The sequence below is a fragment of the Pseudoduganella albidiflava genome, from assembly GCF_004322755.1.
Classification (GTDB): domain Bacteria; phylum Pseudomonadota; class Gammaproteobacteria; order Burkholderiales; family Burkholderiaceae_D; genus Rugamonas; species Rugamonas albidiflava.
The window spans coordinates 2,631,205-2,861,890 of record NZ_CP036401.1 but is presented as its reverse complement, the minus strand read 5'-3'; the positions used below and the strand labels follow the sequence as shown (position 1 = coordinate 2,861,890).

Genomic DNA, 230,686 nt, shown 5'->3' with positions numbered 1-230,686 from the left:
TCTCTGGGCGCAGGCGAAAGCCAATAACGCACGGATCGATGTCACCGGAAGCCTGTTCTACAACGGCGGCTGGTTCATGCAGGTACTGGAAGGCTCCGCCGCCACCCTGGCATCGCTGTATGACAAGATCGGCAAGGATCCCCGCCACCACGACCTGCGCCTCCTGTATAACGAGCCCGCAGCCTTCCGCACCTTCGTGCGCTGGACCATGAACATGACCAACCTGGAGGAGCGGCAGGCCGACAAGTACCAGGAACTCATCGACATCATCGAGGCGGCGAAGACGGGCCGCAAGATCTACGGCGTTTCGCCAGCGGTAACGTTGCTGAACACTTTCAAGGCGTGATGCCGTGACGAAGCCGGGCACCACGGCCGCATGGCGCGGCGGATGAACGGTTCGCGAGCCTGCGTGCCAGCGGTTCCGGGATAGGCACACTGCACAGCCGCAGGCTGGCAAGCCCGCCGATCGCCATCGCCACGCCCCATCGGTTCGCCGGGTCGCAGCTTGCGCCCGCATGCAAAAAGGGCCGCCGGCATGCCGGCGGCCCTTTCATTTACCCGGCAAAGCCGATCAACGCACGGCACCGGCGACAGCGACCGCCGTCATGTTGACGATGCGCCGCACCGTGGCGCCCGGGCCCAGCACGTGCACGGGTTGTGCGGCACCCAGCAGCACGGGACCGACGGTGACGCCCTTGCCGCCCGTGACCTTCAGCAGGTTGAAGGCGATGTTGGCGGCGTCCAGCGAAGGCATCACCAGCACGTTGGCTTCACCGGTGAAGCCGGGGATCACGCCGCCGGCCAGCGCGACGTCGCCCTGCACTTCGCCGATCACCGGCAGGTCCGGGGACGCGTGGGCCAGCAGCGCGCGGGCGTCGCGCATCTTGCGGGCCGACGGGCGCTCGGAAGAACCGGCGGTGGAGTGCGACAGCAGCGCGACCTTCGGCTCCAGGCCGAAATGGCGCACCTGCTCGGCGGCCAGGCGCGCGATCGCGGCCAGTTCCTGCGCGGTCGGGTCGTCGTTGACGTGCGTGTCGGTGACGAACAGCGTGTGCTTTTCCAGCACCAGCGCATTCATCGTCGCCATCACTTCGGCGCCCGGCGCCAGGCCGATGGTGTTGCGCACCTGCTCCAGGTGGGTGTCGATGCTGCCGCGCAGGCCGCAGATCACGGCATCGGCTTCGCCGGACTTCAGCAGCGCCAGCGCATGGTCGGTCGACTCCGCGCCGCCCGGTTCGGCCAGCGTGTAGTCGGTGCCGCGCTTCAGGCGCAGGCCGGCGGCGGCGATGGCCGCTTCCACCTTGGCGCCCTCGCCCACCAGCACCGGCTTGGCCAGGCCTTCGTCGACCACGGTCTGCACGGCGCGCAGCACGCGCTCCTCGTCACCCTCGGCGTACACCACGCGCTTCTGCGCGGCCTTGGCGGCCGTGAACAGCGGCTTCATCACCAGGCCGGTGTGGTAGACCTGCTGTTCCAGCTGCGCGCGGTAGGCGGCCAGGTCGGCGATCGGCGTGGTGGCCACGCCGGATTCCGCGGCCGCTTTGGCCACCGCCGGCGCGATCGCGGAGATCAGGCGCTGGTCGAACGGTTTCGGGATGATGTAGTCGGGGCCGAAGGCCAGCGTCTGGCCGGCATAGGCGGCGGCCACCGTTTCCGATACTTCGGCCTCGGCCAGCGCGGCGATCGCCACCACGCACGCCTGCTTCATTTCCTCGGTGATCCGGGTGGCGCCGCAATCGAGCGCGCCGCGGAAGATGTACGGGAAGCACAGCACGTTGTTGACCTGGTTCGGGTAATCCGAACGGCCGGTGGCGATGATGCAGTCCGGCCGCGCGGCCAGCGCCACCTCGGGGCGGATTTCCGGTTCCGGATTGGCCAGCGCCAGGATGACGGGGCGCTCGGCCATCGTCTTGACCATCTCGCCGGTCAGCACGCCGGCCGTCGAGCAGCCCAGGAACACGTCGGCGCCGCGCACGATGTCGGCCAGCGTGCGCGCATCGGTGGCCTGCGCATAGCGCGCCTTATTGGCTTCCATATTGGCTTCGCGGCCCTGCCAGATCACGCCGCGCGAGTCGGTCACGTAGACGTTCTCGCGGCGCACGCCCAGGCCCACCATCATGTCCAGGCAGGCGATCGCCGCGGCGCCGGCGCCGGAGGCGACCAGCTTGATGTCGCCGATGCGCTTGTTGGCGACCTTCAGCGCGTTCAGCAGCGCGGCGCTGGAAATGATCGCGGTGCCGTGCTGGTCGTCGTGGAAGACGGGGATGTTCATCCGCTCGCGCAGCTTCTTCTCGATGTAGAAGCATTCGGGCGCCTTGATGTCTTCCAGGTTGATGCCGCCCACCGTCGGTTCCAGCATGGCGATGGCATCCACCAGTTTGTCGGGGTCGTTCTCGGCCAGCTCGATGTCGAACACGTCGACACCGGCGAACTGCTTGAACAGGCAGCCCTTGCCTTCCATGACGGGCTTCGAGGCCAGCGGGCCGATATTGCCCAGGCCAAGCACCGCGGTACCGTTCGAGATCACGGCCACCAGGTTGGCGCGCGACGTGTATTCGGCGGCGGCAGCCGGGTTGGCGGCGATTTCCTCGCAGGCGTAGGCCACGCCCGGCGAATAGGCCAGCGACAGGTCGCGCTGGTTCGACAGCGGCTTGGTCGGCACCACTTCGATCTTGCCGCGGGTGGGGAAGCGATGGTACTCCAGCGCGTCCGCGCGCAGTTGCTGCTCGCGGCGGACGTCCTGGTTGTCGTCATTACGTTCGATGGTCATGCTTTCTCCTTCAGGCCGCCCATGGCGCCGCCCTGCGGCGGCGGGGCGCAATGGTGAATAATTCTGGTTACGCGTGTCATCGGCTGATCCGATATCAAAGTGACACGACGTGCGTAACCGTCAATATTACCCTGAAGTGGCGGCCCGCGTGCGGGACCCTTTTGGCACGATCGTTCGCTTGGACAGGGGGTCGGCCAAACGAAACACGGCGAAATCGGTGATGCGCTGCCGCGACAGCGTGGTGCGGAACCCGAACAGGCCGGCGCCAACCCGCTGGCGCGACGCGAAATACTGCACCCCGTCGACATACAGCCGGGTACCGCCGCCATCGACGACGATGCGGATCCGGTAAGGGTGATTCCCCTTCAGCAGGTAAGGACTGTCGGTATATTCCTGCAGCAATCGCCGCTCGCCGCTCCCGTCGTAACGCCGGAACCGCGTGGTGGCGTTGTGGTTGCCTCCGATGCCAGCGTAGAACATCGGCACCCTGTCGTAGTCGGCCAGCTTGCCGGACAGCGGCCGCGCCATGCGGGCCTGCCAGAACATGTTCATGTCCGACACCCGGTCGCCAGGCTGGCCTTCGTCCAGCACCGTGCAGGTATACGCAATCTCGTAGTGGCCGTCGAGCGGCTGGGTGAGCCACACGGTGAGCCCGCCGCGGGTGTCGAGCACCAGCGCGCCATTGCGGACGGTGACGACCTCGCGCGGATCGCCCTGCTCCGCTTCCACGCGCCAGCGCCGCGCGTCGAAGGTGCGGAAATCATCCCGCACCAGCAGCGTGCCCGCAGGCGCCGCCCGGGCATCGAGCGCCAGCAGGCCGAGCGCCCCCAGGCCCCACTGCGCCGCGCCATTGGTGGAGATCCGTGGCGCCTCGTCGATATCGTCCAGCACCGCGGGCCGGCTCACCCGCCGCACCGCGAAATCCGCCTCGCGCAGCCCCGCCTTGCCCGCGTCGAACAGGCGCCAGGCTTCCCGTATCAGCGCCTGCCGCTCCGTCATGCCGGACGCCTGCACCGCCGCGTAGCCCAGCAGCCGCGCATGGCCCTGCGACAGGTTCAGCGGACCGAGCGCCTGCCCCAGCTCGGCCTTCTGCGCCTCGGGCGTGGCGTTGTACAGCCGGCAGTACTGCAGCCAGGCGGCGCGGAACGCCGGCTCCGGCAGGGTGCGCAGCAGTTCGGCGCAGATTTCCGTCAACCCGAACACGGCGGACAGGTGCGAGACGGCGATCTTGTCCGAGGCGGCGATGCGGAAGGCGCCCGTGTCCAGGTCCATCACGGCACTGCCGGTGAAGAAGCCTTTCGGCTGCGCGGCGATGGTGCGCATGCTGGCCAGCAGCTTGTCGCGCCAGGCCTTGTCGCCGGTGCGCTCCCAGGCCGTGAACCAGGCGCCGGCGATGGCGCCCCAGTCCGTGCCGAAACCCACGCTGGCTTCGTTGGCGCCGCCGGCCGGCTGCTGGCCGATCTTGCGGCCCGGCGCGATGTCGCGCAGGCGGCGCACCGCGTCCTGCTGTTCGACCAGCAGGTCGCCGATGCGCTCATCCGCCGTCAGGTAATACATGAAGCGCCGGTTGATCGCGGTGGAAATGCGCAGCTGCTTGGCGCTGTCGCCCCAATGCTGCACGCCGTGCCGTGTGCCCAGGGGACTGAAAGGACCGATATGGTGGACGTCCACTTCTCCCGTGTGGCGCGTCATCGCCTCGGCCAGCCGGAACGCGTCGGCCCGTCCCGAATGGAGGAAGTAGTGCCACAGCCAGATGTCGGTGGACAGTTCCGAGTTGTCCCAGGCGAAGCCGCCCACGTCGTAGCGCCACTGGTGGCGGCGCGCATCGTAGGTATGCATCACGTCGCCATAATCCCAGAAGCCGTACCAGCGGCGCTGTTCGACCTGGCCCCGGTAGTAGTCGAACAGCTGCGCCAGCCGAGTCTGCAGCCGATTCGCCAGTGCCTTCGCACGTGCGCCTCCCCGGCCTGCTGGTGTTCCCGCGGGTGCCCCCGCTGGTGCCCAGTATTCGCTGAACACGCCGGCCGCATGCAGGCGCCCGGGCGTCGCCATCAGCCGGGGCGGCTGCGCGATGCGCTGGCCGATCGCCGCCAGCCCGGCGGCCGTCGGCGTGGCCGGCAGCAGCTGAAGTTCCAGTTCGCTGGTGCGCGCGATGCCGTAGGGGGAAGCGAAGCCCGGCTCGTAATCCTCGTACGTGATGTCCAGCGCGGCGCGCTGTTTCGCATGCGTGTCCTGGCCCATGCCATCGTGGAAGAAGCGCAGCTGCATGGCCGGTGCCTCGGGCGCCCACAGCCACAGCGTGACAGCGGCGGCGTCGCCGGCCGCGCCGGTGATGTCGATCTGGCCGGGATGGCTTTGCCAGAAATTGCGCACGCCGAACGCCACGCCGCCCTTAGCGCCGCCCAGATAAGCGGTGCCCCCGGCACGCGTCCCGCCGCCGGCCGGAATCCATCCATGGCCCTTCGCCGTGCGCTTGGCGATGGTGAAACCGTCCGCGTTCGGTTGCAGCAGCCGGTAGTCGCCGAAGGCGGGCACGTACTGCAGGCCATCGCGCACCGCCTTGGGCAGCTGTTCCACCGGCGGCAGCGGCAGGCCGGCCACCTGCAGGGCGGCGTTGTCGTCGCCGACGTCGCGCCGCAAGCCTGTCAGGCCGCGCACGCTTTCGGCGAACACGCCGCCGGCCGCGGACGTGAAGCGCACATGGCGGTCGTGCGGGGCGCCGTCCAGCGCGGTGCCGAAGCGCAGGCCGATGCCGCGCACATCCAGCCGCGCCGGATCGACATCGACGACGAAGGTGTGCAGCAAGCGGATCGCCTCGCTGCCGCGGTGGAATTCGAGCCGCAGCGTGAACGGCAGCAGGCCGGGGCCATCGCCGGCGCGGTGCGTGCCGGTCAGTTTCAGTACCGTGCGCACCGGGCCATCCTGCTCGATCTCCGCCTGCGCGACCTCGCCCTGCCAGCGCCGGCGCCGCCGGTCACCATCTTCGCCATCTTCGCCATCGTCCACGCCGTCGGTCAGCAGCACCAGTTCGCCGCCGCGCAGCAGCGTGTGGCCGGCCAGCGCCACTTCGGCCAGCACCTGGCCACCCTTGCCCGGCACCCGGGCACGCAGCTTGCCGGTATCGACGACGATGCCGTCGCCTTCGCGGCGCGCCATGCCGGCTTCGGCCGGCACCGCGGGCCCGGGCTGCAAGCCGTAACTGGCCGCCGGCTCACCCGCGCCAATCGCATGGGCACTCCACTTGATGGAACCATCCGGCCACCAGGCCAGCGGCCATGATTGCAGTGGTGGCGCAGCGCCGCCGGCGGCGCGCATTGTGAAGCCGCTGCCGCGCGGCACCTGGCCCTGCGGCCACGGCACGCCGAAGGTGGCGCCGGTGAAGCTGGCGGGCGGCGCGCCATCCAGCCAGCCCAGCGTGGTCGTTTCAGGCGGCGCGAGCGCCGTATCGGCGGCGGCGCGTGCCGGTGACATCGCCATGGTCGGCGCCCCGGCCAGCAGTGCGGTGAGTTTCAGCAGTTTACGGCGGTCCATCGGTCTCCTTTTCTCCAGCAATGTTCTTGAATGTCGAATCGGCGCATTGGAAAAGCCCACCCCAAGTGCAAATGCCGGGGTCAGGAAGGAATGCTGGCATGCATGCCAGCATCGTTCCGCAGGCGCGAAGCATGCTTCGTGAAACCCCTGCTCCACCCCGGCGGGTCTGACCCCAGCCCTTCGCCGTTGGGGTAAATGCATGCGCTCGCAACGTATCAATACCGGTACCCCAGCGACACGCCCAGTGTACGGCGTTCGCCCAGCCAGCCGGCCACCGAACCATACTCGCCGTTCACGAGACGCTTGTAGTACGTCTTGTCGAAGGCATTGTTCAGCCAGACCGACGCGCTCCATTCCCCCTCGCCCAGCTTGCCCTCGGTGCCGGCGGCGAACGAGGCCAGGCCATAGCCGGGCACCCGGGTGAATTGCGACGTATCGACGGTGCCGAACATCCAGCTCCGGTAAGCGTAGCGGGCCGAGACGAACGAGCGCAAGCCGCTGTCCGAGGTCCAGCCATAGCGAACGCTGGCGTTGGCGGTCAGCTTCGGCGCGTTGAACACGCGCGAGCCGGTCAGGTTGCACGACGGCGGCGGGTTCGGCGCCAGCGTGACTTCCGGCGGGCAGCGCGCGTTGTCGTAATGCGTATAGTAAGTATCGTTCCACACCGCCGCCGCGTCGACGCGCCAGTGGCGGTCCGGCGCCCAGCGCGCGCTGGCCTCGGCGCCGCGCGAGATGAAGGTGCCGGCATTGAGCAGGTACACCTGCCCGTCGTCCGGGTTGTAGCCCTGGGTCTGGAAGTCGCTCACCTCGGTGAGGAACAGGTTGCCCTTCAGGGCCAGCCGGTCGCCGGCCAGGCTGGCCTTCACGCCGATTTCGCCGCTTCTCGTCTTCTCCGGCTTGATGAACAGCGAATCCAGGCCGGCCTGGCGCGCCGCGCCGGCGGAGATGTTCAGGCCGCCGGACTTCTCGCCGTACGACGCGGCCGCGTAGGCGCTCCAGCCGGGCGCCGTGCGCCACGTGGCCGTCAGCGTGCCCGAAGGCAGCGTGTGGTTTTCTTCCAGGTAGCCGGAATTGAACGGCACACGGTTATAGCGGACGAAGCTGCCGCCCTTCTTTTGCACGTTGGCGCGCACGCCGGCCGTGATGTCGACCGAGTCGCCCACGCGCAGCGTGCCCTGCGCGAACGGCGACAGCATGCGGTCGCGCAGCAGGCCGAGGCGGATGATGTTGAGGTTGCGGAACGCCGCGCTGTCCAGCCAGAGCGCCGGTACGGAGGTATCGGCGTAGCGCGTGTGCGCCAGCGTCTCGGCGTGCTGGCCCAGGTAAGTCAGGCCCAGTGCATACGCCAGGCTGCGGCCGCCGGGCGAATCGAGCCGCAGTTCCTGCGACCACGTCTTGTCGCGCACCTCCGTGCCGGTGTTCGCATAGACCCGCACCGACAGGCCATCGGCCATCGTCGGCTGCGAATGGAAGTAGCGCAGCGACGTGACGGAACGCAGCTGCCAGCCGCCGCCGAACTGCCACTCGGCCAGCGCCGCGACGCCGCCCTGCACCACGTGGATGCGGTTCTCGTCGTCCAGGTCAACGTTCGGGCCGAACACCACGTTGTGGCCCGCCGCGGCCGAATGGGCCAGGTAGCCATCGCGCCCGTTGACCGCGTGCGTGGCCACCAGCACGGAAGTCGGCTCGCTGTTGCCGTTGCTGTAGTCGGTGGACAGGCGCAGCGTGAACCGCTCGCCGCCGCGATACAGCAGCTGGCCGCGCAGGCCGTTCGACGAGCCGCCATTGAGCCGGTTGCCGGTGCGCAGGTTGGTCACCGCGCCATCGCCAGCGCTGCGCACGACATTGAGCCGGCCAGCCCAGTTCTCGGACAAGGGGCCGGACGCGACGCCGCGCACGCGCTGGTAGCCATGCTGGCCGGCCGATACCGTGATCTCCGCCTCGGGCACGAAGGTCGGCGATTTCGTCGTGATGTTGACGATGCCGCCCGTGGCATTGGCGCCGAACATGGTGCCCTGGGCGCCGCTCAGCACTTCGGCCTGGGCGATATCGCCAAGGCTCGACAGCATGCCGGGCCGGGCCAGGTAGACACCGTCCACGTAGACGGCCACGCTGCTTGGCATGCCGATGTTCGCGTCGCCGCTGGCTTGCCCGCCGCCGTCGCCGACGCCGCGGATCGTGATCTGCATGTCGGACGGGTCGGTGCTCTGGATGTTCAGGCCCGGCACCAGCTGCTGCAACTCCTCCAGCGTGGTGACATTCTGCTCGTCGAGTTCGTCGCCGCCGATGCGGTAGGACGAGGTGGGCGTGCGCTGCGGATCTTCGCCGGTGGCGCCGCCGCGGCCCTGGCGCGCGCCGCTGACGGTGACGGTGGCCATGGCGGCCGGCTGTGCCGCCGCCGCAGCGACGATGGCCGGTGCGGCGGGCGCCGACACCTTCAGGAACTGCGGCGCGGCCGGGGCTTCCGGCTTCTGGACGGCGCGGCGGCGGATCGTCAGGGCCCCGCCGCCGCCGGAGGCCAGCTCGAAGCCGCTGCCGTCGAGCGCGCGGGCGATGGCTTCGGTGGCGTTGTAGCGGCCGACCACGGGGGCCGAACGGGCGCTGCCCAGCAGGCGGGGGTCATAGGCAAGCGCCACGCCGGTGTCGGCGGCGATGGCCAGCAAGGTCTGTTCGAGCGGCGCCGCCGGCAGGCGGTAATCCTGGCGGTCGGCGTATGCCTGGGCATGGGCGCAGGCGGGATTGAACAAGGCGGGCAGCGTGGCCAGCACGGCCAGGGTCAGGGAATGCTTGTGCAAGGGATACCTCATGAATGTCGTTGGTATACCCCTTGTGCAGCGAGATGCGGAAAGCGTCAGCGGAATCACGAAAAAAATTAGGGGGCGACGACGCTAATGCTGTTCAGATGACCCCACCCCAAGTGCAAATGCCGGGGTCAGACCCGGCGGGTCTGACCCCAGCCCTTCGCTGTTGGGGTGAATGCATGCGCTTTCGATGAGCCGGCGACCTTTAACTGAACGGCATTACGGTGGCGACGCCAGCGTTTTTCGCGTCGGCGATATAGCCGGCATCGCCTCCCGCCATCAACGCTCTTTTGCCACCTCCTCCGCCGGCGCCAGCCACGCCCCCGTCAGGATCGGCGTATTGTGCGTGGTGTCGAACAGCACGCCCTTCAGCTGCCGCGAGTAGGCGACCAGGTGATGGCTTTCATGCAGCGGCACGACCGGCACCAGTTCCGTCAGCAGCTTTTGCGCCTGGCGATACAGCGCATCGCGTTCGTTCGCATCGCGGGACCGGCGGGCGCGAAGCAGCAGGTCGTCCAGTACCGGATCGGCGATGCGGCCGGTATCCTGCCCGAAGGTGTTCTGCCGGGCGGTCTGGCTGCTGTGATACAGCAGGAACAGGACATCCGGTGTCGCCGCCGACCACCAGCCGCCGGTCAGCGCATCGTAGGCGCCCGCGCGCACGGCGGCGGGCAGGTCGGCCCCGGCGACAGGTTTCAGGCGCAGCTCGATGCCCACCGCCTTCAGGCCGGACTGGATGGCCAGCACCGATGCGGGCGGCGTTCTTTCGTCGCCGGTCGTCAGCAGCTCCGCGCTCAGGCGCCGGCCACCCTTGCTGCGGATGCCATCCCGGTCCCGTTCCGTCCAGCCGGCCTGGTCGAGCAACGCCGCGGCGCCCGCCGGGTCGTAGGCCAGCACATGCCGGTACGTGTCCACATACCCGGGCGTGTTGGTGCCGAGGTAATCGGCTTTCGCGATGAATTCTCCCGCGCTGAGCTCGCGCGTCACGCGCTCGCGGTCGATGGCGATCGCCGCGGCGCGGCGGATGCGGACATCGTCGAACGGGAAGCGTGCGGTGTTGAATGCCAGGCTGCGCATCGGGCTCCCCGGCCGCACCCTGTTGTAGAACACGAGACCGGGATCGGCCCGCAAGCGCTGCCCATCCGTCAGCGGCGCCTCGAAGGTCAGCTGGTGCCGGCCCTGCTGCAGGCTGGCGGTGCGGGCCGCGTCGTCGGGTACGGCTTCGATGACGATGCCGTCCAGGTAGGCGGGCCCCGCATGGCGGAGATAGTCGGGCGCCCACGCGTAGTCGGCTCGCCTTGCCAGCACGGCCCGCTTGCCCGGCGCGTACTCCGTTACCACGAACGGCCCGGTGCCCACCGGGCGTTCGCCGATGCTGGCCGGATCGCCGCTGATCTGGCGTGGCGAGATGAAGCCCAGCCACGTCTGGGCAAGAAACGACAGGAACGCCGGGTACGGCGCGTCGAGCCTTGCCTCGAAGGTGTACGTATCGACTGCGACCCCTTCCACGTACGGCGACAGATAGGCGGCCGCGATGCGCGATTGCGTGCCGAGTTTCTTGATCCGCTCGAAGTTGATCCGTACCGCTTCCGCATCGAAACGCGTGCCATCGCTGAACGTCACATCCTCGCGCAGCCGGAAAGTGACCACGCGGCCATCGGGCGATACCGTCCACGACTTCGCCAGCCATGGCATCGCGGCGCCTGCGCTGTCCAGATAGACCAGACTGTCGAAGACCAGCCGGCTTTGCCACAGCAGGTTGCCCGCGTGAAGCTTGTGGATGTCGAAGGAACCGGCTTCGTACGATGCGCTGGTCACCAGCACGCCGCCGGGGCGGCCGGGGGCTTGCTGGATATAGTCGCTGGCCGGGTAGGTCGGGACTGCCGGGCCGGCCTGCGCGACGGCCGCGCCGGCTGCCCCGAAAGCCAGGATTAAGGCGGCCAGGAGATGGGTGGTGCGAGGACGCATGCAGGTTCCTTTGGTTGGATGGTTGTGCAACGGGACGGCGAAGACGCGCGCGAGGCTGGTCGCATCATTCGATGATCGCCAGGAGTCCATAACGGTTCACGCGCACCGGCAGCGCGCCGGCGATCTGCCGCAGCGCACCGTCCAGGTCGGCCAGGCGGAAGACGCCGCTGATGACGTGGCCGGCCGCCGCGCCGGACACGCGCAGGATGCCGCGGTGGTAGCGGCCGAACGCTTCGGCCAGGTCGGGCAGCGGCAGGCGGTCGGCCACCAGCATGCCGCGCGTCCAGCCGGCGGCCGCGTTGAACGACAGCGGCGACGACAGTGCCCCTGCCCCATCGAACGTCAACGTGTCGCCGGACGCCAGCTCGACGGCGCGCACGCCGGGTACCCGCAGCACGGCGCTGCCGCCGCGCACGGCGACGATGCCGCGCCGCCCCAGGCGGCCCGCGCACAGCTCGGCGCCGTCGCAATCGATGTCGGCGCCGGCCACCGTCACGGTAAGTGCGCGCCGCGCCCGCACCAGCAGTTGCCCCTGGCGCAGGTGCAGGCGCATCGGGCCGCGCCCAGTGCCGAGGTCGATGCGCGACGCGGCATCGAAGCGCAGCGCCGAGCCGTCCGCCAGCGTGGCCGCGCCGTGTTCGCCGACGCCGCTGCGCCACGTGGCGTCGTAACCCAGTTCATGCGCCAGCTTCCAGCCGCCGGTCCCGGAAATGGCCAGCACCGCCGTACCGAACGCGGCGCGCAGCGCGCGGCGGCGCTCTTCCACGGGATGGCGCAGTGCGCGCGCCACCGCGATGCCGCCGCCGCTGCCACTGCGCCCGCCCATCAGGCCGAGCCGCCGCTGCAGCGATGCCCATGCCGCCGCATGCTCCGGCGCGCCGTCATGCCACTTGCGGAACGCCCGCAGCGCGCGCTCGTCCGTCGCCGGCTCGCGCAACCGCACTTCCCACTCGATGGCTGCCCGCTCGGCCCCGCTGCGTTGATCGACACTCATGCCGCGCTCACGCCGCGGGCCAGCAGGCGGCCAGCGCCTGGGCCACGTACTTGCGCACCATGCTGGTCGAAACGCCGAGGCGCACCGCGATCTCGGCATAGCCCAGTTCCTCGAACTGGCTGAGGATGAACGCTTCGCGCGCCTTCGCCGACAGCGTGGCCAGCGCCGCATCGATGCGCACGATTTCCTCGACCGTCATGCAGACTTCCTCGGCCGATGCGCCATGGCCTTCCGGGCGCTGCGCCAGCTCGGCCAGCCAGGCCCGCTCCAGGTCGCGGCGGCGCCAGAATTCATAGGTGAGGCGGCGCGCGATCGTCGTCAGCAGCGCGCGCGGCTGCCTGACATGGCCAACTTCGTCGAGCGCGGCCAGCTCGGTGAAGGTGGAGGCGGCCAGGTCTTCCGCATCGTTGCGGGAACCGACCAGCCGGTGTACGGTGGCCGTCAGCCAGCCGTAGCTGCGCCTGAATTCACTGCTGAGCCATTCGTTGCGCAGCGCCAGGGAATTGCTGTGTCGGGGTGCGGCGTTCATGTTTCGTCCATCGGGAATTGCGCGGCAAGATGCGGCGGGCAGCGGCACCGGGCGGCGGAGACCGGCCCCGGCGCGGTGCATGGCCGCGCCGCCAATATAGATGGACCGATAACGGAACAGAACGAACCATTCCAACTATGCTTGCTTGGAATTCGCCGCTACGGCAGAGCCGGGGAAATCGGACGGGAGGGAGAACAGATCAGGCGGAAAAGCCGGGAGTGGCGAACAAACAGGGGGCAATCAGGGGCAATCAGACGACAGGCAGACGACAGGCAGAGGACAGGCAGCGCACCAGCGGAGCACAGGCGGACCAAAAGCTGAGCAAAGGCGGCGGACAAACAAAAGCCGGGGTGGCGACAAGCCGCGGCCCCGGCGCTCTACTGGACGGTTCGATCGGGAACGTTCAGTGATTCGGCAGCTTCTTCGCCGCCAGGTAGATCCCGTACAGCGCGGACAGGCCCACCAGCGCATACACGATGCGCGAGGCGGTGGTCTGTTCACCGAAGATCGCGGCGACCAGGTCGAACTGGAACAGGCCGACCAGCCCCCAGTTCAAGCCGCCCACGATCAGCAGCACCATCGCGATCCAGTCCACGGCATTCATAGCCTTGTGCGCGACCACGTCGGCCGAGCCGGTATTCATCGTTGCCATCAGCTACTCCTCGATACAGGTTGCGAGGACCCGCACCACGCGAGCCGAGGCCATTGTAGGCCGGCGGTCCGGCTATCGCAGTCGGAGCGCGATCCAGTCCGGCGTAGGATCACGCCTAGATTCGAGGGGGAAACAAGGTCGGGAGGCAAACAAGACCGGCTGACCGGCTCAGCGGGGGTTGCGGCGGCGTTCGCCATGCCGGTGGAATTGCGGCGCGCACAGCACCCGCAAGGCGATCTCGCGGGGCACGCCGGCGCGCTGCATGAACTCCAGCGCCGGATGGATGCCGTCCGCCTCGACAATTTTCAATGCATCTTCCACGCACGCTGCCGTCGTTGCGTCAGCGCGCGACCTCGTCGTGCCCCGTTCCGCCATGATGCCGATCCTGTTGAAGAAACCATAAATGCTACACCAAGCGAGGGTGGCATGGCGCGCACGATCTTGTCTTTATTTCAAGCATCATGCGGCCAGCGCGCGCCGCAAGTCCTCCAGCGATGCCGGTTTCGTCAGATGCAGGTCGAAGCCCGCCGCCGCGGCACGCGCCACGTCGCCCTTGCGGCCATAGCCGGTCAGGGCCACCAGCCGCAGGGCGCGCCCGTCCGCCGCCGCGCGCAAGGCCATCGCCAGCGCATAGCCATCCATGTCCGGCAACCCGATGTCGAGCAGCGCGGCATCCACCGGCCCGTCGCCATACGCCGCCAGCGCCTCGTGCGCGGTATGGGCGACCTGCACATCGAGCCCGATATGGCGCAGCATCAGCGCACTGGAACGCGCGGCATCCTCGTTGTCGTCGACCAGCAGCACGCGCAGCCCCTGCGGTACCGGCACGTGCGGCGCCTCGACGGGCGCCAGGCCCGGTTGCGCCAGCGGCAGCAGCACCTCGAACGTGCTGCCCAGCCCGGGGCCGGGGCTGTGCGCCGCCACCTGGCCGCCATGCAGCTCGACGATCTTGCGCACGATGGCCAGGCCCAGCCCCAGGCCGCCGGTGCGGCGCGCCAGTTGCTGGGGCGCCTGGTAGAACGGCTCGAACACCCGCGCCAGCAGGTCCGGCGCCATGCCGGCGCCGCGGTCGCTGACGGCCAGCCGCGCCATCGGCCGGTCCCCCACAATTGCCTGAGCCAGCGTGATGGCCGCTTCCCCGCCGCCGAAACGGCCGGCGTTCGACAGCAGGTTGCCCAGAACCTGGGCCAGCCGGCTGTCGTCGCCGGCCACCCACAGCGACGGCGGCGCCTGCACTGTCACGCGCAGGCCGGCGGCGGCGGCGGCGGCCTGCCGCGCGATATCGGCCAGGTCGACCGGCCGCAAGTCCAGCTCCAGCTTGCCCGACGCGATGCGCGATACGTCCAGCAAGTCGTCCACCAGCCGCTTCAGGTGCGCCACCTGGCGCCGCAGCACGGCGCGCTCGCGCTGCGCGCCCATCTCGCCGCGCAAGTCCATCAAGTCCAGCGATGCCACGATCGGGCTGAGCGGATTGCGCAGTTCGTGCCCCAGCACCGCCAGGAATTCATCCTTGGCGCGGCCGGCTTCGCGCGCCTCGGCCAGCGCCGCCTCCTGCGACGCCACGGCCCGCTCGAGGGAGGCCAGCAGGTCCGAACGTTCCCGTTCGTGCCGGTCGCGCGCGGCGGCCGCGGCGGCCAATGCCTGGCCCATCTGTCCGATCTCGCGCACCCGTGACGGCTCCACCGCCACCGGCGCGCCGGCACCGAGCGCGGCGGCGCCCTGCACCAGGCTGTCGATGCGGCGCACGATGCGGCGCGACAGCAGCGACGCCAGCCCGATGCAGGCGGCCAGCGTCAGCGCCAGGCCCGCCGCGTACACGACGGCACCACGCAGCACGGGCGAGCGCAGCGACGCGGTCGGCGCGCTGACGACCACCGTCCAGCCCCAGCGCGACGAGGTGGTGAACGCGGTACGCACGGGCACATCCTCGATGGTGCGCGAATCGCCGGTGCCCTCCCGCGCGGAACGCATCAGGCGCTGCAGCCCGGGGCTGGCCAGGCCGCCCAGGTAGCGCTCGTGCTCGCGCGAACGGGCCACGCGGCGGCCGTCGCGGTCCATCACGGCGATCACCCAGTCGTCCGGCGCGCGCTGGCGCCGGATCACGTTGACGATACGGTCAGGCGCGATGACGGCGGACAGCACGAACCGGCCGCGGGGCAGGTCGATGGGCAGCCGCACGGGGAAAGCGGCACGGCCGCCGGCGCCGCGCATCACGCCACCGGCCACGGGTGCATCGCCGGCGGCCGCGCGGGCCAGGCTGGCAGGGTCGGCCACGGGTGCCGGCGCCGCGCCGAACGGCGCCATGGTGCGGAACACCGAGCGCCCCGCCGCATCGGCCAGGATCACGCCGAGCCACTGGGCTTGCGCCGCGGCGTGCTGCGTGGCCAGTTCATGGAAGGCACGCAGGTCCCCGGTGCGCACGGCCGGGGAGTTGGCAATGCCGCCCAGCACCGCGGCGGCGCCGTCATGCTCGGCGTCGACGGCCGACGACAGCGCCCGCGCCAGTTCGAGCATCGAACGGTCCTGCTCGCGCTGCTGCACGTCGGCGGCCGCCATCAGGCCCCAGGTGCCGAGCAGCGCCAGCGGCAGGAAGCCGATCGCCGTCAGCAGTAACAGCAGATGGCGCAGGCTGAGGGTAATGCCGCGGCGATCGTGCATGGGTCGGGCCCGGCCAAGGAAAAGGCCGATTATAACGGGCGAATACCGGCCGCACCGTCACGCGCCCGCCATCTGTCCCTTCCAATACGCCAGTGGCGAGCGGCCCACCAGCGCGGTAAACGCACGGGTCAGGTGGGCCTGGTCGAAGAAGCCCAGTCGCTGCGCCAGGCCGGCGAGATCCGGGCAGGCGGGTCCTGCCAGCAGCGCCGCGGCCTCCTGCAACCGGTAGCGCTGCACCACCCATTTCGGCGGCACGCCGACCTGGTCGCGGAACAGCCGCTGCAGCCCCCGCTCGGGCAGGCCGACGGCGGCCGCCAGCATGGCCACGGACCCCGGCCCGTGCTGCGCCGCGGCCGCGTCGAGGGCCTGCTGCGCCAGCGCCGCGCGCGGATCCGGCCGGGCCATTGCGGCGGCCGGCGCCAGCAAGGCATGGACCGCGCCGATCACGCCGGCATCGTCGGCCGCGCCCAGCACCTGCCGTTCGGCGGCGGCGCCATCGATGCCGGACAGCTCCGCCAGCGGCACGATCCGGCCGGTGAGCGACGCGGCGGCGCCGGTCCACCACGGGCGCTGGCCGCCGGCGCGGAAACGCACGCCCACGGCACGCCCGCTGCCCGCCAGGACCTTGTCGAACGGTCCGCGCACGATGCCGTGCAGCGCGCTGGCCCCGCTCTCGAACACGAGGTGCGCGTGCGGATACGGCAGCACGCGCTGCACCTGGGCCGGCGCGCCGCCCAGGTCCCATTCGACCACCCACAGGTACTCGACGAACGGCGCCAGGGCTGGCGGCGGCGGGTGGCGCCGCAGGGCGAAGCGGCGCGCCATCGCCCGCGGGTCGAGGATGCCCTTCGGGGTACCGTCCGGCATGCCAGGTCCGATGTCGTTTTTTTCCAATCCGCCTCCGTCCGCGCTTGCTAAAGTGGCGCCATTATCAACCAGGGAGAACCCCATGCATACCATTGCCGCCCTCGCGCTCGCCGCCGGCCAGGCCGCCAGCCCGGCCGAGGTGAAAGGAACCTTCGACGTGACGATCACGCCCGTGCCGGAAGCACGCACCGCGCCGGACGATACACGGGGGCGCATGCGGTTCACGAAGACCTTCCAGGGCGCGCTGTCCGGCACCAGCGAGGGCGAGATGCTGACGGCCGGCGCGCCGGCCAGCGGTTCGGCCGGCTATGTCGCGCTGGAGCGCTTCACGGGCACCCTGGGCGGGCGCCGCGGCAGCTTCGTGATGCAGCACTCGGGCACCATGCACGGCGGGCGCCAGGATCTGTCGATCGCGATCGCGCCCGGGTCGGGCACCGGCGAACTGGCCGGCATCGCCGGCAGCGCCACCATCGATATCGCCGGCAAGCAGCATTTCTATACGCTGCGCTACACCCTGCCGGCGCCGTGACCGGGAAGGTGCGGCGCAGCGCATGACAGTGGAAATCAGGCGCGTGCAACGGCAACGCGGCGTCGAGGCCCCTGTCCGGAATGATTCTCATTACTGGCGATTGCGCCTATAATGCCAGTCACCCGAACCTCCGCCGCCACCGCCGCGCCCCGCGCCTGCCGGTGCGGCGTGTCAAGCGCCCATCATGAAACGCGATTCCCTGCCCGCCGGCGTCACCCCTGCCAGCCCTGCCGCTTCCCAACCCATCGCTTCCCGCCGCTGGACCCTGCCGACCTGGAAGCAGGCCTGGTTCCAGCTGCACTGGTTCGTCGGCATCACGGCCGGCACGGTGCTGGTCGTGATCGGCCTGAGCGGCGCCCTGCTGGTGTTCAAGGAAGAAATGCTGGACCTGGCCAACCCGGGCGTGCGCCACGTGCCCGCGCAGAATGCGCCGGCCCTGGCGCCCCAGCAGGTGGCCGAGGCGGTCCGTGCCGCCCACCCGGAGCGGCGCGTCGCCTCCGTGATCGTGTACTCGGCACCGGGCACCGCGGCCCGCGTCGGCCTGGCGGCGCTGCCGGGCCAGCCGCGCGGCGAATCGGTGTACGTGCATCCCTATACAGGCGCGTTGCAGCCGCACCTGGCCGGCGAGGCGGCATTCGAATGGATCGAATTCCTGCACCGCTGGCTGCTGTTGGAGCGCGAGACGGGCAAGCCGGTCACGGGCACGCTGGCGCTGTGCCTGCTCGGCCTGGCGCTGTCCGGCCTGTACCTGCGCTGGCCCCGCAATGCGCGCAACTGGCGCACCTGGCTGACGTTCGACACGCGCCTGAAAGGCCGCTCGTTCCTGTGGGCGCTGCACGCGGTGGCCGGGACCTGGGCGCTGGTCGCCTACCTGGTCTTCACGCTGACCGGCGCCTACTGGGCGTTCGACGTGGTGCGCAGCACGGTCGATGGCTGGGCCGGCGTGAAGCGCCCGCCGCGCGAGGCGCCCGCCAAGGCGTCGTCCAGGATGCCGGGCGGGCAGCGCGCCAAAACCATGCCGGTCGACCTGGCGCCGGCCTGGAACACCTTCGTCGGCACCGCGCCGGGCTGGCAGATGGCCTTCCTGCGCTTCACCGACAAGCCCAACGACCCGATCCAGGTAGCCTGGCTGGCCGCCGACGCGCCCCATCCCCGCGCGCGCGGCGCCATGACGATCGCGCCGGACGGCACGCTGGTGAAGCATGAACCGTATGCGGCGAAGTCCGCCGGCGCGCGCGCCCTGACCACGCTCTATCCGCTCCACATCGGCACCTACTTCGGCCTGCCCGGGCAGATCGCCATGATGCTGGCCAGCCTGGCCCTGCCCGGTTTTGCCGTGACGGGCTGGATGCTGTACCTGAAGCGCCGCCGCCAGGCACGCGCGGCGCGCACCGAACGCGCCCGCCTGCAGGCGATCGACGGGGCGGCCGGCCCGCTGGCCATGGCGGCCGTCGCGCCGGTGCTGGTCGCCTACGCCAGCCAGACGGGCCAGGCCGAAAGTCTCGCGCTGCGCACCGCGGCGGCATTGCGCTCCTCCGGTACGCCGGCCGACGTGCGGGCCGTGGCCACGCTGGCGCCGCGCGACCTGGCCGGCTACGGCGAAGCGCTGTTCGTCGCCAGCAGCTATGGCGAAGGCGAACCGCCGGATGGCGCGCGCCGCTTCGCCCGCCTGCTGGCCGAACGGGACGACCGCCTGCCGGGTTTGCGCTACGCCGTGCTGGCCCTGGGCGACAGCGCCTACGCGCGCTTCTGCGGCTTCGGCCGCGCGCTGGACGACCGCCTGGCGGCGCTGGGCGCCACGCGCCTGTTCGCGCCGGTCGAAGTGGACAATGGCGACGAAGCCGCGGTGGCGCGCTGGTCGGCGGCGCTGGCCTGCCTGGGCGCCGCGCCGCTGGCCGAGGTGGCCGCCGGCGCCGGCGCGCCATGGCAAAGCTGGACCCTGGCGTCACGCACCCTGCTGAACCCCGGCAGCCTGGGCGCACCGCTGCATGAAGTGCGGCTGGAGCCGGACGGGGACGCCGCGACGGCCGGCTGGCTGCCCGGCGCTCTGCTCGAGCTCGAAGCGCGCCATGCCGACACGGTGGTGCAGGCGTGGCTGGCTCAGTCCGGGCTGGATGGCCGGGCCGTCGTCGGCGAGCACACGCTGGCCGGCTTGCTGGCCACCAGCGAACTGCCCGATGCGGACCACCGCTTCGCTTCGGCCGGGGCGTGCGCCGCGGTGCTGAAGCCGCTGGCACCGCGCCGCTATTCGATCGCCTCGCTGCCCGCCGATGGCGCGGTGGAATTGCTGGTACGGCAAGTGCGCCATGAACAGGGCCTGGGGCTTGCGTCGGGCTGGCTGACGGCACATGCGGCGCCGGGTACCGCGGTGCGCGCACGGCTGCTGGCCAATCCCGGCTTCGCCCCGGTCGACGCCGACGTGCCCTGCATTTACATCGGCAACGGCTCCGGGCTGGCCGGGCTGCGCGGCCACCTGCGCGCCCGCGTGGCCGCCGGCCGCCAGCGCAACTGGCTGGTGTTCGGCGAACGCCAGCGTGCTTTCGACAGCCTGTGCGCGCGCGAAGTGCAGGGCTGGGCCGCCACCGGCTTCCTGCCGGAACTCGACCTGGTGTTTTCGCGCGATGGCGAAGGCTACGTGCAGGACCGCCTCCGAGCCCGCGCCGGCCTGCTGCGCGCCTGGATCGGCGATGGCGCCGTGCTGTTCATCTGCGGCAGCCTGCAGGGCATGGCTGGCGGCGTCGATGCCGCGCTGGCCGACCTGCTGGGCCGCGACACGGTGGAACTGCTGGCGGCCGAAGGACGGATCCGGCGCGACGTGTACTGATCCCTGCCCCTCGCCTGCCCCATCTGGCCAAGCGATAACCGGGCAATTCGATGGGTCCTCACGGATTTGTCCCGGGTTGAAGCGGGCTTTATCCCTTCCCTACCCCTATCCCGCCATGCCGGCCTCTCTCTTTGGTGGGAGGCCGCCGGCAGGAATGGCCGGCCCGGCGACCACCCGTCATATACTGCCGGCAACCAACAACCAGTGATTGCCTTGCCATGCCCGGTACCCTGCGCTCCGCCCTGCTGAAGGCGGCCATCGTGCTGCTGACAGCCGCGATTTTCGCGCTCGATGCGTTGACCTCGATGGACAGCGCGATCGCCGTCATGTACGTGGTCGTGGTCCTGGCCACCGTCCACGTCTGGCCCACGCGCGTGCTGGCGGTGACGGCCCTGTGCCTGGTGCTGACGGCCACCGCGCATTTGGTCACCAGCTGGTTCGGCGTCGTCAATTCTTCGCTGGCGCGCTGCGCCGTCAGCCTCGCGGCGATCGGCATCAGCGGCTACCTGGCCCACGCCGGCGCGCAAGCCACCGCCCGCCTGCTGCAACGCGAGGAATCGCTGCGGCTGTCGCGCATGCAGCTGGCGCACGTGACGCGGGTCACGACGCTGGGCGAACTGGCGGCGTCCATCGCCCACGAGGTGAACCAGCCGCTGGCCGCCATCTCCGCCAATGGCGAAGCGGCACTGCGCTGGCTGCGCCGCCAGCAACCCGACCCGCAGGAAGTCGAACATGCGCTGCAACGTATGCTGGCCGACACCTGCCGCGCCAGCGAAGTCATTCGCCGCATCCGCGCGCTGGCACAGAAAGGCGAGGCCACGTTCGCGCCGGTCGACCTGCCCGGCATCATCCACGATTGCGCGGCGCTGCTGCAGCGCGAACTGGCCAGCCATGGCGCCACGCTGGTCGTCGAGGTGGCGGACGGCCTGCCGCCCGTCGCCGGCGACCGGGTGCAGCTGCAGCAGGTGCTGATCAACCTGCTGATGAACGGCATGCAGGCCATGGAGCCGCGCGGCGGCACGCTGCGTCTCGTCGCGGCGGCGCTTCCATCCACCCATGGCGACGGCGTGCGCATCGCCGTCACCGACCAGGGCCCGGGCATCCCCGACGACCAGTGCGGCCGGCTGTTCGAGCCGTTCTACAGCACCAAGCCGGACGGCATGGGCATGGGCCTGCCGATCTGCCGCTCCATCGTCGAGGCGCATGGCGGGCGCATCGCGGCCGTGCCCGGCGGCCCCGGCGCGACGCTGGAAGTCACGCTGCCGTGCTCCCGGCAGGCCGCCGCATGAAGCCGCTCGTCTACATCGTCGACGACGACGCGGCGCTGCGCGAGGCCCTGTCGAGCCTGTTGCGCTCGGCGGACATGGACGTGGCCACGTTCGGTTCCGTCGCGGACTTCATGGAACACTGCCGCGACGACCGCAACAGCTGCCTGCTGCTAGACGTACGCCTGGGCGGGCACAGCGGCATGGACCTGCACGCCGAGCTGAAGTCGCAGGGCTGCGCGCTGCCGGTCGTCTTCATGACCGGGTTCGGCGATATCCCGATGTCGGTGCGCGCGATGAAGGCCGGCGCCGTCGACTTCCTCGCCAAGCCGGTGCGCGTGGAGGAATTGCTCGACGCCGTCAACCAGGCCCTGGCCCGCGACGCCGCCGACCGCACCGAACACGCCACCCTTGCCGGGCTGCGCCAGCGCTACCAGACGCTGACACCGCGCGAACGGGAGATCATGGCGCTCGCCGCGCGCGGGCTGATGAACAAGCAGATCGCCGCCGAGGTGGGCACCAGCGAAATCACCGTCAAGATCCACCGCGGCCAGGCCATGAAGAAGATGCAGGCGAAGACGTTCGCCGACCTCGTGCGCATGGCCGAGGCCCTGGACCTACGCTGACGCCCCTGCACATCCGCGACATCCGGAAACCGGTCACAGGCTCCGATTATGAAACCGGTGAAAAAAACCGGTGACAGGCTCCGATTATGTTTGAAACCTTCTCTTCTTTCGGAAACCCGTACCTGTTTACGTTTTCACTTTCGCGAACGTCTTCCCTCCGCGGAACGTTTTACTCTTTCGAGCGCCTTGGACACGCCGCTATCGCGTTTCGGAACCACTTTCGAAATAATCGGAGCCTGTCACCGGTTTCGGAAACATAATCGGAGCCTGTCACCGCTTTTGCCTCATGGTTCGCCGAGGCGCTATACCCACGTATGATTCCCCTCCCCCGCCGCGCCCGCTAAGCTTCTGCCGATTGCACCACCAGGAGCCGAAGTGTCCCTTTCAGATCAGGAAGTCTGCATCGTCGACGACGATGCGTCGGTGCGTACGGCTGTCAGCAGCCTGGTACGCTCGCTGGGCCTGCGCGCCCGGCTGTTCGCGTCGGCCGAGGAATTCCTCGCGGCCGGCTGCGCGGCGGACCTGGTGATCTCCGACCTGCAGATGCCCGGCATCAGCGGCATCGAGTTGCTCGAGCTGCTGCGCGGCCGCGCCGACCAGGTGCCGTTCATCGTCATCACCGCGTTCCTGCAGGATGCCGTGAAGGGCCGCGCCACCCAGGCCGGTGCCGCCTGCGTGCTCGGCAAGCCGTTCCGCGCCGATGCGCTGATCGGCTGCATCGAGCGCGCGCTGGCGACCGGCCCCGATCATACCCACGTATGATTTCCGCCGCCGGCGCGCCGCCCTATGCTGTATCCACGATGAACGGCGGCACGGGCAACGAGGCCGCCGGCATCACCGATCAACTCCCAGCCAACGAGTTCGCCATGAGACAGCTGACGATCCCCCGCGCCGCGACGCCGGTGCCGCACCGCCACGAAACGCCGGCCGACCAGCACGAGGCATTGCACGACAGGCACGAGGCGCTGCATGAACGGCACGAGGCGCTGCATGAACGGCACGAGGCGCTGCGCGCGGAAGAGCGCCTGCGCTGCGCCCGCGACGTGCACGACATCGTGCTCCAGGACCTCACCGCCGTGCTGCTGCAACTGCGCGCCGCCAGCGGCAGCGGCGATCCGGCGCAAGTGGCGGCCTGCCTGGCCACGGCGATGCTGGCCGCCGAGCAGGGCCTGGCCAGCGCCCGCGATTTCGTGCGGCGGCTGCGCGCCACGGCGCCGCAGCGGCAGCGTTCCGCCAGCCTGGGCGCCACCATCCGCGCGGCGCTGGACACCCAGCCGCTGGCAAACGGTAACCGCGGCACCCGCCTGCGCCTGCAGCTCGACGACGATGCCGTGCTGCCGCCCGCGGCCTGCGAACAGGTGGCGATGATCGTTCGCGAAGCGGTCGGCAACGCCGTCAAGCACGCGCGCGCCCGCACGGTTTCCTGCCGCCTGCGTGTCCGGGCCGGCCGCGTGCAGGTGCAGGTGCGCGACGATGGCAAAGGCTTCGATCCCCATTTGCCCCGCGCCGGCTTCGGCATCGGCGGCATGCATGAACGGGCGGCGCTGGCCGGCGCCGCCCTGCAGGTCGACAGCGCGCCCGGGCGCGGCACGACCGTCCACCTTTCCCTTCCACTCGACGCAGGAGAATGACATGTCCATATCCGTGATGCTGGTCGACGACCACCCCCTGGTACGCCTCGGCATGGCCGGCGTGGTATCCCGCCAGCCCGGCTACGCCGTCACCGCCGAAGCGGCCGATGGCGCCGAAGCCATCGACCTGTACCGCCGCATGCGCCCCGACGTGGTGCTGATGGACCTGATGATGCCGCGCGTCGGCGGCCTGGAGGCGCTGCACGCGATCCGCGAATTCCACCCGGAGGCGCGGGTGGTGATGGTGTCCGGCTCCGACGGCGAGGAGCACGTCTACCGCGCCCTGCACGCCGGCGCCCGCGCCTACCTGCTGAAGGATGCGCCGGAAAGCCAGCTGGCCGAATGCCTGCAGGCGGTGGTGGCCGGGCGCCGCTACGTGCCGCCGGACGTGGCCACCCGCCTCGCCGCGCGCCTGGACAACGATGCTCTGACGGGCCGCGAGCTCGACGTGCTGCGTTTCCTGGCGCAGGGCCTGTCGAACAAGCTGATCGCCCGGGCGGCCGGCATCGCGCCCGGCACCGTCAAGTACCACGTGAAGAACATCATGGCCAAGATGGGCGCCTCCTGCCGCACCGAGGTACTGCGCGAGGCCGTGCGGCGCGGCATCGTCGATCTCGCGCACTGAGACGCGGGTCCCACCGCCGCGGCCCGGGTGCGGCCTGGTGGCCGCTTGGTGGCGGGAGCGCCATGGGGTACAATCCCGTGCTCCTGATAATTCATTCTCATTTCGATGACCGACCGCCCCCGCTTCCGATACCGCCGCGCCACGCGCGGCCGGCTCGCGGCGTGGGCGGTCCCGTTCATTGCCGCGCTGGCCGGCATCATCCTGCTGGTGCAGCTGTTCGCCGCGGCCGCGCACCACGACCACGAACTGGCCGCCAAGTCGCAGCATTGCGTGGCTTGCGCGCTGCATGCCCATCCGGATACGGCGCCGCCCGGCGCACCGCCCGAAGCGGCGTCGCCCGGATGGACGCTGCTGGGGATGCTGCCGCCGCTCGCACGCGTTGCATCGGCCGCGCCGGCAGCCGACCACCTGCTGCCGCCAGCCCAGGCACCGCCGCCGTTCCTGTCCTCCCGCTGATACCGGCCGCGCGCTCACTTGCGCCGCGCGGCTCCCACCGTCGACACGCCCGGCTGGCCGTGCGCGCCCGCGCGCGCCGTCATCCCGGGTGACAGGAACACCATGAACCACCACACAGATTCCACGAAACGGCGGCTGGCGCTGGCCGCCGCCCTGGCCGCGACCGCGCTGCCGCATTCTTCTTCCCTTGCCGCCGATGCCGGTACCGTCGTCATCGAGGGCCAGCGCGGCGGCTACCGCACGCTGGCCGTGGCCGGCGCCACCAAGACGGATGCCCTGCCGAAGGACTTGCCGCAAAGCGTGCGCACCCTGACGGGCGAGCTGCTGCAGGACGCCGGCGTGACCTCGCTGGCCGGCGCGCTGGACCTGGCCAGCGGCATCGCCCGCCAGAGCGACCTCGGTGGCCTGTGGGACAGCTACGCGATGCGCGGCTTCACCGGGGACCCCAATTTCGGTTCCGACTACATGGTCAACGGCTTTTCCGCCAGCCGCGGCTACAACGGGCTGCGCGACATCGCCGGCACCCAGGCGGTCGAGGTCCTGAAAGGTCCGGCGTCGGCGCTGTATGGCCGCGGCGAGCCGGGCGGCACCGTCAACATCCTCACGAAGAAGCCCCGCTTCTCGCCACGCTATTCGCTGGAAGCCGGGGTGGCCAGCCATGCGACACGTCGCGTGGCCGCCGACCTTACCGGGCCGTTGTCGCAGACGGTGGCCTACCGCCTGAATGCCGCGCACCAGGGCGGCGGCAATTTCCGCGGCCTGCACACGGACCGCGACTACCTTGCGCCATCGCTGCTGTGGCTGGCCGGGCCGGACACCACCGTATCCTACGAAGTGGAAGCATCGCGCCAGCGCTCGCCGTTCGACCGCGGCATCCCGGTGCCGGATGGCCGCCCCGAGGTACCGGTGGAGAGCTTCCTCGGCGAACCGGCCGATGGTCCGATCACCGTGAAGTCGCTGGGCCACCAGGTGTTCGTCCAGCATGGCCTGGGCAATGGCTGGTCGCTGCAGGGCGGCGCCGCCTACCGCGACAGCTCGCTGGCCGGCTATTCGACGGAAGCCAACGACGTGCTGCCGGACGGCCATACCCTGCGGCGCCAGCGGCGCTTCCGCGACTGGTCCGCCACCGACCGCTCGGTGCGCGCCGAGCTGCTGGGCAGCGCCAGCGTCTTCGGCATGCGGCATGCGCTGCTGGTCGGCGTGGACGCGTACAAGTTCGACGACACCCGCCTCCAGCTGCGCCGCAATCCTTCGACCGCGAACCCGTACGCGATCGACCTGTATGCGCCCGTCCATGGCGGCACGGCCGCTCCGCTGGCCGTGTCGGTCGATACGCTGGAACACCAGCGCGCCCATGCCGTCTACGCGCAGGACCAGCTGACCCTGGGCGAGCAATGGAAGATGCTGCTCGGCGTGCGGCACGACCGCTACCGGCAAACCGTGATCAACCACCGCACGGCGGCCGTCAACGCGCAGGCGCTGTCGGCCACCAGCCCGCGCGCCGGCATCGTCTGGCAGCCGACCGGCGCGTTGTCCCTGTACGCCAGCGCGGCGCGCGGCTTCCGCCCCAACAGCGGCATCAGCGTCGACAACCAGGCGTTCCCCGCCGAGCGCAGCATCGCGTATGAACTGGGCGCGAAGGCGGAAACCCGCGGCGGCCTCACCGGCACGCTGGCGCTGTACCGCATCGACAAGGAAAACGTGCTGACGACGAACCCCGCCAACACCGATTTCGCGATCGCCGCCGGCGAGGTGGCCAGCCAGGGTGTCGAGCTCGACGTGTCCGGCGAACTGGCGCGCGGCGTGCGCCTGTCCGGTGCCTATGCGTACACCGATGCGCAGGTCACCCGCGGCGACGCGGCCATCCCCACCGGCAGCCGCCTGCCCAACGTGGCGCGGCACAGCGGCAATGTGCTGCTGGTGGTGGGCAACGCGGTGGCCAGCATCGGCGGCGGACTGTCGTATGTGGGCGAGCGCCGTGGCGACGTGGCGACTTCCTCCGGCTTCGTGCTGCCCGGGTACACCACCGCGCGGTTGCTGGCGACCTGGCGCCCGGCGCCGCGGTTGAAGCTGGCCGTCAACGTCGATAACCTGTTCGACCGTCGCTATTACGCCAGCTCCTACAGCCGGCTGTGGGTCGCCCCTGGCAGCACCCGCACCGCCTCCCTGACCGCCACATACGTATTCTGAGGATAGACGCTTGAATCATTCGCACCGCATCGCCTCGATCGACATCGCGCGCGGCATCGTCATGCTGCTGATGACGGTCGACCACGTACGCGAGACCTTCCTCCTGCAGCACCAGGTGGGCGACCCGATGGACGTCGCGGCGACGGACCCGGCGCTGTTCTTCTCGCGCATCGCCGCGCATTTCTGCGCGCCGATGTTCGTCTTCCTCACCGGCCTGGCGGCCTGGCTGTATGCCAACCCGCCGTCCGGCCCGCGCGATGCCACCCGCTTCCTCGCCAAACGCGGATTGCTCCTGGTCGGTCTGGAACTCACCGTCGTCAACTTCGCCTGGACCGGCTCGCTCGCGCCGTCGACGCTGTACCTGCAGGTGATCTGGGCGATCGGGCTGGCGATGCTGGCGCTCGCGCTGCTGCACAAGCTGCCGCTGGCCCTGCTCGGCGTGCTGGGCGCGGCCATCGTGGCCGGCCACGATGCGCTGTCGTTCGCGCCTGAGCCGGCGACGCTGGCCGCGGCGGCATGGACCATCCTCGAACAGCGCGGCTTCCTGCTCGACGGCCCGCTGCGGGTAAAGATCAGCTATCCGCTGCTGGCCTGGGTCGGCGTGATCCTGCTCGGCTATGCGGCCGGCCCCCTGTACGCGCGCGCCATGTCGCCCGCGCTGCGGCGCCGCCGGCTGCTCGGCATCGGCGCCGCCTGCCTCGTGCTGCTGGCCGTGCTGCGCGGCCTGAACGGGTATGGCGAACCGGTGCCATGGACCGCGCACGCCGACCCGCTGCGGACCGCGATGTCATTCGTCAATTTCACGAAGTATCCGCCGTCGCTGGATTTCATCCTCCTCACGCTGGGCGTGGGAGTCATCGTGCTGGCGCTCGTCGAGCGGCCGATGCGGTGGAGCGGCATCGCCGCCGTGTTCGGCGGCGCCCCGATGTTCTACTACCTGCTGCACCTGTACGCGCTGCTGGTGCTGCAGCGGATCGCCGCCTTCGTGCTGGACGTGCCGCGCGCCGACCTCGATCACGTCTGGCAGGTGTGGCTGGCAAGCGCGTTGCTGGCGGTGGCGCTGTACTGGCCGACACGCTGGTTCGGCCAGTACAAGCGCAGCAGCGGCAAGGCGTGGGTCAAGTATTTTTGACGGGGCGTGCCGGCACTCCTGAGACTTCCGTTCGGGGCAGGAAGCAGGCGTTCGCGCCATCCCTGTCGAGCCGCAGCGCCACGTTCCGCGCTGCCAGCAGCGCATTGATGTTTGCAATCGCCGCAGGCCCGGCTTTCAGGTGATCCTTCTGCGCCGGGACGAGAATGCCGGCGTGCAGCAACATCGCGATGGCCTGGACGGTCTTGTCGATCGCGCCGGCTGGTCCAGCGGCGGCGGCCAGCTCGCCGAACGACAGCGTGCCGCCGCGGCGCGCCAGGTCTGCCATGGCCCGGAACGTGCCGTCGGTAATGGCCATCGGCCCCAGTGGCGTTCCGATCGTCGACAGGTCGCCGTCCGGCGCATCCCCCCTGGCGATGAAGTCCATCGACTCCAGCGCCGCCAGGCGTTCACCGGCAGTGGGTGCCGAGGCGTTCTTCTGGAATACGTCGGAACGGTGCGGCCGGCCGCTCGCCATGTCCTTCAGCGTCTCCACCAATGCCGGCGGCGCGTCCTGCCGCAACAGGGGCCGCATGTCGTCCGGAATGCAGATGGCGGAATCGGTGTTGTAGAACACTTCCGACGAGCCGATGAACGACACGCCCGCCTGCGCCGCCAGCCAGTGGATGTCGCCGGCGTTGTGGACGCTCCAGAAATCGCCGAGCAGGTCGTGCGCCAGGTGATCGGCATCGGCGTTTTTCAGCGTGGACAGCCGGTCCCGCAGGCGCGGCTGGTCGTCGAACAGGCCGGCCGACAGCAGCTGGTCGATCGCGCGCAGGCCCTCGGCGACCGCCGCCCTCGACCCGCCGGGCCCGGGGCGGGCCAGCCCGCGCAGCAGGTGGTGGACCGGGATCATCGGCGTCGAACCCGGGTGGCACATGTAGTGCAGGCAGAACAGCCCCTTTGGCCGCAGGTGCCTGGCCACGATCTCGAGGATGCTCCGTTGCACGCCGGGCGATACCCAGGACCACACGCCATGGCAGTCGATGATGTCGAATCCGGCCTTGTTTTCATGCGCGAACTGCTGGAAATCGCGGCACTGGAAGGCAACGTTCGCCACGCCCATGTCGCGCGCCATCGCCCGTGCGATGTCGATGTGATGCGGGTTGAAATCGATCCCGACGACTTCCGCGTGCGGATTGAGCGCGGCGGCGACGATGGCATTGAAGCCCGTGCCGCAGCCCAGTTCGCAGTAACGCCAGGGTCGTTCCAGGTCGGGGCCGCGAATCCCACGCAGGCGGGCAATGGTCGACAGCCACAGGGGCTGCGTGTCCGGATAGAAGTAGGAAGGATAGACGCTGTCGACGACGTAGCCGTTTTTCTTCTGCATGGTGTCGAAGAATAAAAAAGCTGGAAACGCCGGCCGGGCAAGCGCTTCCAGCGCATCCCGGCGGGCCGGAATGTGTCACTCAGAACGTGTAGTTCAGCGCCGTCGAATAGCGGCGCCCATCGACGTAGCCGTTCGAACTGTTGGCGACCTGCCTGTTGGCCAGGTTGTAGATGCCGAACTTCAGCGCCAGGTTCCGCTTCAGCCGGTGCACCACGCCCATGTCGACCAGCGTGTAGCTTTGCGAGGTGGAGGCCCCCGTCGCCAGGTCTGTGCTGATGAACTTGCCGGTATAGGCGGCCTGTGCCCACAAGCTGGTGCCGCGCGAATGATCGTAGTTCAGGCCCAGGTTGGCGGCGTGCTTCGGCTGGTCGTTCAGCGGGCTGCCCCGGCTGGCGCCCGTCAGCTGCTCGGAATCGGTCAGCGTGTAGTTGGCGCGCACCGACAGGCTGCCGGTGAAACGGTAGTCCAGCGCCAGCTCCGCGCCGTGGATGCGCGCCTTGTCCACGTTGATTGTCTGCTTGTAGCCGTACTGGTGGGCTGGATATTCGAGGCCGCCGTAGTGACACACCACGTTGGGCAGGCACAGGAAGTCGGCCGAGCGCGTGATCTTGTCGTCGAAATCGGTCCGGTAGACCACGGCGCTGGCTTTCAGTCCCAGGTCGCTGCGTTCGTAGTCGACGCCGAATTCGACGCTGACGATGGTTTCCGGTTTCAGGTCCGGGTTGCCGATGCTGACGCCGCCCATCGACGTGGCGGAGAAATCGGGGGCAGCGTTGCGCAGCGACGGCGCCTTGTAGCCGGTGATGGCGCCACCCTTGACGGTCAGCGCTTCGCTGGCCCGGTACACCAGGTAGGCTTTCGGGCTCCACTGGCCGCCATACTGCTCGTTGTAGTCGTAGCGGGCACTGGCGGTCAGTGCCAGGTTCTCGCGCAGCCGCCATTCGTCTTCCGCGAACGCGGAGAGCTGGTAACGCTCCATCGAGACAAACGCATCGTTCGCAATGTTGTACACGTTGACGGCGCTGGTGGCGCCATCCTCGAGTTGCTCGTTCTTGTAGGTGAAGCCGCCGGTCAGCGTGTGCGCGGCGCCCGGCTGCCAGGTACCCTGGCTGTTCAGCGTCAGCGTGTCGAAGTCGATGCCGCGCGCCACGCCGCTGGGGGCGCTGGTGCGCGTGGTCGGATTGCTGGCCGAATCGTAGTTCAGGTAGGTGCTCGTCGAGAACTTGCCGTAGCGGCCGTCGTGCGCCACGAACAGGTTGTCCTTGGCCGAGCCCTGGTAGCTGGCCGCCGCCGTGCTGGCCAGCGAGCGGCCCGGATTGCGCCAGCGGTCGGTGTCGGTGCGGCTGCCGCCGGCCGTCAGCGTATTGCGGCCGTCCGCCTTCCAGGTGACCTTGGCGCCGATGTTGCGCTGCTTGTAGTCGGCGTCGCCGGTGGACGTGTCGCCGAACTGCACGACGCTGCCCTCGTTGGTGCCGCGGAAGCCGCCCGACAGCTGGATGCCCAGCACGTCGTCGACCAGCGGGCCGTTGAGGATGAAGCTCGTGTTGTACGCTTCGCCGTTGACGTCGTTGCCGCCGTCGGGATGCAGGTATTCGGCCGTGACACCGCCCTTCCACGTGTTCGAGACTTTCTTCGTGATGATGTTGATCACGCCGCCCATCGCGTCGGAACCGTACAGCCCCGATGCCGGGCCGCGGATCACCTCGACGCGCTCGATCATGTCGAGCGGCGGCATGAAGGAAATCTGCTGGCCCCGGCCGCCGCCGTTGAACTCGAACGTGTCGCCGCCCTGCGCCGGGCGGCCATCGATCAGGAACAGCGTATAGGCATTGCCCATGCCGCGGATCGAAATGGATTGCTCGGTACCGCTGCCCTGCACCGCCACGCCCGGCACGAACTTCAGCACGTCGGCCAGGTCCGTGTACGACCGCTTCGCGATCTCGCTGCCGGTAATGACCGTGATCGATGCGGCGGCATCGCGGATATTCTGCTCGTAGCCGGAAGCGGTCACGACGACCGTTGCCAGCTGCTGCTCGGTGGCATGCTGCGCAAGCGCGTTCGCGCCGGCGAACAGCAGGGGGATGGCAAGGGCGATGGGTTTCCTGGCAAATCGTTGTTCGATCTTTTCTTGACAGCGCATGGTTCCGTACTTTTCCTGTTTGTTCTTGTTGACGATGTACTGCTCAACAGCAGCAAATGAGAATGATACTCATTTACGAGCGGAAAAGTTTGTCAAGATGTGGCAGCGGATGTGGCAAAGCAGGGGCCGGCGCTGGTGCCTACGGGCGTTCGGGGGCATTGCGGACATCGCGCAGCCTCGGGAAGGCTGCGGCGACATGCCGGCGGCGGGCGCCGCCGGCGGAGGGCTTCTCAGTGCTGCGTTTCGGGGAACGCGTTGGTGGGCTTGGCACCCCAGGCGGCATAGAACAGGATGTACAGCTCGCACATCACGGTCAGCAGGAACGACATCTGCAGGCCGTAGATGTCGGCCAGCCAGCCCTGCACGACGACGAGGGCGCCACCGGCGATCGCCATGATCAGCAGGCCGGCGCCTTCCTCGGTCAGCGGCCCCAGGCCGCGGATCCCCAGCGTGAAGATGGTGGGGAACATCACTGAGTGGAACAGGCCGACGGCGACCAGCGCCCACATCGCGGTCGGGCCGGAGGCGAAGGTGGCCACCAGCATCACGATGAAGGCGCCGATGGCGGCGCCGGCCAGCACGCGCTCGGCCGAGATCGAGCGCATCAGCACGCTGCCGGCGAAGCGGCCCACCATCATGCCGCCCCACAGCAGGAACAGGTAATGCGAGGCGCCCTCGTGTGTCAGGTTGCCGATGTCCGGCTGCGACACGAAGTTGATGAACAGGTTGGCCACGCCGATCTCGGCGATCAGGTAGATGAAGATGGCCGGGATGCCGAACACCAGGTTGCGGTGCTTCCACAGCGAATGCGCACCACGCTCTTCCTTCGACACGCGGCGCGACGTCATCGCCGGCAGCGGGTAGCGCGCGATGATCACGGCCAGCAGCACCAGCACGGCCGCCACGATCAGGTAGGGCAGCTGCACGGCCTGCGCATCGGCCAGGCGCTCGGCCTGGGTCAGCACCTGTCCCGCCTCGGCGGTGCCGCTGGTGGAGCGGCCCAGGATCAGGTAGCCGCCGAACAGCGGCGCGAACATGGTGCCCAGCGAATTGAAGGCCTGCACCAGGTTCAGGCGCGCCGATGCCGTCTGCGGCGGGCCCACCACGGCCACGTAGGGATTGGCCGCCACCTGCAGCAGCGTGATGCCGCAGGCGATCACGAACAGCGCGACCAGCGTCACGGCGTACGACGGCAGCCGCGCCGCCGGAATCATGCCCAGCGCGCCGGCGGCCATGATGCACAGGCCGACCACCATCGCCTTCTTGTAGCCGACCCGCTCGATCAGCCGCGCCGACGGGATCGACGCGACGAAATAGGCGATGAACCAGACTGATTCGATCAGCGTCGTCTGTGTATAGCTGAGCTCGAAAACGCTGCGCAGGTGCGGCAGCAGCGTGTTGTTGATGACGGTGATGAAGCCCCAGATGAAGAACAGGCTCGCGAGCAGCGAGAGCGCCGACTTGTAGCTGGCAGGCGACGGCGCCTGTCCATCCAGTGTCGCGCCTGCGGAAGTGATTGGGCCGGCCACGAAGGTTCCTTTGTCGGAGAAGCAAAGGAGGTATCGTAGGGCGCGACTTGTCGATTGACCAATTCCATAAATGATGGCCGCTATATCAATTCATGATATCTCGGCCATGGCGTTGTCATCCGCGCCTGCACTTCGGCCGCCGCGGCGCCGATATTGTTGCGTTCGGCACAATGCGCGGCCGTGCGGCCGGGCCAACAGGTGTATCCTCCGATGAATATCGGCTTTCATGGCGCCAGCGTATCCCGCGGCCGCCTTCTTTCCCGGACTTACCATGCCCTTCAGGTTCGCCAGCTTGCGCCCGCCCCCTTGGGCGGCCCTGCGCCCCTACCTGGTGTTCATCCTGCTGTGGCCGGTGGCCGGGCTGCTGATCGCCGGTGCCTCCTGGCTGTTCCTGCTCAACAACTTCAACCGCGAACTGGCCGCCGCCGAGCTCCAGGTGCTGGCCGCCACGCTGAAGGTCGCCCAGGATGGCGCTGCGCAGTCGCGGGCCAACCTGGGCATGATCGACCAGGTGCTGACGATGATCCGCGTACAGTGGCAGGCGCTGGATGGCGCCATGAAGCTCGACCAGTTCGGCAAGATGGCCGATCCGGCCGGCATGCCGCTGCGCATCAGCGTGTTCGACGCGGACGCGCGGCTGCGCATGACCAATGCGAACGGCCTGTGGGCCGCCGACGAGCTGGCCCGGGTGGCCGAGCTGCCCTTCTTCGCTTCCCAGCAGTTGCGCGCCGCGGACGACATGTTCATCGGCATGCCGCTGCCCGACCGGACCCGCATGCGCTACATGGTGCGTTTCTCCCGCAAGCTGCTCGACCGGGACGGCGAATTCGCCGGCGTGGCCGTGGTGTCGATCGATCCCGCCAACCTGATCGCGGACTACGATGACGGCCACCTGGGCAGCCACGGCTTCCTGGCCGCCGTGGGCAGCGACGGCACGGTGCGCGCCTTCAAGCTGGGCGAGGCGTTCCGCCGCATCCAGCTGCTGCCGCCGCCGCTGCAGCAGGCGCTGACCAGCAGCAGCGGCAGCGCCTTCGTCCGCGGCGCCGAATTCGGCGACGGGGTCGGCCGCTACGTGGGCTGGCAGGCGGTGGAGGGGTTCCCGCTGATGGTGCTGGCCGGGGCCGACCAGCCGCATGCGCTGGCCCTGGTGCGCGAGCGCGAGCGGGCCTCGCGCCAGACCGCCGTCGGCGCCTCGGTCGCGCTGCTGATCTTCGTGCTGGTGGGCATGGCGCTGTCCGGCCGCCTCGCGCTGCAGCGCTACCGGCTGACCGTGGCGCAGGATGCCTACCGCAAGGCCACCGAGGCCAGTACCGAGGGTTTCTTCATCACGGCGCCGGTGTTCGGCGCGGGCGGGCGGATCGTCGACTATGTCACGATCGACTGCAACGAACAGGGCGCGGCGCTGTCGCACAGCACGCGCGAGGCGCTGATCGGCAAGCGGGTTTCCGCGCTGAGCCGCGAAATTCCCGTCGAACCGGCCGTGGCGCTGCTGGCGCAGGCAATGGAGCAAGGCAGCGCCGAAGGCGACATCGAATCGACGTTCGGCGGCGAGACCACCTGCGTGCGCGTCAAGGTGCGGCGCTCCGGCGACGTGCTGGCCGTGACGCTGCGCGACGTGACGCTGGAACGGGCCCACCTGTCGAACCTGGAACGCAAGAACTTCGAGGATGTGCTCACCGGCCTGCCGAACCGCGCCTGGGTGGGCAAGTGCCTGCCCGAGGCGGTGGCCCGCGCGCAGGCCGGCGGCAGGCTGCTGGCGGTGCTGTTCATCGACCTGGACGGCTTCAAGGCTGTCAACGACACCTTCGGCCACGCCGCGGGGGACGAACTGCTGCGCATCGTGGCGCGCCGCCTGAAAGTCGCGGTGCGCCCGGGCGACCATGTGGCGCGGCTGGGCGGCGACGAATTCATCGTGATCCTGGAAAACCTGAACGGCACCGGCGAGGCGGCGCAGGTGGCGGCGCGCGTGCTGCAGGCCTTCCACGCCGGCATCGCGATCGGCGCGGGCACCGCCAGCGTCGGCGCCTCGGTCGGCATCAGCATGTGCCCCGGCGATGCGCACGATGTCGACACGCTGCTGCGCCACGCCGACATCGCCATGTACGAAGTGAAAACGCGCGGCAAGAACGGCTACCAGTTCTTCGACCCGGCATTCTACGGAGCGATGCGGCAGCGCAAGCAGCGCGAGCGGGAGCTGCAGGCCGCCATCGCCGGCAACGAATTCGTGATGCATTACCAGGTGCGCGTGGAAGCCGCCACGCAGCGCGTCGCCAGCCTGGAAGCACTGGTGCGCTGGAACCATCCCACCGCCGGCCTGCTGTATCCGGACGAATTCATCCCGCTGGCCGAGGAAACCGGCATGATCGTGCCGCTGGGCGAGCTGGTGGTGGACAGCGTGTGCGCCCAGATCGCCGCCTGGACGCGCGACGGCTGCGCGCCGGTACCGGTGTCGATCAATGTCTCGAGCCGGCAGTTCAACGAGCGCGACATGCATGCCCTGTTCCTGCAGTCGCTGGAGCGGCACGGCATTCCCGCCGACCGGGTGGAGATCGAGCTGACCGAATCGACCATGATCCGCGACCCGGTGCGCACGTCCGAGCGGCTGCAGGCCATGCACGCGCTGGGCATCCGCCTGCTGGTCGACGATTTCGGCACCGGCTACTCGTCGCTGTCGATGCTGCAGCAGCTCGATTTCGACTTGCTGAAGGTCGACAAGTCGTTTACCCACCGGCTGGGCGGCGACGGCCAGGGGGAAATCCTGTTCACCGCCATCATCACCATGGCCCACGCGCTGGGGATGAAGGTGGTGGCGGAAGGCGTCGAGCGGCCCGAACAGGCCGACTTGCTGGCGCGCCTGCAGTGCGACGAGCTGCAGGGGTATTACATCGCCTCGCCGCTCGACGCGGTGGGCGTGCAGCACGAGATCCGGCGGCGGCAGGCGGCGATGCACTGAGCGCATGGCGCCGGGCCGCCGGCGCGCCCCGGCCGCTATTCCTTCGTCCGGGCGCCGGACAGCGCCGCGAAACGCGCCATCTCCTCCTCCGTGAAGCCGGCCCGGCGCCGCGCCTCCAGGTTGAAGGGGCCTTTCAGCACCGGGGCCCGGTACTTCTCCACCAGCTCGTCGTAGGTGCCATAGGGTTCCAGCCCCTGCCCTTCGCACAGCCAGCGGTACCAGCGGTTGCCGATCTCCACGTGGCCCACCTCGTCGCGCAGGATGATGTCGAGGATTTCCGCCGCGGCCAGGTCGCCCGCCTGCGCCAGCTTGGCGCGCATCGGCGGCACCGCGTCCAGCCCGCGCGCTTCCAGGGTGCGCGGCACCAGCGCCATCCTGGCCGTGATGTCGCCGCGCGTCTTGTGCACCATTTCCCACAGGCTGTCGTGGCCCGGGAAGTCGCCGTACGCGTGCCCCAGCGTGGCCAGGTGGGCAGCCAGCAGCCGGTAGTGAGTGGCTTCCTCGTTCGCCACGCGCAGCCAGTCGGCGTAGTACTGCTCGGGCATGCCGGGGAAGCGCCACAGCGCGTCGAGCGCCAGGTTGACGGCATTGAATTCGATGTGGGCCAGCGCGTGGATCAGCATCGCGCGCCCTTCCGCGGTGGCCATCGAGCGGCGGCCCACGCTGGCCGGCGAGACCAGCTCGGGCCGTGCCGGCCGCCCCGGGATCGCCGGCGAATCGGCCAGCGCGGCGCCGGCGTCGAGGGCGCAGGCGCCGGCGGCCCACGCGGCCGCCATGCGGGCCACTTCGCCAGTTTTCGCGACCGGGTCGGTGTCGAGCAGGCAGCGCAGCGCCCAGGCGCGCAGTTCGGGAGATGACGACGGGTCAGATGACGAAGAACGGGATGACGGCGTGGGGGATGGCGGCATGCTGGATGACGGCATGGGGAACACCTCGTGCGAAGGCAAAAGGCGGGAGTGTAGCAAAGCCGCGGCAGGCGCGCCGCGGATCGGGGCACGGGGCCCGTGCCGGATGGCCGGCATGGGCCCCGCCGCGCCGTCAGCGCTGGGGAGCGATGCGCAGCACCACGCCGGTATTGCCCCGCGTGGTGCCGGTGGCGTTGCCCAGCACGTACAGCTCGCCGGCGGTATCCTGCGCCATGCCCAGCACCGGCATGCCGAGCGGGTCGCGTTTCGGCGCGATCAGCCGCTCGACCTGGTTGCGCACGCCGAGCGTCATCAGCTTGCCCGTGCCGTCGTCGCCGACATAATCGGCGAACACGTACTGGCCGCTCAGTTGCGGGATCGAGGAGCCCGTGTAGACATAGCCGCCGATGACCGCGCGGCGCAGCGTCGGTTGCCCGACCCCGTCGGAGTGATCGTATTCGGCCAGCGGATCGACCAGGTTGGCCGGGGCGCCGGGGCTGGCCGTGTGGATAAAGCCCGGGGCACTGCCGTTGGCGTCGAACAGGAAGCTGCCTTCCTTGATGCGCCAGCCGTAGTTGCCACCGGAAACGATGATGTTGACTTCCTCGATCGCGCCCTGCCCCACGTCGCCGGCCCACAGCCGGCCTTCGCCATCGAAGGCCATGCGGAACGGATTGCGCAAGCCATATGCGAAGATTTCGTCTGCGCCGTCGCGGGCCACGAACGGATTGTCGGCCGGGATGCCGTAGGCGCCGTTGGCGGCATTGCTGCCCAGCGGATCGATGCGCAGGATCTTGCCCAGCACATTGCCCGGCGCCAGGCTCTGGCCGTTGCCTTCCGGCGCGTGGCCGGGCCCCTGGTCGTCGCCGCCACCGCCATCGCCGAGCGAGATGTAGAGCATGCGGTCGGGCCCGAAGGCCAGCGCGCCGCCGTTATGGTTGCCCTGCAGCTTGGCGATGCGCATCAGCACGCGCGCGCTGCCCGGATCGACGACCGGGCTGGCGCTGCCCGGATTGGCCACGCGCCATTCGGACACCACGTTATGGTAGGCCGGCGCCGTGCCGGCCGGCAGCGTGGAAAAGTCCGCCGTGCCCAGCGCCGGCTCCGACGTATACAGGTAGAAGCGGCCATTGGCCGCGTAATCCGGGTGGAAGGCCAGCCCCAGCAAGCCACGTTCATCGCGCTCGTTCAGCGGCACGAGCCGGCTGGCGACGTCGAGGAACAGGGCCGACGAGCCCTTGGACACGGCGCCCTGCACCGGCGCCTTCACGATCTTGCCGACCTGGTCCACGATATACAGGAAGTTCGGTTCGCCCGGTGCCACCGCGCCGGCGACGGGCGCCGTCAGGCCCGCCAGCAGCGGACGGAACGCCACGCTGACGGCGCTGGCGGGCAGCGTGCCTGGTATCGGATCGGCGAGCGGGGTGTTCTGGGCCAGCGCGGCGGGTGCGGCGAGGGTGGCGGCGAGGGTGGCGGCAAAGGTCGTGGTAGCGCAAACAACGGCGATGGAAGGTGCAAGGGACAGCGGGCGAATCGGTCTGCTGGTCATGGCGGTCTCCGTCTTGGATGTGGCAATCGGGGGAAAACAAGGAAAACCAGGAACTGATGGGTGGCGCGAATGCTGGAAAATCATGCTCCACTACCGCTAGTCACACAAGCACGCTCTGCTGTCGTGTGCGCAAAGTGTCGAGTTTTCGCTGCGTTTGCCTGACGCAATATTGCCCCTCAAATTCCGCTCTTTCCAGCCATCAAAAACACGCGCAGTCCGGATGCAAAAAAGCCGCCTGGCGGGCGGCTTCCGGATGACCGGCTTACTGGCCAACTCATTGGCCACTTATCGACCAACTTGTGGCCAGCTTGCGGATCAGCGGTCGTTCTTGTGGCTCTGGCGGCCGGCGGCGGCGTGCTGTTCCGGCGAGCCGCCCTGCGTGCCGCGGCCACCCTGGTTACCGGACTGGCTGTTGCCACGGTTGCCCGACTGGCTGTTGCCGCTCGAGGAGCTCTGGCGGTTGCCGTCGTTCTTGTGGCTCATCTGGCCGGCGCGGCGTGCTTCTTCCGACGTGAACTCGTGGGCGTTGCCCGAAGCGTGGGCGGCACGGCCGCCTTCCGAGGCGATTTCACGCTGGCGCTGCGGATCCATCGATGCGAAGCCGCGGTTGCTGGTGCCGGACTGGCTGTTGCCGCCGTTGCCCGACTGGCTGTTGCCACGGTTTTGCGTGTGCTGGTTGTTGCCTTGAGGATTGTTGTTGTTCGAACGATCGGCTGCCATGATGATCTCCTTGTTGAGTTGAACATTCAGATCCTTCATGCGACCTGGTGATGCAGTTCGCTTGAAGGAGCCGCCATGGTAGGCCGGTCCCGGATGTTTTTTTATAAGCCCTGCCCTTACCGGCACGTAGGACTGCGCGCCACGGCCGGGTCGGAACGATCACTCAACGTTTGCAACAGGTGATGCCGCGCGCCCGCTGGCCGCCTGCCGCGGCGTGCAGCCATAGCGGCGCCGGTAGGCGGTGGCGAAGTTGGTGGCCGCCGAATATCCCGCCACCGCGGCCGCTTCGGCCACGCTGCCACCGCGCAGCAGCACGTCGTGCGCCCGCTCCAGCCGCAGCATGCGCAGGCGCTCGAACACCGAGCAGCCCCAGGCGCGCCGCGTCAGTGCCTGCAGGGATACGGGATTGGTGCCGATGGCGCGCGCAATCCCGGCCATGGACAACTCCGGCATGGACAGCGCCGGCATGCAAGGCACGGGCACCGACGCAACGGGCGCCGGCAGGCCGGCCGGCGGTGGCGCGTGGGCCGGAACTGCCGGCATGGTCGGCAAGGCGTCGCTGGCCGCCGCATGCAGCAGTTCATCGAGCCGGCGCAGGCGCCGCCGGTCGATCTCGCGCAGCGCGGGCGTGCCGGGCATGTGCTCGCCGACCGCCGCCAGCGCTTCGGCCGCCAGCTCGAGGCAGCGCGCTTCCAGCCGCAGCCGGTGCAGGCCCGGCTCGAACGATGCCGGTTCGAGGATGGCCCGCGCCAGGTCACGGGCCCGTGCGGACGGCGTCCAGGGCTGCCGCGCCAGGTGTTCGCGGCAGAAGGCGCGCAGCGCGGCGTGGTCGCCGTGCGCCGCCAGTCCGCCCTCTTCGATCCACTCCGGCGTCAGCGTCAGGCTGACCTTGCGTTCGGTGCGGCCGGCCTGCCAGCGCCGCGCGAACAGGTCTTCCTCGGCCAGGTTGACCAGCGCCCCGCTGGCCCGCTGGGCCGGATCGGCGGAGCGTGGCCCCAGCTGGAAGCGGTGATGGCCGAACGACAGGTCGGTGGCACCGTCGACCAGCAGCACGATCTTCACGGCCGGATCCAGCTGGTTGCTGGTGTCCATGGTGCGCAGGTCGCGCACGCAGGCCGCGTGCAGGATCAGGCCGGGCCGCAGTTGCAGCGTGTCGAACTGGCCGTGCAGCACCTGCTCGTCGGCGGGCGCGCTGTCGTTGAAGGTGTAGGCCGCTCCCAGCAGTCCGGCACTGCGGACCAGGTCGGCCCGCGTCACGTAGCGCGTGCTCCCGCATGGATGGCGCGTACCCGCCAATTTCTTTTCCGGCTCAAACATATTCTTATTTTTAACAAATATCCCTTTTGCAATAGTCTGCCACAATTCCCGTTTTTCGCAAATAAGAATCATTCTCAAATGGGGAAGTCCATGAAATCCGCAGTCCTTCGCCGCCGGCCGCTGGCTGGCGCCGTCTCCAGCACCCTCGCTCCCGCCCTCGCTCCCGCCCTCGCCCGCGCCCTGGTCACGACCTTGCCCGCCAGTCTCGCGCTCATCGCCGCGTGCGGCGCCCAGGCCCAGGAAGCCGAAGCCCTGCCCACCGTCGTGGTCACGGCATCGGCCCACGAGCAGGCCGTGCGCGACGCCCCGGCCAGCATTTCCGTGCTGACCCGTGCCGACATCGAGAAGCGCCCGGTCCTGGAAGTGGCCGAGCTGCTCGGCACTATCGAAGGCGTGTCGCTGTCGCGCGGCGGCAACCTGGTGCCCGGCGTGCAGCTGCGCGGGCTGGGCGCCGCCTATACGCTGTTCCTGGTCGACGGCAAGCGCGTCAACTCCACCAGCGCCAGCTTCCGCGGCAACGACTACGATACGGGCTGGGTGCCCACCACGGAGATCGAGCGCATCGAGGTGGTGCGCGGGCCGATGTCGTCGCTGTATGGCTCCGATGCGATCGGCGGCGTGGTCAACATCATCACGAAAAAGGTCGGCAAGACCTGGCGCGGCACCGTGAAACTCGATGCCGTGGCGCCGCGCGACGACGCCGCCGGCGATACCCGCTCGGCCAGCGTCAGCGCCAGCGGTCCGCTGATCCCGGACGTGCTGGGCCTACGGGTGTCGGCCGGCTACGACAAGCGCGATGGCGACGGCCAGGTGAATGCGCCGGTCAATGGCGTGGCGCAGGCCGGCATGCCGCTGATCGCCAACCGGCAGTACAGCGCCCTGCTGTCCTGGCTGCCCGCCGCGGGCCATGAAGTGAAGCTGGGCCACGACACCAGCCGGCGCGACCACGGCGGCTTCATCCTGGAACGCGATGCCAGCTCGCTGAGCCACTCGGGCCGCTACGGCTTCGGCCGCTCCGACCTGTCGATCAACCTGGACAAGACGCAGAACCTGGTCGGCACCGTCACCGGCCAGAAGAACCCGAACGAAGCCCGCAACGACACGGTCAACGGCAAGCTGGTGCTGCCCTGGGAATCGGCCGGCCACACGCTGACGGTGGGCGGCGAAGCGCGCCGCGAGAAGCTGCACGATCCCGCCAACGTGACCGGCCTGCCCGGCACGCCGGGCTACCGCGCCGATCCGAACATCGCGGTCCGGCAGGAAGCGCTGTTCATCGAGGACGAGATCGTGCTGCCGGGCGACGTGCGCGTGACGCTGGGCGACCGCTACGACCACCACGAGAACTTCGGCGGCCACCACAGCCCGCGTGCCTACGCGGTGTGGCACGCGGCGCCGCAGTGGACCGTCAAGGCTGGCTGGGCGCGGGCCTTCCGTGCGCCGACACTGCTGCAGGGGTCCAGCAACTGGGGTTCGGTATCGTGCGGCAGCGCCACCGTGGGCTGCTACATCATCGGCAGTCCCGACCTGAAGCCGGAAACCAGTACCAGCAAGGAACTGGGCATCCTGTACGAACAGGGCCGCCTGGCCGGCGGCGTGACCGCCTTCCACAACAAGCTGCGCGACATGATCGACATCACCAGCCGCACGTCGGACCGCGCGCTGGCCCCGTCCTATGCGAACTTCAAGGGCTTCCTGCCGGATGGCCGGCCGGTGTTCGCCTACCAGAACATCGCCAGCGTGCGCACCCGCGGCATCGAGGCCAGCCTGCGCGCCACGCTGACGGACACAGTGACGGGCCGCGTCAACTACACCTACACCGACACGAAGAACACCAGCGGTGCGAAGGACCTGCCGCTGGTCTACCGGCCGCGCATGAACGCCAACGTGTCGCTCGACTGGCGTCCGGCCGACGCGTGGAGCACGTCCGCCACGGCGCGCTACATCGGCGAGCAATACCTGAACGTGCCCGCCAGCGGCGTGAACATGCTGCGCAAGGGTGGCTATACGGTGGCCGACCTGTCGGCGGCGTTCCGGGCCGGCCAGTACACCGTCAGCGCCGGCGTGCTGAACGTGGCCGACCGGGGCACGCAGCGCGACGTCTCGGCCGACTTCAACGAGGAAGGCCGCCGGCTGTTCCTGTCGCTGCTGGCGAGGTTCTGATGCGGCGCTTCCTCGCTATCGCCATGCTGGCAACGCTGTACTCTTCGGCGCTGGCGGCCGCCGGCCTGCCCCGCTTCACCGGCACGCTGGCCGCGCAGACCCACCGCGAACATCCGGTGCAACTGGCGCCCGGCGACTTCGTGCAGGGCCTGCTGGCGGGCCAGGGCATGCGCCTGGTGCTGCTCGACCGCGACGGCCAGCGCGCCCGCATCCTGGCCAAGGGCCGGCGCGACGAGCAGGACTTCATGTTCATCGCCGGCGACCGCGGGCCATACACGCTGGACGTGCGCGCCCCGGTCGCGGGCTCCTACGAACTCCAGTTGACGCGGCAAGTGCCCCGCGCGGCGCAGGTGGCACCGCCCGTGCTGCCGGACAGCCCGCGGCTGCGCGCCCTGCGGGAAACGCTGGCCGGCGGCGGCGGCACCGAAGCCTTCTGGGCCGAGGCGGCGGCCGGCGGCGGGCCGCTGGTCGAAACGGCGGGCGTGGTTCCCGCACTGGAGAAAGATGAAGTCCTGCTGACGTTCCTGTGGCGCGGCGCCGTCGCCAACGTGCGCATCCTGGGCGCGCCGTCGTCCGACCACGATGCGATGGCGCGGCTGGGCGACAGCGATGTCTGGTACCGCAGCTACCGGGTGCCGGCCAGCACGCGGCTGTCGTACCGGCTGGCGCCCGACGTGCCGGACTTCGACGGCATGCCGTCCCAGCGCCGCCGCGCGATCCTGGCGACGGCGCAGCGCGATCCCCTCAATCCGCGCAGTTTTCCCGTGAAGCCGCTGGACCGCTTCGATGGCAATTCGGTGCTGGAACTGCCGGCCGCGCCGCCGCAGGCGTGGGTCGAACCGCGTCCCGGCATCGCCCCCGGTACGGTGGAAACGCTGCGGCTGGCCAGCCGGGAACTGGGCAACGAGCGCGACATCGTACTGTACCGCCCGGCCGGCTGGCAGCCCGGCGCGGCCGGCAATGCGCTGGTGGTGCTGTTCGATGCCGAGAATCTGGCCAATGAAGTACCGGCATCGGTCATCCTCGACAACCTGGCCGGCAGCGGCGCGCTGCCGCGGACCGCGGGCATCCTGGTCGCCAACCCCAGTGCCGAATCGCGCGGCGCGGAATTGCCGCCGAACCCGGCTTTCGCCCGCTTCCTGGCCACGGAACTGATGCCGTGGGCGCGGGCGCGGGGCGTGTACGCGGAGGCGGCGAAGACCGTCATCGGCGGCGCCAGCTACGGCGGCCTGGCCGCTGCCCACGCCGGCTTGCGGCATCCCGAGCTGTTCGGCAACGTGTACAGCCAGTCCGGCTCGTTCTGGTGGTCGCCCGGCCGAGAGGAACCCGAATGGCTGACACGCGAATTCGCCGGCGCGCCCGCCGTGCCGGTGCGCTTCCTGCTCGAAGCGGGCCTGTACGAAACCGGCCGCGCCGGCTCGCCCGGCATCCTCGACACCACGCGGCACCTGCGCGACGTCTTGCGCGCCAAGGGGTACCAGGTGGCCTACCGCGAATTCGCCGCCGGGCACGACTGGTACCACTGGCGCGGCAGCCTGGGGGACGGGCTGGTGGAGTTGCTGGGCAAGCGGTAACTGTCCGGCGTTGGGCGGGGACAGCCGGTGACAGGCTCGAATGCCGCTGCGTAAAGCGGACGTCGATATTGCCGACAGCTGCAGTGCCGCTGGTGTCGGACACCGGCTTTTCGGTGTCGGACACCGGTTTTCCAGACCGAAGTCAGCAACATGCGAACAAGAACCGGTGTCCGACACCGGTGGTGTCCGACACCAGCTATGCGACCGCTAACTGAAATGCGGAAGCCATTGAACGCATTCGCTATTGATCACAGGTTCGCTTCTCGCACATCGGGTGTTATTCACGATCAAGATAGCCAACATCCAAACTCGTAATTGGTCTTATATTTATCGAGACCGTACCATTCGTCCATCGCATAACGCCAACGACATCGAGAACCGCCATGAACGCCACGATCACCGCCTCCCCCGCCGCCAACGAACGCCAGTCCGGCTCCGCCATTGCCCGCGCGGTCCGCAGCGTGCTTGCCTTCCTCCGCAACGCCATCAAGCAATACGGCGCGCCTTACCTGAACGGCCCGCTGCCGCCGCTGTAAGACTGCCCGACAGGAAGTCCGTGGAAAGCCAGGGCCACTACCCTGGCTTTTTTCTTGGCAGAAATTTATCACCCCGACAGAAATAAGCAAAACGTATATTTACCTAACGCAACAGTGATGACGGATTTCCAGTAGATATACGCAAATCTTATCGCCGGCATGGGAAATCAAAATTGGATCTATATCTGGACGGCGCGTAAGATTCAACCATCGCCAACGCAAACGCATTCAGGAGCATGACCATGACGACCACCACCGCACCGCGCTTCGAAGCCGCCAACGAAACTTCGGGCTTTTCCCGCCTGGTTTCCGCTTTCCTCGCCGAACTCCGCCGCGCCATCGAACTGGCTGGCGCGCCGTACGTGAACGGCCCGCTGCCGCCGCTGTAATCAGCCGCCGCCGCAAATGAAAAAGCCTCCGCTCGCGGAGGCTTTTGTTTTACCGGTGTCCCGTCAGTGCGCATGCCGCGGCGCCCGCGTTCGCACCGCCGGCATCGGGAACCGCGCCGACTCCACGGCGAAACGGTCGCCATCGCGGCGGTTGTCCGGCGCCGACAGCACGCGCGTGATCACGCTGCGCGGCACGCCTTGCGCCGCCATGTACACCCAGGCGTTCGCCGAGCCGCGCTGGGCATCGACCACCAGGCCCTGCCGCACGACGGCTTCCATATCGCTGTTTCTTCTTGCTTGACGCTTCATCATGGCTGCTCCACTGGTTGGGGTCCCGGTTCGATCGCCGGCACCGTCTGCCTTGCGAGTACGGCGAGCTCGGGGCCGCCGTTCCGCAAAGCCTGGATCACCCGCGCGACCAGGGCCTGGTCGGCGAGTCCGTACTCCTGGGCCTTGATGCCCTCGATCTGCAACTGCATGGCGCGCAGCTTGCGCACCGCTTCGGAATCTTCACCATCGGCACGCGTTGCCTGCTCCAGCAGAACCTCGGTGATCAGCCCGAGCTGCTTGCCGTACGATGCCACTTCCTCGAACGCGCGCCGTTCGATGCGCGCGTTGCCGGCGCCGGGCCGGATCACGTTCTGGAACCAGGTAATGTCGGGATCGATGGCTTGCGACACGGCGCCGCTGAACGGGAAGTAGAACTGCGGTGCCAGGTGGAAGCACAGGAAAGGAATCATCTGCCAGCCTTTTAATTGTTGAATGACGGAAGCGGCCCCGGACAGGCGCCGATAGCGCCCGCCGCGATGTATTCAACATGGTAGCGTCTGGCAGATAAAAAACTGTCATCGATTGTAACCGCTGCCTCCCGGTAACGGCCCGGCCGTCAGTTCCGTGCCGGCTCGGCAGCCGGCATGCGCGGCGGTACCGTGCCGTTGAGCCAGTAGTCGCCGATCATCCGTTCGCGGAAAATCGCCGGGTTGTGCGACGCGGCCGTGCGCGCGTTGCGCCAGTGACGGTCGAGCCGCCGCGCCTCGCTGGTGGCCGATGCGCCGCCCACGTCGAACAGCAGCGTGCTGGCTTGCAGCACCAGGTCGATCACCACTTGCTGCGCCTGGAAGGCCTCGATCTCGACGGCGGCATACAGCGCATCGTCCGCGCTGCCGGCACGGGCGCGCTGCCAGGTGTCCTCCAGCGTGCGCGCGACCGTGGCGACGATGCTGTCGGCCGCATACGACAGGCTGGCGATCCGCCCGACCACGCGCTGCACCAGCGGATCCTCGCGCGGGCTCGATTCGCCCGGCACATCGAAGGCGCGGGTCTTGCGCTGCACGAAGGCGATCGCCTCGCGCAGCCCGGCGCGGGCCGCCCCGGCCATGCTGGTCAGCAGCACCAGTTGCAGGAAGGCCTTGTTGTACGAGGCCGGCACCGTGCCGTCGAAGCGCCGCACCACGTGGTCATCGCGCAGCCGCACGTTGTCGAACACCGTGGTGCCGCTGCCGGTCATGCGCTGCCCGAAACCGTCCCAGTCGTCCAGGCGGGTCACGCCCGGCAAGGTGGCGGGAAAGGCGATGCTGGCCAGTTGCTCGCCATCCTTCGCGGTCGCCACGATCCAGTCGGCATAGATCGTGCCGGTGCTGTAGAACTTCTTCCCGTTCAGCAGCCAGCCGTCGCCATCGCGGACGATGGTGGTGCCGATCGTTGTGCTGGCGGACTGCTCGGCCATCGCGTAGCCGATCAGCGCACCGTCGGCCACCTTGGGGAACCAGAACGCGCGGGTGGCTTCGTCCTCGTGGTTCAACCGGCTTTCCAGGAAGGAGAAGTGACCGCGCAGCAGGTGCGAGATATTCGAATCGGCGGTCGCCAGGTCCAGCAGCAGCGTGAAGAACTGCGGCAGTGTCGCGCCCAGGCCGCCGTAACTGCTGGGGATGCGCAGCGCGCCGAAGCCCGCTTCGCGCAGCAGCCGTACTTCGTCGAACGGCAGGCGGCGCTGCTGCTCGCGCTCGACGGCGCCCGCCGCGATGCGCTCGAACACCGGCCGGAAGCGCTCCCGCAAGGCCTCGGTGGTCCATTCGACGGCCGTTGGAGCCGGCTCCGGCCGGTATGCCGCCGGATGGAAAGATGCGTGGATGTCGCTCATGGTTTCTCCGTTCAGCGGAATGCGTACTGGATGCCGGCGTACACGCCGAAGCCTTCGCCGGGCGCCGAACGGCGCTGGTCGGTGCCCGCGTCGTTGTAGGCCGGCGCCACGCTCGATACGTAGTGCTTGTCGGCCAGGTTGCGCAGGTCGACGAACACCTTCCAGCCGTCGCGCGGATGGTCGTAGCCGACGCTGGCGTTGACGATGCCGTAGCCATGGGTGCGGAACGAGTTGGCGTAGTCGACGTCGATCCGCGACGCCGCCTGCACCGACAGTCCGCCGTAGAAGCCGCCCGGGTGCTCGTACTGCAGTTCGCCCTGGTAGAAGCGTTTCGGGATCCCCGGCAGCGTGTTGCGACCGAAGCGGGCATCGTTGCGGAAATAGAAGTCGTTCAGCGTGAACGACTGGCGCGCCGACAGCCGGCCCGCCGCGCCGCCCTCCCACAGCTGCGATTCGAGCCCCGCCTCGATGCCCTGGTGGACCGTGGGCGTGGCGTTCGACTCGGCCGTGATCGCCGCCGACGTCGCCGAGGCGGGGATCACCTCGACCGACAGCAGCTCGTTCTTCACCAGCGCGCGGTACACCGACAGGCTCCAGTTCGAGTCGAAGGCGCGCCCGCGCGTGCCCAGTTCGACGCTGTTGGCCTTCTGGTCCTTCAGGTCCAGGCCGCGCCGCGACAGGCCGGTGGCGGGGCCGGACGTGAAGGTGGGCGGGATGGTCAGGAAGGCCCACGAGTTCGGCGGCTCGACCGAGCGGCTGACATTGCCGAACACCTGGATCTCGTTGTCGAAGGTGTAGCGCAGGCCGGCGCGCGGCGCCAGCGCCGTGGTGCTGCGGCGGTACGGTTCGCTCGTGACCGGATACACCACTTCCGTATAGCGCTTGGTCTTGATGGCGGAAACGCCGGTCGTCAGCCACAGGCTGGGCGCCACTTCCAGGTCGTTGCCGGCATGGAGCACGTGGTCTTCGCCATCGTACTCGGCGCGGCGGATCAGCGTGCCGACCGGCAGCGCGGCGGTGGCCGCCGCCGGGATGCGTACCCGCGTATCGAGCCAGCCATGGTTCAGGTGACTGGTCGACAAGGCGCCCACCCTGGTTTCGCTGCGTTTGCCGAACAGCGTATCGCGGCGCGCGTACTGCAGCGAGAACGAGGTGTCGGCGAAGCCCCAGCTGCCGACATTGACGGCCAGTTGCTGGTCGATCGGGTAGTCGTGCACCACCAGGCCCACTTCCAGCGACGAAGCGTCGTCGATGGTCCAGGTGGTCTTGTTGGCCAGCCAGCGCGAACCGGGCTGGTTGCGGTGCGCGTTCTGCGCCACGGCGACCGGGTTGGCCTGGCGCGGGTCCTGTTCCACCTGCGCCACGGTCAGCGCGCCCGGTTGCCAGTTATCGGTCTTCCGGTAGCGGAAGTAGAAGCGCGTGTCCAGGTTCGGGGCGATCCTGTAGCCGAGGTTGCCGATGAAGCCGCGCGACTCGCCCTGCGACAGTGTCTGGTAGCCGTCCCGCTCCGAGGCGATGCCGGCCACGTAGTAATCCCAGTCGCCGATCACGCGGCCCGAACTGACGGCCACTTTCTTGTAGCCGAAGCTGCCGGCCTCCACGCGCACCTCGAAGGGCGCGGCATCGCGGCCGGTGCGCGTCACGTAGTTGATCGCGCCGCCCAGCATCAGCGCGCCCGCGTCGAACGCGTTGGCGCCGCGCAGGATCTCGGTGCGCGACAGGCCGAGCGGCTCGAACAGTTCATACGGCGTGCCGCCCGGCCCCGTGACGGGAAGGCCGTCGAACAGGAACAGCGTGCCGGAGCGGAAGAAATTGGTGCCGCGGTTGATGGCCGAGCCGCGGATCGAGATCTTGATGCCGTCAGTGCCGCCGGCCGCCTGGGCATACACGCCCGGCTGGAAGGCCAGCACGTCTTCGTTGGTGAACACGCGACCCCGCTCCACGCGCTCCTGGCTGACGACGCTGACGCCGCCCGGTACCTCGTCCAGCCGCAGCCTGGCGCGGTCGGCGCCGTTCAGGGCTTTGCCGGCGACGTGCACGGTACCGGCCATCGCGATGCCGGATTCAGCTTCCGCCGCCGCACTCGCGGCCGCCGCGGCCCCCGCCACCTCGGCCTGCTCCGCCATGGCGACGGCCAGCGCGGGTGCCGCCTCCACGGCGGCGACGGCCGCGGCGACCGATGCCGCGTGCGCCGGTGCCAGCATGGCGCACAGCGCCGCCGCCGCCGCGGCGCTGGCGGTCAGCGCACCGCGGCCTCTGTTGTTCCGGTTCTTTTTCTGGGTATTCGACTCTGCCTGGTACACGTGCGGTTCTCTCTTTCGATGGATGCGATGGGAATGGTGGATCGCAAGTTACCGAACCGTGCCGCGTTGCACAAACAATCAAAAGTGGAATCGATATGAGCATCGGCGATATATGGATCGGCGCCCCCGCACCGCTTTGCAAAGCAGCCGTGCACGTTTTCGATATCCATATTCGGAACGCTTCGTTGTCATTCGCGCATGGATAACTATCATGGTGGCGTGATAGTGACCGGAGGGACCGATGAATTTCCAGCAGCTGCGCTTCGTGCGCGAAGCCGTGCGCAACAACCTGAACCTGACGGAGGTGGCGGCCGTGCTGTACACGTCGCAGTCGGGCGTGAGCAAGCAGATCAAGGACCTGGAGGATGAACTGGGCATCGAACTGTTCGTCCGTTCCGGCAAGCGCCTGACGGCGCTGACGCGTGCCGGCGACGGCGCCGTGCAGATCGTCGGCCGCATCCTGCAGGAGACGGAAAACCTGCGCCGCTATGCCAGCCAGTATGCGGGCGTGGACAGCGGCCGCCTGGTGATCGCCGCCACGCACACGCAGGCGCGCTATACGCTGCCGAAAGTGGTCGAGGAATTCAACCGCGCCTATCCGAAGGTCACGCTGGAACTGCACCAGGGCACGCCGCGCCAGATCGCCGCGATGGTCAGCGAAGGCGACGCCGACATCGGCATCGCCTCCGAGGCCCTGGATGCGGCGTCCGCCGTGCGGGCATTCCCCTGCTTCACGTGGAGCCACCGCGTGGTGGTGCCGGCCGGCCATCCGCTGCTGGCGCGCACGCCGGTCACGCTGGCCGACATCGCCGCCCATCCGCTGATCACCTACAACGAACAGTTCACCGGCCGCAAGTGCGTCGACGCGGCGTTCCGGCAAGGCGGCCTGGTGCCCGACCTTCGGCTGACGGCGATGGATGCCGACGTGATCAAGACCTACGTGCGGCGCGGCCTGGGCATCGGCATCGTGGCCGAGATGGCGCTCGACGACCTGGCGCAGTCCGGCCTGCACGTGCTGGAGACGGACGGCGAACTGTTCGGCTCGTGCACGACGATGCTGGGCGTGCGCAACGGCGTGTTCCTGCCCAGCTTTGCCTACCGCTTCATCGACATGTTCGCGCCGGGGCTGCAGGTGGCGCCGCAGTAGCCAGGCGCTCACCGGGGGATTGAAACCCCTTGCTGTCGGATACTGGATTTCAACAGCCTGCACCCGCTTCCTGGAACAACCGGTGTCCGACACCGGGAAGCCGGTGTCCGACACCAGTACGCCAATGCCATCGTCCGCATCGGGCGCAGCTCACGGCACGGAACGGGCGCCCGGCACCAGGTCGTCGAAGGACGCACTGCTGCTGCGGTGCAGCGCCGCGTACATGCCGTCGCGCGCCAGCAGTTGCCGGTGGTTGCCCTGCTCGACGATGCGGCCGCCGTCCAGCACCACGATCAGGTCGGCGTCGCGGATGGTGGCCAGCCGGTGGGCGATGATGATCGTCGTGCGGCCCTGGCGCAGCACGTTCAGCGCGCGTCCGATTTCCTGCTCCGTGAAACTGTCGATGTTGGCGGTGGCTTCGTCCAGGATCAGGATCTTCGGCGACGCCAGCAGCGCGCGCGCAAAGCTGAGCAGTTGCCGCTGGCCGACCGACAGGTTGCGCCCGCGCTGGCCCAGCTGCGTGTCGTAGCCCTGCGGCAGCGCGGCGATGAAGCCGTGCGCATGCACCGCCTTGCAGGCATCGATCACCTGCTCGCGCGTGGCGCCCGCCAGGCCGTAGGCAACGTTGTCGGCCACGCTGCCGCTGAACAGGAACGGCTCCTGCAGCACCATGCCGACGTGCCGGCCCAGCGAATCGAGCGCCAGTTCGCGCACGTCGCGCCCGCCCACCGCGACCGTGCCCTGCCAGGCGTCGTAGAAGCGGTGCACCAGCGCGGCGATGCTGGTCTTGCCGGAGCCGGTCGGCCCGACCAGGGCCACGGTCTGGTACGGCGCGATCCGCAGGTTCAGGTCATGCAGCACCGGCTGGCCGGGCCGGTAGCCGAACGTCACGTGCTCGAACGCCACCGACGGCGGTGCATCCGTCCACGCCGCGGCATCCGGGCGGTCTTCCAGCGTAACGGGCACTTCCAGCACCTCGATGATGCGCTGGCCGGACGCCATGGCCCGCTGCATCACCGTGTATTGCATGGCCAGCGTGCGGATCGGGTCGAAACAGCGCTGCACGCAGAAGATGAAGGCCAGCATGACACCGACGTCCTGCTGGCCGGCCAGCACCGCCCGCCCGCCGACCACGACCACCACGGCCATCGCCAGTCCCGTCAGCACGTCGACGGCCGGCATCATCACTTGCGACACCAGCGAGGAACCGGTCTGCGCTTCCAGGTTTTCGCGTGCCCGCTGCTCGTAGCGCCGCAGGTTGACGGCTTCGCGCCGGTTTTCCTGCACGGTGCGGATGCCGTTGATGTTTTCCGCGAGCGCCGCGTTGACCGAGGAAGACGCCTCGCGCGACCGCGCGAACACCCGTTTCGCCCAGGGCAGCCAGGCATGCCGCAGCACCAGCAGCGCCGGCACCACGCCCAGCGTCAGCAGGCCAAGCTGGAAGTCCATCGCCAGCAGCAGGATCACCAGCCCCGCCAGCAGGAACAGCTCGCCCAGCGCCGTGACGGAGGTTTCCATGAATTCCTGCAGCGCGTTGACGTCGCCCTGCAGCCGCGCCATCAGCCGGCCGACATGTGTCTGGTCGAGGATGGCCAGCGACACGCGCTGCAGGTGGGCGAACATGGCCCGGCGCAGGTCGAAGATCACCCGCTGCGCCAGCCGCGCCGCCAGCCATTCCTGGAAGAAGGTCAATACCGCGTTCACCGCGACCAGCAGCGCGAACGCCGCCAGCACCGTGTCGAAGGCATGCACCGACCGCCCCAGCGCGCTGTCGACCGCGTGCCGGATGGCGACCGGGATCAGCACCTGCACCACGGTGTACAGCAGCACGAGCACCACCACCACTGCCAGCATGGCGCGGTGGCCGTGCATGAATTGCCACAGCCGCGCCGTCACGCTGCGGTCGAAGCGGGCGAAGACTTCCTCCTCCTGCCCGCGCGCGTCGTCATTCACGAAAGCGCTCATGTGCCCACTCCCGCCAATGGTTCGTCCATTTCCGCCGCGCCGTCGTGCTGCCTGTCGTATTTGCTGTCATACCGTCGGTCGTTCCGAGCCCCGTCCAGGCCGTCGCGCGCCGTGCGGTGCTGCAGCGCCCACAGCTCGGCATAACGGCCGCCGGCAGCCAGCAGCGACGCATGATCGCCCCGCTCGACGATCGCGCCGCCATCGAGCACGATGATGTGATCGGCATGGCGCAGTGCGCCGAGGCGGTGTGCGATGATCACGGTGGCCGCGTCCCGGCAGGCTTCGCGCAGCGCCTCGCGCACCCTGGCCTCGGTGACGGGGTCGATGGCGGCGGTGGAATCGTCCAGCACGACCACCGACGGGTTGCCGACCAGCGCGCGGGCAATCGTCATCCGCTGGCGCTGGCCGCCGGACAGTGCCGCGCCCCGTTCGCCGACGCGCGTGGCATAGCCATGCGGCAGCCGCGCGACATGGTCGTGGATCTGCGCGATGCCCGCGGCGGCCGTCACGGTCGCCGCGCTGGCGTCAGGCGATGCATAAGCCACGTTGTCGTGCACCGACGTATCGAACAGGAAGTTCTCTTGCTGGACCAGCGCCACTTCGCGGCGCAGCGAGGCCAGCGAGACGTCGCGCACGTCGCGCCCGCCCAGCGTGACCCGGCCGACGCCGGCATCGTAGAAGCGCGACACCAGGTGCGCGATGGTCGACTTGCCGCTGCCGGGGGCACCGACGATGCCGAGCACCTGCCCCGGCGCGACGGTAAAACTGACGTCGCGCAGCACCTCCCGGCCGCCCGCCACGTAGCGGAAGCCGACGTTCTCGAAGCGCAGCGTCTTCGGCCCCGCCGGCAGGTCCGCCGCGCCGGCGCGGTCGGCGATCTCCGGCACCGCGTCGAGCACCTCGAACAGCCGCGCGCCGGATCCGGTGGCGCGCGCGCTCGAATTGACCACCATGCCGACCTGGCGCAGCGGCTGCTGCAGGATCGTGATGAAGGTGAGGAACTCGGTCAGCGCGCCGACCGTGAGTTCGCCCGTGGCCACGCGCCGGCCGCCGACCCACAACACCAGCGCCAGCGACACGTAATAAAAGAACGTCATCAGGCTGATCGACCCCATCCGCTCGGTGATGCGGGCGTTCGACAGCCGCAGCGCGCGCCGGGAGATCTCGTCGAAACGCGCCAGTTCGGCCAGGCTCGAATGAAAGGCGCGCACCACCCGCACGCCCTGCAGGTTTTCTTCCATCCGCAGCGTGAGCTCGGCCATCATCTTCTGCAGGCGTTGCCAGCTGGCGCGCAGCCGCACGGCGGCACCCGCCGCGATGGCCAGCACGAACGGCACGAAGGACAGCGCCAGCACGCCGAGGCTGGCATCGACACTGAGCAGCCGCCACGAACCGACGCCCAGCAGCAGCGCCAGGGTGATGGCGCGCAGCACGCCGAATTCAAAAAAGGCGCGCACGCCTTCCAGGTCCAGCATGCCAGGGGCGATCAGGTCGCCCGTGTGGATGCGGTCGTGATAACCGAACGACAGTTGCTGCAGCTTGTCGAAGAACGCCAGCCGCAGGTCGTAGGCCACGCGCTGCGACAGGGTTTCCCCGCAATAGCCCTGCAGGCCGGTCAGCGTGCCGCGGATGGCGCATGCCGCCACGATGAGCAGTGCCGTCCAGGTCAGCGCCTGTCCGGCATCGGCCAGGGTTGCGCCACCAAGGTGACCCGCCTGGTCGACGGCCCGGCCCAGCAGCCGGGGCATGACCAGGTTGAAGACCGCCGCGCCGAGCGCGCATGCCACCGCGGCGGCGCAGCGCCACGGATGCCGCAGCGCCAGCCGGAGCAGGCGCCCCAGCACGCGGGGCATCGCGTGGATGTCGACGTATTCGGCAAACTGCGGCGGCGTGGAAGGTTCGGGTGCCGCCGCCGTCATGCCCGCGCCACCCGGCCCGTCACCGGATAGGCCGGGTCGGTGTAGCCGGGCGTGCTGGGATGCCCGGGCGGCACCAGCCGGTCGAACAGTGCTTCATCCTCGGCGGTGAAACGGTAGCGCAGCGCCGCGCGGTAGTTGCGCCACTGGTCGAGCGTGCGCGGGCCGCCGATCACGGACGACACAAGCCGGTTGTTCAATACCCAGGCAAACGCGAATTCGGCGGTCGTGATGCCGCGCGCCTGCGCCGCTTCGCCGATGGCCTGGGCCAGCGCCAGCGACTCCGGCCGCCACTCGGTCTGCAAGGCGCGCGTATCGTTGCGGGCGATACGGCTGCCCTCTTCCGGCGCCGCGCCGGGACGGTATTTCCCCGTCAGCACGCCGCGCGCCAGCGGGCTGTAAGGCACCACGCCCAGGCCGAAATGGGCGGCGGCAGGCAGGTGTTCCACTTCCGGCATCCGGTTTGCCGCGTTGTAGTAAGGCTGCGTGACGACGGGGCCGGCGATGCCCAGCTGCCGCGCCAGGTGCGCCACCTCGGCGATCTGCCAGCCCTGGAAATTGGACAGCCCGTAGTAGCGGATCTTGCCCCGGGCGAGCAGGTCGCCCAGGGCGCGCAAGGTTTCTTCCAGTGGTGTCAGCGCATCGGGGCGATGCAGGTAATAGATGTCGATATAGTCCGTGCCCAGGCGCGCCAGGCTTTGTTCGGCCGCGTGCAGCACGCGGCCGCGCGACAGGCCCGACTGGTTCGGCCCGTCGCCGGCCTTGTGCCCGACCTTGGTCGCCAGCACCCACTTGTCGCGCCGCGTGGCGATGGCGCGGCCGACCACGCGTTCCGATTCGCCGCCGTTGTACACGTCGGCCGTGTCGATGAAGTTGATGCCGTGTTCATGCGCATCGTCGATGATGGCGCGGGCCTCGGTTTCTCCCGTGGCGCCCCCGAACATCATCGTGCCGAGGCACAGCGGGGAAACGCGCAGTCCGCTGCGCCCCAGTTGGTTGTAGTCGCTCATTGCTGTCCTTGTACCCTGTGCTTGATTGTCATGGTCATGCCTTCGCCAGCCACACGTTGGCGAAGTTGTTGCGTGTCGGGTACGGGAGTTCGCCCGCGTTCCGCAAACGCCGGTTGTACACCGAGAAAAAATACACTTCGAGCAGCGGCAGCACCGGAAGTTCGGCCTGCACGATCTGCTGGACGCGCTTGTAGTTCACCTTGCGCAGGGCCGGATCGGCCCCGGAGCGGGTGGGTTCCAGCAGCGCATCGATTTCCTTGTTGCTGTAGCCGGACACCTTGCTCCACGGGACGCCGCGCCGGTCGCCGCGCTGGCCGAAGCGCACGTCCAGGCTGGCCTGGGGATCGCGCGACCAGCCGCCCCACGTGCTGATCACCTGGAACTTGCGGTCGGTGAACACGTCGCGCGTCCACGTCGACAGATCCTTGCCGCCGAGCGAAGCATCGATGCCGACCTTGCGCAGCGCCTGCCGCACGAATTCGCCGGTGCGCCGGTAGTCGTCGCCGAACGGGATGAAGTCGTGGGTCAGCTTGAAGCGCCAGCCGCCCGCCTGGCGCGGAAAGCCGGCCGCATCCAGCAGCTGTTCGGCGCGCTTCGGGTCGAACGGATACTTCGGCACGTCCTTCGTGAAATACTCCGCCACGCCGGATGGCACCGGCGCATCGAGCGGCGCGCCGAAGCCACCCCACACGGTCTTCACCAGTGCCGCGCGGTCGATCGCATGGGCGATGGCCTGGCGCACCGCCAGCTTGCCGACCAGCGGATCGCGCAGGTTGAACTCCAGCCAGTACGAATTCGGTTCGTACTGCTTCGTGTCGATCACCAGGTCGCGGTGGCCTTTCAGCCGCGCGACGTCGCTGAACGTGATGGGATTGCGCGCGGCGAAATGCGCCGCGCCGGTTTCCAGCGCGGCGGCGCGGCTGGCCGAATCGTTGATCACCTTCCAGACGATGCGGTCGAGGTAGGGCTGGCCGGCGATGTAGTAGTCCGGATTGCGTTCCAGGACGATGTGGCTGCCGCGCTGCCATTCCTTGAAGCGGAACGGGCCCGTTCCCACCGGCCTGTTGTTGTGCGGGTTGGTGACGATATCGGTGCCTTCGTACAGGTGCTGCGGCAGGATCTGCCCGGCGCTCTGGCCCAGGTAGCGCATCAGGATCGGCCACGTCTCCTTCAGCCGCAGCACGATCGTGTGCGCGTCGGGCGCCGTCACCCGGGCGACCGCGTTGGTGATGGTGGAGAACTGCAGCGGCCAGATCTTCTCGATCGAGAACTTCACGTCGCCGGCATCGAACGGATGCCCGTCGTGCCACTTGACACCCTTGCGCAGCCTGATCGTGATGTCCAGGCCGTCGGCCGACTGTTCGGCGGAAAGGCCCAGGCGCGGCAGCAGCTCATGCTGGTTGCCTTCGACGAACAGGCGGTCGTAGATCTTCGACGTAACCAGCGAGATCGGATTGGCGCCGTTCAGGTGCGTGGCCAGCGTGGCCGGTTCGGGGAAGGCGATCGCCACCAGCGTGCCGCCGCGCACGGGCGTCTCCGGCGCGGCCAGGGCAGCGCCGGGGAACATGCCGGCGGCCAGCGCGGCGCCGCCGAACCGGAACAGGCGGCGGCGCGACGGATCGGCCAGCGCGGCGAAAACAGGGTTGTCGGTTCGAGGCATCGGCGCCCTCCTCACAGTCCTGCCGCGAGCCGGGGCTGCGGCGGCTCGCCCGTCAGCGGTTCCGGCCCTTCCGGCATGGCCTTCGGCTGGTTCGGCTGCTCGGCCCACTTCGGCCGGCGCAGCGGCACCTTGTCGTTCACATAGTAATTACCGACATCGAACAGGCGCCAGCGCACGGGATCGTGCAGCGTGTGGGTGCGGGCGTCCCGCCACAGCCGGTCCAGGCCATGATCGGGTGCCGTGGAGCGCGTGCCCGCCAGCTCGAACAGTTTATTGGTGATCAGCAGCGCGCTGTGCGTGCTGGCCGCGCGTACTTCCGAGACGGCGATCGCGGCGCGGGTCCAGTCGGCCGCCAGGTCCGATGCGTAAGCTCTGTCGATCAGCAGGCCGGCCCGGTCCAGAAGCGCCTCGGTACCATGCAGGGAAACGGCCAGGTCGCCGATCTCGCGGATGCTCAGCTGGTCTTCTTCCCACACCGCCTCGGCCGGCGCATCGTCCGCCTTCGGATTGCGCTGGCGGATGAAGGCCACCGTGGCCTCGAAGGCGGCGCGGGCAATACCGGTGTCGATCCCGGCATGCATGATCTGGCCGACCGGCCCGACCGGCTTCACGTGGTCGGCATTGACCGAATGGGGCACCAGCCATTCCGGCTTCAGGTACGCGTTGTCGGCGATGACCGTGCCGCTCGCCGTGGTGCGCTGGCCGAACGACGCCCAGTCGTCGACGACGCGCAATCCCTCGGCCGTGCGGGGGTAGATTGCCAGGAAGTGGCGCTTTTCCTCGTCAGCCACCGCTACCGGTACCCAGTCCGCGAACAGCGCGCCGGTCGAATAGTACTTGCGGACGTCGACCCGGTAACCCTCGCCGTCGCGGCGCAGGCTGACCTTGCGGTCTTCCGGCCGGCGCACGTCCGGTTCCACCAGCGCATTGCCGAAATGGTCGCCGGCCAGCACGCGCTCGAAGAAGAACTGTTTCTGCGCCTCGCTGCCCTCATGCCGGATGATCTCGAGGATGAAGTAATGGTTCTGCGGGATCTGGCCGATCGAGCCGTCCGCCGCGGACAGGATGGCGAACACCCTGGCCAGCGTGGCGTACGAGACCCCGGCGCCGCCATACTCGCGCGGCACCGTGATGCCCCACAGCCCGCTCAGGCGCAGCTGGCGCAGTTCGGCCACCGGCAGGCGGCGCTCGCGGTCGCGCAGTGCGGCGCCGGGCGCGAAGGCGGCAGCCAGCGCCGTGGCCACGTCGATCGCTTCGGCGTCGTCGCGTATCACGTGCACGCGGCCCTGGCCGATCGCGGTGATCGAGGCGTGCCCGCCGGATTGTTCGGTGCTCTTCGCTACCGTGGTCGGCAGCTTGTTCAATGCTTCAGTGCTCATCGTGGGTCCAGTCCAGTCAAGTCAAGTTCAGTTCAGCTCAGTTCAGTTCAGTTCAGTTACGCAGTTTCGGGTTGAAATAATCGTTCAGCGCGTCGCCCAGCACGTTCAGGGCCCACACCGTCAGCATCGTGGCGGCGCCGGGGATCGCGATCATGTACCAGCCCGTGCGGATCGCCTCGCGGCCGGTGCCGATCATGGCGCCCCAGCTCAGCGCGTTCGGATCGCCCAGGCCGAGGAACGACAGGCTCGATTCCAGCAGGATGCAGCCGGCCACCACGATCGAGGTGCTGACGATGATCGGTGTCAGCGCATTCGGCAGGATGTGCCGCAGGATGATGCGGGCATGGCTCATCCCCGCCGCCAGCCCGGCCTGAACGTACTCGCGATTGCGCAGCCGCAGCACCTCGGCGCGCACCACGCGGGCGGTATGCACCCATGACGTGACGCCCAGCGCCAGCACGACCACCCAGATCGACGGTTCCAGCACGGCCACCAGGATGATCGCCAGCAGGAAGCGGGGGACGATCTGGAAGAAGTCCGTCACCCGCATCAGCGCATTGTCGGCCCAGCCGCCGCAGTAGCCGGCCAGGGTGCCCACCACCACGCCGATCAGCAGCGTCAGGCCGGCCGACGACGCGCCGACCAGCAGCGAGACGCGGGCGCCGTGCGCCAGCCCGGTGGCGATGTCGCGGCCCATCAGGTCCGAGCCCAGCGGGTGGGCCCAGTCCTGGCCCGGCCACAGGTACGGCGTGGCGACCATGTCGTGCGGATCGCCCGGGAAGAATACCGGCGCGCCCAGCGCGGCGAACAGCACCAGCAGCAGGATCGCCAGGCCGGCGGCGGCGGAAAGGGGAATCTTCATTGTTCGGCTCATTTGCGCAACTCGATGCGGGGGTCCAGCGCGGCGTACAGGATGTCCAGCAGCAGGCTGGTGGCCATCACCAGCAGGGAGCTGAGGAACAGCATCGACAGCAGCAGGTTGGTGTCGCGGTTGACCACCGCGTCGTAGGTCAGCTTGCCCAGGCCGGGCCACGAGAACACCGTCTCGATGACGATGCTGCCGGCCAGCAGTTCGCCGAAGTGGCCGGCGATCAGGGTCAGCACCGGCAGGATGGCGTTGCGCAGCGCGTGGCGGAACACCACCACCGGCTCCGACAGGCCTTTCGAGCGCGCCGTGCGGATATAGTCTTCCTGCAGCGCGTCGACCATCGATGCGCGGGTGAAGCGGGCGTACACGGCGATCGAGTAGACCGCCAGCGTGGTGGCCGGCAGCACCAGGTGCCACAGCACGTCGCGCGCCTCGCTCCAGCGCCCCTGCGCCTCGATGCCCACCTCGCGCATGCCGTCGATGGGGAACCATTGCAGCGTGACGCCGAACAGCACCACCATCATCAGGGCCAGCCAGAACACCGGCACCGAGTAGCACAGCGCCATCAGCGCGGACACGGCGCGGTCCAGCCGGCCATTGCGCCAGCGCGCGCACAGCACGCCGAGCACCACGCCGATCACCACGGCCAGTGCGAGGCTGGTCAGCCCGAGCAGCGCGGTGGCGCCGACCCGGTCGCCGATCAGTTCGGCCACCGGGGCGCCGAAGCGGTGCGAGTACCCCAGGTCGAACGTGAACAGGCGGCCCAGGTAGGCCAGCAGCTGCATGTGCAGCGGCGCGTCCAGGCCGAACGAGGTGCGCAGCTGCGCCACCTGGTCTTCGACGATGGCGCCCTCGACCTGGGCCGACTCGGCGGCCACCACTTCGGCCAGGTCGCCCGGCGCGGCCTGGATCAGGATGAAATTGAGGATGCAGATGCCCAGGATGACGGGCACGAATTGCAGCAGCCTGCGCTGGATATAGGCTCTCATGGGGATGTTCTCATATCGATATTCTCAGGCGATGCGGACGGCCAGCGCCTCGACCAGCGGAATCGCCGGCGGCTCGGGCCAGGCCGGCGTCGCGGCGATCAGCGTGCGGGTATAGGGATGCTGCGCACTGGTAAACAGTTCGTCGCGCGGCAGCGTTTCCACCGCTTCGCCCTTCCGCATCACCATCACGCGGTCGGCGATGTAGTTGATCACCGACAGGTCGTGCGAGATGAACAGGTACGACAGCCCGAACTCGTGCTTCAGGTCGACGAACAGGTTGAGGATCTGGGCGCGCACCGACACATCCAGCGCGGACACCGGTTCGTCGCAGATCAGCAGCTTCGGGCGCAGGATCAGCGCGCGGGCGATGCCGATGCGCTGCCGCTGGCCGCCGGAGAACTCGTGCGGATAGCGGCGCGCGGCGGAGGATGGCAAGCCGACGGCATCGAGCATCGCCGCGACCCGGCGCTGCCGCTCGTTCCGGTCGCGCACCTTCTGCACCACCAGCACTTCGTCCAGCGCGTCGCCGATGCGCAGGCGCGGATTCAACGACGCGTACGGATCCTGGAACACCATCTGCACGTTGGCGCGGTGCGGGCGTAGCGCACGGCCGGTGAGCGGCGCGATATCGGTGCCGTCGAGGATCACCTGCCCGGCCACGGCGCGGTTCAGGCCGACGATGGTCTTCGACAGCGTCGACTTGCCGCAGCCCGATTCGCCGACCAGGCCGAGGGTTTCGCCCCGGCCGATCTGGAACGAGACATCCTTGACGGCGGAAATGGTGCCGTAGCGGGAAGAGTATTGCGCCACCAGGTTGCGGACGTCGAGCACGGGCGGCTGGTGGATGACGGCCGGGCGCGACGCCGGCTGGCGGCGCTCCTGCTCCGTAAAGCTGAAGCTGCGTTCGCCGGCCGCGTCGACGGCGTGGCGGATCTCGGCCAGCTTCACGCGGCTGTAGTGGCAATCGGCATCGACGTGCAGCGAAGACTCCAGCAGGCCCTGGCTGTAGCGGTGGCGTGGCGCGAAGAATACCTCGTCGCGCGTGCCCTCTTCCACCTTGCGGCCGTGCTGCATGACGGCCACCCGGTCGGCCCACTGGCCGACAACGGCGAGATCGTGCGTGATCAGCAGCAGCGACATCGACAGCTGCCGGCGCAGGCTGGCCAGCAGCTCCAGCACCTGGGCCTGGATCGTCACGTCCAGCGCGGTGGTGGGTTCGTCGGCGATCAGCAGGCGCGGTTCGCAGGCGACGGCGATGGCGATCATCACGCGCTGCCGCTGGCCGCCAGAGAGGTGGTGCGGGTAGTCGTCGACCCGCCGGTGCGGTTCCGGGATCCGCACCAGGTCAAGCAGTTCGATGGCGCGGGCGCGGGCCGCCGCGGCGCCCAGCCTGCGATGGCGGCGCAGCACTTCCTCGATCTGCGTGCCGATCGTCAGCACCGGATTGAGCGACGTCATCGGCTCCTGGAAGATCATGCCGATCGCGTTGCCGCGCAGGTCGCGCAAGGCGCGCTCCGGGGCCGCCAGCAGGTCACGCCCTTCGAACAGGATCGCGCCATCGACGCGCGCCTGGTGCGGCAGCAGGCCCGCGATCGCCCCGGCCGCCGTCGACTTGCCGCAGCCGGATTCGCCGACCAGCGCCACCACTTCTTTGCGGTGTACGTCCAGGTCGAAGCCCTGGACCGCCGCGCCGTTCGGATACCACACGTCGAGCTTGCGCACCTGCAGCAGCGGTGCCGCGGCGTCGTTACCCGCCTGGTGCCAGGGTGCCGTCATTTCCATGTGCGGAACCTCGCTGCGTGGTGGTTGCCGGGCAGGCGCGCGCGGCCGGCGCCGAACAGTTTTTCGCGCAGCGTGCCTTCCTCGTACGAGGTCTTGTACAGGCCGCGGTTTTGCAGTTCGGGGATGACCAGTTCGATGAAGTCGCGGTAGCTTTCCGGCGCCACGGTGCGGGTCAGGTTGAAGCCGTCGAGGTCCGTTTCGGCGACGATCCGCTCGATCTCGTCGGCCACCTGCGACGGCGTGCCGACCACGGGAGGCTGCTGCGAGCCGAAACGGCGCGCTTCGAGCAGCTTGCGGCGCGTGGTGCCCGCCGCGAACCGGCCGGCACGGGCTTCGCCGACGCGGCGCAGGCGGTCCGGATACAGCGCTTCGAGCGTTTCCTCGGTGATTTCCTCGTCCAGGCCGAAGCGGTTCAAGTCCACGCCGGTGCCGCTGACCATGTGCGCCAGCGCGCCTTCCGGGCTGGAATAGGCGCGGTACTCCTCGAACTTGTCCCGCGCCGCCTTTTCATTGGTATCGACCACCACGGTGAGGCCGGAGAGGATCTTGACATCGTCGCGCTCGCGGCCCGCCTCCACCGCCTGGCCGCGGATCGTCGAGACGATCTTCGCCAGCGCGGCGCGGTCCGGGCCACCGGTAAATACGCACTCGGCGTGGCGGCCGGCAAACGCGTTGCCCCGCTTCGACGCCCCCGCCTGGTACAGCACCGGTGTGCGCTGCGGCGACGGTTCGGTGAGGTTGTAGACGTTGTCGATCTTGTAGAACGGGCCATCGTGGCTGACCCGGTGGATCTTCGCCGGATCGGCATAGACGCCGCGCTCGCGGTCGGCCAGCACGGCGCCGTCTTCCCAGCTGCCTTCGAGCAGCTTGTAGAACGCGTCCATGAAGTCGTCGCCCCGGTCGTAGCGGTCGTCGTGGTCATGCTGCTGCTTCAAGCCCACGCCGCGCGCCGCGCTGTCGAGGTATCCGGTGACGATGTTCCAGCCGATGCGGCCGCTGGTCAGGTGATCGAGGGTGGCGAAGCGGCGGGCGAACAGGTACGGGTGCTCGTACGTGAGGTTGGCGGTCACGCCGAAGCCGATGTGCTTCGTCGCCTGCGCCATCAGCGGCACCACGTAGCTGGGGTCGTTGACGGGCAGCTGCACCGCCTCGCGCGCCGTGACGTCGATGCCGTCGCCCAGCACATCATAGACGCCAACGATATCGGCCAGGAACACGGCGTCGAACAGGCCCTTCTCCAGCAACTGCGCCAGTTCGATCCAGTATTCCGGCTTGCGGTAGTCGACGGAATTGTCGCGCGGATGCTTCCACAGGCCGTGGTGGATATGGCCCACGCAGTTCATGTTGAAGGCGTTCAGGCGAATCCGCTTCGCAGTTTGCTTCGTCAATTGGTGCTCTCCGCTGTCATCACCGGGCCCAATGCCCAGCCGCAATGCAGCGTACCAGCGCCCCTTGCGAACCGAAACGAACCATTTCGCAGTTGGTAATGCGGCGTTTCGTCATAAGCAAAGCAGCCGCACTGCTAAGCACCGATGCCCTCGCAAAACATTTCCGCAAATCGGGGTCTGACCTTATTGCCGCTTGGTTAAGCGTTATCCAACCCATTGAAAGCGCGTGCATTCACCCCAACGGCGAAGGGCTGGGGTCAGACCCGCCGGGGTGTAGCAGGGGCTTCGCGAAGCCTGCTTCGCGCCTGCGGAACGATGCTGGCATGCATGCCAGCATTCCTCTCTGACCCCGGCATTTGCACTTGGGGTAGGCTTATCCAAACGGCATTTGGGTCAGACCCCGTTTTCTGGAAACATTTCCTGGAATCGGGGACAGTCCCCATTTTTTGGAAACTTTTCGCCAATTGACTCCTTGCCCATATATGCCGATGGAATCGGGAACGGTCCCCGCTCTCGGAAACATTTCCTCAAATCGGGGTCTGACCCCGGTTGGTGGAAACTTTTCGCCAATTGACTCCTTGCCCATATATCCCTACACTGGCCGTTGGTTGCGCTAACAAAGATAATGCCGGGGGAAGCGGATCATGGCACCGGCGCCTCACAAAGACTGAGAGCGATGGCGTTGATATACGCTACCAAGCCCCATCGGACAGCGCAGCGAGACAACTTGGAGGATTCGTGAAGCATGTACCCCATGGGCGGCCGCTGGCTGCCCGGTTCGCACGCCCGTTGCTGGCGGCGCTGTGCCTGGCCGCGCTGCCGGCCACCGTCATGACCGCCACGGCGGCACCGCTGGAAGCGGCTGACAAACAGTCGCCGCGCCAGCGCATTCCATTCAACGACGGCTGGAAGTTCCACCTGGGCGACCCGGACGGCAATTCGGCGCCCTACCTGTACGACATCCGCCCCGAAGTGAAGGAATCGGCGGACGGCAAGGTGGCCGATGCGATGCCGGAAGAAGCGGCGCGCATCGCGCGCGGCAACGCGCCGCTGCTGAAACCATGGATCCTCCCGACCGGCAACGCCTTCATCAAGGACCCGGCGAAGCGCCACGCGCGCCCGGCCAATGAGCCGGCCATCGATGCGCCCTATGCGAAAGCCGGTTTCGACGACAGCGCCTGGCGCGCCGTGACACTGCCACACGACTGGGCCATCGAAGGCCCGTTCCTCGCCACCGGTCCGTATGGCGGCATGGGGCGCCTGAAGACGTGGGGCCCGGCCTGGTACCGCAACAAGATCACCGTGACAGGCGCCGACGCCGGCAAGTCGGTCTTCCTCGACATCGACGGCGCGATGGCCTATTCGTCGGTCTGGATTAACGGCAGGCTGGCCGGCGGCTGGCCCTACGGCTACAACTCGTTCCGCATCGACTTGACGAAGTACCTCCAGCCGGGCGACAACCAGCTGGCGATCCGCCTCGACAACACGCCGGAATCGGCGCGCTGGTATCCCGGCGCGGGCCTGTACCGCAACGTATGGCTGACGAAGACCGCGCCGCTGCACGTGGGCCAGTGGGGCGTGCAGGTGCGCACGCCGAAAGTCTCGAAGGAGTCGGCGCAGGTGGCATGGAACGTCACGCTGGACAATGCCGGCGGCGCGCCCGCCCCGGCCGACGTGACCACCGAACTGTATGCGCTGGACGACAAGGGGCGCATCACCGGCAAGGCCGTCGCCACCGTCGTGTCGCCCACCACGACCGTCGCGCCGGGCGCCAGCGCCACGGTGGCCGGCGACACCACGCTGAAGAACCCGCGCCTGTGGGGTCCGGTGCCGACCCAGAAGCCGAACCGCTACATGGCCGTCACCACGGTGCGCCAGAACGGCCGCGTGATGGACCGTTATGAAACGCCGTTCGGCATCCGCGAACTGCGCTTCGACGGCGTCAAGGGCATGTATGTCAACGGCGAGCACGTGCCGATCCGGGGCGTGAACAACCACCACGACCTGGGCGCGCTGGGCGCCGCCTTCAATGTGCGCGCGGCCGAGCGCCAGCTGGAGATCATGCGGGAGATGGGCATCAACGCAGTGCGCATGAGCCACAATCCGCCCGACCCGCAGGTGCTGGACCTGACCGACCGCATGGGCATCCTGGTGCAGAACGAGGTGTTCGATTCATGGGAGCGCAAGAAGACGCCGCTCGACTTCCACCTGATCTTCCCCGACTGGCACGAGCAGGACCTGCGCTCGATGCTGCGGCGCGACCGCAACCATCCGTCGATCGTGATGTGGAGCGTGGGGAATGAGGTGGGCGAGCAGTACACCGGCGAGCATGGCGCGGCGATCGGCCGCAAGCTGGTCGGCATCGTGCACGAGGAAGATCCGGATGGCCGCCCCGCCACCACGGCGATGAACTGGGCCAAGCCGGACATGCCGCTGCCGGCCACGATGGACGTGATCAGCCTGAACTACCAGGGCACCGGCATCCGCACCCTGCCCGGCCAGTTCCCGGCGTTCCACGAGAAATTCCCCGGCAAGGCGATCCTGCACACGGAAAGCGCCTCGGCCCTGTCGTCGCGCGGCGAGTACCAGTTCCCGGTGCCGGGCGCGCTGAGCGCCGCGGTACGTCCCGGCGCCGGCGGCGATCCGAAGACGCAGCAGGTCTCGGCCTATGAACTGTTCGCCGCGGACTTCGGCAGCTCGGCCGACCGCGCCTTCGCCTCGCTCGACCAGAACCCGTACACGGCCGGCGAATTCGTCTGGACCGGTTTCGACTACCTGGGCGAGCCCACGCCATACTACGGCGCGCGCAGTTCATATTCCGGCATCGTCGACCTGGCCGGCTTCAAGAAGGACCGCTTCTACCTGTACCAGGCGCGCTGGCGCCCGGAGCTGCCGATGGTGCACATCCTGCCGCACTGGACGTGGCCGGACCGGGTTGGCGAAATCACGCCGGTGCACGTGTTCACGTCGGGCGACGAGGCCGAGCTGTTCGTCAACGGCAAGTCGCAGGGCCGGCTGAAGAAGGCCCCGTACGCCTATCGCCTGCGCTGGGATTTCGTCGCCTATGAACCGGGCACCATCGAGGTGGTGGCCTACCGGGAGGGCAAGGAATGGGCCCGCTCGTCCGTGAAGACGGCCGGCGCGCCCGCCGCGCTGCAGGCCAGCGCCGACCGCGCCACCATCGCCGGCGACGGCAAGGACCTGTCGTTCATCACCGTGCGCGTGGCCGACAAGGCCGGGCTGACGGCGCCGCGCGCCAGCAATGCGGTGCGCTTCACGGTCGAAGGCCCCGGCGAACTGGTCGCCACCGACAACGGCGACCCGACCAGCTTCGTGTCGTTCCAGTCGCCGCAGCGCGCGGCCTTCAACGGCCTGGTGCTGGGCATCGTGCGCGCCAAGCCCGGCGCCAGGGGGCCGATCACGGTGCGCGTGACGGCCGATGGCTTGCAAGCCGCCACCGTCGCGCTGCGCAGCACGGGCCGCTGAACCGGCTTGCAGGACCGCGCCACGCTGGGTGGCGCGGTTGTGTTTTCCGCCCCGTTTTGTCATGCTGTGCCCCGCGGTGCTCCACACCACCGCGGGAACTTCCATGACCGCCGATGCCACGACTTCGCCACGCCTGACCCGCACCGCCTTCCTGGCCGGTGCGCTGAACCTGTGCCTGTATCCGGTGCTGACCACGCTGGCGGGCAACGCCATCCTGCTCGGCCTGGAACAGGCGCGCGAGACGCTGGTGGCCTTCGGCGAGCCCGATGGCGCGGGCACCGCCGATCCGCTGGCCTCGCCCAGCTATGCGCTGTTCATCGCCGCCCTGGCCTACTGGGCCTTCGCCAGCTGGTACTGCGCCCGCATCATGCTCGGCAAGCGTTTCCCGCGCGACCGCCTGCGGCCATGTATCGAGGAGCGCTTCGCCGATGTCACGGCGCGCTGGCTGCCCCGCGTGCTGGGCCTGCTCGGGGTGGTGCCGATCACGGTCTTCTTCGTGCTCGCCACGCCTTCGCCGCGCTACTGGGTCGCGCCTGCGGCGCTGGCCTTCACCTTCCTGGGGCTCGTGGTGTTCCGGCGCCACCTGCCGGCCGCGCACGCCGGCTGGTCGCGCCGCGACGACGATCCCTACCCCCGCTTCGCCAGCCTCAGTCGCGGCGCCATTGCAACCGTGCTGGCCATGTTCGCGATTTCCTTCGGCGTGCTGCTGGCCACCGTGGTCGGCCGGGAAACCGCCGCCCGCGCGATCGGTTCGCCGGCGCTGGTGCTGATCGCCCTCGGCTCCTGGACACTGTTCGGCAGCGTCGTGCTGACCTACTGGCCACGCAGCGGCGGCTGGCCGTCGCTGGCGCTGCTGCCGTTCGCGCTGGCCTTCGTGCTGTCGTTCTTCAATGAAAACCACTTCGTGGCGGGCGACGGCGTGCCGGCCGGCAGTGGCGCCCGCCCCGCCTTCCCGGAAGACCTGGAGGCGTGGAATGCCGCCCGCGGTCCACGCGGCGACGATCCGATCTACCTGATCGCGGCCGCCGGTGGCGCCTCGCGCGCCGCGTTCTGGACCGGCGTGGTGCTGACCAACCTGGAGAACCAGGCGCGCCTGCGCGACCGCGAATTCGCCCGCAACGTGTATGCGGTCAGCGGCGTGTCCGGCGGCAGCCTGGGGCTGGCCGCCTACGTGGCCGCGCTGGCGGCCGAGCGCGAGACCGGGGCCGATGGCAGCGGCCCGCTGGCGCCGCGCCCGACCGACTTCCTGGCCCGCGACTTCCTCGCGCCGGCCGTGGCGCAGATGCTGTACAGCGACACCATCGCTCGCTTCCTGCCGTGGCCCTGCGTCGCCTGCGACCGCTCGCGCGGCCTGGAAGAAGCCTGGGCGCGCGACTGGCGGCGCCACAGCCCGGCGCAGGCATCCTGGTTCACGCAGCCGCTGCGCGCGGCGGAGAGCACGCCGAGCGTACTGCCGCGCACCATCTTCAATACCACCACGGTCGGCGATGGCCGGCTGGTGGTGCAGTCGGACCTGCACTTCGTGCCGACCGATGCCTACGACGTGTTCGACGGCACGCTGGCCACGGCGCGCCTGACGCGCGCCGGCGCCATCCACAACTCCGCCCGCTTCACCTATGTCAGCCCGGCGGCGGCGATCCGCCACGCGGACGGCGGCACGGTGTGGGACTATGTGGTCGACGGCGGGTACTTCGAGAATTCCGGCGTGGCCGCGCTGAATGCGATGATTGGCAAGCTGCAGGGCGGCACGCCGGCGCAGCAGGCGCTGGCGCGGCGCATCGTCGTCATCGTCATCGAAAACGATCCGGCCGGCAGCGCCCAATGGATCTGCGATCCGAAGCCGCAGCCCAGGTCGCGCAAGCTGCCGATCGCCATGGAGCTGAGCGCGCCGGCGTTCGCGCTGTACCAGACACGCACCGCCCGCGCCCACGCGCTGGAAGCGGAAACCATCCGCCTGCTGGGCGGCTGCGCGGCCGGCCGGGTGATCGAACTGCGCTACCCGGAAGCGGACCGCAAGCGCCCCGGCCACTTCGGCGCCGGCCTGCTGAACGACGACCCGCCGATGAGCTGGTTCCTGAACGCGGCCAGCCGCACGCGGATGGCGACGGTGCTGTGCAGCGACGGCCGCTGGGATCCGCGCGACCTGCTGGCCCGCGAATGGCGGCGCGCGCTGGGCTGGATCGACCGGTCGGCGGAACGGCCCGGCACGCCGCGCGGCGACGCGTTCGCGCCGGCCGACACGACGCTGGCCTGCGGGCGCAGTCCCGGTCGCTAGTGAGCGGTGCGCGGCACCGCTGGCGCTCAGAGGTCGATCGCGGCGCTCAGCTGCACGGTGCGCGGCGCCGCCTGCGACAGCGTGCCATAGGAGGCCACGCCGCCCCAGTAGCGCCTGTCGAACGCATTCATCAGGCCCGCGCGCAGGGTCACCGCCCGTCCTGCCACCACCGTCGTGCAGCGCGCGCCCAGATCCACCCGGGTCCACGACGGTACCGATTGCAGATTCGCCTGGTCGACGTATTCCTTGCCCGTGTAAGTGAGCGCGCCGGTGAGCGTGACGGGGCCGGCGTCCCATTCGCCGCCCAGGTTCGCCATGGCCCTGGCCACGCCCGGCGGGCGCCGGCCCAGCGTGGCCGGGTTGTTGGTACGGGTCAGTTCCCCGTCGATCAGCGTCACGCCGCCCAGTAGCCGGACGCCGGGCGCCACGCTGCCCGACAGGTGCAGTTCCAGCCCGCGGTTGCGCTGTTCGCTGTCGGGACTGTAGACGGTGCCGTACAGCTGGCCGCTTGGCTTGGTGATCTGGAAGACGGCCAGCGTGGCCAGCAGCCCGCCGGCCTCGGACTTGGCGCCAATCTCGACCTGGCGGCTCTTGTACGGCGCGAACACCTGCCCCGCGTTGCTGGCCGTGTTGGGCGCGATATCGCCCTTGCTCAGGCCCTGGATGTGGTTGGCGTACAGCGACAGCCGGGGCGTGGCCTTGAACACGATGCCGGCCAGAGGCGTGACGGCGGTTTCATCGTAGCGTGCCGTGCGCAAGCCGGTGGCGGCATGGAAGTTCTCCGATTCCACGCTTTGCCGGCGCAGGCCCAGCGTGGCTTGCAGCCGGCCATCGAACATGGCCAGCGTATCGGCCACGGCAAGGCTGGACAGCGTCGACTCGGACAGCTTGGGAACGCGCGCCGGTTCCGGCACCGCCTGGGCCGCCACCGCGACCGGTGCGTAGATGCTGGAACGGATAATGGTCCCGGCGTTGCTGGCATTGGCCAGGCGGTCGTGATACGCGTTCGCCATCAGCACCAGCGCGTGCTCGACCTGCCCGGTGCGCAGCGCGGCTCGCAAGCCCACGTCCGCCGCGGCGCGGTTGATCTGGAACTTGAAGTGCGTCGGCGTGGCGGACGTGTCGCCCTGCGCGTTCAGGATGGTGGGCGTCTGCTCGGAAAGCCGGCCGACGTCCGATTTCGCGGCGCCCAGATCGGCGAAGACCGTCACCCGGTCCGACAGGTCGTATTCCACGTGGCCGAGCGTGGACACGTCGCTCGAACGCCACCAGCCCCATTCCTGCGTGACGTTGCGGCGGCCATCCGGCGCGGCCGGCACCGGCAGCCCCGGGCTGACGAGGAACGGCCGGGTGGGCGCATCGATCTTGCGGTACTGGCCGATCAGGTCCAGCGTGGCGCGCAGGCGCCGGCCTCGGTAATCGAGTGCCAGCGCGGCCACTTCGGCGCGCGCCTCCTGCTTGTCCAGCGGGGTGTCGCCCTGGCGGTGCAGCGCGTTGAAGCGGATGCCGAAGTCGCCCTGCCGGCGGCTGACGTCGACCGCGGTGCCGAACTGGGTATCGGAGGCGTAGTCGAAGGTCAGCCGCGTGAGGTCGTGGCGCAGCGAACGCTTCGGCACGGCGTTGACGACGCCGCCCACGCCGCTGTTCGGCGACATCCCGTACAGCAGCGCGCCGGGGCCCTTCAGCACCTCCACGCGCTCCAGGTATTCGGTGAACAGATGGTAGTTCGGCGACACGCCGTACACGCCGTCGAGCGCTACTTCGCTCAGGTTGCCCTCGTTGACGGGGAAGCCGCGTAGGAAGAACGAATCGGTCACGCCGCCGATCTGGCCCGTGAAGCGGGCCGACGAATCGCCCCCCAGCACTTCGGCCAGCGTGACGGCCTGCTGGTCGCGCATGCGCTGCGCCGTGTAGGACACGATGCTGAACGGCTGGTCCAGCACGTCGCGCTCGCCCAGCAGCCCGGCGCGGCCGCGCTTCGCCACCTGTTCGTTGCCCTCCCCCTCGGCGGTGACGACGACCGTCGGCAACGTGGCAGCTGCGGTTTCCGCGAGGCTGGCGGCGGCGGGCAGCGTCCCGGCGATGAGAAGTGCGAGGGGGCGAAGAGCGGTGCGCATGGGGATCGAGGTTGTCAAAAGATCAGTATCTTATCGTAAATACGAATCATTCTCAACCATTCACCGCGGCTGGACCGCCGTGCATGCTCCAACCGCGTGCCGGAGATCACGCCGACGGGGGGCGCTTGCCATCGGTGCGCCGGGGCCGGTACACTGCGCGTGCCGGCGCACTGCCCGCAAGCCGGTCAATGCAATGTCACGGGGTCGTCGGCGGGCACGCTGGTCCCACGGCACGCGAACGACATCTGGAGGAGTTGCGGCATGCTTGAATTCGTACTGTACGTCTTCATGGAGCTATTCCTGTACAACCTCGGCAGGGTCGTCATCTGGATGCTTTCGCTCGGCCGTGTTCGCGCCGAAAACCTGAAGGAAGCGTTCGCCATCGGGAAACGCGACCACGTCATGCACGGCAGCCCGGCCGTCGTGCCGGCCGCGGCCAGCCAGCTGGTCGGCGGGCTCGTCTTCACGCTGATCCTGATGGGTTTGTTCGCGTTGTACCGCTAGCACGCCCGGCGTTTCAGGGGCGCCTGGGCACGCCGAGCGTACCGACTACCTCCAGGCTGCCGTCGGTCCGCGCCCGCGCCACCACCATCTCCCCCTGCGACAGGCTGGTACCGGTCAGCGCCCGCACGTTGACGTCATGTGTCACCAGCACCAGGTTGCCCGGAGCGCGGTAGGCAGCCACGTACTGGCGCACGGCGGCCGTCTTGCGGTCCGCCACCGCGGCGTCTTCCTGCCAGATCGAGTCCACCATCGGCGCCGGTTCGACGCGGCCGAACGCCAGTTCGGCCGTGTCCACGCAGCGGCACCAGCGGCTGGCCAGCACGTGGCCGACCGGCACCGCATGGCGGCGGAAGGCGGCGCCGATCGCGGCGGCATCGGCGCGCCCGGCCGGCGACAGATTGCGCTGGGTGGCGCAATCGCCCAGTCTGAAGCCGGCAGGGTCGCCGATGCCGGGCGTGGTGACGGCATGGCGCATCACCACGACATGGCCGCCGCCGGCCAGGCGCTTCCACAGGCCGGCTTCATCGGCACGGGCCGGCGAGGCGTGCAGCGACACGGCGCACAGCGATATAACGGTCAGCGTACGTAACATGACGACTCCTCATGGTGGTCCGGAACAGGGCTCTGTACCTAATGCCATTTAGTTAAGCGTTACTCGACATATCGAAAGCACGTGCATTCACCCCAACAGCGAAGGGCCGGGGTCAGACCCGCCGGGTCTGACCCCGGAACTTGCACTTGGGGTGGCTCAATTGAGCGGAAACAGGCACTATCCCGGTCTCGCGATGCGCTCACCATGATGAGCGATGGGCACGACGATTATGCAGCGCCGCAGCGTAATATATCAGCGTTCCACAGCTGATCCGATACGCTCCATGCCCCTTCGCCGAACCTGCCTTGCCCTCGCCATTGCCCTGCTCTCCGCCAGCCACGTCCATGCCGCCGATTTCGACCTGGCGCGCGATGGGGTCACCGCCGCCGTGCTGGCGGAAGACCACGCGACGATGCGGATCGCGGCCGATCTCGTGCGGCGCGACTTGCGCGCGGTCGGCGGCGGCGAGGCGGGCCGCGCCGGCAAGCTGGAAGACTGCAGGGAGGTCTGCGTCGTCATCGGCCGGCACGATTCGGCGCTGCTGCGCGGGATCGCCCGCGCCGAAGGGCTGGACTTCTCCGCGCTGGCCGGCCAGTGGGAAAGGTACCAGCGGGTCGGCATCGTCTCGCGCGCCAGGCCGGGCACGCGGCTGCTGGTGATCGCCGGCTCGGACGTGCGCGGCGCCGTGTTCGGCGCGGTCGACCTGACCCGCGAACTGGGCGTCTCCGCGTGGGAATGGTGGGCCGACGTGAAGCCGGCGGCGCGCGGGCATGTCGCCGTACGCGGCGAGAACATCCTGTCCGATACGCCATCGGTGCGCTACCGGGGCATTTTCCTCAACGACGAGGACTGGGGCCTGCAGCCATGGGCCGCGAAGACGTACGACCCCGCCGGCGATATCGGCCCGGCGACCTATGCGCGCATCTTCGAGCTGCTGTGGCGCCTGAAGGCCAACCTGGTGTGGCCCGCCATGCACGACTCGACGAAGCCGTTCTACCAGGTCCCCGGCAACGCACAGGTGGCGAAGGATTACGCCATCATCGTCGGCACATCGCATGCCGAGCCGATGATGCGCAACAACGTGCGCGAGTGGAACAAGCGCGATGGCGACTTCAACTTCTTCACCAACCGCGAAGCCATCACCCGCTACTGGAAGACCCGCGTCGATGAAACGAAGGGCGCGGAGGCGATGTACTCGATGGGCATCCGCGGCGTGCACGATTCGGCGATGGAAGGCGCGGACACGATCGACGAAGCGCGTGCCGGCGTCGGCGCGGCGATGGCGGTGCAGCGCAAGCTGCTGGCCGAGGCCTGGCGCAAGCCGCTGCCGCAGATCCCGCAGGCACTGACGGTGTACAAGGAAGTCCTCGACATCTACAACAGCGGCCTGCAAGTGCCGGACGATATCACCCTGGTCTGGCCGGACGACAACTACGGCTACCTGCACCAGCTGAGCACACCCCGGGAAGCGGCGCGCGGCGGCGGCACCGGGCTGTACTATCACCTGTCCTACTGGGGCCGCCCGCACGACTACCTGTGGCTCGCCACCACGGCGCCGGGCCTGGTGCGCGACCAGCTGCAGCGCGCCATCGCCACCGGCACCGACCGCGTCTGGGTGGCCAACGTCGGCGACATCAAGCCGGGTGAATACCTGGCCCAGTATTTCCTCGACGCCGCCTTCGACAAGCGCCAGCTGGACCGCCCCGCCCACGCCCACATGGAGGCGTGGTTCGTGCAGCAGTTCGGCGCCGCCCAGGCAACCGCCATCGCCGGCGTGATGCGCGAGTTCCATGCGCTGGCGTGGGAGCGCAAGCCCGAATACATGGGCTTTTCGCAGACCGAGCCCACCACGCCCACGCGCCAGTCGGACTACCTGCAGTCGGGCGGCGAGGAAGCGGAACGGCGCCTGGCGCGCTATGAAGCGCTGGTGTCGCGCGCGCAGGCGATCGGTGCCGCGCTGCCGGCCGACCGCCAGGATGCGTACTTCCAGCTGGTGCTGTACCCGGTGCGTGCCGGCGCGAACCTGAACGCGCGCATCCTGAAGCTGGACCTGGCGGCGCAGTACGCCCGCATGGGCCGCCCGTCCGCGCAGCACTACGCGCAGGCCGCGAAGGCGGCGCAGCAGGCGATCGCCGCCGATACCGCGCACTACAACGCGCTGGCCGGCGGCAAATGGCGCGGCATGATGGACGCCGCGCCACGCCGCCTGCCCGTGTTCATGGAGCCGGTTTTCCCCACCTATGCGGGGCCGGCGCGTGGCGATTGCGCCCTGGCCTTCCCCTCGCCGCTGTCGGCGCAGGGCGGCGCATTGTGGTTTACGCGCGGCGTGCCGGAGACCAAAACGCTGACGGTGATCCAGTACGGCGCCACGCCGCTGCGCTGGTCGGCCGGCCAGGTGCCCGCCGGCCTGCGCCTGTCGCCGGCCGGCGGCATGCTCGATGCCGCCAACGGGTACGAGCAGCGCATCGCCGTCACCTACGACGGCCGCGGCGAAACAGGCGGCCTGCAGGTCGGCTGCGGCGAGCGCCGCCTCGCCGCCCGCGTACAGCTCGCGCCCGGAGCCGATGTACCCACCGAACACGAGCGGATCATCACGCTGCCGGCGACGGCCGCCAGCGCCAGCGGCTGGACGCCGGTCGATGTCGGCAGCCTCGGCACCGCGCAGCGCGCCGGCTTCTCGCTGCCGTCGCGCGACGACCCGGCCGGCGCCCCCGCCCTGGCGTACACGTTCCACAGCCACACGAAGGCCGAGGCCCGTTTGCGCATCGTGGCCGTGCCGGTGCATGCGCTGACCTCGGCCAGCAGGCTGCGCATTGCCGTCTCGCTCGATGGCCAGGCACCGGTCACGCTGGATTTCGCCACCGTGGGCCGCAGCGACGAATGGAAACGCAACGTGCTGTCGAACAGCGCGGTGCGCACGCTGCCGCTGCCGGCGCTGCCGCCGGGCCGGCACACGCTGCGCGTGCATGCGCTCGATCCGGGCTTCGTGCTGGACCGGATCGAGGTGGTGTTCGATGGCGCGCCGGTGTACTACGGGGCGGCGCCGGCAGCGGCACCCTGAGCGCCGCCCGCCGCGCCGTTACCGGTGCAGTTCGCCGGCCCGCTCGGGCTGGTACACCACCTCCAGCAGCTTCACGGTGAAGGCGGCGCCATCGGGCCGCGTCCAGGCGATGCTCTTGCCGGTCTCCAGGCCGAGCAGCGCGCTGCCGACCGGGGTGAGGATCGACAGCCGGTCCGCGGCGCCTGCCATGTCCCTCGGGTAGGACAGCACCATGTCGTGCTCCACGGGGTCCTTGTCGAGCACGAAGCGTACCCGCGAATTCATGGTGGCCACGTGCGGCGGCATGCCTTCCGGCTCCACCACGTCGGCACGCGACAGTTCCTGCAACAGTGCCTGCTGGGCCTGCGCCTGCGCCGCGGGCAGCGCGTCGAGCAAGGCTTCCAGGCGGTCCATGTCCAGCGACGAGACGACGATGTTCGGTTTCATGAGTATCTCTGCAATAGTGGCCCGGCCGGCGGCCGGGCGAGCGAATCGGTCCGCCCGGTCAGGCGGGCGGCATGGGCAGGAAGGATGGGGCCCGGGAGGCCAGCTGGCCGGCGGCCGGCTGGGAGTTCCTCACCGAGCCCGGGAAAGCCGGGCGAGATCTCGCGAGCACAGCGCCAGCGCCGGCGCGGGGAAGAATGCCGGCCGTACGGCCGAGCAAATGCCTCCCTCGTTCAGGGGCGAACCATGGCTCCGGCAAGGAAGTGATGGGTTCGTGGTCGGCATGGGTTTCGGCGAACGCCAGGGGGCGTCGCTCCGGCCGATTATACACAGGCCAACTTCCGGACATGGCCCGCCTGCCTGCGGGATGCCCGAATGTCACGTATCATCCCGGTCTTGCCGATATTTCATATGTGAAGCACCATGGATCCCGCCGTTCGCCCCGCCGTTGCCCCCGCCGTTACCCCCGATCCCCGCCCGTTCTTCGCGCGCCCGCGTACCGTGTTCATGCTGGCCACGCTGTGCTGCCTGTTGTGGGGCAGCTCCTACCCGTCCATCAAGACCGGCTACGAACTGCTCGGCATCGCCCGGCACGACGTGCCGTCGAAGCTGATCTTCGCCGGCTACCGCTTCCTCATCGCCGGCCTGTGCCTGGTACTGCTGGCCATCGCGCTGCGCAAGCCGGCCTTCCAGCTGAGCGGACGCCAGCTGCGCCAGCTGGGCGTGCTGGGCCTGGCGCAGACCGGCCTGCAGTACGTGTTCTTCTACATCGGGCTGGCCTACACCACGGGCGTGCGCGCATCGATCCTGAACGCCACCACCACCTTCTTCAGCGTGCTGCTGGCGCACTTCATCTACCACAACGACAGGCTGTCGCCCCGCAAGGCGGCGGGATGCCTGCTGGGCTTTGCCGGCGTGGTCGCCGTCAACCTCGGCAGCGGTCCGCTCGATATCGCCTTCACCCTGCAGGGCGAAGGCTTCATCGTGATCGCCGCGTTCGTGCTGTCCGCCGCGTCGATCTACGGCAAGCAGGTGTCGGCCGGCATGGATGCGATGGTCATGACGGGCTGGCAGCTGGCCATCGGCGGCGCCGCGCTGCTGGCCGGCGGCTATGCCACCGGCGGCACGGTCGGCAACATGACGCTGGTCCCGGCACTGCTGCTGGCCTACCTCGCGCTGCTGTCGGCCGTGGCGTTCACGCTGTGGAGCCTGCTCCTGAAATACAACCCGGTGGGCACCGTGAGCGTGTTCGCCTTCCTGATCCCCGTGTTCGGCGCGGCACTGTCGGCGCTGTTCCTGAACGAAAGCATTCTCGAATGGAAGAACCTGGCCGCGCTGGCCATGGTGTGCGCCGGGATCTGGCTGGTGACGCGCAATCCGCGCTGAGGGATGACGGCAAGGCGTCGGCGGGCACCCCGCGGTGACCAACTAGTCGATTGCACTTGACTTTTGGTTAACATTAGCCGATGCTGCCTTGCACCATGACTGCCGGAGCATCGCATGCACCCACTCGACCGCCGAAACAATACGGACATGGCGCGCGAGATCGACCGCGCCATCTCCATCGAACACCAGGAAGGCACGCTGAAAGCGTGGTCCCACCTCATTCAGATCGGGATTTCGCCGAACGCGATCCGCCGCATCCTGGAACTCGATTCCGGTGCTCGCCGCCGTCGCCGCGCCGCGATTCCGCTGGAGGAAGCCGAAGCATAAGCACGTGTGCGGGTGCACAAAAAAAAAGCCGCGCGGACCGGGAGGCCCGCGCGGCTTTTCCTTGACTGCTACCCGGCTCAGGCGGAAATCACGCCCGCGCCCGGCGAAGCCTTGCACACATAGATGGTGGCGCCCTGCCCGTTCGGACCCGGGTACTGCTGCTCCACCGCGGCGCGCACCGGTGCGACTTGCGCTTCCGGCACCAGCGCCACCACGCAGCCGCCGAAGCCGCCACCGGTCATGCGCACGCCGCCCTGCCCGCCGATGACGTTCTTGACGATCTCGACCAGCTGGTCGATCAGCGGCACGGTGATCTCGAAATCATCGCGCATCGACGCATGCGACGCGGCCATCAGTTCGCCCATGCGCGCCAGGTCGCCCCGGCCCAGCGCATCGTTGGCTGCCAGCACGCGGGCATTCTCGGAAACGATGTGGCGCGCACGCTTGAGCGTGACGGCATCGAGTTCGCCGCCGCGCGCGTCGAGCATGGCCTGGTCCACGTCGCGCAGCGCCTTCACGCCGAAGTGGCTGGCCGCCGCCTCGCACTGCTTGCGGCGCGTGTTGTACTCGCTGTCCACCAGGCCGCGCTGCACGTTCGAGTTGAAGATCATGATGGCCGCGCCGGCCGGGATGGGCACCGGCGTGGTTTCCAGCGAACGGCAGTCGATCATCAGTGCATGGCCGGCCACGCCGGAAGCGGAAATGATCTGGTCCATGTTGCCGCACTTGGTGCCGACGAAATTGTTCTCGGCGCGCTGCGCGGTCAGCGCGATGTCGATCGGCGTGACCTTTTCAAAGCCCGGCAGCGTGGCGAACAGGCGGCCGATGGCCACCGTCAGCGACGCCGACGACGACAGGCCGGCACCTTGCGGCACGTCGCCCGACACCACCATGTCGAAGCCCTGCAGCGGCAGGCCCTGCTGGAGCATGTCGATGATCACGCCGCGCACGTAGTTGGCCCACATGGGTTCGTCGCGGCGCTCGATCGGCGCATCCAGCGAGAACTGGTCTTCGGCGCCCGCGTAGTCGGCCGCGACGATGTGCACGATGCGGTCGGCGCGGCGGCGCGCGGCGATCACGGTGCTGTAGTCGATCGCCGCCGGCAGCACGAAACCGTCGTTGTAATCGGTATGTTCGCCGATCAGGTTGACGCGGCCGGGGGCCTGCACCACCACTTCGGGTGCGGCACCGAACTTGTTCTCGAACGCGGTGCGGGTATGGTTAATCAGCGTATCGCTCATCAGGATCTCTTCTTGTTTGCGTGGCTATTTGGATGTTGTATTCGATGCTCGTCTTTGTCGCTTACGGGCGCTGGAGGTAGTGTACATCCGGCAGCGCGCGCAATTGCGCCGCCGCCTGCTCCGGTGTCAGGTCGCGCTGCGCCTCGGCCAGCATTTCATAGCCGACCATGAACTTGCGCACCGATGCGGAACGCAGCAGTGGCGGATAGAAGTGCGCGTGCAGCTGCCATGGCGCGGCGGTGTTCCCCTCATCGTCGCCCTGGCCGTCGACCGCGTACGGCGCGCCGTGCCAGCCCATCGAGTACGGGAACGAGGTCTGGAACAGGTTGTCGTACTTGATGGTCAGCTGCTTGATGGCCACGGCCAGGTCGGCGCGCTGTTCCTTCGTCAGGTCTTCCAGGCGCTTCACGGCGAAGCGCGGCAGCAGCAGCGTCTCGAACGGCCAGCTGGCCCAATACGGCACCACCGCCAGCCAATGTTCGGTACCGACCACGGTGCGTTCGCCCGCCGCCGCCTCGCGTTCGGCATAGTCGAGCAGCATCGGCCGGCCGTGTTCCCGGTGGTAGGCGCGCTGTTGCACGTCTTCCTTGGCCGGCGAGTTCGGGATGAAGCTGTTGGCCCAGACCTGGCCATGCGGGTGCGGATTGGAGCAGCCCATCGCCTGGCCCTTGTTCTCGAACACCTGCACCCACGGATACGTCTTGCCCAGCTCTTCAGCCTGCGCGCACCAGGTGTCCACCACCTGTTCCAGCCCCGGCAAGTCCATCTCCGGCAGCGACTTGCTGTGGTCCGGCGAGAAGCAGATCACGCGGCTGACGCCGCGCGCGCTGGTGTTCTGGAACAGCGGGTCGGTGCTGGCCGGCGCGTCCGGCGTATCGGCCATCAGCGCGGCGAAGTCGTTCTGGAAGACAAACGTTCCCTTGTAGTCGGGATTGACTTCGCCATTCACGCGCGTGTTGCCGGCGCACAGGTAGCAGTGCGGATCGTGGGCGGGCTTCGGGGTATTGTCGACCGCTTCCTGCTGCCCCTGCCAGGGGCGCTTGGCGCGGTGCGGCGAGACGAGCACCCACTCGCCGATGAGCGGGTTGAAACGACGGTGTGGATGGTCTGTGGGATTGAACATACGGCTCCTGTTTTTGTGGCTTGCTGTGAGACTGTATCGAGACTGTACCGATACCGGGCGGTTGCCGGCGCACCATGCGGCTCGCCGGCCTCGGCAGGCGAACGGGAGCGGGTGTGCAGGAAAACCGGGCGCGACCCAGCATGATAGCGCGTTGCGCGCAATCATGAAGCCGGGCCGCGTGAAGGGTGCGGGCTAACCCGCGGGGACGGTTACCACCATGCGCCGTAGACGGCGATGAGGATCGCGCAGATGATGGCCGAGCCGATCGCGAAGCTGCGTTCGACGCGGAACATGCCGGTGTCGACGATCATGCGCTTGGCTTCGCCCGAGACGGCCGAGGTCTTGCTGATCAGGACCATGCCGGCGACGACCACCCAGAACACGATGAACATGCGGTCCAGGAACGGGATCTCGTAGACGCCCGTGCCATTGTCGACGGCAAAGCCGATCGGTGCCAGGAACGACAGGTCCATCATGCCCGGCAGGAACTTCAGGATGATCGACAGCACCAGGCCGCCCACGGTGGCGAACATGGCCGCCGCATGGGTCGTCTTCTTCCAGAAGAAGCCCAGCAGGAACATGGCCAGGATGCCCGGCGACACGAAGCCCGTGTATTCCTGGATGAAGGCGAAGCCGCCCTTCTTGTCGATGCCGAGGAACGGCGCGATCAGCGCGGCGATGGCGATCGAGACCATGACCGTCAGGCGACCGACCCACACCTGCTTCTGCTCGCTGGCGGTCTTGTTGAAGTGCTGCTTGTAGATGTCCAGCGTGAAGATCGTCGCGATACTGTTGGCCTTGCCGGCCAGCGAGGCGACCACGGCGGCGGTCAGCGCGGCGAAGGCGATGCCCTTGATGCCGGTCGGCAGCATGGCCAGCAGGGTCGGGTAGGCACGGTCCGGGTTCAGTTCACCACCCACGCGCATCGAGTCGCCCAGCGCGCCGGACTTGTCCAGTGCGTAAGCGGCGATACCTGGCAGCACCACGATGACCGGCATCAGCAGCTTCAGGAAGGCGGCGAAGAGCAGGCCCTTGCGTGCCGTCTTCAGGTCCGCGCCCAGCGCGCGCTGCGTGATGTACTGGTTGCAGCCCCAGTAGTTCAGGTTGACGATCCACATGCCGCCGATCAGCGTCGTCAGGCCGGGCAAGTCCATGTAGTTCGGGTTGCCGCGGTCGAGCACCATGTCGAAGTGCTCGCCGGCCCGCACGAACAGTTCGCTGGCACCGGCGATCGAACCGCTCTTGCCGCCCAGCGTGGCCACCAGGTCCAGCGCGATCCAGGTGGTGACCAGGCCGCCCACGACCAGGCACAGCACCTGGATCACGTCGGTATAGCCGATCACCTTCATGCCGCCCAGCGTGATGATCGCGGCGAACACGGCCAGGAAGATCATGCAGGCGAACACATTGATGCCGGCCACGCTGGAGATCGCCAGCGCGCCCAGGTACAGGATCGACGTCAGGTTGACCACCACGTACAGGCCCAGCCAGAACAGCGCCATCGTCGTGGCCACGGCCTTGCCGTAGCGCTGCTCGAGGAACTGCGGCATCGTGTAGATGCGGTTCTTCAGGTACACCGGCATGAAGAACACCGCCACGATGATCAGCGTGGCCGCGGCCATCAGTTCATACACGGCGATCGCCATGCCGATCTTGAAGCCGGAACCGCTCATGCCGATGAACTGCTCGGCGGAGATGTTGGATGCGATCAGGGAGGCACCGATGGCCCACCAGGTCAGCGAGCCTTCGGCGAGAAAGTAGTCATGCGAAGCCTGGCCGGAAGTGCTCTTTTTTCGGCGGTAGATCCAGATGCCGTAGCCGGAGATGACGATGAAGTAAAACAGGAAGACAAGCGTGTCCAGGGTCGAAAATTGATTCATCGGAATATTTTTGAGTGTGTCTCTGGTAATGGGCGGTCTTGGATTTCCGCCCTGCTTCTACTTATTGGGACGCCGCTCCGGCCTACGCTCATGGCCGGCTCCAGCGCCTTTTTTCCCCAATGCGGCGACAGGATGCACCACGCAGCACCCCTGTCGGCGATCGCGACCGGAATCACTCAGCAGGTTGATTGCTGGACGGCTCAAATGGTCATTGTTGCGATAGCGCTAACTATACCATGGGCAATTACATAGCAGACACAAAAAATGTAGTCGAACACGCGCTTCCGGTGCGGACGAGCGTCCGGTAATGAAAAATTACTACGCCCGCTGTTGATTATGTGAACTGCAGGGTAAGGGAAAGGGAAAGGGAAACGCGGCGGCGCGCAGTGCGCGCGGCCGCGGAAAAGCTCAGGTACCGAAGCGCACCGGCTCCGGCGGGGGAAACAGGAAGGTGCCCAGCACGCCGTTGCGGCCACCGTGCTTGACGGCATACAGTTGCGCGTCCGCGGCCGAGATCAGCGCGTCGACCGATAGCGGCCACGCCGCCTGCATGCCGGGCACGCAGGCAACGCCGAAACTGGCCGTCGCGCTGACATCGACATCTTCGGCAATGCGGCATTCGGCGCTGGCGAAGGTGGCACGGATGCGTTCGGCCAGCGCCAGCGCCCCGGCCAGTTCCGTCTGGGGCAGCACGATCAGGAATTCCTCGCCGCCGTAGCGCACCACGCTGTCGACCGTCTCGCGCGTCATCGCTTGCAGCAGGCCGGCGAAACCGGCCAGCACCTGGTCGCCCGCCGCGTGGCCATGCGTATCGTTGATGCGCTTGAAATGATCGATGTCGCACAGGACCACCGACAGCGCGGAGCCATAGCGGCGCGCCCGCGCCAGTTCGGCGGCCAGCAGGCCCTGCTGGAGGACCCGGCGGTTATGGCAGCCGGTCAGTGGATCGCGGTCGGCCATCTGCCGCAGCAGCATCGTGGCGCAGAACTGCTCGCGCTGCGACAGGTGCAGGCGGCGCGCCGCCAGATAGCCGAGCACATTGGAGAGGATCAGCAGCAGGACCAGCGTCAGCACGTCGTCCGCCTTCAGGTAGCCCTGCACCACCTGCATCGCGCCGAACACGGCGCTGGAGCCGGCCCCGATCGCCACGGTGTAGCCCAGGCGGTTGGGGAAATTCACATAGACCGCCATCACGATCAGCGCCTGGGACATCACGTTCCATGGCAGCGTGCCGGGCTGGTACCAGCACACCACCATGAACACCGCCAGCGCCACCACCAGCAGCGCGCTGGAGGCGCCGGTCGAGGTGGCCACCGATTCCGGCCGCCGGCAAATGGCGAGGTAGCCGCCCAGGGCCACCAGCGCCACCGCCACGCGCAGCGCGATGAGGGCAAAGGCGATCCCGGTGGGGCCCAGCGTGGCGATATCGGTGGCGCCGAACACCACGTAGAATCCCGCCGCGCACAGCAGGCTGGTCTTCAGCTGGGCGTTGCGTTCCGGCAGACAATGCTGAAGGAAACGCGCTTCGCATGCCGGATCCGCGAATTCCGCGCGCCGGCGGTCGATGGTGAGTCGGGAGGTGGACAGGTCTTGGAGAGGCACAGGGTCGTTCCGGCAGCTGGCAGTTATAGGGGGCCGACCGCCCGCACCACGCGGCCGGCTACCTCCCGCGCTGGCGCGAGGGTGTCGCCAACCCGGCCATTCTACTCCAAACGGAAACTTTTATTGCCGCGTGGCATTTTTTATAGAAGGGTTCCTCACTTTGATGGCTCGCTGCCAACACTGCCATCCTCGCCCCGTCCCCGCCACGCACGGGAGCTTCGCCGGCGTGGCGCCCTGTCGGCACGGCCCGCATCGCCGTCATGCGCATCGCGCCCTCGCTGCATTACAGTCCACGGAATTACAGTCCACGGTACACCAGGCCCACCGTCACGCGGCGGCCCACATAGGCGTAGTTCTGCAGGTACGGCGTGCCGTCGCTGTAGCCGGTCGAGGCGATGCTGCGCGTTTCCGTCTGGTTCGACAGGTTGCGGCCTTCGACGAACAGTTCCAGTTCCGGGCGCAACTTGTAGGAGATGCGCGCGTCGATGAAGCGCGTCGCGTCGCGGATGTTGGCCGTGCCCGGATTCCATGGCAGCGCCGCCGGCGCGTTGACGTTGAACGCCGGGTACGAGTTCAGGTTCGTGCCCGTGGCGCCGCACGGCGCCGTGCAGCCGTAGTACGCGGCCACCGCCTGCACCGCCACGCGGGCGGCCAGCTTGCCGTCGTCGTACCACAGCGCCAGGTTGTACGAGTACTTCGGCTCGCCCGACTGCGGTTGTGCCTGGCCGGTCAGCGGGTCGATCATGGCCTGCTGCATGGTCGACTTCTGGCGCGTGTAGTTGGCGTCCAGGCCCGTATGGCGCAGGTACCAGGGCAGGAACGTGAACGCGCTGCGCGTCCCGAATTCGACGCCGGTGCGTGTCGCCGGCGGGCCGTTCGTGTACGTGGTGTAGTCGAACACGATGTCCGACAGCGGCTGGCCCGTCACCGGATTGACGCCGGAAGAGCCGGCGAACAGCGGCACGTCGAACACGCCGGTGGTCTTGTTCGGGCCGATGCGGCCTTCCTGGCGATAGCCAGCCACGCTGAACATGGTGTCGGCGTTCGGGTACCACTCCACCGACAGGTTCTGGTTGAAGTTGCTCTGCCCCTGCAGCGCCGGATTGCCCACCGTGTTGCAGCGCAGGTTGCCGTCGTCGCCCTCCACGTCGCCGGCATCGCGCTCGTCGTACGTGCAGGTGCCCGAGGCCAGCAGCCGCGAGACCGGCGGCAGCGCCGACGACTTCGCCGCGCTGTAGCGCGCCACCAGCTGGTTCGGGATCAGCCACAGGCCCACGTTGTAGCTGGGCAGGAAGACGTGGCTGGTGGCGTCGATCGCCGTGTTCTGCGTGACAGAGCTGGTGGCGATGCCGGCTTCCGCGTCCGGATTGGCCGGATCGAAGCGCGGTGTCTTCGTGATCACGCGGAAGGTCATGCTGCCGGTGCCCTGCACCTTCCGGTGCACGTAGCGGTAGCCGAAGTTGCCGTCCACTTCCCAGCCGAACGGCAGCGCGCGTCTGGTGAACGGGATCGTGTCGAAGCCGAAGTCGGTCATCAGGTAGAACGCCCTGGATTCCTCACGCACCTTCGCGATCGGCTGCTGGTACACCTGGCCATCGCTGCCGGCGCACTCCTTGGTGCAGTGGTAGTCATAGTTCGGCATCTTGAGGATGTCGATCACCTTCAGCACGTCGAGCTGGCTCCAGTTGTCCAGCGTGTTGCCGGGCCGGCCCGAGGCGCCGTTGAACAGCTTCGTGGCGGTCGCCGGGTCGGTCATCGCGGCGCCCAGCAGGTTCTGGAAATCCTGCATCGGCAATACCCAGGTGCCGGACAGCGACGGCGCGGTGCCCGGCGTGTAGCCGTACTTGCAGGCGTTGGCGGTGCCGACGGAACCCGGCGTATCGGTGCAGCCGCGGATCACGCCGCGCACTTCGGTGCTCGGCACCGTGATCGCCGGACTATAGTTCGGCTGGCCGGCCGTGCCCTGCGCCGTGCGCACCGTGTAGCCGCCGGCACCCCAGCTGTCGTTGCCGCTGCGGCGCAGGTTGAAGCCGGACTTCAAGTATTTGAAGACGGGGATCCTGTCCGACAGCGCGTACGACAGGTCCAGCTTGGCGGTCTGCTCGTCGGTCTCGCGGATCTGCGGGCTTTGCCACAGCAGCGTGCGGTCGCTGGTCACGTTCGGCATGGCCGGGTTGGTATTGACCACCGTGGCGCCGTAGTTGGCCGGATCGCCATTGTCCGGAATGCCGTTGGCGAAATCGTAGCCCCAGGTGCCGTTCGGGCCCACCGAGGCGGTGGCCGGGCCGGCATCGTTGAAGCTGACCGACCAGCGCGCGTTGGCGCGGCGGAAGTCCGAGCGCGATGCGCCGACCAGCAGTTCGGCCGTCAGCGCATCGCGCTTGAAGGTACCGCCGAACTGCAGGTACTTCGTGTTCACTTCCATCAGGTTGCGGATCTGGTCGGTACCTGCGCCACCGTTGTCGAGCGAGAAGCTGGTCAGGTGGTGGGTCGCGTCGACCACCGCGGTGGCCGGGTTGAAGTTCACGGCCGCGCCGCGCACCACGCCGGTGCCGCTCGCGCCCAGCCCGTAGGTGTAGGGCGACGTGTGGTAGCCGATGCCCGGCGCCGCCGTGCGCACGCCGTTCGCATCCACGTAGTTGCCGGTGCCGTTGACGCCCACCTGGCCCAGGTTGTAGGTCATGTAATGGTCGTCCACCGTGCGGCGGCTGTACGACCCCTTGGCGTACACGGTGAGATGCTCGTTGACCTTGAAGTCGGTACGCAGGTCGATGCCCTTGCGCACATCGACCTGGCGCTTGACGAAGTAGCGCAGCAGTTGCGGGCTGTAGTCGTTCCACTGGTTCAGGCACGTCAGCAGCTCGTTGCCGCGGTGATCGATCGCCTTGTTGATGTTGTCGGACGACAGGCCGGCCAGTGCGGCCGAGGTCTTCGTCAACTGCGGGAACGCATTGAAGCATTCGTCCTTGCTCTGCGCGGCGGCGGCGCGCCGCAGCAGGTCCTGCGGCGTCGCGCCGGAAAAGATCACGCGGCCGCCGGCGTCCTTCAGCGTGGTGGTCGGTTCCAGCGAAGCGGGGTTCGACATGTCCAGCGACCCGGGCTGGAACGTAAACGTCTTTTCCGGCGAATTGTCGATGTCCACGTAACGGCCATAGCCGTTCTGGCCGCTGCCCGAGGTCTGCGTCTGGTGCGCCTCGTTGTCCAGCTTCTGGTAGTTGGCGTTCACCACCACGCCCAGCCGGCCGCCGCCGAACTGGCGCGCGCCCGTGAAGGACACGTCCGGCGTCCACTTCTCGTTCAGGCTGTGCTGCGTGCCCGAGGCGCGCACCGACACAAAGGGCTTCCTGAAATCGAGGCCGGTGCGGGTCTGGATGCGGATGCCGCCGCCCAGCGACCCTTCCACCATGTCCGCCGTCTGGCCCTTGATCACGTCGACGCTCTTGATCAGGTCCGCCGACAGCGAACGGAATTCCACGCCGCGGCCATCGCCACCGCCGTTCAGGTCCGAGCCGCCGGCCGACTGCACCGACATGCCATCGAGTTCCACCCGCGTCAGGCTGGCACCGTTGCCGCGCACCGACAGGCTGACGCCCTCGCCGTACTCGCCGCGGTCGATCGCCACGCCGGCCATCCGAGAGATGGCTTCGCCGATGTTCCGGTCGGGCAGCGAACCGACGTCTTCGGCGACGATCGAATCCATCGCGGTGGCGGCGTTTTTCTTGCGGTCGATCGACGACTGCTGCGAACGGCGCGTGGAGACGACGACTTTCTGCACGTCGCCGGGATCAGCCAGCCGACCGGAAGTGTCATCGGATGCCGTGCTGGCCGGCGCGGGCGCTGCAACCTGCTGGGCCAGCGCGTGGCCGGCCATCAGCGAAGCCAGGGCCAGCGATACCGCGCGGGCGGCGATCGTGGGCTGGGGGAAGGCGCGTGTGCGTGTCATCTGTCGGTCTCCGGTAGGTGTGGTGATGGCAGCCGTGGCACTGCCTTGTCCGATAGACGAGTCCTGCAAAAACCTTCCGCCGCTTTTGCGCAAACAATCACGCAAGGTGATCGTTTCGCCCACCGGCGGCGAAATAGTCATGTTTTCGCTCGATGGCTGCTTGAGCCGTGCCCCTGAACCGTGTATACATGCACACACTATTGATATGCCGCAGCCACCGGCAGCACGGACCAGCGGCAACGAGACTGACCTCGCGGACGGAGGAGACCCATGGAACAGAGCATCGCTGCACACAGAAACGGCGGAATCGCGCGCGCCGTTCGTCATCACAGTGGGAGGCCCGCATGATCGCGCCGCTGGATCCCGCCATCGTCGCCTGGGTCAGCGCCAACGTAATTCCCTATGAAGCGGAGTTGCGGCAGCGGCTGCGGCGGCTGTGCGGCAGCGACGCGGAGGTGGACGACCTGGTGCAGGACGTGTACTTCCGCATCCTGAAGATGGAAAGCGTGCAGCACGTTCTGGAACCGAAGGCGTTCCTGATGCAGGTCGCCAAGAACATCCTGGTGGACAGGTTTCGCCGCGAAGCCATCGTCCACATCGAGGCGGTGGCCAGCCTGGAAGCGCTGGACGTGGCCGATCCCGGACCGTCGCCGGAGCGCGTGGCGATGGCCCGGGCCGAACTGAAATGGGTGCTGGGCCTGGTGGCCAACCTGCCGGAGCGCTGTCGCCGCGTGTTCAGCGCGCGCAAGATCGACGGTCTGTCGCAGCAGGAAACGGCGCAGCGCCTGGCGATCTCGGAGAACGTGGTGGAAAAGGAAATGATGCGTGGATTGAAGCTGGTGGCCGAGATGGTGGCGCGTGTCGGCGTCGAGGGTGGCGCCGCTGCCGGCCAGGCGGAACTGGCGCGCCGCGCCCCGCGAAAGCACAATGTCTAGCACCGACGACGACGCGCTGGCATGGGTGGCCCGTGAAGCGGCGGGCTCGCTGGACGCCGACGCGCAGGCCGCATTCGAAGCCTGGTACCTGGCCAGTCCCAGGCACCAGGGCGCCTACCTGCGCGCCCGGGCCATCGCTCACTCGGTGGACGGGATCACCGTGCAGGCCAGCCTGAAGCCGGCCGCGCGGCACGCCGGGAACGAACCGCCCCTGGATGACTTGCCGTGTACGGATGCACACGCTGCCACCGCGGCGAACCACGTCCTCGCAGCCATGGAAGCGGCGCCGCCGGCGCGTGGCCGCCGCGCCTTCGTGCTCGGTGGCGCGCTGGCCGCCGGCATCGCCGCGCTGGCGGTCACGTCGCTGGCACCGGATCTGCTGGGCCCCGTCACCTATGAAACGGCGCGCGGCGAGTTTCGCAAGGTGCAGCTGGCCGACCGGTCGACGGTCAGCATCAACAGCGCCAGCCTGGTGGAGGTGCGGCTGACCGATGCCCAGCGCCGTGTCGCGCTGACACAAGGCGAGGCGTGGTTCGAGGTGGCGAAGGACAGGGCCCGGCCGTTCGTCGTGGAAGCCGGCGACCTGCGGGTGCGCGCCGTCGGCACCGCGTTCTCGGTGCGGCGCCACGCGCAGGGCGCCGAGGTGCTGGTGACCGAAGGCGTGGTCGAGGTATGGGCGAACGGCGGCACGGCACCGCGCCGCCGGGTCGGGGCGGGCGGCCTGGTACTGGTATCCGGCGACGGCAGCGGCCCCCGCGTCGACACCGACCCCGCCGAGGTGGCGCGCCGGCTGGCGTGGCGCGAGGGCAAAGTGGTGTTCCAGAACCAGCCGCTGGACGATGCCGTGGCCGAATTCAACCGCTACAACACGCGGCAGATCGTGGTGGCCGATCCGGCCCTGCGGCGCAAGCCGCTGGTGGGCCATTACCGGATCGACCAGCCGGAGGAATTCGCCAACGACGTGCACGCGCTGCTGAACGTGCCTGTCGCCATCCGCGCCGACACCATCCAGATCGGCACGGCGCGCTGAGGCGCCGCCCTATGCGCCATCGCCGATGAGGTTCCGCAGCCTGATGTTCGCGGCGGTGGCGGCCATTGCGCTGCCCTGCCCCGCCCTGGCCGCCGCCGTGACGGTGGCGCTGCCGGCCGGCCCGGCCGCCCTGACGATGCCTGAATTCGCCCGCCAGGCCAACCTGCGCCTGCTGGCCAGCGGCGACGACCTGGCCGGCGTGCGCACCCGGGCCGTGCACGGCGCCTTCACGCCGCGGCAGGCGCTCGACCGGCTGCTGGCCGGCACCGGCTTGCTGGCCACGCTCGCCACGAACGGCACGGTCCTGGTCCGGCGCGCGCCGGTGCCGCCTGTGTCCTCCGTGCCGCCGGAACCGCCACCGCCTGCGCCGCCGGCAGCGCCGCCAGCCAGGGTCACGATCGTCGGCACCCGGGCCGCCGAGCGGGACTCGATCTCGCACAAGAAGCATGCCGCCACGGCGGTGGACGTGATCAGGGCCGACGAGCTGGGAGCCTTCCCCGACCGGAACGTGGCCGAGGCGATTTCACGGGTGGCGGGCGTCACGCTGGACCGGGGCGAATACGGCGAAGGCACCACGATCAACGTGCGCGCCAACACGGCCGAGCTGGTGCGGGTGGAGATCGATGGCCTCGGCGTCCAGGCGGCCGGCGGCACGGACTTGAACAACGGCGGCTCGGGGCGCGGTGTCGACCTGCGCGAGCTGTCGACCGACCTGATCAAGAGCATCGAGGTGGTCAAGGGCGCCACCGTCGACATGACCGAAGGCTCGCTGGGCGGCGGCGTGCTGATCCGCACACGCTCCGGCCTGGATTTCAAGCAGCGCCACGTGGCGCTGCGCGCCGCCGCGCAACGTAATTCGATCAACGGCCGCACCACGCCGAACCTGAACTTCCTCTTCGCCGACCGTCTACTGGACGGTCGCGTGGGCGTGGTGCTGAGCCTCACCCGCGCCGCCGCGCACAACGAAAACCACACGGCGCTGTACTCCGCCTACAACCTCGGCGCGGTCCGGCAACTGGATTTCGACGGCTCGCCGGACAAGACGTTTTCCTTCAATCCCGCCACCGTCAACCTCGCCGATCCAGCCGCCACGGCGCCGATGGCACGCTGGGACCGCACCGGCGGCGGCACGTTCGACGCGCTGAGCCCTCTCCAGATCGTCCAGCGCTCGGCGGACGCGCAAAGCAAGACCGACTGCCATGGCGCGTTCCCGCAGTACACGGCGGCCGAACTGGATGCGATCGCCGGCCGGGCCAACCGGGCCACCGCGCAAAGCCACCGCGCCAACGAACTCCTGAGCTGCCTGAACCAGTGGAACGACTACACGCCGCAACAGGTGCGCTACCTGGTGCGCCGCGAGTACGACGAGCGGCTGTACGGCGACCTGCGACTCGACTTCAAGGTGAGCGACAGGCTGTCGCTGTACGCCAAGTTCAACCGCAACACGCGCAAGATCGACGACGAGCAGTCCTTTTTCTCGCTGGGGAACATCAACGTCAATCCGGCCGGCCGCTACGTCGACACCGGTGCGGCGCCGGCCATCGCGCGCACCCCGGCGCCCGGCGCGAACACGTATTACTATCCCTCGCCCGTCAACCTGGGCGGCGGTACCGGCACATGGCGCGGCCTGACGGATGGCTCGGTGGCCAATGTGGTGCCCGGCTCGGTGGTGGTCGATGCCAGCCACCACCTGCTGCGGTATACGCTCGCCGACGCCTCCGCCAACGTGGACCAGATCTACGACCGGATCGAAAGCTCGTCGCAGTATGCGCAGGCCGGCGGCACCTGGCGCTCCGGCCCGTGGCGCGCCGAGTTCCTGTACGGGCACGCCCGCTCCGATGCCTGGCGCATGCAGTGGCGCACCAACTTCGGCTATACCTACGGGACGGCGACCCTGTCGGTGGCGCCGAACGGCATGTGGACGCACGCGCTGCCGCCCGGCGTGGCGTACGACCAGGCGAACGTCGCCAACTACGGCACGCTGAACGCCCCGGCCGATGCGGCGGCGCCGCGCACCTCGGCCGCCACCCAGCTGACGATGGCCAACCCGAGGATCATGGAACGGCGCGAGGACACGGCGCGGCTCGACGTGGCCCATGCGTCCGCCGGCCGGATTCCCTTCGTCGGCCGTCTCAGGTTCGGCCTGCAGGGGCGCGACTACCGCACCGTGAACTGGTCCGGCGCCGGCTACACGGTGCGGCCGGCCAGTGCGGGTACGCCCGCCGTCGTGGTGCCGTGGGCACAGGTACGCGGCAGCTTCCAGGCGTGCGAGAACACGCCGGGATCGCTGGCTCCGGGCGGCCGGCCGTGCCAGTACGGCACCGGCTACGGCAGCGACCCGGCCACGGCGTTCTCCGGTTCGATCGTCATGACGCAGGCGCAATACCGGGACATCGTGGCGCAGGCGCTGACAAAGAATGCGATCCGCTATCTCCACAGCGCGCGCGGCGTCCCGGACGGCATGGTGGCCGGATGGACGGAAGTCGACGTCCGCAAGGTGATCGCGCTGACCGGGGTGCGGCATTTCAACCTGGACTGCGTGAAGACGTGCCGGGGCACCGATGGCCAGCTGTACGAGCAGCCGAAGAGCGCCGTCGACGAACGCGTGCTGGCCGGCTACCTGAGCGGCGATTTCACCGTCGACCGGTGGCCGCTCACGGCGCGGGCCCTGCCGTTCGGCTCTTCCATCGAGGGCAATTTCGGCTGGCGCGTGGTGCGCACCGACGTCGCCGGCACCGGCCTGATGACGCTCCAGTCGGTGACGAAGACGGCGGCCTACGATCCGGACGACAGCGATGCCGCCGCCGGCATCGCGCGGCAGTCCGTGGCCCGCAACACGACGCTGCGCAGCGGCGGCACCGACGTGATGCCGGTCCTGAACCTGGCCTGGTGGACGGCCGGGAACCGCCTGGCCGTGCGCTACCACCGCGCCAAGGCGATCGCCCGGCCGCCGGTGCAGTACCTGTACAGCAACAACGTCACCTGTACCTACGACGAACGCCGGCTCGACGGTACGGCCGCAGGCGCACAGACCAGTGGACCGGAGCAGGACATGTCGTGCGACGGCACGCTGGGCAACCCGGGATTGCACGCCCTGAGCAGCCGCAACCAGAACCTGTCGCTCGAGTGGTACCCGAACCGGGACACGATGCTGTCGCTGGCCGGCTTTCGCCAGCGCGGCCTGAGCGGCGCCCCGATGCGGGTGGCCGTCTACGCGGCGCAACCGTTCGCCGGCGCGGGCATCGCCGACCCGGCCACCGGCGCCGACCTGTCGGCCCTGCGCTATGCGTACGCCACCTATGTCAACGGCCCGTCGACGGCGCGCAACGGCATCGAGGCAAGCGGCAAGAGCGCATTCACCTTCCTGCCGTCGATCCTGCGCCATACGGGACTGGATGCGAACTACACGCGCATGCGCTCGAAGGTGCTGGGCGCACCGATCCGCGACCTGCTGACCGGCGCGACGCTGGGGCCGCAGCGCGAGCTGCGCTACACGTGGAATGCCTCGCTGTGGTACGACGACGGCAGGCTGCAGGCGCGCGTGGCGGTGCAGAGCGCCGCCGGGTCATTCCGCGAATTGCCGGCCGGCGCGAACCACTACCCGGCCGTCGGCGTCGAAAGCGCACCGGCGCTGCCGTTCAACCCGGCGTCGCCGACTTTCAACAGCGCCACGCGCTTCGTCGATGCCCGCATCGCCTGGCGCCTGTCGCGCCATGTCGAACTGTTCGCGGAAGGCCGCAACATCGGCCGCGCCGCCGAATCGACCTCGCACGGGCCCTATGCGCCGTATGCGGATGGCCGCCCGAACCTGCTCGACTACGCCTACTCGGGCGCGCAATACCTGTTCGGGATCGTCATCCGGAATTGATGCTCGCGATCGGGGCAGATCCGGTTCGGCACCGTATCGGCCACCACGAGACCGGTGTCAGCCGGCTTCCAGCGCCCCGAGCAGTGCCGGCAGCGGCGCCGGCTTGGTGAGGTGCAGGTTGAAGCCGCAGGCGGCGGTGCGGGCGCGCGCCTCGGCATCGCCCCAGGCGGTCAGCGCGATGATGCGCAAGCCGTTCAAGTCCGGCATGGCGCGCAGCAGTTGCGCGACCTGGTAGCCATCCATCTCCGGCATGCCGATATCGAGCAGCACGACATGGGGCTGGAAGCCAAGCACCGTGCGCAGTGCGCTCGGGCCACTGAACTCCACCGCCACTTCGTATCCGCACAGCCGCACGAGTTCCGCCAGCAACTCCGCGGCATCGGAGTTGTCGTCCACTATCAGGATGCGCCGCGTGGCAGCGCCCTTGTCCCCGTCATTGCCCATCATGCTGCCCGATCCGTTCCCGCACTCATACCAGGACATTACTCCTTATCGCGCGGAAACTTGTAGGACGGAATCCCGGCTTCCTGTCGGAAATGGACCTGCTGCAACTTAATGCATCCCGAAAAACTTCGTGATATATCAGTCAACCGTCGTACCGCGCAGGCGCAGCAGCAGCCAGGCCGCGCATCCCGATGCGCCCAGCGTCGGCGCGCGTCCCCGCGCGAAGGGGTCCAGACTGGATGTTTGCGCAACCAATTTATGTTAGATCACCAATAGTTGCGCTTGGCAAGCGCTTGTTCAGTGAACTGACTGAACAACAACGCCTTGCAAGTCGGCATTGCTAGGGCTGGCGAGTTCGTCTAAATTCGCTCCTGGATGGGTGAAAACGGTTTCAACACGAAAGCCGCCCCCTCACCCACCGGTGTGCCAGGCTCCAGCAGAGGGCCGACACGCGGGTCAACTATAAAAACACAGGAGACAAAGTGAGAAACCTTCAAAAGACGGCGATCGCCGTGGCCGTCGCTCAACTCGCCATCTGGTCGCACGGGGCCGTCCTGGCCCAGGAAGTTAGCGCTAACGAAACCCAGTCCGCCGGTGCCAACAGTGCCGTCGTCGTTGTCAGCGGCCAGCGCGCCGCCCTGCAATCGGCGCAGAAACTGAAACAGGATGCCGACGAGGTGGTCGACTCGATCGTGGCCGAGGACATCGGCAAGTTGCCTGACCGTTCGGTGACCGAAATCCTCAGCCGCGTGGTCGGCGTGACGATGGACCGCAGCATGTCCAACGACCCGCAGCACTACGCCGTCGAAGGTTCCGGCATCGCCATCCGCGGCCTGACCTACGTGCGCTCCGAACTGAACGGCCGCGAGTCGTTCTCGGCCAACGGCGGCCGCTCGCTCAGCTTCACCGACGTGCCGCCGGAACTGATGGCCGGCGTCGACGTCTACAAGAACCCGTCCGCCGAGCAGACCGAGGGCGGCGTGTCCGGCCTGGTCAACCTGCGCACGGCGATGCCGTTCGACTTCAAGGGATTCAAGGGCGCGATTTCCGGTTCGTACACCTACTCCGACCTGCGCAAGGGCCAGGCGCAGCCGACCGGTTCTCTGCTGCTGTCGGACCGCTGGAATACCCGCTTCGGCGAATTCGGCGCGCTGATCGACCTGGCTTCGTCGATCAGCCATACCCGCACCGATGAAATGTTCATCGAAGCCTACTACCCGAACCTCAACGTGGAGCCGGGCAGCACGCGGTGGATTCCGCGCGGCGCGCAGTGGCGCTCGATGAACTGGGAACGCGACCGCAAGGGCCAGTACGCCGCCTTCCAGTGGCGGCCGAACCGCGACATCACCGCGGCGCTGACCTACTTCCAGTCGAAGTACAAGGAAGGCTGGTCCGAAGTGGCGCTGCTGTCGCAGGAAACCGGCGACCGGCCGTACGGCATGCAGGTGGAGAACGGCGTGTTCGACAAGAACGGCGCCTTCATCTCCGGCGTGATCTCGAACCCGGCCAACGGCGGCATCAACCTGAACACGGACCGCCGCGTGTCCGACCGCCGCTCCGCGACGCGCGACCTGGCGCTGAACCTGAAATGGCGCATTTCGCCGGCATGGAGCGCGACGACCGATTTCCAGGTGGTGCGCGCCAGCACGGAGGCGCTCGATTCCGACGTGGCCACCGGTATCCGGATGCAGAAGGAAACGCTGGACCTGTCCGGCGACCTGCCGAAGATCACGTTCGACGCGGACGACGTCGCATACCTGTCGGACCCGAAGAACTACTACTGGGCCTACACGATGGAGCACAAGGACCGCTCCAAGGCCGAGAGCAAGGCGTGGAAGACGGACTTCAAGTACGAATTCGACCATCCGGTGCTGCGCGACCTGCGCTTCGGCGCGCGGCTGCAGAACCGCAACTCGCGCAACCAGAACACCAATCCGAGCTACAACTGGCAGGCCATCAGCCAGCCGTGGATGCTGGGCTGGCAGGTCGATCGCCTGGCCACGCTGGATGACCCGAAGTTCGCCGGCGGCGCCACGCTGCGCACGCTGGACAACTTCTTCGGCGGCGACGTGAACGTGCCGGCGATCATGTTCCCGGACGACGCGGTAGCCCGCGGCTATCCGGACAGCTATGCCAAGCTGCACACTTACCACGACATCCTGTGCGCCGAGAAGGGCACCACCTGCACGCCGTGGCCGGCCGCGACCTTCGACAACGATCCTGCCGGTACCAACTTCCAGGAAGAAAAGACCCGCGCGTTCTATACGCAGCTGCGCTTCGGCTGGGACAACCTGAAGTATCCGGTCGACGGCAATATCGGCGTGCGCTACGTGAAGACCAAGTCGACCGCCTTCGGCTACACGACGTACAACCCGACGATCCCGACGTTCGAGGATGCCAGCCAGGTGATCGACCGCAGCAAGATCGTCATCATCGAACCGTTCGCCACGCGCCGCGACTACGAGAACGAGTACCACAACTGGCTGCCCAGCCTGAACCTGCGCCTGAAGTACAACGACCAGCTGCAATTCCGCGCGGCGATCGCCCGCTCGATGTCGCGGCCGGACTTCTCGCAGATGAAGGCCTACACGCCGCTGTCGCAAACGATCACCACCGTCACCGATACGGCCAACAATATCGTGACCGTCACCAATACGTCGCTGACCGGCACCGGCGAAGGCAACCCGAACCTGCGCCCCACCACCGGCACCTCGGTCGACGTGACGGCCGAATGGTACTTCGCCAAGGCGGGCTCGCTGACACTCGCGCTGTTCAACAAGGACCTGAAGAACATCATCGTCAACCAGATGTACAACTACGAAGTGCAGGACGTGGGCGGCAACGTCCAGCGCTTCGCCGTCACGGGCCCGGTCAACGGCGCGCACGGCTATGCGCGCGGCTTCGAACTGGCCTACCAGCAGTACTACGACTGGCTGCCGGGCTACCTGAAGGGCCTGGGCGTGCAGGCCAGCCTCACGTACGTGGACAGCAGCCGCAAGCTGGACAACCCGGTGTTCTCCGAGTACTGCTCGGGCAATGCCGATGCGAACAACCTGAACCTGTACATCAACGGCTGCGATACCGATGGCCGCACCTTCGGCAACATGCCGCTGCAGGGCCTGTCGAAGCACACGATCAACCTGGCGCTGATGTACGAGCGTGGCCCGATCTCGGCACGGGTGGCCTACAACTGGCGCTCGCGTTACCTGGCCGGGGTAAACCAGTGGGGCACGCGCGACACCAACGGCACGGACAGCAATCCGGCCAGCCCGACGTACGGCCAGCACAACGTGGCGTGGGGCCTGCCGCTGTGGCAGGAACACTATGGCCAGGTGGATGCCTCGGTGTTCTACAACGTGACCGAGAAATTCCGCATCGGCCTGGAAGCGCAGAACCTCAACGACGCCACCTCGAAGCAGACCATGCAGCAGCATGCCGGCACGTTCGGCCACGCGTGGTTCGTGACCGGCCCGCGGTACACGATCCAGGCGAACTACTCTTTCTGATGTAGCCGCGCAACCGGCGGCCGACAGCTTTTTGGCGAAGCTGCCAGCCGCCGCGCACCGGTCTCGGACATTATTTCCGGATGCATCTCCCGGAAATAGTGTCCGACACCGGTTTTTTTACGCGAACAGTTGAATCATGCGACAAGCAAGGCCAGTTTCACTATCATGTGCCGCGGCTTTTTATAACGACCAAGGAAGAGAAATGCAAACACGACAATTCGCCGGCTTCACCATCCCCGAAATCGGCCTGGGCTGCTGGCAGCTGGGCGGCGGCTGGCGCGACGACTGGGACGACACCATCGCCCAGCAGACCCTGTCGGCCGCCCATGATGCCGGCGTGCGCTTCATCGACACGGCCGACGTCTACGGCGACGGCGCCAGCGAACGTTCGATCGGCAAATTCCTCGCGGCCCGCAAGGATCCATCGCTGGTGGTTGCCACGAAACTGGGCCGCGCCGGCATCTACCCGGATGGCTACACCCGCGAATCGCTGCGCGACGCCACGCTGCGCTCGATCGAGCGGCTCGGCGTGGAAGCGCTGGACCTGACGCAGCTGCACTGCGTGCCCACCGACGTGCTGCGCCAGGGCCACGTCTTCGAATGGCTGCGCGAACTGCAGCAGGAAGGCCTGATCCGCCGCTGGGGCGCCAGCGTGGAATCGGTCGAAGAAGGCCTGATCTGCCTGGACCAGCCGGGCCTGGCGTCGCTGCAGGTGATCTTCAACATCTTCCGGCAAAAGCCGGCCGGGGAACTGCTGCCACGCGCGCATGCGCAAGGGGTCGGCATCATCGTGCGCCTGCCGCTGGCCAGTGGCCTGCTGGGCGGGAAGATCACCCGCGAGACCGTGTTCCGCCAGGACGACCACCGCCACTTCAACCGCGATGGCCAGCATTTCAACGTGGGCGAAACCTTCGCCGGCCTGGAACTGGAGCGCGGCATCACCGCCGCCGAGCAGGTGGCCGCGCTGGTCCCACCGGGGCTGACGATGGCGCAAGTGGCCTTGCGCTGGATTCTCGATCACGAAGCCGTGTCCGTGGTGATCCCCGGCGCCAGCTCGCCGTCGCAGGTGGTGGCGAACGTCACCGCCGCCGACGCCGCCCCGCTGCCGGCCTCGCTGCACGCCGCGCTGGCCCAGGTCTACGTGCAGCACGTGCGCGACCACATCCGCGGCCCGTACTGATCGCGGCACCGCTTCGCGGCCTTGCGTGCCGCGAAGCCGGCGATATGGGATAATGGCGCTTTACCCGATACGCATCGCCATGGAACGCTCAACCCGCCAGCGCACCGCGATTCGCGCGGCGATCGAAGCCGCCGCGCGCCCGCTCAGCCCCCACGAAATCCACGATGCCGTCCGCGTGACGGTGCCGGAGATCGGCATCGCGACCATCTATCGCAACCTGAAGCTGCTGCTGGGCGAAGGCGAGATCCAGGCCGTCACGCTGCCGGGCGAGAATCCGCGCTATGAAACCTCGCACCTGGCGCACCATCACCACCACCACTTCCACTGCGTGCCGTGCGACCGCGTGTTCGAAGTCGAAGGTTGCCCCGGCCGGATGGACGACCTGGCACCGGCCGGCTTCGTCATCGACCGCCACGAGCTGACCCTGTATGGCGAATGCGCCGAATGCGCCGCCAAGCGCAAGGGCAAGGCGGCCCCGGAACCGGCCACCGTTGCCACCAAGCGGCCGGCACGCGCCCACAAGCACTGACTCACCACCGTTTCGCTGCTGCGATCGTGTAGCCTGGCAACGTTCAGGCCGCGTGCGCATGCCTCCGCCACACACCGTTCAGTCCGCGTCAGGGGGGCATCGCAGGGGGTGGCGCAGGGGTTTCGCAGAGCCCTGCTCTGCGCCTGCAGAACGGTGCAGCCATGCAGGGCTGCACCTTCGGGCAGCACCGCTGCTCGCCTGCGATGCGGTGATGCCTTGCAAGGCGTCACTCCTCCCAGGCACACTGACACGAGCTCGGCTGCGGCGATGTGTTCAGTCCGTGTCAAGGTGTCAGGCACGCTGACACGGACTCTGCTACGGCGCTGAGTTCAGCCCGTACCAGGGGGCAGACACGCTGACGCGAACTCGGCTGCGGCGATTTGTCGAGCCCGTGTCAGGGGGGCATCGCAGGGGGTGGCGCAGGGGTTTCGCAGCGCCCTGCTCTGCGCCTGCAGAACGGTGCAGCCATGCAGGGCTGCACCTTCGGGCAGCACCGCTGCTCGCCTGCGATGCGGTGATGCCTTGCAAGGCATCATTCCTCCCAGGCACGCTGACACGGGCTCGGCGGTGGCGATCAGAACGTCACGCGCAGCCCGGCCGTCAGGTTACGTCCCGGCAGTGGCGCGGCCGCCTTGATGAACGAGGTATGGCTGTACGCCAGCTCGTCGGTCAGGTTGTTCAGCCGCGCGTACAGCTGTACCGGCAGGCCGGCGATGCGTGTGTTGTAGTGCGTGCCGAGGTTCAGCATGTTGTAGCCGGACGTGCGGCTTTCCTGTTCGGCCACGTCGTCCTGCGTGGCGACGCGGTAGGCTTCGACCATGCCGTGCCAGCCCTGCCATTCGCCATCGAGCCTGGCGCCGATGCGCCCGGCCGGGATGCGCGGGATGTTGCCGCCGCCATTGTCCAGCTTGGCGCGGACGTAGTCGCCGAACAGCGTGGCCTGCAGGCCGGCTCCCAGTTCCTGGCGCAATTCCCCTTCGATACCGGTGAACGTGGCATCGCGCTGCGCGTACTCAACCAGCTGGAAGCCTTCGTGGTTGTCCAGCGTGCGGGCGTAGATGTAGTTGTCCACGCGGTTGTGGAAGGCGCTGAGCGAGAAGGTGGTCGGGCCGGCGAACTTGCGCAGCGTGATGTCCAGGTTGTTCGAGGTTTCCTTCGCCAGGTTCTCGTTGCCGATTTCCCAGGTGCTGGTGGCCAGGTGGATGCCGTCGGCATACAGTTCCTCGGCGGCCGGCAGGCGGTGGCTGCGCGAGACGGCGGCACGCAGCGAGTACTGCGGCGCGAACTTCCATACCGCGCCGAGCGCCAGCGAGGTGCCGCGCGCATCGCGGTCGCGCTCGCGGGCACCTTCGACCTCGATATCCTGCCACTCGTGGCGCAGGCCGGCCTCGAAACGCCAGGCGTCCAGGCGGTATTCCTCGGTCACGAAGGCGGCATGCTTCTTCGTCAGCGTGGCCGGAACGTAGGCTTCCTCGCCCAGCGCCGCGAAATCGCGCCGCGTGGTCTGCAGGCCGATCACGCCGCGCCAGCCAGCCACCGGCTTGTGCTCCATTTCGACGCGCGCGTCATGCGCCTTGCTGGTGAACGTGGTGGCCACCTCGCTGCCCTCGATCTCGTCGTGCCGGTAATCCGTGAACGAGGCGCGCAGCCGCACCTTCGAGAATCCGGCCAGCGGATCGCGGTACTCGCCGCGCACGTCCCAGCGGTCGCTGTCCAGTTTGACGTAGGGCACCGGGCCTTCCTCGTGCTCGTGCTCGTGGCCCTCTTCCTCGTGGCCCTCTTCCTCGTGGCCCTCTTCCTCTTCCTCTTCGTGCCCGCCGCAATGCAGGTGCGCGCCATGCGGATGGCAGCCTTCGAATTCATGGCCATGGCCGGGAATGCCGTACTCGGTACGCTCCTTCGTGTAGGCGGCGCCCAGGTAACCCCGCTCGCCGATCCACGACACGCCGACCGTGCCCGTTTCGGTATCCTTGTAGCTGCCGCCGACCCGGCGCCCTTCGGCCCAGTCCTCGCCGACGCGGTAGTCCTTCGCATCGCGCTTCACGCCCTCCGCGTGGAAGACCACGTTGCCCGCCGCCGCACTCATCTCGAAGGCGCCGGCTTTTTCGCGCGCGGCCGAGTTCGCGCGCAACTCGGCGCTGCCTTCGACAGCCTTGGATGGCAGCGCCGTGGGGATCTTCCGGTCGATGATGTTGACCACGCCGCCCACCGCGCCGCCGCCGTAGGCCAGCGCCGACGGGCCGCGCAGCACTTCGATGCGCTCGGCCAGCAGCGGCTCGAACGCCACCGCGTGGTCCGGGCTGACGGTCGACGCATCCTGCACTTCCGCGCCGTCGGCCAGGATTTTTACGCGCGGGCCATCCATGCCGCGGATGACCGGCCGGCTGGCACCGGCGCCGAAGTGGCTCGACGTGATGCCCGGCAGGCGGCCCAGCGTTTCGCCCAGCGTCGACTCGCGCACGCGCACCAGTTCGGCGCCGGACAGCGTGGTGGCCGGCGTGATCATGTCGTCGGACAGCACGCCCAGCGCACTGGCCGAGACCAGCACGGTGGGAATGCTGTCCGGATCGCCGCCATGGCGGTCGCCGGCCGCCTGTGCGGTCTGCGCATGGGCGGCCGGCGAGGCGCAGAACGTGGAACCGAATGCCAGCGCGATGGCCAGCGCGAGCGGAGTGCGTTTGTCGTACATGGAATGCGTTCCTTGTGATGGGTGAACAATTCCACTAATTATAATGATAAGTCATTATCGTTAGAAGAGGGAATTGATCCCAGCTGATCGTCTCCGTGCGAACGTTCCCGTCGGGGACGGCCCGCCACCTCACGCAGGTGACGCCGTGCCCGTCGTCCTCATCGCATCCGATCCGACCGCTGCGCGGCGCCCCAGTCACGCCAGGTGCCGTCATGCCACGGCCAGCACCGCGCGCACTTCCGCCGGTACGGCCGGTTTCAGCAGGTGATGGTCGAAGCCGGCGGCACGGCCGCGCGCGCGGTCCTCGGCGGCACCCCAGCCGGTCAACGCGGCCAGCCGGATGGCTTGCATGCCGGGCATGGCGCGCAGGCGGCGCGCGGTCTCGTAGCCGTCCATGCCCGGCATGCCGATGTCGAGGAACACCACCTCGGGCTGGAAACCGGCCGCCAGTTCCAGAGCGCCGGCGCCATCGGCGGCGACGCGGATATCGTGGCCTTCCAGCGCCAGCAGGTCGGCCAGCGAATGCGCGGCATCCACGTTGTCGTCCGCGATCAGGATGCGCAGCCGCCTGCCCGCCGCCGCGTCGGGCGCCGGCGGCGCATCCCCGGCGGCCATCGGCGATGCTTCCGCGAGCGGCAGCCGGATCGTGAACGTGCTGCCCTGCCCCGGGCCCGCGCTGGCCGCCGTGGCCGTGCCGCCATGCAGCGCCACGAGCCGCCGCACCAGCGACAGGCCGATCCCGAGCCCGCCGTTGGAGCGCTCCACGTGGCGCGCGACCTGGGTAAACATGTCGAACACGGCGTCGAGCGATTCCGGCGCGATGCCGATGCCGTTGTCGGCCACCTGCACTACCGCCACGCCCTCTTCCGCATGGGCGGTTACGCAAATCCTGCCGTTGCGGGGCGTGTACTTGGCCGCGTTGGTCAGCAGGTTGCCGATCACCTGGCTGATGCGCACCGGGTCCGCATCGACCGGCTGCGGCGTATCCGGCAGACGGACCGACAGCTTGTGGCCGGCCGCGTCCAGCGCCGGCTGGGTGGCCTCGATCGCCACCGCCACGATGCGCTGCAGGTCCGTGAGCTCGCGGTGCAGCACGATCTTGCCGCTCGAGACACGGGCGATGTCGAGCAGGTCGTCGATCAGGTGCGTCATGTGGCTCAGCTGGCGGTCCATCATCCCGCCCACCCTGGCCACCGTTTCCCGGCTGCCGCCGGAAAGGCGCAGCAGTTCCAGGCCGTTGCGGATCGGCGCCAGCGGGTTGCGCAGCTCGTGCGCCAGCACGGCCAGGAACTCGGACTTGTGGCGGTCCGCCTCGCGTAGAGCCTCGGTCGAGCGCACCCGCTCGATGTGTGCCCAGCAGCGCTCGACCACCGCCTCCACCAGCGCCAGTTCCTCGGCGGTCCAGCGGCGCGGATGCACCTGGTGCACGGCCATCATCGCCACCAGGTGGCCGCCCTTGACGAGCGGGCAGCAGATTATGGCCTTGATGCCGATGCTGTTGAACATGCCGTCGCCATCGCCCGGCGCCAGCTCCACGTCGACGTCGTTGATGACGAGCGTGCGGCCGATGCGCAGGTTCGACGTGGCGCGCGAGCCGAACAGGTCGAGCGAATACACACCCGCGGTGCTGATCGCGCCCGGCACGCGCCAGTCGTGCCGGATCGTGAAGCGGTCGTTGTCCGGCTCCAGGTCGGCATAGGCCACCCGCGTCACGCCCAGATGCTCGCCCAGCAGCCGCGTGGCTTCTTCCATGATGGCGCGCGGCTCGCTGGCCACGCGGGTGGCCTCGCCGATTTCGTCGAGCAGCCGCAGGCGCTCCATCGCGTCGTCGCGCTCGCGGCGCGACGCCACCCTGGCCGTGGTTTCCACGCAGGTGACCACCAGGCCGGCGATCATCCCGGCGTCATCGTGGATGGGGCTCGTGAAGAACGTCACGTAGATCTGCTCGGGATAACCGTTGCGCTCGACGGTGAATGGATGGTCTTCCACGGCGCCGGTGGCATGGCCGCGCAGCACGTCGTCGAGCATCGGCCCGGCCAGGTCGGCCAGCTCCGGCCATACCTCGCGGAACGGCCGGCCCATCACGCCGCCGTGCGCACGCGCCCCCAGCAAGGTGCGATAGCCATCGTTGAACAGCAGGCGCAGCCCGGCGCCCCACATCACGCACATCGGCTGGCGCGATTGCAGCACCATGCCGGCCGCGGTGCGCAGCGCCGAAGGCCACCCCGCCACCGCGCCGAACGGCGTCGCGCTCCAGTCGAACGCGTCGGCGAGAACGAGGGCGGGCACGGAGCGGTGGTCGGACATGGCAAGGGACAACGTGGCGCGGCATGCCGCAAAGCCGCACCTTACCATGCCGGGAAACAACACGTCGCCGGGCAGCACCCCTGTCCGCCGTGACCACTGATCAACGGCTATTCCAGAAAAACCGGTGACAGGCTCCAATGTCGCTTAGATAAGCCCACCCCAAGTGCAAATTCCGGGGTCAGGGAGGAATGCTGGCATGCATGCCAACATCGTTCCGCAGGCGCGAAGCAGGCTTCGCGAAACCCCTGCTACACCCCGGCGGGTCTGACCCCAGCCCTTCGCTGTTGGGGTGAATGCATGCGCTTCCAACGTATCGGGTTATTTGTGTTGGCGTTGGGGTGCTTGGTGTCGGACATTCTTTCCGAGCGCTTCATCCGGAAAGTGTGTCGGACTGGTTTTTGCTCAGGAAATCGGCAAGCTCATGCGAAGACCGCCGCAGCGGTCCGGAGGAGTGATGGCTTGCAAGCCATCACCGCGTGCCAGGCGCGAAGCATGCTTCGCGAAACCCCTGCCAAGCCACCAATACGCCATCGCCGCGAACTACGTCGAATTCCGCTAACGTAACGGCATTAGTGACAGGCTCCAATTTCCGGGGAAAGTTTGCGCGATCACCAGCGCCGATCGACGGTGCTGTACGTCGTCCGCCTACCTGCCCGTGCCGACAGGCGCCGCCGCCTTCCCGTTCCTGATCGGCTCACCCACGTCACCCGGCCGGAACGGCACGGCCATCGGGTCCATCGGCTGGATCGAGCCATCGGCATTGAACGCCATCCTCGCCAGCACGGTCTGGCGCTGGTAGCCGTTCCCCTGCGGCAGCGCGTGGCGGTGATAGGCGACGTACCAGCGATCGGTGCCCGGTACGTTGACGACGCTGTGGTGCGCGGTGGCGACGGCCGGCCCACTGCGCCGCAGCACGATGAAATCCCGGTCCGGCGAACGCACCGGGCCGAGCGGCGAATCGGCCACGCCCCAGCCCACCCGGTAGTCCGGGCTGCGCGCATCGTCGATCGACCACATGAAGTAGTACTTGCCGTTGCGCTTGAAGACCACCGGCGCCTCGCGGTGGTCGCGCAGTTCGATCGTGTGCACGGGGCCATCCAGCGTGACCATGTCCGGCTTCAGCTTGTAGACGTTGCCCAGCTTGCCGTTGCCGTAGTAAAGATAGGCCTGGCCATCGTCGTCGATGAACGGATACGGGTCGATGGTATTGGTCTGCACGCCCGTGCCCTTGGCGACCAGCGGCTTGCCCAGCGCGTCGACGAACGGGCCGGTGGGCGACTTCGACGTGGCCACGCCGATATTGCCCTGCGCGCAGAAGTACATGTAGTACGTGCCGTTACGCTCGATCACGTCCGGCGCCCAGGCTTCGACCTTGGCCCATTTCAGGTCGTTGGCCACGTCCAGGATCATGCGCTCCTTCTTCCACTCCACCAGGTCCTTCGACGACCACACGGAAAAATCGGTGGTCTGCCAGTTCGGCTTGTCCGATGTGGGATAGATATAGTAGGTGTCGCCGAACAGCCGGATCGACGGATCGGCCGTGAAGCCATCCAGGATGGGCGGCGGGGCCGGCTTCGGCTCCACTGCTTCCGCCCTCGGGCGCGCGGTGCCAAGCTCCTTCGCCAGCCAGGCCGGCACCGCCAGCACGCTGCCATGCCGCTGGCCGTCCGCCACCGAGACTTGCGCCGACACATCGGTCCACGTCTTCCAGTCGGTGGTCTGGAAGGCGCCATAGCGCTTGTCCGCATAGAAGTCGACCAGCAAGGTCGTCCTGCCGTCCTGGGTGTACAAGGTCGGCCCCTCGGCGCGCAAGCCGCTGACGATCGGCTCGGGCATCACCCGCCAGGGACCGAGCGCGCGGTCGGCCACGGCCCAGCGCACCGCGCCCCACTTGCCTGCCTTCTGCCGGTCGCCTTCCTTGAAGACGCTGATATAGCGGGCTCCATCGCGCACCACCGTGGTATCGATATGGTCGAAGCCGGGGTCGAGGAACAGTGCCGGTTCGCTGAACGTGACGAAATCCTTCGTCGTCACATAGTACGTGCGGTGGTTCATCCGCTCGGCCGATTTCGTTTCCGGAAAGCGGCCGTCGATGTCGGACGATAGCGTGATCACATACTGCCCGCTCGCTTCATCGTAGAACGTCTCCGGTGCCCACGCATCCGTGGCTCCCGCGGTCTTCTCGAAGATCGGCAGGTAGCGCTGGGCCGACCAGTTGACCAGGTCCGTCGATGCCGCGTAGCCGATGCCCCTGTCCTTCCAGCCGGTGGTCCATACCATGCGGAACACGCCGTCGGGGCCGCGCAGGATATGCGGGTCGCGCATCAGCCCCGATCCCACCGAGGGTTTCAGGAAGATCTTGCCCAGGTCCGTCCACGCCTTGCCGTCCGCGCTGGCCGACAGGTGCAGCCCGTCGCCCTTGCCGTGAAAGGAGGTGAACAGCCACGTGATGTCGGGCCACTTCGATGGCTGGGCCTGCGCACCGGCGGCAAGCGCCAGCAGCGCCATGGCCAGCGCGGGGCGGCGCCAGGTCGGGTTGGTGGGCATGGTCTCCTCCTTCGTCGTGCGGGGTTCGTCGTGCAAGGTTCGCCGTGATGGGCGCCGTACCTTAGCATGCGGCGCGGCCGCTTGAGCGGGACCCGGGGCGATCGCTCATCGGGTTGATCGGACCGCCGTGCCATCTCCCTGCCATGCCGGCGCTATAACGCTTCCGGATAGCGGGCGGCAGAAATGGAATAGCAACGGTGTTGCAATCGGGTCTACACTTTTCGGTCCATCATCACACGTGCAACCCATGTTCAGACGCCTGTTTCCCCTTGTCGCCTTCGGCTTCCTCTCGCTCGCGGGCGCGACCGCCCATGCCGCCGAAGCCCCGGTCCGCGAACGGATCGCCTTCAACGCCGACTGGCGCTTCCACAAGGAGGCGTTCCGCGAGAATGAATTCCTCAAGGGCGACGCCGGCAGGAGCGGCCCCGCTGACCAGCCAAACGCGCAGCCGGGCTTCGACGACAGCGCCTGGCGCAAGCTCTCCGTGCCGCACGACTGGGGCATCGAAGGTCCGTTCCGGCAGGAGTATCCGAACGATACCGGCAAGCTGCCGTGGTGGGGCACGGCCTGGTACCGCAAGCACTTCACGCTGCCGGCCACGGATGCCGGCCGCCGCGTCTACCTGGATATCGATGGCGCGATGTCGAACGCGCAGGTCTGGATCAACGGCCGGCACGTGGGCGGCTGGCCGTACGGCTATGCGTCGTGGCGCGTCGACCTCACGCCGCACGTGAAACCCGGCGGCGCCAACGTGGTGGCGGTGCGGCTCGACAATCCGCCGGCCTCGTCGCGCTGGTACCCGGGCGGCGGCATCTACCGCAACGTGTGGCTGGTGAAGACTGCGCCGGTCCATGTGGCACAGTACGGCACCTTCGTCACCACGCCGCTGGTGACGAAGGCATCGGCGACCGTGAACGTCGAGGTCACGCTGGACAACCGGGGCGCGGACGCCGAAGTGCAGGTCGCCACCGAAATCTACGCACTCGATGGCGCCGGCAAGCGCACCGGCCCGGCCGTGGCAAGCAAGGCACCGGCCAGCCCGTGGAAGGCGCCGGCCGGCCACCAGGTGCAGCTCACGCAGGCGCTGACCGTGGCCAACCCGCGGCTGTGGAGCACCGCCGCGCCGCAGCGCTACGTGGCCGTCACCACCGTGACCGACAAGGGCCGCGTGGTCGATGTCGTGGAAACGCCGTTCGGCATCCGCACCATCGCCTTCGATGCGGAGCGGGGCTTCCTGCTGAACGGCACGCGGCTGACGATCAACGGCGTGTGCCAGCACCACGACCTGGGTGCGCTGGGCGCGGCGATCAATGTCCGCGCGCTGGAACGCCAGCTGGAGATCCTGCGCGAGATGGGCGTGAACGCGATCCGCACCAGCCACAATCCGCCGGCGCCGGAACTGCTGGACCTGGCCGACCGCTTGGGCTTCGTGGTGGTGGCCGAAGCGTTCGACATCTGGGGCCTGAAGAAAACCCCGAACGACTATCACCTGCATTTCGCCGAATGGCATGAGAAGGACCTGCGCGCGATGATCCGCCGCGACCGCAACCACCCCAGCGTGATTGCCTGGAGCATCGGCAACGAGATCGTCGAGCAGGGTGCGCGCGAAGGCTGGAAGGTGGCGGCCCGCCTGTCCGAGATCGCCCGCGGCGAAGACTCCACACGCCCGACCACGGCGGCCTACAACCATGTCGGCTCCGGCTACAACGGCTTCCAGAACGCCGTCGACGTGTTCGGCTACAACTACAAGCCGCACGAGTACGCGAAATTCCACGAGCACGCCCCGCATATCCCGCTGCTGGGCAGCGAAACCGCGTCGACCGTCAGTTCGCGCGGCGAGTACTTCTTCCCCGTCAGCGACGACCAGTCGAAGGGCCAGGCCAACTTCCACGTCAGCAGCTACGACCTGAGCGCGCCGCCGTGGGCATCGCCGCCAGACAAGGAGTTCCGCGGCCAGGACGACAATCCGTTCGTGGCGGGCGAATTCGTGTGGACCGGCTTCGACTACCTGGGCGAGCCGACGCCGTACAACAGCGACAGCACCAACCTGCTGAACTTCACCGACCCGGCGCAGCGGCAGCGCATGGCGCAGCAGCTGGACAGCCTGAAGAAGATCGCCGTGCCGTCGCGCAGCTCGTACTTCGGCATCGTCGACCTGGCCGGTTTCAAGAAGGACCGCTTCTACCTGTACCAGGCGCGCTGGCGCCCGGAGCTGCCGATGGCGCACCTGCTGCCGCACTGGAACTGGCCGGAACGCGTGGGCCAGATCACGCCGGTGCACCTGTACACGTCCGGCGACGAGGCCGAGCTGTTCCTGAACGGGCAATCGCTGGGCCGCAAGAAGCGCGGCCCGCGCGAGTACCGCCTGCGCTGGGACGATGTGGTCTACCAGCCCGGCACGCTCCAGGCGGTGGCATACAAGGACGGCAAGCGGTGGGCCGAGGACACCGTTCGCACCACCGGCAAACCGGCGAAACTGCTGCTGTCGGCCGACCGGCAGGCGATCCGTGCCGATGGCGACGACCTGTCGTTCGTGACGGTGACGATCGCCGACAAGGATGGCCGGCCGGTACCGCGCAGCGGCAACCGCGTGAAGTTCACGCTGAGCGGGCCGGGCGACATCATCGCCACCGACAACGGCGATCCGACCAGCTTCGAATCGTTCCAGTCGCGCGAGCGCAATGCGTTCAACGGCCTGGCACTGGCGATCGTGCGCACCCGCGCCGGCCAGGCCGGCAAGCTGGTGTTGACGGCGACGGCGGATGGACTGGGCAGCGCGAAGGTGATGCTGGAGAGCAAGGGGCCCTGACTTCCAGGGGCCGCGGCGTAATCAGCATCGGAGGCGGCACAAGGTTCGCCCGCCTTCGCATGCGCGGCTCTTGGTGGCTATCCAGTCATGATGGCGTGCCGCGACGGCGCCTCCACACCACAGCATCTGATATCCTCTGATCCGAGTACTTCGAGTACTCTCCAAGGTTTATTCATACCTGTTACGGCCACCGCAACGGCAAGTGCAAAATGGAAATTCTGATCGTCGATGACCATCCAGCGTTGCGCAGCGGGATGGCGCATTGCCTCAAACCGGTATTGCCGCATGCATGCTTCCATGAAGCCGCGTCGATGGCGGAAAGTCGCACTGCGTTGTCGAGAGTTCCTCAGATGACTCTGGTACTGCTCGACCTGAACATCAGCGACAGTCGCGGTGTCGACACCGTCAAACAGTTTCGTGCGATGTGCGAGGAGCTGGGTGTGTTTCCGCGGATCGTCGTCGTCTCGGGTAGCGAGGATGTCCGGCTCATGTGTGACATCCTGAAGGAACACGCTACGGGGTTCATTCCAAAGGGCGTATCCGAGCGAATACTGCAGAGTGCCGTACGTTTGACGCTCGATGGCGGCGTGTATATTCCAGAGGCCATGCTACAGAATATCGAAGTGTCCGCTGGCTTGCTGACAGCCCCCCGCCCGGACAGCACGCATATCGGGAAACTGACGGAAATGGAACGGCTGGTGGCGGCATACTGCGTCCAGGGTCTCACTTACAAGCACATAGCACATCAAATCAGTGCCATGCGCGGCAGGACAATATCAGACCTTACCGTAAAAACGCATGTCAAGAACTTGTCTTTCAAGCTCGGTATTCAAAACGAGGGGAAAGCCGCAGTGGTAGCGCAGATCAGCAGGTTGAATCTGCTCTTCCCTGCCCCTGCCGAACAACTTCACGATATCAACTCGCGCCGGTAAGCGTCGATGAGTGAACTCAGCGTGCGCCGCAGGGCGGCACCACCGACCGGCTTATACAGGACTGGCAGCTTGTAGTGCATCGCGTGTGCCAGCTCCTCGGGGGACGTGTTCCCGGTTATTAGTACGGCAGGCGTCATCGGTTCGATATCGAATGACTCATGCAACCGGTGCCGTACCAGATGGACTGCGTCGATACCGGTCTCGCCGTTCGGCAATCGATAATCGGAGATGATAATGTCGGGTACTCGCTCCCCAGCCGCAATCCGCTCGAGCGCTTGAGCCCCGTTCGTCGAACTGAGCACATGGCAACCGAACGACGCAAGGACGAGCTCCATGCTGTCGAGTACCAGCGGATCATCTTCGATGACCAGCACGGTGGCACCGGAAAGGCAATCGGGCAGGCACTCTTGTGCCGACTCATCGGGGCCGAGGCCCGAGGCAGGCGCCGCAACGCCAGGTACGCTCAGCCTCACAACAGTGCCTTTGCCCAACTGTGACTTCAGGCGTATGGTGATCCCCAGCACCTGGCAGAGCTGTTTTACGATAGCCAGTCCGAGCCCCATTCCTTTCGTCCGGTCTCTCTCCGGATTGTTGACCTGATAAAACTCTTCGAATACTCTCTCGCGCTCCTCGAGTTTGATTCCAACGCCTGTGTCGGCAATATGGATCATTGCAACGCCGTTGTGCGTGGTCGCATGTACCCGTACCAGACCCTCGTTGGTATATCGTATGGCATTCAGCAAGAGGTTACGCACGATCCGCTCCAGCAATACCGGATCGGTGCGAAGCATGATGTGTTCCGCACTGAATGCGAGCTCGAGTCCTTTCTCGGCCGCAGGTGGCGCCAGTTGCAAATCGAGTTCCTCGCACATGCGCCGGAAATCAAACACTTTCTCTGCAGGCTGAACGGCCCCGAGGCTTACTTTGGAAAGATCCAGGACTACACTCAGCAGTTCCTCCATCGCACCTGCGGCACCCTCTACTTTATCGACGGCGGCTCGGGCGACCTCGTCGCTGACAATCGAGCGGAGGTACGCGAGATAAAGCGATATGGCGTGCATGGGCTGACGCAGGTCGTGACTCACCGCAGCGAGGAACCGGCTCTTCGCCAGGTTTGCCTGATCGGCAGCCATTTTGGCTTCCTCGAGAGCCAGCATCGATTCCCGTGCAGTTTTTAGCAAGTGCTCATTTTCAATATTGAGATCGATGATTCGCCGCACGACGTGCTGGTGTTGTCGCGCAAATGCCAGCGACGTGAAGGCATATAGGAGGAAGCCAGCGGCAAGAATGGGATTGGCACTCGACTGGACCAACAGTGCGATAGAAAAGACGGATGTCGTGGAGATGACGAACAGGACGGCGATAGGTCGCCATGGACCTTTCGAGCCGGCCCCGGCCATGGTGACCAGGGCGAGGGCCGCGATGGCGAAAGTGACGTGGTGCTCCGATCGCAAACCCATGACTACGAATCCCAGACTCCCCCACAATATGCCCAGCACCAGCCCGTCATTGATAGCGAGCCTGCGGCCCCATGCGCGCGTGCTGTCCAGATCGGGCTTTATTTTCAAGTACCTGCGGACAATCAGGATTCCACGGATCGAGAATGCGGTAATGAGGCTGGCCCAGATGGCCAGGGAAATCCAGGCCCAACCTGGCATTGGAGTCCCCGTGGACGATATCAGCAGTATGCCACCGACGATCAGGATCATTGCAATCAGACTGGCGACGAGACTCTTGATCGATCCCTCGAAAACGATCTCGATCTGCTTGCACTCGACCTCGCGGGGCAGAGGCGCAAAACGGAACGCGGCATGCCAGTCCATATCGAGTTCTCCGGGTAAATCGACGCTACCGCGCTTCATCTTGGGCGGGACGCGCCAAGCTTGCGGAAGACCACCTCGGCATGACTGCAGCACGATTGGTCGAGACGTTCCGCCGCGGCCCACCCACCAGGCAGGTAGATACGACGCGCCGATCGACTCCAAAGCAAATCATTGCCGACCAACAGCGTTCGACGTGCATCGTGGGCATGCCAGCACCACGATGCATCCAGGTCAGTGTAGTCGTTTGGGCAGGCAGTTGCCATTATTCGAGGACTTCGCAGCGAGTCTTGACGATGAGCTCCAGAGCCAGAGACCTTGCTCCGAAGCCGAGACCGTCAAACAAGGCAGCGTGCCGCTGGACTGAAGCCGCACAAACGTGCCCAGAAAGATGTCGATGCGAAGTGGACCAAAAAGCATGGCAAGAACCACTTCGGCTACATGCTCCACGCCAGCATAGACAAACGCTGCAAGCTGATACGGAAAATCGCGGTCACGCATGCCGCAGTGGCCGACACCAAGGACTTCGAAACGCTACTCAATGCTTCCAACACTAGCCGCGACGTCTATGCCCATCGCAGCTATCCCAGCATTGAACGGGAACGAACCTGAAGCACGCTGGCTGGCGCGTCCACATTCGGCGCCGGATGCATGCTATGAAAGGTACTTTCGAGATCCAGAAGCAGCGCACTCGCCGTATTGCCACACCGCGAGCGCGCGTCGAGCATAATTTCGGGCGCCTTGGCCCAGATGGGTGACAGGCTCGCGCGCTGTATCGATATTGTACGAACCACCTTGCCCTGAATCTCAAAGCGGCCAGCTACAACTTGAAACGCCTCGTCTTTTTGAAGGATGGCTGCCTGGCGCCCTTCTGAACGACAAGACTACGTGTAAAACGCCGCTCTCGACAACCTGTCTTTAACCTGATCCACTGCCGGTCAAATCACCGCGTCATGCGTGGAACGCCTCGACACATCAGTCAGTACTCCTTGCGCCAGTGCACGGCGAAAAGCTTCGCTATTCGAGAACAGCTCGAAAACGACCGACTCAAACCCTTCGGCGGCCTTTAAACGGCGATTTCGCTCTGCCTCAGCCATAGATGCACCTCACATAAATCTGGCCCATTCGGTGAGTATTTCAGCGCCTCCTTAAATATACCCATAATTAGATGCGACTGGACATAATTAGCACTTAATCCGGTAGCTTATTCTGTAGAAGCATACTGATCGGTTCAGTCTCAACATCTACCACGCACTTGTTTATTAGCATAAAAATATATATGACCTCGGTCGAACGCCATATCCTATAATAAAAAGGGTAGGAATTTTCTTCTTTCATCCACCACGGCTTATAGTCAATTTTCTCTTCAAATGGAAGGCCTGAAATTTCGGTCGCATTGCTAAATGATATATTTTCTATTTCAATGCAGAATCTTGGCGGGATATACGATTTACCAGGGTGCGAAATATAATTAATTTCACTCAACACCAGAATTTTATTCTCCCTAACACGCTTGGTTTCAAGGTTATACTCCCGAGCCAAATTTTCAATTGCGTTGCATTTTTCTCCAGCACTCATATCTGGGTAAACTTTAACAACTCTAGTATTCGTATTGTCTGCCAGCGTAAAATATATATTATTATCATCATTGGTCTTTGATTCAGAGCATACCAATAACGACGTTAATGGAGGCTGGATAGTCTGCCCAGATGAATTTGTGGAAAGGACGAGAAGCACTCCAGCAAACGCTAATTTCGGCATGACATACTCCTATTCATAAAATTTAAACTGAAATATGATTTAAAAATTGCACAAATAAACTAGCGGCCGGACACTTCGGAAAATCAAAAATTCCGTGGCAACTGTGCAGCCGGGCCGAGCCGTGCCCGATCCGTTACAGGTTATTTATTAGCTGTCGCGCCGGACACGTATAGCGGAAAAGCGGCCAGCATGGCGAACAATCTCCTAAGTGGAATGAGCCAATGCCGTTCTAACGAGCGACAGGACATTATTTTCCGGTGCTTAGTTTTAGACTAACAATCTGGCCCGTCGCATCACATCATCACGACATTTTGCAAATCGCATCTTGAAAAGTTATTCATAACAAAGTAATCTCGAATCGGCAATGCTGAAGGAATCTCATATATAGTTGCCAACTTTATTTCTAGGTGACAATTTTCGTTTTGGGAGCCGCCGTAGGCAGACTATCTTTCCAATAACCAACGGCGGCTATGTGGCTTCGCTAACATTCCATGAATGTTCACAGCGTACGCTGACGAGAATGTACGGGTATTAATACTGGGTCTCAACCATTACGATCTGATATCCGGAGCAGGTCCCAACTACTTCAGGTGGGCGCGTCATCGCATCACGCGCGATAACGGAAACAAATCCCGTATTAACACAAGCGCTTGAGAAGCTATTATTCCAAGGCCCGTAGTACATTCCCGAATTTTCCGACAGCAACTCCAGTGCTGCAAACCAGGTGGAGTTGACAGGACGCGCGTCGGCAGGAGTCATATCTACCCGTTTTATATTCAGAAATCCTAGCGCTTCTGAAATCTTAGAATACCCCTCCTCTGAAATAGCATTAGAGCAGCTCGCTCCTGTGTCTCCCCAGTTGCCGCCCTGACACTTCATCAGTCGCCCACCCTGGCAGATTACAGACCCTTCGGAATATTCTTGACCTGCATATGTGCACATGCTCATGATTTGCTCCATTTCTATGAATTTGGAATGCGTGGACGTAATAATGCAGACGTGGCTGAAAACTGAACTTCCAGGTATATTAAGGCCAAGCTGCAGCGATTTTTTACCAATTACACGAACTCATGGCGGACAGCCGCCCTGAGGGAAATTATTTGCACATTCCCCCATAATTTCCAACAGGCTCACAGGTGTTCGAACAACAGTCAGAGTTCTTTTTGCACTGCATATCTGTAACTAAGCAAGTCGATCGAGCGAAGCTACGATTGGCTGCTGTCGATTGTGTTCTTAGGGGCGCGGGCCAACTGGCATGCGGCCAAAAAACTTAACAACATTGGAATGATGAGCTTACACACGCCTATCTCCGTTTGTACGTGGTGACTAGAAGGCGCCTCGAAAAACCCGCCGCGCGTTGCATTTCGCTCTGCGATGCTCGTCGTACGGCTGCACGGCTGCGCTTCGGTTTTTCGAGGAACCCTCCAGTATGGGCAAGGGTGAACCGGCACCTGGCTGAGACATTTCATCGAGATGCGCGGCTGGCCGAGTCGGTTGATTTTTAGTGATCGGATCGAACCTGCGTGAATAACGTCAACCGATGCTTCATTCTGTCCCTGCTCCTTTGTTGCGAGAATCCTCTGGTTGTCGTAGTCACTTCAGCGATGGAGTACTCGATAACGGAGGAGGCGATTGAATACAGGAGTTGGAGGGGCATACTCGCGTAAGGTTGGAAGGCGCCGTCCTGCGTGAGCCAGCTCGGGCCATTTCGCAGGATTGCACTGCGATACTCTTGGACGGCAGGATTCGCCCCATTTGCCGGCAGGTCATCGCAAGTTCGCTACAATCGCCGTTTATCGCCATGCAGACATCCATGATCCCCGGCCTGCCCTCCGCCCCCTTCCGCCTCGACCGCATGCGCAACGCCTCGGCGCAGGTGTTCGACCACCTGCGCGAACTGATCGTGACGCTGGTACTGGCGCCCGGCACGCAACTGCACCGCAACGAGCTGGCGGACTACTACGGCCTGTCGTCGACCCCGCTGCGCGATGCGCTGTCGCGGCTTGGCGAGGAAGGCCTGGTCGACATCGTGCCGCAGCAGACCACGACGGTCAGCCGCATCGACGTGGACGGGGCACGGCAGGCGCACCTGCTGCGGCTGTCTCTGGAACTGGAAGTGGTCAATACCCTGCCGCGGGCGCCGGATGCGGCGCTGGGTCTCGCGCTGGAACAGCACATCGCGCAGCAGCGTCTGGCCGCGCAATTGCAGGACGAAGCGGCGTTCGACCGCGCCGGCACGGCGTTCCACCGCCAGCTGTTCGAGCACGGGCAGCTTGCCGACCTGTGGGAACTGCTGCTGCGCCAGGGCGGCAATCTGCAACGGCTGCAGCGGCTGCTGCCGCGCGCCGACGCGCAGGGTCTGCTGGCCGATCATGCCGGCATCGCCGATGCGATCGCCAGTGGTGACGGCAGGCTCGCGATGGAGTGCGTGCGGCACTGCTTGGGCGACGCGCTGGAGGGAGTGGCGGCGATCCGGGCCAGATATCCGGAGTACCTCGTGCCTGCGGCTGACGAATAAGGCTGTGCCGGTTCCCACCGTTCACACTCGCGCCGCTGGTGTCGGACACCCTTGGGTGTCGGACACCGGTTTTCGGTGACGATTCCTGCGCCTCACGCAAGAACCGGTGTCCGACACCACGACGCTGGCACTGTCGTTAGCATCAAACGCCGCTCGCTTGCCGGCATCCAGTGTTGGCCAGGCCACTCAGTCCCGCGCGAGACTCGGCTTGTTCGGATGGTAGGTCCAGCCGGGCACCAGGTAGCGCATCGCCATCGCATCGTCGCGGGCGCCGCCGGCCACCTGTTTATAGAGTTCGTGCGCGGCTTCGATGCGCTCCATGTCCGGCTCGATGCCGAGGCCCGGCTTGTCCGGCACTGCCACGGCGCCTTGCTCGATGCGCAGGGGGTCGCGCGTCAGCCGTTCCGTGCCCTCCTGCCAGATCCAGTGCGTATCGATCGCGGTGATCTCGCCCGGCGCAGCGGCCGCCGCGTGCGTGAACATCGCCAGCGACACGTCGAAGTGGTTGTTCGAATGCGAGCCCCATGTCATGCCCCAGTCGTGGCACAGCTGCGCCAGGCGCACGGAACCCTGCATGGTCCAGAAGTGCGGGTCGGCCAGGGGGATGTCGACGGCGCCCAGCAGGTGCGAGTGGCCCATCTGGCGCCAGTCGGTGGCCACCATGTTGGTGGCGGTGCGGATGCCGGTCGCGCGGCGGAACTCGGCCATCGTCTCGCGGCCCGAATAGCCGTTCTCCGGGCCGCACGGGTCTTCCGCGTAGGCCAGCAGGTGGCCCTTGCCCTTGCACGCGGCGATGGCCTGCTCCAGCGACCAGGCGCCGTTCGGGTCCACCGTCACGTTGCCTTGCGGGTGGCGTGCCTTGATCGCCGCCACGGCCAGCAATTCATCGTGCGGCGACATCACGCCGCCTTTCAGCTTGAAGTCGCGGAAGCCGTATTTCGCCACCGCCGCATCGGCCAGGTCGGCCACCGCTTCCGGCGTCAGCGCCTCGCGGTGGCGCAACTGGTACCAGTCATTAGCAGGATGGGAAACGTCGCCCGCGCGCACGTACGGCAGATCCGTCTTGCCGGCATCGCCGATGTAGAACAGGTAGGCCAGCATCGTCACGCTGTCGCGCTGCTGCCCGTTGCCGAGCAGTTCGCAGACCGGCACCTCCAGGTGCTGGCCCAGCAAGTCGAGCAGCGCCGCTTCGACCGCGGTGATGACGTTATCCAGCCGCAGGTTGATTTCGTGCGGCTGGCGCAGCACGGCCGCTTCCGCTTCATTGGTGACCTGGTGCTGCATCCCGCCACCCGCGCCGAACGCGGCACGCAAGCCATTCAACGTGCGCTGGTAGCGGCCCACCGGCGTGCCCACCACCAGCGGGATGATCCGCTCCAGCGCCTTCAGGATGCCCTCGCCGCCCGGCACCTCGCCCATGCCGGTATGGCCGGCGCTGTCGGTCAGCAGCACGATATTACGCGTGAAGTACGGCGCATGCGCACCGCACAGGTTCAGCAGCATGCTGTCGCGGCCCGCGACGGGAATCGCGCGCATGGAGGTGATGACGGGAGTGGTGGAAGTCATGGTCGGAGGGGCAGGAAGTAAGTCGGTAGCGGTCAGCAATGTTTCCAAAAACCGGGGTCTGACCCCGCTTTCAGGAAATGTTTCCAAAAACCGGGGTCTGACCCCGGTTTCTGGAAATATGTTGGCAGAGCGGCATCTGGATCGTCGTGATGCACTAATATATCACGACGGGCAAAGTGACAGGCGGCAAATCAGCTGGCCAGGAATTCCGGGTACTGCTCGCGCAGGGCGATGAGCCGGGATAGCGTGCCGCTCAGGTGGTGCCGGACGCATGCCTCGGCACGGTCGGCATCCCCGGCGGCGATGGCGTCGGCGAGGTCGGCATGTTCGCCCAGCACCGATTCGGCCTTGCCGTTCAATTGCATGTGCAGGCGCCGCAAGCGGTCCATGTTGCCGCTGCTGCCGCGCATCAGCCGCCACAGGTCCGGCGTCCGGGCGGCGGCGAACATGCGTTCGTGGAAGGCCTGGTCGGCATGGATGAACGCCTCGACATCGCCCCGCTCCAGGCATTGCCGTTGCCGCGCGACCAGTGACAGCAGGGTCTGCGCGAGATCCTGGTCGCGCCGCCGGGCCAGCGTGCGGGCGATTTCCAGTTCCAGCGCCAGCCGCAGGAAGTGCGCGTGGCGCGCCGAGTCGATGTCGACCGCGCTGACCCGGGTGCCATGCTGGGGGAAGATGTCGACCAGGCCTTCTTCCTCCAGCTTCAACAGCGCATCGCGCACCGGCGTGACGGAAACGCCGTAGCGGCGCGCCAGCTCGTTGCGGTCGAGGTCCGTACCCGGCCTGAGCGCCAGCGTGACGATGGCGGCGCGCAGATGCTCATAGACTTGCCGCGCCGCGCCCTGCGACCTGTCGATCACGAAGGCAGCGGCCAGTTCAAGCATTGCCGGGGCGCGCCGATGCGGCAGGCCGCGCGCCGTAGGCGTCGCGCAGCGCGCGCAAGGCCAGGCCGATCAGGTCGCCCGCCGTCAGCCCGGCATGCAGCTGCGTCGCGTTGCCGTAGGCGATGTCCATCACCAGCGCGCCCAGTTGCAGCACGGGCACGGGCGGCACTCCGCCCGGGAAGATCTTCGTCAGCCGGGAGCCCACCTGGTGCCACTCGTCATCGAACATCCTGGTATGGCGTGCCGCCACCGCGGCATCGGCGCGGGCGAGGCGGGCCATGTCCACCACCAGCAGGCGCAGGTCCGGTTCGTGGCGCATGCCGTCGGCCCAGTCGCAGACGGCGGCGATCAGCGCATCGGGATCGTCCAGCGCATCGAGGCGGCGGCATAGCTCGTTGGCCTGGCCGAGGGCATAGAAATCGAACATCGCAAAGAACAGCTCGTCCTTCGATGCGAAGTTCGAGTACATCGCCCCTTTCGAGTAACCCGCTTCCTCGGCGATGCGGTCGATCGAGGCGCCGGCATAGCCCTCGCGGGTAAACACGACGGCGGCGGAAGCCAGCAGGCGTTCACGCGTGCGGGCGCGGCTTTGTTCCCGGGTCAGGCGCGGCGGCCTGGCAGCGGGGATACCGGCGGGGGTTGCAATAGCGGCGGCGGATGCGTCCTGGTCAGTCATGATCCTGTTCGTAGAAGGGTCAGCCCGCGTCGCAGATGACGGTCGGCGTGACGGACATGCCCACCTTCAGCAGCTGCGCGGCGCGCTGCCCCGGATCGATGACGATCTTGACGGGCAGGCGCTGCACCACTTTCGTGAAGTTGCCGGTGGCATTGTCCGGCGCGATCGGCGAGAACGATACGCTGCTGGCGGGCGCGAGGCTGTCGACATGGCCGGTCAGCGTGGTCCCGGGCAGCATGTCGACCGCAATTGTAACGCGCTGGCCGGCACGCATCCTGGCCAGCTGCGTTTCGCGGAAGTTCGCCTCGATATAGGCATGCTGCAGCGGCACGATGGCCAGCATCGCCGCCCCCGCCTGCGCATAGGCGCCGACCCGCACGGCGCGCTGGCCGACGATACCGTCCACCGGCGCCTCGATCCGCGTGTACGACAGGTTCAGCTGCGCGGCCGCCAGCGCCGCCGTGGCGCGCGCCACCTGGGCCTCGGCCTGCGCCACCTGGGCACCCAGCACATCCAGCTGCTGCCTGGCCGCCGCCAGCGCGGCCACGTCGGCCGCATGGTTCGCGGCGGCGGCGTCGGTCTGCGATTCGGCCTGCTGGCGGTCCTGCACGGAAGCCGAGCCGTCCGACGCCAGGTCGCGATAGCGTTCCGCGTTGGCCTTCGCGTATTTCAGCGTGGCGGCGCCGGCATCGATCGCGGCGGCGGCGCGCCGGATGGTGCTGCCCTGCTGCGCCGTGGCGGCGCGGGCGCTGGCCAGGTCGGCCTGCGCCCTGGTCAGCTCGGCGCGGGCGATGTCGACGGCCACCACGAAATCGCGGTCGTCGATCCGCGCCAGCAACTGGCCCTTGCGCACGGCCTGGTGGTCCTCGACCAGCACCTCGGCCACCTTGCCGGGCACCTGCGGCGCGACCAGCGTGAAGTCGGCCGTCACATAGGCGTCGTCGGTGCTCTGGCGGCTGCCGCCGCCTTCATCGTGGGTCAGCGACCAGGCGCTGCCGGCCGCCAGCGCGGCAAGCAGCACGCCGATCGCGATTTTTGCGGAAGTGGGAAGAGACATGCGATCCTCGTTTGGAAGTTGATTATTTTTTCGGGCCTAACTCGGGCGGCGCGATGTACTGCAGCGACAGCACGAGCGGAACCAGGGCCAGCGCCAGTGCGCCGAGGGCCAGGTAGCCATCGGCGATCGACAGCACGAAGGCCTGGTGAGACACGCGCCCGGCCACGCCGGCCAGCGCATCCGTCGGCATGGCGCCGGCGCTGCGGCGCATGTTGGCGGCGCCATCGAGCAGCACGTTGGCATGCGTGGCTTCGCGTACCGCCAGCAGGCGCGCCACGATGGCGCTGCCGAACATGGTGCCGAAGGCGCGCAGCGTATTAACGATGCCGGACACCTGCGGCCCTTCCATCGGCTGCACCACGCTGGTGGCCAGGAACAGCAGCGCGATCACGGCCATCGGCTGGCCGAACGCATGCAGCGCCTGCGCCAGCGCGAATTCGGCCGCCATCCATTCCGGCGTGATGCGCGAACCCACCCAGCAGGCCGCGGCGATCAGCACCAGGCCCGCGCAGAACACATGGCGCGCATCGATCCATTTCTTGTACAGCAGCCAGGACACGGCGGGCCCCAGGATGAACTGCGGCAGCCCGACCTGCAGGCCGATGACGGCCAGCTGCGGCGTGCGGAAATGCCACGCATGGCCCAGGTAATCGGCCGGCAGCAGGGAGCCGGACAGCAGCACCACGAGCATGCCGACAAACACGGTGAAGCCCAGGCCCAGGTTGCGGCGGTGCAGCAGCTGCAGCTTGATGAAGGGCATCGGGTGGAACCATTCGCAGACCAGGAAGATCGCCAGCAGCGCCACTCCGCCGCCCAGCAGCCAGCACACCAGCACGCTGTTGAACCAGTCCAGCCGCTCGCCCTGCGACAGGCCGATGCCGATCATGACCAGGCCGGCCAGGCCCGTCACCAGGCCCGGCAAGTCGATCTGGCGGAAGCGCTCCAGGCGCACCGGGTCTTGCGGAATGCCCCACCCCACCGCGGCCAGCGAGAACAGCGCCATCGGCACCGTCTGCCAGAACAGCAGGCGCCAGTCGGCCACGCCGTCGGTCCACGTGGCGGACAGCCAGGTGGCCACGTTCGGCGAGAACGTGGCCGTCATCGCATACAGCGCCAGGCCATACAGCCGGATCGGGGCCGGGAAGAAGCGCAGCGCAGCGGCCATCAGCACGGGGATCAGCAAGCCGCCGGAGAAACCCTGCAGGCAGCGCAGTACCAGCAGCGTGGCCGGATCCGGCGCCAGCGGCGTGGCGAGGCCGAGCAGCGTGAAGATCGCCACCACGGCCATGTGGTAGCGGCGGAACGAGAACGTGATCGCGAACCACGCCGAGAACGGCATCGCGGCCAGCTCGAAGGCGCCATACAGGCTGGCGACCCAGCTGCCGTCGTCGATGCCCATGCCGTACACGGCGCGGATGTCGCCCAGCGCCAGCGTGCCGATGCGGCTGTTCAGGCCCGACATCATGGCCGCCACGAAAACGCCCATCACACCGGTGAAAAGCCGTGGGCCGAAGGGGTGGATGGCGGGTGCGGGTGGCGCAACGGGAGTCGGCGCTGGTCCGGTCAGACTCGGTTGCGCGGTCATGCTCCCTGCTCCCGCGCCGGCTTCGCGGCCAGCCGGAGGGCCGCCCCGACCGCTGCCTGCTGCGCCTCCGCCAGCGTGGCGCAGGTGCCGCCATCGGCCAGCCCGGCATCCTCCCACGTCTGGATTTCCCAATGCCAGCGACCATCGAACTCGTCCGGCCAGACGCACAGGCGGCGGTGGTCAACGCTGTAGAGCTCGTCGTCGAGATCGAGCACCCACAGCGGCAGGTCGGATTCGTCGGAGGGGTGCCAGGCGTGCATGGGCAGTCGGAAATTGATGAAAGGCATCAATTATACCGACCGGTATTTGAATTACAAGCGGTATTTCACTTGTGAACATTTGGCCCGGGAAGCCACCGGTATGGTGTCGGACACCGGCTTTACGGTGTCCGACACCGGTTTTCGCGTGAGAAAAGAAGACCGGTGTCCGACACTTTTCCTGATGAAGCCCAGGAAAAATGTCCGACACCAGGCGCATCGCCGCTACCGGTTTTCGAGCCAGTCGGCCAGCACCTCGTCCGTATGCTCGCCCAGCATCGGCGGAGCGCGGTGGTACGTGACAGGCGTGGCGGACATGCGGATCGGGTTGGCGACCAGCGGTACCGTACCCGCGAGGGGATGCGGCATCTCGATGCGCATGCCCCGCGCCTGTACCTGCGGGTCGTCGAACACCTTGTCGAGCGTGTTGATCGGGCCGCAGGGAACGCCCGCGCCCTCCATCCGCGCGACCCAGTCGGCCGTGGCGCGGGTGACCGTCACCGCATGGATGCCGGCGACCAGTTCCGCGCGGTGCCGCACCCGCTGCGGGTTGGTGGCATAGCGTTCGTCGCTGCCCCACTCCGGCCGGCCCAGCACCTCGCACAGCTTGCGGAACTGCCCGTCGTTGCCGACGGCGACGATCATGTAGCCATCCGCCGTGGCGAACTCCTGGTAGGGAACGATATTCGGGTGGGCATTGCCCATCCGCCGTGGCGCCTGGCCACCGACCAGGTAGTTGGACGCCTGGTTGGCCAGCACGGCGACCTGCACGTCCAGCAGCGCCAGGTCGATGTGCTGCCCTTCGCCGGTGCGCTCGCGGTGCGCCAGCGCGGCCAGCACCGCATTCGATGCGTACAGTCCCGTCATCACGTCGGTCAGCGCCACGCCCACCTTCATCGGGCCGCCGCCCGGTTCGCCGTCGGGCCGGCCGGTCAGGCTCATCAGCCCGCCCATGCCCTGGATCAGGAAATCGTAGCCGGCGCGCTGCGCGTACGGACCGTCCTGGCCGAAGCCGGTGATGGAGCAGTAGATCAGGCGGGGGTTGGCGGCCGCCAGGCTGGCGTAATCGAGTCCGTACTGCGCCAGGCCGCCGACCTTGAAATTCTCCAGCACCACGTCGGCCCGTTCCGCGAGCCGGCGCACCAGCGCCTGCCCTTCCGGCGTGGCGATGTCGATCGCCACCGAGCGCTTGTTGCGGTTGGCGCTCAAGTAATATGCCGCCTCGCCGGTCGGATTGCCGTCGCCGTCGGGCAGCCATGGCGGCCCCCAGGCGCGGGTATCGTCGCCGTTGCCGGGCCGCTCCACCTTGACGACATCGGCGCCCAGGTCGGCCAGCAGCTGGCCGGCCCACGGCCCGGCCAGCACGCGCGACAGGTCGAGCACCTTCAGGCCGGCCAGCGCGCCGGCGTTGATCGCGTGCGCCATGGCGGTCAGAACGCCGCGATGCCCGTCATCGCGCGGCCGAGGATCAGCGCGTGGATGTCGTGCGTGCCTTCGTAGGTGTTGACCACTTCCAGGTTGACGAGGTGGCGGGCCACGCCGAATTCGTCGCTGATGCCGTTCCCGCCCATCATGTCGCGCGCCACGCGGGCGATGTCCAGCGCTTTGCCGCAGGAATTGCGCTTCATGATCGACGTGATCTCGACGGCGGCCGTGCCCTCGTCCTTCATGCGGCCCAGCCGCAGGCAGCCCTGCAGGCCCAGCGTGATCTCGGTCTGCATGTCGGCCAGCTTCTTCTGCACCAGCTGGTTGGCGGCTAGCGGCTTGCCGAACTGCTTGCGGTCCAGTACATACTGGCGCGCGCGGTGCCAGCAATCCTCGGCCGCGCCCAGCGCGCCCCAGGCGATGCCGTAGCGGGCGCTGTTCAGGCACGTGAACGGGCCCTTCAGGCCGCGCACGTCGGGGAAGGCGTTTTCTTCCGGGCAGAACACCTCGTCCATCACGATCTCGCCCGTGATCGAGGCGCGCAGGCCCACCTTGCCGTGGATCGCCGGCGCGGTGAGGCCCTGCCAGCCCTTCTCCAGTACGAAGCCGCGGATCGCCCCTTCGTCATCCTTGGCCCACACCACGAACACGTCGGCGATCGGGCTGTTGGTGATCCACATCTTGCTGCCGCTGAGTTTATAGCCGCCGTCGACCTTCTTCGCGCGGGTGATCATGCTGCCCGGATCGGAGCCGTGGTTCGGTTCCGTCAGGCCGAAGCAGCCGATCCATTCGCCGGTGGCCAGCTTCGGCAGGTATTTCTGTTTCGTGGCCTCGTTGCCGAACTCGAAGATCGGCACCATCACCAGCGACGACTGCACGCTCATCATCGAGCGGTAGCCGGAATCGACGCGCTCGACCTCGCGGGCCACCACGCCATAGCTCACGTAATTCAGGCCGGCGCCGCCGTATTGTTCGGGAATCGTCACGCCCAGCAGGCCCAGCTCGCCCATCTCGCGGAAGATCTCGATGTCCGTCTTCTCGTTGCGGAAGGCTTCCAGCACGCGCGGCGCAAGGCGGTCCTGGCAATAGGCGCTGGCGGAATCGCGCACCATGCGTTCCTCGTCGGTCAATTGCTGGTTCAGCAGCAGCGGATCGTCCCAGTGGAAGGCGGCTTTGTGCTTGGATGTCATTTCAGGATCTCGGGCAGGTTGAACATTAACGCAATGTACAATCACGCGAATCGTGCGGCAAACGTTTTATACGCACTGATCTGTGCGATTTACGCACTTGGAGAAGCCGATGCGCAGGAAAATACCTTCTACTCTCGCCCTGTCCGCGTTCGAAGCGGCGGCCCGCCACCAGAGCTTCACCAAGGCTGCCGACGAGCTGGCCGTCACGCAGAGCGCCATCTGCCGCCAGATCGGCGCACTGGAGGAATTCCTCGGCGTGGCCCTGTTCCGGCGTGGCCGGCGCGGCGTTGCGCTGACCGAGGCGGGCCAGGCCTACAGCCGCAAGGTGACGGCCCGGCTGGACGACGTGGAACGCGATACGCTTGAACTGATGGCCGGCGGCGGCGCCGGCGGCACGCTGGAACTGGGCGTGGTGCCGACATTCGCGACGAAATGGCTGTTGCCGCGCCTGCCCGACTTCCTGGCGCGCTATCCGGGCATCACCGTGAACCTCAGCGCCCGGGCGCGGCCGTTCCTGTTCGACGATACGCCGTTCGACGCGGCGATCCATGCCGGCGAGGCATTGTGGCCGGGCACCGAAGGCATCTTCCTGATGCACGAGGATTTGCTCGCCGTGTGCAGCCCGGCGCTGCGCCAGACCGGCGACTGGCGCGAACGGCCGCTGCTGCAGATCAGCACCCGCCCTTACCTGTGGCGCGACTGGTTCCGCTCACAGGACCTGGCCGTGGACAAGGACATGGCCGGCCCGCGTTTCGAATTGTTCTCGATGGTGGCGGAAGCGGCGGTCCATGGCATGGGTACCGGACTGGTGCCGCGCATGCTGATCGAGGAAGAACTGGCACGTGGCACCCTCGTTCCCGTCACCCCGCACGCCTATCGCAGCGATCGGTCGTACCGGCTGCTGTACCCCGAACGCAAGACCGGGCACGCGCCGTTGGCGGCCTTCCGCGACTGGCTGGCGGCCCAGGCATTCGCCTACGGCGGCCAGCTGTAACACGCCTCACGTTCGCGTCCCGTCACGGCTGGTCCATCGCCGCGAATCGCTCCACCAGGAAATCCACGAAGGTACGGATCCGCGCCGACAGCTGGTGCCGGTGCGGATACACCGCATGGATGTCCGCATCCGGCGTGCGGTAGCCCGGCAGCACCTGCACCAGCCGGCCGCTTTCCAGGTAGCGCTCGATATCCCAGCCCGCGCGCATGAGGATACCGTGTCCGTCCAGTGCCCAGTTCACCGCGATCTCACCATCGTTGGTCGTCAGGTTGCCGCGCACCTTGACGGCAACCGCATCCCGTTCGCCCTCCTTTCCAGCGTGCAGCCGCCACACGCCATACGCCTCGTCACCCTGCCGGATCGCGATGCAGTTGTGCCGCGCCAGCTCGGCCGGTGTCTTCGGCTCGCCGTGGCGGGCCAGGTACTTCGGCGCGGCGCACAGCAGCCGCCGGTTGGCCGCCAGGCGGCGCGCGATGACGCGGGTATCGGCCGGGGCGCCGAAGCGGATGCACACGTCGAACTGGTCGTCGGCCAGCGGCGGCGGGTCGACCGACAGTTGCAGCTGCACGTCCACTTCCGGGTAGCGCAGCACGTACTGCGAAATCGCTGGCGCGATGTGCAACCGTCCGAAGCCCAGCGTGGCGTTGACGCGCAACTGGCCTTTCGGCGTGCCTTTCGACTTCGTCAGCATCTGTTCCAGGTCGGCCAGCTCCTGCAGGATGCGCTGCGCATGCTCGTACAGCACTTCTCCTTCCGCCGTCAGGCTCATGCGCCGCGTGGTGCGGTTCACCAGCGGCACGCCGATACGTCCTTCCAGCAGTGCGAGACGCTTGCTGACGGCGGACGTGGTGATGCCCAGTTCCCGCGCAGCGCCACTCAGGCTGCCGATGGTGGCCAGCGTGACGACGAAGCTCAGTTCCGCAGGTTGCAAGTTGACGTTCATTCTTGAGCTCCAGGTTAAGAACGGATTGAGTTTAACGGCCATTCGTGCGCGGGTCCACCCGCTACAGTGAGCCCACTTTCAATCGTTCCAATGAGGAGACAGCATGAAAACCTACCAGATCGCCACCATCCCGGGCGACGGCATCGGCAAGGAAGTGGTACCGGCAGGCCGCGAAGTCCTGGCGGCGCTGGCCGCCGGCAGCGCCACCTTCAAGTTCCAGTTCGAGGATTTCGACTGGGGCGGCGACTATTACCGGCAGCACGGCGTGATGATGCCGGCCGATGGCCTGGACGCGCTGCGGGGCAAGGATGCGATCCTGTTCGGCTCCGCCGGCGATCCGGACATCCCCGACCACATCACGCTGTGGGGCCTGCGCCTGAAGATCTGCCAGGGCTTCGACCAGTACGCCAACGTGCGCCCGACGCGCATCCTGCCCGGCATCGATGCGCCGCTCAAGCGCTGCGCGCCGGAAGACCTCAACTGGGTCATCGTGCGCGAAAACTCCGAAGGCGAATACTCCGGCGTGGGCGGCCGCGTGCACCAGGGCCACCCGATCGAGGCGGCGACGGACGTGTCGATGATGACCCGCGTCGGCGTCGAACGCATCCTGCGCTTTGCCTTCCGGCTGGCGCAGTCCCGGCCGCGCAAGCTGCTTACCGTGATCACCAAGAGCAATGCGCAGCGCCACGCGATGGTGATGTGGGACGAGATCGCGCTGGAAGTGTCGCGCGAATTCCCCGACGTGAAATGGGACAAGGAACTGGTCGATGCCGCCACCGCGCGGATGGTCAACCGCCCCGCCACGCTGGACACGATCGTGGCCACCAACCTGCACGCGGACATCCTCTCCGACCTGGCGGCCGCGCTGGCCGGCAGCCTGGGCATCGCCCCCACCGGCAACATCGACCCGGAACGCCGCTATCCGTCGATGTTCGAACCGATCCACGGTTCCGCGTTCGACATCATGGGGAAGGGCCTGGCCAATCCGGTCGGCACGTTCTGGTCGGTGGTCATGCTGCTGGAACACCTGGGCGAGCACGAAGCCGCCGCGCGCGTGATGGCGGCCATCGAGCACGTCACCGCGAACAGGGCCCTGCACACGGGCGACCTGGGTGGCAAGGCCACCACCGCCGACGTGACGCGCGCCGTCTGCGACTTCCTGTCCAGGGACGCCGATCGCAAGGCTGCCTGACGATGTCGTAAGACGTCGCTTCCGACCGGCCGCTAGAGCTTGGCGGATTTTTCACCCGAAGGCAGATACCGGGGTCAGGAAGGAATGCTGGCCTGCATGCCAGCACCGTTCCGCAGGCGCGAAGCATGCGTCGCGAAACCCCTGCTTCACCCCGCTGGGTCTGACCCCAGCCGTTCGCCGTTGGGATGAATGCATGCGTCACCCCGTGCGCTGTACATCATATTGGAGACAAGCATGACAAAACGATTCTTTGGAAAGCTGTACGTGCAAGTGCTGATCGGCGTGCTCGCCGGCGGCATCCTCGGCGTCCTGTATCCGCACTTCGCGGCGGACCTGAAGCCGCTGGGCGACGCCTTCATCCGCCTGATCAAGATGGTGTTCGCGCCGGTCATCTTCGCGATGGTGGTGCTGGGCATCGCCAAGATGGACAGCATGAAGGAGCTGGGCCGCGTCGGTTCGCGCGCGCTGATCTACTTCGAAGTGATGTCGACGTTCGCGCTGGGGCTGGGCCTGGTGGTCGTCAACCTGGCCAGGCCCGGCGTGGGCATGAACGTGGACATCGCCACGCTCGACACCGCCGGCATCAAGAACTACACCGCCGCCGCCGGCCACTCCGGCGGTTTCGTCGATTTCCTGCTGCACATGATCCCCACCAGCGTGGTCGAGGCGCTGGCGAAGAACGACATCCTGCAGATCCTCGTCTTCGCCACCATGTTCGGCGTGGCACTGTCGCACATGGGCCGCCGTGCCAAGCCCGTGGTCGATTTCCTCGAAGCGTTCAGCAACAGCATGTTCATCGTCGTCGGCATGATCATGCGCGTGGCGCCGCTGGCCGCGTTCGGCGCGATCGGCTTCACGGTCGGCAAGTACGGCCTGGGCTCGCTGGTGTCGCTGGGCTACCTGATGGCCTGCATGTACCTCACCTGCTTCGTGTTCGTGGCGGTGATCCTCGGGCTGGTGGCGCGCATGTCAGGCTTCAGCCTGTGGAAGTTCCTGCGCTATATAAAAGACGAGATCTTCACCGTGCTGGGCACCAGTTCGTCCGAATCGGTGGTGCCGCAGCTGATGCGCAAGCTGGAACACGTGGGCGTGTCCAAGCCGGTGGTCGGCCTGGTGATCCCGTCCGGCGTCACCTTCAATCCGGATGGCCAGTGCATCTACTACACGATGGCGGCCATCTTCATCGCCCAGGCCACCAACACGCCGCTGAGCCTGACCGACCAGCTGGTGGTGCTGGCCGTGCTGATGGTGACCTCGAAAGGGTCGGCTGGCGTCACCGGTTCCGGCTTCATCACGCTGGCGGCCACGCTGGCCTCGATGGGCAAGATCCCCGTCGAGGGCATGGTGCTGCTGCTGGGCGTGGACCGCTTCATGTCCGAGGCGCGCGCCATCACGAACACGATCGGCAATGCCGTGGGCACGATGGCGATCGCCCAGTGGGTGGGTGCGCTGGACCGCGGGCAGATGGACCGGGTACTCGGCGGCCAGTCGTCGCCCGAAGAGCTGCGGGCGCTGTACCAGCCGGAAGGCGACGGCGACCAGGGCGCACCGGATCTGGTGCAGGTGCACAAGGTCTCCGCATGAGCTGTACTATCCGTTTATCGAGCAAGCGAGGAGACAACGATGGATGACACCGAAGCACGCGCGCTGCTGCGCAGCATGCTCGACGCGGCCATCGCCGCATCGCAGCCGGCGCTGTGCATACCCGGCCGGCTGCCAGCGCCTGGGGAAGTGGCAAGGGGCCGGCTGATCGTGATCGGCGCCGGCAAGGCGTCGGCCGAGATGGCCCGCGCCGTCGAACGCAACTGGAGTGGCCCCCTGGCGGGCCTGGTCGTCACCCGCTACGGCTACGCGGTACCGTGCGAGCGCATCGAGATCGTCGAGGCGGCGCACCCGGTGCCCGATGCGGCGGGCCTCGGCGCCGCGCGCCGGATGCTGGCGCTGGTGCGCGGCCTGTCCGAGGACGACACGGTCCTGTGCCTGATCTCCGGCGGCGGCTCCGCGCTGCTGCCGCTGCCGCTGGAAGGCATCACGCTGGAAGACAAGCAGTTCGTCAATGCCGCGCTGCTGAAATCTGGCGCGACGATCGGCGAGATGAACTGCGTGCGGCGGCACCTGTCGGCCATCAAGGGTGGCCGGCTGGGCGCGGCCTGCCACCCGGCGCGCGTGGTCACCCTGCTGATCTCCGACGTGCCCGGCGACGACCCGCGCGACATCGCTTCCGGCCCCACGGTGGCCGATGCCAGCACCTGCGAGGATGCGCTGGCGATCCTGCGCCGCTATGGCATCGCCTTGCCGGAGCACGTGCTCGACGTGCTCCGCAGCGGCCGGGGCGAATCCGTGAAGCCGGGCGACCCGCGCCTGGCCCGTGCGGAAGTACGGCTGATCGCCACCCCGCAGATGGCGCTGGAAGCGGCGGCGCGCGTCGCGCTCGACGCCGGCATCACACCGCATATCCTCGGCGACAGCCTGGAAGGCGAAGCGCGCGACGTGGGCAAGGTGCTGGCCGGGATCGCGCTGCAGGCGGCGCGCCGCGGCCAGCCGTTCGCGGCGCCGTGCGTGCTGCTGTCGGGCGGCGAGACCACCGTCACGGTGCGCGGCAACGGGCGCGGCGGGCGCAATGTGGAGTTCCTGCTGGCCTGCGCCCTCGCCCTGCGCGGCGAACCGGGCGTGCATGGCCTGGCGGCCGATACGGATGGTGTCGACGGGCAGGAGGAAATCGCCGGCGCGGCCATCGCGCCGGACACGCTGGAGCGCGCCTGGGCCGCGGGCTTGCGCCCGCACGACAGCCTGGACGACAATGACGGTCACGGCTTCTTCTCAGCGCTGGGCGACAGCGTCGTCACCGGCCCCACGCTGACCAACGTCAACGATTTTCGCGCGCTGCTGGTCGTGCCGCCGCGCGCCACCTGAAACGGGAACCCCATGCACCGCCAACGCAATGCAAAGATCGTCGCCACCCTCGGCCCCGCCAGCTCCGATCCGGACACCATCCGTGCCCTGTTCGATGCCGGCGCCGACGTATTCCGCCTGAACTTCAGCCACGGCAGCCATGCCGATCACCGCCAGCGCCTGGAGACGATCCGCGCCATCGAAGCCGAAACGGGCCGTCCGGTCGGCGTGCTGCTCGACCTGCAGGGTCCCAAGCTGCGGCTGGGCACCTTCACGGAGGGCGCCGTCACGCTGGCCGCCGGCGATGCGTTCCGGCTCGACCTCGACCGCGAAGTGCCTGGCGACGCGCACCGCGCGCCCCTGCCCCATCCCGAGATCTTCGCCGCGCTGGTACCAGGCACCGACCTGCTGGTCGACGACGGGCGCGTGCGCCTGCGCGTCGATGCCTGCGGGCCGGATTTCGCGGATACGCGGGTCGTCACCGGCGGACGCATCTCCGACCGCAAGGGCGTCAACGTGCCGGGCGTGGTCCTGCCGCTGTCGGCGCTGACGGAAAAGGACCGGCATGACCTGGAGTTCGGCCTGAAGCTGGGCATCGACTGGGTCGCGCTGTCGTTCGTGCAGCGGCCCGAGGATATCGCCGAGATCAAGGCGCTGGTCGGCAACCGCGCCGCCATCGTCGCCAAGCTGGAAAAGCCGGCGGCGATCCACAGCCTGGAAGCGATCGTGGCCGAAGCCGATGCGGTGATGGTCGCGCGCGGCGACCTGGGCGTGGAAATGCCGCCGGAACAGGTGCCGGCGATCCAGAAGCGCATCGTGCGCGCGTGCAGGAAGGTGGGCAAGCCGGTGATCGTCGCCACGCAGATGCTGGAATCGATGGTGACGGCACCGGTGCCCACCCGCGCCGAGGCGTCCGACGTGGCCACCGCGATCTACGACGGCGCGGACGCGGTAATGCTGTCGGCCGAATCGGCTTCGGGCCAGTATCCGCGCGACGCCGTGCGCATCATGAACTCGATCATCGCGCAGACCGAGGCCGATCCATACTACCGCGAGGAACTGGCGATCGCCGGCGGCGCCGCGGCCACGCTGGCCTCCGACGGCATCGGCATCGCCGTGCGCAGCGTGACCGAGGCGCTGCGCGTGGCGGCCGTGGTCGCGTACACGTGCTCGGGCTACTCGGCGCTGCGCATGGCCCGCGAGCGGCCACGCGCGCCGATCATCGGCATGACGCCCTCCGTCGAGACGGCGCGGCGCCTGGCGCTGGCCTGGGGCGTGCATCCCGTGCTGTGCCCCGCGGTGGCGGACGTGGCCGAGATGAGCGACCAGGCCTGCGCCATGGCACTGGGCGAAGACATCGCCCGGCCGGGCGATACCATCGTCATCACGGCGGGGATGCCGTTCAGCGTGCCCGGCACGACCAACCTGCTGCGTATCGCGCAGGTGGGGTAGCGCCTGCGCGGCCGCCGGACTTCGCCAGCAATCCGCTCCGGCTCTCGAAGGCTGGATCAGCCGCCAGCGGCCAGCGGGCCCGGATACGCCTCGCCGACATACTCCGTTCCGGCCGCCCGTGCGGCGGCCAGCTCCGCCCGCACCTGCGCCCGTGTGAGCTGGTTCGCCGCAGGCGTTCCGGCCGGGCCGGGGTAGGCTTCGCCTTCGTACAGCGCCCCCGCGGCGCGGGCCACCTCCAGCTGGGCGCGTACCTCGGCCCGCGTCAACGTCGACGGGATGTCGAATTGCAGCGCCTGGTAACCTTCGCCGCCGCTGCTCAGCGTGCCAGCGGCGCGCGCCGCCAGCACTTCGGCATGCACCTGTTCGCGCGTCAGCGATTGCGATTGGGCGTTGGCGGCATTGGCGATGCCGGCGGCGGCCAGGAGGATGGCGAAGATCGTCGTGGTTTTCGTCGTGGTTTTCGTCTTGGCTTTCATGCTGTGCTCCGTTCAAGTGGGTGTAGGAGCATTACAACCGGCGCGTGTATATGGCATATGTCACGAATACCTTCCGGTGTCAGCCCGGGTATCGCGCATGCGCGCTGATACATCCGGATACAAAAGAGCCGTAGCGTTCTTCGGCACCGATGCGGCGGGCAAAAAAAATGCCGGCTCTGGGCCGGCGAAGTCCAATTCTCTGGGAGAGTTGGAGGAGACAGGCGCATCATCTCATCCACCCCGATATTGCGCCACTTTATTTCCCGCATACCTCCCATCAGTTTCATGAATGATGGGAGGCAGGTTGCGGTTGCTGATTCCCCGGAGGCGACTTACTTGACCAGCGATTCGGTCAGCACCACGCGCTTGATGTCGCCCACGATGAACAGGTAGCAGAAGATCGCCACCGCCGCATTGGCGCCGACGAACACCAGCGCGCCGGCGAAGGAACCCGTGTTCTGCACGATGTAGCCGATGACGATCGGGGTGGTGATGCCGGCCGTGTTGCCGAAGGTGTTGAACAGCGCGCCGGACAGGCCGCCCGCTTCCTTCGGCGACGTGTCGGCCACCACCGCCCAGCCCAGCGCGCCGATGCCCTTGCCGAAGAAGGCCAGCGACATCACGGCCACCACCAGCATGTCGGTCTCGATGTAATTGCAGCCGATCATGCTCATCGACAGCAGCATGCCCAGCACGATCGGCACCTTGCGCGACACCGACAGCGAATGGCCCGCCTTGCTCAGGCGGTCGGACAGCCAGCCGCCGGCGATACCGCCCAGGAAGCCGGCGATGGCCGGCATCGACGCCACGAAGCCCGCCTTCAGGATCGTCATGCCGCGCTCCTGCACCAGGTAGACGGGGAACCAGGTCAGGAAGAAGTACGTCAGCGTGGTGATGCAGTACTGCGCCACGTACACACCCAGCAGCATGCGGTTCGACAGCAGCTCCTTGATGGCGGCGAACACGTCGACCTTGCTGGGCTCCGCGCCGTGCCGGGTTTCTTCCAGGTCGACCAGCGCGCCGCCCTCCTTGATGTACTGCAGTTCGGCGGCATTGATGGACGGGTGCCGGCGCGGGCCATGGATCACTTTCAGCCAGATGAAAGACAGGCCGATGCCCAGCGCGCCCATCACGTAGAACACGCTGTGCCAGTCGTAGGTGTGCACCAGCCAGCCCATGATCGGGGCGAACAGCACAGTGGCGAAGTACTGGGCCGAGTTGAAGATTGCCGCGGCCAGCCCCCGTTCCTGGGTGGGGAACCAGGACGAGGCGATCCGGCTGTTGCCCGGGAAGGAAGGCGCCTCGGCCGCGCCCACCAGCAGGCGCAGCGCAAACAGCATCGCCACCGCGGCGCCGCCCGTGAAGAAGCCGATGGCGCCTGTCAGCATCGTGAACAGCGACCACAGGAAGATGCTGAAGAAATACGTGATGCGCGTGCCGAAGCGGTCCAGCAGCCAGCCGCCCGGCAGCTGGGCCAGCACGTAGGACCAGGCGAATGCCGAGAACACGTAGCCCATCTCCACGGCCGACAACCCGAGATCGGCCTTCAGGTTCGGGCCCGCGATCGAGATCGTGGCGCGGTCCGCATAGTTGATGGTGGTGACGGCGAACAGCATCGCCAGAATGGTCCAGCGCGCGCGGGTGCGCGTCTGGGTCGCGGCGGCGGCGGTGGCGGATGGTGCGTGATCCATGGGGTCTCCTGTCATCTTGGTCTGCGCCAGCCGCTGCGGGCGGCTGTCTTGTGCCGCACGATCATATGCGCGGCACCGCTGCCCGACAAACCAAAGTGTGATGACACCTATTCACAAATTGAATTACTGGTTTGGACACTCCAGAAATCGGCGCGACCGCCGATGCAAATTTGCCTACGTAGAAACCCGTACCGGACATCGATCAGGAACTTGATCGAGTCATCAACGGCATCGGTGGCTCAGCGTACGTCGAACGTCGGGAGGACTTCGTTGAGGAACAGCTGCAGGACCGGATTGTCGTTGCTGCGCCGGTAGGTGCACACCATCTGCACCGGTTCGGTGGCCATTTCGCGCAGCACGATGCCTTCGAAGTGCAGGCGCGAGGCACCGGCGGCGATCAGCGCCGCGCCCATCCCTGCCCGCACCAGCGCCAGCATGGTGTGCACCTGGCCGATATGCTCGACGATGTCCGGTACCACGCCGTCTCGGGCGAAGCGTTCGGTGAGCATCTGGTGGAAGGGCCGCGCCTCGTAGGGCGAGTACATGATGAAGGGCTTGCCGTGCAGGCTGGCGAGCGTGGGCGCTTCCGGCCACTGCGCCGCTTCGCTTTCCGGGATCGCCAGCATCAGCGACTCGGTGGCCAGGCGCAGGCTGGCCAGTTCCGCGTTGATCGGGTGCGGCCGCATCAGGCCCAGGTCCAGCTGGCCGGCGTTGAGCATCTCGACCTGCGTCGTGCTGACCAGCTCTTTCAGGGTCAGCGAAATGCCCGGGGCGCGGTCGCGCAGGCGCCGCACCACTTCCGGCAGCAGGTTGTAGCCGGAGGCGGAAGTGAAGCCGATCGCCAGCGTGCCCTGGTCGCCCTTGGCCGCGCGGCGCGCCGTGAAGGCCGCCTCCTCGGCCATGCGCAGGATGCGCGCCGCCTCGGGGAAGAAGGCCCTGCCGGCCGCCGTCAGCCGCACGGTGCGGCTGTTCCGTTCCAGCAGCTGCGCGCCGACGTGGTGCTCCAGCAGGCGGATCTGGCGGCTCAGCGGCGGCTGGGTCATGTTGAGGCGCTCGGCCGCGCGGCTGAAGTGCAATTCTTCCGCGACTGCGACGAAGCAGCGGAGCTGGCTGATCTCGAACATCGGTAAGCGATTCCCGGCACAATGGAGCCGCCATTTTACGGTAGACAGCGCGGTAGACAGCGCGGTAGACATGGCAACAGCCAACGCCATGGCCATCCGGGAAGCCACCGCGTTCGCCATGAACGGTGTCATTGGGCAGCCAGCGCGGTAGCGCGCGTACCACATCGCCCGGCTTCGCGGCAGGATCGGCGGGGGCCGGGCCTTGCACCTTTGTCTATAATGGCCAGCCCATCCCCTCACCCGCCGATCATGACTTCGTTGCCACCATCGTTCTGGCCGCTGGCCGCCACCTGGATGCTTGCCGTACTGTCGCTATGGGTGCCGCCGCTGGGCCGCCTGCCGGCCTGGATGGCCGGGCTGGCCATCGCCATCGGCACCGCCCTGGCGCTCGGCGCCATGCAGCCGGCCGGCGCGCTCGCCTTGCTGCTGCTGGCCGCGCTGTGCGCCGGCTGGCGCACAGCCACGCACCGGCTGGCGAAGGGCCTGCTGCTGGCGGCGATCATCGTGCTGTCGCTGGCGCTCGCGCTGCACGTGGTGCCCGGCTTCGCCAATCCGCTCCTGCTCGACAAGGTGCAGGTCAGCGCGGCTTCGAAGCCCGTGTCGCTGTACCTGAACCTGGACAAGACGGCGGTCGGCATCATCCTGTGCGCCACCTTCGCCGTGCCGGCGCGCGGCCGCGCCGCGTGGCGCGCCGTCGTCGCGGCCTGGCCCGTGATCGTGGCGACGCCGCTCATCGTGCTGCTGGCCGGCTATGGTGCGGGTGTCATCGCCATCGACCCGAAATGGTTCGCCAGCTGGTTTGCCGCCTATGCGCCGCTGTTCCTGCTGACGAACCTGTTCACCACATGCCTCGCCGAGGAAGCGTTCTTCCGCGCACTGGTCCAGGGGCGCCTGGCCGATGCGCTGTCGAAGCGGCCGGACGGCGCGCGCATCGCGGTCGGCGTGGCGGCCGTGCTGTTCGGCGTGGCCCATGCGCACGGCGGTCCCGCGCTGATCGTGCTGGCCACGTTCGCCGGTGTCGGCTACGGCCTGGCCTACCAGCGCAGCGGCCGGATCGAGGCGGCGATCCTCACGCACTTCGCGCTCAATGCCACGCACTTCCTGATGTTCACCTATCCGGCACTGCGCTGAGAGTCGCGTTGAAAATTTGCCTGGAAAATGGGGTATGTCCCAGTTTTTTCGCGACACGTTGAAAGCGCATGCATTCACCCCAAGAGCGAACGGCTGGGGTCAGACCCGGCGGGTCTGACCCCGGAATTTGCATTTGGGGTGGGCTGATCCAAGCGGCACCCAGGGCTCCAGCTTTTTCGCGCAATATCTCCAGGCAAAAAAAATGCCGGCGCTGGGCCGGCTGAAGTCCAATTCTCTGGGAGAGTTGGAGGAGACGGATGCATCTTCGCACCCGCGACGGCATTGCGCTACTTTATTTCCCGCATGACACAGATCAGTTTCATGAATAACTGTCTGCAAGGCAACGCACGCGGCGGCCCACGAACCCGGTAGCGCAACCAGAAAGTTTCCAACGCGGTGCCGACTTGGGCTACCATACGGCGATGGTTGCGCTATTCATTTGCTGCGTGCGATTGTTATAGCCACCGGGAAGCGGCGCGACCGATCCTCATAACGATAAAGCGAGACATCATGACCAACACGCAACGGACCTCTTCCGACAGCGCGACCGGCCGGCTGGGCGTCACGGAGAAAGTCGGCTATTGCCTGGGCGACCTGGCGGCCAACCTGATCTTCCAGACCCTGCTGACCTTCATCGCCTTTTTCTACACCGACGTGTTCAAGGTGTCGCCCAACGCGGCGGCCAGCATCATTTTCATCGGCGGCATTGTCGGCGCCTGCTTCAACCCGCTGATGGGCCTCATCGCCGACCGCACCGTCACCCGCTGGGGCAAGTTCCGCCCGTGGATCCTGTGGACCTCGGTACCGTTCGGCCTGATCGCGATCCTCGCCTTCAGCACGCCGGACCTGGGCCCGGACGGCAAGATCATCTACGCCTCGCTCACCTACGTGCTGCTGATGCTGGTGTACTCGGCCAACAACCTGCCCTACTCGGCGCTGTCCGGCGTGCTGACCGGCAGCATGAGCGAGCGTAACAGCCTGTCGGCCTACCGCTTCGTGGCCGTGATGGTGGCGCAGTTCATCATCCAGGTCCTGCTGCTGCCGCTGGTGCTGATCCTGGGCGACGGCGACAAGGTGGCCGGCTTCCGCAACACGATGATCATCTTCGCCGTGGCCGGTACGATCTGCTTCCTCATCACGTTCTTCACCACGCGCGAGCGCATCGTGCCCACCGCGGCGCAGCGTTCCACCATCGGCCAGGACATCACCGACCTGCTGCGCAACCGTCCCTGGATGGTGATGCTGGCGGTGACGATCCTGGTATTCGTCACGCTGGCGCTGAAGGGCGGCATGTACATCTATTACTTCCGCAGCTACCTGTCGGCCACGCACCTGGCCACGTTCCTGCAGGACGTGGGCTTCAACGGCTTCATCGCCGGGCTGAACGCCGTGCTGGCAAGCGTGGGCCTGACCGCTTTCCAATGGCCGGAAGACGCGCCGACTTCGGCCTTCAGCGTGTTCAATGCGATCGGCATCGTGATGATGATCATCGGTATCGGCTTCTCGCGCCCGCTGGCCGACCGCTTCGGCAAGCGCGAAGTGTTCGGCATCGCGCTGTTCATCTCCACCATGTTCATGCTGGCGTTCTACTTCTACGCGCCCACCTCGATCGGCCTGGTGTTCGTCTCGCAGCTGCTGCACGGCTTCTTCTACGGCATCACGATCCCGCTGCTGTGGGCAATGATCGCCGACGTGGCCGACTACTCGGAATGGAAGAACAACCGCCGCGCCACCGCCCTGCTGTTCTCGGCGATGATCTTCGGCCTGAAGGCGGGCCTGTCGGTCGGCGGCGCGCTGGTCGCGGCCCTGCTGTCGACCGTCGGCTACGACGCCACGCTGGCCACCCAGGCACCGGCGGTGGCGGACGGCATTCGCCTGTCCGTGAGCCTGTACGCGGCGATCCCGTTCCTGCTGGCCGTCGGCTGCCTGGCCTTCTACGAGATCCGCAAGTCGACCGAACGCACCATCGAACTGGAACTGGGCCTGCGCCGCGCCGCGCAGCAGTGAGCTGAAGTGAGCAGCGCTGAGCTGCCCGCATAACAACACCATCACTAATCGAAGCAAGCATATGGCACACAACGAAGACGACAAGCGCAAGGCCACGCTGGCACGCGTGGAACAGCTGAACAAGAGCGCGATCTCGCAACCGCTCGTCAAGCACCTGTACACGGCCGATCCGTCGGCCCACGTGTTCGGCGGCCGCATCTACCTCTATCCGTCGCACGACATCGAAGCGGGCATTCCCTTCAACGACAACGGCGACCACTTCGCGATGGAGGACTACCACGTCTTCTCGATGGACCGGCCGGACGGCGAAGTGACCGACCATGGCGTGGCGCTGCACGTCGCCGACGTGCCATGGGCGGCTCGCCAGATGTGGGCGCCGGATGCGGCGCGCAAGGATGGCAAGTACTACCTGTACTTCCCGGCCAAGCGTGCCGACGGCATCTTCCAGATCGGCGTGGCCGTGTCGGACAGCCCAACCGGCCCGTTCGCGGCGGAGCCGGCACCGATCGAAGGCAGCTACTCGATCGACCCAGCCGTGTTCGAGGATGGCGGCGAACACTACCTCTACTTCGGCGGCATCTGGGGTGGCCAGCTGCAGAAATACCGGAACAACGTGTACGGCGCGGCCAACGAGGAACCGGCCGACCACGAACCGGCGCTGCAGGCCCGCGTGGCGCGCCTGTCGGCCGACATGAAGCAGTTCGCCGAAGCGCCCCGCGCGGTGGTGATCGTCGATGAAGACGGCAAGGAACTGCTGGCCGGCGACCATGACCGCCGCTACTTCGAAGGCCCGTGGATGCACAAGTACCAGGGCAAGTACTATTTCTCGTACTCGACCGGCGACACGCATTTCCTGTGCTACGCCACGGCGGACAACCCGTACGGCCCGTTCACCTACCAGGGAAAAATCCTGACGCCGGTGATCGGCTGGACCACCCACCATTCGATCGTCGAAGTGGACGGCCGCTGGTTCCTGTACTACCACGACAGCAGCCTGTCCGGCGGCGTCACGCACCTGCGTTCGGTGAAGGTCACCGAACTGTTCTACGACGAGGAAGGGCGCATCGTCACGCTGTATCCGTATGGCGAGGACAACCAGCACGTGGATATCGCCTGACCGGGGTGCCACTGGATGCGAATGGCCCGGCAGCGCTTGCTGTCGGGCCTTTTTTGCGTTCCGGTGGCTTCACGGGGCGCAGGGCATGAGCTGGTGGGGGCGGTCGCCAGGCAGCCAATCGATGCGCACCGACCGAAATGCAAAACCGCCGGGCATGTTCTGGTCGATCTGCAAATGAGGTACCATCTGTCGCGCGCCGCGCGCCCGTATGGCGGCGTGTCGAACCTGTTCGACACGGCTTGCGCACTGCCGGCCGGCGGTGTATATCTCGCCGGCTTCGTCAACCACCGTACCGGCCTGCTGCGTCCCTGCCTGGCTACGGCAGCCCGATCGATACCGCGCCATCTTTGATCTTTAGGATGCTGTAGCCATGAATGATTATTTGCCGATGCGCCGCCGTCTGCTGGAGTCGGGCCTGGGCGCCGCCCTGGCGACGGCACTGCCGCGCGCCGCCCTGGGCACAGCACCGGGCACCCCGCTGGCCGTCGGCGGCTTGCCCGTCACCTGCAATCTGACCTTGCCGATCGCCTGCACCGCCAAGACCCTGGCGAACCAGCGGGCCGGCCTGGGACCGGCGCCGTTCGTCTATCACAAGTACAGTGGCTGGCCCGAGATCAAGGAGTCGCTGATGACCGGCCGCATCCAGGCCGCCTATATGCTCGCGCCGCTGGTGATGGACCTTGTGAACACCCGCATTCCGCTCAAGATCGTCTCGCTCGGGCACCGCTCCGGCGCGGTGATCATGGTGCGTACCGATGCGAGCTACCGCAGGTTTCGGGACTTGCGCGGACGCGCCATCGCGGTGCCGAGCCGCTTCGCGGTCGACTATCTTTTCCTGCGCAAGATGCTGGCACGGGAAAACATGACCTTGAAGGACATCGAGATCATCGAGATGAATCCACCGGACATGCCCGCCGCCCTGTATGCCAGGGCAGTCGATGCCTATTGCACCGGCGAGCCGTTCGGCGCGGCGGCCCAGCGCGCGGGCTACGCGCGCCCCCTGGCGATGACGCGAGATGAATGGCGCAACTATATCTGCTGCGTGCTGACGGTGCGCGACGACGTGATCCAGACCCGGCGCCCGCTGGTGCAGGACCTGGTGAATCACATCCAGGCCGCTGGCACCTGGCTGGACCAGGGGCCGGCAAACCGCGACCGCGCTGCCCATATCGCCGGCGACAAGAAGTTTTTCAACCAGGATCCGAAAATCATCAAGTTTGTCATGGAGACGCCGCACGATCGCGTTACCTACGGCGACCTGCGGATGATCCGTACCGAATTCGACGAATTAATGCAGCTCTCCCTCGAAGCACGCACTCTCAAGAAGCCGATCGCCTACGAACGCTATGTCGACGACAGCTTCTTCCATGCCGTCAAACCGCTCAAGCTTGCCCTATGAAGATCCTTGTCCTTGCCCTGCTGCTGTGCACGGGCACAGCCTGTGCCCAGCAGCTCAAGTCCGGCGTATTCGAGCCGCCCCGTGCCGCGCCGGAGATCGCCCTGCCGGCTTCCACCGGCAAGCCCTTCAAGCTGACCGACCTGCGCGGCAAAGTCGTCGTGCTCGAATTCGGCTTCAGCCACTGCGAGACGGTGTGCCCGGTGTCGCTGGCGGCGCTGGCCGAAGCCAGGAAGCTTGTCGGCCCGGCGGCCAGGGACGTCCAGGTGCTGTTCATCAGCGTCGACCCGGAGCGCGACACGCCCGAGCGCCTGCGAACGTACCTGGCGCAGTTCGACCCCGGCTTCATCGGTATCACCGGCACCCCGGCCCAGATCGCCCAGCTGCTCAAGGACTATGGTATCGCCGCCAGGAAGCATCCCGTCGGCGGCGGCAGCGACTATTCGATGAGCCACTCGTCTTATTTGTACTTCATCGACCGTCAAGGGCGCCAGCGCGCCATGATGCCATTCGGCCGCCCCGCCAGCGAGATCGCCCACGACCTGGCGATCCTGCTGAAGCGCTGAGGCATGCGACTCTTGCGGCCTCTCTGGCTGGCGTTCGCCGTCGCTGCCGCGATCTCGGCATGGAGCGCGTTCGCGCCCCTGCCGGACGAGAGCAGGGACGAGCTGTTCGAGATTCCAAAGGGGACCTGGGCTCGCCGCATGGCTGGTGACAAGGTGGACATCCTGCCCGACACGATCACCCTCACTGTCGGCGTGAAGGATGTACTCCTTCTGCGCAACGCCGACACGGTGCCGCAGATCTTCGGGCCCGTGCTGATCATGCCCGGGCAGGATTTCCGCCTGCCGTTCGACACGGTGTCGGTCAATGAATTCAATTGCTCCGCCCACAGCAGCGGATCGATGAAGGTCATCGTCGAGCCCCATCCGGCGGCGGGCATCGCACGCCTGAAGTGGCGCGTGCGCCGGGCGAGCCGGGTCTTGCCGGCGTCATTTCATTAATTCGCGTTAGGGAAGTACTTGCACGTGGAAAAACTCAATCGAATCTGGCCCCCTGTCCTGTTATTGGTCGTCCTGGTCGCGCTCTGGCACTACACCGTCACCTTGACCCAGTCGGTTATTTTCCCGACCCCCGGTCAAGTGCTGGACGGGACCATCGAGCTGGCGGCCGATGGCACCTTGTGGAAGCATATCGGCGCATCGCTGCAGCGGGTCGCCACCGGCTTCCTGCTGGCCGCCGCGGTAGCGATCCCGATCGGCCTGTGGATGGGCCGGGTGCACGCGGTGTACAACACCCTGAACCCGGTATTCCAGATCCTGCGGCCGATATCGCCGATCGCCTGGATCCCCCTGGCCATCCTGTGGTTCGGCGTGGGCGACATGGGTCCGGTATTCCTGATTTTCCTGGCGTCGGTGTTCCCGATGATCGTGCAGACGGCAAACGGCGTTCACACCATCGAGAAGCGCTACATCCACGCCGGCATGAATTTCGGCGTTTCACGCTCCAAGCTGTTTCGCCAGGTGGTGGTTCCGGCCGTGCTGCCCGATATCGTCGTCGGCATGCGCGTCAGCCTGGGTGTGGCATGGCTGGTGGTGGTCGCGGCCGAAATGATCGTCCGCAGCTCCGGCCTCGGCTTCATGATCATCGACGCGCGCAATGCGGGCAATCGCTATGACCTGGTGATTGCAGCCATGGCCATCATCGGCATCATCGGCCTGTTGCTGGACATGATGATGCGGCGCCTGGAAGGACTGGACTCGGTAAGGTGGCGCTATGGACACTAAAATCAGCATCGACAATATCAGGAAGAGCTTCTCGCGCAATGGCCAGCGGCTCGATGTGGTGGACGGCCTGACGCTGGAAGTCAGGGACGGTGAATTCGTCGCCATCGTCGGGCCATCGGGCTGCGGCAAGTCGACCATCATGAAGATGATCTCCGGCTTCGAGCAGCCGGACACCGGCGCCGTGCGCGTCGACGGCCAGGTGGCGAAGGGGCCGAGCCCGAAAGGCATCGTGATCTCGCAGAGCGGCTCGGTGTTCCCCTGGCTGACCGTACGGGAAAACCTGATGTTCGGGCTGAATCAGGGCACCGCGGCGGAAAAGCACCGTCTGGCCGATCACTACGCCGAGATGGTGGGACTGAAAGGATTCGAACATGCCTATCCGCGCGAGCTGTCCGGCGGCATGCTCAAGCGGGTGGAGATCGCCAGGGCTCTGGTGGTGAAGCCCGAAATCCTGTACATGGACGAACCGTTCTCGGCCCTGGACGCGTTGATGAACTTGCGCATACGCGATGAGCTGCTGCGCATCTTGCAGGAGGAACGCCACACCGTCATCCTGATCACCCACGATGTCGAAGAAGCCCTGTACCTGGCCGACCGCATCATGGTGCTTTCACCCCGCCCGGCAAAGATCCAGCGCTCCTTCGCCATCGACGCCGCGCATCCCCGCAAGCTGTCCGAGCCGCGCTTCCAGGAAATGAAGGACGCCATCCTGGCAGAACTGGGCCTGACCCTTCGGTAGAGCTGCGACATGGCGCAGTATATGGAGCAGTACATGGAGCAGTATGCACCGGTGCTGTCCGACACCCGCATGCCAGCGCGCCCGGCAGTATTGGACGCCGCCTCCTGGCCGCTGTATCGGCACGGAAGCGGCTATTCGAACCCGCGCCTGCCTCAGGCGGCAGCCTTCTTTCGCCGCCCCGCCGCCGCCAGGATGCCAAGGCCGGCAAACAGCATCGCCACGCTGGCCGGTTCCGGCACGGCGCTCACGTTCGTATAGGTGCCGTCGAAGCTGTAGGTAACGGCCAGGCTGTCGATCGTGGTGACGCCCATCAACTGCGCGAAGGCGGCATTGCCCGCGTAGTCGCCCAGGAAGCGCAGCGTGTAGCCGGCGCCGTCGTGGGTCAGCGCCAGGGTTTCGCCGGCGGCGACCGCGCCCAGGCCCTGGAACGTCAGCACGGTATCGCCCAGCACGATGGCCGAGCTGTCGGCCAGCGCCAGGCTGGCGAATGCCTGCGACGCGGCGCTGGCCAGGTCCAGCGTACCGCCGCCCAGCACCAGTGCGCTGCCGGCCGCCACCACGTCGGCGCCCTCCAGCGCCAGCGTGCCACTGCGCAGTTCCACGGTCGTGAAACCGGTGATCGCACCGGCGTATCCGAAGGTGTTGCCGGCACCGGCGTCGACTACCAGCGTATCGGTGCCGCCGCCGCCATCCACGCTGCCCAACACGATGGCATTGCCGCCGCTGATCACCAGCGTGTCGTTGCCGGCGCCGAAGGCGATCGCCCGGCCGCTGCTGCCGCCATCGATCGTGCCGGCATTGGTGATGGTCGCGTTGTCGCTGTTGGTGCGGATCGCCGCGCTGGCCGCGCCGCCGCCGCGGATGGTGGCGCCGGCACGGTTGTCGATGGCCACGGTGTAGCCGCTGGCCGCACCCGTGACGGCGATGGCCGAGTCGCCCTGGCCGCGGATCATGCCGCCGGCAGCGTTGACGATCGTCGCGTTGCCGTACAGGCCTTCGCGCGTGCCGGCCAGCGGGCCGTTCGTGATGTCGTTGCCGGCCAGCGTGATGCCGCGGCCCACGGCACCGGTATTGCCGGCGGCGACCAGTCCTTCGATCGTGCCGCTATTGAAGATCGTGCCGCCGCCGGCCGAGATGCCTTCGCTGAAGGCCAGGCCGCCCGCTTCCACCGCGTTCAGCGAGCGGATCACGCCGCTGTTGGTGATGTGGACCAGGCCATCGACATCGACGCCGTCGCCGTCGCCCGTCACGCCGTTCCCGGAAATCAGGCCGCCGTTGACGATCGTGACCAGCTGCCTGCCGTTGAAGCCATCGACATTGATGCCGGAGCCGTCGTTGCCGCGCACGATGCCGCCGGCCAAATTGGTCAGATCCAGCGTCGAAGCGGTGTTGGCGTTCTTTTGCTCGAAGGTGATGCCATGGCGGCCGGCGTCGACCAGGCCGGTGGCGGCATTGGTGACGCGGATGCCGCTGCGGTCCTGGCCGTCGATGCCGTCGCTGCTGGCACCCACCGCCGTCACGGAACGGATCGTGCCGGCGTTGAACAGCACGCCGCCTTCGCCCGGGCGCACCGCATCGGCTTCGCTGGCCAGCAGCAGGCCGCCGGCGAAGTTGTTGATCGTGTTCGCGCCGGTGACGGCATTGAAGTCGACCGCCTGGGCGCCGCCCGCGGAGGCGTTCAGCGACACCATCGATCCATGGTTGTTCAGGATGACGCTCGACGCTGCGCCGTTCATCTGGATCACGTCCGCGTCGGCGGTGCGGATCAGCGCCGCCGCATTCGTGACGCTGCCGTTGTTGATGACGAATTCGGTGACGGCGCCGCTGGCGCGGATCGCGCGGCCACTGCCCGTCTGGGCGATCGTGCCCAGGTTGTTCACCGTGGCCTTGTCGCCGGTCACCGCCACCGCCACCGCCGATCCGCCCACTGTCAGCGCGCCGCCGGCGGCCACCGTCCCGGTATCGCCCTTGCCGAGGTTTTGCGCGGTCGTGCTGGTGCCGGTGATGGTGAACGATGCGGCATGGGCCAGCGCCGGGTTGGCCAGTGCGACCGCCAGCACCAGTGCGTTGAAAGGCAGGCCGGTGCGGCGGCACAGGAACGGGGAACGTGGCAGGGACATCGATGGACTCCGGGAGAAAAGATAGTTGTCAAAGTTAAACTACTTTGATGACAACCGTGTGACCCCGCAGTCCTCGCTGCTACGGCATCCTGCCCGGCAATGCGGCCGCCTGGCGGATCCAGTCCGCCAGCGCCTCCTCGTCGAGGAAATCGTCCTCATGGATGTGGAAGTAGCGCGTGTCGTCGCCCTTGCTGGCCACCGGCGGCGGCGGCTGGAGCGAGGCGCCCTGGAAGAATGCGACCTTGATGTAGCGGTTGAAGCAATGCAGCCCGAGGAACCAGCCCGTGTCGCCGGCGCCATACAGCGGCGAGTTCCATTTCACCGCCTTGCGCACACCCGGCACGGTGCGTTCGATCAGCGCGTCGAGCCGCTTGCCGGCCGCGCTTTTCCAGCCCGGCATGGCGGCGATATAGGCTTGTACTGGTTCGTCGCCGTCGCCCTTGGCGATCTGCGGATTGCCGCCCGAAAGCAGCACGGGTGGCGTGGCGCCCGCGCCGGATTGCGGCGGAAGGCTGGCGCGGGAATGTCTGGTGGCCATGGCATGCTCCCCGAATGCGATCACGCGAGCATAACGCAGGGTGCCGCCCCTGGTCCAGCCGGTCATGGCGCCTCGAAGCGCTGCCGGTAGCCGCTCTCGCCGAAGCGCGCGACGATGAAATCGATGAACAGCCGAGTCTTCGCCGGCAGCAGCTTGCGGCTCGAATAATAGATCGACAGCGGCCGGCTGCCGGCATGCCATCCCGGCAGTACGCGCACCAGCTCCCCGCTGTCGAGCAGTGGCAGCGCGTGCGGCAACGGCAGCAGCGCGATGCCCATGCCGCTGGCGGCGGCGCGCGCCATCGCTTCCGGATCGTTCATCACGGCCACCGGGCGCACGGCCGCGAACACTTCCTCGCCCGCCGCATTGCTCAGCACCCACGGCAGCACCCGGCCCGACTCCAGCGAACGGCGCACGACGCCGCCGTGCCGCGTCAGGTCGCCAGGTTCGGCGGGCGCGGGATGGTCGCGCAGGTACGACGGCGCGGCCGCCAGCACGATGCGCACGCGGGCCAGTTCGCGCGCGACCACGCCCTCGGACAGTTCGATGCCGCCGCCGATCGCCACGTCGAAACCGTCGGCCACCAGGTCGGCCTGGCGATTGTCGAAGTGAATGTCCGGCACCACGGCGGGATAACGCCGCACGAATTGCTCGACGAGGGGCAGGATGTAGAGGCGCCCCATCGTATGGGCCAGCGCGACCTTCAGCGAGCCGGCAGGTTGTCCGGCGCCCTGGCGCAATTCGGTAAGGGCATCGCCGATATCGCGCCATGGCCGGCTCACCTGGCCGTACAGCCGCTCGCCGTCGGTGGTCAGCGCCAGGCTGCGCGTGCTGCGCTGGAACAGCCGCACGCCGAGCCGCGCCTCAAGCCGCGCCACGCTCTTGCTGACCGCCGCCGGGGTGATCCCCATGCGCCGCGCGGCGGCCGAAAAGCTGTGCTCATCGGCAGCGGCGAGGAAGGCATCGAGATAGCTGCTCAGTTCAGTGTCCATGCGGTCATTTTATACCGCAGGTTGAAACTGAACCCGCCATTCATGCGCTACCGCGATGGTCTCGCCGTGGCCATACTGTGTTCATCCCATTCACTTCCAAAGGAACACATCATGACCACGATCCTCGACGGCAAAGTCGCCTTCATCAACGGCGGTTCGCGCGGCATCGGTGCCGCCACGGCACGCCGGCTGGCCCGCGACGGCGCCACGGTCGCCATCGGCTACGCCGCATCGGCGGCGGCGGCCGAAGCACTGGTGACGGAAATCGCGGCGGCCGGCGGCACCGCGCTGGCGATCCGCGCCGACGCGGCCGATGCCGCCTCGCTGAAAGGCGCGATCGATGCGGTGGCCGACCGCTTCGGCCGCATCGACATCCTCGTCAACAATGCCGGCGTGCTCCGTCTCGGCGACGTGGCACAGTTCTCCCTGGAAGATTTCGACCAGACCGTGGCCGTCAATGTGCGCAGCGTTTTCGTCGCGTCGCAGGCGGCGCTGGCGCACATGGGCGAAGGTGGCCGCATCATCAACGTCAGCAGCACCAATGCGCTGCGCATGCCGTTCGCCGGCGGCGCGGTATATGCGATGAGCAAGTCGGCGCTGACCGGCCTGGCGAAAGGCATGGCGCGCGACCTGGGGCCGCGCGGCATCACCGTCAACAATGTCCAACCGGGCCCGGTCGATACCGACATGAATCCCGCCAATGCCGAATTCGGTGCGGTGATGCATGGGCTGATGGCGCTGCCGCGGCATGGTCATCCCGATGAAGTGGCAGGGATGATCGCCTACCTGGCCAGTCCGGAAGCGGCATTCGTTACCGGCGCCGACCTGCTGATCGACGGCGGCTTCGCGGCCTGAGCGCCGATGAGCTGGCGGCGGGCGATGCGGCCCGCCCTGCCTTACTGTGCCAGCACGCGCTCCAGCGTGGCGAAGAAGGCGTCCCGCTCGAACAGCGTCTTGACGGAACCGTCCGGCAATTCGAGCACTTCGCTGACGTCGGCGCGCATGTCGGCCATGCCTCCGGCGCGCAGCATCTTCGGCGACGGCCGCCGCGCGCTGGCCGGCAGGTGCACGATGCTGTCGACCCGGTCGACGATCACGCCATAGCGCTCGGTGCCCCGTTCCAGCACGAGGATGCGGCACTCCGCGGTATCGTCCAGCGGCGGCATGCCGTACAGCCGGCGCAGGTCGATCACGGAAATCACCTGGTGGCGCAGGTGCAGCATCCCGTGCACGCAATCCGGCGCGCCGGGCGGCCGCGTCATGCCGGGCGCATACGGGATCAGCTCGCGCACCTGGCCGATGTCGGCCGCCCACGGGCTGCCCAGTGCGAACGCGAGGTAGACCTGCTTGCGCGCCGCGGCGGCACCGGCGTTCTTCGCTGCCTGCGCCTCGCCTGCTGCCTCATCGCCATAAATGCGCCGGTGGCCGGCGCAGACTTCGGCCAGTTCCGTATCGCCCAGCACATGCGCGTGGTCGAGGAACAGCGTGTCCGGGCCATCGGCGCGCGGCAGGCAGCCGCGGAACATCGCGCCGCGCCGCGTGCCCAGCAGCGGGATCGGCAGCACGTCGCTGTCGAAGTAGTGGATGATGGTGTCGACCGAATCGACCACGAAGCCCAGCAGTTCCTCGCCGATGCGGGCGATCAGGATACGGCGCGCCGTGTCGTGCGCCTGCGTGGGCACGCCGCCGACCAGCGCGGCGAAGTCCACGATGCCGACGGCGCGGCCGCGGAAGTTGATCCAGCCCTTGCACAGCGGCCCGGCCATCACGGACGTGCGCAGCTCGGGCACGGCGATGATTTCCTGCACGGCCGTCATCGCGAACGCGAACGACGTGCCGCCTGCGGAAAAGCACAGGCACTTGCGCGCCTCGGCATGGCGCAGGAAGCGCGCACGCTCGGCGGCCCGCGCGGCGGCCGACATCGACCGCACCTGCGGCACGTTATCGATGCGCACTAGCGCCTCGGGCACCAGCACCTGCAGCAGGCGCTCGCCGTCGGCCAGCAGGATCGTGCCGCCGATCACGGATGAGCGCCCGCCGCCATAGCTCACGGTACTGCGCTGCTCGGGGCGCACGCGCAGCACCTCGCCGGTGGCGTCGAACACCAGGCCGACCAGCACTTCCTCGTGGTCGAGGATGGCGATCTTCTGTGCCGCACTGGCCGGCGGCGCCGACGGATCGAAGATGCGCGCCAGGTTGACGATCGGGATCGCCGTGCCGCGCAGCGTGAAGATGCCTTCCAGGCAATCCGGCGACAGCGGCATGCGCGTCACCCGCTCCGGGTAGCCGACCACTTCGCGGATCGCCAGTGCCGGGAGCGCGAACTCGGCGCCGCCCAGGTGGAAGGAGCCGAACAGTTCCAGCCCCGCCGCGTCGACCAGCGCCCGTGCGGCGGCCGCGCGCGCGGCGGCCATCGCCTCGGCGGCGGCGTGCACCTCCGGCGCCGGGGGCACGCCGGCCGCGGTCATCTGAAGCGTATGCATGGTTGCGCCGCGCCGCTCAGACGGTGAAGCCGGAAACCGTCTGGTTCAGTTCCGAGGCCGTGCGGTTCAGCTCTTCGGTCTGCACGGCGATGCTGTCGCACGATCCGGCCGACTTTTCCGATTCCTCGGAGATGTGGGCGATCGCCACCGCCACCTCGCGGGCCGACAGCGACTGTTCGTTGACCGACGCCGAGATGTCGCCGATCGCCACCGACGTGCGCTCCACGCCGGTGGCGATACGGTCGAACGCATCGCTGGCCTGGCGCGAGATCTCGCTGCCCTGCGCCACGCGCTTGACCGATTCCGTGATCAGCTTGGAGATTTCCTTGGTCGCCTGCGACGAGCGTTCGGCCAGCTTGCGCACTTCGTCGGCCACCACCGAGAAGCCCAGGCCATGCTCGCCGGCGCGCGCCGCCTCGATCGCCGCGTTGAAGGCCAGCATATTGGTCTGGCTGGCGATCTCGCCAATCACCTTGACGATCTCGCTGATGTCTTCCGACGACTGGTTGATCAGCGCCATCGCCTCGATCGAGCGGGCCACGGCCTTGGCGCCCGTCTCGGCGGCTTCCTTCGTGCTTTGCGCCAGCGTGTTGGCTTCGTCGGCGCCGCGCGCGATGGTGGCGATCGACGCGGTCAGGCCGTCAACCGACGCATTCATTTCCTCGACGGTGGCGCCCAGCGCCTGGGCGCCGCCCGCCACCACGTTCGAGCGCTCGGCGATGGTGCCTGCCGATACCGACAGGCGCGCCACTTCGGACACCACGTGCGCGATCACGCCGCGCAGGTCGGCAATCATCTTGCCGACGCCGGCGCCCAGCTGGTCGACCGGCTCGCTGCCGTTCATCTCGAGCGTGCCGGTCAGGTCGCCGTGCGCGGCGCGTTCCACCTGGGCCAGCAGCAGCGCCACCTTGCGGCGGTCGGCCTCGTTGCGGCGCACGACTTCCTCTTCCAGCGCCACCTGGGCAGTGATGTCGGTGGCGAACTTGACCACCTTGACGGGCTTGCCGTCCAGGCCGAAGATCGGGTTGTAGGTGGCCTGGATCCAGATCACCCGGCCATCCGCGCCGACCCGCTTGTAGCGGCCGGCATCGAACTCGCCGCGGTTGAGCTTTTGCCAGAACTTGCGGTATTCCAGGCTGGCCGCGTAGTCGTCCTCGCAGAACACCCGGTGGTGTTCGCCCTTGACGTCGGAGAGTTCGTAGCCGGTGACGGCCAGGAAGTTCGCGTTGGCGTCCAGCAGGATGCCGTTCATGTCGAACTCGACGACCGCCTGGGCCTTGTCGATGGCGCTCACCAGGCCCGCGTGCTCGTTGGCGCGCACCTTGTGGGCCGTGATATCGCAGGCGAACTTGATCACCTTGCACGGCTTGCCATCCTCGTCGAGGATCGGGTTGTACGATGCTTCGATCCACACATCGCGGCCGCCCTTGCCGATGCGGCGATACTGCGCACGCTCGAATTCGCCGCGGCGCAGCCTCGCCCAGAATGCCTCGTACTCGGGCGAGCGCACGTAGTCGGGGTCGCAGAACATCGAATGGTGCCGGCCCACCACGTCGTCCAGCGTGTAGCCTAGCGTGGCCAGGAAGTTCTCGTTGGCGTGGATGATGGTGCCGTCGAGCTGGAATTCGATGATGGCCTGTACCCGGTCCACGGCGCTGCTGATGTCCCGCGCGTCGGCGCGGAGATCGGATTTGACGGCAGTGCGGGCGGGGGCGGCGGCGATGTTCATGGCGGGTCCTGGTATCGATGAGGTGGATCCGCCTGGCGGCGAACCGGCGCGACACGCTTGCAGGTCGCACCCCATTATTACGCCGCTATTGCCGCAGGTAAAGTTTTTCCCAGGTGAAGTTTTAACAATGTGTCGCGTTGATGTTACATTCCAGTCATTGCTGACCGGCGGTATGGCACGATACTCACCAATACTCACGGTTTCCCGCCGAACCGCGCGGATACTTGGCAATACGTACCGTTACTCGACAATGCGGACCGATACTCGGCAATATCAGCAGTGCAGGACTCCCCTCATGCCGCTAAGTTAACGGTATCCCGACACATTGGAAGTGCATGCATTCACCCCAACAGCGAAGTGCTGGGGTCAGACCCGTCGGGTCTGACCCCGGAATTTGCACGTGGGGTAGGCTTATCTGAGCACCATCGAAGCGTACCCTGAATTTGCACTTGGGTATGCTTCCACCCAAAACCTTACTTCGGCGCGAGCGAGCCCTGCAGCTTGCCAGCAGCGGCACCCAGCGTGCCGTTCGGCTGGCGCACCTTCACCAGCACGCTGGCGATGCCCGCCTCGGTGCTTGCCTGCGGACTGTGGATCACTTCATAGCCCGGGTCGGCCGTGAATGTCACCGCCTCGCCGGAACGCGGCACGGTGGTACCGTTGGCGTCGACCAGGCGGGCGCGCGCGAACACCAGGTCGCCCACGGCGGGCGGCACGCCCATGTCGTCCAGCGCCAAGTCCAGCTTCACCGCGTCACCCGGCGTGCGCACCTTGTGCTCGGCCACTACCTTTCCGCCCGTGTAGGCCACGGCCACCAGCTCGCCCGGCTGGAAGCCGCCGGTATCGAATTCCACCGGCGGATGCTTCAGCCTTGGGTGCGTGGACGACGGCGCCGCCTTCTTGCGGGCCACGACCTTGCCGTTCAGGCGCAGTTCCACTTCCTCGGCGTTCGTGAACACGCGCACGCGCGGCGACGATTCCGGCGTCCAGTAACTGGCGATGAACACCATCGGGCCGCCGCCCCACTGCGCATTCGCCTGTTCCGGGCTGCGCTGCGAGCGGAAGAATTCGGCCGCGAACTTCGGCAGGCGGTCGATGCTCATCACGCCGGAAGCTTCCAGGTCGGGCGCATAGCCGCGCGCGTAGTCGAACATCACCCAGTAGCCATCGGCGAAGGCCGGCGTGGTGAAGTTGTCGTCATGCGCCTCGGCCACGTTGGCGGCCTGCTGCAGCAGGTGCTTCTCGCCTTGCGACAGCAGCTGGCGGCTGGACCGGTCGGCCGGTTTCAGGTCGCTCCAGGCACCCTGGTTGAAGCCCGCGTTCATCGCATAGTATTCCCAGTCGCCGTACTCGGAAACGATCAGGGGTTTCTTCGGCAGCGGGTGCTTGTCGCCGATCCTGTGCTGGCGCGCCTGCATGTAGATGTCGTAGGAGCGCGGCAGCCAGCCCACCGAGAAGGCCTGGTCGCCCGGATACTCGGTGTGCACCGTCTTGTGCAGCGTGTCGACGAACGCGTCCGGCATGTCCGTCTCGTTCAGCGAGCATTCCCAGGCCAGCACGCTGGCGTGGTTGCGGTTACGGCGGATCATGTCTTCGCAGGTCTTGATGACCTGCCGGCTGAAGGCCGGATCCTTGTTGAAGTACTGCCAGCCCGGCACGCCCGGGATCACCAGCAGGCCCAGTTCATCGGCCGCGGCCATGAAGGCCGGGGACTGCGGATAGTGCGACAGGCGGATGTAGTCGAAGCCGTATTTCTTCACCAGCAGCGCGTCGCGGTATTCGGCCTGCGGCGACAGCGCGTAGCCAACGTGCGGATATTCCTGGTGGCGGTTCACGCCGCGCAGCTGCAGCGGTTCGCCGTTCAGCACCAGCTTGTGCTGGTTGTCGAACGACAGGCGGCGGATGCCGATGCGGGTCTGCACGCTGTCGCCGGCGCCTTCGCCCACGACCGCGGTGTCCAGCACATGCAGGTTCGGCGCCTGCGGCGACCACAACTGCGGCTGCGCGACGTCGAGCGGCATCGTCACGTGGCGGCGTTCGCCCGCCTTCAGCGTGACCTGCTGCTCGGCGCGGGCGACTTCCCTGCCCTGCCATGCCAGCGTATTGCGCACGGTGACGGTACGCGCCACCTTCGCGGTATTGGCTACTTCGGTTTTCACCTGCACCGTGGCCTTCTCCTTGCCGGCCTGCGGGAATGTGACGAACACGCCGCCGCCGGCCGGCGTGGCGGCCAGCATCTCATCGGTGATGTGCACCGCCGGCTTGGTGATCAGGCTCACGCCGCGGTACATGCCGCCGTGCTGGATGTAGTCCAGGTCCTTCAGCGGCTTCGGGCCGGTGATAGCGTTATCTTTGTTGTTCGCGCGAACCACGACTTCGTTCTTGCCGCCCGCCTTCAGCAGCCCGGTCACGTCGAACGCGAACGGCAAGTAGCCGCCCAGGTGCTGGCCCAGGTGCTTGCCGTTCAGCCAGACATCGGCCACGTTCATCACCGCCTCGAAGCGCAGGATGGCCCGCTCGCCCGGCTTCAGCGCGGCGTCGAAGGTCTTCCTGTAGAACACGGTGCCCTGCCATGGCGCGGTCGGCACGCGCGGCTCGATGTGCGCCGCGTGCGGCAGGTCGACCGTGCTCCAGGCGCCGGCCGGCACCTTGTCGGCGGTGATGGCCTGCTTGCCGTCGACACGGTGGAACTGCCAGGCTTCATTCAGGCTGGCCGTCGCGGCCTGCGCGGCGCCGGCCAGCGCCAGCGTGGAGAACAGGGTGGAGAACAATGCGGGGGCCAGCGCGGTGCGCGCCAGGCCGCGCGGGGCGGAATGCAAAGTGCGAAATGGCTTCATTCGTCTCGGAGTATGGTTGATGGGGCCGATCCAAGTCGGCGCGTGATTGTACGCGATGCAACCTTCCTCCACTGCCGGAGCCAATCTACTTGTCGCGCTTTTCCCATTCCTTCGACTCGGTGGCGGCTTTCTCCTTGCAGGCCTTGCGGTCGTTCCAGTCGACCAGCTTGTCGCAGGAGCGGCCGTCGTCGTGCGGCAGGTATTTGCAGCCGGCCAGGCCGAGCGCGAGGACGGCGAGGAAGATGGCTTGATAGCGGGCTCTGATCACTACGGTGGTCTCCTTATTTCTTGCGGATGCGGTGGTGGATATCGTTCACGGCCATCAGCGCGGCCGTGGAAAAGAACTTGTGGTACTCGGCCACCATCTCGCCCTGGACGATGACGGGATCGGTGGCTACCAGCGCCTTGGCTTCATCGATGTCGGCGGTGGCGAACACGAACATGCCGCGCAGGCCGTTCACACCGTCCAGCGGACCCGCCACAACGAGCTTCTTCTCCTTCGCCAGCCGCTCCATGTTGGCGAAGTGGCCGGCGAACATGCGGTCCCGTTCCGCGCCTTTCGGCACCGGCGTCGTACCGGTTTTCAGCAGCACCAGCACATAGGGGCGCATGCCCTGCTCGCTGCCGCCGAGCGATTGCGCCAGCGCCGCGTCATAGGCCGGCGGCGCCGCTGGCGTGACTTGCGCCTGCGCGGACAGGTGCAGCAGGGCCGCGGCAATCAGCGGCGGTGCCAGCAGCGTGGACAGTCTGGGCAGCCTTGGCAGTCTGGACATCGCGCACCTCCGCAAACAATAATCAACATGTTGACACAACCACAAAATCAGCGCAATCCGGGCCGCGCGCCGCGCTACCATCACGCATCCGAACCGCGCCACCCACTGGAGACCCGATGCCCCGCCCGATGTCCTGCCTGCCCGCCTTGCTGCTCGCGCTCGCCGCTTCCGCTACCGCCGCCACCGCCAATGCCGGCCAGCCGATCGCGCAACGCTTCAATGCCGATCCGTCGCCGCACTATTTCACGACGCAAGACGGCACGACGCAAGGCGGTGGCAAGTTCTATTTGTACGCCACCGACGACGCGAGCAACTCCGGTAACTACTGGGATTCGACGACGTGGCGCCTGTACACGTCGCCGGACATGCAGACGTGGACGGATGCCGGCATCCCGCTCGACGTAAAGGTCTTCAAGTGGGCGCGGCCGGATGCCAAGGCCTGGGCGCCGGAAGCGGTGCAGCGCAATGGCAGGTTCTACTTCTACGCGCCGGTGGGCGGCGACACGATCGGCGTGGCAGTCTCGAACCGCCCCGACGGCGGCTTCGCGGATGCCCGCGGCACGCCGCTGGTCGACAAGGCACGCGACACCAATGCCGGCGACGAGCCGATCGACCCGGCCGTGTTCATCGACAAGGACGGACAGGCCTACCTGTACTTCGGCACCCGCGTGCCGAAAGTCGTGAAACTGAAGGCCGACATGGTCACGCTGGACGGCCCGATCCTCGATGTGGCGATCGTCGGCTTGCCTCCCCTGGACAAGACCGAGAAGCCGGACAAGGCCAACAAGACGGGCAGGAAAGCCTATGGCGAAGCGCCGTTCCTGCATGAGCGCAACGGCACGTACTACTTCACGTTCTCCACCGGCTGGCCGGGCCAGATCGTGTACGCCACCGGCACCTCGCCGCTGGGACCCTTCACCTACCGCGGCGTGGTGCTCGACTTCCTGAAGATCTCGACGAATCACCAGGCCATCCTCGAGCATGCCGGTAAAAGCTGGCTGTTCTACCACGACAGCCTGCTGCCGGGCGGCGGCAGCCACCGGCGCTCGATCGCCATCGCGCCGCTGGAGTACGGGGTGGATGGGAGCATCCGGCAGGTGCCGCTGGCGGCAGGGGCAGCCGTGAAATAGATTCGCCCTCCCCTGAGTTTTCCTCGTTTGTCGTGATCACCGCCGTCGGCGACGATGGCGGCACGACATCAACAAACCGGAGACTCAACATGTTACTGAAAGATCGCGTGGCAATCGTGACCGGCGGCGCCGGCATCAATGGCCTGGGCTTTGCGACGGCGCGCATGCTGGCGGCGCATGGCGCCAGCGTGGTCATCACCGACCTGGCGGGCGCCAATCCGGCCGGTGCGGCGGCCGAGCTGGGCCCGCAGCACCTCGGCCTGGTGGCGGACGTGACGAACAAGGAACAATGCGAGGCGGCGGCGCAGGCCGTGCTGGAGCGCTATGGCCGCATCGACGTGCTGTTCGCCAACGCCGGCATCACGCAGCCCCGCAAGACGCTGGACATCAGCGCCGACGATTACAACGCGGTGCTCGACGTGAGCCTGCGCGGCACGCTGCTGATGGCGCAGGCCGTGCTCCCGGCCATGCAGAAGCAGGAAAGCGGCAGCATCATTTGCACCTCCTCCGTCTCCGCGCAGCGCGGCGGCGGCATCCTGGGTGGACCGCACTACTCGGCCGCCAAGGCCGGCGTGCTGGGCCTGATGCGGGCAATGGCGCGCGAATTCGGCCCGAGCGGCATCCGCGTCAATGCCATCACGCCGGGCCTGATCGCCACGGACATCATCAAGGGCAAGCTGACGGAGGAACGCAAGGGCGAGATCGCAAACGACATCCCGCTGGCGCGGCTGGGCAGGGCCGACGACATCGCCGGCGCGGTGGTGTTCCTGGCCAGCGACCTGTCGGCCTACTGCACGGGCGTCACGCTCGATGTCAATGGCGGGATGCTGATCCACTGAGCGGCGGCGGGCGCCGTGAAGCGCCCTGGCCGCTCGCGCAGGACCGGTGGCGGCTCATGCGGTGGTGCTGGCGATAACTAACGATAACTAACGATAATCCGCCGCGTCGAATGGATACGCATACACGTTCTCAATGAACCGGCCATTCTCGCGCCGTTGCCGGGCCAGGTACAAGGTGTGGCCGTGCACGAACGGCGTGAATTCGGCGTCGGCGGGATCGGCGGAATTAATCGGGGCCTTGAGCCGGCGCGGCGCGCCCCACTGGCCATTCTCGCGGAAGCTGATGAACAGGTCGGGCTGATCATCCGCTGTCGCCGCCGAAAAGTAGATCAGGTAGCTTTCGTCGGGCGCCACGTACGGGTTCGACTCGCGCGCCTGCGTGTTGATCGGCAGGCCGAGGTTGCGCGGTACGCCGTAGCGGCCGTCACGCAGTTCGGACACCCACAGGTCGGAGTCCATGCCCGGCGCGCTTTTCATGAAATAGATGCTGCCATTCGCGGCGATCGCGGCGGACGATTCCGATTCGTCCGTGTTGATGTCGTGGCCCAGGTGGCGCACCGGCCCCCATCCCGCCGCGCTGCGTTCGACAGCATAAATATCGAAGCCTTTGCGTGCCGGCTTGTCCGGCACCGGGCGGTTCGACTGGAAGATCAGGGTCTTGCCGTCGGGGCTGAACATGGGATCGATGTCCTTCCAGCCAGGCGTGCCCGAAAACGGCGCCACCGACGGTGCCTGCCAGGCGCCGTTCACCTTGCGCGTCTCCATGATCACCAAGCGCTCGCGGCCGCCCCCGGACGCCACCCAGAGGGCATGCGCGCCGTCCGGCGCCAGCGTCAACCCGAATGCGCCATCGTCGGAGACGACACCGGGAAGGAATTTCGCCGGATCGGCAACGGCAACGGGCGCGGCGAATACGGCCGAGCAGGACAACAGGATCACGCCGACGATCATCTTCATAAATTTCCCTCCAGTCGCAATGCCGTTAAGTCAAGCCCACCCCAACCCCAAATTCGGGGGTCAGACCCAGCGGGTCTGACCCCAGTTCCCTGCTGTTGGGGTGAATTCATGCGCTTTCAATGCGTGCCAGGCCCGAGGAAGCAACGCCACAGGCCTGCGCCCGAAGCACAAAGCTCGTCCTGCCCTACGGCTTGGCGCCATCCGTGACGAATCCCCGGATCCAGTCCGCCACCGTCCGCACCGCCTGCAAGCCCTCGCGGCTCTTCGGCACGGCCAGGTAATGCCCGGTGGCCTCGATGGCCAGCTCGCCGAACGGGCACACCAGCCGCCCCTCCTTCAGGTAATCCTGCACCAGCACCGTGCTCTCGATACACATGCCCAGGCCATTCTCGGCCGCGCTCAGCGTCATGAACGCGCGGTCCAGCCGCAGGCCCCGCACCGGGTGCCGGCACTCGGGCGCGAAACGGGCGATCCATTCATCCCACGACGCCAGCGACACATCGTTCTGGATCAGGTAAAAATTCTCGATATCGGCCGCCGGCAGCGGCAGGGTCCAGCCGTCGACCAGCTTCGGGCTGCACACGGGCAGGTAGCGCTCACGCTGCGAGATCGGCTCCACGTGCACGCCGGCCGAGGCGGTGGGCCTGCCATACAGCACGGCCACGTCCACCCCGCTGCTGGAAAAGTCGGGCGGCTGGTGCACGGCCCACAGCCGCACGTCGATGTCCGGATGGGCGCGCAGGAAGGCCGGCAGTTGCGGCATCACCCAGATCGCCGCGAAGCTGGGCGCGCACTGGATGGTCACGACCTGCTGCTTGCTGCCGCGGTCGAGGATCGTGCGCAGCTCGTCGTCGATGTCGCCGAACGAGCGGCGGATCACGTCATACAGCCGGGCGCCCTCCTCGGTCGGCACCACGCCGCGCCGCGCGCGCTCGAACAGCAGCGTGCCGAGCGCCTCTTCCAGTGTCTGGATCGAGTGGCTGACGGCCGATGCCGTGATCGACAGTTCCTGCGCCGCGGCGGCGAAGGAACGGTGCATGTAGGCGGCCTCGAAAGCCTGCAAGCCCTTCAGGGATGCCTTGCGCAGCGCGCGGTATCGTTGAACTGGTTTCATCTATCGCCAAGAATTACTCGCTATACGGTCCGTCTTTCCATTCTTACACTGGTTTCGTGACAAGACCAATGATTCGATACCGGAGACACCCATGAAACTTGCATCACCAGACGTGAACGTGCCCGACCAGCTGCCCGCCCTGCGGGGCGCCGCCCACCGCATCCGCCGCTTCGCGCTGCGCATGGGCGAGGTGCAGGGCCAGGGCTATGTCGGCCAGGCGCTCGGCATGGCCGACATCCTGGCCGTGGCCTACCGGCACGCGCTGCATTATCGTGCCGGCGAGCCGGAATGGGAAGGCCGCGACCGGTTCCTGCTGTCGCACGGCCATTATGCGATCGCCCTCTATGCCGCGCTGCTGGAGGCCGGCATCCTGCCCGAAGCCGAGCTGGAAACCTATGGCAGCGACGACAGCCGCCTGCCGATGTCCGGCATGGCCACCTATACGCCCGGCATGGAGATCTCTGGCGGCTCGCTGGGCCAGGGCCTGACGATCGCGGTCGGCATGGCGCTGGGCCTGCGCCAGAAGAACAACCCGGCGTTCGTCTACAACTCGATGTCGGACGGTGAGCTGGACGAAGGTTCGACCTGGGAAGCGGCACTGTCCGCCGCGCATTTCGGACTGGGCAACCTGATCACCCTGGTCGACATCAACAACCAGCAGGCCGACGGGCCGTCCAGCAAGATCCTCGGCTTCGAACCGCTGGCGCAGAAGTGGGAAGCGTTCGGCTGGCATGTGCAGCGCGCCGACGGCAACGACATGGCCGCCGTGCTGGCCGCCTTCGATGCCGCGCGCAACCATCCGGACCCGCAACCGCGCGTGATCCTGTTCGATACGCTGATGGGTTCCGGCGTGCCCTTCCTCGAACAGCGCGACAAGAACCACTTCATCCGGGTCGAGGCCGACGAATGGCAGCAAGCCATCGCGATCCTCGACGAGAAACAAGCCAAGGCAGGAGACCAGCAATGAACGCCCCCATGAGCAAACCGCGCCTGACCACGTCGGCGATGATCGCCTCCATCGCCAGCGAAGGCCAGCGCACCGTGTCCGCGCCGTTCGGCAACGCCCTGGTCGAGCTGGCCGGCCGCCGGCCCGACATCGTGGGCATGAGCGCCGACCTGGCCAAGTACACCGACCTGCACCTCTTTGCCAAGGAATTCCCCGAACGCTTCTTCCAGATGGGCATGGCCGAGCAGTTGCTGATGGGTGCCGCCGGCGGCATGGCGAAGGAAGGGTTTACGCCGTTCGTCACCACCTACGCGGTATTCGCGTCGCGCCGGGCCTACGACTTCATCCACCAGGTGATCGCCGAGGAGAACCTCAACGTGAAGATCGCCTGCGCGCTGCCCGGGCTCACCACCGGCTACGGCCCCAGCCACCAGGCTACCGAGGATATCGCCATCTTCCGCGGCGTGCCGGGCCTGACGATCGTCGATCCCTGCGATGCGCTCGATACCGAACAGGCCACGGTCGCCATTGCCGAGCACAAGGGACCGGTCTACATGCGGCTGCTGCGCGGGAAGGTACCGCTGGTGCTGGACGAGTACGATTACAAATTCGAACTGGGCAAGGCCAAGCTGCTGCGCGACGGGCGCGACGTGCTGATAATCTCCAGCGGCATCATGACCATGCGCGCACTGGAGACCGCGCAGGCGCTGAAGGACGATAATGTCGGCGTCGCCGTGCTGCACGTGCCGACCATCAAGCCGCTCGACACCGAAACCATCGTGCGCGAAGCGTCGCGCAGCGGGAGGCTGGTGGTGGTCGCCGAAAACCATTCGGTGATCGGCGGCCTGGGCGAGGCGGTGGCGGGCACGCTGCTGCGCGCGGGCGTGGCGCCGGCCTTCCGCCAGATCGCGCTGCCCGACGCCTTCCTCGACGCCGGCGCGCTGCCCACGCTGCACGACCGCTACGGCATCTCGACGCAAGCGATGGTGGCCAGCATCCGGTCCTGGCTGCGCTGAGCACCCGCTGTACCCATTGCACCGGGCAGCGATGCCCGGCATGCGCAAGGAGGCGGCAAGACTTCCGGCGCGATGACAGAACAATTTGGAGACACGCATGAAAACACCGATCGTCACACCCGCGGCAGGTGCCGCCTATCATTCCGGCGTCGACGACGTCGAAACCCGGGCCTATGCGAAAGTCACGCGCCGGCTCGTGCCCTTCCTGATGCTGTGCTACCTGGGCGCCTACCTGGACCGCGTCAACGTGGGCTTCGCCAAGCTGCAGATGCTGTCTGACCTGCAGTGGAGCGATACCGTCTACGGCCTGGGCGCCGGCGTCTTCTTCATCGGCTACTTCCTGTTCGAAGTGCCGAGCAACATGATCCTGCACCGCTTCGGCGCGCGCCGCTGGCTGGCGCGCATCATGATCACCTGGGCCATGATTTCCGCCAGCTTCGCCTTTGTCAGCTCGCCGACGATGTTCTACGTGCTGCGCTTCCTGCTCGGCGTGGCCGAAGCGGGCTTTGCGCCCGGCGTCATCCTGTATATCACCTACTGGTTCCCGTCCGCGCGGCGCGCCAAGGTGATGGGGCTGTTTTTCATGGCGATCCCGCTGGCGTCGATCGTCGGCGCGCCGCTGTCCGGCTGGATCATGGAAGCGTTCGCCGGCGTGCAGGGCCTGCGCGGCTGGCAGTGGCTGTTCGCGCTGGAAGCCATCCCGTCGCTGATCCTCGGTGTCACGATCCTGTTCTACCTGGACGACAGCATCGCCGGCGCGAAGTGGCTGTCGCCGGAGGAAAAGGCCGTCCTGCAGCGTAATATCGCCACGGAAAACGACGGCAAGGTGGCGCACCAGACGATCCGCGACTTCCTGGCCGACCGGCGCCTGTGGCTGCTGACCGGCATCTACTTCTGCATCGTGATGGGCCAGTACGGCCTGACCTTCTGGCTGCCGACGATCGTGCGGAACGCCGGCGCCACCGGCCTGTGGGAAGTCGGCATGCTGGCCGCGATCCCGTATGGCGTGGCGCTGGTCTGCCTGCCACTGGTGGGCCGCAACTCGGACCGTACCCGCGCTCGCCGCCTGCACTGCGGCGTGCCGATGCTGGCGGCCGCCGCGGCGCTCTTCGCACTGCCGTTCACCGACGGGATCGGCACCGCGCTGGCCCTGCTCAGCGTGGCGGCAGCCGGCGCCCTGTGCGGCACCTCGCAGTTCTGGGCGCTGCCGACGGCCTTCCTGGGCGGCATGACGGCGGCCGCCGGCATCGCCACCATCAACTGCATCGCCAACCTGGCCGGCTTCTTCTCGCCCTCGCTGGTGGGCTGGCTGAACGACTTCACCGGCAAGCAGGGTGCCGGCCTGATGCTCACCTCCGGCATGCTGCTGCTCGGCGCCTGCCTGGTCGTCCTGCTGCCGAAACAGGCCGTCGACCGCTGACCGCTTGCCGGGAGATCTCCCGGCAGTTCCCCTCGCTTTCCTTCACGACGCCCGCCCGGCAAGGGTCCGGCGCGTCCATAAAAAACCGGAGACACCATGAAACGCAAGCTCGCCTGGGGCGCGTGCGCCCTCGCCTGCGGCACCGCCGCGGCCCAATCGAATGTCAATGTGTATGGCCTGGTCGACATGAACGTCGGCGTGATTTCCGATGCCGGCGCCGATGGCGGCAACACGATTCGCGTCAATTCCGGCGGCATGAACACCTCGCGCCTCGGCTTCACCGGCAGCGAGGACCTGGGCGGCGGCCTGAAGGCGCTGTTCCAGCTGGAGATGGGTATCGCCGCCGATACCGGCGTGGCCGACACGCCGCTGTTCAAGCGCCAGGCCACCGTGGGCCTGGAAGGCCGCTGGGGCACCGTATTGCTGGGCCGCGCCTTCACCACCGTGTATGACTTCGTGCTGCCCTACGATCCGATGGGCTACGCGCCGCAATATTCCTGGGCACCAGCCGGCAATGCCAGCGGCGCCAGCAAGTACGGCATGGCCTTCGCGTTCGACAACCTGGTCAAGTATGCCGGCAAGACCGGCAACTGGGCCTACGGCGCCAGCTACGGCGCGGGCGAAGGCCGCTCGTCCGGCGATGGCAGCAAAGGCGCGGTGGCGGTCAACTACGCGAGCGGCCCATGGTCGGCAATGGCGGCCTATGAACGGATCAACGGCGTGCCCGACGCCGCCGGCGCCCGGGGCGACACCACGGCATGGCACCTGGGCGCGATGGTCTCGGCCGGCAACGTGAAACTGCACGCGGCGATGCGCGACTACCGGCAGGAAGGGGAAGGAAGGCCCGGCCTGAGGGCACGACTGTATTGGGCGGGAACGAACGTGATGGTAACGCCGGCCGTTACGCTGGCCGGCGTCGTGTACTACCAGGATGTGCGGCACGGGCCCATCGAAGCCGACCCGGTGATGGTCGTCGGGCGGGTGCGCTACGCGCTGTCGCGCCGCACCGACCTGTACGTCACCGCTGCGTACGCGAAGGCGGAACACGGCCAGCTGGTCGGACTCGCGCGGGACGAGGCCGGGTTCGGCAGCCGGCAGAAAAGCGTGCTGGCGGGAATCCAGCACCGGTTTTAGCCGGCATGCCCCTTGTGTGCTTACCCCACAGGCAAAGGCCGGGGTCAGGGTGGAGTACTGGCTGGCAGGCCAGTACCGCTGCGCCGGCAAGGAGCGATGCTCCTTGCCCCCCCGGCTACGCCCCAGCGGGGTGAAGCAGGGGTTTCGCGAAGCATGCTTCGCGCCTGCGGAACGGTGCTGGCATGCATGCCAGCACTCATTCCTGACCCCAGGCTCTGCACTTGGGGTTACTTCATGTGCTGCCGAATGACATGCTCTTATCAGGCGTGGGACAGGTGCCCCTCTTCCTGTCCCTCAGCTTCCTTTGTGCCGGACCCATTGAAGAACAGGTTCAGCACCACGGCCGCCACGGCGGTCAGCAGGATGCCCGATTCCAGCAGCGGGTGCAGGCTGTGCGCCATCTGCTGCGCCCAGTGCGGCGCCACCAAGGGAATCAGGCCGAAGCCGATCGACAGCGCGACGATGTAGAGGTTGAAGCGGTTGGTGCGGAAGTCGACACGGTTCAGGATGCGGATGCCCGCCGCAGCCACCATGCCGAACATCACGAGGCCGGCGCCGCCCAGCACGAACTGGGGAATCGCCTCGACCAGCGCGGCCAGCTTCGGCAGCATGCCCAGCACGATCATGATCACGCCGCCGGCCACGCACACCCAGCGGCTCTTCACGCCCGTCACCGCCACCAGCCCCACGTTCTGCGAGAAGCTGGTGTGCGGGAAGGTATTGAAGATGCCGCCGATCAGCGTGCCCAGGCCGTCCGTGCGCAGGCCGGCGGCCAGCTTCTGCTGGTCGACCTTGGTGCCGGTCATTTCGGACAGCGCCAGGAACATGCCGGCCGACTCGATCATCACCACGATCATCACGACCGTGAGCGTGAGGATCATCACGATATCGAAGGTGGGCGTGCCGAAGGCGAACGGCGTGACGAGCTCGAACCATTTGGCGCCTGCCACCTTGGCGAAGTTCATCTTGCCCATCGAATACGCCACTGCGCAGCCGGCAACGATGCCGAGCAATACGGAGATATTGCAGAGGAAGCCCTTGGCATAGCGCACCGTGAAGACGATGAACAGCAGCACGAAGGTGGCGATGGCCAGGTTGTCCAGCGCACCATAGTTCGGATTGGCCAGCGTAGGGATCGGGCCGGGCAGCTTGGTTGCCAGCGGCGCGGCGGAAGCGGCGGCGTCGGCCTTCAGCTGGTCGACCATCGTGACCAGGGTGGGCACATCGACCGCGCGCGCGGCGGAATCGGGGCCGCCCATCGCCCAGCCCACCCCCACGCGCATCAGCGTGATGCCGATGACGAGGATGATGGTGCCGGTGACGACGGGCGGGAAGAAGCGCAGCATCCGGCTCATCGCCGGCGCCAGCAGCAGGGCCAGCACGCCGGCACCGATGCCGGCGCCGAAGATGGCGCGGGCCCCATCCACGCCCGGGAGGCCGTTGGCGATCGCCACCATCGGGCCGACGGCGGCAAACGTCACCCCCATCATGACGGGCAGGCGGATGCCGAAGTACTTGGTCATGCCGAGCGACTGGATCAGCGTGACCAGGCCGCAGCAGAACAGGTCCGCCGAGATCAGCATAGTCACCTGTTCGGGCGACAGCTGCAGTGCGCGGCCGACGATCAGCGGCACGGCGATGGCGCCGGCATACATCACGAGGACGTGCTGCAGGCCCAGGGCGCCCAGGCGGCCGAGCGGCAGGCGCTCGTCGACCGGGTCCACCGGCGCGGATGTCCGGGCCGGGTCCAACTCTTGTTGCTTCATGCTTGTCTCCTGGTTGTTATATAGAACTTCAGAATGCATGCTGCTCATCGGCCGGACCCGGCACGTACTACACGTATTGCGCTTGCCGCCTGACTAGTTGACGGCTTACTTCATGACGGCTTGTTTCATGACGGCCTGTTTCATGACCGCTTATTCCGTCTTGGCACCATCCTCGTACCACTTCTTCAGCAGGTCGCGCTCGCCCGGAGTCATGCTCGTCGCGTTATTCAGCGGCATCAGCTTGACGACGACCGCCTGCTGGTAGAGGGCTTGCGCATGGCGCTTGATCTCGCCGGTGGAATCGAGGCGGATGCCCTTGCTCTGCATCGCCGCCGAGTGGCACATCACGCAGCGCTGGTCGACCACGGCCTTCACCTTGGCGAACGGGTTTTGCGCGACAGCGGCCGTGGCATCGCCCGCGGCTGCCGGAGCCGCCGCTTCGACCGGTGCTTCGGCCTGTGGCGCCGGGACCAGCCAGATGATCAGTGCGACCATCGCAGCGGTACCGCCGAAGGCGTGTTCCCAGGGAACGCGCTTGCCATGTACCAGCGCCTTGTGGCGGGCCACGAAGCTGTGGCGGATCAGGGCGCCCGTCATCATCATCAGCACCAGCACGATCCAGTTGTGTTCACCGGAGTACAGGAAGCCGTAGTGGTTCGACAGCATCGCGAACAGCACCGGCAGCGTGAAGTAGGTGTTGTGCACCGAACGCTGCTTGGCGCGCCAGCCGTAGATCGGGTCGACCGGCTCGCCGGCCTTCAGCTGCTTCACGACCTTGCGCTGGCCTGGAATGATCCAGAAGAACACGTTGGCGCTCATCGCGGTGGCCATCATCGCGCCCACCAGCAGGAAGGCGGCACGGCCGGCGAACAGCTGGCAGGCCAGCCACGAGGCGAACACCACGAAGCCGAACACGATCAGGCCCACCTTCATGTCGCCGTTCTTGGTGCGGCCCAGCGAACGGCAGATGGTGTCGTAGATCAGCCAGAACACGACCAGGAAGGCCAGCGCGCCGATCACGGCCGACTGGGCCGGCCAGTCGTACACGGTCTTGTCGACCATGAAGGTGCCGGCGTTGAACAGGTACAGCACCGTGAACAGCCCGAAGCCGGACAGCCAGGTGGCGTAGCTCTCCCAGTAGAACCAGTGCAGGTGATCCGGCATGGACTTGGGTGCGACGAGGTATTTCTGCGGGTGGTAGAAACCACCGCCGTGGACGGCCCACAATTCGCCGTCGACGCCCTTGGCGACCAGGTCGGGCGCGGTGGGCTTCTCGAGACTGTTATCGAGGAAAACAAAGTAGAACGACGCGCCGATCCAGGCGATCGCGGTAATGACGTGGGTCCAGCGCAGCAGCAGGTTGACCCAGTCCATCAAGTACATATCCATAGAGCCTCAAACAAGCAGAGAAGCACGGTGTGAAAACCGTACTGTCCCCTCACCACAGCGGGCTCTGTGTGGGGCAAATCATCGCAACCATCGGCGGCGCCCTGGGGGCGGTACCGGTGTGCTCCGCGGCGACACTAGTAACTGTATACGATCCAGTCTTCGCTGGATATACGTTAGCTAACTTATTGGCTGATGTGGTTCAGGAACCACGGTAAGTCGAATACGACCACGGGCTGACCAGCAGCGGCACGTGGTAGTGGCCGGCCGCGTCGGCGATGCCGAAGTCGAGCGGTACCTCGTCGAGGAAGGCCGGTTCCGGCAGGCGCACGTCGCGGCCGCGGAAGTATTCCGCGACCGAGAACACCAGGCGGTAGCGGCCGACCGCCATCGTTTCCGCATTCAGCAGAGGACCGCCATCGTTGCGGCCGTCGGCATTCAGCGTCAGGCTCTTGATCGTGGTGACGGTGTCGCCATCGATGCGCTGCAGCTGCACACGCATGCCGGCGGCCGGGCAGCCGTGCATCGTGTCCAGTACGTGGGTGCTCAAATGTCCCATGGGGCTCCTTTTTCTCAGTATGGGCCGGCGGGATTGCCGGCGTGGCTTATGACAATCAGTGCAAAAACTTCACACAAGCATCAATGTACAGGATTGCATACACTTTTTGCTTTTCTTTTTTTGAAAAGTGTATACACTCTGGTTCACATGTCAACCAGTTTATGTTCTGCTCACCTGTTCCGATCACTCGATTCATGACCCGAACCCGCACCCAACTGAAGATCGTCGCCAGCGACCTGGCACCGGATGCGCATGCGCCGGCGGCCGGCGCCACCCAGCGCATCGTCGATTCGATCACCGCCGCGATCGCCGAACGCCGGCTGATGCCGGGCACCAAGCTGTCCGAACAGAAGATCGGCGACCTGTTCGAAGTTTCCAGGACCGTGGTCCGGCAAGCGTTGAACCAGCTGAGCCGCGACCGCCTGGTGGTGCTGGAACCGGCGCGCGGCGCTTTTGTCGCCACCCCCACCGCCGAGGAAGCGCGCGACGTGTTCGAGATGCGCAGCATCCTGGAGACGGCCGTGACCAAGCGGCTGTGCGCCACCATCACGGACGAGCAGATCCGCCAGCTGCGCGAACACCTCGCGCTGGAGGGCGCCGCCGTCAGCGATGCGGCGGTGCCGGGGCGTACACGGCTGCTGGCGGACTTCCACCTCGTGCTGGCCCGCATGCTGGGCAACGAGGTGCTGACGCAGATGCTGAGCGAACTGCTGACCCGTTCCTCGCTGATCGCGCTGATGCACCAGTCGTCGCACTCGGCCGGCGAGTCGCACAGCGAGCACGTGGCGATCGTCGACGCCTTCGAGCGGCGCGACGTGAAGGCGGCGGTGCGCCTGGTGGGCAAGCACCTCGTCAACGTGCAGCACAACCTGAACCTGGATCCGCAGCAGGTGGATCTGGCCGAAATCCTTAACCGATAGAAGAAGAGCAAACATGAATCCTCGCTATCCACGCGACCTGAAAGGATATGGCCGCGAGCGGCCGCAGGCGAACTGGCCGGGCGGCGCGCGCGTTGCCGTGCAGTTCGTGCTGAACTATGAAGAAGGCGGCGAGAACTCCGTGCTGCACGGCGATGCCGGCAGCGAGCAGTTCCTGTCCGAGATGTTCAACCCGGCCGCGTTCCCCGACCGCCACCTGTCGATGGAAGGCATCTACGAATACGGCTCGCGCGCCGGCGTATGGCGCATCCTCCGGGAATTCGAGAAGCGTGGCCTGCCGCTGACGATCTTCGGCGTGGGCATGGCGCTGGAGCGCTGCCCGGAAGTGACGGCCGCCTTCGTGGAACTGGGTCACGAGATCGCCTGCCACGGCTGGCGCTGGATCAGTTACCAGAATGTCGACGAAGCCACCGAGCGCGAACACATGGCGCTGGGCATGCAGGCCATCGAAAAGCTGACGGGCGCACGCCCGCTGGGCTGGTACACGGGCCGCGACAGCCCCAACACGCGCCGCCTGGTGGCCGACTACGGCGGCTTCGAGTACGACAGCGATTACTATGGCGACGACCTGCCGTTCTGGCTGGACGTGCGCAAGACCGACGGCACCCGCGCGCCGCAGCTGGTGGTGCCGTACACGCTGGACTGCAACGACATGCGCTTCGCCCTGCCCCAGGGTTACTCGCACGGCGATCCATTCTTCCAGTACCTGAAGGATGCCTTCGACGTGCACTACGAGGAAGGCGCCGAGACACCGACCATGATGAGCATCGGCATGCATTGCCGCCTGCTGGGCCGCCCCGGCCGCATGAAGTCGCTGCAGCGCTTCCTCGACTATATCGGCCAGCATGACCACGTGTGGGTCGCCCGCCGCATCGATATCGCGCGCCACTGGAAAGAGGCGCATCCATTCAACCCCGACACCGCTTTCGCCTGGGACTAATATGCCTCATCCAATGCTGACCCTGGAACAACTGAACAGCGCCACGCAGGCCGACTTCACGGCCTTTCTCGATGGCGTCTATGAACACTCGCCGTGGATCGCCGAGCAGACCTGGCACGCCCGCCCGTTCGCCAGCCTGGCGCACCTGAAGCGCGCACTGATCGAAACGCTGCGCAGCTCCCCGCACGAAGCCCGGCTGGGCCTCATCAAGGCCCACCCGGAGCTGGCCGGCAAGGCGATGGTCACGAAATCGCTGACCGCTGAATCCACCAACGAGCAAAGCAAGGCCGGCCTCACCGATTGCACGCCGGAGGAATTCCAGCGCATCCAGCAATTGAACGCCGACTACAACGCGAAGTTCGGCTTTCCGTTCATCCTGGCCGTGCGCGGCCCGCGCGGCCTGGGCCTGAACCGGCACGAGATCATCGCCACGTTCGCCCGCCGCCTGAACAATCCGGTGGAGTTCGAGTTCGACGAAGCGCTGCGCAACATCCACCGCATCGCCGAGATCCGCCTGAACGACAAATTCGCCACCGAGCCGGTGCTCGGCAACCTGGTGTGGGACTGGCACGAGGAACTGGCGCGGCACACGGAAACCGGCTACGCCGAGCGCGGCGAACTGTGCGTCACCTACCTGACCGATGCGCACCGCGCCGCCGCCCGCGAGCTGGCCAGCCGCATGCGGGAAGAATGCGGCTTCGATGAAGTCACCATCGATGCCGTCGGCAACGTCGTCGGCGTCTACTTCGGCAGCGACCCGCAGGCGAAACGCCTGCTGACCGGCTCCCATTACGACACCGTGCGCAACGGCGGCAAGTACGACGGCCGCCTGGGCATCCTGGTACCGATGGCCTGCGTGCGCGAACTGCACCGCGCCGGCCGCCGCCTGCCCTACGGCATCGAGGTGGTCGGCTTCGCCGAAGAGGAAGGCCAGCGCTACAAGGCCACCTTCCTCGGTTCGGGCGCGCTGACCGGGCACTTCGACAAGGCCTGGCTCGACCAGCTCGACGCCGACGGCGTGCCGATGCGCGCGGCGATGGCCGCCGCGGACCTCGACATTTCCGCCATCGATGCGCTGCAGCGCGATCCGTCGCGCTACCTCGGCTTCGTCGAGACGCATATCGAGCAGGGCCCGGTACTGAACGACCTGGACCTGCCGCTGGGGATCGTCACCTCCATCAACGGCAGCGTGCGCTACGTGGGCCAGGTCACCGGCATGGCCAGCCACGCCGGCACCACGCCGATGACGATGCGCCGCGACGCCGCCGCGGCCGCCGCCGAACTGGTGCTGTACGCGGAAAAGCGCGGCGGTGCCGTGCAGGACCTGGTGGCCACCGTCGGCATGCTGGAAGTGCCGAACGGTTCCATCAACGTGGTGCCGGGCCGCTGCCGCTTCAGCCTGGACGTGCGCGCCACGACCAACGAGGTGCGCGACGCCGCCGCCGCCGACATCCGCAAGGAACTGGCCGCGATCTGCGAACGCCGCGGCCTGCAGTACACGCTGGAAGAAACCATGCAGGCCGATGCCGCGCCGTGCGCGCCGGAATGGCGCGTGCGCTGGGAAAGCGCCGTCGAGGCGCTCGGCCTGCCCGTGTTCCGCCTGCCGAGCGGCGCGGGACATGACGCGATGATGCTGCACCGCGTGATGCCGCAGGCCATGCTGTTCCTGCGCGGCCTGAACGCCGGCATCAGCCACAACCCGCTGGAATCCATCACCAACGACGATACGGAACTGTGCGTGCGCGCATTCCAGAACCTTCTCAATCAACTCGCTTCGGACCTGACATGACCACCAACATGACCACCTCTGCCCCTTACGCTTCGCTCGACGCCTGGATCGACGCGCACTTCGACGAACAGGTGCGCTTCCTGCAGGCACTGGTGCAGGTGCCGACCGACACGCCACCCGGCAACAACGCGCCGCACGCCGAGCGCACCGCCGACCTGCTGAAGGAATTCGGCTTCGACGCCGAGCAGCACGCCGTGCCGGAAGAGCGCACCCGCGCGGCCGGCCTGGAAACCATCACCAACCTGGTGGTGCGCCGCAAGTACGGTGAAGGCCGTACGGTGGGCCTGAACGCCCACGGCGACGTGGTGCCGCCGGGCGAAGGCTGGACGCAGGACCCGTACGGCGGCAACGTCGTCGACGGCAAGCTGTATGGCCGCGCCGCCGCCGTGTCCAAGTGCGACTTCGCCACCTTCACCTTCGCCACCCGCGCGCTGGAAGCGCTGGGCGCCCCGCTGAAGGGCGGCGTGGAACTGTACTTCACGTACGACGAGGAATTCGGCGGCGAACTGGGCCCGGGCTTCCTGCTGGAGAACAAGCTGGCCAAGCCGGACGTGCTGATCGCCGCGGGCTTCAGCTACCAGGTGGTGACGGCCCACAACGGCTGCCTGCAGATGGAAGTGACGGTGCACGGCAAGTCTGGCCACGCGGCCGTGCCGGAAACCGGCGTCGACGCGCTGCAGGCGGCCACGAAAATCCTCACCGCGCTGTATGACCAGAACCGCCAGTACAAGGAAATCCGCAGCAACGTCAAGGGCATCAACCACCCGTACGTGAACATCGGCCTGATCGAGGGCGGCACGAACACCAACGTGGTGCCGGGCAAGGTGGTCATGAAAGTCGACCGGCGCATGATCCCGGAAGAAAATCCGGCCGAAGTGGAAGCCAAGCTGCACCGCGTGATGAAGGAAGCCGTGGCCGATTGCCAGGGCGTGACGATCGAGATCCGCCGCATGCTGCTGGCCAACGCGCTGCAACCGCTGCCGGGCAATGCCCCGCTGGTCGATGCGCTGGCGCGCCACGCCACCGCCGTGTTCGACGAAGAGATCGGCGCCGCCGGTACCCCGCTGTACACGGACGCCCGCCTGTTCGGCGAAGCCGGCGTGCCCGCCGTGCTGTACGGCGCCGGCCCGCGCACCGTGTCGGAATCGAACGCCAAGCGCGGCGACGAGCACATCGTGCTGGAAGACCTGCGCCGCGCGACCAAGGTCGTCGCCCGCACGCTGTTCGATCTGCTGGATTAAGTTTTAGATCAGTGGATGAAGAAAGCCCGGCCTCGCGAGAGGTCGGGCTTTTTTGTTGGCTGAGGCAGCCGGTGCAAGCGGTGCCCCGCCGGCCTGTCGTGGACTAACGATAGTCCGTCACCGCGTCATTGGCGTGATTCTCGATCACGGCAAGCATCGCGGGATCGCGCTGGTACCTTGTGCGAAGTGCCCGCAACTGGCGGCTGGCGGCACCACAGTACTTCCGTACGTTTCGCTCGATCTCGCGCTTTTGATCTTCCGGCAATTCCCCATCGTATTCACCGCCCAGATGCTCGCAAGCTTGCGCATTCGCGACGAAGACTTTGATATCGCGCGGGAGCGATTTCGAACCGCAGAGTGCTGGAAGGTGGATGGCAAAGAGGATCGTGAAGATCAGGTGAAATCGCATGCCATCCTCCAGAAGTCCATTGCCGCGATCCGCCGCTTGCGCAGGCTGGCTACGCGCTGCCATCCCGCACGATGAAGGGGCGCCGTTTGAAACATGGCGCCCTGTGACCGGCTAGGCGGCAGCGGGCGCCGGCTCGCGCAGCATCGCTCGTATGCCCCGCAATCCCTGCCGGATGCGGGCTTCGTTCTCGATCAGGGCGAAGCGGACATATTCATCGCCGTACTCGCCGAAACCGATGCCCGGCGAGACGCAGACCTTGGCCTGCGCCAGCAGGCGCGTGGAAAATTCCAGCGATCCCAGGTGGCGGTACGGCTCTGGAATGCGCGCCCAGATATACATCGACGCCTTGGGTTTTTCCACCGGCCAGCCGGCTTCGTTCAAGCCCTTCACCAGCACGTCGCGCCGGCGCTGGTATTGCGCGCAGATGTCGCTCACGCACTGCTGGTCGCCTTCCAGCGCCGCGATGGCTGCAACCTGGACCGGGGTGAAACTGCCGTAGTCGTGATAGCTCTTGATCCGGGCCAGCGCGGCCACGAGTTCCTTGTTGCCGACCATGAAACCGATGCGCCAGCCAGCCATGTTGTAGCTTTTCGAGAGCGTGAAGAATTCAACGGCGACGTCGCGCGCGCCGGGCACCTGCATGATCGACGGCGCCTTCCAGCCATCGTAGACGATATCCGCGTAGGCCAGGTCGTGCACGACGAGGATGTCGTGCTGCCTGGCCAGGGCCACCACGCGCTCGAAGAAATCGAGTTCCACGCACTGCGCCGTGGGGTTCGATGGAAACCCGAGGACCATCATTTTCGGCTTCGGGTAGCTTTCCCGGATTGCCCGTTCCAGTTCCAGGAAAAAATCGACACCGGGGGTCATGCGCACCGAGCGGATATCGGCGCCGGCAATCACCGCGCCCCAGATATGAATGGGATAACTGGGATTGGGCACCAGCACGGTATCGCCACGGTCCAGCGTCGCCAGCATCAGGTGGGCCAGGCCCTCCTTCGAGCCGATGGTGACGATGGCTTCGGAATCGGGATCGATGTCCACGTCGTAGCGCTTCTTGTACCAGTGCGAGATGGCCCGGCGCAGGCGCGGGATGCCTTTCGAACTGGAGTAGCCGTGCGTGTCCGGCCGCTGGACCGTGTCGGTGAGTTTCTGGACGATATGGGCCGGCGTGGCGCCGTCCGGGTTACCCATCGACATGTCGATGATGTCTTCGCCGCGGCGGCGCGCCGCCATTTTCAGTTCGGCGGTGATATTGAAGACGTAAGGAGGCAGGCGATCGATGCGCGAAAAGCTGCGCGGAGTGCGGGATGTAGTCATGGATGATGTTCACGTAAGCGCCCGGAACCGTCCGAGCGACGCTGATGCATTATTTGCATCGAAAGCCATCATACGAGAAAGCCGGTTCCGATGACAAGTGCCTTTTGAACCCAGCCTCGCGAACGGACCAGGCATCTCCTGCGCCGGGATCCGGCGGGACTCGCTGGCCCATATTCTTCGACACCAAATAATGTTAATGTGGCCGTTTTCACCACAAGAGGGATGTCATGTTCAAGAAATTCGCAGCGGACGCACTGGGCATCAGCGATGTCGGCGTCATCGTCGGCCCGGCCGACTACAACAAGGTCGACGCGGACGACTACCTGTTCAGCGAGGACGGCGAACAGATCTTCTTCCTCATCAAGAGCAAGATGGACGAATACTGCTTCACCAACCTGGCGCTGATCCACGTGGACGGCGACTCGGCCGTGTCGTCGAAGCGCACGATCAAGCGCTTCGAGTACGCCTCGCACCAGATTTCCGGCGTCAGCATCGAGACCGCCGGCACGCTGGACATGGACATCGAGCTGAAATTCAACCTCGACGAGACGCGCTTCTCGATCGACGTGAAGAAGTCCTTCATCGAACAGCTCAAGGATGTCTACAAGGCCCTGATCACCATCGGCAAGCAGCAGCGGCGCGATGCCGTCTGCCGCAAGCATGCGCTGCAGGCACTGGAAGCCACCACCTCGGTCCACAAGCTCAATATTGCTCCCGAAGGCGGTACGCTGACCACCCAGTTCAATGCCTTGCTGGACGCGCTGAACACCGCCGTGCTCGATACCCACACCAAGCGCGATTTCAGCGACGTGTTCACGAAGTACATCCACAACTGAGCGTAGTTGAGGAACGTGCCGGGCGCCTGTGTCGCCCGGTGCGTCAGGCGCGGTACGTGGCGCTGATGAAGGCCAGCGTCAGCGGGATGGCCGCGATCGCGATGAACAGCGGCATGAGCGCGAGCAGGCGGCGCCCGCGACCGGCACGTGGATTGCGGACCATCAACTGCTTGTACGACCTGACGCCGAGATAGATGGCCAGCGGGCAGAGCACGAAGAACGGCAGCACGGCCCAGCCGGTCACGAACAGCAGCAGGGAACAAAGCAGCGACAGGAACGCCATGTACGTGATGTGGAAACGGATGGGTGATTCGCAAGCATAGCACCAGCCATGGCGCTTCCCGGCGCACCGTTCGCGTGCGCCAGCCGAAGCCATGCTTTCACTTCCCTGTTTCGAACCGCTGCGCCAATCTCCTCTTTCGATCCCCTCTTTCAAGCCCGTGTATCATTCAGGAACTTTGCAACCAGCAGCAGATTTCCACGACCAGAGACAGGCGTCGGTCCGCCGGATCGACGGGCAATCCATGAAGAACAATTCAACAGGTGGCCTGGTGTATTCCACCGAGACGGGGCGCATGTGTCCCGGCTGCCGCCAGCCGGTGGCGGCATGCCAGTGCAAGGCCGCGGCCGCGCCGAAAGGCGATGGCGTGGTGCGCGTATCGCACGTGAGCAAGGGCCGGGGCGGCAAGACCGTCACGGTCGTCAAGGGCGTGGCGCTCGACGCGGTGGCGCTGGCCGCCCTGGGCAAGCAGTTGCGCACCGCATGCGGCTCCGGCGGCACGGTGAAGGATGGCGTGATCGAGATACAGGGCGATCACTGCGATCTCGTCATGGAGGCGCTGCGCAAGCATGGCCACGATCCGAAACGTGCCGGCGGCTGATCGCTTGAACCCCGCATCTTTTCACCGGCGCGCGCCCCGCGGCGGCCATCCTCCAGACCATTACAGAATGCCTATGAAAACAATCTGCTTTGCGGCCACCATGGTCTTCGCGACGGTGACCTGGGCCGCGCCGGCAGCGCCGGCAGCACCTGTGCAGACGCGCGACGTGCCCGTCAACGTCTTCATGCAGGGCCGCCTGCCGCAGCCGATCGCGCTGAACGTGCCGGTACCCGTCCAGTACGCGCAGTCGAAGGTCAAGCGGATCGGCTATTCCTACTGGATGCGCCCGGAAGACGCGGCCACCGCCACCGCCGACAAGCTGCCCGCCGCCCACGGGTACATGTACGGCTCGATGGCCACCAGCGTCACCTACGATGCGCGCTACAAGGTGTTCTACGGCATCGACGATCCCGGGTCGCTGAACAAGCTGAAGGAGTCGGCCACCAATGTGCAGGTCCGGCAATTCAAGGATGGCAAGCATCCGGCCGTGATGATCTCGATGATCAGCCGGAGCACCGGGCAGCCGGCCTACTTCATGTACATGTCCACCGGCGTGAACAAGGACGTGTTCTTCCTGGTCCTGCGTGCGCCGGACGGCCGCCCGGATATCGGCGCGGCCGTGTGGGAAAAGCTGGCGCAGAACATCAAGTAAGCGTTGCCGTGTCCAGCGGCCGCGCCATGTACACCGCGCCTTCGCCATAGGTGGCCAGCCGGGCACGTTGCCCGGCATCCCGCAACGGCTGAACGACATAGCCACGCCGTGCCCAGAAGTCCCGCGAGTCCTGCACCGACACCAGCGCGGTAGAGCGAAGGCCGGCAGCGCGGCCCTGTTCCCACAGCCGGTCGAGCAGCGCCTGCGCCAGGCCCTGCCCCGCGCAGGCCGGGTGGACCGCCATGTCGTGCAGGTACAGCGTGTCCGCCACGCCGTCCGGCACCTGGAAATCGCCGTGCAGCGGCGTGATTTTCCCGTACGACGAGCGATATGCGGCCAGATACGCGCACACCTTCCCATCACGCTCGTACACCAGTGAGCAATTCGCTGGACTGGCCAGGCGCCGCAGGTACACGTCGCCGCTTTCGATGAATGCGTCGCCGTAGCAGGCCCGCTGGATATCCAGCAGGGTTGGCAGGTCGTCAGGATGGAGTGCGCGCAGGATGGGCGCGGATGGAGCGGGGATCAGGTTCGGCATGGTCGACGGCAATGGAGGCGGGATGTTACCGCATCCCGCGCCGGCGAGCCCACCAAAGAAAAAGGGACAGGCCCCACGCCTGTCCCCTCCCCCATTCCACAGCAAAAACAGATTACTCCACGCGCACCACGTGCAGCAGGTTGGTCTTCCCGGCTGAGCCGGAAGGATAGCCGGCGATCACCACTACGTCGTCGCCGAGCGTGGCAAGGCCGCATTGCACGGCGGCGGCCGGCGCGTCGGCGATCATGCCGCCCAGCGTCGTCGCCTCGTCGAACGGCATCGGGTGCACGCCCCACGCGATCGCCAGCCGGCGGGCGATCGCAGGTTGCGGCGTCAGCGCCAGGATCGGAGTGTTCGGCCGCTCACGGCTGGCGCGCAGGCAGCTGGCGCCAGAAAGCGTGTAGGTCACCGTGGCGGCGGGCTTCAGCAGCCGGTCGACGCGGCGCAGCGCGCAGCAGATCGCGTCCGCCGTCGTCGCCGTCGCCGGCGAATGGCTGGCATCGAGTCCCTCGCGCCACAGCGGGTCCTGTTCCACTTCGGTGATCACATTGTCCATCACCGTCACGGATTCGACCGGGAACTGGCCGGAAGCCGATTCGGCGGACAGCATCACCGCGTCGGCGCCCTGGTAGATCGCGGTCGCCACGTCGGAGACTTCGGCGCGCGTCGGTACCGGCGCGGCGATCATCGACTCCAGCATCTGCGTGGCGACGACGACCGGCTTGCCGGCCGCACGGGCCGCATGCACGATGCGCCGCTGCAGCACCGGCACCTGGTGCGCCGGCAATTCCACGCCCAGGTCGCCACGCGCCACCATGATGCCGTCGGCCAGCGCGACGATGCCATCCAGTGCATCGATCGCGGCGGGCTTTTCCAGCTTGGCCATGATCCACGCCTTGTCGCCGACCAGTGCGCGCGCCTCGGTGATGTCTTCCGGGCGCTGCACGAACGACAGCGCCACCCAGTCCACGCCCAGTTCCAGCCCGAAGGCCAGGTCGGCACGGTCCTTTTCCGTCAGCGGAGAGATCGGCAGCACCACGCCCGGCACGTTGACGCCCTTGCGGTCGGACAGCACGCCACCGGTCAGCACCGTGGTTTCGGCATAATCGGCGCTGCAGGCATCGACGCGCAGGCGCAGCTTGCCGTCGTCGAGCAGCAGGTCGGTGCCCGGGTGCAGCGCGGCGAAGATTTCCGGGTGCGGCAGGCAGGCGCGCGAGCCATCGCCTTCGGCCGGATCGAGATCCAGGCGGAACGGCGCGCCATCGCGCAGCTGCACCTTGCCGCCGGCCAGGCGGCCGATGCGCAGCTTGGGACCCTGCAAGTCCATCAGGATGCCGATCGGCCGGCGGATTTCCTTCTCCACCTCGCGGATGGTGCGATAACGCTCGGCATGGTCGGCATGGCTGCCGTGGCTGAAATTGAGCCGGAAGACATCGGCGCCGGCCTTGGCCAGCGCATAAATCGATTGGTACGTGGAACTGGCCGGCCCGAGGGTGGCCAGTATCCGTGAGCGGCGCTTGCGCAGCATGCATTCTCCAGGGTGTTAAATAGTCAAGGCAACGGGGATCAAGGCAGCGGATTCAAAGCGGCAGAATCACCGCAGCGGAATCACAGCATCAGTATCACAGCATCAGTATCACAGCAGCAGAATCGCCCGGAAGTCGTTGACGTTGGTAAGTGTCGGACCGGTGATCAGCGCGTCGCCCAGCGCGCCGAAGAAGCCGTGTCCGTCGTTGTTGTCCAGGCTGTCGCGGGGCCGGATGCCATGTGCCCAGGCGCGCGCCAGCGTGTCCGGGCCGATGAAGGCGCCCGCCACTTCCTCGGCGCCATCGACGCCATCGGTATCGGCGGCCACGCCATGCACGTCGGCCGCGCCATCGAGCGCGATCGCCAGCGCCAGCAGGAATTCCACGTTGCGCCCGCCGCGGCCGTTGCCGCGCAGGGTCACCGTGGTCTCGCCACCGGACAGCAGCACGCACGGTGGCTTCACCGGCTGGCCGTGGCGGTGCACCTGCAGCGCGATGCCGCCCATCACGCGCGCCACTTCGCGCGCTTCGCCTTCGATACTGTCGCCCAGGATCACCGGCGTCACGCCGGCATCCAGTGCCACCGCGGCAGCCGCTTCCAGTGCCATCTGCGGCGAAGCGATGATATGGGTCGTGACGTTTTCCAGCCGCCGGTCGCCCGGTTTGACGGTTTCGCCGTCGCCGCTCTCGAGCAGGCGGCGCGCGCCGGCCGGCAGGTCGATGCCGTAGCGCTTGACGATCGCCAGCGCGTCGGCGCAGGTGGTGGCATCGCCCACGGTCGGGCCGGAGGCGATGTCGGCCGGGTGGTCGCCCGGCACGTCGGAAATCAGCAGGTTCACCACGCGCGCCGGGTAGCAGGCCGCGGCCAGCCTGCCGCCCTTGATGGCGGACAGGTGCCGGCGCACGCAGTTCATTTCAGTGATGGTGGCACCGGAGGCGAGCAGCGCGCGGTTGATCGCCTGCTTGTCTTCCAGCGTCACGCCGGCACCGGGCAGCGGCAGCAGCGAGGAGCCGCCGCCGGAGATCAGGCAGATCACCAGGTCGTCGCTGGTGAGCCCATGCACGGCGCCGAGGATGCGCTCGGCCGCGGCACGGCCGGCCGCGTCCGGCACCGGGTGCGCCGCCTCGATGATTTCGATGCGTTCGCACGGCACGGCATAGCCGTAGCGGGTGACCACGATGCCTTCCAGCGGCCCCGCCCAGTGCTTCTCGAACGCCTGGGCCATCGCCGCCGATGCCTTGCCGGCACCGATGACGATCGTGCGGCCCTTCGGCGCCGGTGGCAGGTAGCGGCCGATGGTCAGCGAAGGCTGCGCCGCGTTCACGGCGGCGCTGAACATTGCCCCAAGCAGTTCACGCGGCGCGGCACTCATTTCGTGTTCCCTGCCTGCTGGCCGATCTCGAAGTTGGCCATCACTTCCAGCGCCCGCACCATGGCCGAGTGGTCCCAGCCGCCGCCGTCGCGCGCGGCGCAGGCGTTGAACAGTTCCTGCGCGGTCGCCGTGTTCGGCAGCGACATGTTCAGCTGGCGCGCGGTGGTCAGGGCCAGGTTCAGGTCCTTGCGGTGCAGGTCGATGCGGAAGCCCGGATCGAAGGTGCGCTTGATCATGCGCTCGCCGTGCACTTCCAGGATGCGCGAGGAAGCAAAGCCGCCCATCAGGGCTTCGCGCACGCGGGCCGGATCGGCGCCGGCCTTGGCGGCCAGCAGCAGCGCCTCGCCCACGGCTTCGATGGTCAGCGCCACGATGATCTGGTTGGCCACCTTGGTGATCTGGCCGTCGCCGTTGCCGCCCACCAGCGTGATGTTCTTGCCCATCAGCTGGAACAGCGGCTTGACGGTCTCGAACGCCTTGTCGCTGCCGCCGACCATGATGGTCAGCGACGCGGCCTTGGCGCCCACTTCGCCGCCCGACACCGGCGCATCCAGGTATTCGCAGCCCAGCGCGTTGATGCGCTTGGCGAATTCCTTGGTGGCCACCGGCGAGATTGAGCTCATGTCGACGACGATCTTGCCGGCCGTCAGGCCCTTCGACAGGCCGTGCTCGCCGAACAGCACGTCTTCCACGTGCGGGGTGTCCGGCACCATCACGATGATGATGTCCGCGGCCTTGGCCACGTCGGTGCCGCAGGCGCACACGCTGGCGCCGGCTTCGATCAGGTTCGACGGGGTCGGCGTCTGCGAGTACGTGAACAGTTTGTGTCCGGCGTCCGCCAGGTGTTTCGCCATCGGGGCGCCCATGATGCCCAGGCCGATGAATCCGATATTTGCCATGATGTTCTCCTCTGTGTTCTCTTCAGTTGTCCGGGGTACTGCCGTGGTTTGACGGCTTACTTCACTTCCTGCAGCCAGCGCAGGCCTTCGCGGGTGTCGCCGGCCGGCTTGTATTCGCAGCCGATCCAGCCGTCGTAGCCAAGCTTGTCGATGTGGCGGAACAGCCAGCCGTAGTTGATTTCGCCGGTGCCCGGTTCGTTGCGGCCCGGGTTGTCGGCCACCTGGATATGGCCGATGCGGCCCAGGTGGCGCGTCAGCGTGGCGCCCAGCTCCCCTTCGGTGCGCTGCGCGTGGTACACGTCGTATTGCACGAACAGGTTGTCGGAGCCCACCTCGTCGAGGATGCGCAGCGCCTGTTCCGTGCGGCTCAGGTAGAAGCCCGGGATGTCGTAGGTGTTGATCGGTTCGATCAACAGGCGGATACCCGCTTCCTTCAGCTTCGCGGCGGCGTAGGCCAGGTTGTCGACCACCGTCTGGCGCAGCACTTCCTCGGTCACGCCGGCCGGCGCGATGCCGACCAGGCAGTTCACCGTACGGCAGCGCAGCGCGGTGGCGTATTCGATGGCCCGGTCCACGCCCTGGCGGAACTCCTCCACGCGGTCCGGGTGGCAGGCGATGCCACGCTCGCCCTGCTCCCAGTTCCCGGCCGGCAGGTTGTGCAACACCTGGGTCAGGCCGTGCTGTTCCAGCTGCGCCGCCAGTTCTTCCTTGGCGAACGGGTACGGGAACAGGTACTCGACACCCTTGAAGCCGGCGTCGGCCGCGGCCTTGAAGCGTTCCAGGAACGGCAGCTCGTTGAAGAGCATGGTCAGGTTGGCTGCGAATCGTGGCATCTCAATCTCCTCTTATTTCAGGTTGCGCTTGGCGACGGCGGTCGGTGCATCGCCTTCTTCGGTGGCCAGCGCCTCGAACTCGTTGATGGCGTTGATCTCGGTGCCCATCGCGATGTTCGTCACGCGTTCCAGCATGATCTCGACCACGACCGGCACGCGGAATTCCTTCATCAATTCGCGGGCCTTCGCGAAGGCTGGCTGGATGTCGGCGATTTCACGAACGCGGATCGCCTTGCAGCCCAGGCCTTCGACGACGGCCACATGGTCCACGCCATACACGCCCAGTTCCGGTGCGTTGATGTTTTCAAAGGCCAGCTGCACGCAGTAGTCGATGTCGAAGTTGCGCTGCGCCTGGCGGATCAGGCCGAGGTAGGCGTTGTTCACGACCACGTGCAGGTACGGCAGGTTGAACTGCGCGCCGACGGCCAGCTCCTCGATCATGAACTGGAAGTCGTAGTCGCCCGAGATGGCGACGACCTGGCGTTCCGGATCGGCGGCGCACACGCCCAGCGCGGCGGAAATGGTCCAGCCCAGCGGACCGGCCTGGCCGCAGTTGATCCAGTTGCGCGGCTTGTAGACGTGCAGGAACTGGGCGGCGGCGATCTGCGACAGGCCGATCGTGCTGACGTAGCAGGTGTCCTGGCCGAAGGCCTTGTTCATCTCTTCGTAGACGCGCTGCGGCTTGATCGGCTCGTTGTCGAAGTGCGTCTTGCGCAGCATGGTGCGCTTCCGCTCCTGGCACTCGGCCACCCACGCCGAACGGTCCTTCAGGGCGCCCAGCGCATCCAGGCCGCAGGCCACGTTGATCAGCTGGTCCAGCGCGGCGCCGGCGTCGGACACGATGCCGTAGTCCGGGCCGAAAACGCGGCCGATCTGGGTCGGTTCGATATCGATGTGGACGAACTTGCGGCCTTCCGTATACACCTCGACCGAGCCGGTGTGGCGGTTGGCCCAGCGGTTGCCGATGCCGATCACGAAGTCGGAAGCCAGGATCGTGGCGTTGCCGTAGCGGTGCGACGTCTGCAGGCCGGCCATGCCCGCCATCAGCGGGTGGTCGTCCGGCAGCGCGCCCCAGCCCATCAGGGTCGGGATCACCGGCACGTTCAGGATCTCGGCGAATTCGCGCAGCTTGGCCGCCGCGTCGGCGTTGATCACGCCGCCGCCGCACACGATCACCGGGCGTTCGGCCGCATTCAGCATTTCCAGCGCCTTCTCGGCCTGGGCACGGGTGGCCGCCGGCTTGTACAGCGACAGGCTTTCATAGGTGTCGATGTCGAATTCGATCTCGGCCATCTGCACGTCGAACGGCAGGTCGATCAGCACGGGGCCGGGGCGGCCCGAACGCATGATGTGGAAGGCCTGCTGGAACACGCGCGGCACCAGTGCCGGTTCGCGTACCGTCACCGCCCACTTCGTGACCGGCTTGGCGATCGATTCGATGTCGACGGCCTGGAAGTCTTCCTTGTACAGCCGGGCACGGGGAGCCTGGCCGGTAATGCAGAGGATAGGTATCGAATCCGCGATTGCCGAATAGAGGCCGGTGATCATGTCGGTGCCCGCCGGGCCCGACGTGCCGATGCACACGCCGATGTTGCCGGCCTTGGCGCGGGTGAAGCCCTCGGCCATGTGCGAGGCGCCTTCAACGTGGCGTGCCAGCACGTGGCGGAAGCCGCCATCCTTCTTCATCGCCGAATACAGCGGGTTGATCGCCGCACCCGGCACGCCGAATACGGTCGAAATTCCTTCCTTGCGCAGTACTGCTGCCGCTGCGTCGATTGCTCTCATACGGGCCATGCTCGTCTCCTGGTTTCCAAACAATGACCCCAGCATACGGAGATGGCGGAAACAGTTGAATTGCTGCTAGTATTCGATCAGTCGATACTTGGAGTATGGAATTGGACCGTTACACAGAAATCCGCAGTTTTTTGCTCGTTACCGAGAAAGGCAGCTTCGCCGCTGCCGCTGTCGCCGAGGGCGTCACCCCCGTGGTGATGGGGCGCCGCCTGGACGCCCTGGAACGCCGCCTGGGCGTGCGCCTGATGCACCGCTCCACGCGGGGCCTTACCCTCACCGCGCTGGGCGAGCAGTTCATCGAACCCTGCCGCCAGCTGTTGCGCGATTTCGACATCGCCGAAAACAGCATCAGCGCCGGCCGCGCCACCGTGCGTGGCCACCTTGTCGTCTCGGCGCCGGCGGCGTTCGGCCGCTCGCACGTGGCGCCCCATGCGCCGGCCTTCCGCTCGCACCACCCGGAACTGAAGATGTCGTTCAACCTGACCGACAGCGTGGTGGACCTGGTACGCGAAGGCTACGACATGGGTATCCGCATCGGTGAAGTCACCGATCCGAACTACGTGGCCGTGCCGCTGTTCCCGAACCGCCGCGTGGTGTGCGGCACCACCGCCTACTTCGAGCGGCACGGCATTCCCCGCACGCCGGACGACCTGGTGCGGCACAACTGCCTGGCGTTCAACCTGCAGGGCGGCCAGCAGCGCGGCTGGATCTTCCAGGACGGCGGCAAGCCGTTCGCCGTGCGCGTGGATGGCGACCTGTCATGCAACGATGGCGAACTGCTGTTCGACTGGGTCAAGCAGGGCTTGGGGATCGGCTGGCGCTCGACGTGGGAAATCCAGGCCGAGCTGAAACGGGGGGAACTGGTGACGGTGCTGGACGAATACGCGGTGCCGAGCTATCCGATCCAGGCAGTGTATCCCCAGCAGCGCTACCTGCCGGCGAAGATCCGGCATTTCATCGATCACCTGAAGCTGGTGTACAACGCGCCGGGGTATTGGGAAAAGGCGCGGGGGAGCTGACCGCGCGCGGACATGCGCTCCGGCGCGCCGGGGGGCGCATCGGAGCGCGGCAGCGCCGTGCTGCTTACGGCTTCACGATCAGGATCGGCACCAGGTTCGCGTCCGCAGCGAACTGCGTACCCCAGTCGACGCCGTCATACGACCAGCCATTGTTGATGTCGAAGGACACCGCACGGGAATTGCCGGGCGCTCCTGTCAGGTCGACCAGCATGCTTGCCGAGTATGCCTGCTCGACAACAGCGCCGTTGTTCAGCGGCTGGGTGCTGAACATCAACAGCACCTTCTGGATCGGCACGATCACGTCGAGCCCGTTGCCGAACAGCGGGAAGGCGCACAGTGGATTGTTTTCCCCTTCCACCAGCTGGGAAATCCCGGTCGTGAACGGCGTGTTGACGGTATTGCTGATCGAGATCGCACCGGCCGTGCCGCCGGCCTGCACGTTGCCGATACCGGTCTTGTCGGTCACGACGAGTGTCTGGTCGAGACTGATGGGCGAGGTGAAGGTGGCCGTGATCGAGCCGCTGCTGATCTGGTCGGAGCCGCTCGTGTAAGCGCTGTACGACTCGGTCCACTCCACCTCCGTCTGCGTCGAGAAGGTACTGGTGGAGAACCAGACGACCGGTACGCCGCTGCCCATCGACGATTTTACCGCCTTGAAACCGTACAGCTGGTAATTGTTGTCTGACAGTGCCTGTACGGTATCGATGCTCATCGTGATGGAAACACCATACCAGTTGCCGATACGCGCCGCCGCAGCTGGCGAAGTGATCTCGACCTTGATCGACAGCTTTTTCGCGGCGTTCTCCAGCCGGTTCACGTTCATCGGCACGGCACCGCGTGCGACAAAACCGTCGTCGACGCGCGGCTCGTACCGGTAGGCGAGCGGATCGAAACCGGCCTCGGCGATGATCTGCTGGACCTGGCCTTCGGTGATCTTGCTGCTGACGAAGTCGTATACATGCGTGACTACTGCGCGTTCTAGGACATCCATGGTGATTCTCCTGGTTCCGGGGTTTTGGGGAAGTCTTCGTGGCGGCGTGCCGCGTCGACAGGTCCAGAATAGGCGTGCGCCAGCGTCGAACCGGGATCAGTCCGGCATCACTTCGGTGTCAACCGCGCAAGCACGTGCGTCAACGATTCGCCATATTCGCCGCAACGCCGCCACACGGCGCTTGAGCCTTCGCAAATGGTGAGCGACAATCGGTCTGTTTCGCCGGCGCCGGCCACTTCCCCAGCGGGCGGCGCCTGGCTTGCTTTGCGCTAGTGACTGCGCTACTGACCGCGCTTCCACCGCCCGGAAGACCGGTGACCCGGCGGGCGGAAACTTGCTTGCCAAAGGAGCAGCATGGACACCGCACAACAGCACGACTTTCGCGCGGTGCAGGACGGCCGCGTGACCCTCGACGCGCGCCGCCTCAAGGCGCTGCGCCAGCAGCGCGGGCTGAGCCAGGAAGCCCTGGCAAGACTGTGCTTCGAACAGCGCCTGTGCGTCTCGATCGCATCGATCAAGCGTGCCGAAACCAGCAAGTCCGTGCTCTACCGCACCGCCAGCCACCTCGCCCGGGTATTCGGCAGCGATATCGAGGCGCTGGTCGCGGGTCCGCAGGAGCAGCAACAGGCGAGCGCGCCGGATGCCGGCGCTGACCAGGAGGTGCGCAGCGTCGTGATCCTGGAATTGCCGTCGGCCCCGCTGCCGGAAGAAACGCTGGCCGCGATTCGCCAGCTGGTGCTGCAATTCGGTGGCAGCCTCGCGGCCCATGGCCTGGCGGTGTTCGGACTGCCGAAAGCCTACCGCAGCGATGCGCTGCGTTGCGTGCAGTGCGCCGTCGAGCTGGCGCAACTGCTGCGTGGGCGGCACGCCACGCTGCTGATCGGCAGTGGCGACTGGCCGCCCCCGGAACGCCGTCCCACGGCGGCGCTGCCGGACACGCCAGGCGACGGCGCGCTATTCGGCCCCGGTACGGTACTGGTCGAGCGCAGCCTGAGCCTGCAGTTGCGCGAACGTTTTGTTTTCGCGCCGTCGCTGGCGATGCCGGGCCACGTGCGGCTGCTGCATTCCTGCCATTCCGAACGCGTCGCGCAGTATCCGCTGATCGGACGCTACGTGGAGATCGGCCAGTTCAAGGCGGCGCTGGATAGCACGCAAACGTACCAGACGGGGCATATCTGCTACCTGCGCGGCGTGGCAGGCATCGGCAAGTCCCGGCTGATGAGCGAGTTCATCGAGATTGCCGAGCAGGGGCAGTTCGACTGCCACGTCGCTTCGGTCCTCGACTTCGGCCAGGAGGGCGATGCGGCGCCGCTGCGCATGCTGGCGCGGAACCTGTTCGCCCTGCCCCGCAGCACGGCCAATGCCGGGTTCCAGCTCGGCGAGCAGATGCGCCGGCTGCAGCTCGACGAAGCGTTGACGGTGCATTATCACGCCCTGCTCGGCCTGGCCCCGCCGCCCGATCTGGCGACGGTCTATGCGGCGATGACGCATGCGACGCGCCGCCAGTTCCAGGTCGCCGCGCTGCGGCAGCTGATCATGCGCCGGGCGATCGAGCGGCCCGTGCTGCTCGCCGTCGAGGATATACACTGGGGCAATGCCGAGCTGCTGGAAACGCTGGGAGAACTGCTGCAGGACGTGCAGGAAGCGCCGGTCATCTGGCTGCTGTCGTCGCGCTTCGAGCAGGATCCGCTGGAAAGCACGCTGCGCCCGTACCTGAATGGATCACCGCTGACGGTGTGCGACCTGCCCGCCTTGCGCAATACCGAAGCGCAGACGCTGGCGATGCAATTCGGCAGCCAGGACGCCGACTTTCACGCACAGTGCATCGCCAGCGCGCAAGGCAATCCGCTGTTCCTGACCCAGCTGCTGCAGGCGGGCCGCTCAGGCGGCGTGCCGAGCAGCCTGAAGAATCTCGTGCAGACAAAGCTCGACCAGTTGCCGGCGCCATGCCGCACGGCGTTGCGCGCCGCGTCGGCGCTCGGCCAGCGCTTTTCGCTCGACCTGCTGCGCCAGCTGACAGGTGATCCGGCATGCGACATGGACCTGCCGCTGCGCCACCATCTCGTGCGGCGCCTGGCGCGCGACGAGTACCTGTTCGTGCATGACCTGGTCATGCAGAGGATCTACGAGTCGCTGCCGGAACGCCAGCGCACCGGACTGCATGCGGCGATTGGCGCCCTGTACGCCGGTCGCGACGCCGTGCTGAGCGCCCAGCACTACCACCGGGCCCGGCATCCGGCCGCGCCCGCTGCTTTCCTGGCCGCGATCCGCGAGCAGATGGCCGCCTACCAGTATTTCCGGGCACTGGAACTGATCAGGCAGTGCCAGGAAGTGGACTATGCGGGCCGGGACGATTTCGAGCTTTGCCTGCTGTCGGGCCGCTGCCATGCAAAGATGGGTGAAACGCAGCGTGCCAAGGCATGCTTTGCCGATGCGCGCATGCTGGCCCCGGACGACCGTCGCCGCATCGCCGCCGTGATCGGCCTCGCGCAGACGCTGAACGTACTGGAGGACATGACCGCGGAAGAGGCGCTGCTCGATGAAACCATTCCGCTGGCGGTGGCGTGCGGCGACGACGCCGGCCTGGCCGAGTTGTACTACCTGAAGGGGAATATCTATTTCCCGCAGGGCCGTTTCGCCCGGAGCCGCGGCTTGCACGAGCAGGCGCAGTATCACGCACGGCGCGGCAATGCGGTCAGCGTCGAGGCGCGGGCACTGAGCGGCATTGGCGATTCGTACTACGGCGAGGGCCGCATGCGCACCGCGTACGATGTGTTCGATCGCTGCCTGGGGCTGTGCGAGCAGCATGCGCTGACCGAGATCGAGGCGTCGAACCGCTTCATGCGGGGCACCGCGCGCATCTACCTGAACCAGTCCCGCGATGCGCTGGAGGATGCATTGCAATCCGCGGAGCTCGGCGCCCGGGTCGGCAACCGGCGCGCCGAAATCGTGTCGCGCCTGACGGCCGGCTGGGTGCTGCTGGCCGACGGCCAGGTGCCGGCCGCGAGGGTGCAGGTGGAAACCGGGCTGGAACTGGCCCGCAAGATCGGCGCGGCGCGCTTCGAACCGTTCCTGAACGAGAGCCTGGCCCGCGTGCTGCTGCTGGAGGGCCAGCCGGCTGCCGCGCACGAAGCGATCCTGTCGGCTTGGCGCCAGGTCGAACAGCTGCGGCTCGAGCGCTTCATCGGCCCGTGGGTCGTCAGCACCCTGGCGACGTTGGAGCCGGATCGTACGCTGCGCGACGAGGCCTTGCAGCGCGGTGCGACGCTGATCGAGCAAGGCTGCGTGGCGCACAACGTCTATCGCTATTACGTGAACGCGATCGAAGCACGACTGCTGCACGACGAACTGGACGCCGCCCGCGCGCTGGCCAGCGCGTTCGCCGATTTCGTCAGCGCCGAGCCGTGTCCCTGGGCCGCATATCACCTCGAACTGGCCCGGCATTGGGCCGCCTGCCGGCTGCGGCCCGATCCTTCGGCCATGGCGGCGCTGGAGGCGACACTGGCTGCTGGCCGCGCCGCCGGCCTGGGCTGGGTCATGCCACGGCTGAACCTGTATCCGCGGCAGGCTCCGTTGCTTCGCTAGCCATGCCGAGCCACATCACCAGCTGCCGGGACTGCTGCAGGCATTGCTCTTGCAACCCGGCGCCGTTGGTCCATCCTCCAGCAAACAGCAGCGGGCACTGGACCTTGCCCGCGCTGCTGAACGCCACGGCGGTCGCCTGATTGTACGCGGCGATTGCGTGCTGTGCCCGGTAGCAGGCGGCGTCCAGCACGTTATGCTTGAACATGGTCCAGGCCTTGCCAGCCAGCCGTGAGCCCATCGGGTGCGCCCGCCCGTACTCGGCTGGATGGTAGCCACCGCGCACCGCCTCATGTTGCAGGCTGCGCTGGGTCGCGCGCGGCAAGGCAGCGAACAGCCGCGGGTGGACGCGCCCGGTGCCCTGCACGCGGTCCAGCATGGTATCGACCGGGATGCGGTTCAGGTCATCGACCAGCGACACGAAAAACTGCGGCAGGCCCGCTTGGTTGTAGGGCGGATTGACCGGATCGTTCTGGTGCAGCGGGCACACATAGCTCATCCGGTATGGAAAGACGCTGTCCGCCCGGCTGCGTTTGAGTACATTGTAGGTGCGCCAGATATTCCGGCTGGGCGGCATCACGCCGTCATAGGTATGGCAGACGGCATAGCCGAATGTGTAGTCGATGCTTTCGAGCACCTGCCGCAGCTGCGCGCCAGCCGCGGCGACGCCGTCGCCGAACGCGACGATGCGGGCAGCGTCGTCGGCGTGCGTGGCCATGACGCACAGGTCGAACGTCGCGTCGGGCAGGCCCTCGCGCGCCAGCGTGACCTGGCCGGGATTGACGGTCACGTGCACCGCCGCATCCGTATGTAGCCGCACGGCCGCGTCACGACGATGTCCGGCGGTCAACCATGAGGCAAGTGCCTCGAGCCAGGTCTGGGCGCCCATGTCGAAGTAGCGCCGGTCGGGCGCCACGCCGCCTTCCTGCAGCTGGTAGTACTCGAACGGCGCGAGCAACGGCATCACCTGCGGGCCGCGCTCGTCGGCGAAATACATCGCCGAGATGCGTGGATAGTATATGTCGTCGCGCACGCGCTGCAGGCACGGCGGCAGCGCCGGGTCGCTCCAGTCGACATGCACCTTCAACTGCAGCGCCGCCGCGGCCAGCATCTGCTGCGGCGTTTCAATGCAACGCTGGAAGAATTCGCCCACCGTGTAGTCGGGCGTAATGTCTGGTAGGAGATCGATGGCGGCACGGTGCACCACGGCGATGAGCAGCCCGAGCAGGCCGTCGTCGGCACCGGCCACGCTGAAACGGGGATCGGTGACGCCTGTCGTGAGTGCCGAGTCGTCCGTCAATGCCAGGCTCCCGTCGCCGCTGAAGTAGCTGGTCGTATCCTGCAGCGGCTTCATGTTCTGCAGATAGCCGATGTCGTCCATCACCTGCTTCAGCAGATGGTACGTGGCGAGGTTGACATCGTTGACACCCAGGTCCGCCCAGCGCAGGTAGGCCCGGTTCGGACCATCGGCATCGACCCGGTCGCCCAGGTCGACAAGCACGGTCTCGGCATTCCCGCCGAGCGCCGCCTTCTTCTCGAAGATGTCGATCGAGAGCGGCCCGGGGCAATGCTTTTGCAGGTAATACGCGGTGGACAATCCGGCCACGCCGCCACCGACAATGGCGATGCGGACCGTTTCACTGGACAGGGACATGATGGGCTCCGTGGATAGGCGACGAGCCATTATCGGGCGCCATCCCGGAGGGGCACAATAAGGTGCCGGGCCTTGATACCGAACTGATCCTGCTTATGGGAAAGTACCGCCGGTGGACTGCCGGTGGCGCGTCAGAACTTCGCCACCGCCGCCGGCCCGTCCAGCTGCTTCACCATGATGTTCCGGTAGAACGTCTCGGCGCCTTCCGACTGGATCGAGAACTTGCCGCGCGCCAGCGGCACCGTCTTGCCATCCACCTTCTGCAGCGAATTCTCGCCGCGGAACACTTCATGGCCATTGACGATATGGATCAGCGTCTTCCCGTCGGCGATCACTTCCATCGTGTTCCACTCGCCGGACGGCTTCTCGTAGTTGCCTTTCTTGAGGATGCGCGCGGCCAGGCCGGTGCGCAGCGGCAGCGACGGTTCGTAGCGGAAGAACTTCCAGTCGCCCTGGTTGGCGTCGCCCACGCGGGCGTCGACCGTCACGCCATCGAGGCTGTGATAGTCGCCGCAGTCGCCTTCCTGGATCTGGAATTCATGGCTGCGCATCCAGTGGCCGCTCTGCGCGCCTTCCGGGCCGACACCGTAGTACAGCAGGCCGCTATCGCGCGGCGCGTCCAGCCGCGGGAACCATTTCTTTTCGCCCCACTTCACGTCGAACTTCAGGTGGAAATTGGCGTATTCGCCCGTGGTGTGCACCCCGCCCCACTCTTCGCCGGAAACGCGCAGCATGCCGTCGACCACCGAGAACACCTTCTTCGGATCGCTGTTGGCGCCGCGGATCGTGGTCGGCGTCTTCATGTTGTCCGAGGTGGGCTGCATGCTGACCCAGGTCGTCCAGCCGGTCAGGTCCTTCCCGTTGAAGAGCGATTTCCACCCGCCGTCGAAGGCAAGCGCGGGCGCGCAGAGGGCGATGGCGGCGGTGAACAGGCCAATACGGGCGGAACGGAGGATCGGGGTCATGGTGTCTCGCTGTGGAATTAGAATAGGAATGACAATGGTAGCGCAATAATGGTAGCGCAATCTTAACGCGATTCCATGCCGATCGGCTATCACGGAATCGGCAATCGCCGACGACGGCGGCGAATCCGCCGTGCCGAATTCGTTATAAATTTTTCCGATTTCCTGACACTTCCGGAATTACCCGAATGCTATATTTATCGCATAACAAAACGGAGACAGCCATGCGGAGACAGCCATGAGCACCATCGTCCTTGGCCGGGGAGTCGTCGTATCCCAGGGCACTCGCGAGGAGCGCCTGCAAGACGGACCGCACGCCGGCGCGCAGCGGACATCGCACCCCGGCCACGCCGGCCGGGACGCGCCGCGTGCCGCCGCACAGGCGGAATGTGCCAATTTTTTTACCGCGCATGGCATCTCCAAGCCCAGCGCATTGTTCGACACGCTGTCCGACACGTACTACTTCGCCAAGAACCGCGCCGGCCAGTTCGTGTGGGGCAACCGGCTGCTGCAGGAACAACATGACCTGGGCGACGTGAACGACATCCTCGGCAAGACCGACCATGACTTCTTCCGCCGCGACATCGCCGACCGTATCCGCGCCGACGACCTGTCGGTGATCGAGCGTGGCGTCACCGTCAAAAACAAGCTCGAAGTGCTGGGCAGCGAAAGCGGCGAGCTGACCTGGCTGTTCACGACGAAGGCGCCGATCCGCGACCGGCACGGCGAGATCGTCGGCATCGAGGGGTTCTCGCGCGACGTCAAGCGCTCGCAGGATGTCATCGCGCCCTTCCACGAATTCCGCGCCTGCATCGAATACCTGCAGGCGCACATGATGGAAACCATCAGCATCGAGCACCTGGCGCGCCTGTCCTGCATGTCGCTGTCGACTTTCGAACGCAAATTCAAGCAGCATTTTTCGCTGACGCCGAAACAGTACATCCTGCACCTGAAGGTACAGGAAGCCTGCCGCCTGCTGCCGCAAGTGAACAACATCGCCCGCGTGGCGGCGGAGACAGGGTTCGGCGGCCAGAGCTACTTCACCAAACAGTTCCGCACGGTGGTCGGCATCACGCCGAAGCAGTACCAGCTGGCGCTGGCCGGCCGGGGCACCAGCGTGCGCCGCCCGCGCCTGGCCCCGGCCTGACGCGGCGTTGCGCCGGCACCCCTTGCCGGGTTGCCTGATTTCGTAGTCTTTTTGGAGGAGACCCCCATGAACCGTGGAGAACAAGGGCCGCAAGAGCCCTCCGACGCACCACACGCCAATGCACTGTCCTCTGGTGCACGCCCGGCAGGCTCGCATGCCGGGCGCTTGTATCCCGAGAATGCACGCCGTTCCGCCCTGCTCCGCATCGGTGCGCTGTGCGGGCTGGCCCTGTCCGGCGATGTCCTCGCCGCCGTCACGGCACCCGCCGGCAACGGCGCGCCGGAGCTGCTGACGCGCGACGAGCTGGCGCTGACCGGCGTGCTGGCCGAGCTGATCATCCCTCAGACCGACACGCCGGGTGCGCTGGCGGTCGGTGCCCACCGCACCATCGACCACCTGCTCAAGGCCTGCGTGCCGAAACGCGACCAGGCCGACTTCCGCGCCGGCCTGGCGCGCATCGAGGAAGCCGCGCTGGCCCAGGGCGGCAAGCGCTTCGGCGCCCTGCCGCAAGCCCGGCAAGTGGCGCTGCTGCACGCCATTGACAATGGCGCGGCCCCCTTCAAGGGAACGGACCAGCATTTCTTCCGCCAGCTGAAGAGCTACGTGGCGTTCGCCTACTACACGTCCGAGGCGGGCGCGTCGAAGGAACTGGCCTACCTGCCCTTCCCCGGCGGCTACACCGGCAGCATCAAAGTCACCCGATCCACGCGCACCTGGGCAATCTGACCATGGAACCTGTCTCGTCGTTTTACATCAAGACCAGCCCGGAGCGTTTCGACGCGATCGTCGTCGGCTCGGGCATTACCGGCGGCTGGGCCGCCAAGGAACTCACGGAACGCGGCCTGAAGACGCTGATGGTCGAACGCGGCCGGCCGGTCGAACACGGCGTCGACTACATCGGCGAAAACAAGGACCCGTGGGTCATGCCGAACCGCGGCAAGGTCGACGCCACCGTGGCCGATGAACAGTATTTCAACCAGAAGATGTGCTACGCCTTCGACGAGCACACGCAGCAATTCTTCAACAACGACCGCGACATGCCTTACTCCACGCCCCAGGGCCGGCCATTCAGCTGGATCCGCGGCAACCAGCTGGGCGGCAAGTCGCTGATGTGGGCGCGCCAGTCGTACCGCTGGAGCGACCTGGATTTCGAGGCCAACCTGAAGGATGGCCATGGCGTGGACTGGCCGATCCGCTATGCCGACCTGGCGCCGTGGTACAGCCATGTGGAACGCCACGTGGGCATCAGCGGCAGCAAGGAAAACCTGGCGGTGCTGCCGGACAGCGAATTCCTGCCGGCCTTCGACTTCAACACGGTGGAACTGGCGCTGAAGAAGAAGTTCGACGCGAAGTACGCGCCGGCGCGCATGATCATGGGCCGCACCGCCAACCTGCGCACGCCGGGCGAAACCCAGCTGGCGCAAGGCCGCGGCCAGTGCCAGGCGCGCAGCCAATGCCACCGCGGCTGTTCGTTCGGCGCGTATTTTTCAACGCAGAGTTCCACCCTGCCGCCGGCCGTCGCCACCGGCCGCCTGCGCATCGCCACCGACAGCATCGTGCACAGCGTGATCTACGATCCGAAGACCAACCGCGCCACCGGCGTGCGGGTGATCGATGCGAACACGCTGGAGATGCGTGAATTCCATGCGAAAGTCGTGGTGCTGTGCGCGTCGACGCTGGCCTCGACGGCGATCCTGCTGAACTCGAAATCGGAGGCTTTCCCCAACGGCCTGGCCAATTCGTCCGGCGTGCTGGGGCACTACCTGATGGACCACCTGTTCGGCGCCGGCGCCAGCGGCCGGGTGGAAGGCTTCGAGAACGATTACTACCAGGGCCGCCGCCCCACGGGGCCGTACATCCCGCGCTTCCGCAACGTGATGGAGAAACACGAGAAATTCCTGCGCGGCTATGCGCTGTCGGGCGGCGCGGGCCGCGAAGGCTGGACCTCGGCCGCCTGGAAGCCCGGCTTCGGCAAGGACTTCAAGGCCATGATCCGCAAGCCCGGCGCCTGGCGCTTCGGCCTGGGCGGCCAGGGCGAAATGCTGCCCCGCTTCGAGAACATGGTGAGCCTGCACCCGACGAAGAAGGACAAGTGGGGCATGCCGCAGCTGCACATCGATTGCAGCTATTCCGACAACGACCGCAAGATGCAGCAGGATATCGCCGATACGGCCGCCAATATCCTCGAGGACCTGGGCCTCAAGGATATCGAGAAGCACATCAAGTCGCTGGAGGACTGGCCGCCCGGCCTGTCGATCCACGAGATGGGCACGGCGCGCATGGGCCGCGACCCGAAGACATCGGTGCTCAACGGTTACAACCAGGCGCACGACGTGCCGAACCTGTTCGTCACGGACGGCGCGGCGATGGCGTCCTGCGCCTGGCAAAACCCGTCGCTGACCTTCATGGCGATGACGGCCCGTGCCTGCGCCCATGCGGTGGACGAGCTCAAGGCCGGCCGCATCTGACCACGCATCAGACTACGCATCAGACTACTCACAATGGAGACGAGATGAAAACAATCCGGATGATCCCCCTGGCCGCGCTGGTGGCGCTGGCCGGCGCAGCGTCAATGGCGCAGGCCGCGCAGCCGCGCCTCGGCGTGCAGCTATGGTCCGTCAAGGACGAGATCAAGCAGGACTTCGAGGGCACGCTGGCCAGGATCGGCCAGCTGGGCTTCCAGGGCGTGGAATTCGCCGGCGAGTTCGGCCCCTACAAGAACAACCCGACCGGCCTGAAAGCCTTCCTGGACAAGAACAAGCTGCAATGCGCCGGCGCGCACATGCATTTCGATGCGCTGGCCGACGCGAAGTTCGAGGCCACCACCGCCTTCTACAAGACGCTGGGCTGCTCGAACCTGGTGATCTCGATGGATGCGCGCGGCAAGACGACCGAAGGCAGCGCACAAATGAGCAAAGAGCTTACGGCATTGTCGGGCAGGCTGGCCGGCAAGGGCATGCGCATTGGCTACCACAACCACGCCGAGGAATTCGCCGGCGCGGTGGGCAGCACGCCGTGGGACGTGATCGCGAAGAACACGCCGCAAGCCTCGATCATGCAGCAGGACGTGGGCTGGACCACCTATGCCGGCAAGGACCCGGTGGCGTACGTGCAGAAATACCCGGGCCGCACCGTGACCACGCACTTCAAGGCCAAGCTGGCCGAGGGCGCGTCCGGCACGCCGATCATCGGCCAGGACAAGACCGACTGGGCCGGCCTGGCGCGCGCCGTGCGCCAGGTGGGCGGCACCGACTGGATCATCATCGAGCAGGAGGAATATCCGAACGGCATGGGCCAGCTGGAAACGGTGGCCGCGTCGCTGAAGGGCCTGCAGGCCGTGCTGGCCAAACTGCCGAAGCAATAAGATGAGCCTTTCCGTACGTTTCAGCCATGTCGTCAAGGAGTTCGGCCCGGTGCGCGTGCTGCACGGGGTCGACTTCGCGCTGGAGGCGGGCCGCGTGGTCGGCCTGCTGGGCGAGAATGGCGCCGGCAAGTCGACCCTGATGAAGATCCTGGCCGGCTACGAGCGCCCCACCGGCGGCCAGCTGGTGGTGGACGGCGTGGAACGGCGCTTCGCCAGCGCACGCGACGCCGAGGCGCTGGGTATCGCACTGATCCACCAGGAATTCAACCTGGCCGAGCACCTGAGCATCGCGCAGAACATCTTCCTCGGCCACGAAAAGACGCGCGGCTGGCTGCTGGACCACCGCGCCATGGCGCGCGAAGCCGCCCAGTACCTGGAACAGGTGGGCCTGGCGGTCGATCCGGATACCCGCGTGTCGGAACTGATCGTCGCCGAAAAGCAGCTGGTGGAGATCGCCAAGGCGCTGTCGCGCAAAGCGCGCCTGCTGATCATGGATGAGCCGACGGCCACGCTGTCGCCCGGCGAGACGGCCAAGCTGTTCAAGCTGATGGCGCGGCTCAAGGGCGAAGGCGTGACGATCGTCTACATCTCGCACAAGCTCGACGAGATGGAAGCGCATACCGACGAAGTGGTGGTCATGCGCGACGGTAAATTCGTCACGCGCGCCAACACGGCGGACGTGAACCGGCAGCAGATGGCCAACCTGATGGTGGGCCGCGACGTGTCCGACATGTTCCTGCCGAAGGCGCCGCCGCCCGCCAGTGCGCCGGTCCTGCTGGGTGTCGCAGGGCTGACGGTGCCTGGCTGGGTTGAAAACCTGGGCTTCGACGTGCGCGCCGGCGAGATCCTCGGCTTCGCCGGGCTGGTCGGCGCCGGCCGCACCGAGGCGTTCGAGAGCATCGTCGGCCTGCGGCCCCGCAGCGGCGGCACGATCGCCATCGCCGGCAGGACCGTCAGGATCCGCAGTCCGCGCGACGCGATGGCCGAGGGCCTCACGTACCTGAGCGAAGACCGCAAGGGCAAGGGCCTGCACATGGACCTGGGCCTGCGCGAAAACCTGACGATGATGACCCTGGAGCGCGATGCCCGGCCCTGGGTCGACCCGAAGGCGGGCCGCGCCGCGCTGGACCAGGCGATCGCCGACTTCGGCATCCGGCTGCGCGACCCGGAATGCGTGGCCCGCTCGCTGTCCGGCGGCAACCAGCAAAAGCTGGCGCTGGCCAAGTACCTGCGCCCCGGCCCGAAAGTGGTCGTGCTGGACGAGCCGACCCGCGGCGTGGACGTGGGCGCCAAGCGCGACATCTATGCGCTGATCCACCGCCTGGCCGCCGAGGGGCGCGCCGTGGTCGTCATCTCGTCCGAACTGATCGAACTGATCGGCCTGTGCCACCGCGTGGCCGTGCTGCACGGCGGCCGCCTGAACGCCGTGCTCGGGCCGGACCAACTCACCGAAGAAAACCTGATCTCCCATGCAACCAACACCCACCACTGACGGCGGCGGCGCCCTGCCCGGCACGCCCGTGAAAGCCGCGGGCCCCGCGCTGGCCCGTCCCTTGTCTCGATTCAAGGGCGCCGGCCCGATCGTGGCCCTGGTCCTGCTGTGCATCGCCGGCGCCCTGCTCAATCCCGGCTTCGCCACCTTCGACAACCTGATGAACGTGCTCACGCGCACCGCCTTCATCGGCATCATCGCCGTGGGCATGACGTTCGTGATCGCTTCCGGCGGCATCGACCTGTCGGTCGGCTCGATGGCCGCGCTGATCGCCGGCGTGATGATCGTGGCGATGAATGCCCTCGCCCTGGGCGCGTCGCCACCCTCCGCGCTGGCGATCGTGGTGATCGGCATCGGGCTGGCCCTGGCCTTCGGCGCCGTGGCCGGCCTGGCGCACGGCTTCCTCGTCACGCACGGCCGCATCGAAGCGTTCATCGTCACGCTCGGCACGCTGGGCATCTTCCGCGCCGTGCTCACCTGGCTGTCCGACGGCGGCGCCATCACGCTCGATTTCAATCTGTCCGAGACGTACGGCCCGGTGTACTACCAGAGCGTGCTGGGCGTGCCGATCCCGGTCTGGATCTTCGCACTGGTCGCGATTGCCGGCGTCGTCATCCTGAACCGCACGCCGTTCGGCCAGCACGTGCAGGCGATCGGCTCGAACGAACAGGTGGCGCGCTATGCATCGATCCGCGTCGACCGCGTGAAGACGCTGACCTACCTGCTGCTGGGCGTGTGCGTGGCGATCGCCACCATTCTCTATGTGCCGCGCCTGGGCTCCGCCACGCCGACCACCGGCATCCTGTGGGAGCTGGAAGCGATCGCCGCCGTGGTCGTGGGCGGCACGTCGCTGAAAGGCGGCTCGGGGCGCATCATGGGCACCGTGGTCGGCGCGATCCTGCTGTCCGTGATCGGCAATATCCTGAACCTCACCAGCATCATCAGCGTGTACCTGAACGCCGCCGTGCAGGGTGTCGTCATCATCACCGTGGCCTACCTGCAGCGCGGCCGCCGTTAAGTATTTACCTGGATATTTACCTGGATATTTACCTGGAACCGATATGTACTCTTTTACTCTCTCTTTGAACAAGATCGCCGCCGCCTGCCTGCTGGCCAGCGCCGGCCAGGCCATCGCAGCGCAACCCGCGGCCGCCCAACCCGTCACGCTGGGCGTGGCCATTCCCACCGCCACGCACGGCTTCACGGGCGGCATCGTCTGGTGGGCCAACCAGGCGAAGAAGGAACTGGAAGCGGCCAATCCGAACCTGAAGGTCATCGTCAAGACGGCCGGCAGCACGCCGGAACAGGCCAACCAGGTGCAGGACCTGCTGGTGGTGAACAAGATGAACGCGCTGGTGATCCTGCCGCTGGAATCGGCTTCGCTGACGCAACCGGTCGCGCAGGTCAAGAACAAGGGCGTGTACGTGACGGTCGTCGACCGCGGGCTCACCAGCCCGAACGCGCAGAACGCCTACGTGGCCGGCGACAACACCGCCTTTGGCCGCCTGCCGGCCGAATACCTGGCGAAGAAACTGAACGGCAAGGGCAATATCGTCGTGCTGCGGGGCATGCCGAGCACCATCGACAACGAGCGGGTGAACGCCTTCAACGCGGAAATCGCCAAGCATCCCGGCATCAAGGTGCTCGACGCGAAATACGGCAACTGGAACCGCGACGATGCCTTCAAGGTTACCCAGGATTACCTGACCCGCTTCAAGCAGATCGACGCCGTGTGGGCGGCCGACGACGACATGGCGATCGGCGCGCTGAAGGCGATCGAGCAGGCCAAGCGCACCGATATCAAGGAAGTGTTCGGCGGCGCCGGCGCCAAGTTCGCCGTCAAGAAGGTGATCGATGGCGACCGGCTGATCCAGGCGAACGTGTCGTACTCGCCGAAGTTCATCTACGACGCCATCAAGATGACGGCCAACGCGCGCCTGAAGGGCGAGACGCTGCCGGCCAAGACGATCATCCCGTCGGTGCTGATCACGCGCGCCAACGCCAGCCAGTTCTATTACCCGAATTCGCCGTATTGAAGACAAAAGGAAAAGCATGAAGACCATCAAGGGACCGGCGATCTTCCTCGCCCAGTTCATGGGCGGCGAGGCGCCGTTCGACACGCTGGCCGGCCTGGCCGGATGGGCGAAGGGCCTCGGCTACGAAGCCGTGCAATTGCCGACCGACCCGCGCCTGATCGACCTGGACAAGGCCGCCGACAGCCAGACCTATTGCGACGAGATCACTGGCGTGCTCGCCGAGCACGGCCTGCAGATCACCGAGCTGTCGACGCACCTGCAGGGCCAGCTGGTCGCCGTGCATCCGGCCTACGACCAGCTGTTCGACGGCTTCGCGGCGCCGCACGTGCGCGGCAATGCGCAGGCCCGGCAGGAATGGGCCGTCGGCCAGGTGAAGGCCGCGGCGAAGGCGTCCCGGCGCCTGGGGCTGTCCACGCACGCGAGCTTTTCCGGCGCGCTGGCCTGGCCCTACCTGTATCCGTGGCCGCAGCGGCCCGCCGGCCTCGTCGAGGAAGCGTTCGGCGAACTGGCGAAACGGTGGAAGCCGATCCTCGACGTGTTCGACGATGCCGGCGTGGACGTCTGCTACGAGCTGCACCCCGGCGAGGACCTGCACGATGGCGTGACGTTCGAGCGCTTCCTGGCCGCCACGGGCAACCACCCGCGCGCCAACATTTTGTACGACCCCAGCCACTTCATGCTGCAGCAGCTCGACTACCTGGCCTTCATCGACATCTACCATGAGCGCATCAAGGCTTTCCACGTCAAGGACGCCGAGTTCCGGCCCGATGGCCGGCAAGGCGTGTATGGCGGCTACAGCGGCTGGGTGGACCGGGCCGGCCGCTTCCGCTCGCTGGGCGATGGCCAGATCGATTTCACGGGCATTTTCTCGAAGCTGGCGCAATACGACTACAGCGGCTGGGCCGTGCTGGAATGGGAGTGCTGCCTGAAGCACCCGGAAGACGGCGCCCGCGAAGGCGCGGAATTCATCCGCCGCCATATCATCCGCGTGGCCGAACGGGCTTTCGACGATTTCGCCGGCAGCGGCACCGACCGCGCCGCCGTGCGCGCCCTGATGGGGATCCAGGCATGAGCATCATCAACACGAAGGGCTCCGGCACGCCGCTGCCCCGCAAGCTCCGCCTCGGCATGGTCGGCGGCGGCGACGGCGCCTTCATCGGCGCCGTGCACCGCATCGCGGCGCGGCTGGACGACCGCTATGAAGTGGTGGCCGGCGCCCTGTCCAGCAATCCGGAACGGGCCCTGGCCAGCGGCACCGCGCTGCGTTTCGATCCGTCGCGCTGCTATGCCGACTACCGGGAGATGGCACGCGCGGAAAGCCAGCGGCCGGACGGCATCGATGTCGTCGCCATCGTCACGCCGAACCACCTGCACGCGCCGGTGGCCACCGCCTTCCTCGAAGCGGGCATCCACGTCATCTGCGACAAGCCGCTGGGCATCGCCACCGCCGAAGGCGAAGCGCTGGCGGCGCTCGCGCGGGAGAAGAACCGCGTGTTCGCGCTGACCCATACGTACACGGGCTATCCGATGGTGCGGCATGCGCGCGAACTGGTGGCGGCGGGCGAGATCGGCGACGTACGGCTGATCCACGTCGAGTACGCGCAGGACTGGATGGCCGAAGCGGGCCCGCAAAGCGAGCAATTCCAGCGCACCAACTGGCACAACGATCCGGAGCGGGCCGGCCCCACCGGCTGCACCAGCGACATCGGCACGCATGCGTTCCACCTGGCCGGCTTCGTCAGCGGGATCCAGCCGAACGAACTGCTGGCCGAGCTGCACTCGTTCACGCCGGACCGCGTGCTGGACGACCACGTGCAGGTGATGCTGCGCTACCCGAACGGCGCGCGCGGCATGCTGTGGTCGAGCCAGATGGCGACCGGCTGCGAAAACGCGCTCAAGCTGCGCGTGTTCGGCTCGAAGGCCAGCCTCGCCTTCGACCAGGAAAACCCGAACGAGCTGTGGCTGACGCCCCTGGGCGGCAGCGCCCAGCGGCTCACCCGCGGCCGGGTGCGCGGCGCCGCGGCGGAACACGCGACGCGCGTGCCGTCCGGCCACCCGGAAGGCTACCTGGAAGCGTTCGCGCAGCTGTACCGCGATGCCGCCGCGCGCATCCATGCCGTGGATGCCGGGCTGCCCGTGCCGGCGGAGAGCGCCGACCTGCCGACCGTCGACGATGGCGTGGCCGGCATGCGCTTCATCGATGCCGTGCTGGAGAGCGACCGGGGCGGGTCGCGGTGGACGGCGCTGGGGTAGCGCACTGCCATTTTACCGAGGGTGTTGTCGCGCGCACGTGCCGACAACACCCGTCCCGAAGGGCCCCCGTCGGCCCGCGCGTTCCCCCTTCCCCTCTTCAAAATATTGTCGTCCAGTTACATTGTTTACATTGACTTAAGAATGCGAATCGTTATCATTCACGTTCCTAAGTAAAATGACTACCGGTGCACGTCTCGTCCGCACCGATCACTGGACAACAACATGAACAAGAAACACCGCCCGGCCCACGGGCACAAGCTGGGCCGCCTCTCGATGGTGGCCGGCCTCACCGTCACGATGCCGCTGGGCGCCCTCGCCCAGGTCGCCGAACAAGCGCAACCGGTCATGCCGACCGTCGAAGTGCAGGCGCAGAAGGACGGCGACAACGGCTACACCACGCGCGTGGTGGGCACCGCAACGCCACTGGGCCTGTCGATCCGCGAAACGCCGCAGGCGGTTTCCGTGATCACCCGCGAACGGATGGAAGACCAGGGCCTGGCCACCATTACGGACGTGGTCAACAACACCACCGGTGTCTCGGTGAACCAGTATGAAACGCACCGTGCCGGCTTCACTGCGCGCGGCTTCGACATCACCAACCTGCAGATCGACGGCATCCCGACGACGTGGGAACAATCGTGGAGCGCCGGTGAAACGCTGGGCAGCCTGGCCATCTACGAGCGCGTGGAAGTGGTGCGCGGCGCGACCGGCCTGATGACCGGCGCCGGCAATCCGTCCGCCGCGATCAACCTGATCCGCAAGCGCGCCACCAGCAAGGAACTGAGCGGCACGGCCGAACTGGGCATCGGCCGCTGGAACGAGCGCCGCGCCATGGTGGACGTGGGCACGGGCCTGAACCAGAGCGGCAGCGTGCGCGCCCGCGTGGTCGGCGAGTACCGCCAGGCGGACAGCTGGGTCGACTACCTGGAAGACAAGGACAAGACCGTGTTCGCCACCATCGAGGCGGACCTGGCGCCGGGCACGCTGCTGTCGGCCGGCTTCAGCCGCCAGGAAACCGATCCGAAGGGCTCGATGTGGGGCGGCCTGCCGTACTACTACACGGATGGCACGCCGACCAACTGGGACCGCTCGAAGACCACCGCCGCCGACTGGACCACGTGGAGCAGCAGCTACAACAACGCCTTCGTCAACCTGGAACACAACTTCGCCAACGGCTGGCAGGTGCGTGGTTCCTTCAGCCGGGGCGATCGCCGGGGCGATTCCTACCTGCTGTACCTGTCGGGCATTCCCGACCGCGTGACGGGCCTGGGCATGTCCGACTTCTCGGGTTCGTACAACACGCGCTCGAAACAGGACGACGTCAGCCTGCACGCGAGCGGCCCGTTCGCACTGGGCGGCCGCCAGCATGAAGCCGCATTCGGCTACCTGCATTCGAAGCAGGAATTCGTTTCCGACAGCCGCGCCGCAAACTACGGCAACGTCAGTTCGGCCGTGGGCGACTTCAACAACTTCAACCCGGGCGCCTATCCGGAGCCGTCCTGGGGACCGCGCACGTTCTACGAAACCAGCGAAACCAAACAGGAAGGCCTGTACGGCGTGGTGCGCTTCTCGCTGGCCGATCCGCTGAAAGTGATCATCGGCGCGCGCGTCAGCAACTATGAAAAGACCGGCCACGGCCTGTGGACCGCCGCGTACACGATCAAGAAGAACCGCGAAGTGACGCCGTACGCCGGCCTGGTCTACGACATCGACCGCAACTGGTCGGCCTACGCCAGCTACACCGACATCTTCCAGCCGCAGAACCTGAAGGACATCAACGGCGGCCAGCTCGATCCGGTGGTCGGCAAGAGCTATGAAACGGGCATCAAGGGCGCGTTCCTGGACAATCGCCTGAACGCGCAGTTCTCGGTGTTCCGCATCAAGCAGGACAAGCTGGGCGTGGAAGCGGGCATGATCGACCGCGACGGCACCGGCCCGCTGCTGCCGGAAGCGTACTACCGCGCCGCCGAAGGCGCGGAGAGCAAGGGCTTCGAGGCCGAAGTGTCGGGCGAACTGGCACGCGGCTGGAACGCCACGGCAGGCTATGCGTACTTCAAGGCCGAGGATGCCGCCGGCCTGGAGTTCAACAGCATCTACCCGCGCAAGACGTTCCGCGTATTCACCACCTACCGCTTCCCCGGCGAGTTGAGCAAGCTGACGGTGGGTGGCGGCGCGAACTGGGAAAGCCGCACCTGGACCAACGACCCGACCGCGCCGGCCAATACCAGCGGCCAGATCGTGCAGGGCTCGTTCGCGCTGGTCAACCTGATGGCGCGCTACGACATCAACGACCGCCTGTCGGCCCAGCTGAACATCGACAACGCGTTCGACAAGACGCACTACGCCATGTTCTCCGCCTTCAACGCGATCACGTACCAGGCGCCGCGCAGCGTCTCCGCCACGCTGCGGTACAAGTTCTGATCCGACTGCACGCGTGAAAAAGCCCCTGGATTTCTCCAGGGGCTTTTTTTTGCCGGATGCGGCCGGCGACAGCGGCGTTCTGGTGTCGGACACCGTGCCTTTCGGCATCCGACACCAGGCTGCGTCTTGCTGTTACAGCGCCCAGCGCATCGACAGCCCGATTACCCGGTCATAGCGCCGGATGTCGCGCGGGTTGCTGGGGATGCCGTGGTAGTCGTTGTACTTTCGGTCCGTCAGGTTTTCCACGTCCAGCGTGACGCCGATCTTGTCGTTGATCTTGTAGGTGATCGACGCGTCGGCGGTCTTGATCGGGTCGACGATCAGGTCGAAGCCCAGGCCGCGGTAGTTGTAGGTATCGACGAACTTCGAGCGCCAGTTGTAAGCCAGGCGGCCGGACCACGGGCCCCGCTCGTACAGCGCGACGATGTTGTAGGCGTTCTTCGACATGTTGACGAACGGGCTTTCGATGCCCCGGTCTTCCAGGCGGCCCTGCATGTACGTGTAGTTCGCCTCAAGCCCGAAACCGTTCAGCCAGCCCGGCAGGAAGTCGTAGAACTGGCGGTATGCGAGTTCGATGCCTTTCAGCTCGCCACCTTCCATATTGCGCGGGCGTTCCACGAGATAACGCGTGCCATTGACCGTTTCAAAGTCCTGGCGGCGGATCACGTAGTTCTTGAAGTCGTGCTTGAACAGCGTGGCCGTCAGGCTGCCGGTCGGCGCGAAATACCACTCGGCCGCCACGTCGACATTGGTGCCCTCGATCGGTTTCAGGTCCGGATTGCCGCCGTTGCCGTTCGGGTCGACCGTGCCGCCACCGCCCGCGTTGTACGTGGTGCCCGGGTTGAAATCGGCGAACGCCGGGCGCTGGATCGCCTTGCCCGCGTTGAGGCGCAGCACCACGTCCTCGGTCGCCATCGCTTTCAGCGTCAGGTTCGGCAGCGCGTCGGTGGTGCTGGTCTTCCTGTTCACGGCCACGGGGTTCAGCACGCCGTTCGTCCAGATTCCGCTGAAGCCGTTCACGTCCAGTTCCGTACGCACCACCCGCACGCCGGCCGTGCCTTCGACCGGGACGCCGCCCACGGTGAAGCCGAACTTCGTCTTGCCGTAGAGGGCGCTCGTGTCTTCCTGGTTCGTGTACAGCGAAAACGGATCGGCCGGGCCCTTGCCGGCCGGGCGCCCGTATAGCTGGCGCAGCTTGTCCATGTTGGCGTGCATGTAGCTCGCGCACGGCGTGACCCAGCTGGCCAGGCCATAGTCATTGGCCATCTCCATCGACTGGCAAGCGAAGCCCGGCAGCGAACCTGGCGCCGGCAACCCCGCCGGGGCCAGGATCTGGCCGTTGCTCTGGGTCTGGTACGACGCCTTGCGTTCGGCCAGGCGCATGCCGAAGCTCAGTTCCTTCAGGAAACCATCCGAGCCGGGATTCCACGTGGCGTCCACGCGCCAGTCGTTCGACTGGCCGCGGGCATTGCTCCAGTTGTCGAAGAAGGTATGCAGGCGGTAGTTGGCCGGGTTGTCCATGTCGTAGCCCGGATACGTGAAGTAGCCGCCACCGTTGCGGTAGGTTTCGCCGGCCACCGTCGGCGGAGACGTCAGCAGGTCGAGAATCGGGAAGTCCTGCTTCCACTTGCTGTTGGTGCGCGCCAGTTCGGTGGTGATGGTCCAGTCGTCGTTGACTTTCCAGCGCGCGCCGAACGCGCCCTGGTGGGTTTCCGAATCGTCGTTCGGCGCCTGGGTCGACGACAGCGTGAACGGGTTGGCATTCACGCTCGTCATCGTGGCGACCTGGTTGGTGCCCGGGATCAGCGTGTATTGCGTGTTCGGGCTCCAAGCCTGGCCGGACACGAAGAACTGGCGCTGCGCGTCGTGGTCGATGCGGGTCGACCAGCCTTCGGCGAACATTTCCAGCGAACGGTTCGGGCGCCACTGGAATGCCCAGTTGGCGGCCGTGCGCTCGCGCTTGCCCTGGTACAGCACGTGGCCCAGGTCGAACGGTCCGGTGACCGGCGAGGCGGCGCCCAGCACGGCGGCCGGAGGCGAGTTCCACGTCACTTCGTCGTGATAGTTGCCCTTCTGGTACGACAGGCCGAGCAGCGCGCCGATCTCGCCGAAGTCGCCCTTCCAGCGGTTGCTGATCGTGCCGGAAGCCTGCGGATCGTTGGTCTTGGACTTGTCGCGGTTTTCCACGCGGCCCTGCACGTTGGCCGAGAAGCCCTTGAAGTCGAACGGGCGCGCGGTGCGCACGTCGATCACGCCGGCCGTACCGCCCTCCACCATCTCGGCGCCCTGCGTCTTGTACACGTCCACGCGCTGGAGCATCGTGGTGGGAATGTCGGCCAGGTACAGGCTCCGGTCGCGCGACGTATAGACTTCGCGGCCGTTCAGCAGGGTGACCAGGCCGGTCAGGCCGCGGATGACGACGTTCGCCGCCTCGCCGTATTCGCGGCGGATCTGCACGCCCGAAACGCGGCCCAGGATCTCGGCCACGTTCTTGTCCGGGAACTTGCCGGCTTCCTCGGCGACGATCGAATCGATCACTTCATCGGAATTGCGCTTGATCGCCTGTGCGCTCTGGGCGGCGCGGCGCACGCCGGTGACGACGACGGTGGTGGCCGCTGTGGCCTGCTGCTCGGCCGCCACCTGGGCATCCTGTGCCCACACGGACGCGCTGGAAAGGATGCCCGCGCCAGCCAGCGCGGCAACCGACAGTTTCATTTTCAAATTGCGGGATGGGCGGACCGCGCCGGTTCCGGTGTCATTCATGCTGCATCTCCTGTGGTTCTGTCTTTTTTATGCGCTGCGTGGGCAACGTTTCATGGTGCTGCGAATCCATCTTAAGTGAGTAGAAAATTATCGATCCAATCAATTTTTGGGGGTTTTCGATACCAAAACTGGTATCACGCATCATTCCCGGCCGCTCGCCTGGGCACCCGGGCGATCCCCGCTCGCCATGCGCTGTCCAGGCCCGTTTCTCGGCGTGTACAGGAGTGGCGACGCCCTGCCGATCGCTGTTGGCGAGTGGCCGGCACCCCGTCGAATGAACGGACAGATGCCAGGCCAGGAAGCTGGCAAGGCGCCACCCGGCAGTGCCTGCCGGACCGCACGCACGTTCGATTTTCTGGCCATACTGTGACCATTTCGCAACAAAAGCTTCCGCCAGCCGGCTCCCCGGCCGTCGGCCGGTGCCAAATACCCTTTGCATGAGTGGGCAATGCGGGCTACTCTGCCCCATGCCGGTTTCCCGATGGCGGAACGCCGGCCGGCGATGGAGACCCGAGCAATGAGAGATGCACGCCACGATGCCGACACAGCGCGCACGATCGATATCGCGGTGGTCCTGCAAAAGCTGCGCGGGACCGACGAAGCGATCGACTACCTGCGTTATGCCCACGTCGCCGAGGCGCTCATCGCGCGCGTGCTCGCGGCGGGCGGTTCGCGCGCCACGATGACGGTGGTGTGGCGCAGTCCGCCGGCAACCGGTGAAGCGCCATGCGAACAGGAAGTACCCAGGGCGCCCCGCTTCTACCATGTCGACAGCCGAAGGCACGACGTGGTGCGCGCGGCGGTGGTACAGGCCGCCATCGCCCTGGCCGGGAAGATGGATCCCGCCCGCGCCGAGCGCTTGCTGCGCCGCGAGGCGCTGTCCGATGAAACGATTGCCCGCGTGCTGTCCGGCGACGACAGCCGGCGGCGCCTCAGGTAACCGCGGCAATGCCGCGGCGGCGCCCACGCAGCGCCGTGTTTTGTCCGCGCCGTGTTTTGTCCGCGCCGTGTTTCGCCCAGATTAACGATAATTAATGATTCGGCCATTCCCCCTTCAGCCGCTACGCGGCATAGTGCGGGGTGGACTCCATCGTTAACCTGTCATCCGGACCATTCATGCCATTTTCCTTTCCCCGGCGCCGCGCGGGCCTGGCTGCCGCATGCGCCGCGGCCGCGCTGGCCCTGTACGGCTGCGGTGCCGACCCCGCTCCGAAAGCCGCCACCGTTCCCCAGGTTGCCACGCTGACCGTCGAGCGCAGCAGCGTGCCGCTGGCCCTCGAGCTGCCCGGCCGCACGGCGCCGTTCCTGCTGGCCGAAGTGCGCGCCCGGGTCGACGGCATCGTGCAGGACCGCCGCTTCACCGAAGGGGCGGACGTGCGCAAGGGCGACCCGCTGTACCTGATCGATCCCGCGCCGTACCGGGCCGCGCTGTCGAGCGCACAGGCCACGCTGCAGCGGGCCCGGGCGAACCTGGTCAGCAGCACGTCGCAACTGGAACGCTACAAGGTGCTGGTCGGCGGGAATGCCGTCAGCAAGCAGGCGTTCGACAATGCCGAGGCGGCGCAGTTGCAGGCCGCCGCCGACGTGGCCGCGGCGGAAGCGGCCGTGACCACGGCGCGCATCAACCTCGGCTATACGAGCGTGACCGCGCCTATCGCCGGGCGCAGCAGCGTATCGCAGGTGACCCAGGGCGCCTACGTGCAGGCCGGGTCCGCCACGCTGCTGACCACGATCCAGCAGCTCGATCCCATGTATGTCGACCTGCAGCAATCGAGTGCCGAGGGGCTGGCGCTGCGGCGCGATATCGCCAGCGGCAGCCTGAAGCTGGAAGGCGCCGGCAAGGCCCAGGTGCGCCTGAAGCTGGAAGACGGCAGCACGTACGCACACCCGGGCATCCTGGAATTTTCCGGCGTGACGGTCGACCGGGATACCGGCTCCGTCACGCTGCGGGCCCGCTTCCCCAACCCGGACAAGCTTCTGCTGCCTGGCATGTTCGTGCGCGCCAGCGTGGAACAGGGCGTGCGGCAAGGTGTCGTGCGCGTGCCCGCCACCGCCGTGACGCGCAACCCGCAGGGCGAAGCCACCGTGATGCTGGTCGGCGGCGGCAACAAGACCGAGGTGCGCACCGTGCAGGCCAGTGCGCTGGTCGATGGCCACTGGCTGGTGGAGCACGGCCTGAAGGATGGCGAGCGCCTGATCGTCAGCGGCGTGCAGAAGCTGCGCCCCGGCATCGTCGTGACGCCGCGCGCCGCGGCACCGCGCAGGCTGGCCACGGCGCCTGCCGCGGCCGCGCCCCCCACCGCCCCCGCGGCCCGCTGAGGATGAGCAGCCATGGCTAGATTCTTCATCCAGCGGCCCATCTTCGCGATCGTGATTTCGCTGCTGATCATGCTGGTCGGCGGCATCGCGCTGTTCAAGATGCCGGTCGAGCAATATCCGCCCGTGTCGCCACCGTCCGTGCAGATCCAGGCCACCTTCCCCGGCGCCTCGGCCGAGACCATGGCCAATACCGTGGTGCAGGTGATCGAGCAGCAGATGACGGCGATCGACAACCTGCTGTACATGACCTCCACCACCGACGATACCGGCCAGTCGACCACCACGCTGACCTTCGCGCCGGGTACCGATCCCGATATCGCTCAGGTACAGGTGCAGAACAAGCTGCGTTCGGCCGAGCCGCGCCTGCCCTCGGAAGTCCAGCAGTCGGGCCTGCGCGTAACGAAGTCGACCAGCGATTTCCTGATGGTCGCGGCCTTTGTTTCCGAAGACAACAGCATGACCAAGTTCGACATCGCCAACTACGTGGCGTCGAACATCCAGGACCCGCTGTCGCGCATTCCCGGCGTGGGCAGCCTGAACGTGTTCGGCACCCAGTACGCGATGCGCATCTGGCTCGATCCCGTCAAGCTGACGGGTTACGCGCTGACGCCGCTGGACGTGAACCGCGCGATCCAGGCGCAGAACGTGCAGATTTCCGGCGGCCAGCTGGGCGGTTCGCCCGCCGTGGCGGGGCAGACACTGTCCGCCACCATCAACCAGGCCAGCCTGCTGCGCACGCCCGAGGAATTCCGCCGCATCCTGCTGAAGGTGCAGCCGGACGGCTCGTCGGTGCGGATCGGCGACGTGGCGCGCGTGGCGCTGGGCCCGGAAAACTACAACGTGGACGTGCGCTACAGCGGCAAGTCCGCGTCCGGCGTGGGCATCCAGCTGGCGCCGGGCGCCAACGCGCTGACCACCGCGGACGCGGTGCGCGCCCGCCTCGACGAGCTGAAGGCGTTCTTCCCGAATGGCCTGGTGGTGGTGTACCCGAACGACGTGACGCCGTTCATCGAAGTGTCGATCCACGAAGTGGTCGTCACGCTGTTCGAGGGCATCGCGCTGGTGTTCCTCGTCATGTACCTGTTCCTGCAGAATCTGCGCGCCACGCTGATCCCGTCGATCACCGTGCCGGTGGTACTGCTCGGTACCTTCGGCATCATGTCGGCGCTGGGCTTCACCGTCAACACGCTGTCCATGTTCGGCCTGGTGCTGGCCATCGGCCTGCTGGTGGACGATGCCATCGTGGTGGTGGAAAACGTCGAGCGGGTGATGCACGAGGAAGGCCTGGGCCCGTACGAGGCGACCGAGAAGGCGATGAGCCAGATCACCAGCGCGCTGGTGGGCGTGGCGCTGGTGATCTCGGCCGTGTTCGTGCCGGTGGCGTTCTCCAGCGGCACGGTGGGCGCGATCTACCGGGAATTCTCGCTGACCGTGGTGGCGTCGATGCTGCTGTCGGTCTTCATCGCGCTGACACTGACGCCGGCGCTGTGCGCGACGATGCTCAAGCGGCCGGACCCGGACCACCATGACAAGCGCGGCTTCTTCGGCTGGTTCAACCGCGGCTTCGAGAAGAGCCGCGACCGCTACCTGGGCGGCGTGGCCGCCATCGTGCGCCGGCGCGGCGTGTGGATGGCGCTGTACGTGGTGCTGGTCGGCGTCGTCGCGCTGCTGTTCCTGCGGCTGCCGGGCGGCTTCCTGCCACGCGAGGACCAGGGCTACATGTTCGTGCAGGTGCAGACGCAGCCCGGCAGCACGCTGGAAACCACCGGCAAGGTGCTGGAAGAGATCAACCAGTACCTGCTGAACGACGAAAAGGCGATGGTCGACTCCACCTTCGCCACGATCGGCGCCAGCCAGCCGAACCGGGGCCAGAACCAGGGCCGCCTGTTCGTGCGGCTCAAGCCGTGGGACGAGCGCACCGGCGACGAGCTGTCCGTCTCGGCGCTGAGCAGCCGCATCTCGGCCCGCTATGGCGACTTCCAGGGTGCCCAGGTCACCGCGGTGGAACCGCCGCCGATCCGCGGCCTGGGTTCGGCCACCGGCTTCTCGCTGCAGATGCAGGACCGCGGCGGCCTTGGCCACGAGGCGCTGGCGAAGGCGCGCGACCAGCTGCTGGACCTGGCGAAGAACGAACCGGCGCTGGCGCGCGTGCGCTTCACGGGCCAGGCCGACAACGCCACCTACAAGATCGACATCGACCGCGAAAAAGCCGCCGCGCTGGGCGTGAACCTGACGGACGTGGATCAGACCTTCTCGACGGCCTGGGGGTCGCGCTACATCAACAACTTCCTCGACACGGACAACCGCATCAAGCGCGTGTACGTGATGGCCGATGCGCCATTCCGCATGAATCCCGACGACATCCGCTTCCTGCACGTGCGCAACGCGGCCGGCACCATGGTGCCGTTCTCCGCGTTCGCCAGCGCCCGCTGGACCTGGGGCGCGCCCGCGGTGCAGCGCTACAACGGCATCGCTTCGGCCGAGATCCTGGGCCAGCCCGCGCCCGGCCACAGTACCGGGGAAGCCATGGAAATCATGGAGCGCCTGATGGGCCAGCTGCCGGACGGCATCGGCTACGAATGGAGCGGCATCTCGCTGCAGGAAGCCCAGGCGGGCGCCCAGGCGCCGCTGCTGTACGGCCTGTCGATCCTGGTGGTGTTCCTGTGCCTGGCCGCGCTGTATGAAAGCTGGGCCATTCCTGTCTCCGTGATCATGGTGGTGCCAATCGGCGTGCTGGGCGCGCTGGCCGCCGCCACGCTGTTCGGGCTGGAAAACGACGTGTTCTTCCAGGTCGGCCTGCTGACGACGATCGGCCTGTCGGCCAAGAACGCGATCCTGATCGTGGAATTCGCCCGCGAACTGCAGCTGGAAGGGCGCGGCGTGCTGGAGGCCGCGATGGAAGCGGCCAAGCTGCGCCTGCGCCCGATCCTGATGACGTCGATGGCATTCGTGCTGGGCGTGCTGCCGCTGGCCATCGCCAGCGGCGCCGGCGCCGCCAGCCAGAACGCGCTGGGCATCGGCGTGATCGGCGGCATGCTGACGGCCACCTTCCTGGCCACGTTCATGATTCCGCTGTTCTTCGTGCTGGTGGCCGGCAAGATCAGGGACCGCAAGCGTGCGTCATCTCAATCCGGCAACCATCCGCCAGCTGTGGTCACGCCCGCGGGCCAGGAGGTCAATTGATGAAACACTTGCCCATCTTGCTTGCGGTCGCCGCGCTGGCCTCCGGCTGCACCTTGCAGCCCGCCTACCAGCGCCCGGCCGATCTTGCGCCGGCGGCCTTTCCCACCGGCCCGGCCTACGCGGCGGCGGCTTCCGCGAACGCCACCCCGGCCGCCGACACGGGCTGGCAGGATTTCCTCGCCGATGCGCGCCTGCGCCAGCTGGTCGGTATAGCGCTGGCCGGCAACCAGGACTTGCGCATCGCCCTGCTCCGTGTCGCCCAGGCGCGCACGGCCCTGCAGTCGCAGCGCAGCGCCGCCCTGCCCCAGGTGGGCGTGGAAGCTTCCGGCACGCGCGGCAGGAACGCCGCCGGCGCCACCACGCACGCCAATGCCGTCGCGTTGACGGCCGCATGGGAAGTCGACCTGTTCGGCCGCCTGCAAAGCCTGACGGACGCGGCCCGCGAACAGTACGTGGCCAGCGCCCATGGCCGCCAGGCCGCACACATCCTCCTCGTTGCCCAGGTGGCGGAGCAGTATTTCGCCATGCTGGCCTACGAGGAACAGCTGGCCGTCACCGAGGAAACGCTGGCGGCGGCGCGCGAATCCTACCGCATCGTCAAGCTGCAGTTCGATACGGGCACCGTTTCCGAACTCGATGAAACGCTGGCGCGCGGCACGCTGGAACAGGCGCAGGCCAATCACGCGGCGCAGCAGCGGCTTCGCGCGCAGGCGGAAAACGCGCTGCTGCTGCTGCTGGGCCAGCCCCTGCCGCCCGCCCCGGGGCCCGCCACGCCGCTGGACCGGCAGTCGATGCTGGCCGCGCAGTTTCCCGATATCCCCGCCGGCTTGCCGTCCGACCTGCTGCTGCGCCGGCCGGACGTGCTGCAGGCCGAGGCGCAGTTGCGCGCGGCGTACGCCGACATCGGCGCGGCCCGCGCGGCATTCTTCCCGAACATCCAGCTCACGGCCGCCGCCGGCACCGCCAGCACCGCTCTGGGCCAGCTGTTCGAGGCCGGTACCGGGGTCTGGTCGTTCGCGCCCAGCCTGGTGCTGCCCCTGTTCGATGGCGGCGCGCGCCAGGCCAGCCTGGATAACGCCCGCATCGCCCGCGATATCGGCGTGGCGCAGTACCGGCAGGCGGTGCAGGTGGCGTTCCGCGAGGTCGCCGATGGCCTGGCGGCCCGCGGCACCTACGATACCGAACTGGCCGCGCGCCAGCGCGACGTGGCGGCCCAGCAGCGCCGGCTGGAACTGGCCGAGCTGCTGTATTCCAGCGGTGCCAGCGATTACCTGGCCGTGCTGACGGCGAAAACGGACCTGTACAATGCCCGCGTCTCGCTGATCGCGGCCCGGCAGAACCAGCTCGCCGCGCTGGTGGGGCTGTACCGCGCGCTGGGTGGCGGGTGGCTGGAACGGACCGGAGAGACGCCGGCGCGGGCGGATACCGGGGTGGCGGCGCCAGCCAGCTGAACCGGTCAACCCAGGCGCGGCTGCCGGGGTCGGCCCTGATGCCGTCCAGGTAAGCCTACCCCAAGTGCAAGTACCGGGGTCAGGAGGGATGCTAGCATGCATGCCAGCATCGTTCAGCAGGCGCGAAGCATGCTTCGCGAAATCCCTGCTTCACCCCGCCGGGTCTGACCCCAGCCCTTCGCCGTTGGGGTAGATGCCTGCGTCAACCACACGCAAGCAGATAAAGCAGATGAGCACACCATGAAACTCCTCCTCGTCGAAGACAACGAACGGGTCGCCCGCTTCGTCAAGAAGGGCCTGGCCGAAGCGGGCCACACGGTCGATCACGCCGATAACGGCCGCGACGGCATGAACCACGCCGTCAGCGAACCGTACGACGCGATCGTGATGGACCGCATGCTGCCCGGCGGGATCGACGGCCTGGCCATCGTGGCGGCGCTGCGCCAGCAGGGCAACCGCGTGCCGATCCTGATCCTGTCGGCGCTCGATGGGGTGGACGAGCGCATCCACGGCCTGAAGAGCGGCGGCGACGATTACCTGGTGAAACCGTTCGCGTTCGGCGAACTGCTGGCCCGCCTCGACGCCCTGCTGCGCCGCGCGCAACCGCAGGCGGTGGACACCACGTTGACGCTGGACGACCTGAGCATGGACATGCTGGCCCACAAGGTGACGCGCGCCGGCAGGCCGGTGGCTTTGCAGCCGCGCGAATTCAAGCTGCTCGGCTACCTGATGCGCCATGCGAACCAGGTGGTGACGCGCACGATGCTGCTGGAAAACGTGTGGGACTACCACTTCGATCCGCAGACCAACGTGATCGACGTCCACATCAGCAAGCTGCGGCAAAAGATCGACGCCGGCTTCGGCAAGCCGCTGCTGCGCACCGTGCGAAACGCCGGCTACATGCTGACCGACCAGCCGTAGCGGGACCAGGCATGAGACTCCCCGGCTTTTCCGCCCGCACCATCGCGATCGGCTATGCGTTCGTCACCCTGCTGGTGCTGGCGATGTTCGCCTCGCCGCTGTGGTACGCGTGGCGCACCAACATCCAGGAGGTGCGCACCGAGCTGCTGGCCTCCGAAGCGCAGCGCCTCGGCAACCTGTTCCGGCGCGGCGGGCCGGCCGCGCTGACCACGGCCATCGACAGCCAGGTGGAGGGCACCAACGATGGCGTGCGCAAGATCATCCTGTTGATGGCCCCGAACGGCGCGAAGCTGGCCGGCAACCTGCCCGCCTGGCCCGGGGGCTTGCCGGACCGCGACGGCGTCAGCTCGGCCACCATCCGCGTCGACGGCGTGCCGCGCCGGATCGAACTGGTACGCGTGACGCTGGGGCGTGGCTACCGCCTGCTGATCGCCAGCAACCTGAACCGCTTCGACGAGCTGGAACGGCTGTTCGTGTACGGCTTGCTGGGCTGCGGCGCGGCGGTGCTGGTGGGCGCGGCGCTGGGCGGGGTGCTGATCCGCCGCGCCCTGCTCACCCGCGTGCAGGGCATCAGCCAGACCACGGCCGCGATCATCGAGGGCAAGCTGTCGCGCCGGCTCGCGGCGCCGCGCGATGGCGACGAACTGCAACTGCTGACGCGCACCGTCAACCGCATGCTGGACCAGATCGAGCACCTGGTGACGGGCGTGCAGGACGTGTCGAACGCCATCGCGCACGACTTGCGCACGCCCCTGTCCGAGCTGCGCGCCCGGCTGGAAGAGCTGTCCGTCAACCGCCCGAACGAGGAAGAAACGTTTGCCGAGATCGATGCGGCCATCAACGACGTCGACCGCGTGATGAAAATCTTCAACGCGCTGCTGCGCCTGGCCGAGATCGACAGCGGCAGCCGCCGCAACGGTTTCGTGCCGGTGGACGTGACGAACCTGGCGGCCGAGGTGGCCGAGTTCTATGCGCCGGTGGCGGAGCTGCGCAATATCGCGCTGGCGTTCACGCCGCGTGGCGCATTGCGCGCCGTCGGCGACCCGGTGCTGCTGGCGCAGGCGCTCGGCAACCTGGTGGAGAATGCGTTGAAGTACGCGCCCGAAGGCGGCGTGATCGCCATCGCCGTGCAGCGACCGCAGCGCGACATGCTGGAAATCGTGGTGAGCGACAATGGCCCCGGCATCGCCGAAGATGAACGGCCGCGCGTCGTCGAGCGCTTCTACCGGGGCGACACCAGCCGCGGCACGCCCGGCGTGGGGCTGGGCCTGTCGGTGGTCTCCGCCGTGGCCCGCCTGCATGGCGGCGTGCTGCTGCTGGCCGATAACCGGCCCGGCTTGCGGGCGACGCTGCAGGTGGCGGTCAGCCCGGCCGGCGGCACGCAGGCCTGATTCAGCGCGTCGCCGCAGCTTCGCTACGGATGGCGCCAGGCACCGCCGGGAAGGGTCCAGGAATCGCCTCATCGTTCATCTTGATCCGGCCGGCACCGATTGGTGCACGCATTTCGGTACCGGCTCCTGTGGTCGCCGGTGCCTTACCCGATTGCGTCGTCCGCCATCCCGGTACCGCAACGAAATTCGAAGGCAAGTAACGGCTGGATGGCGCATCCATCGAATACGGCACGCTCCAGTTCTAATGCAGGGCTAAGAGCCAAGGTGGATACTCTTCACTCATGAGGAATTGTTTATTTGCCCAGCCACTGAATCCGCCAGGATCGGGGCATAACCTGGACTGAAATGATGAAAAGAGTCTCGACCCTGATCGGCGCAACGATCGCCGCGATACTGTGCGCCGGAATCGGCTTCGTGGCAGGCGCCATCACGGCGGGCTCCAGGGGCTGGCTCTCGCCGGTAGTGCGCGTTGTCGTGGAAAACCGTAGCGGCGAGGACGTCGCGAACGTCGTGCTGACGCATCGATCGGGCGGTCGAACAAGCACAGTCCAGTTGCCTGCCTTGAAGAACCGCCAGTCTGCCCAGCTGAGATACATCGCAGGCAATGCCGGCGGCTACGAGATCAGCGCGACGTTTGCCGACGGCAGGACGTTGAAGGGTGGGTCCGGCTACGCCGAAGGAGGATATTCGACGAGCGAAATCATCACCGCATCGACCATCAAGGGCAGTCCGGGCTTCCTCGACTGACGCGGATGGCCAGTTCGATCCGCCGGTGCCCGATGGCGCCGCGTCCGGCCGCCACGTGTTGCAATCCGCCGCTATACGCTGCGGGAGCTTGCCGGTACACTGCGGCTTGCCCTCCGTTGCCGAACCGGCAAGCTGCGGCTGTCGACCACTGGCTAGCTACCCTTCACCTGGCAAGGACAGAACCATGAACAGGCTCGGAAGAACGTCGCTCTTGCTGCTCGTGCTGTTTTCCTGCGTCGGCTGCGACCAGGCGACGAAACAGCTTGTCCGTGTGTGCCTGCCGGACCCGGTCACCTACTCCTTCTGGGGCGACTTCGTGCGCTTGCAGCACGTGCAGAACCACGGTGCCTTTCTCAACCTTGGCGCCACGCTTCCCGAGCCGGTCCGGTTCGCCATCTTCACCATTGCCATTGCCCTCGTGCTGGCCGGCCTGGTGGCATACGCGATCCGGAAGCCCGGCATCATCACGATCCACGTCGTCGCCATCGCGCTCATTGCCGGCGGCGGCGCCGGCAACCTGATCGACCGGATCCTGTTCGGCGGCGGGGTGACCGATTTCCTCAATATCGGCATCGGGCCGCTCCGTACGGGCATCTTCAACGTTGCCGACGTGGCGATCATGGCGGGTGCCGGCTTGCTGCTGTACCGGGGCCGCCGTGGCGGAGGCCGCGCGCCGGGCAGCAGGTAAAAGAACCGTATGCGGTGACCGGCGCTACACGCCCAGCCACCGGAGCACCAGCGGAATCAGCCCCGGCGCCAGCAGCGCGGTCAGCACCCCGTTCAGGCCCATCCCCAGGCCGGCGAACGCGCCCATCTCCGCGCTGACCTGGAACGCCCGCGCGGTGCCGATGCCGTGCGAAGCCACGCCCAGCGCGAAGCCGCGCACTTCGTGGGAATGGATCTTCATCCAGCCGAAAAGGAAGCGCGCGGTGACGGCGCCGAAGATGCCGGTGCCGATCACCAGGACGGCGGTCAGCGATGGCAGGCCGCCCAGCCGTTCCGACACGGCCATGGCGATCGGCGTGGTGGCCGATTTCGGGCCGGCCGAACGGGCCAGTTCCGCCGTCCCGCCCAGGGCAACGACGATGCAGACCGCCGAAACGATGGCCGTGACGGAACCGCATACCAGTGCCAGCGTCACCGGCAGGAAAGCGCGGCGCAGGCGGGGCAACTGGCGCACCAGCGGCACGGCCAGCGCCACGGTAGCGGGTCCGAGCAGGAAGTGCACGAACTGGGCGCCGGCGAAGTACCGCTCATACGACATGCCGGACAACCACAGCACCGCGCAGACCAGGGCGATCGCGATCGCCACCGGGTTGGCCAGCGCCGAGAACTTGCAGCGGGCATACATGGCCTGCGCCACAGCGTAGGCGCACAGGGTCAGCGTCAATCCCAGCAGTGGCGAGGCGGAAAGATAGACCCAGAAGGAGCGCAGCTCCGCCAGCTCAAACATCGCCATCCTTCGGGCTGGCCGCGCGCAGCACCAGGGCCGTCACGGCCAGCGTCAGCAGCGTGCTGCCCATCAGGCCCGCCAGCAGTGCCAGCCAGTGCCCGCTGCTGGAAGATGCCGCCGCCACGATGCCGACGCCGGCCGGGACGAACAGCAGCGACAGGTGGCGCAGCAGTTCGTTGGCATCGGCTTCGATCTTCCGCTGCAGCGCCGGCGCCGCGAGCAGGGCGGCGAACAGCAGCAGCATGCCGATGACCGGCCCGGGAACGGGCAGGTGCAGCACATAGGCGATGCCCTCCCCCAGGCACTGGAACAGCAGCAGGATGGTAAAGCTCACGAGCATGGCATTTCCTCTTTGGGTTTTATTAGTGATGTCTTGTCCGGGCTGCGCTGCGCGCCGCCGCGGGCCATTCGCAGAACGCGTCGGCCGCCAGCGTGCGCAGCCAGCTGTTGCCTTCGTCCTGATTGTAGCGCCCGTACCGGAACACGCTGGTTCGCAGCGCGGCCAGCCATCCGCGATCACGCTGCCCGATGGAGAACAGCGCCCCTTCCTCGAGGCTGGCGACACGGTCGTGCTGCGTGGCCGTGCTGCGACCGGACCTGCCGCGCGTCGGCTTCGGCGAGGCTGCGGGCGCGGTTCTCCCGCCCCGCTGAGCGCCCGGGCCGCATGCGCGCTCATGCCCGCGCAAGCCTGCTACACTGGAATGGCGGCGGCGTGGAGAGCACGGACGCGGAGATCATGGACGCGAAGATCATGGACGCTAAGGACATGGACGCTAAGGACATGGGACGATGAGCATCCGGCAGCGCAACAACGTGAAGGCGTGGGGCAGCGGTTCGACAACGCTGCTGTTCGCGCACGGCTTCGGCTGCGACCAGTCGATGTGGCGCTTCCTGCTGCCGGCCTTCGAAGGCCGCTACCGCATCGTCGTCTTCGACGCGGTCGGCAGCGGCGCCTCCGACTGGAGCGCCTACGATCCCGCCCGGTATGGCACGCTGCTCGGCTACGCGCGGGACGTGCTGGAAATCGCCGATGAATTCGCCGAAGGGTTTGCCGACCGGCCGGTAGTGTTCGTGGGCCACTCGGTGGCGGCCATGGTCGGGCTGCTGGCCACCATCCTGCAACCGGGCCGCTTTGCCGCCCAGGTGATGGTCAGCCCGTCGCCATGCTACCTGAACGATGGCGACTACCGTGGCGGCTTCTCGCTGGCGGACATCGAAGACCTGCTGCAGACGCTGGCGGACAACTACGAGGGCTGGGCGCGCGCCATGGCCCCCGCCATCATGGGCGCGCCGGCCCGGCCCGAGCTCAGCGGCGAACTGGTCGACAGTTTCTGCCGCGCCGATCCGGCCATTGCCGCCCACTTCGCCCGCGTGACCTTCCTGTCCGATCACCGTGCCGACCTGCCCCGTTCGACCACTCCCGCCCTCATCCTGCAATGTTCGGAAGACCTGATCGCACCACGCGCCGTCGGGGAATTCACGCACCGTGCGCTGCGCGGCAGCGAATTGCACGTCATCGACAACATCGGCCATTGCCCCCACATGAGCGCGCCGCGCGAGTGCGCGGCCGCGATGTCGCCCTTCCTGCGGCAATGGACGGATTGACCCATGGCCGCCACGCGAGGTCCACTGCCAGACCAGCCCGCTTCCCGCGATACCTTGCCGCAACCCGCCCGGCCGCATGACCAGGCATCGCTTCCCCTGGGCGAGGAACTGTTCGACCATGCGCCGTGCGCCCTGCTGCTGACCGATCCGGACGGCACGATCCTGCGCGCGAACGGCACCAGCGTGGCCTGGCTCGGCTACCCGCAACACGAGCTGACCGGCGGCATGCGGCTGCAGGACTTGCTCAGCATCGGTGGCGGCGTGCTGTACCAGTCGCACTGCCAGCCGCTGCTGCGCCTGCAGAACGCCGTTGCCGACGTGCAGATCGACCTGGTGCGGCGCGATGGCGCGCGCGTGCCGGCGCTGCTCAACGTCACGCGCCGCCGCTTCGCTACCGGCGTGCTGGATGAACTGGCTTTCTTCGCCGCAGGCGACCGCCGCGCCTATGAACGCGAGCTGCAGCGCAGCCGGGCCGAATTGCTCGCGGCGCAGGCGGCATCCAGCGAAGCGACGACCAGGCTGCGCGCCGCCATCGGCGAACTGGCCGCCGCCGAGCACCGCCGGCAGGAGTTCCTGATAGCGTTCTGCCAAGACCTGCGCAACCCGCTGGCGCCCATGCGCAGCGGGATGGACCTGCTGAAAATCATGCTGCCGCCCGATCACGGATCGGCCCGGCTGGTGGCGATGCTGGACCGCCAGCTGCGCGAACTCGTGCAGCTGGTCGACAGCGTGGCCGATGCCGGCGGACGCAACGCGCCGGGCGGCAGGGATGACGCGGCACCGGACGAAGCGGCACCGGACACACCGCCGCCGCCCTGAACGGCAGCCGGTGCGTCAGCCCAGCAGTTTGTCGAGCGTGGCCGGCAAGTCGCGCACGCGGGTTCCGCAGGCGTTGTAGAGCGCGTTGACCACGGCGGCGGCGGTACCGGTGATGCCGATCTCGCCGATGCCGCGCGCGCCGGCCGGGGCATGCGGGTCGGGAAGATCGGTCCAGAGCACCTCGATCGGCGGCACGTCCAGGTGCGACGGCACGTGGTAATCCCACAGGCTGGGATTCATCACACGGCCGTTGCGCGGGTCCGACAGCGTTTTCTCCATCAGCGCCATCCCCAGGCCCATGATCATGCCGCCACGGAACTGGCTGGCCGCCGTCTTCGCGTTCAGGATGCGGCCGCAATCGAAGGACCCCAGCAGCCGGGTCACGCGCGGCTCGCCGGTGACCGCGTTGACGCGCGCTTCGCAGAAGATCGCGCCGGTCGAGTGCATCGACCAGTGCCGCGCTTCCAGCGGCGGCGCGGCCTGTCCCTCCACCTGCAACTCGTCGCGGCCGGCGCGGGCCAGCAGTTCCGCATAGCTGGCGCGGCGCAAGCCGTCGCCCGCCTTGCACAGGCCACCTTCCAGCCCGCGCACCTCGTCGAAGTGCAGCCCGTCGAGCGGCGTGCCGTGGCCGCCCAGGCGCAGCAGGTCGGTAAACAGCGCGCGCAAGGCGGCAATGACGGACGCGCCGATCGCCGCCGTCTGCTGCGAGCCGCCGGCCAGGATCGTGCCCGGCATGGCCGAGTCGCCATACGTCACCGTCACGTTTTCCAGGGGCACGCCGAGCCGGGCCGCGACCAGTTGCGCCTGCACGGTCGCGGTCCCCATGCCCATCTCGTGGGCGGCCACTTCCACCCGCACGCGGGCTTCGCGCTTCAGGGTGATGCGCGCCGCGCCGCCACCCATGCGGTAGTAAGGATAGGTGGCGGTGGCGCAACCCATGCCGATCCACCATTCACCCTCGCGCCGCATGCGCGGCCTGGCTTGCCGCTGCGCCCAGCCGAAACGCTCGGCGCCCATCCGGTACGCTTCCACCAGGTGGCGCGACGAGAATGGCGCGCCCGTGGTGGGGTCCTGGTCCGGCTCGTTGCGGCGCCGCAGTTCGATGGGATCGATGCCCATCCGTTCGGCCAGTTCATCCACCGCGCACTCCAGCGCGAACGAGCCGACCGCTTCGCCCGGGGCACGCATGAAGGTATTGGCGAGCATGTTCATCCGCACCGCCTCCACCGACAGCTTGAAGCTGCCGGCGCTGTACAGCGACTTGGCCGGCATGATGAACGGTTCGGCCAGGCCGTTATGGGGCGACATCGCCACCATGCCGGTGTGGACCAGGGCCGTGAAGCGGCCATCGTCCGCCGCGCCGATGGCCACGCGCTGCTCGGTCAGAGTACGCCCGCCGGCCACCCGGTACACGCCTTCGCGCGACAGCATCAGGCGCACGGGCCGGCCGGCCAGTTTCGACGCGGCCGCGGCCAGCACCTGGTGCTGCCACAGCAGCTTGCCGCCGAAGCCGCCGCCGACGAAGGGCGACGTCACGCGCACCTGCTTTTCCTCGATGCCGAACGCCTGCGCCAGCGACCACGCGGTGTGCGCCACCGCCTGCGACGCATCGTGCAGGCGCAATTCCTCGCCATCCCAAGCTACCGTGACGGCGTGGAGTTCGATGGCGTTGTGGTTCAGCCGGGGCGTGCCGTAGGCGGCGTCCACCCGGTGCGGCGACGCGGCCAGCGCGGCTTCCGCGTCGCCGATCCGCACGTCCAGCGGCTCGCCCATGAACGCCGCGGCCTCGATGCCCCGCGCCTTCGCGGCCGCTACCGACGTGGTTGCAGGCTCTTCGTGATACGTGACCCGGACCAGCGACTTCGCGTACTCCGCCTGTTCCTGCGTCTCGGCCAGCACCAGCGCCACCGGCTGGCCATTCCAGTGGATGGCATCGTCCTGGAACACGGGCAGGTCGTCGCCGTGCGCCGCCTTCGGCTGGGTGAAGATCATCGGCACGGGTTTGATGCGCGGCGCATTCCGGTACGTCATCACCAGCGCCACGCCGGGCGCCGCCTCGGCCGCCGCGGTATCGAGCGTGGCGATGCGGCCCCGCGCGATGGTGCTGTACACGAGCGCCGCATAGGCCATGCCGTCGAGCGCGAACTCGGCCGCGAACGGCGCCGCGCCACGTACCTTCACGGCACCGTCGACGCGCGATACGGGCGCGCCGATCAGCGCATGGCCTTCGGCGATCAGCGGGTCGGGAATGCCGCCGGGGATGAACGCATCGGGCGCCATCTCGACCGCCTTCTGCATCGCGGCCTGGACTCCTTTCTGAAGTATGCTCATCGCGGCTCCTCACGATCGGGTATCGACGAGACCACCCAGCACGGCCACGATGGCGCGGCGTACCAGGTCGATCTTGAAGGCGTTGTCGCGCAGCGGCCGCGCGTCGGCCAGTTCCGCGGCGGCCGCGACGGCGAACAGTTCCTCGGTGGCGGGCCGGCCCTTGAGCATGGCTTCGGCCGTCCACGCGCGCCAGGGCTTGTGCGCCACGCCGCCCAGCGCCAGCCGTACGTCGCGTACCACGCCGTCGTGGACGTCGAGCGCGGCGGCCACCGACACCAGCGCGAACGCATAGCTGGCCCGGTCGCGCACCTTGCGGTAGCCGGACCGGGCGGCGAAGACCAGCGGCGGCAGTTCGATGGCGGTGACCAGTTCGCCGGGCCGCAGCACTGTTTCGCGTTCCGGATGGTCTTCCGGCACCAGGTGGAATTCCGTCAGCGGCACCGTGCGCGCGCCGCCCGCCCCTTGCAGGTGGACGATGGCATCCAGCGCGGCAAGCGCCACGCACATGTCGGAAGGATGGGTGGCCACGCAATGCGGCGAGGCGCCCAGGATCGCATGCATGCGGTTGAAGCCCTCCAGTGCATCGCAGCCCTGCCCCGGCTCGCGCTTGTTGCAGCGCGAACCGTCGCTGTCATAGAAGTAGCCGCAGCGGGTGCGCTGCAGCAGGTTGCCGCCGACAGTGGCCATGTTGCGGATCTGCGGCGATGCGCCGGCGGTGATCGCGCGCGTCAGCAGCGGAAAGCGGGTACGCACGGCGCGGTTTTCCGCCAGCGCCGTGTTGGTGGCCGCGGCGCCGATCAGCAGGCTGCCGTCGGGCCGCTCGTCGATCGCGCCGGACAGTCCGGTGACATCGACCAGCATGGCCGGATGCTCGACCGTCTCGCGCATCAGGTCGACCAGGTTGGTGCCGCCGCCGAGGTACTTTGTCCCCGGCATATTGCCACGGGCCACCGCATCGGCGGCATCGGCCGCGCGGGCAAAGGCAAAGGGTGTCATCGCGGCTCCTTCGCATGGTGTTCCGTGACGGCGTCGACGATACCGTTGTAGGCACCGCAGCGGCACAGGTTGCCGCTCATCCGTTCGCGCACCTCATCGTGGCTGAACTCGACCACGTCCGCCGCCAGGTCGGCGGTCACGTAACTGGGCACGCCCCGCTTCAGCTCGGCCGCCATGCCCAGCGCGGAGCACAGCTGGCCGGGCGTGCAGTAGCCGCACTGGAAACCATCGTGCTCGATGAAGGCCTGCTGCAGCGGGTGCAGCGTATCGCCGGCGGCAAGACCTTCCACCGACGTGACCGAGCGCCCCTGGTATTGCACCGCCAGCGCCAGGCAGGACAGGATGCGGCGCTCGCCGTCCACCAGCACGGTGCAGGCCCCGCAGGCGCCCTGGTCGCAGCCTTTCTTGGTGCCGGTCAGGTGCAGATGTTCGCGCAGCAGGTCGAGCAGCGATACGCGCGGGTCGGTGGGCAGCGGCACCTCGGCGCCGTTGATGGTGAGAGTGGCTGGAACGAGGCGGCTTACCGGTGCGTGGGTAATGGCCGGATCGGCAACTGCGCTGGGGGCTGGCATCGGCGATTCCTTTCGGCTGGCGGTGGGAAAGACCGACGGGCGAAACCGCCGGTCATCGACGGACAACTACCGAGTGTAATGCCGCGAAAACGTTTGCGGCGCCACGCTGGGCCGGGGTAACGCGGCCTGGATGGGCCAGGGAGGGGCAAAACCAGCATCGGAGCGCAATGCCGGCAAGTTTGGGCGATGTGACTCTAGAGTTGGCGTCAGAGTGGCTGGTGTCGGACATTTTTTCCGGGCGCTTCCTCCGGAAAATGTGTCGGACACCTGTTTTCGCATGATGTTGCCAATTTCCTGGCGGGCTGTTTTCAGGTCAGTCGCCTGCCCTCGGCGCAAGCCTGCACCAGTTGCTCCAGCCGCTTGCTGCGCGTGTCTTCCCGCTTCGCCTTGGTAATCCAGTGCAGCAAGGTCTTGCGATAGCCGGGCGGCGCGGCCTGAAAGTACTCCCACGCCGCCTTGTCGCGCTGGAAGCGTTCGCGCTCGGCATCCGCCAGTTCGGGCATGTCGCTCCGCTCGTGCGCGTAGATGCCGGACTTCGCCTCGGTGCGCAGCGCGAAGGCCGCTTCACCAGCCGGTGTCATCTTTCCCTCGGCGCGCAGCTCGTCCACCTTGGCGATGTTCACCACGCTCCAGATCGACGACGCCTTGCGGGGCGTGAAGCGGATCGAATACGTCGCGTCGTCGATGCCCGTACGGCGGCCGTCGATCCAGCCGAAGCACAGCGCTTCATCGACCGATGCCGACCAGCTCATGCATGGCCGGCCCGAGCCGGCCTTGTGGAAACCGACCAGCAGTTCGGTCGCGCTGCCGGCGTGTTTTTCCAGCCAGGTACGGAACTCGCGCGCATCGGCGAAGAAAATTGGTGTCATGGCGTAGGGCTGTTAAGTTAAGCGTTACCCGAAACATTCAAAGCGCATGCATTCACCCCCAACGGCGAAGGCTGGGGTCAGACCCGCCGGGTCTGACCCCGGTATTTGCACTTGGGGTGTGTCTATCCAAGCGGTATTATTGTCTCTTCGCCATTATGCAGCGAACGCAAGGCCAAGCCATATCGCGGATCTGCGCGGTCGAGTCGACATGTAACGATTCCTGTCATTGATGTGCATCAGGACAAGGCTGGGTTATACTGCTTGCCGGGTGTTCGTACCGCAGGGGTACGGCAGGACATGCGTTGGTCGGGCCGCCGCGCGGCTTTCTTGCGACCACCATGACCATCCATTCTTTGCCGCACCGCCACGCCGTTCCCCTTCGTGCCGTTCCCCTTCGTGCCGTTCCCCCTCATGCAGCCCCGGAGGCCGCATGATCCGCGTCGAACGCAGCCTGTCCCGCACCTTCAAGGAATTCATTCAGTCGAGCAAGGCCGGCGGCATCGTGCTGATCGTCTGCACGCTGGTTTCCCTGTCGATTGCCAACTCCACCTTCGGACCAGCCTACCTGCACTTCTGGCACCAGGTCGTGGCCGGCCTGAGCGTCGAGCACTGGGTCAACGACGCGCTGATGGCCGTGTTCTTCCTGCTCATCGGCCTGGAACTGAAGCGCGAGCTGTACAACGGTGAATTGTCCGACCTGCGCAATGCCATGCTGCCGATGCTGGCCGCGGCCGGCGGCATCGCGGTGCCGGCCCTGATCCACTTCGGCTTCAACGGCGGCACGGCCACCCAGGCCGGGGTCGGCATTCCGATGGCGACCGACATCGCGTTCGCGCTGGGCGTGCTGGCCCTGCTCGGCAGCCGGGTGCCGGCCTCGCTGAAAGTCTTCCTGACGGCACTGGCCGTGATGGACGACCTGGGCGCGATCATCGTCATCGCGCTGTTCTACAGCACCGACCTGTCGTTTGTATATCTGCTGGGCGCGGCGGCCGTCTTTGCCGCGCTGGCGGCGATGAACCGGCTGCTGCGCGTGGCCGCCCTGCTGCCCTATCTGCTGGGCGGCGCGCTGATGTGGTTCCTGATGCTCAAGTCCGGCGTGCACGCGACCATCGCGGGCGTCCTGCTGGCCTTTGCGATTCCGTATTCCGCCAAGGAAGACGATGAGGCATCGCCGTCGCACCGGCTCGAACACTGGCTGCACAAGCCGGTGACGTTCCTGATCCTGCCGGTCTTCGCGCTGGCCAACACGGGCATCGTGATCGGCGCGGACTGGGCCACGGAGCTGATGAGCGCCAACAGCCTGGGCATCATCGCCGGCCTGGTGCTCGGCAAGCCCATCGGCATCGTGCTGTTCAGCTTCGCGGCGGTGGCGCTGAAGCTGTGCCGCCTGCCGCTGGACCTGGCCTGGCGTCACATCGCCGGCGCGGGCCTGCTGGGCGGGATCGGCTTCACGATGTCGATCTTCATCACCAACCTGGCGTTCGTGGGCCAGGCGGAGGTCATCAATGCATCGAAGATGGCCATCCTGGCGGCATCGCTGGCTGCGGGGCTCCTCGGCTTCGCATGGCTGAAAGCGAACGGTGCGCCGCTGGCCGGCGACCGCGATCCGGATACGATGGATTACGAATCGGGGCCGGCTTCCTGAGGGATGCCGGTCGTGTCGATGACGCCGCCTTGTTACCACACCAGGATGCTGACGAGGCTGGACGTCTGCCCAGCCCTCTGACGTTTCCTGATGGCAGCAGCATGGTAGACTGAACCATTGCACTCGGGTGGTCTCGGCAGCCCGGAACGCCATACACCATTCCCGGACAGTCATGATTACGCTCGCCCAGCTCGAAGACTTTTTTGCTGAAACCCGCCAAACCCGCGACTCGGGGCGCGCCAACTGGAACATCGATGAGGAATGTCGATGGTCCTATTTTTTCGTGGATGCCGACCGTCTGAAACTGCTTCCGATCGCCGAGCATCTTGGGCTGGCGGGCTACCAATTCGTGGGAACGCTCGATCCGGACGAGTCCGATGAAGACCCTGTTTTTTTCCTGCGCCTGGACCGGGTGGAAACGCATTCGCCTGCTTCGCTGGACCGACGCAATCAACAGCTTTACGGCATCGCGGCGGAGTTCGGCGTTTCAAGCTATGACGGTTTCGATGTCGGGGCCGTTGACGGGCCTTGAATGTGGCGCTGAACCCTGTCGCTCGCAGCCGCCGGGAACACGCGATGATGTCGGCTATGGCGCCGAGTTGTCATATGCTGCCCGGTTGGAACTGGCCAGAAGCGGCCTCTCGCCAGCAGCGATATCGAGCATTCAGGAGGGCTGGGTGATAAGCTGACGGCTCCACGCGTATTTTCCACGGAGCGTCCATGTCGAATCTTGAAAAGAAGTGGTGGTTCATTGGTACCGTGAGCTTTCTCACGGCGCTTGTTACGCTCCCGTTGCTCGACAGTGCCGGGATATTCCCGACAAGCGGAGCTGCTCAGGTGGTGATCGCCCTGATCTGTTTTCATACCATCTTCCGGCTACTCTCGACTGCCGCGCGGTTCGCTTTCCTGTTCGCGTTTCCGTCCAGTAAATTACTGGACTGATCTGGTACGACAGCGTTGGGCAGGCGTCCGCATGGTGCGTTGAACAACGCCATGATCTGGACTAGGCTGTAGGTCTCCCGGTGTCCAAAGAGAGGCCTGCCTTGATCGTCGAATACATACGTTACGAACTGAACAAGCACACCACCGCAGAGTTACTGGAAGCTTATCGCGCGGCTGCTTCTCATCTGAGAGAGGCGCCAGAATGTCTTGGCTATGAATTGTCGGTGCGGGATGATGCGCCTGATTTGTGCATACTGCGGATCACCTGGCGGTCGGCCGAGGCGCACATGTCACAATTCCGTCGCGGGCCGCATTTCCCGCCATTTCTCGAAATTATTCGACCGTTCATCGGCGAGATCGCGGAAATGAAGCACTACAGTATGTCGGATGTAACCTGGACCAGGCCGTAACGCCGACTTGCCACCAGTTGCGATCGGCTCCCCTGCACCAAGCTTCAGCTTCGCGTCGGAAGCTGACGATCGTGACCATTTCCGGATCGGAGCGGCTTGGGTCAAGCGCTAGCCGCACAACGCGAGTCGATGAGGTACTCGGGCGCGCAGGCTTCCCGCCACGCGCTGCCCGTTCAAGCGCGGGCACTAAGCCTGCCGCGTACTGATCCACCAGGATGTCCCGCCTGCATCGAGCACGCCGCCGCGCTTGTCGGGGTCTTCCTTGCGTACCGGGGCCTGCAGTGGTTGGGCCCCTGCGGCGAGCGCCTTGGCATACGTCGCGTCCACGTCGGGCACGTAGACATGCACGTGGGCGGGCCTCGACTCCCAGCCGGCGTTCGGATCCGACAGCATGACGACGGTGTCGCCGACGCGCACCTCCGCGTGGAGGATCGACCCGTTTTCGCCTGGATGGCGGTACAGCTCCTGGGCATCGAACACGGTTTTCATGAAGTCGATGGCCGCCGCCGCGCCGTTGACGACCAGATAGGGCGAAAGGTCGCTGTGGCCCTGTGGCTTGTATTCGGTCATGTTACGTCCTCTATCAAGTGACGGGAACGCACAGGATAGCCCAACGTTCGCAACGGGGGATGGACTGCTGGCATGAACTGCTGCGCTGACCCAGGAAGCCGGCGATGGTGTGGCTTGACCGGCCGCCCGGACGTCAGCCCGCAAGACCGGACATCCGACGATTCAAATGTTGACGGGTGCCCGGTAAACGCATGACGACGCTTGAACCGCTCGATGAGATCACTGCAGCCGAACCCGTCGTCCCGCGTTCACTGATGCATTATTGCCCGCGACGCATGCGCCGGCGCGCAGCCAGCGCCACTAATCCCACGGCCATCATCGCGTAGGTAGCCGGTTCGGGGACCGGCGACAACGTCACGACAAAGCCGCTACCGGTGTCATCCATGCCGTAAAAGGTTCTTCCGTCGGCCGAAACTCCAAGCGGCAGTGCCAGCGTCCGACCGCCAAGGTCCACCCCTTGGCTGGTGATGTAATCGGTCAGGCTGAGCATGCCCTGCCCTTCGATCCAGATGGTGCCTTGGCCAAAGACGGCGGGACCGAAGCCCCGGTCGTAGCCGACAATGATCTGGCCATCGGCCGAGATGCCGGTTGCCCCCTGGAAGTATGCCGTCGGGTCCAGATCACCCAGCCACTCCGTTTGCTGGGTGACCGTGTTGTAGCGCCAGGTCTGGCCGAAGCTGCCATCCCCGACGATCCAGTTGCCATCCGCCGATACCGCACCCGCCTCCTGCAGCGCGTTGCCCTGGCCATCGACCATATTGTGCAAGGTGCCGTTATCCCAGTAGGCACCGGTCCATTGCCCGTCCGGCTGCTCGACCCAGCCGGCGATGATGCTGCCATCATGGGAAACGCCGTTGGCACGTGACGAGCCCCCGATCGAGCCAAGGTCGGCCATGCCGCCGGCGGGAGTCGACGCGATCGCATGCGCAGTGGCGCCGCCGACCCACCCCAGGCCAACGA

At 67.1% G+C, this 230,686-nt stretch carries 179 protein-coding genes (2 of these 179 running past the window's edge); 87 read left to right on the top strand and 92 right to left on the bottom strand.

Going from position 1 to position 230,686, the window contains the following annotated elements; all coding sequences use genetic code 11:
- Positions 1-346, top strand: the 3' portion of a protein-coding gene (locus tag EYF70_RS11895) for a BLUF domain-containing protein (protein WP_131145595.1). The gene continues 68 nt to the left of window position 1, outside the view; only the last 346 of its 414 coding nucleotides appear in the window; its start codon lies off the left edge, out of view; the stop codon is at positions 344-346.
- Between the two features lie 225 nt (positions 347-571).
- On the opposite strand, the gene EYF70_RS11890 is transcribed toward EYF70_RS11895, so the two are convergent.
- The 10 genes from EYF70_RS11890 to EYF70_RS11850 all read right to left on the bottom strand — a co-directional run bounded on the left by EYF70_RS11890 (position 572) and on the right by EYF70_RS11850 (position 16,770).
- On the bottom strand, positions 572-2,770 hold the full coding sequence (locus EYF70_RS11890) for an NADP-dependent malic enzyme (RefSeq protein ID WP_131145594.1): 2,199 nt from the start codon (positions 2,768-2,770) through the stop codon (positions 572-574).
- A 126-nt stretch (positions 2,771-2,896) separates the two neighbouring features.
- Positions 2,897-6,301 carry an exo-rhamnogalacturonan lyase family protein gene (locus EYF70_RS11885; protein ID WP_218943774.1) on the bottom strand — a complete coding sequence of 1,135 codons (3,405 nt, stop codon included), beginning with the start codon at positions 6,299-6,301 and terminating at the stop codon, positions 2,897-2,899.
- 215 nt (positions 6,302-6,516) lie between these two features.
- Entirely contained in the window at positions 6,517-9,096 is a 2,580-nt protein-coding gene (locus tag EYF70_RS11880) for a TonB-dependent receptor (RefSeq protein WP_165497640.1), read from the bottom strand.
- A gap of 285 nt (positions 9,097-9,381) precedes the next feature.
- On the bottom strand, positions 9,382-11,070 hold the full coding sequence (locus EYF70_RS11875) for an ABC transporter substrate-binding protein (RefSeq protein WP_165497639.1): 1,689 nt from the start codon (positions 11,068-11,070) through the stop codon (positions 9,382-9,384).
- A 64-nt stretch (positions 11,071-11,134) separates the two neighbouring features.
- Complete coding sequence (locus EYF70_RS11870) at positions 11,135-12,064, bottom strand: FecR family protein (RefSeq protein ID WP_165497638.1); 930 nt, start codon at positions 12,062-12,064, stop codon at positions 11,135-11,137.
- Positions 12,065-12,071: 7 nt separating this feature from the next.
- Positions 12,072-12,593, bottom strand: a complete 522-nt coding sequence (locus tag EYF70_RS11865) for a sigma-70 family RNA polymerase sigma factor (RefSeq protein WP_131145590.1) — start codon at positions 12,591-12,593, stop codon at positions 12,072-12,074.
- Positions 12,594-12,996: 403 nt separating this feature from the next.
- Positions 12,997-13,245, bottom strand: a complete 249-nt coding sequence (locus EYF70_RS11860; protein ID WP_131145589.1) for a DUF378 domain-containing protein — start codon at positions 13,243-13,245, stop codon at positions 12,997-12,999.
- Positions 13,246-13,413: 168 nt separating this feature from the next.
- Positions 13,414-13,554, bottom strand: coding sequence for a hypothetical protein (locus EYF70_RS31065; RefSeq protein WP_165497637.1), 141 nt, complete (start codon positions 13,552-13,554; stop codon positions 13,414-13,416).
- A 150-nt stretch (positions 13,555-13,704) separates the two neighbouring features.
- Entirely contained in the window at positions 13,705-15,903 is a 2,199-nt protein-coding gene (locus EYF70_RS11855; protein ID WP_131145588.1) for a hybrid sensor histidine kinase/response regulator, read from the bottom strand.
- A 57-nt stretch (positions 15,904-15,960) separates the two neighbouring features.
- Positions 15,961-16,770 (bottom strand): AraC family transcriptional regulator, encoded by an 810-nt coding sequence (locus EYF70_RS11850; protein ID WP_165497636.1) that lies wholly within the window; start codon positions 16,768-16,770, stop codon positions 15,961-15,963.
- Positions 16,771-16,852: 82 nt separating this feature from the next.
- Between EYF70_RS11850 and EYF70_RS11845 the strand changes: the two genes are divergently transcribed.
- The 10 genes from EYF70_RS11845 (at position 16,853) to EYF70_RS11800 (ending at position 28,048) form a co-directional block, all read left to right on the top strand.
- Positions 16,853-17,299, top strand: coding sequence for a DUF3224 domain-containing protein (locus EYF70_RS11845; protein ID WP_131145586.1), 447 nt, complete (start codon positions 16,853-16,855; stop codon positions 17,297-17,299).
- 184 nt (positions 17,300-17,483) lie between these two features.
- Complete coding sequence (locus EYF70_RS11840; RefSeq protein ID WP_131145585.1) at positions 17,484-20,123, top strand: sulfite reductase flavoprotein subunit alpha; 2,640 nt, start codon at positions 17,484-17,486, stop codon at positions 20,121-20,123.
- Positions 20,124-20,341: 218 nt separating this feature from the next.
- On the top strand, positions 20,342-21,412 hold the full coding sequence (locus EYF70_RS11835) for a sensor histidine kinase (protein ID WP_131145584.1): 1,071 nt from the start codon (positions 20,342-20,344) through the stop codon (positions 21,410-21,412).
- Positions 21,409-22,014 (top strand): response regulator transcription factor, encoded by a 606-nt coding sequence (locus tag EYF70_RS11830; protein WP_131145583.1) that lies wholly within the window; start codon positions 21,409-21,411, stop codon positions 22,012-22,014. The genes EYF70_RS11835 and EYF70_RS11830 overlap by 4 nt, the downstream gene beginning before the upstream one ends.
- Before the next feature lie 375 nt (positions 22,015-22,389).
- Positions 22,390-22,776: a response regulator transcription factor gene (locus EYF70_RS11825; RefSeq protein ID WP_131145582.1), complete on the top strand. Its 387-nt coding sequence runs from the start codon at positions 22,390-22,392 to the stop codon at positions 22,774-22,776.
- Positions 22,773-23,645: a sensor histidine kinase gene (locus EYF70_RS11820; RefSeq protein WP_131145581.1), complete on the top strand. Its 873-nt coding sequence runs from the start codon at positions 22,773-22,775 to the stop codon at positions 23,643-23,645. Before EYF70_RS11825 ends, EYF70_RS11820 begins: the two co-directional genes overlap by 4 nt.
- A gap of 1 nt (position 23,646) precedes the next feature.
- Positions 23,647-24,270, top strand: coding sequence for a response regulator (locus tag EYF70_RS11815; protein WP_165497635.1), 624 nt, complete (start codon positions 23,647-23,649; stop codon positions 24,268-24,270).
- Between the two features lie 105 nt (positions 24,271-24,375).
- Positions 24,376-24,726 (top strand): hypothetical protein, encoded by a 351-nt coding sequence (locus tag EYF70_RS11810; protein ID WP_131145579.1) that lies wholly within the window; start codon positions 24,376-24,378, stop codon positions 24,724-24,726.
- A 102-nt stretch (positions 24,727-24,828) separates the two neighbouring features.
- On the top strand, positions 24,829-26,916 hold the full coding sequence (locus EYF70_RS11805) for a TonB-dependent siderophore receptor (protein ID WP_131145578.1): 2,088 nt from the start codon (positions 24,829-24,831) through the stop codon (positions 26,914-26,916).
- 10 nt (positions 26,917-26,926) lie between these two features.
- Entirely contained in the window at positions 26,927-28,048 is a 1,122-nt protein-coding gene (locus EYF70_RS11800; protein ID WP_260117409.1) for an acetyltransferase domain-containing protein, read from the top strand.
- Here the strand turns inward: EYF70_RS11800 and EYF70_RS11795 are convergent.
- From EYF70_RS11795 to EYF70_RS11785, 3 genes are all read right to left on the bottom strand, one after another.
- The gene (locus tag EYF70_RS11795; protein ID WP_131145577.1) at positions 28,035-29,375 is read right to left on the bottom strand and encodes a class I SAM-dependent methyltransferase; all 1,341 of its coding nucleotides are present in this window, start codon (positions 29,373-29,375) and stop codon (positions 28,035-28,037) included. The two genes, EYF70_RS11800 and EYF70_RS11795, sit on opposite strands and share 14 nt — an antisense overlap.
- A 79-nt stretch (positions 29,376-29,454) precedes the next feature.
- Positions 29,455-31,515 (bottom strand): TonB-dependent receptor domain-containing protein, encoded by a 2,061-nt coding sequence (locus EYF70_RS11790; protein WP_131145576.1) that lies wholly within the window; start codon positions 31,513-31,515, stop codon positions 29,455-29,457.
- 230 nt (positions 31,516-31,745) lie between these two features.
- The gene (locus EYF70_RS11785) at positions 31,746-33,044 is read right to left on the bottom strand and encodes a sugar MFS transporter (RefSeq protein WP_174800400.1); all 1,299 of its coding nucleotides are present in this window, start codon (positions 33,042-33,044) and stop codon (positions 31,746-31,748) included.
- 271 nt (positions 33,045-33,315) lie between these two features.
- Between EYF70_RS11785 and EYF70_RS11780 the strand changes: the two genes are divergently transcribed.
- Entirely contained in the window at positions 33,316-35,997 is a 2,682-nt protein-coding gene (locus EYF70_RS11780; RefSeq protein ID WP_165497634.1) for a bifunctional diguanylate cyclase/phosphodiesterase, read from the top strand.
- A gap of 35 nt (positions 35,998-36,032) precedes the next feature.
- On the opposite strand, the gene EYF70_RS11775 is transcribed toward EYF70_RS11780, so the two are convergent.
- The 4 genes from EYF70_RS11775 to EYF70_RS11760 form a co-directional block, all read right to left on the bottom strand.
- Positions 36,033-36,905 carry a ferritin-like domain-containing protein gene (locus tag EYF70_RS11775; protein ID WP_229420905.1) on the bottom strand — a complete coding sequence of 291 codons (873 nt, stop codon included), beginning with the start codon at positions 36,903-36,905 and terminating at the stop codon, positions 36,033-36,035.
- A gap of 130 nt (positions 36,906-37,035) precedes the next feature.
- Positions 37,036-38,451: a PQQ-dependent sugar dehydrogenase gene (locus EYF70_RS11770; protein ID WP_131145573.1), complete on the bottom strand. Its 1,416-nt coding sequence runs from the start codon at positions 38,449-38,451 to the stop codon at positions 37,036-37,038.
- 315 nt (positions 38,452-38,766) lie between these two features.
- On the bottom strand, positions 38,767-39,171 hold the full coding sequence (locus EYF70_RS11765; RefSeq protein ID WP_131145572.1) for a KGG domain-containing protein: 405 nt from the start codon (positions 39,169-39,171) through the stop codon (positions 38,767-38,769).
- Between the two features lie 159 nt (positions 39,172-39,330).
- On the bottom strand, positions 39,331-40,467 hold the full coding sequence (locus EYF70_RS11760) for a helix-turn-helix transcriptional regulator (RefSeq protein WP_165497633.1): 1,137 nt from the start codon (positions 40,465-40,467) through the stop codon (positions 39,331-39,333).
- 111 nt (positions 40,468-40,578) lie between these two features.
- On the opposite strand from EYF70_RS11760, the gene EYF70_RS11755 reads away from it, so the two are divergent.
- From EYF70_RS11755 to EYF70_RS31055, 4 genes are all read left to right on the top strand, one after another.
- A complete protein-coding gene (locus EYF70_RS11755) occupies positions 40,579-42,648 on the top strand; it encodes a TonB-dependent receptor domain-containing protein (RefSeq protein WP_131145570.1) in 2,070 nt (689 codons plus the stop codon).
- On the top strand, positions 42,648-44,222 hold the full coding sequence (locus tag EYF70_RS11750) for an enterochelin esterase domain-containing protein (protein WP_131145569.1): 1,575 nt from the start codon (positions 42,648-42,650) through the stop codon (positions 44,220-44,222). The genes EYF70_RS11755 and EYF70_RS11750 overlap by 1 nt, the downstream gene beginning before the upstream one ends.
- A gap of 383 nt (positions 44,223-44,605) precedes the next feature.
- Complete coding sequence (locus EYF70_RS31060; RefSeq protein WP_165497632.1) at positions 44,606-44,758, top strand: hypothetical protein; 153 nt, start codon at positions 44,606-44,608, stop codon at positions 44,756-44,758.
- A 242-nt stretch (positions 44,759-45,000) separates the two neighbouring features.
- Entirely contained in the window at positions 45,001-45,147 is a 147-nt protein-coding gene (locus EYF70_RS31055) for a hypothetical protein (protein WP_165497631.1), read from the top strand.
- Positions 45,148-45,210: 63 nt separating this feature from the next.
- Here EYF70_RS31055 and EYF70_RS11745 read toward each other — a convergent pair whose 3' ends face one another.
- The 4 genes from EYF70_RS11745 to EYF70_RS11730 all read right to left on the bottom strand — a co-directional run bounded on the left by EYF70_RS11745 (position 45,211) and on the right by EYF70_RS11730 (position 49,590).
- Entirely contained in the window at positions 45,211-45,459 is a 249-nt protein-coding gene (locus EYF70_RS11745) for a hypothetical protein (RefSeq protein ID WP_131145568.1), read from the bottom strand.
- Positions 45,456-45,887, bottom strand: coding sequence for a hypothetical protein (locus EYF70_RS31240; RefSeq protein WP_174800399.1), 432 nt, complete (start codon positions 45,885-45,887; stop codon positions 45,456-45,458). Before EYF70_RS31240 ends, EYF70_RS11745 begins: the two co-directional genes overlap by 4 nt.
- 146 nt (positions 45,888-46,033) lie before the next feature.
- On the bottom strand, positions 46,034-47,287 hold the full coding sequence (locus EYF70_RS11735) for an acyl-CoA dehydrogenase family protein (RefSeq protein WP_131145567.1): 1,254 nt from the start codon (positions 47,285-47,287) through the stop codon (positions 46,034-46,036).
- An 11-nt stretch (positions 47,288-47,298) separates the two neighbouring features.
- Positions 47,299-49,590: a TonB-dependent receptor family protein gene (locus EYF70_RS11730; RefSeq protein WP_218943773.1), complete on the bottom strand. Its 2,292-nt coding sequence runs from the start codon at positions 49,588-49,590 to the stop codon at positions 47,299-47,301.
- A gap of 241 nt (positions 49,591-49,831) precedes the next feature.
- On the opposite strand from EYF70_RS11730, the gene EYF70_RS11725 reads away from it, so the two are divergent.
- Positions 49,832-50,737 carry a LysR substrate-binding domain-containing protein gene (locus tag EYF70_RS11725; RefSeq protein WP_131145566.1) on the top strand — a complete coding sequence of 302 codons (906 nt, stop codon included), beginning with the start codon at positions 49,832-49,834 and terminating at the stop codon, positions 50,735-50,737.
- A 150-nt stretch (positions 50,738-50,887) separates the two neighbouring features.
- Here EYF70_RS11725 and EYF70_RS11720 read toward each other — a convergent pair whose 3' ends face one another.
- Genes EYF70_RS11720 through EYF70_RS11680 form a run of 9 tightly spaced genes read right to left on the bottom strand, consistent with a single transcriptional unit; the run spans position 50,888 to position 63,649 of the window.
- Positions 50,888-52,702 carry an ABC transporter ATP-binding protein gene (locus EYF70_RS11720; protein WP_131145565.1) on the bottom strand — a complete coding sequence of 605 codons (1,815 nt, stop codon included), beginning with the start codon at positions 52,700-52,702 and terminating at the stop codon, positions 50,888-50,890.
- Positions 52,699-54,621 (bottom strand): ABC transporter ATP-binding protein, encoded by a 1,923-nt coding sequence (locus EYF70_RS11715; RefSeq protein WP_131145564.1) that lies wholly within the window; start codon positions 54,619-54,621, stop codon positions 52,699-52,701. The genes EYF70_RS11720 and EYF70_RS11715 overlap by 4 nt, the downstream gene beginning before the upstream one ends.
- Positions 54,618-55,628 carry an aldo/keto reductase gene (locus tag EYF70_RS11710; protein ID WP_131145563.1) on the bottom strand — a complete coding sequence of 337 codons (1,011 nt, stop codon included), beginning with the start codon at positions 55,626-55,628 and terminating at the stop codon, positions 54,618-54,620. The genes EYF70_RS11715 and EYF70_RS11710 overlap by 4 nt, the downstream gene beginning before the upstream one ends.
- 34 nt (positions 55,629-55,662) lie before the next feature.
- A complete protein-coding gene (locus EYF70_RS11705; RefSeq protein WP_131145562.1) occupies positions 55,663-57,288 on the bottom strand; it encodes an ABC transporter substrate-binding protein in 1,626 nt (541 codons plus the stop codon).
- An 11-nt stretch (positions 57,289-57,299) separates the two neighbouring features.
- The gene (locus EYF70_RS11700) at positions 57,300-58,667 is read right to left on the bottom strand and encodes an SfnB family sulfur acquisition oxidoreductase (protein WP_131145561.1); all 1,368 of its coding nucleotides are present in this window, start codon (positions 58,665-58,667) and stop codon (positions 57,300-57,302) included.
- Between the two features lie 52 nt (positions 58,668-58,719).
- On the bottom strand, positions 58,720-59,529 hold the full coding sequence (locus EYF70_RS11695) for an ABC transporter permease (RefSeq protein WP_229420823.1): 810 nt from the start codon (positions 59,527-59,529) through the stop codon (positions 58,720-58,722).
- A gap of 8 nt (positions 59,530-59,537) precedes the next feature.
- Entirely contained in the window at positions 59,538-60,524 is a 987-nt protein-coding gene (locus tag EYF70_RS11690; protein WP_131145559.1) for an ABC transporter permease, read from the bottom strand.
- A 24-nt stretch (positions 60,525-60,548) separates the two neighbouring features.
- A complete protein-coding gene (locus tag EYF70_RS11685; RefSeq protein WP_229420822.1) occupies positions 60,549-62,306 on the bottom strand; it encodes an ABC transporter ATP-binding protein in 1,758 nt (585 codons plus the stop codon).
- On the bottom strand, positions 62,297-63,649 hold the full coding sequence (locus EYF70_RS11680) for an LLM class flavin-dependent oxidoreductase (protein ID WP_131149045.1): 1,353 nt from the start codon (positions 63,647-63,649) through the stop codon (positions 62,297-62,299). Before EYF70_RS11680 ends, EYF70_RS11685 begins: the two co-directional genes overlap by 10 nt.
- 783 nt (positions 63,650-64,432) lie before the next feature.
- Here EYF70_RS11680 and galB (EYF70_RS11675) point away from each other — a divergent pair.
- Together galB (EYF70_RS11675) and EYF70_RS11670 are read left to right on the top strand one after the other, a co-directional pair.
- Positions 64,433-67,180: a beta-galactosidase GalB gene (gene galB, locus EYF70_RS11675; RefSeq protein WP_229420821.1), complete on the top strand. Its 2,748-nt coding sequence runs from the start codon at positions 64,433-64,435 to the stop codon at positions 67,178-67,180.
- A gap of 103 nt (positions 67,181-67,283) precedes the next feature.
- Positions 67,284-69,455 (top strand): hypothetical protein, encoded by a 2,172-nt coding sequence (locus EYF70_RS11670; protein ID WP_131145558.1) that lies wholly within the window; start codon positions 67,284-67,286, stop codon positions 69,453-69,455.
- 26 nt (positions 69,456-69,481) lie between these two features.
- Here the strand turns inward: EYF70_RS11670 and EYF70_RS11665 are convergent, their stop codons facing one another.
- Entirely contained in the window at positions 69,482-71,572 is a 2,091-nt protein-coding gene (locus EYF70_RS11665; RefSeq protein ID WP_131145557.1) for a TonB-dependent receptor, read from the bottom strand.
- Between the two features lie 261 nt (positions 71,573-71,833).
- Here EYF70_RS11665 and EYF70_RS11660 point away from each other — a divergent pair, with 261 nt between their 5' ends.
- A complete protein-coding gene (locus tag EYF70_RS11660) occupies positions 71,834-72,076 on the top strand; it encodes a hypothetical protein (RefSeq protein WP_131145556.1) in 243 nt (80 codons plus the stop codon).
- Between the two features lie 13 nt (positions 72,077-72,089).
- Here EYF70_RS11660 and EYF70_RS11655 read toward each other — a convergent pair whose 3' ends face one another.
- On the bottom strand, positions 72,090-72,668 hold the full coding sequence (locus EYF70_RS11655; RefSeq protein ID WP_218943772.1) for a histidine phosphatase family protein: 579 nt from the start codon (positions 72,666-72,668) through the stop codon (positions 72,090-72,092).
- Between the two features lie 283 nt (positions 72,669-72,951).
- Here EYF70_RS11655 and EYF70_RS11650 point away from each other — a divergent pair, with 283 nt between their 5' ends.
- On the top strand, positions 72,952-75,729 hold the full coding sequence (locus tag EYF70_RS11650; RefSeq protein WP_131145555.1) for a glycosyl hydrolase 115 family protein: 2,778 nt from the start codon (positions 72,952-72,954) through the stop codon (positions 75,727-75,729).
- 18 nt (positions 75,730-75,747) lie between these two features.
- On the opposite strand, the gene rnk is transcribed toward EYF70_RS11650, so the two are convergent.
- Positions 75,748-76,155 carry a nucleoside diphosphate kinase regulator gene (gene rnk, locus EYF70_RS11645; protein ID WP_174800398.1) on the bottom strand — a complete coding sequence of 136 codons (408 nt, stop codon included), beginning with the start codon at positions 76,153-76,155 and terminating at the stop codon, positions 75,748-75,750.
- 420 nt (positions 76,156-76,575) lie between these two features.
- Here rnk and EYF70_RS11640 point away from each other — a divergent pair, with 420 nt between their 5' ends.
- Entirely contained in the window at positions 76,576-77,538 is a 963-nt protein-coding gene (locus EYF70_RS11640; RefSeq protein ID WP_371861717.1) for a DMT family transporter, read from the top strand.
- Positions 77,539-77,652: 114 nt separating this feature from the next.
- Positions 77,653-77,865: a hypothetical protein gene (locus EYF70_RS11635; RefSeq protein ID WP_131145553.1), complete on the top strand. Its 213-nt coding sequence runs from the start codon at positions 77,653-77,655 to the stop codon at positions 77,863-77,865.
- A 77-nt stretch (positions 77,866-77,942) separates the two neighbouring features.
- Here the strand turns inward: EYF70_RS11635 and galK are convergent, their stop codons facing one another.
- The 5 genes from galK to EYF70_RS11610 form a co-directional block, all read right to left on the bottom strand.
- Positions 77,943-79,106 (bottom strand): galactokinase, encoded by a 1,164-nt coding sequence (gene galK, locus EYF70_RS11630; RefSeq protein WP_131145552.1) that lies wholly within the window; start codon positions 79,104-79,106, stop codon positions 77,943-77,945.
- Between the two features lie 61 nt (positions 79,107-79,167).
- Positions 79,168-80,229, bottom strand: coding sequence for a UDP-glucose--hexose-1-phosphate uridylyltransferase (locus EYF70_RS11625; RefSeq protein WP_131145551.1), 1,062 nt, complete (start codon positions 80,227-80,229; stop codon positions 79,168-79,170).
- A gap of 209 nt (positions 80,230-80,438) precedes the next feature.
- Positions 80,439-82,109: a sodium:solute symporter family transporter gene (locus EYF70_RS11620; RefSeq protein WP_131145550.1), complete on the bottom strand. Its 1,671-nt coding sequence runs from the start codon at positions 82,107-82,109 to the stop codon at positions 80,439-80,441.
- Positions 82,110-82,517: 408 nt separating this feature from the next.
- Positions 82,518-83,711, bottom strand: a complete 1,194-nt coding sequence (locus EYF70_RS11615; protein ID WP_131145549.1) for a GGDEF domain-containing protein — start codon at positions 83,709-83,711, stop codon at positions 82,518-82,520.
- Positions 83,712-84,009: 298 nt separating this feature from the next.
- Entirely contained in the window at positions 84,010-87,654 is a 3,645-nt protein-coding gene (locus tag EYF70_RS11610) for a TonB-dependent receptor (protein WP_229420820.1), read from the bottom strand.
- A 344-nt stretch (positions 87,655-87,998) separates the two neighbouring features.
- Here EYF70_RS11610 and EYF70_RS11605 point away from each other — a divergent pair, with 344 nt between their 5' ends.
- Genes EYF70_RS11605 through EYF70_RS11595 form a run of 3 tightly spaced genes read left to right on the top strand, consistent with a single transcriptional unit; the run spans position 87,999 to position 93,487 of the window.
- On the top strand, positions 87,999-88,589 hold the full coding sequence (locus tag EYF70_RS11605) for an RNA polymerase sigma factor (protein ID WP_131145548.1): 591 nt from the start codon (positions 87,999-88,001) through the stop codon (positions 88,587-88,589).
- Positions 88,582-89,619: a FecR family protein gene (locus EYF70_RS11600; RefSeq protein ID WP_131145547.1), complete on the top strand. Its 1,038-nt coding sequence runs from the start codon at positions 88,582-88,584 to the stop codon at positions 89,617-89,619. Before EYF70_RS11605 ends, EYF70_RS11600 begins: the two co-directional genes overlap by 8 nt.
- Positions 89,620-89,644: 25 nt before the next feature.
- Positions 89,645-93,487: a TonB-dependent receptor gene (locus EYF70_RS11595; RefSeq protein WP_131145546.1), complete on the top strand. Its 3,843-nt coding sequence runs from the start codon at positions 89,645-89,647 to the stop codon at positions 93,485-93,487.
- 57 nt (positions 93,488-93,544) lie between these two features.
- Here EYF70_RS11595 and EYF70_RS11590 read toward each other — a convergent pair whose 3' ends face one another.
- Positions 93,545-93,934, bottom strand: coding sequence for a response regulator (locus tag EYF70_RS11590; RefSeq protein WP_229420819.1), 390 nt, complete (start codon positions 93,932-93,934; stop codon positions 93,545-93,547).
- A gap of 479 nt (positions 93,935-94,413) precedes the next feature.
- On the opposite strand from EYF70_RS11590, the gene EYF70_RS11585 reads away from it, so the two are divergent.
- From EYF70_RS11585 to EYF70_RS11575, 3 genes are all read left to right on the top strand, one after another.
- Positions 94,414-97,437, top strand: coding sequence for a TonB-dependent receptor (locus EYF70_RS11585; RefSeq protein ID WP_131145545.1), 3,024 nt, complete (start codon positions 94,414-94,416; stop codon positions 97,435-97,437).
- Positions 97,438-97,639: 202 nt separating this feature from the next.
- Complete coding sequence (locus tag EYF70_RS11580; protein ID WP_131145544.1) at positions 97,640-98,617, top strand: aldo/keto reductase; 978 nt, start codon at positions 97,640-97,642, stop codon at positions 98,615-98,617.
- 79 nt (positions 98,618-98,696) lie between these two features.
- Positions 98,697-99,146 carry a Fur family transcriptional regulator gene (locus tag EYF70_RS11575; protein ID WP_131145543.1) on the top strand — a complete coding sequence of 150 codons (450 nt, stop codon included), beginning with the start codon at positions 98,697-98,699 and terminating at the stop codon, positions 99,144-99,146.
- Between the two features lie 574 nt (positions 99,147-99,720).
- Here the strand turns inward: EYF70_RS11575 and EYF70_RS11570 are convergent.
- From EYF70_RS11570 to EYF70_RS11560, 3 genes are all read right to left on the bottom strand, one after another.
- Positions 99,721-101,835, bottom strand: a complete 2,115-nt coding sequence (locus EYF70_RS11570; protein ID WP_131145542.1) for a TonB-dependent receptor domain-containing protein — start codon at positions 101,833-101,835, stop codon at positions 99,721-99,723.
- Between the two features lie 210 nt (positions 101,836-102,045).
- Positions 102,046-104,142, bottom strand: coding sequence for a hybrid sensor histidine kinase/response regulator (locus tag EYF70_RS11565; protein ID WP_131145541.1), 2,097 nt, complete (start codon positions 104,140-104,142; stop codon positions 102,046-102,048).
- A 645-nt stretch (positions 104,143-104,787) separates the two neighbouring features.
- The gene (locus tag EYF70_RS11560; protein ID WP_131145540.1) at positions 104,788-106,689 is read right to left on the bottom strand and encodes a glycoside hydrolase family 43 protein; all 1,902 of its coding nucleotides are present in this window, start codon (positions 106,687-106,689) and stop codon (positions 104,788-104,790) included.
- A 247-nt stretch (positions 106,690-106,936) separates the two neighbouring features.
- Between EYF70_RS11560 and galB (EYF70_RS11555) the strand changes: the two genes are divergently transcribed.
- Together galB (EYF70_RS11555) and EYF70_RS11550 are read left to right on the top strand one after the other, a co-directional pair.
- Positions 106,937-109,498: a beta-galactosidase GalB gene (gene galB, locus EYF70_RS11555; RefSeq protein WP_131145539.1), complete on the top strand. Its 2,562-nt coding sequence runs from the start codon at positions 106,937-106,939 to the stop codon at positions 109,496-109,498.
- A gap of 209 nt (positions 109,499-109,707) precedes the next feature.
- Positions 109,708-110,430, top strand: a complete 723-nt coding sequence (locus tag EYF70_RS11550; RefSeq protein ID WP_131145538.1) for a response regulator — start codon at positions 109,708-109,710, stop codon at positions 110,428-110,430.
- On the opposite strand, the gene EYF70_RS11545 is transcribed toward EYF70_RS11550, so the two are convergent.
- Together EYF70_RS11545 and EYF70_RS31610 are read right to left on the bottom strand one after the other, a co-directional pair.
- Positions 110,406-112,253, bottom strand: coding sequence for an ATP-binding response regulator (locus EYF70_RS11545; RefSeq protein WP_165497630.1), 1,848 nt, complete (start codon positions 112,251-112,253; stop codon positions 110,406-110,408). The genes EYF70_RS11550 and EYF70_RS11545 overlap by 25 nt on opposite strands.
- A gap of 231 nt (positions 112,254-112,484) precedes the next feature.
- Positions 112,485-112,751 (bottom strand): hypothetical protein, encoded by a 267-nt coding sequence (locus EYF70_RS31610; RefSeq protein WP_229420818.1) that lies wholly within the window; start codon positions 112,749-112,751, stop codon positions 112,485-112,487.
- Between EYF70_RS31610 and EYF70_RS32000 the strand changes: the two genes are divergently transcribed.
- A complete protein-coding gene (locus tag EYF70_RS32000) occupies positions 112,692-112,862 on the top strand; it encodes a hypothetical protein (RefSeq protein WP_371861734.1) in 171 nt (56 codons plus the stop codon). The two genes, EYF70_RS31610 and EYF70_RS32000, sit on opposite strands and share 60 nt — an antisense overlap.
- Before the next feature lie 579 nt (positions 112,863-113,441).
- Here the strand turns inward: EYF70_RS32000 and EYF70_RS11535 are convergent.
- Positions 113,442-114,011 (bottom strand): hypothetical protein, encoded by a 570-nt coding sequence (locus EYF70_RS11535; RefSeq protein ID WP_131145535.1) that lies wholly within the window; start codon positions 114,009-114,011, stop codon positions 113,442-113,444.
- Between the two features lie 531 nt (positions 114,012-114,542).
- Positions 114,543-114,959: a DUF1496 domain-containing protein gene (locus EYF70_RS11530; RefSeq protein WP_165497629.1), complete on the bottom strand. Its 417-nt coding sequence runs from the start codon at positions 114,957-114,959 to the stop codon at positions 114,543-114,545.
- 865 nt (positions 114,960-115,824) lie between these two features.
- Here EYF70_RS11530 and EYF70_RS11525 point away from each other — a divergent pair.
- The gene (locus EYF70_RS11525) at positions 115,825-116,529 is read left to right on the top strand and encodes a GntR family transcriptional regulator (protein ID WP_131145533.1); all 705 of its coding nucleotides are present in this window, start codon (positions 115,825-115,827) and stop codon (positions 116,527-116,529) included.
- A gap of 186 nt (positions 116,530-116,715) precedes the next feature.
- Here EYF70_RS11525 and EYF70_RS11520 read toward each other — a convergent pair whose 3' ends face one another.
- The 8 genes from EYF70_RS11520 to EYF70_RS11485 all read right to left on the bottom strand — a co-directional run bounded on the left by EYF70_RS11520 (position 116,716) and on the right by EYF70_RS11485 (position 125,169).
- Positions 116,716-118,095, bottom strand: a complete 1,380-nt coding sequence (locus EYF70_RS11520; RefSeq protein ID WP_131145532.1) for an enolase C-terminal domain-like protein — start codon at positions 118,093-118,095, stop codon at positions 116,716-116,718.
- Between the two features lie 191 nt (positions 118,096-118,286).
- Positions 118,287-118,979 carry a GntR family transcriptional regulator gene (locus tag EYF70_RS11515; protein WP_131145531.1) on the bottom strand — a complete coding sequence of 231 codons (693 nt, stop codon included), beginning with the start codon at positions 118,977-118,979 and terminating at the stop codon, positions 118,287-118,289.
- Entirely contained in the window at positions 118,972-119,655 is a 684-nt protein-coding gene (locus EYF70_RS31605) for a TetR/AcrR family transcriptional regulator (protein ID WP_131145530.1), read from the bottom strand. Before EYF70_RS31605 ends, EYF70_RS11515 begins: the two co-directional genes overlap by 8 nt.
- Positions 119,656-119,674: 19 nt before the next feature.
- The gene (locus tag EYF70_RS11505; protein ID WP_131145529.1) at positions 119,675-120,712 is read right to left on the bottom strand and encodes an HlyD family secretion protein; all 1,038 of its coding nucleotides are present in this window, start codon (positions 120,710-120,712) and stop codon (positions 119,675-119,677) included.
- Positions 120,713-120,734: 22 nt separating this feature from the next.
- Entirely contained in the window at positions 120,735-122,177 is a 1,443-nt protein-coding gene (locus EYF70_RS11500; RefSeq protein ID WP_229420904.1) for an MFS transporter, read from the bottom strand.
- 116 nt (positions 122,178-122,293) lie between these two features.
- Positions 122,294-122,584, bottom strand: a complete 291-nt coding sequence (locus EYF70_RS11495; protein ID WP_131145527.1) for a hypothetical protein — start codon at positions 122,582-122,584, stop codon at positions 122,294-122,296.
- Between the two features lie 195 nt (positions 122,585-122,779).
- Positions 122,780-123,979: a CaiB/BaiF CoA transferase family protein gene (locus tag EYF70_RS11490; protein WP_131145526.1), complete on the bottom strand. Its 1,200-nt coding sequence runs from the start codon at positions 123,977-123,979 to the stop codon at positions 122,780-122,782.
- Between the two features lie 5 nt (positions 123,980-123,984).
- On the bottom strand, positions 123,985-125,169 hold the full coding sequence (locus EYF70_RS11485; RefSeq protein WP_131145525.1) for an acyl-CoA dehydrogenase: 1,185 nt from the start codon (positions 125,167-125,169) through the stop codon (positions 123,985-123,987).
- A gap of 109 nt (positions 125,170-125,278) precedes the next feature.
- On the opposite strand from EYF70_RS11485, the gene EYF70_RS11480 reads away from it, so the two are divergent.
- Positions 125,279-126,163 (top strand): LysR family transcriptional regulator, encoded by an 885-nt coding sequence (locus EYF70_RS11480; RefSeq protein ID WP_131145524.1) that lies wholly within the window; start codon positions 125,279-125,281, stop codon positions 126,161-126,163.
- 22 nt (positions 126,164-126,185) lie between these two features.
- Here the strand turns inward: EYF70_RS11480 and EYF70_RS11475 are convergent, their stop codons facing one another.
- Positions 126,186-127,106, bottom strand: coding sequence for a LysR family transcriptional regulator (locus tag EYF70_RS11475; protein WP_131145523.1), 921 nt, complete (start codon positions 127,104-127,106; stop codon positions 126,186-126,188).
- Between the two features lie 103 nt (positions 127,107-127,209).
- Between EYF70_RS11475 and EYF70_RS11470 the strand changes: the two genes are divergently transcribed.
- From EYF70_RS11470 to pyk (EYF70_RS11455), 4 genes are all read left to right on the top strand, one after another.
- Positions 127,210-128,298, top strand: a complete 1,089-nt coding sequence (locus EYF70_RS11470) for a tartrate dehydrogenase (protein ID WP_131145522.1) — start codon at positions 127,210-127,212, stop codon at positions 128,296-128,298.
- Positions 128,299-128,532: 234 nt separating this feature from the next.
- Positions 128,533-129,882, top strand: coding sequence for a dicarboxylate/amino acid:cation symporter (locus EYF70_RS11465; protein WP_131145521.1), 1,350 nt, complete (start codon positions 128,533-128,535; stop codon positions 129,880-129,882).
- A 39-nt stretch (positions 129,883-129,921) separates the two neighbouring features.
- Positions 129,922-131,211 carry a glycerate kinase type-2 family protein gene (locus EYF70_RS11460; protein WP_131145520.1) on the top strand — a complete coding sequence of 430 codons (1,290 nt, stop codon included), beginning with the start codon at positions 129,922-129,924 and terminating at the stop codon, positions 131,209-131,211.
- Between the two features lie 12 nt (positions 131,212-131,223).
- Positions 131,224-132,642 carry a pyruvate kinase gene (pyk, locus tag EYF70_RS11455; RefSeq protein ID WP_131145519.1) on the top strand — a complete coding sequence of 473 codons (1,419 nt, stop codon included), beginning with the start codon at positions 131,224-131,226 and terminating at the stop codon, positions 132,640-132,642.
- Positions 132,643-132,698: 56 nt separating this feature from the next.
- On the opposite strand, the gene EYF70_RS11450 is transcribed toward pyk (EYF70_RS11455), so the two are convergent.
- The 3 genes from EYF70_RS11450 to EYF70_RS11440 all read right to left on the bottom strand — a co-directional run bounded on the left by EYF70_RS11450 (position 132,699) and on the right by EYF70_RS11440 (position 135,933).
- Complete coding sequence (locus EYF70_RS11450; protein WP_131145518.1) at positions 132,699-133,118, bottom strand: DUF4148 domain-containing protein; 420 nt, start codon at positions 133,116-133,118, stop codon at positions 132,699-132,701.
- Positions 133,119-133,450: 332 nt separating this feature from the next.
- Positions 133,451-134,809 carry an MFS transporter gene (locus tag EYF70_RS11445; RefSeq protein WP_218943771.1) on the bottom strand — a complete coding sequence of 453 codons (1,359 nt, stop codon included), beginning with the start codon at positions 134,807-134,809 and terminating at the stop codon, positions 133,451-133,453.
- A gap of 239 nt (positions 134,810-135,048) precedes the next feature.
- A complete protein-coding gene (locus EYF70_RS11440; RefSeq protein WP_131145516.1) occupies positions 135,049-135,933 on the bottom strand; it encodes a LysR family transcriptional regulator in 885 nt (294 codons plus the stop codon).
- A 249-nt stretch (positions 135,934-136,182) separates the two neighbouring features.
- Between EYF70_RS11440 and EYF70_RS11435 the strand changes: the two genes are divergently transcribed.
- The 9 genes from EYF70_RS11435 (at position 136,183) to EYF70_RS11400 (ending at position 144,110) form a co-directional block, all read left to right on the top strand.
- Positions 136,183-137,064 (top strand): CPBP family intramembrane glutamic endopeptidase, encoded by an 882-nt coding sequence (locus tag EYF70_RS11435; protein ID WP_165497628.1) that lies wholly within the window; start codon positions 136,183-136,185, stop codon positions 137,062-137,064.
- 510 nt (positions 137,065-137,574) lie between these two features.
- Complete coding sequence (locus EYF70_RS11430; protein WP_131145514.1) at positions 137,575-139,071, top strand: MFS transporter; 1,497 nt, start codon at positions 137,575-137,577, stop codon at positions 139,069-139,071.
- A 61-nt stretch (positions 139,072-139,132) separates the two neighbouring features.
- Positions 139,133-140,188 carry a glycoside hydrolase family 43 protein gene (locus EYF70_RS11425; RefSeq protein WP_131145513.1) on the top strand — a complete coding sequence of 352 codons (1,056 nt, stop codon included), beginning with the start codon at positions 139,133-139,135 and terminating at the stop codon, positions 140,186-140,188.
- Positions 140,189-140,362: 174 nt separating this feature from the next.
- Entirely contained in the window at positions 140,363-140,539 is a 177-nt protein-coding gene (locus tag EYF70_RS31050) for a hypothetical protein (protein ID WP_165497627.1), read from the top strand.
- A gap of 19 nt (positions 140,540-140,558) precedes the next feature.
- Positions 140,559-141,587 carry an ABC transporter substrate-binding protein gene (locus tag EYF70_RS11420; protein ID WP_131145512.1) on the top strand — a complete coding sequence of 343 codons (1,029 nt, stop codon included), beginning with the start codon at positions 140,559-140,561 and terminating at the stop codon, positions 141,585-141,587.
- Positions 141,584-142,150 carry an SCO family protein gene (locus EYF70_RS11415; protein WP_131145511.1) on the top strand — a complete coding sequence of 189 codons (567 nt, stop codon included), beginning with the start codon at positions 141,584-141,586 and terminating at the stop codon, positions 142,148-142,150. The genes EYF70_RS11420 and EYF70_RS11415 overlap by 4 nt, the downstream gene beginning before the upstream one ends.
- 3 nt (positions 142,151-142,153) lie before the next feature.
- Positions 142,154-142,588: a cupredoxin domain-containing protein gene (locus EYF70_RS11410; protein ID WP_131145510.1), complete on the top strand. Its 435-nt coding sequence runs from the start codon at positions 142,154-142,156 to the stop codon at positions 142,586-142,588.
- Between the two features lie 24 nt (positions 142,589-142,612).
- The gene (locus EYF70_RS11405) at positions 142,613-143,371 is read left to right on the top strand and encodes an ABC transporter permease (RefSeq protein ID WP_131145509.1); all 759 of its coding nucleotides are present in this window, start codon (positions 142,613-142,615) and stop codon (positions 143,369-143,371) included.
- Positions 143,361-144,110: an ABC transporter ATP-binding protein gene (locus tag EYF70_RS11400; protein WP_131145508.1), complete on the top strand. Its 750-nt coding sequence runs from the start codon at positions 143,361-143,363 to the stop codon at positions 144,108-144,110. Before EYF70_RS11405 ends, EYF70_RS11400 begins: the two co-directional genes overlap by 11 nt.
- Positions 144,111-144,262: 152 nt before the next feature.
- On the opposite strand, the gene EYF70_RS11395 is transcribed toward EYF70_RS11400, so the two are convergent.
- The 3 genes from EYF70_RS11395 to EYF70_RS11385 form a co-directional block, all read right to left on the bottom strand.
- A complete protein-coding gene (locus EYF70_RS11395) occupies positions 144,263-146,230 on the bottom strand; it encodes a beta strand repeat-containing protein (RefSeq protein ID WP_229420817.1) in 1,968 nt (655 codons plus the stop codon).
- A 79-nt stretch (positions 146,231-146,309) separates the two neighbouring features.
- On the bottom strand, positions 146,310-146,768 hold the full coding sequence (locus tag EYF70_RS11390; protein ID WP_131145507.1) for a DUF1801 domain-containing protein: 459 nt from the start codon (positions 146,766-146,768) through the stop codon (positions 146,310-146,312).
- Between the two features lie 62 nt (positions 146,769-146,830).
- On the bottom strand, positions 146,831-147,760 hold the full coding sequence (locus tag EYF70_RS11385) for a LysR family transcriptional regulator (protein ID WP_131145506.1): 930 nt from the start codon (positions 147,758-147,760) through the stop codon (positions 146,831-146,833).
- Between the two features lie 111 nt (positions 147,761-147,871).
- Between EYF70_RS11385 and EYF70_RS11380 the strand changes: the two genes are divergently transcribed.
- Entirely contained in the window at positions 147,872-148,615 is a 744-nt protein-coding gene (locus tag EYF70_RS11380; RefSeq protein WP_131145505.1) for an SDR family oxidoreductase, read from the top strand.
- Between the two features lie 41 nt (positions 148,616-148,656).
- Here the strand turns inward: EYF70_RS11380 and EYF70_RS11375 are convergent, their stop codons facing one another.
- The 5 genes from EYF70_RS11375 to EYF70_RS11355 all read right to left on the bottom strand — a co-directional run bounded on the left by EYF70_RS11375 (position 148,657) and on the right by EYF70_RS11355 (position 155,582).
- Positions 148,657-150,243, bottom strand: coding sequence for a chemotaxis protein CheW (locus tag EYF70_RS11375; RefSeq protein ID WP_229420816.1), 1,587 nt, complete (start codon positions 150,241-150,243; stop codon positions 148,657-148,659).
- A gap of 16 nt (positions 150,244-150,259) precedes the next feature.
- Positions 150,260-151,972 (bottom strand): methyl-accepting chemotaxis protein, encoded by a 1,713-nt coding sequence (locus EYF70_RS11370; protein ID WP_131145504.1) that lies wholly within the window; start codon positions 151,970-151,972, stop codon positions 150,260-150,262.
- A 473-nt stretch (positions 151,973-152,445) separates the two neighbouring features.
- Complete coding sequence (locus EYF70_RS11365) at positions 152,446-154,809, bottom strand: glycoside hydrolase family 2 protein (protein ID WP_131145503.1); 2,364 nt, start codon at positions 154,807-154,809, stop codon at positions 152,446-152,448.
- An 85-nt stretch (positions 154,810-154,894) separates the two neighbouring features.
- Positions 154,895-155,077 carry a hypothetical protein gene (locus tag EYF70_RS11360; protein WP_131145502.1) on the bottom strand — a complete coding sequence of 61 codons (183 nt, stop codon included), beginning with the start codon at positions 155,075-155,077 and terminating at the stop codon, positions 154,895-154,897.
- 13 nt (positions 155,078-155,090) lie between these two features.
- Positions 155,091-155,582: a YciI family protein gene (locus EYF70_RS11355; protein ID WP_165497626.1), complete on the bottom strand. Its 492-nt coding sequence runs from the start codon at positions 155,580-155,582 to the stop codon at positions 155,091-155,093.
- Between the two features lie 116 nt (positions 155,583-155,698).
- Between EYF70_RS11355 and EYF70_RS11350 the strand changes: the two genes are divergently transcribed.
- Positions 155,699-156,712 carry a family 43 glycosylhydrolase gene (locus tag EYF70_RS11350; protein WP_218943769.1) on the top strand — a complete coding sequence of 338 codons (1,014 nt, stop codon included), beginning with the start codon at positions 155,699-155,701 and terminating at the stop codon, positions 156,710-156,712.
- An 89-nt stretch (positions 156,713-156,801) separates the two neighbouring features.
- A complete protein-coding gene (locus tag EYF70_RS11345) occupies positions 156,802-157,551 on the top strand; it encodes an SDR family NAD(P)-dependent oxidoreductase (protein WP_131145500.1) in 750 nt (249 codons plus the stop codon).
- Between the two features lie 87 nt (positions 157,552-157,638).
- Here EYF70_RS11345 and EYF70_RS11340 read toward each other — a convergent pair whose 3' ends face one another.
- Together EYF70_RS11340 and EYF70_RS11335 are read right to left on the bottom strand one after the other, a co-directional pair.
- Entirely contained in the window at positions 157,639-158,508 is an 870-nt protein-coding gene (locus EYF70_RS11340) for a TolB-like translocation protein (RefSeq protein ID WP_131145499.1), read from the bottom strand.
- Positions 158,509-158,692: 184 nt separating this feature from the next.
- Positions 158,693-159,622 (bottom strand): LysR substrate-binding domain-containing protein, encoded by a 930-nt coding sequence (locus EYF70_RS11335; RefSeq protein ID WP_131145498.1) that lies wholly within the window; start codon positions 159,620-159,622, stop codon positions 158,693-158,695.
- A 91-nt stretch (positions 159,623-159,713) separates the two neighbouring features.
- On the opposite strand from EYF70_RS11335, the gene EYF70_RS11330 reads away from it, so the two are divergent.
- The 4 genes from EYF70_RS11330 to EYF70_RS11315 all read left to right on the top strand — a co-directional run bounded on the left by EYF70_RS11330 (position 159,714) and on the right by EYF70_RS11315 (position 164,138).
- Entirely contained in the window at positions 159,714-160,589 is an 876-nt protein-coding gene (locus tag EYF70_RS11330) for a transketolase (protein WP_131145497.1), read from the top strand.
- Positions 160,586-161,584: a transketolase family protein gene (locus tag EYF70_RS11325; protein ID WP_131145496.1), complete on the top strand. Its 999-nt coding sequence runs from the start codon at positions 160,586-160,588 to the stop codon at positions 161,582-161,584. Before EYF70_RS11330 ends, EYF70_RS11325 begins: the two co-directional genes overlap by 4 nt.
- Before the next feature lie 97 nt (positions 161,585-161,681).
- Entirely contained in the window at positions 161,682-163,004 is a 1,323-nt protein-coding gene (locus EYF70_RS11320) for an MFS transporter (protein ID WP_131145495.1), read from the top strand.
- Positions 163,005-163,100: 96 nt separating this feature from the next.
- Positions 163,101-164,138, top strand: coding sequence for a porin (locus EYF70_RS11315; protein ID WP_131145494.1), 1,038 nt, complete (start codon positions 163,101-163,103; stop codon positions 164,136-164,138).
- A gap of 260 nt (positions 164,139-164,398) precedes the next feature.
- On the opposite strand, the gene EYF70_RS11310 is transcribed toward EYF70_RS11315, so the two are convergent.
- The 3 genes from EYF70_RS11310 to uraH form a co-directional block, all read right to left on the bottom strand.
- Positions 164,399-165,904, bottom strand: coding sequence for a nucleobase:cation symporter-2 family protein (locus EYF70_RS11310; protein WP_131145493.1), 1,506 nt, complete (start codon positions 165,902-165,904; stop codon positions 164,399-164,401).
- A 150-nt stretch (positions 165,905-166,054) separates the two neighbouring features.
- The gene (locus EYF70_RS11305) at positions 166,055-167,293 is read right to left on the bottom strand and encodes a urate hydroxylase PuuD (protein ID WP_131145492.1); all 1,239 of its coding nucleotides are present in this window, start codon (positions 167,291-167,293) and stop codon (positions 166,055-166,057) included.
- Positions 167,294-167,492: 199 nt separating this feature from the next.
- Entirely contained in the window at positions 167,493-167,849 is a 357-nt protein-coding gene (gene uraH / locus EYF70_RS11300; protein WP_131145491.1) for a hydroxyisourate hydrolase, read from the bottom strand.
- Between the two features lie 194 nt (positions 167,850-168,043).
- On the opposite strand from uraH, the gene EYF70_RS11295 reads away from it, so the two are divergent.
- From EYF70_RS11295 to EYF70_RS11280, 4 genes are read left to right on the top strand one after another with little or no spacing between them, the layout of a single operon-like run.
- Positions 168,044-168,769: a GntR family transcriptional regulator gene (locus tag EYF70_RS11295; protein ID WP_131145490.1), complete on the top strand. Its 726-nt coding sequence runs from the start codon at positions 168,044-168,046 to the stop codon at positions 168,767-168,769.
- A 13-nt stretch (positions 168,770-168,782) separates the two neighbouring features.
- The gene (gene puuE, locus EYF70_RS11290; protein ID WP_131145489.1) at positions 168,783-169,727 is read left to right on the top strand and encodes an allantoinase PuuE; all 945 of its coding nucleotides are present in this window, start codon (positions 168,783-168,785) and stop codon (positions 169,725-169,727) included.
- 1 nt (position 169,728) lies between these two features.
- Entirely contained in the window at positions 169,729-171,516 is a 1,788-nt protein-coding gene (uraD, locus tag EYF70_RS11285) for a 2-oxo-4-hydroxy-4-carboxy-5-ureidoimidazoline decarboxylase (RefSeq protein WP_131145488.1), read from the top strand.
- Complete coding sequence (locus EYF70_RS11280) at positions 171,513-172,757, top strand: ArgE/DapE family deacylase (RefSeq protein ID WP_229420815.1); 1,245 nt, start codon at positions 171,513-171,515, stop codon at positions 172,755-172,757. Before uraD ends, EYF70_RS11280 begins: the two co-directional genes overlap by 4 nt.
- Before the next feature lie 103 nt (positions 172,758-172,860).
- Here the strand turns inward: EYF70_RS11280 and EYF70_RS11275 are convergent, their stop codons facing one another.
- Positions 172,861-173,166, bottom strand: coding sequence for a hypothetical protein (locus tag EYF70_RS11275; protein ID WP_131145487.1), 306 nt, complete (start codon positions 173,164-173,166; stop codon positions 172,861-172,863).
- 111 nt (positions 173,167-173,277) lie between these two features.
- On the bottom strand, positions 173,278-174,486 hold the full coding sequence (alaC, locus tag EYF70_RS11270; protein ID WP_131145486.1) for an alanine transaminase: 1,209 nt from the start codon (positions 174,484-174,486) through the stop codon (positions 173,278-173,280).
- Positions 174,487-174,713: 227 nt separating this feature from the next.
- Here alaC and EYF70_RS11265 point away from each other — a divergent pair, with 227 nt between their 5' ends.
- Positions 174,714-175,322: a PH domain-containing protein gene (locus EYF70_RS11265; protein ID WP_131145485.1), complete on the top strand. Its 609-nt coding sequence runs from the start codon at positions 174,714-174,716 to the stop codon at positions 175,320-175,322.
- A gap of 43 nt (positions 175,323-175,365) precedes the next feature.
- On the opposite strand, the gene EYF70_RS11260 is transcribed toward EYF70_RS11265, so the two are convergent.
- Positions 175,366-175,698, bottom strand: coding sequence for a hypothetical protein (locus tag EYF70_RS11260; RefSeq protein ID WP_131145484.1), 333 nt, complete (start codon positions 175,696-175,698; stop codon positions 175,366-175,368).
- A 148-nt stretch (positions 175,699-175,846) separates the two neighbouring features.
- On the opposite strand from EYF70_RS11260, the gene EYF70_RS11255 reads away from it, so the two are divergent.
- Together EYF70_RS11255 and EYF70_RS11250 are read left to right on the top strand one after the other, a co-directional pair.
- Positions 175,847-176,203 carry a translation initiation factor Sui1 gene (locus EYF70_RS11255; protein ID WP_131145483.1) on the top strand — a complete coding sequence of 119 codons (357 nt, stop codon included), beginning with the start codon at positions 175,847-175,849 and terminating at the stop codon, positions 176,201-176,203.
- A 73-nt stretch (positions 176,204-176,276) separates the two neighbouring features.
- The gene (locus EYF70_RS11250; RefSeq protein ID WP_131145482.1) at positions 176,277-176,855 is read left to right on the top strand and encodes a hypothetical protein; all 579 of its coding nucleotides are present in this window, start codon (positions 176,277-176,279) and stop codon (positions 176,853-176,855) included.
- On the opposite strand, the gene EYF70_RS11245 is transcribed toward EYF70_RS11250, so the two are convergent.
- The 6 genes from EYF70_RS11245 to gcl all read right to left on the bottom strand — a co-directional run bounded on the left by EYF70_RS11245 (position 176,848) and on the right by gcl (position 183,818).
- The gene (locus tag EYF70_RS11245) at positions 176,848-177,393 is read right to left on the bottom strand and encodes a GNAT family N-acetyltransferase (RefSeq protein WP_131145481.1); all 546 of its coding nucleotides are present in this window, start codon (positions 177,391-177,393) and stop codon (positions 176,848-176,850) included. The genes EYF70_RS11250 and EYF70_RS11245 overlap by 8 nt on opposite strands.
- Before the next feature lie 112 nt (positions 177,394-177,505).
- Positions 177,506-178,921 carry a pyruvate kinase gene (gene pyk, locus EYF70_RS11240; protein ID WP_131145480.1) on the bottom strand — a complete coding sequence of 472 codons (1,416 nt, stop codon included), beginning with the start codon at positions 178,919-178,921 and terminating at the stop codon, positions 177,506-177,508.
- Between the two features lie 108 nt (positions 178,922-179,029).
- A complete protein-coding gene (locus tag EYF70_RS11235; RefSeq protein ID WP_131145479.1) occupies positions 179,030-180,292 on the bottom strand; it encodes a glycerate kinase type-2 family protein in 1,263 nt (420 codons plus the stop codon).
- Positions 180,289-181,191: a 2-hydroxy-3-oxopropionate reductase gene (gene glxR, locus EYF70_RS11230; protein ID WP_131145478.1), complete on the bottom strand. Its 903-nt coding sequence runs from the start codon at positions 181,189-181,191 to the stop codon at positions 180,289-180,291. The genes EYF70_RS11235 and glxR overlap by 4 nt, the downstream gene beginning before the upstream one ends.
- Before the next feature lie 56 nt (positions 181,192-181,247).
- On the bottom strand, positions 181,248-182,024 hold the full coding sequence (gene hyi, locus EYF70_RS11225; protein WP_131145477.1) for a hydroxypyruvate isomerase: 777 nt from the start codon (positions 182,022-182,024) through the stop codon (positions 181,248-181,250).
- Positions 182,025-182,036: 12 nt separating this feature from the next.
- A complete protein-coding gene (gene gcl, locus EYF70_RS11220) occupies positions 182,037-183,818 on the bottom strand; it encodes a glyoxylate carboligase (protein ID WP_131145476.1) in 1,782 nt (593 codons plus the stop codon).
- 101 nt (positions 183,819-183,919) lie between these two features.
- Here gcl and EYF70_RS11215 point away from each other — a divergent pair, with 101 nt between their 5' ends.
- On the top strand, positions 183,920-184,837 hold the full coding sequence (locus tag EYF70_RS11215; protein WP_131145475.1) for a LysR family transcriptional regulator: 918 nt from the start codon (positions 183,920-183,922) through the stop codon (positions 184,835-184,837).
- Positions 184,838-184,901: 64 nt separating this feature from the next.
- On the opposite strand, the gene EYF70_RS11210 is transcribed toward EYF70_RS11215, so the two are convergent.
- Positions 184,902-185,828, bottom strand: coding sequence for a hypothetical protein (locus EYF70_RS11210; RefSeq protein WP_131145474.1), 927 nt, complete (start codon positions 185,826-185,828; stop codon positions 184,902-184,904).
- Positions 185,829-186,182: 354 nt separating this feature from the next.
- Here EYF70_RS11210 and EYF70_RS11205 point away from each other — a divergent pair, with 354 nt between their 5' ends.
- Positions 186,183-189,413 carry an ATP-binding protein gene (locus EYF70_RS11205; RefSeq protein WP_131145473.1) on the top strand — a complete coding sequence of 1,077 codons (3,231 nt, stop codon included), beginning with the start codon at positions 186,183-186,185 and terminating at the stop codon, positions 189,411-189,413.
- Here EYF70_RS11205 and EYF70_RS11200 read toward each other — a convergent pair.
- Both EYF70_RS11200 and EYF70_RS11195 read right to left on the bottom strand, forming a co-directional pair.
- On the bottom strand, positions 189,364-191,064 hold the full coding sequence (locus EYF70_RS11200) for an FAD-dependent oxidoreductase (protein WP_165497625.1): 1,701 nt from the start codon (positions 191,062-191,064) through the stop codon (positions 189,364-189,366). The genes EYF70_RS11205 and EYF70_RS11200 overlap by 50 nt on opposite strands.
- Before the next feature lie 131 nt (positions 191,065-191,195).
- Positions 191,196-192,029 carry a 3-keto-disaccharide hydrolase gene (locus EYF70_RS11195; protein ID WP_131145471.1) on the bottom strand — a complete coding sequence of 278 codons (834 nt, stop codon included), beginning with the start codon at positions 192,027-192,029 and terminating at the stop codon, positions 191,196-191,198.
- 235 nt (positions 192,030-192,264) lie between these two features.
- On the opposite strand from EYF70_RS11195, the gene EYF70_RS11190 reads away from it, so the two are divergent.
- From EYF70_RS11190 to EYF70_RS11145, 10 genes are all read left to right on the top strand, one after another.
- The gene (locus EYF70_RS11190) at positions 192,265-193,173 is read left to right on the top strand and encodes an AraC family transcriptional regulator (protein ID WP_131145470.1); all 909 of its coding nucleotides are present in this window, start codon (positions 192,265-192,267) and stop codon (positions 193,171-193,173) included.
- A gap of 66 nt (positions 193,174-193,239) precedes the next feature.
- Complete coding sequence (locus EYF70_RS11185; RefSeq protein ID WP_131145469.1) at positions 193,240-193,899, top strand: gluconate 2-dehydrogenase subunit 3 family protein; 660 nt, start codon at positions 193,240-193,242, stop codon at positions 193,897-193,899.
- Positions 193,900-193,901: 2 nt separating this feature from the next.
- Entirely contained in the window at positions 193,902-195,641 is a 1,740-nt protein-coding gene (locus EYF70_RS11180; RefSeq protein ID WP_131145468.1) for a GMC oxidoreductase, read from the top strand.
- Positions 195,642-195,685: 44 nt separating this feature from the next.
- Positions 195,686-196,537, top strand: coding sequence for a sugar phosphate isomerase/epimerase family protein (locus tag EYF70_RS11175; protein WP_131145467.1), 852 nt, complete (start codon positions 195,686-195,688; stop codon positions 196,535-196,537).
- A gap of 1 nt (position 196,538) precedes the next feature.
- Entirely contained in the window at positions 196,539-198,029 is a 1,491-nt protein-coding gene (locus EYF70_RS11170) for a sugar ABC transporter ATP-binding protein (protein ID WP_131145466.1), read from the top strand.
- Positions 198,007-199,047, top strand: a complete 1,041-nt coding sequence (locus EYF70_RS11165; protein ID WP_131145465.1) for an ABC transporter permease — start codon at positions 198,007-198,009, stop codon at positions 199,045-199,047. The genes EYF70_RS11170 and EYF70_RS11165 overlap by 23 nt, the downstream gene beginning before the upstream one ends.
- Positions 199,048-199,090: 43 nt before the next feature.
- A complete protein-coding gene (locus EYF70_RS11160; protein WP_131145464.1) occupies positions 199,091-200,065 on the top strand; it encodes a substrate-binding domain-containing protein in 975 nt (324 codons plus the stop codon).
- Positions 200,066-200,081: 16 nt separating this feature from the next.
- Complete coding sequence (locus tag EYF70_RS11155) at positions 200,082-201,137, top strand: sugar phosphate isomerase/epimerase family protein (RefSeq protein ID WP_131145463.1); 1,056 nt, start codon at positions 200,082-200,084, stop codon at positions 201,135-201,137.
- A complete protein-coding gene (locus EYF70_RS11150; RefSeq protein WP_229420814.1) occupies positions 201,134-202,318 on the top strand; it encodes a Gfo/Idh/MocA family protein in 1,185 nt (394 codons plus the stop codon). The genes EYF70_RS11155 and EYF70_RS11150 overlap by 4 nt, the downstream gene beginning before the upstream one ends.
- A 222-nt stretch (positions 202,319-202,540) precedes the next feature.
- Entirely contained in the window at positions 202,541-204,739 is a 2,199-nt protein-coding gene (locus EYF70_RS11145; protein ID WP_229420813.1) for a TonB-dependent siderophore receptor, read from the top strand.
- 132 nt (positions 204,740-204,871) lie between these two features.
- Here EYF70_RS11145 and EYF70_RS11140 read toward each other — a convergent pair whose 3' ends face one another.
- A complete protein-coding gene (locus tag EYF70_RS11140) occupies positions 204,872-207,502 on the bottom strand; it encodes a TonB-dependent receptor (RefSeq protein WP_131145462.1) in 2,631 nt (876 codons plus the stop codon).
- A 517-nt stretch (positions 207,503-208,019) separates the two neighbouring features.
- On the opposite strand from EYF70_RS11140, the gene EYF70_RS11135 reads away from it, so the two are divergent.
- The 8 genes from EYF70_RS11135 to lspA all read left to right on the top strand — a co-directional run bounded on the left by EYF70_RS11135 (position 208,020) and on the right by lspA (position 218,202).
- Entirely contained in the window at positions 208,020-208,442 is a 423-nt protein-coding gene (locus tag EYF70_RS11135; protein ID WP_131145461.1) for a hypothetical protein, read from the top strand.
- A gap of 176 nt (positions 208,443-208,618) precedes the next feature.
- A complete protein-coding gene (locus EYF70_RS11130) occupies positions 208,619-209,821 on the top strand; it encodes an efflux RND transporter periplasmic adaptor subunit (RefSeq protein ID WP_131145460.1) in 1,203 nt (400 codons plus the stop codon).
- Positions 209,822-209,833: 12 nt separating this feature from the next.
- Positions 209,834-213,004 (top strand): efflux RND transporter permease subunit, encoded by a 3,171-nt coding sequence (locus EYF70_RS11125; RefSeq protein ID WP_131145459.1) that lies wholly within the window; start codon positions 209,834-209,836, stop codon positions 213,002-213,004.
- A complete protein-coding gene (locus EYF70_RS11120) occupies positions 213,004-214,455 on the top strand; it encodes an efflux transporter outer membrane subunit (RefSeq protein ID WP_131145458.1) in 1,452 nt (483 codons plus the stop codon). Before EYF70_RS11125 ends, EYF70_RS11120 begins: the two co-directional genes overlap by 1 nt.
- A gap of 240 nt (positions 214,456-214,695) precedes the next feature.
- Positions 214,696-215,376, top strand: a complete 681-nt coding sequence (locus tag EYF70_RS11115) for a response regulator transcription factor (protein ID WP_131145457.1) — start codon at positions 214,696-214,698, stop codon at positions 215,374-215,376.
- Between the two features lie 11 nt (positions 215,377-215,387).
- Complete coding sequence (locus tag EYF70_RS11110; RefSeq protein ID WP_131145456.1) at positions 215,388-216,767, top strand: sensor histidine kinase; 1,380 nt, start codon at positions 215,388-215,390, stop codon at positions 216,765-216,767.
- A 345-nt stretch (positions 216,768-217,112) separates the two neighbouring features.
- On the top strand, positions 217,113-217,514 hold the full coding sequence (locus EYF70_RS11105; protein WP_131145455.1) for a hypothetical protein: 402 nt from the start codon (positions 217,113-217,115) through the stop codon (positions 217,512-217,514).
- Between the two features lie 184 nt (positions 217,515-217,698).
- Entirely contained in the window at positions 217,699-218,202 is a 504-nt protein-coding gene (gene lspA, locus EYF70_RS11100; RefSeq protein WP_131145454.1) for a signal peptidase II, read from the top strand.
- A gap of 24 nt (positions 218,203-218,226) precedes the next feature.
- On the opposite strand, the gene EYF70_RS11095 is transcribed toward lspA, so the two are convergent.
- Complete coding sequence (locus tag EYF70_RS11095) at positions 218,227-218,967, bottom strand: LrgB family protein (RefSeq protein WP_131145453.1); 741 nt, start codon at positions 218,965-218,967, stop codon at positions 218,227-218,229.
- Complete coding sequence (locus EYF70_RS11090; protein ID WP_131145452.1) at positions 218,960-219,307, bottom strand: CidA/LrgA family protein; 348 nt, start codon at positions 219,305-219,307, stop codon at positions 218,960-218,962. Before EYF70_RS11090 ends, EYF70_RS11095 begins: the two co-directional genes overlap by 8 nt.
- A gap of 449 nt (positions 219,308-219,756) precedes the next feature.
- Here EYF70_RS11090 and EYF70_RS11085 point away from each other — a divergent pair, with 449 nt between their 5' ends.
- Both EYF70_RS11085 and EYF70_RS11080 read left to right on the top strand, forming a co-directional pair.
- Complete coding sequence (locus EYF70_RS11085; RefSeq protein ID WP_131145451.1) at positions 219,757-220,572, top strand: alpha/beta fold hydrolase; 816 nt, start codon at positions 219,757-219,759, stop codon at positions 220,570-220,572.
- Positions 220,573-220,575: 3 nt separating this feature from the next.
- Positions 220,576-221,391 carry a PAS domain-containing protein gene (locus EYF70_RS11080; RefSeq protein WP_131145450.1) on the top strand — a complete coding sequence of 272 codons (816 nt, stop codon included), beginning with the start codon at positions 220,576-220,578 and terminating at the stop codon, positions 221,389-221,391.
- Between the two features lie 15 nt (positions 221,392-221,406).
- Here EYF70_RS11080 and EYF70_RS11075 read toward each other — a convergent pair whose 3' ends face one another.
- From EYF70_RS11075 to EYF70_RS11060, 4 genes are all read right to left on the bottom strand, one after another.
- On the bottom strand, positions 221,407-223,722 hold the full coding sequence (locus tag EYF70_RS11075; RefSeq protein ID WP_131145449.1) for a xanthine dehydrogenase family protein molybdopterin-binding subunit: 2,316 nt from the start codon (positions 223,720-223,722) through the stop codon (positions 221,407-221,409).
- A 9-nt stretch (positions 223,723-223,731) separates the two neighbouring features.
- A complete protein-coding gene (locus EYF70_RS11070; protein ID WP_131145448.1) occupies positions 223,732-224,718 on the bottom strand; it encodes an FAD binding domain-containing protein in 987 nt (328 codons plus the stop codon).
- On the bottom strand, positions 224,715-225,290 hold the full coding sequence (locus EYF70_RS11065) for a 2Fe-2S iron-sulfur cluster-binding protein (protein ID WP_131145447.1): 576 nt from the start codon (positions 225,288-225,290) through the stop codon (positions 224,715-224,717). The genes EYF70_RS11070 and EYF70_RS11065 overlap by 4 nt, the downstream gene beginning before the upstream one ends.
- Before the next feature lie 308 nt (positions 225,291-225,598).
- Positions 225,599-226,159, bottom strand: a complete 561-nt coding sequence (locus tag EYF70_RS11060; RefSeq protein ID WP_131145446.1) for a YdeI/OmpD-associated family protein — start codon at positions 226,157-226,159, stop codon at positions 225,599-225,601.
- A 430-nt stretch (positions 226,160-226,589) separates the two neighbouring features.
- Between EYF70_RS11060 and nhaA the strand changes: the two genes are divergently transcribed.
- From nhaA to EYF70_RS11040, 4 genes are all read left to right on the top strand, one after another.
- On the top strand, positions 226,590-227,804 hold the full coding sequence (nhaA, locus tag EYF70_RS11055) for a Na+/H+ antiporter NhaA (RefSeq protein ID WP_131145445.1): 1,215 nt from the start codon (positions 226,590-226,592) through the stop codon (positions 227,802-227,804).
- A gap of 172 nt (positions 227,805-227,976) precedes the next feature.
- Entirely contained in the window at positions 227,977-228,336 is a 360-nt protein-coding gene (locus tag EYF70_RS11050) for a ribonuclease E inhibitor RraB (RefSeq protein ID WP_131145444.1), read from the top strand.
- Between the two features lie 188 nt (positions 228,337-228,524).
- Positions 228,525-228,746, top strand: coding sequence for a hypothetical protein (locus EYF70_RS11045; RefSeq protein ID WP_131145443.1), 222 nt, complete (start codon positions 228,525-228,527; stop codon positions 228,744-228,746).
- Positions 228,747-228,847: 101 nt separating this feature from the next.
- Entirely contained in the window at positions 228,848-229,156 is a 309-nt protein-coding gene (locus tag EYF70_RS11040; RefSeq protein ID WP_131145442.1) for a putative quinol monooxygenase, read from the top strand.
- A gap of 186 nt (positions 229,157-229,342) precedes the next feature.
- Here the strand turns inward: EYF70_RS11040 and EYF70_RS11035 are convergent, their stop codons facing one another.
- Positions 229,343-229,726 carry a VOC family protein gene (locus tag EYF70_RS11035; RefSeq protein WP_131145441.1) on the bottom strand — a complete coding sequence of 128 codons (384 nt, stop codon included), beginning with the start codon at positions 229,724-229,726 and terminating at the stop codon, positions 229,343-229,345.
- A 259-nt stretch (positions 229,727-229,985) separates the two neighbouring features.
- A protein-coding gene (locus tag EYF70_RS11030) for a PEP-CTERM sorting domain-containing protein (protein ID WP_131145440.1) crosses the window boundary here: on the bottom strand, positions 229,986-230,686 show its 3' portion. 490 nt of this gene lie beyond the right edge of the window; only the last 701 of its 1,191 coding nucleotides appear in the window; its start codon lies off the right edge, out of view; the stop codon is at positions 229,986-229,988.

Bases quoted from the DNA above. Each gene is read 5' to 3' on its own strand.
- EYF70_RS11775 (WP_229420905.1), bottom strand. From the start codon at position 36,905: ATGCCGCCATCCCCCACGCCGTCATCCCGTTCTTCGTCATCTGACCCG.
- EYF70_RS11210 (WP_131145474.1), bottom strand. From the start codon at position 185,828: ATGGATGTCCTAGAACGCGCAGTAGTCACGCATGTATACGACTTCGTC.
- EYF70_RS11610 (WP_229420820.1), bottom strand. From the start codon at position 87,654: ATGACACGCACACGCGCCTTCCCCCAGCCCACGATCGCCGCCCGCGCG.
- EYF70_RS11545 (WP_165497630.1), bottom strand. From the start codon at position 112,253: ATGGACTGGCATGCCGCGTTCCGTTTTGCGCCTCTGCCCCGCGAGGTC.
- rnk (WP_174800398.1), bottom strand. From the start codon at position 76,155: ATGAAACCGAACATCGTCGTCTCGTCGCTGGACATGGACCGCCTGGAA.
- EYF70_RS11515 (WP_131145531.1), bottom strand. From the start codon at position 118,979: ATGCTTGAACTGGCCGCTGCCTTCGTGATCGACAGGTCGCAGGGCGCG.
- EYF70_RS11245 (WP_131145481.1), bottom strand. From the start codon at position 177,393: ATGCCGAACCTGATCCCCGCTCCATCCGCGCCCATCCTGCGCGCACTC.
- EYF70_RS11820 (WP_131145581.1), top strand. From the start codon at position 22,773: ATGATTTCCGCCGCCGGCGCGCCGCCCTATGCTGTATCCACGATGAAC.
- EYF70_RS11860 (WP_131145589.1), bottom strand. From the start codon at position 13,245: ATGGCAACGATGAATACCGGCTCGGCCGACGTGGTCGCGCACAAGGCT.
- EYF70_RS11325 (WP_131145496.1), top strand. From the start codon at position 160,586: ATGAACGCCCCCATGAGCAAACCGCGCCTGACCACGTCGGCGATGATC.
- EYF70_RS11060 (WP_131145446.1), bottom strand. From the start codon at position 226,159: ATGACACCAATTTTCTTCGCCGATGCGCGCGAGTTCCGTACCTGGCTG.
- EYF70_RS11345 (WP_131145500.1), top strand. From the start codon at position 156,802: ATGTTACTGAAAGATCGCGTGGCAATCGTGACCGGCGGCGCCGGCATC.
- pyk (WP_131145519.1), top strand. From the start codon at position 131,224: ATGCACCGCCAACGCAATGCAAAGATCGTCGCCACCCTCGGCCCCGCC.
- EYF70_RS11495 (WP_131145527.1), bottom strand. From the start codon at position 122,584: ATGCCTTTCATCAATTTCCGACTGCCCATGCACGCCTGGCACCCCTCC.
- EYF70_RS11765 (WP_131145572.1), bottom strand. From the start codon at position 39,171: ATGGCAGCCGATCGTTCGAACAACAACAATCCTCAAGGCAACAACCAG.
- EYF70_RS11440 (WP_131145516.1), bottom strand. From the start codon at position 135,933: ATGTTCGAGATCAGCCAGCTCCGCTGCTTCGTCGCAGTCGCGGAAGAA.
- EYF70_RS11650 (WP_131145555.1), top strand. From the start codon at position 72,952: ATGCCCCTTCGCCGAACCTGCCTTGCCCTCGCCATTGCCCTGCTCTCC.
- EYF70_RS11855 (WP_131145588.1), bottom strand. From the start codon at position 15,903: ATGCACGATCGCCGCGGCATTACCCTCAGCCTGCGCCATCTGCTGTTA.
- EYF70_RS11745 (WP_131145568.1), bottom strand. From the start codon at position 45,459: ATGATGAAGCGTCAAGCAAGAAGAAACAGCGATATGGAAGCCGTCGTG.
- EYF70_RS11460 (WP_131145520.1), top strand. From the start codon at position 129,922: ATGGATGACACCGAAGCACGCGCGCTGCTGCGCAGCATGCTCGACGCG.
- EYF70_RS11165 (WP_131145465.1), top strand. From the start codon at position 198,007: ATGCAACCAACACCCACCACTGACGGCGGCGGCGCCCTGCCCGGCACG.
- EYF70_RS11735 (WP_131145567.1), bottom strand. From the start codon at position 47,287: ATGAGCGACATCCACGCATCTTTCCATCCGGCGGCATACCGGCCGGAG.
- EYF70_RS11590 (WP_229420819.1), bottom strand. From the start codon at position 93,934: ATGATGGGCAATGACGGGGACAAGGGCGCTGCCACGCGGCGCATCCTG.
- EYF70_RS11870 (WP_165497638.1), bottom strand. From the start codon at position 12,064: ATGAGTGTCGATCAACGCAGCGGGGCCGAGCGGGCAGCCATCGAGTGG.
- EYF70_RS11070 (WP_131145448.1), bottom strand. From the start codon at position 224,718: ATGACACCCTTTGCCTTTGCCCGCGCGGCCGATGCCGCCGATGCGGTG.
- EYF70_RS11525 (WP_131145533.1), top strand. From the start codon at position 115,825: ATGATCCCCGGCCTGCCCTCCGCCCCCTTCCGCCTCGACCGCATGCGC.
- EYF70_RS11175 (WP_131145467.1), top strand. From the start codon at position 195,686: ATGAAAACAATCCGGATGATCCCCCTGGCCGCGCTGGTGGCGCTGGCC.
- EYF70_RS31050 (WP_165497627.1), top strand. From the start codon at position 140,363: ATGAGGTACCATCTGTCGCGCGCCGCGCGCCCGTATGGCGGCGTGTCG.
- nhaA (WP_131145445.1), top strand. From the start codon at position 226,590: ATGATCCGCGTCGAACGCAGCCTGTCCCGCACCTTCAAGGAATTCATT.
- EYF70_RS31605 (WP_131145530.1), bottom strand. From the start codon at position 119,655: ATGACTGACCAGGACGCATCCGCCGCCGCTATTGCAACCCCCGCCGGT.
- EYF70_RS11255 (WP_131145483.1), top strand. From the start codon at position 175,847: ATGAAGAACAATTCAACAGGTGGCCTGGTGTATTCCACCGAGACGGGG.
- EYF70_RS11420 (WP_131145512.1), top strand. From the start codon at position 140,559: ATGAATGATTATTTGCCGATGCGCCGCCGTCTGCTGGAGTCGGGCCTG.
- EYF70_RS11535 (WP_131145535.1), bottom strand. From the start codon at position 114,011: ATGCCGAAATTAGCGTTTGCTGGAGTGCTTCTCGTCCTTTCCACAAAT.
- EYF70_RS11450 (WP_131145518.1), bottom strand. From the start codon at position 133,118: ATGAAAGCCAAGACGAAAACCACGACGAAAACCACGACGATCTTCGCC.
- EYF70_RS11790 (WP_131145576.1), bottom strand. From the start codon at position 31,515: ATGCGCTGTCAAGAAAAGATCGAACAACGATTTGCCAGGAAACCCATC.
- EYF70_RS11395 (WP_229420817.1), bottom strand. From the start codon at position 146,230: ATGTCCCTGCCACGTTCCCCGTTCCTGTGCCGCCGCACCGGCCTGCCT.
- EYF70_RS11335 (WP_131145498.1), bottom strand. From the start codon at position 159,622: ATGAAACCAGTTCAACGATACCGCGCGCTGCGCAAGGCATCCCTGAAG.
- EYF70_RS11750 (WP_131145569.1), top strand. From the start codon at position 42,648: ATGCGGCGCTTCCTCGCTATCGCCATGCTGGCAACGCTGTACTCTTCG.
- EYF70_RS11840 (WP_131145585.1), top strand. From the start codon at position 17,484: ATGAAACGCGATTCCCTGCCCGCCGGCGTCACCCCTGCCAGCCCTGCC.
- EYF70_RS11415 (WP_131145511.1), top strand. From the start codon at position 141,584: ATGAAGATCCTTGTCCTTGCCCTGCTGCTGTGCACGGGCACAGCCTGT.
- galK (WP_131145552.1), bottom strand. From the start codon at position 79,106: ATGAGCGATACGCTGATTAACCATACCCGCACCGCGTTCGAGAACAAG.
- EYF70_RS11705 (WP_131145562.1), bottom strand. From the start codon at position 57,288: ATGCCTCGAACCGACAACCCTGTTTTCGCCGCGCTGGCCGATCCGTCG.
- EYF70_RS11565 (WP_131145541.1), bottom strand. From the start codon at position 104,142: ATGTCCGACCACCGCTCCGTGCCCGCCCTCGTTCTCGCCGACGCGTTC.
- EYF70_RS11115 (WP_131145457.1), top strand. From the start codon at position 214,696: ATGAAACTCCTCCTCGTCGAAGACAACGAACGGGTCGCCCGCTTCGTC.
- EYF70_RS11655 (WP_218943772.1), bottom strand. From the start codon at position 72,668: ATGTTACGTACGCTGACCGTTATATCGCTGTGCGCCGTGTCGCTGCAC.
- EYF70_RS11640 (WP_371861717.1), top strand. From the start codon at position 76,576: ATGGATCCCGCCGTTCGCCCCGCCGTTGCCCCCGCCGTTACCCCCGAT.
- EYF70_RS11260 (WP_131145484.1), bottom strand. From the start codon at position 175,698: ATGGCTTCGGCTGGCGCACGCGAACGGTGCGCCGGGAAGCGCCATGGC.
- gcl (WP_131145476.1), bottom strand. From the start codon at position 183,818: ATGGCCCGTATGAGAGCAATCGACGCAGCGGCAGCAGTACTGCGCAAG.
- pyk (WP_131145480.1), bottom strand. From the start codon at position 178,921: ATGCTGCGCAAGCGCCGCTCACGGATACTGGCCACCCTCGGGCCGGCC.
- EYF70_RS11310 (WP_131145493.1), bottom strand. From the start codon at position 165,904: ATGAAGCAACAAGAGTTGGACCCGGCCCGGACATCCGCGCCGGTGGAC.
- EYF70_RS11445 (WP_218943771.1), bottom strand. From the start codon at position 134,809: ATGGATCACGCACCATCCGCCACCGCCGCCGCCGCGACCCAGACGCGC.
- EYF70_RS11430 (WP_131145514.1), top strand. From the start codon at position 137,575: ATGACCAACACGCAACGGACCTCTTCCGACAGCGCGACCGGCCGGCTG.
- EYF70_RS11710 (WP_131145563.1), bottom strand. From the start codon at position 55,628: ATGAGCGACTACAACCAACTGGGGCGCAGCGGACTGCGCGTTTCCCCG.
- EYF70_RS11480 (WP_131145524.1), top strand. From the start codon at position 125,279: ATGCGCAGGAAAATACCTTCTACTCTCGCCCTGTCCGCGTTCGAAGCG.
- EYF70_RS11105 (WP_131145455.1), top strand. From the start codon at position 217,113: ATGATGAAAAGAGTCTCGACCCTGATCGGCGCAACGATCGCCGCGATA.
- EYF70_RS11095 (WP_131145453.1), bottom strand. From the start codon at position 218,967: ATGTTTGAGCTGGCGGAGCTGCGCTCCTTCTGGGTCTATCTTTCCGCC.
- EYF70_RS11045 (WP_131145443.1), top strand. From the start codon at position 228,525: ATGTCGAATCTTGAAAAGAAGTGGTGGTTCATTGGTACCGTGAGCTTT.
- EYF70_RS11435 (WP_165497628.1), top strand. From the start codon at position 136,183: ATGACTTCGTTGCCACCATCGTTCTGGCCGCTGGCCGCCACCTGGATG.
- EYF70_RS11700 (WP_131145561.1), bottom strand. From the start codon at position 58,667: ATGAGCACTGAAGCATTGAACAAGCTGCCGACCACGGTAGCGAAGAGC.
- EYF70_RS11725 (WP_131145566.1), top strand. From the start codon at position 49,832: ATGAATTTCCAGCAGCTGCGCTTCGTGCGCGAAGCCGTGCGCAACAAC.
- EYF70_RS11035 (WP_131145441.1), bottom strand. From the start codon at position 229,726: ATGACCGAATACAAGCCACAGGGCCACAGCGACCTTTCGCCCTATCTG.
- EYF70_RS11755 (WP_131145570.1), top strand. From the start codon at position 40,579: ATGAAATCCGCAGTCCTTCGCCGCCGGCCGCTGGCTGGCGCCGTCTCC.
- EYF70_RS11295 (WP_131145490.1), top strand. From the start codon at position 168,044: ATGACCCGAACCCGCACCCAACTGAAGATCGTCGCCAGCGACCTGGCA.
- EYF70_RS11520 (WP_131145532.1), bottom strand. From the start codon at position 118,095: ATGACTTCCACCACTCCCGTCATCACCTCCATGCGCGCGATTCCCGTC.
- EYF70_RS11275 (WP_131145487.1), bottom strand. From the start codon at position 173,166: ATGCGATTTCACCTGATCTTCACGATCCTCTTTGCCATCCACCTTCCA.
- EYF70_RS11690 (WP_131145559.1), bottom strand. From the start codon at position 60,524: ATGAGAGCCTATATCCAGCGCAGGCTGCTGCAATTCGTGCCCGTCATC.
- uraD (WP_131145488.1), top strand. From the start codon at position 169,729: ATGCCTCATCCAATGCTGACCCTGGAACAACTGAACAGCGCCACGCAG.
- EYF70_RS31060 (WP_165497632.1), top strand. From the start codon at position 44,606: ATGAACGCCACGATCACCGCCTCCCCCGCCGCCAACGAACGCCAGTCC.
- EYF70_RS11185 (WP_131145469.1), top strand. From the start codon at position 193,240: ATGAACCGTGGAGAACAAGGGCCGCAAGAGCCCTCCGACGCACCACAC.
- EYF70_RS11205 (WP_131145473.1), top strand. From the start codon at position 186,183: ATGGACACCGCACAACAGCACGACTTTCGCGCGGTGCAGGACGGCCGC.
- EYF70_RS11625 (WP_131145551.1), bottom strand. From the start codon at position 80,229: ATGTTCAATCCCACAGACCATCCACACCGTCGTTTCAACCCGCTCATC.
- EYF70_RS11150 (WP_229420814.1), top strand. From the start codon at position 201,134: ATGAGCATCATCAACACGAAGGGCTCCGGCACGCCGCTGCCCCGCAAG.
- EYF70_RS11110 (WP_131145456.1), top strand. From the start codon at position 215,388: ATGAGACTCCCCGGCTTTTCCGCCCGCACCATCGCGATCGGCTATGCG.
- EYF70_RS11380 (WP_131145505.1), top strand. From the start codon at position 147,872: ATGACCACGATCCTCGACGGCAAAGTCGCCTTCATCAACGGCGGTTCG.
- EYF70_RS11170 (WP_131145466.1), top strand. From the start codon at position 196,539: ATGAGCCTTTCCGTACGTTTCAGCCATGTCGTCAAGGAGTTCGGCCCG.
- EYF70_RS11875 (WP_165497639.1), bottom strand. From the start codon at position 11,070: ATGCGTCCTCGCACCACCCATCTCCTGGCCGCCTTAATCCTGGCTTTC.
- glxR (WP_131145478.1), bottom strand. From the start codon at position 181,191: ATGGCAAATATCGGATTCATCGGCCTGGGCATCATGGGCGCCCCGATG.
- EYF70_RS11200 (WP_165497625.1), bottom strand. From the start codon at position 191,064: ATGTCCCTGTCCAGTGAAACGGTCCGCATCGCCATTGTCGGTGGCGGC.
- EYF70_RS11680 (WP_131149045.1), bottom strand. From the start codon at position 63,649: ATGAACTGCGTGGGCCATATCCACCACGGCCTGTGGAAGCATCCGCGC.
- EYF70_RS11330 (WP_131145497.1), top strand. From the start codon at position 159,714: ATGAAACTTGCATCACCAGACGTGAACGTGCCCGACCAGCTGCCCGCC.
- EYF70_RS31610 (WP_229420818.1), bottom strand. From the start codon at position 112,751: ATGCGTGACCGCGATTTTCCGTATCAGCTTGCAGCGTTTGTCTATGCT.
- EYF70_RS11795 (WP_131145577.1), bottom strand. From the start codon at position 29,375: ATGCAGAAGAAAAACGGCTACGTCGTCGACAGCGTCTATCCTTCCTAC.
- EYF70_RS11695 (WP_229420823.1), bottom strand. From the start codon at position 59,529: ATGAAGATTCCCCTTTCCGCCGCCGCCGGCCTGGCGATCCTGCTGCTG.
- EYF70_RS11685 (WP_229420822.1), bottom strand. From the start codon at position 62,306: ATGGAAATGACGGCACCCTGGCACCAGGCGGGTAACGACGCCGCGGCA.
- EYF70_RS11530 (WP_165497629.1), bottom strand. From the start codon at position 114,959: ATGAGCATGTGCACATATGCAGGTCAAGAATATTCCGAAGGGTCTGTA.
- hyi (WP_131145477.1), bottom strand. From the start codon at position 182,024: ATGCCACGATTCGCAGCCAACCTGACCATGCTCTTCAACGAGCTGCCG.
- EYF70_RS11140 (WP_131145462.1), bottom strand. From the start codon at position 207,502: ATGAATGACACCGGAACCGGCGCGGTCCGCCCATCCCGCAATTTGAAA.
- EYF70_RS11475 (WP_131145523.1), bottom strand. From the start codon at position 127,106: ATGAACGTCAACTTGCAACCTGCGGAACTGAGCTTCGTCGTCACGCTG.
- EYF70_RS11865 (WP_131145590.1), bottom strand. From the start codon at position 12,593: ATGAACGCCGCACCCCGACACAGCAATTCCCTGGCGCTGCGCAACGAA.
- EYF70_RS11370 (WP_131145504.1), bottom strand. From the start codon at position 151,972: ATGAACATCGCCGCCGCCCCCGCCCGCACTGCCGTCAAATCCGATCTC.
- EYF70_RS11885 (WP_218943774.1), bottom strand. From the start codon at position 6,301: ATGGACCGCCGTAAACTGCTGAAACTCACCGCACTGCTGGCCGGGGCG.
- EYF70_RS11605 (WP_131145548.1), top strand. From the start codon at position 87,999: ATGATCGCGCCGCTGGATCCCGCCATCGTCGCCTGGGTCAGCGCCAAC.
- EYF70_RS11810 (WP_131145579.1), top strand. From the start codon at position 24,376: ATGACCGACCGCCCCCGCTTCCGATACCGCCGCGCCACGCGCGGCCGG.
- EYF70_RS11125 (WP_131145459.1), top strand. From the start codon at position 209,834: ATGGCTAGATTCTTCATCCAGCGGCCCATCTTCGCGATCGTGATTTCG.
- EYF70_RS11660 (WP_131145556.1), top strand. From the start codon at position 71,834: ATGCTTGAATTCGTACTGTACGTCTTCATGGAGCTATTCCTGTACAAC.
- EYF70_RS11665 (WP_131145557.1), bottom strand. From the start codon at position 71,572: ATGCGCACCGCTCTTCGCCCCCTCGCACTTCTCATCGCCGGGACGCTG.
- EYF70_RS11340 (WP_131145499.1), bottom strand. From the start codon at position 158,508: ATGAAGATGATCGTCGGCGTGATCCTGTTGTCCTGCTCGGCCGTATTC.
- EYF70_RS11065 (WP_131145447.1), bottom strand. From the start codon at position 225,290: ATGCCAGCCCCCAGCGCAGTTGCCGATCCGGCCATTACCCACGCACCG.
- EYF70_RS11235 (WP_131145479.1), bottom strand. From the start codon at position 180,292: ATGAGTGCCGCGCCGCGTGAACTGCTTGGGGCAATGTTCAGCGCCGCC.
- EYF70_RS11425 (WP_131145513.1), top strand. From the start codon at position 139,133: ATGGCACACAACGAAGACGACAAGCGCAAGGCCACGCTGGCACGCGTG.
- EYF70_RS31240 (WP_174800399.1), bottom strand. From the start codon at position 45,887: ATGATTCCTTTCCTGTGCTTCCACCTGGCACCGCAGTTCTACTTCCCG.
- EYF70_RS11130 (WP_131145460.1), top strand. From the start codon at position 208,619: ATGCCATTTTCCTTTCCCCGGCGCCGCGCGGGCCTGGCTGCCGCATGC.
- EYF70_RS11715 (WP_131145564.1), bottom strand. From the start codon at position 54,621: ATGACGGCGGCGGCACCCGAACCTTCCACGCCGCCGCAGTTTGCCGAA.
- EYF70_RS11490 (WP_131145526.1), bottom strand. From the start codon at position 123,979: ATGGCGCACGCGATCAACGCCGGCGCGCTGGCCGGCCTGAAGGTGCTC.
- EYF70_RS11120 (WP_131145458.1), top strand. From the start codon at position 213,004: ATGAAACACTTGCCCATCTTGCTTGCGGTCGCCGCGCTGGCCTCCGGC.
- EYF70_RS11355 (WP_165497626.1), bottom strand. From the start codon at position 155,582: ATGTCCAGACTGCCAAGGCTGCCCAGACTGTCCACGCTGCTGGCACCG.
- EYF70_RS11780 (WP_165497634.1), top strand. From the start codon at position 33,316: ATGCCCTTCAGGTTCGCCAGCTTGCGCCCGCCCCCTTGGGCGGCCCTG.
- EYF70_RS11090 (WP_131145452.1), bottom strand. From the start codon at position 219,307: ATGCTCGTGAGCTTTACCATCCTGCTGCTGTTCCAGTGCCTGGGGGAG.
- EYF70_RS11595 (WP_131145546.1), top strand. From the start codon at position 89,645: ATGAGGTTCCGCAGCCTGATGTTCGCGGCGGTGGCGGCCATTGCGCTG.
- EYF70_RS11670 (WP_131145558.1), top strand. From the start codon at position 67,284: ATGACCGCCGATGCCACGACTTCGCCACGCCTGACCCGCACCGCCTTC.
- EYF70_RS11385 (WP_131145506.1), bottom strand. From the start codon at position 147,760: ATGGACACTGAACTGAGCAGCTATCTCGATGCCTTCCTCGCCGCTGCC.
- EYF70_RS11375 (WP_229420816.1), bottom strand. From the start codon at position 150,243: ATGCATACGCTTCAGATGACCGCGGCCGGCGTGCCCCCGGCGCCGGAG.
- lspA (WP_131145454.1), top strand. From the start codon at position 217,699: ATGAACAGGCTCGGAAGAACGTCGCTCTTGCTGCTCGTGCTGTTTTCC.
- EYF70_RS11505 (WP_131145529.1), bottom strand. From the start codon at position 120,712: ATGTCTCTTCCCACTTCCGCAAAAATCGCGATCGGCGTGCTGCTTGCC.
- EYF70_RS11410 (WP_131145510.1), top strand. From the start codon at position 142,154: ATGCGACTCTTGCGGCCTCTCTGGCTGGCGTTCGCCGTCGCTGCCGCG.
- EYF70_RS11320 (WP_131145495.1), top strand. From the start codon at position 161,682: ATGAAAACACCGATCGTCACACCCGCGGCAGGTGCCGCCTATCATTCC.
- EYF70_RS11075 (WP_131145449.1), bottom strand. From the start codon at position 223,722: ATGAGCATACTTCAGAAAGGAGTCCAGGCCGCGATGCAGAAGGCGGTC.
- EYF70_RS11400 (WP_131145508.1), top strand. From the start codon at position 143,361: ATGGACACTAAAATCAGCATCGACAATATCAGGAAGAGCTTCTCGCGC.
- EYF70_RS11500 (WP_229420904.1), bottom strand. From the start codon at position 122,177: ATGATGTCGGGCCTGAACAGCCGCATCGGCACGCTGGCGCTGGGCGAC.
- EYF70_RS11180 (WP_131145468.1), top strand. From the start codon at position 193,902: ATGGAACCTGTCTCGTCGTTTTACATCAAGACCAGCCCGGAGCGTTTC.
- EYF70_RS11890 (WP_131145594.1), bottom strand. From the start codon at position 2,770: ATGACCATCGAACGTAATGACGACAACCAGGACGTCCGCCGCGAGCAG.
- EYF70_RS11350 (WP_218943769.1), top strand. From the start codon at position 155,699: ATGCCCCGCCCGATGTCCTGCCTGCCCGCCTTGCTGCTCGCGCTCGCC.
- EYF70_RS11145 (WP_229420813.1), top strand. From the start codon at position 202,541: ATGAACAAGAAACACCGCCCGGCCCACGGGCACAAGCTGGGCCGCCTC.
- EYF70_RS11280 (WP_229420815.1), top strand. From the start codon at position 171,513: ATGACCACCAACATGACCACCTCTGCCCCTTACGCTTCGCTCGACGCC.
- EYF70_RS11580 (WP_131145544.1), top strand. From the start codon at position 97,640: ATGCAAACACGACAATTCGCCGGCTTCACCATCCCCGAAATCGGCCTG.
- EYF70_RS11485 (WP_131145525.1), bottom strand. From the start codon at position 125,169: ATGACATCCAAGCACAAAGCCGCCTTCCACTGGGACGATCCGCTGCTG.
- EYF70_RS11050 (WP_131145444.1), top strand. From the start codon at position 227,977: ATGATTACGCTCGCCCAGCTCGAAGACTTTTTTGCTGAAACCCGCCAA.
- EYF70_RS11160 (WP_131145464.1), top strand. From the start codon at position 199,091: ATGTACTCTTTTACTCTCTCTTTGAACAAGATCGCCGCCGCCTGCCTG.
- EYF70_RS11805 (WP_131145578.1), top strand. From the start codon at position 24,829: ATGAACCACCACACAGATTCCACGAAACGGCGGCTGGCGCTGGCCGCC.
- EYF70_RS11465 (WP_131145521.1), top strand. From the start codon at position 128,533: ATGACAAAACGATTCTTTGGAAAGCTGTACGTGCAAGTGCTGATCGGC.
- EYF70_RS11570 (WP_131145542.1), bottom strand. From the start codon at position 101,835: ATGTACGACAAACGCACTCCGCTCGCGCTGGCCATCGCGCTGGCATTC.
- EYF70_RS11085 (WP_131145451.1), top strand. From the start codon at position 219,757: ATGAGCATCCGGCAGCGCAACAACGTGAAGGCGTGGGGCAGCGGTTCG.
- galB (WP_131145539.1), top strand. From the start codon at position 106,937: ATGTTCAGACGCCTGTTTCCCCTTGTCGCCTTCGGCTTCCTCTCGCTC.
- EYF70_RS11770 (WP_131145573.1), bottom strand. From the start codon at position 38,451: ATGACCAGCAGACCGATTCGCCCGCTGTCCCTTGCACCTTCCATCGCC.
- EYF70_RS11815 (WP_165497635.1), top strand. From the start codon at position 23,647: ATGTCCATATCCGTGATGCTGGTCGACGACCACCCCCTGGTACGCCTC.
- EYF70_RS11365 (WP_131145503.1), bottom strand. From the start codon at position 154,809: ATGAAGCCATTTCGCACTTTGCATTCCGCCCCGCGCGGCCTGGCGCGC.
- EYF70_RS11850 (WP_165497636.1), bottom strand. From the start codon at position 16,770: ATGCCGGACGGTACCCCGAAGGGCATCCTCGACCCGCGGGCGATGGCG.
- EYF70_RS11635 (WP_131145553.1), top strand. From the start codon at position 77,653: ATGCACCCACTCGACCGCCGAAACAATACGGACATGGCGCGCGAGATC.
- EYF70_RS32000 (WP_371861734.1), top strand. From the start codon at position 112,692: ATGCTCCACGCCAGCATAGACAAACGCTGCAAGCTGATACGGAAAATC.
- EYF70_RS11620 (WP_131145550.1), bottom strand. From the start codon at position 82,109: ATGAATCAATTTTCGACCCTGGACACGCTTGTCTTCCTGTTTTACTTC.
- EYF70_RS11315 (WP_131145494.1), top strand. From the start codon at position 163,101: ATGAAACGCAAGCTCGCCTGGGGCGCGTGCGCCCTCGCCTGCGGCACC.
- EYF70_RS11155 (WP_131145463.1), top strand. From the start codon at position 200,082: ATGAAGACCATCAAGGGACCGGCGATCTTCCTCGCCCAGTTCATGGGC.
- EYF70_RS11080 (WP_131145450.1), top strand. From the start codon at position 220,576: ATGGCCGCCACGCGAGGTCCACTGCCAGACCAGCCCGCTTCCCGCGAT.
- EYF70_RS11575 (WP_131145543.1), top strand. From the start codon at position 98,697: ATGGAACGCTCAACCCGCCAGCGCACCGCGATTCGCGCGGCGATCGAA.
- EYF70_RS11560 (WP_131145540.1), bottom strand. From the start codon at position 106,689: ATGCCCACCAACCCGACCTGGCGCCGCCCCGCGCTGGCCATGGCGCTG.
- alaC (WP_131145486.1), bottom strand. From the start codon at position 174,486: ATGACTACATCCCGCACTCCGCGCAGCTTTTCGCGCATCGATCGCCTG.
- puuE (WP_131145489.1), top strand. From the start codon at position 168,783: ATGAATCCTCGCTATCCACGCGACCTGAAAGGATATGGCCGCGAGCGG.
- EYF70_RS11720 (WP_131145565.1), bottom strand. From the start codon at position 52,702: ATGAGCGCTTTCGTGAATGACGACGCGCGCGGGCAGGAGGAGGAAGTC.
- EYF70_RS11195 (WP_131145471.1), bottom strand. From the start codon at position 192,029: ATGACCCCGATCCTCCGTTCCGCCCGTATTGGCCTGTTCACCGCCGCC.
- EYF70_RS11845 (WP_131145586.1), top strand. From the start codon at position 16,853: ATGCATACCATTGCCGCCCTCGCGCTCGCCGCCGGCCAGGCCGCCAGC.
- EYF70_RS11830 (WP_131145583.1), top strand. From the start codon at position 21,409: ATGAAGCCGCTCGTCTACATCGTCGACGACGACGCGGCGCTGCGCGAG.
- EYF70_RS11550 (WP_131145538.1), top strand. From the start codon at position 109,708: ATGGAAATTCTGATCGTCGATGACCATCCAGCGTTGCGCAGCGGGATG.
- uraH (WP_131145491.1), bottom strand. From the start codon at position 167,849: ATGGGACATTTGAGCACCCACGTACTGGACACGATGCACGGCTGCCCG.
- EYF70_RS11265 (WP_131145485.1), top strand. From the start codon at position 174,714: ATGTTCAAGAAATTCGCAGCGGACGCACTGGGCATCAGCGATGTCGGC.
- EYF70_RS11135 (WP_131145461.1), top strand. From the start codon at position 208,020: ATGAGAGATGCACGCCACGATGCCGACACAGCGCGCACGATCGATATC.
- EYF70_RS11835 (WP_131145584.1), top strand. From the start codon at position 20,342: ATGCCCGGTACCCTGCGCTCCGCCCTGCTGAAGGCGGCCATCGTGCTG.
- EYF70_RS31055 (WP_165497631.1), top strand. From the start codon at position 45,001: ATGACGACCACCACCGCACCGCGCTTCGAAGCCGCCAACGAAACTTCG.
- EYF70_RS11250 (WP_131145482.1), top strand. From the start codon at position 176,277: ATGAAAACAATCTGCTTTGCGGCCACCATGGTCTTCGCGACGGTGACC.
- EYF70_RS11600 (WP_131145547.1), top strand. From the start codon at position 88,582: ATGTCTAGCACCGACGACGACGCGCTGGCATGGGTGGCCCGTGAAGCG.
- EYF70_RS11305 (WP_131145492.1), bottom strand. From the start codon at position 167,293: ATGGATATGTACTTGATGGACTGGGTCAACCTGCTGCTGCGCTGGACC.
- EYF70_RS11470 (WP_131145522.1), top strand. From the start codon at position 127,210: ATGAAAACCTACCAGATCGCCACCATCCCGGGCGACGGCATCGGCAAG.
- EYF70_RS11190 (WP_131145470.1), top strand. From the start codon at position 192,265: ATGAGCACCATCGTCCTTGGCCGGGGAGTCGTCGTATCCCAGGGCACT.
- EYF70_RS11390 (WP_131145507.1), bottom strand. From the start codon at position 146,768: ATGGCCACCAGACATTCCCGCGCCAGCCTTCCGCCGCAATCCGGCGCG.